A 230,686-nucleotide genomic window follows, 5' to 3' on the forward strand; every position below is an offset into this window, starting at 1 on the left:
TTCTTGCTGCTGTTGTTTCCAAATTTTCAAAGACCTTCCGTATACTTAAACCCCGCAGGGCTTTACGTCGTTTTTAACCGGGGTGCAAAAGTAGCTACTTCCCTCTTATCCTCCAAATCTATCTCAACTCTTTTTTTACTTTTTTCCTCCCCCAAACCTCCAAGAACCAGCCCGCTTTTTTTACAAACGGGTTGCAAAGATATACAGTTTCAACACAGTTCCAAATAAATTTGAAAAAATAAAACACACATTTTCTGAAACGATTATCAACAAAGGGTTTCAGCGCCATAGTTTTTTTAAGAGAAGTATCCATCAGGATATATCACCGCTTCCAGAAACAAGCCTTGCGGCGGCGTAGTAAAATCGGCCAGCGTGCAGTTACGCGCTTCTATGATCTGTTTGAAATCATCTATGCTGATTTGTTCTCTTCCTACTTTCAACATCGTTCCTACCAATCCGCGCACCATTCCCCTCAGAAAACGATTGGCTTTTACCCGGTAAACAAGCCCGTTATCCACAGTCTCCCATGCCGACCGCTCAATCGTGCACTGAAAAGTCTTCACCTGGGTATTCCGTTTGGAAAAAGAAGTAAAATCACGGTAATCCATCAATACCCCTGCCGCTTCATCCAACAGGGCCTTATTGAGCGGATAAGGATAGAGCCAGCCCCTGTCTTTCAGAAAAGGATCTTTATGGCGATAAATATGATAACGGTATGCGCGGGCGATGGCATCGAAGCGGCAATGGGCCTCATCGGGCATTCGACGTATACTTTTTACCGCCACATCGGGCAGCAGGATGGCATTGAGATTATACACATGCTTATCCGTCAATTCCAGCTCTGTATCTACATGAAAAAAATTCTGCAAAGCATGTACCCCTGCATCTGTCCGCGATGAGCCAGTGAGTGCAAAAGGCGCTCTGAATAAGACTTCCAGCGACCTTGTAAGTTCCGACTGTATCGTGCGATGATGATCCTGCACCTGGAAGCCGCTGTAATGCGTTCCCATATATGCCACTTCCAGGAAATACCTCGCCATGCCTGTTATTTTGAAATGTGCGGCACAAAAAGAATGACCGTATCGGCCTTATTGCCATTGGGCACTACATAAACCAGGTCTACCCCATCTGCTCCCGTTTTCTCATATATCTTCCGGATGAGCGAACCAGCCTGTGGTCTTTTTTCTGCTGCACTGGCCGTACTCACCGGCGCCCCCTGCTTTACTTCTGTAGTCACTATATTCTTAGATTCGGCAGCTTTCTGTTCCTTCCGCTTCACAACCGGTTTTTCCTCTGTCACTACCGGCTTTTCTTCTGTTGCTACCGGCTCATCAGCAGGCTTCTCTTCTGTTTTAGCCGTTGCTGCCGTGCCTTTGATGATGTTGAAGCTGACCATATCGAAAAGCATCCAACTATTGTCAACTCCTTGTTTCAACGAAAAACCACGGTCGTCTTGTCCCAGTTGAATCTTAAATGCATATTCATTCATACTCCTGGGAAAACCCAGTAAAATAGTGTAGTCGCCACTGTTCAATTGTGGCACCAGCAGATATCCGCTGGCATTGGAACTATAGTTGGCGCCGTTCAGCTTCACATAATAAGGCTGGTTGTTTTCCGACTGAATATAGATATACCGTGCATGTTGCGCTTCTGCACTACCGAAGATCAACGCCATCAGCAACGATAAGATCAAACAAAAAATAGTACGCTTACCTCCCATGAACATCTGTTGTTTTTACAAAAATACTTAAAAACCTTACTTGCCATCACTATACAGCAAAGGGTTCCGGCGCTCCGTTCGTAAAATTATACTCGTTTCAATAATCTTCCGGTTATCTTTAACATTGAAAAGCTAAAACTATTTCATGAAAAAACTCTTACTCGCCATTACCTTATTTTCAGCGGTGATGGCATCATCTCAACCATCCGGGAACACCGACGACGGATGGAAAAAGATCTACCGTGCATTTGCCACCAAGGTCAACGACCTCGTACACACCCGTCTCGACGCCCGCTTCGATTATGAGCATGCCTACCTCAACGGAAAAGTATGGCTCACTTTGAAGCCGCATTTTTATTCAACCGATTCTCTCCGGCTCGATGCCAAAGGAATGGATATCCACAAAGTAGCCCTTGTTAAAGCCAGCGGTGCACAGGTTCCGCTGAAATACGCTTACGACAGTTTCTTCCTGGATATCAAACTTGATAAGGTCTACAAAAAGAATGAGTCTTACACCGTATTCATCGATTACACCGCCAAGCCCAACGAATTCAAGACCGAAGGCAGTGCGGCCATCACCGATGCCAAGGGACTGTATTTTATCAATCCGAAAGGAGAAGAAAAAGACAAGCCTACGCAGATATGGACACAGGGTGAAACAGAAGGCACTTCTGTTTGGATACCCACGATCGACAGGCCCAACCAGAAGTCTACACAATTGTTCAACCTCACGGTTCCTGCAAAATATATTTCACTTTCCAATGGCTTAATGACCAAACAGGCTAAAAACGCCGATGGTACCCGCACCGATACCTGGGTTATGACCCAACCGCATGCGCCTTATCTTTTCTTCATTGGTGTGGGTGATTATGCTGTTGTGAAAGACAGTTACAAAGGCAAGGAAGTAAGTTATTATGTAGAGAAAGAATACGAGAAAGTAGCCCGTAAAATTTTTGGTTATACGCCCGAAATGATCCGTTTCTATTCTGAGAAACTGGGCATTGAATATCCCTGGCCTAAATACAGTCAGATCGTTGGCCGCGACTATGTAAGCGGTGCCATGGAAAATACTACCGCTACCCTGCACCAGGAAAGCGCCCAGCAGGATGCGCGGGAACTTGTTGATGGCAATGCCTGGGAAAGTGTGATCGCCCATGAACTTTTTCATCAATGGTTTGGCGACCTGGTAACTGCTGAAAGCTGGAGTAATCTTACGGTGAATGAAAGTTTTGCCGACTATAGCCAATACCTCTGGTTTGAACATAAATACGGGAAAGACGAAGCTGGTTTCGAACAATACAAAGAGATGCAGGAATACCTCAGGAGTACCGATACCGATCGTGACCTTGTTCGTTTTTATTACCGCGATAAAGAAGATATGTTCGACCGGGTGAGTTACAACAAAGGCGGCCGTATCCTGCATATGCTGCGTAATTATGTAGGTGATGATGCCTTTTTTGCATCGCTTAATAAATACCTCACCACTTACAAATATGGCAACGGCAATGCCTACAAACTGCGACTGGCATTTGAAGAAGTGACAGGTAAGGACCTGAACTGGTTTTTCAACCAATGGTATTTTGGCAATGGCCATCCTAAACTCGACATCAGTTATGCATACGATGCCGGAAAGCATATACAAAAAGTGATCATCAAACAAACGCAGTCGGGCGACAAGACATTCAAACTGCCCCTGGCCATTGACGTATATACAGGATCACAAAAGCAAAGACACCAGGTATGGGTGGAAAATAAAGTAGACAGCTTCCTGTTTACAGTAAGCGCAAAGCCTAACCTGGTGAATGTAGACGCCGACAAAATGGTACTGGCCGATAAAAAAGATAATAAAGGCCTCGAAGAGTTCATTTTCCAATACAAGCATGCCGGCAATTACCTCGACAGAAGAGAGGCTGTTGAATTTGCCAGCAAAAAAATCAAAGACCCGGCAGCTTATCAATTAGTGTATGACGCCCTCAGCGATCCTTTCTATCGCATTCGTTTGAAAGCGCTTGGCAGTTTTGGTTCCGCTACATTGGATGCGCCTACGATTGCCAGGATAGAAGCCATTGCAAAAAAAGATTCCAGCCGCATAACAAGAGCAGAAGCCATCGCAGAATTGGGTAAGCTTAAGCTCAGTCAATATAGAAGCTTCTTCCTTTCTGCCGTGAACGATTCATCGTATTCTGTATCTGGTGAAGCACTGAAAGCATTGGCCGGCATCGATTCTGCAACTGCGCTGAAAGAAGCTACCCGTCTTTCCGGCGAAAAGAACAAAGGCAAGTTGTTATTAGCGGTTACCGATGTACTGGTCTCTTATGGTGGTGAAAGCAATTTTGAAACAGTAGCAGAGAAGTTTGCTGCCATGCCTGTAGGCCAGGAGAAATTCACTTTTCTGATGCCTTTTGGGGAATTTGTCAGCAAGCTCACCAATCCCGCGCAATTCCGTCGCGGAGTAGACCTGATCGTTGCATTTAGAAATGCTATCCCTTCACAAGTACGTGAACGAACCGATCCTTATATCAATGGAATGATCCTGGGAGGTATCCTCAGCAAAAAAGAAGCTGCCGGTGCCAAGGAAATGGCTGATTATATCAAATCAAAAACAACATCCTTAAAATGAATAAAAGAAGGGGCTGCGTCAAGTTTTTGACGCAGCCCCTTCTTTTATTCATTTTTGCCCTGGGCTTAAGCCCAGGGCAAAATATTATTTAGATCTTTTCTCCAACAAGGCTCGGCTTTTTAACCTGCTCTTTCTGATCATTGTATTTTTTTGCCGCTTCTACAAAACTCACAAACAACGGAGCGGGTTTCTCTACGGTACTTTTTAATTCAGGGTGGTATTGCACACCAATAAAGAATGGGTGCTGGGGTATTTCAATGATCTCTACCAATCCTGTTTCGGGGTTATACCCACTTGCATACATACCATACGCTTCTAGCTGCTCCAGGTATTCATTGTTGAATTCATAACGATGACGGTGCCTTTCACTGATATGGGTTTCGCCATAAATACGGTATGCCAGTGATCCTTCTTTGATTACACAAGGATAAGCGCCCAATCGCATGGTGCCACCCATCATCTTGATCTTTTTCTGTTCTTCCATCATGCTGATCACTGCATTGCCGGTAGACGTATCCATTTCTGTTGAGTGTGCGTTGGTTAATCCGAGTACGTTCCTAGCAAATTCAATCACCGCCATCTGCATACCCAGACAGATACCAAAGAAAGGCAATCCTTTTTCACGGGCATATTGCACCGCCACGATCTTTCCTTCAATACCCCTCAGGCCAAAACCCGGTGCAACCAGTAATCCATCCAGTCCTTCCAGTTTTTCTGCCACATTATCTGTGGTGATGTATTCGCTGTGTACATTCACTACCTGCACTTTTACTTCGTTGATGGCGCCAGCGTGTACAAAACTTTCGAGGATAGATTTATAAGCGTCCTGCAGTTCAATGTATTTTCCGATCAGGCCAATGGTGACTTTGCTTTTAGGATATTTCAGTTTATCGAGAAAGTCCTTCCATTTTTCCAGTTCGGGTTCTTTGTAACCCTGTATATTCAGTTTTTTCAGGCAGATCAGGTCGAGTTTTTCACGCAACATGAGCAGTGGCACTTCGTAGATGGTGGGTGCGTCCATCGCTTCGATCACTGCTTCCTGTTTAACATTACAAAACAATGCGATCTTTCTTTTGATGTCGTTACCCAGGGGCTCTTCTGTACGACATACGATGATATCGGGATGCACACCTGTTTCGCTCAGCATTTTCACACTGTGCTGGGTGGGTTTAGTTTTCAATTCCTTCGCCGCTTTCAGGTATGGGATGAGGGTGAGGTGTACCACCATTACGTCTTCATCGGGTAGTTCCCATTGCAACTGGCGCACGGCCTCGATAAAGGGAAGGCTTTCGATGTCACCTACTGTACCGCCTATTTCTGTAAGGATGATGTCATATTTGCCATCCTCACCCAGTAAGAGCATCCTTCTTTTGATCTCATCGGTGATATGGGGTACCACCTGTACGGTCTTACCCAGGAAATCTCCCGCCCTTTCTTTATTGATCACTGTTTGGTAAATGCGTCCTGTAGTAACGTTGTTTGCCTGTGAAGTGTAAATACTCAGGAAACGCTCATAATGCCCCAGGTCGAGATCTGTTTCAGCACCATCTTCGGTTACATAACATTCTCCATGTTCATAAGGGTTGAGTGTACCGGGATCCACATTGATATAGGGATCAAATTTCTGGATGGTCACTTTCAACCCTCTTGCCTGCAATAACTTCGCCAGTGATGCAGCAATGATTCCTTTTCCTAAACTACTCGTTACCCCGCCGGTAACAAAAATGTGCTTGGCCATGATCTGCTTTATTTATCAATTTATCTATTACATGCAAAAAAATACCCAAATGACTCATCAACAGGGCTGCTGTTGCTGTGTCAGTGAATCCATTAAAAATTTGACCTGGGAAATGATTGTGATATAAAATATCTCAGAGGTCATACAAAGGTACGGCAAAAAATTTGATACTGAAAAATAGCGGAGGCAACTCTTTCTCGTTCCGTTGCGAATTGTTAATTTGAGGTGAACATCTTTATAAAATCCTCTATTATGAAAAAAATAGCATTCCTGGCAGTGGCCGCTTTTTGCACAGCAGCCTTTCTCGCTTACCGGTATAAAGCACCCGAGCCCAGGCTGTTGAGTGCCGATTGTTACGTTAGTTGCTTCAACGGCGATGTACGGGAACAGTTCCGCCAGGAAGCTGTTACGCCTGCTTTTGCCGCTATGCATGAGCAGCCTTTGTATTATAAATTAGAAAATGCAACCGGAGAACCGGTAAGTTTCAAGGCGGCCGATGGAACCCCGGCCATGGGATACCAGATCAAAAGCAAACACAAAACGAATAACTGGATATTGGTGATACAGGAATGGTGGGGACTGAACGACTATATCAAAAGGGAAAGCGAAACACTGGCCAGGGAGTTGGGCGATGTGAATGTGCTCGCCTTGGATTTGTATGATGGAAAAGTGGCCGCTACACCCGACAGCGCCATGAAGCTGGTGAGGGCGGTTAAAACAGAAAGGCTTGAAAGCATCATCAAAGGTGCCATCGCCTATTCAGGTGCGCAGGCAAAGATTTATGCGATTGGTTGGTGTTTCGGCGGCATGTGGAGTTTACAAACAGCTTTACTCGCCGGAAACCAGGCAGCCGGATGCGTTATGTATTATGGCCGTCCCGAAAATGACTTATCCAAATTGAAGACACTGCATTGCGATGTGATCGGGTTCTTTGGCAATAAAGACAAAAGTCCTTCTCCAGAAATGGTCACACAATTTGAACACGATATGCAAGGCCTGGGTAAAAAATTGACGGCTTACAAATACGATGCTGGTCATGGTTTTGCGAACCCCAGCAACCCATCCTTCAATAAAGAAGCAACGGAGGATGCACATAAGAAAGCTATTGCTTTTTTGAAAGCGCATTTGGATTCGTTGTGAGTTGTTCGTTGTGAGATGTTAGAATAAGAAACTCTATCAACTAACATCTCACAACGAACAACTCATCACATATCATCTACAATCTTCTTATAGCTCGTAACGATCCCTTTGATGAGGGAAGAACTGAATCCCTGGTGCTCCATTTCATTCAAACCGGCAATCGTGCATCCCTTGGGGGTGGTTACTTTATCGATCTCCTGTTCGGGGTGCGTATTTTTTTGCAGCAGCAGTTCCGCAGCACCTTTCACTGTTTGTGCTGCGATCAATGAGGCCGTTGCAGCGCTGAAACCGATCTCGATGCCGCCCTGGATATTGGCGCGGATATAACGCATAGCGTAAGCAGTGCCACAGGCACCCAGTACAGTGGCGGCATCCATTAACTTTTCTTCAATGAAGACCGATCTGCCCAACTGATCGAACAGGGCGGATACATATTGTATTTGTTCTTCGCTGGCCTGGTGCGCGCAGATACAGGTCATGCTCTGTTGTATGGCAATGGCCGTATTAGGCATGGCACGGAAAACAGCGAACCGGTCGCCCACGATTTCCTGGATGTCTTTGATCCATACGCCGGTAACCACGCTCACAAGCACATGCTTTTGAGGATCGAGCAGTGGTTGCAGGCTGGCGAGTACTTCTTTTATCTGGAATGGCTTTACGGCCAATATGATCCACTCGGCGTAACGTATCGCTTCCGCATTGTCATTGCTCACCATCACCCCTTTCGTTTCCAGCGATTTGAGGGTACTGATGTTTCTTTTGGTCACCACCAGGTGCTCGGGCTTGATGAAATGACTATTCACCAATCCTTCGGCCATGGCCATTCCCAGGTTGCCGCCACCAATGATGGCTATTTTTTTATTCATAACTGCTGCAATTGCCCGTTAAAAATATTGCATTGTGGCGAGATAATGGCGCACATAATCGTTTACGCCTTCTTCGAGTGAATAAAAATCATCGGTGTACCCTGCATGATGAAGCTTCTGCATATTGGCTTCTGTGAAGTACTGGTACTTATCGCGTATATCTTCCGGCATATCAATGAAAACAATATTTGGCGCCTTGTCCAGCCCTGCAAAAGTGGCTTTCACCAGGTCGTTGAAACTGCGGGCCTTGCCGGTACCCAGGTTATACAGGCCATTCTTCGCAGCTGACCAGGCGCCGTTGAGCATAACGTGCATCATCCATCCCATCACTTTTACCACATCCTTGACGTACACAAAATCGCGCAACTGCTCACCGTCTTTGAACCCTTCTTTATGGCTGCGGAATAATTTCACCACACCCTCTTTCCGGATCTGGTTGAATGCATGCCAGATCACGCTGGCCATACGGCCTTTGTGGTATTCATTCGGACCATACACATTGAAGAACTTGAGGCCTGCCCAACAAGGCGGCTGTTCTTCCTGTGCTAAAGCCCATTTGTCGAATTCATTTTTGCTGACACCATAAGGATTCAACGGATGCAGTTGTGCTACTACTGCATGGTCATCATTGTAACCCAATGCTCCATCGCCATAAGTGGCGGCAGAAGAAGCATAAATGAGTGGAATATTCAAAGCAGTGCAGTATTGCCATACCTCTTTAGAGTATTGCACATTGAGCGCTTCGTGAATGCTGTAATCAAATTCAGTGGTATCGGTACGCGCGCCGAGGTGTACCACGCAGGCAACAGCCGGCTGGTGGTCGTTGAGCCAGTCCATCAGGTTGTAGCGCTCAACAATATGTGCGTATTTTTTATGTTCCCAGTTCTTTCTCTTCGCTTCAATGCCAAAATCATCTACCAGTACCAGTTGATGGAACCCCAATTCATTCAGGTATTGCACCATGCAGGATCCGATGAAACCGGCCGCACCTGTTACAATGATATAGGGTTGTTCTGGCATCGAAATTTAATTCAGCAGTTTTTCAATGGCCGTATCGTATTGTAGTTTCCAGTCTTCAATGCTGCCCCAGTTCTCACCGTTCACTACTACCTGAGAGCCGCCTACGGTTCCCAGCATGGTTACCACAACACCTGCCTCTTCTGCCTGCTGCATCAATGTGGCCGCCTGTGCTTCGCTGCACGATACCACTACCCTGCTTTGTGCTTCTCCAAACCAATAAGCGTCTTTGCGCAAGTTGGTTTGTGCATTTACCTGGAAACCGAGGTTGCGGTTGAACCCACTCTCGAGCAAAGTAATTGCCAATCCGCCTTCGCTGATATCGTGTGCACTTTTCACCAGTTTTTGTTTGATAGAGGCCGACACAAACTGCTGTACTTTATATTCTTCATCCAGGTTGAAATGAGGCGCCGGTGAAAATTCCACGCCCCTGATCTTATGCAGGTATTCCGAAGAAGCAATATCGTTCCTGGCTTCGCCGATCAGCAAGATAAGATCGCCTGCTTCTTTGAAATCCATGGTCATGCGGCTATCAAAATCATCCAGGATACCCACCATACCAATTGTAGGGGTAGGATAAACAGGACCTTCCGGATTCTGGTTATAGAAACTCACGTTACCACCGGTAACAGGTGTGTTGAATTTGCGGCATGCATCGCCCATACCGGTTACTGCTTTCACAAACTGGTAATACACTTCCGGATCGTAAGGGTTACCGAAGTTCAGGCAGTTGGTAACACCGATGGGTTCACCACCACTGCACACAATGTTGCGGGCGGCTTCAGCCACGGCAATCATGCCGCCCTGGTAGGGATCGGCAAAAACATATTTACTGTTGCAATCTACCGTTACAGCCAATGCTTTACCGGTTCCTTTCGCGAGAATGATGGAAGCGTCGCTGGGGGCATTGGTAGAACTGTTGGCAGCGCCCACCATGCTGTCGTATTGCGTGTATATCCAACGCTTGGATGCGATGTTGGGAATTTGCACCAGTTGTGCGGCTGTTGCTTTCAGATCTTTTGTATCGCTGACGCTGTCGATGTTAAAGGCTTTGATCTTTTCGAAGTACTTAGGCTCTTTGTAATCCCTGGTATATTGCGGAGCGCCGCCACCCAATACCAGTTCATGCGCCGGTATTTCGGCTTCGAGTACGCCATGCATGTAGAACTTCAACAGTCCATCGTCGGTTACTTCCCCGATATTGCTGGCCGATAGATCCCATTTCTCAAATACTTTCAGTACAGCTTCTTCTTTTCCTTTTTCTACCACGATCAGCATGCGCTCCTGGCTTTCACTCAGCAGCAATTCCCATGCTTTCATATTTTGCTGGCGTGTAGGCACTTTATCGAGATCAATGCGCATTCCTACGCCGCCTTTGGCGCTCATTTCCGCTGTAGAGCAGATGATACCGGCTGCACCCATATCCTGCATACCCACCACCGCATTGGTAGTAATGAGTTCGAGGCAGGCTTCGAGTAATTTCTTTTCCTGGAAGGGGTCGCCCACCTGAACAGCGGGCAGTTCTTCTGCACTTTCTGCTGTGATATCGGCCGATGCAAAGGAAGCGCCGCCAATACCATCTTTACCAGTAGCGCTGCCTACAAAGAATACGGGGTTGCCGATTCCTTTGGCCGTGGCACTGATCATATCTCCCGCCTTCATGATACCCACACTCATGGCATTCACGAGGGGGTTGGTATGATAACAATCTTCAAAATAAACTTCACCACCTACGGTAGGAACACCGAAGCAGTTGCCATAATGACCAATACCGTTCACCACACCACCCAGCAAACGTTGCGTTTTCCTGTCCTGCAGGTTACCGAAACGGAGGCTATTGAGTGAAGCGATGGGCCTTGCGCCCATGGTAAAAATATCACGTTGTATGCCGCCCACACCGGTAGCCGCTCCCTGGAAGGGCTCGATGGCGCTGGGGTGGTTATGACTTTCTATTTTAAATACAACACCGAAACCGTTGCCCATATCCATCAGACCGGCATTCTCTTCACCGGCTGCCACCAGCATTCGTCCGCCGTCGCGGGGAAGGGTTTTGAGCCATTTGATGGAGTTTTTATAGCTGCAATGCTCACTCCACATACCACTGAAAGCACATAATTCGGTAAAATTGGGGGTGCGGCCCAGTTTCTGTTTGATCAACTCAAATTCTTCTTCTGTTAAACGAAGTTGTTGGGCGGTTTTAACGGTAATTTCCATGATGGCGCAAAGGTAAGGAATCAATGGCTCGATTACTCAATGCTCGATGGCTCAATAACGTTTTAGACTGTCCTGTTGGCATACAGCAAAAAATGGCCTGCTAACTTGTGGCTAACTTTAAGTAAACTAGAAAGTAACTACAGGCTAACTGCCGGCTTACTACCGGCAAACTTGTTCCTTGCTGTTTGCATACTAAAACCAAACTGACACCATACGCTTTCCACACTCCCGAATTCGTCTTCTAAAAAAGTCTTTTTGATAAGAAATTACAAAATAAAATGAATTATAAATAATTCTATGTTTTATTTTTACCTAAAATTTTCACTTTTTTCTTCAAAAAATATCCTACTTGTTGATTTTTTGGATTATTTGAACGTATTTTGTGCCGTTAATTAAGTCAAATAAAACAAACAACTGATTATGTCTTTGAGATTTAATGCCATCAGCAGCATCACCAACGACTCGGCAGGAGCGGCGGTACCCAATGCCAAGATCACCGGAATTTTCGGCTCCAATGTATTTACACTGAAAACAGCCCGCGAATATTTAGCCGATGAGGCTTATAAAAGTCTTGTTACCAGCATCCGTGGCGGTAAAAAGATCGATCGCAATGTAGCCAACCAGATTGCCAACGGCATCCGTGCCTGGGCAGAAAGCAAAGGCGTTACCCACTACACACACTGGTTTCAACCCCTTACCGGCACTACTGCTGAAAAGCATGACTCATTCTTTACCCTGAAAAGCGACGGCACTGCCATCGAAGAATTCGACGGCGCTGCATTGATCCAACAGGAGCCCGACGCTTCTTCTTTCCCCAGCGGCGGTCTGCGCGCTACTTTCGAAGCCCGCGGTTATACTGCATGGGATCCTTCTTCACCTGCTTTCATCATTGAAATCGGAGAAGGTAAAACACTCTGTATCCCTACTATCTTCGTTTCTTATACTGGCGAATCACTCGACTACAAAGCTCCGTTGCTGAAAGCACTGGAAGCCTTGAACAAATCTGCCGTAGAAGTTTGTAACTATTTCGATAAAAATGTAACCAAAGTAACACCTACCCTCGGTTGGGAACAGGAATACTTTGTGATCGATGAAGCACTGGTGAATGCGCGTCCCGACCTGGTACAGTGCGGTCGCACCGTATTCGGCGCTGCTCCTGCCAAAGGCCAGCAATTGGAAGACCATTATTTTGGCTCTATCCCTGAGCGTGTGTATGCATTCATGAGGGATTACGAGCAGGAAGCTTATAAACTGGGTATTCCTTTACGTACCCGTCACAATGAAGTAGCTCCCGCTCAATTTGAGTGCGCTCCTATCTTCGAAGAAGTGAACATCGCTGTTGACCATAATACTTTGCTGATGGACGTAATGAGCCGTGTGGCCAGGCGTCATAAGCTGGTAGTACTGCTGCACGAGAAGCCTTTTGCGGGCATCAATGGTAGTGGTAAGCATAACAACTGGAGCATGGCTACCGATACCGGCGTTAACCTGCTGGCTCCCGGTAAGACGCCCAAGACCAACCTCATGTTTCTTACTTTCTTCGTGAACACCATCAAAGCGGTGCATGATTATTCTGATGTATTGCGTGCTGCTATCGCTTCTGCTCCCAACGACCACCGTCTGGGCGCCAACGAAGCGCCTCCTGCCATCATCTCTGTATTCGTAGGTCAGTACCTGGCGAAAGTATTGGGTGATATCGAAAGCAGGGTGAACACCAAATTCGATGAGCAGGACGAAGCCATCCTCAAACTGGATCTGCACAGGAGCATTCCTGAACTGATGCTCGATAATACCGATCGTAACAGGACTTCTCCTTTCGCCTTCACCGGTAATAAATTCGAATTTCGTGCCGTAGGTTCTTCTGCCAACTGCGCCATCTCTATGACTGTGCTGAACACCATCGTTGCCAACACATTGAAAAAGTTCAAGGCCGATGTTGATGCACTGATCGAGAAAGGTGATAAGAAAGAGATCGCCATCATGCACGTGATCCAGAAATACATCGTTGAAAGCAAGAATGTTCTGTTCGAAGGCGATGGTTACAGTGAAGAGTGGCACCACGAAGCGGAGCGTCGCGGTCTGCCCAACCTGAAAACAACACCTATCGCACTGGATGCCTTCCTGACCGATAAAGCCAAGAAGTTGTTCGAATCTGCAGGCGTTTATTCTCACACAGAACTGGAAGCCCGTCACGAAATCGAACTCGAGAAGTACATCAAGAAAGTACAGATCGAGGCGCGAATCATGGGCGACCTGGCCATCAACCATATCCTGCCTTCAGCCATCAAATACCAGAATGAACTGCTGGCAAACGTAAATGGTTTGAAAGCCGCTGGTTTACCCGAGAGCGCTTACAAGAGCCAATTGGCTGTATTGAAAGAAGTGAGCGAACACATCCAGGTGATCCACGATAAAGTACATGCGATGGTAGAAGCCAGGAAAGTGGCCAATAATATCGACAATACACGCACCAAGGCCATCGCTTATGAGAGCCAGGTGAAAGCAACGTTCTTCGACGAGATCCGCTACCATGTTGACAAACTGGAGCACCTGGTTGACGACGATGCATGGACATTGCCTAAATACCGCGAGATGCTGTTTTTAAGATAAGTTTTTTTGACTTGAGCAATCGGGGGTTGTTCCTTAATTGGGGCAGCCCCTTTTTAATTGCTCCATCTCCCTCATGTTAAAACATGAGGTAAAGTATGAACCATCGTTTTGAACATGCCGATGAATTATGCGTTTTTGCCGACATTACCAATGGCCCATATTTTGAACACTGTACCTTACTTCTGCTAATTTTTAAACTAAACATCAGAAGTATGCAAAAGTTATGTGCATTGTTATCAGTTGTACTTTGTTGTACTACAACCGTTTTACTGGCACAACCTCCCGGAGGCGGACAAATGGATCCCGCTGCCATGGTTCAGCGTATGAAAGAGCGAATGAAACCCATGCTCATTGAAAAAACGAAACTTTCAGACGCACAGGCCGATAAAGTAATTGAAACCCAGGTATGGGCCATGGGCGAAATGCGCGGCATGCGTGACCTTACTGAAGACCAGCGCGCAGCCAAGATGAAATCCATCAATGAAGAAAAAGAGAAAAAATGGAAAGATATTCCGCTGACCGACGACCAGATCAAGTCAGTAAATACTTTCTTTGAAGAAATGAGGAAGAATCGTATGCAAGGTAGTGGTGGGCCCAGGCAGGGCGCGGGTAAATAAACTTCTACTTAAAAGAAACGTCATCCCGAGCGTAGCCGAGGGACCTCATAAGGTCTTTAGCAGGTCCTTCGACTCGCTTCGCTCGCTCAGGATGACGTTCTTCGCTCGCTCGGTATGACGCTTCTTTTTTTATTTCATCTTAAAAGACTCCAAAAACTTCGTCGTGAAATTTCCGCTTCGGAAATCTTCGTTCTGCATCAGTTGCAGGTGGAAAGGAATAGTAGTCTTCACCCCTTCTATCACATATTCGCTCAGTGCACGGTACATGGTACTGATGGCTTCTTCCCTGGTTTGCGCTACTGTGATCAGTTTCCCGATCATTGAATCGTAATAAGGCGGGATCACATAACCGGTGTACACATGGCTGTCTACACGCACACCATGTCCGCCCGGTGTATGTAATGTGGTGATCTTACCTGGTGAAGGCCTGAAATCGTTATAAGGATCTTCGGCATTGATACGGCATTCGATCGCGTGCATCTGGGGTTCATAATTGCGGCCGGATATTTTTTCACCCATGGCAATTTTGATCTGTTCCTTGATGAGATCGAAATTGATCACTTCCTCCGTTACACAGTGTTCTACCTGTATACGGGTATTCATTTCCATGAAGTAGAAATTGCGGTGCTTGTCAACCAGGAATTCAATCGTGCCCACACTCTCGTAATTGATGGCGCCCGCCGCTTTGATGGCAGCTTCTCCCATACGCTGGCGCAGTTCGGGTGTCATGAATGGTGAAGGCGATTCTTCTACCAGTTTCTGGTGCCGGCGCTGGATAGAACAGTCGCGCTCGCTGAGGTGACAAACAGTACCATACTGGTCACCCGCTACCTGTATTTCAATATGCCTGGGTTCTTCTACAAATTTTTCCATGTAAATGCCATCGTTCTTGAAAGAAGCGGCAGCTTCTACTTTGGCCGTGGTATATGCTTTTTCCAGTTCTTTTTCTTCCCATACTACGCGCATACCTTTACCACCGCCACCGGCAGTAGCTTTCAGGATCACAGGATACCCTACTTCTTTCGCAAGCGATTTGGCCTGCTCTGGACTCTCCAACAACCCTTCTCCTCCGGGCACCACCGGCACACCGGCTTTGATCATGGTGTCTTTAGCGGTGATCTTATCACCCATCTTATTGATCATCTCAGGTGCAGGCCCGATGAACTTGATGCCATGATCGGCACATATCTGTGAAAAGCGGGCATTCTCTGCGAGGAAGCCATAGCCTGGATGCACTGCATCGGCATTGGTGATCTCGGCAGCAGCCATGATATGAGGGATATTCAGGTATGAGTCTGCACTCTGGGGTTTACCGATACAAACCGCTTCATCTGCAAAGCGTACATGAAGACTATCCTTATCGGCTGTGGAATACACTGCCACTGTTTTGATTCCCATTTCCCGGCAGGTCCTGATCACACGCAACGCGATCTCTCCACGGTTAGCTATTAATACCTTCTTAAACATGCTTTTTAATTTCTTAATGACAAGAGAGATGTTAGTTGATAGTTGTCAGTTGTTAGAAATAGAAAAAATCATCTGACAACTATCAACTAACATCTAACAACTATTAAAACTAGGCCGGCTCAACCAGAAATAAAGGCTGATCGTATTCAACCGGGCTCGCATCATCTACCAACACTTTTACGATGGTACCGCTTATTTCACTTTCAATTTCATTGAACAATTTCATCGCTTCTATAATGCACACCACTTTACCGGGTGTGATCTCTGTTCCCACATCTGCCAGCACCGGTTTATCGGGGGATGATCTGCGATAGAAGGTTCCTATCATGGGACTTTTTATGGTAATAAGGTTATCTGTTTTAGCGGGGGCGGCTGGAGCAGCCGGAGCGGCTGGGGCGGGGTTTGCAGCGGGTTGAGGGGCGGGAGCTGTTGTGATCACCTGGTGATGGGCAGGGGCGGCTACCGTTACAACCTGCTCTTCTTTTTGTTTGATGGTTACCTTACCATCTTTGTCTTCTATACTGATCTCACCAATGTTACTCTTATTGATGATTTTGATCAATTCATGAATCTGCTTTAAGTCCATATTGGGGCAATTTTAGGGGTAAAATCAGTCAGATTTGGTCAAATAGGGGGACAAAATAGCCATTTTTTGATAAAAAAGGGCCTTTTTCGCCTTTTATCTGCTTTCCAACATTTTTCTAAAAAACAAATAAAACAATGGGGTTATTCTTTCACCCTTTCCACGTAGTCGCCGGTCTTGGTATTAACGCGGATCAGTTCACCATCTTCCACGAACAGCGGCACCATAACAGTAGCGCCTGTTTCAACAGTAGCGGCTTTCAGGGCACGGGTAGCGGTATCGCCACGCAGACCGGGTTCGCAATAAGTGATCTTTACAACGATCTTTTCGGGAAGTTCTGCACCAATGGGCAATTCGGTTTCTGTATTGATGAATACAAACACTTCAGATCCATCTTTCAGGAACTGGGGTGCATCGATCATTTCTTCTCCCAGCACAATCTGCTCAAAGGTTTCATTGTTCATCAGGTTATATCCTGAATCGTCTTTGTACAGGAACTGGAATGCTTTTTTCTCTACACGTACAGGGAAAATGTTTTCACCGCTGTTCCATGTTTTTTCAATAGAGCGGTTGTTATCAACACCTTTCAGTTTCGCCCACACTTTTGCGGCGGCACGCGCTGTTTTATTCTCTCCGAATTCCACCACGGAATACAGGCTGCCATCTAGTTTCAAAATCATACCACGACTGATGTCGGATGTAGTTGCCATAGTTTTAGTTTTAAATATGCCCTCAAGGCAGGCGCAAAAGTAGGAATTGAACAGGGAAATGAAAAGAAAACATACATAATCCTCCTATTTCACCTTATTTTTGCGCCACATTTCACAAAACTCCAGAAATAGTTCCCATGTCAGTATTAGTGAACAAACAATCAAAGATCATTGTTCAGGGTTTTACCGGAACAGAGGGTACCTTTCATGCTACCCAGATGATCGAATATGGTACCCGGGTAGTGGGTGGTGTTACGCCCGGTAAAGGCGGCAGCACGCACCTCGACAGGCCCGTTTTCAACACAGTGGCCGATGCGGTAAAAAATACCGGCGCCAATGTGAGCATCATATTTGTTCCGCCGGCTTTTGCAGCCGATGCCATCATGGAAGCAGCCGAAGCTGGTATTGCACTGGTTGTATGTATCACAGAAGGCATTCCTGTGCAAGACATGGTAAAAGTGAAAAACTATTTACTGGGAACGAAGACCCGTTTGATCGGACCTAACTGTCCTGGTGTGATCACCGCAGATGAAGCCAAAGTAGGTATCATGCCGGGCTTTATTTTCAAACCAGGTCGCATTGGTATTGTTTCCAAAAGTGGTACCCTTACTTATGAAGCGGCAGACCAGGTGGTGAAAGCCGGACTCGGCATCAGCACAGCCATTGGTATCGGTGGAGATCCCATCATCGGCACGCCTACCAAAGAAGCCGTTGAATTGCTGATGAACGATCCCGAAACCGATGGTATCATCATGATCGGTGAGATCGGTGGCAGCATGGAAGCCGATGCAGCACGCTGGATCAAAGACAACAAGAAGAAACCCGTAGTAGGATTCATCGCCGGTCAGACAGCGCCTCCCGGCCGCCGTATGGGACATGCCGGTGCCATCATCGGTGGTGCAGACGATACTGCCGCTGCCAAGATGAAGATCATGGCTGAATGTGGTATCACTGTAGTAGCCAGTCCCGCCGATATTGGCAAGACCATGGCCGAGGTATTGAAAAAATAAAAAAGTTAAATCCATAGATCATCCCGGTAGTATTCCCGCTACCGGGATTTTTTTTGTGTATCTGCTGCATCTTTGTGTAATCCCCCGCAGGTTTGCATCCTTAGATACAAAACGTATTTATTGTATAAAATCAACAGTATGGCTTTAAAGAAGATGGGTATGATAATGGCGATGATGTTGTGCATAGGCTTTGTTCATGCACAGCAAAAAGACACCGCTTATCAGAAAGAATGGAAAGAGATCGATTCACTAATAGTGATCAAAAGCCTTCCCAAATCGGCACTTGTTAAACTGGATGCCTTACAGAAGAAAGTTAGCCTGCATCAACAACAGGCACAGGTTATCAAATGCCTCATTTATCGATATTCGCTGCAAGACCAGGTGTTGGAGAATGACCCCAACCGGGCGGTGCAAACATTATTGGCTTCCATCGGCAATACCAGCGATGCTGTTCAAAAAAGCATCCTGAAAGCGTTGGTGGCGAAAAAGCTGTATGAATACTTCAATATGTACCGTTGGCGCTTTTACAACCGGAAAGCGACTGTTAATTATGCCAAAGCTGATATAAGCACCTGGGGCATTGCTGATTTTCACAAAGCCATCACGCAATATTTCCTCGAAGCTTTAGCCGATAAAGAAATATTGCTTCATACCAGTCTCAAAGATTTTGAAGCCATATTGATCAAAGGCGATAAGCACCGTTCTTCCTTATATCATTTGCTGGCCAATGAAGCATTGGTGTACTTCAAATCAGGCGACCCTTATTCAACTGATCCGCTTTATGTTTCCAGGATCAGCGATCCCGTTGCTTTATCAGGAAGAGAGGTATTTATCAAGCATCCATTTCTTGCAAAGGATAACAGCATGCTTGAACTGATTGCCCTTCAATTATACCAGCACCTCTTAACTGTTACCACGAATGCCGATGAGTTGGTGGGAACTGATATCGGGCGGATCGAATGGGTCTATAGTCATGCGCAGTTCAACAATAAGGAATCGGTTTACAGGTCTGCACTGGAAACGATCATATCAAACAACAAACAGGTATCGTCCACTGCAAAAGCATGGGTAGACCTGGCGCAACTGGAGCTGCAAAAGGCCGACAGTTACCAGGCATCAGTAGATACCAGCAATCGTTATGCTTATGTAAAGGCAAAAAAAATCATTGACAACGCAGTTTCCAGTATTGACAAAAACAATCCCTGGCGTAATAATTTCCATCCATTATTATCACAGATCACAGAAAAAGAGTTAAGCTCTCAAACCGAACAGGTAAATATTCCCGGTAAACCTTTCCGGGCATTGGTAAGCTTCCGAAACATCGATACTGTTTATGCAAAGATCATACGCATTGATACAAAAGAACTGCCAAACCAATATTGGGAAGCCGGCTATTGGAAGAAGATCACTTCATTGGAAACATACAGGGCCTTCTCCCAGGCGCTGCCTGTTACCAATGATTACCGGCAGCACGCTGTTGAGATCAAGCTAGATGGGCTTTCTGTTGGTCGTTATGCTTTGTTGTGTTCAAACAGTCCGCTATTCAATGACAGCCTCAACAAACTGAGTGTTCAGTTCTTTTCTGTTTCCAATATCAGTTATGTCCGTAATGATCATGATTTCTTTGTGCTGAACCGTGAGAACGGCCAGCCGTTGGCCAATGTAAATGTGGCCATCTTTAGCGAGCAACGCCTTATTGCCAATAAGCAAACAGACCGGAATGGTTATTTCATGTACCGTGAAACGAACAATCGAAGCCGCAATACGAGGTATGTTTTCAGCAAAGGGAAAGATGAACTCAGGCTGGATGCAACTGAGTTCATTCCTTACCAAAACGATCCCTCCATCAATGATGTACAGGATACCGAATCGGATGATTTCGAAAACGGCAACAGCAGGATATTCTTTTTTACCGACCGTTCTATTTACAGGCCGGGGCAGTACGTTTATTTCAAAGGCATTGCTGTTAAGAAAAATCGCCAGACCAGGATGAGCAGGTTGATTACCCGTAAAGATTCCGGCTGGGTGTACCTGTCCAATGTTAATGGCAAAAGAGTAGATTCTATTCGCTTCTCACTGAATGACTATGGTTCATTCAGCGGCCGGTTCCAGGTTCCGCAAAATACACTGACCGGTATTTTTTCCATTCAAACAAACTGGAAGATCTATTCAAGCGCTGCTGTTTCTGTTGAAGCTTACAAAAGGCCCGGGTTCTTTGCCGGCTTCGACAAAGTAAAAGGCAGTTATCGCCTGAATGATTCGGTAACTGTGCATGGCAATGCCACTGCCTATGCCGGTAATAGCATCAACGGCGCTAAAGTTACCTATACTGTTAAAAGAAATACCCGTTACCTGAACCCCTGGCTGCGCAATAATTACATACCTATACAATCGTCTTCGATAGAAATCGCACATGGTGAATTAATCACCGATGACAATGGTAAATTCAATATTCCTTTCAAAGCACTGGCAGATGACCATGCAAACAGGGATGCCAATCCTATATTCAATTTCGAAGTATTGGTCAGCATAACGGATATCAACGGCGAAACGCGTACGGCCAGCACCACCGTAAGAGCTGGTTATGCGTCTATCATACTACAGGCCAATATACCGGATGTATTACCTACTGATAGTTTTGCCCAACTTAAGTTGAGTGTAACCAATCTCGACGGGCAACCGGAACAGGTTAAAGTGCATGTCAGCATCTATCCGCTGGAAGCGCCGCAACAACCTGTAAGAAAACGTTACTGGCAGAATCCTGATCTGTTCGTGATGAGTCGCAATGAGTTTACCCGGTATTTTCCGAATGATGAATATGAGAATGAATCGAATTACCGGACATGGAAAGCAGGACCCCTTGTAACATCTTCTACCATCGATACCAAAGAAAGTGAAACCTGGCAATTGACTCCGGGCGTGTTACACAGTGGTTATTATAAGATCGAATCTGTTGCTACCGATGCATACGGACAAGAAGTGAAGGACATTAAATACATGCAGATGTTTAGCATCACCAAAGGAGCATACCCTACTTCGTCGTATCAATTCAGTTATACACTAAAGGGAATGGCTCTGCCGGGTGATACAGCCAGGTTCTATGCTGTTTCGATGGCAGACCAGGTTTATGTAATTCGCAGAACCGACCGCCCGGGGAAAGCAGGAGGAGTCTATACTTTTAATACCCGCAATAAAGGATTTGAAACCATTGAGTTTGCAGCAACTGAAGCGGACCGTGGGGGTGTTGGGATTGCTGAAGTCTTTGTTTACAATAACAGGGTTTATAACAGCCAGTATAATGTGCTTGTTCCCTGGTCTAACAAACAGTTGTCGGTAAGCTATGCCAGTTTCCGTAACCACACCGAGCCCGGAAGCAAAGAACAATGGACCGTACAGGTCAAGGGAGAGAAAGGCCAGCAGCAGGCAGCAGAACTGCTTACCGGCATGTATGATGCTTCTTTGGACCAGTTCAAACCGCATAACTGGAGCATACCTGCTATTTGGGAAACCAATTATTGGCGGAACGGTTTTATTGCATCTACTAATTTCGGCGCAGCAACTGCCAACCAGAATTATATCACAGAACCTACTGTTGAATTTATTGAACATGCTTATGATCGTTTGTCTGTTAATGCCAATGAATTTTGGAGCATCTATAGCATAAAATGGGAAGATCGTTCTACTGCATCGGCAAATGTGCATTTGATGCCCGATAAAAAAATGCTGAATGAGGTTGTAATAACAGGTGCAGGAGACATGAATAGGATCCGCTATGCCAAGCCTGTGGCAGAACCCATTGGAGAAGCCGAAAACATGCAGAACGAACCGCAGAAAATAAGAACTGATTTCAAAGAAACCGCTTTCTTCTTCCCGCAGCTTTATGCCGACTCACTGGGTAATTATACTTTCAGCCTTACCATGCCGGAGGCGCTTACTACCTGGAAATGGATGACTCTGGCACATACAAAAGATCTTGCTTTTGGTACTGCTACCCAGTCCATCGTTACCCAAAAAACGCTCATGGTGCAACCCAATCTGCCACGTTTCCTTCGCGAAGGAGATCAGATTGAATTGAGCAGTAAGATTGCCAACCTGGGGGCACAGGAATTAACAGGTCAGGCAACGCTTGAACTGATCGACGCGACTACCGGAACATCGGTGGATGGCTGGTTCCAGAACGTTTTCCCTGTTCAATATTTTACTGCTGAGCCAGGAAAAAGTACTGTTGTTAAATTCCCTATACAGGTGCCATTCAGTTTCAATAAGCCGCTCACCTGGCGAATCGTAGCAAAAGCGGGTAATTACAGTGATGGTGAAGAGAATACCCTGCCTGTTGTAACCAACCGCATGTTGGTTACCGAAAGCCTGCCATTGTTTCTTCAGAAAGATACTACGCAATCGTTCCGTTTTGAGAAACTGCTGCACACATCCAGCGAAACACTTACGCATGAAGGGTTAACGGTTGAATACACTACCAATCCCGCCTGGTATGCGGTAAAAGCATTGCCTTATCTCATCGAGTATCCTTACGAATGTGCAGAGCAAACATTCAACCGTGTGTATGCCAATGCGCTTGCTGCTTATATCCTGCAAAAGAACCCCAAAATTAAGCAGGTACTGGATCAATGGATGACAGATACCAGTGCTGCACAAAGCAACCTGCAAAAGAACCAGGCGCTGAAACAACTGCTGATAGAGGAAACACCCTGGGTTTTTGATGCGGAGAACGAAGCAAGCCAGTCAAAGAACCTGGCTTTGCTGCTGGACCTTGCGAAGCTTGATCAACAAACCGATCAGTTCATTGAAAAATTACAGCAGCTTCAGCTGCCCAGTGGCGGATTTGTATGGTTCAAAGGAGGGTATGAAGACCGGTATATGACCAATTATATTCTTACGGGTATTGGTAAACTGAAGCGTCTGGGTGCGTTTAGCACTGCTATTGCTTTACGTCTCAATCCTATTATCAGCAATGCAATTAAATGGCTTGATAGTAAAATGCGAGAAGATTATCAAAGCATCCATCAAAGCAAAACTACCGGTCAGAAGCAATGGCAATTGTCTTCTGTACAAATTCAATACCTGTATATGCGCAGTCTTTTCAGGGATATTGCACAAACTGCTCCCGAAGCTTACCGGTATTTTTATAACACCGGCAAACAACATTGGAATGATCAGAATCAATACAACCAGGCCATGTTGGGATTAGTCTTTTACTGGAACAATGACGTGCAATTTGTGAATACCACCCTCCTTCCTTCCATACTTGAAAATACGGTTGAAAATACTGCACAAGGCAGTCTTCATTGGAAATCGCAGCAAACCTGTTTCTGGTATACTTCTCCTATTGAACACCAAAGTATGATGATCTCATTCCTGCAGGAATTACAACAGGATAACAAAAGCAAGTCTTTATTATCTGCCATCAACAAAGCGAGAACCTGGTTGTTATTGAACAAACAAACCAATAACTGGGAAACGACTGTAGCTACCGCTGATGCCTGTTATGCCTTATTGCAAAGTGGCAGCGGGTGGCTTAACAACGAAAGCAAATTGTCCATCCGCCTGGGCAACTATACCACCAACAATAATACTGGAAAGCAGCAGGCTGGTACTGGTTATTTTAGTACACATATCGATGGCAAATCTGTAAAACCGGAAATGGGCACTGTTACTGTGCAGATCGCTTCAAAACGCAGTTACAACGAGCAACCTCCCAGTTGGGGTAGCGTGTACTGGCAATATTTTGAAAACCCTGACAAGATCACACCCGCAGCTACTCCTTTGTCGTTATCCAGAAAATTATTTGTGGAAAAAAACACGGAACATGGCAAAGCGCTCGATCTGGTTAAAGAAGGAGAAGAATTAAAAGTGGGTGATAAAGTGGTGGTGCGAATAGAATTGAAAAGCGACCGCGATATGGAATACCTGCATCTCAAAGACATGCGGGCAGCTGCTATGGAGCCGGTGAATGTATTGAGCGGTTATAAATGGCAGGATGAACTGGGCTATTACGAGAGTACAAGAGATGCCAGCACGAATTTCTTCATCAGTTACCTGCGGAAAGGCACTTATGTTTTCGAATACCCGACCTTTGTAACCCAGACAGGCGTTTTCTCTACGGGCATAGCTACTATCCAGTGTATGTATGCACCTGAGTTCAACAGCCATTCTGAAGGATTCAACATTAGGGTAAACAAATTATGATGTATGAAGAGCATTACTTAGTTTTACATACAACGAGCAGCTATGGCAGTTACAGCCGAAAAAAAAATACCACATTTCAATAAACGCATATTCTGGGATGTGCGCTTTGCGTCTTTGGATTTTGAAAGCCGGGCCAGTTTTGTAATTGAAAGGGTTTTTGAGCGGGGTGATGTCAATGATATACGCGAATGCAGGAAGTTTTACAGTCATGAAAAGATTGAAGCGGCCTTGCTGAATGCCAAGTTTCTTCCAACCCGTACCATGTACCTTGCCGCTGCGGTTATTCAGCGACATATTGAAGAATTCAGATGTTACAAACTCAGACAGTCGAACCCCGCACTTTTTCCTTACTAACGCAACTGATGAAGTTGCCGGCATTAGCTGATTTCTACCTCGTTGGCGGTACCGCACTTTCATTACAGTTCGGCCATCGCATTTCTGTTGATCTTGATTTATTTGGGCACACCCATTTTGACAGAGAGGTCATCATCAAGGTGCTAGAAGAGGAATACAGGAACGATTTCAGCTATGATGGTAAAATAAATTCGTGGGGAATCTTTGGGTTTATACGTGACGTAAAAGTAGATATTATCAATTATAAACATCCCGTAATCCAGCAGCCAGTCACGATTGATGGCATCAGGATGTATAGTACTGAAGATATTATCGCTATGAAGATTAACGCCATTTTGGGCCGTAGTATGAAGAAGGATTTCTGGGACGTTTATGAACTGCTTAAGCATTATACTATTGATCAGTTCATATCATTCCATTCGAAAAAATTTCCCTCACAACAATTAATGATTTCGATCCCCCAGGCATTGGTCTATTTTGAGGACGCCGAAGAAAGTGAAGAGCCCATCAGCCTCAAAGGACAGACCTGGGAGGGCGTGAAGAAATTCATTCAACAGAAAGTAAACGATTTTCTTAGCCCTGTGTGACCTCTTGACTCCTCCTTATGACCACAGATTATCTCATCATCGGGCAAGGCATTTGCGGAAGTTTTTTGAGCTGGAATTTATTGAAGGCCGGCCAACGTGTCGTAGTCATTGATGAAAATCGCCCGCATACCGCTTCCAAAGTTGCCAGCGGTGTGATCAATCCGGTTACCGGTCGCCGCATTGTACGTACCTGGGAAATAGAAAAACTCATGCCTTTTGCGGTGGATGCATACACAGAATGGGGAAAAGCATTCGATGTTGAACTGATCCGGCAATGCAATATCCTGGATTTTCATCCCACTCCTCAAATGATGCTGGCTTTTGCGGAACGCCTGCCTGTGGAAACGGATTATTTACGCAAGCCCGACGATGCAGATCACTGGAAAAATTATTTCAACTATCCTTTCGGTGTAGGAGAGATCAATCCTTGCTGGCTCATCGACCTGCATGTCTTACTCGATCGCTGGCGTTCACAATTGAAGCAGCAGGAAATATTGCTGGAATCAAGATTCAACTGGCAGGATTGCGAAGTTTTTCCTGACCATGTCCGTTATCAAAACATCACGGCATCGAAGATCATCTGTTGTGAGGGTGCCGCAGGATTCAACAACCCTTATTTCCGCTCGCTCCCCTATGCTCCCAATAAAGGCCAGGTGATCGTTGCCCGCATTCCCGGGTTACCCCGTACCCATATTTTCAAACAGGGTATCAACCTGGTGCCCTGGGGTAATGAAGACTTGTTCTGGATCGGCTCTACCTATGAATGGGATTTTACCGACCTGTCGCCTTCTCCCGATTTCCTCGAAAAAGTAAAAGCCCAACTGGGGTATTGGCTCAAATTGCCGTTTACCATTGAAGACCATATTGCTTCTGAACGGCCTGCCAACCTGGAAAGAAGGCCTTTTGTGGGACTGCATCCTGTTGCTCCTTCCGTAGGGGTATTCAATGGGATGGGTACCAAGGGTTGCTCACTGGCGCCATATTTTGCGCACGAATTCACCGGTTACCTGGTCAATGGCAACCCCATCATGCCGCAGGCAGACATCAGCCGTTTTACAAAAATCCTCAGTGCAGGAAAAGCACAATAAATTAACTTGCTGCTCAATACCTAACTCAACCGCAGATGAGCAATAAAAACCATGCAACCGCAGCTACTTACAGCATTCCCGTTGCTTATAGAAAAATGGAGAACCTGCACATTGTATTCTGGTTATTCAAAGACATTGCCTGGTGCATGATCTGGAAACCATTGGGTATTGCAATGATCTTTCCTACCCTCATCATTTCTATTGTCATCGCATGGAGAACCCGGCATTTGGTATCGGAACTGTGCCACAATCTTGCCATCACCGTCTGGATCACTGCCAACTCTTATTGGATGATCAGTGAGTTCCTCCACTTCGATGAACACATCATCGCCGGACATATCACGTACAAACACCTGGCGCTGATTCCGTTTCTTTCAGGCATCGGCATGCTGGCCTATTATTATTGCTGGTACAAACCCAGGCATAAAGGTGAAATGGAGACCCTTTAACAAAATCAATACCTGTTGAACACATAACGCGACACATAGTTACCATTATAGTAAGTAGCGATCAATGTATTGCCGGAAACAATCGCTTCATCGAAAAACAAGTCTACCGAGCCAGCGCTGTACCTGTCGCGCAGATGTATTTCAAATGCATAGTGTGATCCGGAATAATAATCGCCATAACGGTCGTAGTAGCCGCCGCTGGTGTATCGCATGGCCCAGCTTCCCTGCATATTGGTAGTTGCGTCGCTGTACGTAGCGCCACCACCGTTGTAAAAATCAAACACGCCGTTTTCCAGTCCCGTGTGCACCAATTGCCAGCCATAGCTGGTATGTTGTGAAGCTTCTGACAATACCCAGGAGCCTGCAACCGGCATACCGCCATTTGCTACTACCACCGTCTTGGTACAGGAGCTGAACGAAAATAACAGGAGTATTGTCGTTGAAATAAGTAGTAGTCTTTTCATGTCGAATCATTGAAAGGTGAATGAATGTTGTTCACTCATACCTATTCAATTCTTTTACCAGAAACAGGTTTAGCAAAGGAACCCGCTGCATTTAGTTTTTTTTTAACGATTGCGTACAGACGCGCTCAATTCCATCGCATAAACGACGCCAATAAAGCGGTACACAATCCGAAGCAGGCAATAACGCTGAAAGACACACGCAGGCTGGCTGCCTGTGCGATGAAGCCGATCAGGGGCGGACCGAATAAAAAGCCGAAGAAACCAATAGTAGACACTGCTGCGAGTGCAACACCCGGTAACATGGTTTTGGATTTACCGGCAGAACTGTACACCAGCGGCACTACAGATGATACGCCGATACCCACTAATAAAAAGCCTGCAGTTGCAGGTATTACTGTAGGAAACAAAACCGCAGTAAACAATCCAACAGCAATGACCAATCCACTGCATTGCAGCATGCGCTTTGCGCCCAGCCGTGCAGTGAGCCGGTCGCCGATAAAACGCCCGCCCGCCATCGTACTCATAAAAGCTACATAACCCAGGGTGATCTGTTGCTCCGGCACCATGACCACTTTTTGAAAATATACGCCGCTCCAGTCGAACATGGTTCCTTCACAAACCATGCTGCCGAAAGCGATGAGTCCGAGTTTGAGAATGGCCGCATCCGGTTTGGCAAAAATGGGCTGGCTGCTTTTACCCGCATCGGTGGGCAGCAGGTAAGTACGGGTAACCAGTAAGGCCAGGATCACCGCACTACAGATCAGTGCAAAATGATACAGCGGAGCCAGGCTGCCCGATACAGCCAGGGTGCCGATGGCGGCCCCGGAAAATCCTGCCAGGCTCCAGGTGCCGTGGAAAGAGGCCATGATGGGACGCTTATACAAAGCCTCTACACCTACCGCCTGTGTATTTACAGAAATATTGAAAAGATTTCCGAACAAGCCGAATACAAATAATACGGCCGCCAGTTGCCAGGAATGTTGTACCGCGCCCAGGAATACCAGGGTGAGCGGGTAACCGGTTGCAGCCAGGATCACTACTTTTTTACTGCCCCAGCGCGATACCAGCCAGCCTGCAATGGGTAAGCTGGTCATAAGTCCTACCGGCAACGCTACCAGTACGGCTCCCAACCCGGCATCGTTGAGTTCTAATTTTTGTTTGATATCGGGTATCCTGCTGGCCCAGCTGGCGAAGCAGAGGCCGGCCAGGAAGAAAAAAACGGCTACAGCCCATCTGTGGCTTCGCCTGGAAGAAGTTGCTGTTATCATTCCCGCAAAGATGCAACCAAATTCATGGAATACCATCATTTCATGCAAACGGCCATTTCGGCTATATTTGCGGACCGTATAAAAGACATTGATTATGTATCGCTCTCATACCTGTGGAGAATTAAGGATTGGTGATGTAAATAAACAAGTAACCCTGGCCGGATGGGTTCAGACCGTTCGCAAATTCGGCGCCATTACTTTTGTGGACCTGCGCGACCGCTATGGCATTACCCAGTTGTTGTTCGGAGAAGAACTCAATAAAGTGCTGGATGAAAATCCGCTGGGGCGTGAATTTGTTTTACAGGCTACCGGCCTGGTGGCGGAACGCAGCAGCAAGAATGCTCATATTCCCACTGGCGAAATTGAGATCAACATACAGTCATTCACCGTATTGAACAAATCTGTCGTTCCGCCTTTTACCATACAGGATGATACCGATGGAGGCGATGACCTGCGCATGAAATACCGTTTCCTGGACCTACGCCGCAATGCCGTGAAGAAGAACCTGGAACTGCGCTATGCCGTGAACCGTTCAGCGCGAAACTACCTGCATGAGAACCAGTTCATGGATATTGAAACGCCATTCCTGATCAAGTCCACACCCGAAGGCGCCCGCGATTTTGTGGTGCCTTCCCGTATGAATCCCGGCCAGTTCTATGCATTGCCGCAATCGCCACAAACATTCAAGCAATTGCTCATGGTAAGCGGGTATGACCGCTATTATCAAATTGTGAAATGTTTCCGTGATGAAGACCTGCGAGCGGACAGGCAGCCGGAGTTTACACAGATCGACTGTGAGATGGCATTCGTAGAGCAGGAAGACATCCTAAACATGTTCGAAGGATTGGTGAAACGCATTTTCAAGGATGTAAAAAATATTGACTATACCGAAAAGGTAGCGCGCATGAGTTGGGAAGATGCCATGTGGCAGTACGGTAACGACAAACCCGATATCCGCTTTGGCATGAAGATCGCCAACCTGAAATCGGCTTTCACCCGAAATGGCAAAATAGAAGCCATTGGCGAACTCATCAACGGCGCCGGTTTTGGCGTATTCGACAATGCAGAAACCGTACTGGCCATTGCAGCACCCGGTTGCAGCGAGTACACCCGTAAACAAACCGATGAACTGACCGACTGGGTGAAGCGCCCGCAGATAGGCATGCAGGGACTTGTATTCATCAAATGCAATGCAGACGGCAGTTACAAGAGCAGTGTAGATAAATTCTATCCCGAAGACAAACTGAAAGCCATTGCCCATGCCGCAGGAGCTGTGGCGGGCGACCTGGTATTGATACTGGCCGGTCGTGAAGAACGTACCCGCAAAGCCATCAGTGAATTGCGCCTGGAAATGGGCAAACGCCTTGGTTTCAGGAAAGAAGATGAATTCAAACTGTTATGGGTGATGGATTTCCCGCTGTTTGAATATGCCGAAGAAGAAAACCGTTGGGTAGCGCGTCACCATCCATTCACTTCACCCAAACCCGATCATATTGAAGTGATGATCAATAACAACCCGGTGATTGAAAATGCAGAAAAATACCTGGAGCATCCCTATAACCATATCAAGGCCAATGCTTATGATATGGTGCTGAATGGAAATGAAATCGGTGGCGGGTCGATCCGTATCTACCAGCGCGCTTTGCAGGAAAAAATGTTTACTGCTTTGGGCATGAGCCAGGAGGAAGCGTTGCACAAGTTTGGTTTCCTGTTGGGTGCTTTTGAATTCGGCGCACCGCCGCATGGAGGAATTGCTTTTGGTTTCGATCGTCTTTGCTCCATCCTCGGTGGCAGCGAAAGTATTCGCGACTTCATCGCTTTCCCCAAGAACAACAGCGGTCGTGATGTGATGCTGGATGCGCCCAGTTCTATTGATGATAAGCAATTGGATGAATTGCAGATTCAATTAAACCAGGGTCAGGATTAAGTTTCATTCACTACTCAACCAATTATACGCATCGTGAATCAACTGACTTTATTCCGCATTCTCAGCTATATTTTACTACCCATCGGCGCTTTCTTTGGCCTGATGTCAACCATCTTTTTGCTCACAGCCATAGCCAATCCTGCATTGTTGCTGATCGTGTTCCTGTTCTTTTGCATGGCCGTTTATGCTTTCACCAGTTTTAGTTTCCTCACCAAGGGTATTATGGGTGGAAGAACATGCAAGGCATCCCTGAAAGACTGGATCAAAGTAAATGCTTATGTATGCGTATGCATTGCTACTTTGTTCGTGCTCAATTCGGTGAGTCTGCTGATGATGAACCCGGTCACCCTCCGCCAGACCGTGAGCCAGTTATTAGAGGCACAACCCAATTTACCTTCCGGCTACAGCATCGATTTCTTCCTTAAAATGATCAAAGGGGTATCCGGTTTCATGTTGTTTACCGGCATCGTATTACTGTTGCATATCTTCATCAATTTCAAATTGCTAAAGCGTTATAACCACCTTTTCTCTTCCAGTGATAACGCTGAATAACTGCTCAATAATCGATCACATTGAGCCATTGAGTATTGAGCAATCGTGCCATTAATTTTAGTACTTTTCAGGTGTGAACAACCAAACGCCATTAGCAGAGCGAATGCGTCCGGCTACGCTGGATGATTTAGTGGGACAGGAACACCTTACCGGTCAGGGTAGTATCCTGCGGATGGCCATTTCTCAAGGAAGGATTCCTTCGATGATCCTCTGGGGACCTCCCGGCGTGGGCAAGACCACTATTGCCAATATCATTGCACATACCCTACAGCTTCCTTATTTTCAGTTAAGCGCCATCAGCAGCGGTGTAAAAGATGTACGTGAAGTGATTGACCAGGCCCGTATGCAAAGTGGGGCTATCTTATTTATCGATGAGATACACCGGTTTAACAAAGGGCAGCAGGATGCCCTGCTGGGAGCTGTAGAGAAAGGTATCATTACCCTCATTGGCGCCACTACGGAAAATCCTTCTTTCGAAGTGAACAGCGCCTTGCTCAGCCGTTGCCAGGTATATGTGTTGAAAGCCTTGCAGCGAAAAGACCTCATTGCCTTATTACACCAGGCGCTGGAAAAAGACGAATGGCTGAAACAGCAATCTGTTGAACTGAAAGAGACAGAAGCCATGATCAATATTTCCGGCGGCGACGCCCGTAAACTGTTGAACCTGCTGGACCTCGTGGTGCAAACACAAGTGAAAGAAAAGAAACAGGTGGTGATCACGGATGCGTTGGTGATGCAGGTGGCGCAAAAGAAAATCGCTTTGTACGATAAGCAGGGCGAACAGCACTACGATATCATTTCTGCTTTCATCAAAAGTATGCGCGGCAGTGATCCCAATGCTGCAGTGTACTGGCTGGCCCGGATGATTGAAGGCGGAGAAGATGTAAAGTTCATTGCAAGACGCATGCTCATCTTCGCCAGTGAAGACATTGGCAATGCCAATCCCAATGCCTTGTTACTGGCCAACGCCACTTTCGATGCCGTGAGCAAAATCGGTTATCCCGAAAGCCGCATCATCTTATCGCAATGCGCTACGTACCTGGCTTCTTCTGTAAAAAGCAATGCCGCCTATGCAGCTATCGGAGCGGCTTCAGCGGCCGTACAGCAATATGGAGACCTGCCCGTTCCCCTTCACATTCGCAATGCGCCTACCAGGCTCATGAAAGACATGGATTATGGAAAGGGTTACCAGTACTCACACCTGGGAGAAGGTAATTTTATTGAACAGGAATACCTGCCCGAGAAGATCAAAGGCAACAAGTTCTATGAACCCGGCAACAATGCCCGTGAGAACGAGTTGCGTAAGTTTTTAAAAGAGCGCTGGAAAGACAAGTACGGATATTAAAATACATTCCCCGTCATCCCGAGCGCAGCCGAGGGATCTGCTCGAACCCTGCGGCAGCTCCTTCGACTCGCTTCGCTCGCTCAGGATGACGATAACAGGATACTCATTAACTTTAGTCCTCAATCAACCTCTTTATGAGAAAAATCATTGGCTTTACCCTTTCCTCTTTTTTACTGGCGCATACTATCCATGCACAAACCACTATACACCATGATCCGGAGATTGAACAGATGGTGAAAGAAGTATCTGCTGATTCATTACAGTCGTATATCAAACAAATGGTGGCCTTTGGCACACGCAATACCCTCAGTGCAAAGAACGATCACAAACGGGGCATTGGCGCTGCAAGAAATTGGGTATTGAGCAAGTTCAACGCTTTTGCCCAACAATCTGGCGGCAGACTCACCGCTTATATTGATACGTTTACCCTTGCTGCTGATAAAAAAAGGGTTGATACAGCAACTTTATTAGGCAATGTTGTTGCCGTTTTGAAAGGTGCCGACCCGAATGACAAACGTATTTTCCTCATCAGCGGTCACCTCGACAGTCGCCGTACCAATGTGATGGACAGAACCGGCGATGCACCCGGCGCTAACGACGATGGCAGTGGATCAGCCGCAGTGATCGAATGCGCGCGCATCATGAGCAGGCATGCATTTCCTGCCACCATCATTTTTGTAACGGTGAGTGGTGAAGAGCAAGGCTTGCTGGGCGCCGATTTTATGGCCTCAAAAGCAAAAAAACAGGAATGGGATATAGAAGCCATGCTCAACAACGATATCATGGGCAGCAACAACAGCAGTGAAACCCAGATCATCGATAATACCCGTATCCGCGTTTTCAGTGAAGGATTGCCGGCTTATGAAACGGAGCAATCGGCCAAAAATATTCGCCAGTTTGGCCTGGAGAATGATGGCAAAGCACGACAATTGGCGCGCTATGTAAAAGAGACCGGCGAGCGTTACGTGGAAAACCTGGAGGTAGTTATGATCTACCGCAACGATCGCTTTCTTCGCGGTGGCGACCATTCTCCCTTTGTTGAAAAAGGGTTTGCGGCCGTACGCATCACGGAGATGAATGAAAACTACAATCACCAGCACCAGGACATTCGCAAAGAGAATGGCATCCAGTATGGAGACCTTACCGAGTTCATGGACTTTGAATACCTGCGCAAGAACACTGCCATGAACCTGAGCAACCTGGCCAATTTGGCCAAAGCGCCAGCCATGCCAGAAGAAGTAAAAGTAGAAGTAAAGAACCTTGGTAATTACACCGATCTTAATTGGAAAGCACCCAAGACTGGTAAAACGAAAGGATATTATGTGATGATGCGCGAAACCACCAGTGCTGTGTGGCAGAAGAAATTCTTTACCGCAGAAACGAATTACAGGCTGCCTTACTCCAAAGACAACTATTTCTTTGCCGTACAAGCTGTCAACGAAACAGGCAACGAAAGCCTGGGAGTTATACCGATACCTGCACGATAAAAATGCGTACAATTAATATATTTTAACAAAAACAAATAAATTATTCTGAATAACTTTAGAAATCAAGATTTTCCTCACTTACAAAATAGCATCTGTATGAAACAATTTCTATTTATTCAAGCAATACTTATTTGTGTTGCTATCCCCTCCTTTGCGCAAAAGAAAGTAGAAAAATATTGCGTTATAATACCTTCTTTTCGATCTGGCAACTATAATAAAGTACAATTCGAATTGTACCATGGAAAAGTTGATTCTTTGTTTTCGTTCAAAGACAGTTCTTTTCAAGTCAATTTGACAAACGCAATCCCCACTTTAAAAACGATACCAGATTTATTGAACTATATGGGGTCACAGGGGTGGTTATTTGTGCCTCATGAGATAAGAACATATATGCTTATCTTCAGAAAAGAGTTTGATCAATCAGAACTAAAGAGTTCACAATAAGAGCTATTAAGATAGCTTCTCAGGTACCATTCGTCCTATTATCTTATCGGTGTCTTCAACGCCCCTGTCGCCACCTTCGTGGTACTCGGCATCTTCATTCACATCCCAAAGATTGTAGACTTCTTTCCCTGCCAGGATATTCTTTGCTGCGAGCATTGCAGTCATCATGCTATGATCCTGATTATTGTACTTGTGCATACCATTACGGCCCACCAAATAAAGACCGGGATAATCTTTCAGCGCTTCCTTGATATTATCTACATGCTGCTTGTAATCCTGGTCGTACACCGGGTAAGCTTTGGGCTGACGTACCACATAACCATCCACTACAGCAGCCGGATTGGTTAACCCGATCTGGGCAATTTCTTTTTTTCCTAACTCGATCAGATCAGCATCTTTACTGTTCCATAAACCATCGCCCTCAAAACAAAAATATTCCAACCCGTAACAAGCCATGTTCGGATCGGGCACCATATAAGGACTCCATGATTTGAAATTCTGAATGCGTCCTACTTTCACACTCGGATCGTGAATGTATATCCAGTTGTCGGTAAATGCATCTTCATCCCTGCAAATCAACACTACTGTCAGAAAATCCCTGTAACCCAATTTCCTGGCCGATTCCAGGGCTTCTTGCGGAAAAGCCGGTGCAACTGAATTAACCAGTTCACGCATGGGAGCTGAAGAAAGAACATAGTCGTATCCACTATAATCATTTCCGTCTGTTCCGTGTACTATCCATTTACCTCCGGCCGTATCAATTCCTTTCACCCCGCAATTCATCTTCACTTCTACTCCCAGTTTTTTACTTTTTTCAACGCATACCTCCCACATCATACCGGGCCCCATTTTAGGATAACGGAATGAATCGATCAGGGTCTTGATCATTTTATCCTTACCTCCACCTGATTTCCTTTGAGGGCGCAATGCATTCCAGATAGCACTACTGAGCGACAATCCTTTGATACGCTGTGCGGCCCAATCGGCGCTGATCTCTTTACAAGGAATGCCCCACACTTTCTCGGTATAGGTTTTGAAGAAAATATTGAACAGGCGTTTCCCGAACTGGTTGCTTACCCAGTCTTCAAAGTTGGTGGGATTTTTTACCGGGAAAGCCTTTGCCTGTAGGTAACTTAATACACACAATGCGCTCTCAATGATACCCAGTTTGCGGAGCGCGTCAAAAGCCACAAGCGGATATGAAAAGAATTTCTTGTTGTAATAAATACGGGAACTCCGGGGTCTTTCCAACATTTCATCTCCCAATATTTCTGTCCAGAAATCTTCCACTTCTTTCGACTTGGAGAAAAAACGGTGTCCACCAATGTCAAAATGGTATCCTTTGTATGATTCGGTGCGGGAGATGCCTCCTACATATTGAGGGTCTTTCTCAAAAACGGTCACGTCTTGTCCGCCTTTTCCCAATAAATAGGCCGCTGTAAGTCCAGCCGGTCCGGCTCCAATAATTGCCACTCTTTTTTGCATACTGATCAAATCGTATCTAAAAAATGCTTATACTCGCGAATACGCAAAGGTGTAAAAAAAAGCCCAATGAGCAATTCATCCTATCAATGTAATTATAAACCCTTTGAAGCGCTTACTGTAGCTGAGTTGTACGCCATTTTGCAATTGAGGAACAGGGTTTTTATCGTAGAACAACAATGTGTTTACGCCGATACAGATGGAAAAGATGCTTTTTGTTTTCACCTGATGGTATGGGATGATAATCAACTGGCTGCCTATGCGCGTTTGTTGCCGGCGGGACTGGCTTTTGAACAAGCATCCATTGGCCGGGTGGTCAGCGATCCCGAATACCGTGGAAAAGGCGCCGGAAAATTGTTGATGACGCAGGCGATTGCGCTTTGTCATGAATTATTCGGTCCTGGCCCAGTCAAAATAGGCGCCCAGCTCTACCTTAAGCGCTTCTATGAATCGCTGGGTTTTGTAAAATGCAGTGAAATGTATTTGGAAGATGGGATTGAGCATATTGAAATGTTGAGATAGATGTTAGTTGTCAGATGATAGATTTTCTTTCTAACAACTAATTCAGTTCCGTTTTCAAAAATTTCGCTGTATGACTCTGTTTATTGCCGATCATGTCTTCCGGCGTTCCTTCAAACAATATTTTTCCGCCGCCGTCTCCTCCTTCGGGGCCCAGGTCAATGATATGATCGGCTACTTTGATCACGTCGAGATTGTGTTCGATTACCAGCACGGTATTGCCGCGGTCTACCAGTTTGTTCAACACATCCAGCAAATGTTGTATGTCCTGAAAATGTAAACCCGTTGTAGGTTCATCGAGTATATAGAACGTTTTACCTGTATCTTTTTTGCTGAGCTCCGTTGCCAGTTTCACACGCTGCGCCTCGCCACCACTAAGGGTTACAGCCGATTGGCCCAGGGTTATATAGCCCAGTCCTACTTCTTCCAGCACTTTTATTTTCCGGTACAGATAGTGAACCGGCTGGAAAAACTCGCAGGCTTCGTCTACCGTCATGTTCAGCACATCGCTGATCGATTTTCCTTTATAACGTATCTCCAGGGTTTCCCTGTTATAGCGTTTGCCATTGCATTTCTCGCAATGCACATACACATCGGGGAGGAAATTCATTTCAATCACCCGCATGCCGCCTCCTTCGCAAACATCGCAGCGGCCTCCTTTCACATTGAAAGAAAAACGCCCTGCATTGTATCCGCGCACTTTGGCTTCGGGTACAGCAGCAAACAATGTCCGGATCTCTGTAAAGAATCCGCAATAAGTAGCGGGATTGCTGCGCGGCGTACGGCCAATGGGCGACTGATCGATCTCAATCACTTTGTCGATATACTCCAAACCCTTGACAGTCTTGAATGTCATAGGTGTTACCCTGCTATTGTACGCATGCTTATATAAAATAGGGAACAATGTTTCATTGATGAGCGTTGATTTGCCACTACCGCTTACACCGCTTACCACGATTAGTTTGCCAAGCGGGAATTTCACATCGATGTTCTTCAGGTTATTACCGGATGCGCCCTTCAATTCCAGCGCTTTACCATTTCCTTTCCTTCTTTCCTTGGGAACGGCAATATTTTTCTTACCGCTCAGGTAGAGCGCCGTATCGGATTTGCTTTTTAATACTTCAGCCGGTGTACCCGCTGCAACAATTTGTCCGCCATGCATACCTGCCCTGGGGCCGATATCTACCAGGTGATCGGCTGCCATCATGATGTCTTTATCGTGCTCAACTACCAGCACGCTGTTGCCAATATTGCGCAGATTCTGCAGGGCTATGATGAGTTGGTGGTTATCGCGCTGGTGCAATCCAATAGAAGGTTCATCTAATATATATGTGATGCCTTGCAATTGAGAACCGATCTGCGTAGCAAGCCTGATGCGCTGCGATTCGCCGCCACTCAGCGTTCTGGAAGGCCTGTTGAGTGAAAGATAGGTAAGCCCTACATCGAGCAAGAAGCGCGTCCGTTCCCTGATCTCTTTCAAAATATCTTTGGCTATTACATTTTGTTTGCTGCTCAGTCGTTTTTCTATTCCTTCAAACCATTGATTAAATTTATCCAGGTTGAGGTTACTTAACTCGGCAATATTCTTTCCATCGATTTTGAACCACAAGCTTTCTTTTTTTAAGCGGTTGCCATCGCAAGTAGGACAAGTCTTCAATTCCATGAATTTTTCCACCCAGTCGCGCAGTACATCACTGGTATTGCCGGCAAACCATCTCCGCAGCATGGGAATGATGCCTTCGAATTCTCCTTCATAAGGTTTTCCATCAACGGATTCATCTATTGAGATCGTTTCTTCATCAGCTGTATCTCCTGCCGCATTGCCATATAAGAGTATATTCAGCGCTGATGGAGATAAATCTTTGATGGGTTTATCCAGGCTGATCCGGTTCTTCTTGGCCAATGCTTCTACCTGCCGGAACAGGTGTGCGTCGCGCTGTTCTCCCAATGGTGCAATACCGCCGGCTTTGATGCTGATGGAATGATCGGGCATCACCGCTTCCAGGTTCACCGAATAAACATTGCCGAGCCCTTTGCAAGTAGGACAAGCGCCATAGGGTGAGTTGAAAGAGAACGCATTGGGCGAAGGCTCTTCATAGCTGATGCCTGTATCTTCACACATGAGCTGGCGGGAGTACTGCACCAGTTTATCATTATCATTCAGCAACAGGAACATCAGTTCCTTGCCCATTTTCAAAGCTTGTTGCACACTCTGGCTCAGGCGCACTTTCATGTCTTCCGTTACCTGCAACCTGTCTATCACCACTTCAATATCGTGTATCTTGTAGCGGTCCACCTGCATTTTCGGTTTGAGTTCCAGCACTTCGCCATCTACTCGCACTTTGAGGAATCCTTTCTTACGTATCTCTTCAAACAGTTCTCGGTAATGTCCTTTCCTGCCCCGCACCATTGGCGCCAGCAGGCTTACTTTTTTATTTTTGAAACGGGTATAGATATTTTCAACGATCTCTTCCTCGCTGAACTTCACCATTTTTTTTCCCGTGTTATAACTGTAAGCCTCACCTATCCTTGCAAACAACAAACGCAGGAAATCATATACTTCTGTAACCGTACCTACTGTAGAACGCGGGTTCTTGTTGGTGGTTTTTTGTTCGATGGAAATAACCGGGGAAAGTCCGGTGATCTTGTCTACATCTGGCCTTTCCATATCGCCAACGAACTGGCGGGCATACGCGCTGAAGCTTTCCATATACCTTCGTTGCCCTTCGTTGTAAATGGTATCGAACGCCAATGACGATTTACCGCTGCCACTGACCCCGGTAAACACCACCAGCTTATTCTTGGGAATGGTAATATCGATGTTCTTGAGGTTGTGTTCCCTTGCACCCAACACATCAATGGATTCGTCTTCTTTTGTCGATTTTTTTTGAGTCTTTGCCATAGCCGGATTGTAAAGATAGCACCCCTCCCAGAATTTTTTTGCCGTTTATCCCTCCCACCCTACCTTTGCCCCAGTTCTTTAAGCAACAACTTATCCAGAAAGGCAGAGGGAAATGGCCCTATGATGCCTTGGCAACCCATACCACTTACTCAGCGGTACGAAGGTGCCAATTCCGTCCACAAAAGTGGAAAGATAAGTCAGAGTAAAAGTTTGATCCCAAAGCGGCTCCGTCGCCTCAAATATTTCAAGCTCATCTGACTTTACGGATGAGCTTTTTTATTTTTTCTCTTTGCCCCGGGCTTAAGCCCGGGGCAAAGAGAAAAAATAAAAAACATCTGTAGGTTATTGCAAGAAGAAGATTATTAACAATTAAAAAATCTTCGTCATGAGCAACGCAACACAACTCATCCACAACATCCCTGTGGATCCTTTAACCGGCGCCGTATCGGTTCCCATTTACCAGACTTCCACTTTTGTACAGGAAGCGCCTGGTGTTAACAAAGGGTATGATTATACCCGTAGTGGCAATCCTACCAGGGCTGCACTGGAGCAATTGGTAGCACAATTGGAAAATGGTGCAGTGGGCCTGGCATTTGCCAGCGGACTGGCCGCTATCGACGCCGTGATCAAACTCCTGCACAGCGGCGATGAGATCATCGCAGTAGATGACATCTATGGCGGTGCATTCAGGCTGTTCGACAAAGTCTACCAGCAGTATGGTGTCAAAGTGAATTATGTAGACTGCTCCAACCTGGAGCAGGTTTTCAATGCCATCACACCCCGGACCAAACTGATCTGGCTCGAAACACCTACCAATCCCACACTCAAAATAGCCGACATCAAAGCCGTTGCCAAGCTGGCCGAGGCTCACCGATGTTTACTTTGCGTGGATAATACTTTTGCTTCACCCGCCTTACAACAACCTCTTTCATTGGGAGCTGATATTGTAGTACACAGCGCTACCAAATACCTGGGCGGACATAGTGATGTGATTGCAGGCGTGGTAGTGGCCAGGGAACGTGAAATCGGCGAGCGGCTCAAATTCTTTCAGAATGCCTGTGGCGCTGTGCTCTCGCCCTTTGACAGCTGGCTTACCATCCGCGGCATCGAGACCCTGTTCCTGCGCGTGAAGCAACACTGCGCATCTGCACTGGCTGTTGCACAATTCCTCGAAACCCACCCGGAAGTAGACAAAGTATTTTACCCGGGATTGGCATCTCATCCGCATCATGATATTGCCCGGAAACAGTCCAAGGGCTTCGGCGGTATTGTTTCTTTTACGTTGAAAGACGATACTGAACAAGCGGCCGTTTCTTTTGTTACCCATACAAAATTATTCAAACTGGCCGAAAGCCTGGGTGGTATTAAAAGCCTGGTAGCACACCCGGCCAACATGACCCATAAATCCATTCCTGCGGAAAAAAGAAGAGCGGCCGGCGTGAGCGATAGCCTGATCCGTTTATCAGTAGGACTGGAAGAAACAGAAGACCTGATCAATGACCTGGAAGCAACATTCCGGCATATTGAAAAAAACAGAAAAGAAAAACAGCAAGTAATAAACGCATAATACTCATGGAAGCACACAAACAATTGACAATCGGTTTATTCGGATTTGGTACAGTAGGCGAAGGTTTGTATAAAATATTACAGCAGACCCCTTCACTGAAAGCATCTATCAGAAAAGTCTGCATCAAACACCCTGGTAAAAAGAGAGAAGCTCCCGCAGAACTATTCACGACTGACAGGGATGTATTATTGAATGATGAAAACATCAATGTGATCGTGGAAGTGATCGATGATGCAAATGCAGCATTCGAGATCGTTTCCAAAGCGCTCAAAAATGGTAAAGCCGTGGTGAGTGCCAGTAAAAAAATGATCGCCGAACATTTACCTGAAATTTTGAAACTGCAACAGGAAACCGACCAGCCTTTTCTTTGCGAGGCGGCGGCCTGTGCCTCCATACCTGTTATCCGTAACCTGGAAGAGTATTACGATAACGACCTCCTGCATTCCATCAGGGCTATTGTGAATGGTTCAACGAACTTCATCCTCACCAAAATGTTTGAAGACAAGCTCGATTTCCAATCGGCCCTCCTGCTGGCGCAGCAACTGGGTTTTGCTGAAAGTAATCCCAAGCTTGATGTGGAAGGATATGATGCCGTGAACAAATGGAGCATACTACTCAACCATGCTTATGGCATCGTGGAACATCCCGACCATATCCTGTTCAGTGGTATTCAGAACATTCAGTTGAGCGATGCCCTCGTAGCCAGGGAAAAACACCTCGACATTAAGTTGGTCGCACAAGCTAAAAAACTGAACAACGGCGAAGTAGCTGCTTATGTGCTACCCCAGTTTGTAAAACACGACGATCCGCTTTCTTTTGTAAAAAATGAATACAACGGCGTGGTAATTGAAAGTGGTTTTGCCGACAAACAATTCTTTTACGGTAAGGGCGCCGGCAGCTTTCCTACTGCTTCTGCTGTACTCAGTGATATTGCCGCATTACGTTACCATTACCGTTACGAATACAAAAAACTGTATCACCACCGGCCGCATGTATTGGCCAATGATTATTACCTGAAAGTGTACGTGAGCTTCGACGACTGGAAATTCATTCCCCGTGATAAATTTGAGTGGATCGAAGAATGGCATGCAGAAGCCGAAAGAAAATACCTGATCGGTGTGCTGCATTGCAGGCACTTAACGGGCAGTAGTTGGTGGAAAGAAAACAATTCTTCATTGATCCTCACGCCCGACCCGTTGATCGATAACCTCGACATCATCAAGCTCAAAAAACGGAGCCTGGAGTTGGCCGGAGTTGTATAGATTTGCTTTATGCAGACATACCAATACAGGGTGTTCAGAAAAGGAGCCTTGCTCACTGCTTCCACCGGTATCGTATTATTGTTAGGATCTGCCTGCCTGGGAAAGCAGGCAGCTTTTCTTTTGCTGAATGACAATATGGGGCCGGTAGCTGACCAGTTCTTCAAATACTGGACCTATGTGGGAGATGGTTGGATATGGGTGCCACTGTTCTTTTTCTTCCTGGTATACCATAAAAAATCATTGCCCCTGCTCATCAGCACCATTGTTTTGTCTACCCTCATTGCCCAGGGTGTCAAGAACTGGATTTTCCCCGGTGAGCCTCGCCCTACTAAAGCCATCGCCGATCTCTCATTGATCCATACAGTACCTGGCGTTGAATTGCATACTGTTAATAGTTTTCCCTCCGGGCATACTACTACTGCATTCTCTATTTTTCTGTTGGTCTGCCTGGTCATTCCACAACGCAGCATCGTGGTCATTTCATTCGTTGCAGCATTACTTGTAGCTTATTCGAGGGTTTACCTGGCACAGCATTTCCCTACAGACCTCGGTGGTGGTATGCTGGCGGCAGTACTTGCGGTATGGGCTTCATTGCAAGTAGAGAAAAGAGTTGTTAGATGATAGTTGTTAGACGACCTGTTTTTCTGACAACTAACAACCTCTAATCCGCCCATCGCCATTCTCCTGCTATCTGTAAAGGTTCTTTCAGGTTGTTTTTAATGAGAAATGCCCTGGTTTCGCTATCGGTAAAATGTTTGGCCTTGATTGTTTTGGCATCGGCGATACCATACAATAGCATACTGCTGAAGCGAACTGTGTTCTTCATTCCCTGTTCATCTACCAGTTTAAAATTGTCACAGTCGGCATGGTAGCAAGGCCCTGCATTATTCGGCAATTTACCTCCTGCACCACCGCCTGTTGGTATGCCTTCCAGCATAAAGGGCTGGTGATCGCTGTGCAGGCCCGCTCCTGCATAGAAGCTATTCTTAAAACTTGTGTCCAACTTATGTGCAATAGCTCCGATCGACTCAAACAGTTCTTTGCTCTCGGCTGCACTCGTAGCATACCCTTTGGGATCATTGGTCATATCGTAATTGAGCATATAACGCAATTGTTGGATGCTACTGTCTTTCACTGCAGCTGCCACATACGCTTTCGATCCCAACAAGCCTTCTTCTTCGCCCATGAATAATACAAATTCTACCGTTCTTGCAGGGCGTAATTTCAACACTTTAAATGTGCGCGCCATATCCATTACGGAGAAAGAACCGATGCCATTATCTATGGCGCCTGTAGCAAGATCCCAACTATCGAGGTGCCCGCCCACCACTATTTTCTCATGGGGTCTCTTCCTGCCTTTGATGGTAGCGATCACGTTCCGTGCTTTGATCATACCTGAAAAGTTGGTCATGTCAATATGCGCATATTGTTTACCTGTCATCAACAAAGTCTTCAATGCCATACCATCTTCCCTGCCAATGCATACAGCCGGTATGGGTATCAGTTTGCCTGTAACAGAAGCTGTTCCTGTCAGGAGTATTCCTCCCTCGGCGGTATTGATCACAATAATGCCTTTGGCACCATGCCTGATGGCGATTGCAGTTTTTTCTGAACGATGCAGGCTCTTGGTTCCTTCCCTGGAGCCAGGCAATACTCCCAGGTATACGAGCGCTATCTTACCTTTGGCCCTACCGGGTGCCGCAACATAATCCTCTTCCAGGCCATTTCCCATGTCCACGATCTCGTCGGTCAGGTTTACTTTTACCGGCGAATGCGCCAGGGCTACAGATTTGACAGGGCTCAATTGTTGTTTATGCGGCCCAACAGTCAGTGATAATGTTCCGCGGCTCCAGCTCTCTACTTCAAAAGGCTGGTACCTGACATTCTTAAATCCATAAGACTGCAACAGTTCATACGCATAGGTTTCTGCTTTAGCTCCATTCACCGATCCGGTAAGGCGGTGCCCTATGGTGGTAGTGGCTGTTTTCAATGTATTGTATGCCTGTGAATGGGACTGCACTTCATCATTGATGCGCTTAAAAATTGTATTCCATGAAGGCTTTGCCTGTGCTGATACTGTCAACGAATAAAACAAACCGATCATTAGCAATGCAAAAGATTGTTTCGCCATGTCAAATTAATTAGGCGGTCAATTTATCACTATTTGTGCAAGTGTTATAAAATTTTATGTGAGATGGTTTTTTGGCATTATTTTCATTGAGTGGAAAGCCCGGCCGGACCGGGCAACCATATTATTTGCCGCATATCACTTGAAACTTTCCTGTAACTCGCATGAATTGATAACTTCACCATAGCATGAAGAAGCATCTTGCCACATATTGGATATTGCAGTTTACGGGATGGGGCTTGTACTGTGCGGGATACATCTTTTTATACCTGACCATTTTACCCTGGCGGGAAGACTATTTTTATGCGCAACTGGCTACGCATGCCATATCGGGATTACTCCTTACCCACCTCATGCGCACAGTCATCCGGCGATCGGGCGCATTGGATTATCCTTTTAAAAAACAATTGCTCACAGTCATCCTGCTCTCACTTTGTTTTGCATTCCTGATCGGCCTAACGGCGATAGGTCTTGAAACGATCATGGGCATACAAGATAAGCGGTCTGTCAAATATTCTTTTCTCAACATCGTATCCCGTTTTGCCATTTCCTATTTCCAGTTTGTTTTTTTGTGGAACCTGATTTACTTCACTTATCATTACATGCAAAAAAACAAACAGCAGAAGATAGACCAGGCAAGGCTGGAGAGCCTGCTGAAAGAATTAGAGATCAGGACCATCAAAGCGCATATCAACCCGCATTTTATTTTCAATGCGCTTAACAGCATACGGGCGCTGGTAGTGGAAGATCCGGAGCGGGCACGTTCGGCCATTACCCAACTGAGTAATATTTTACGCAATAGCATGCACGGTGATAAAGCCGAGAAAATATTGTTTGAAAAAGAATTGTCGGTAGCGAGGGATTACCTGGCGCTGGAACTGATCCGTTTTGAAGACAGGTTGCAAGTGAGTTTTGATATCGATGAAGACACGCTTGATCACCCTGTTCCTACCATGATCTTACAAGCCATGATTGAAAATGCACTCAACTATGGCATCAACCGGAATAGCAGCACCGGCAGCCTGCATGTATGGTCTAATTATACCAACCACCACCATGTATTCGGCGTTACCAGTTCTGGTTCTTTCAGGGAATATATTCATGAAAGAAAAGAAGGCATCGTTAAATTACAAGGGCGGTTGGATCTTATGTATGGTCCGGATGCCGGCTTTGGTGTTATACAAACAAGGGAAGGGCTGATCGAAGCCAAGATCAGCATTCCTATTTAATCGCCTTTATACAATCCAAACTCGGAGAGTGTTGGATTTAGCCGGGATGACAGTATGCGCAGCCTCACCTGTTTGGCATTCACTGCATTAAAAAGCAGTAATCGCTTGTATCCTACGGTGCTGCCTTCTGTGATCTTTTTCCACTCGTTGGCTTCTTTATATTCCAAAACAAAACTTTCTATACGCTGCCCTACAGCAATGTTTTCCTGTAGTGACAAAATATTGAAGGTCTGAGCTGATGGAAATGTCAATTCAATAGTAGCAGTGGTATCTTGTCCTTTCGTAGTGAAATAGGTTTCATATTTCCCGTCTGTCATGGCATGGGTATTCATTCCATTCGCGCATTTGATCACTGCATTTTTAGCCAGGTTCTGCTGAAAAGTGCGATCCATCAACTGTTTGAATCTCTGCAAATTTTTCACATCATACTCCGAAAGCCGTCCTTCCCTATTAGGTGGTATGTTCAGCAATAACACACCGTTGCGCCCCACCGAGCTGAAATAAATATCGAATAGCTGTTGCGGGGTTTTCACTTTGCTGTCTTCTTTAGTATGATAAAACCAACCTGGTCTTATAGAGACATCTGTTTCGGCAGGATACCATACCAATCCATGGGCATTTCTTATTTTATCGCGACTGCCCAGGTCATTTTCCCTCTTATCTCCCGTTGGTGCAAATGCAACATCTTTCTGCGAGTCACCGGCAATTTTCGCCATCATATTCAGATCAGCGGGTATCACGCTCCATTCCATTTCACGTCCCCTTCCGGTTTCAGTGCCTACCCATCTTACATCGGGTCCCATGATGGCAATGGTAGCAGTGGGTTGCAGGCGGCGGATCAGTTCGTACCACCTGTTGAAATCATACACCTGTTTCTTTCCATTAGGGCCTTCTCCATTGGCGCCATCAAACCACACTTCATCTACGCGACCGTATTGGGTTAACAATTCTGTGAGTTGATTGACAAAATAATCATTGTACGCTTCGGTACCATAAAGTGCCGAGTTCCTGTCCCAGGGAGAAAGGTAAACACCGAAGCCGATGTTCAATTCGCGGCAGGCATCGGATACTTCTTTTACTACATCGCCTTTCCCATTTTTCCAGGGTGACTGCTTAACAGAATGCGCTGTGTATTTGCTGGTCCACAAACAAAAACCATCGTGGTGTTTGGCTGTGATGATCACTTGCTTGAATCCGGCTTCTTTAACTGTTTTCACCCATTGTTTGGCATCGAGGGCGGTTGGGTTGAACACTTTCTCGTCTTCTTTTCCATCACCCCATTCCTTGTCTGTAAAAGTGTTGACGCCAAAATGAAAGAACGCAGTCAGCTCGAGTTTTTGCCAGCGCAGTTGCCTGGGACTGGGTGTAACATGGGCTGCCTTATAAATGATTTCTTTTTCCGATTCGCCGGAAGAGATGGTCACATAATTAGTTGCCGGCTTATTGAGTTGAGCTTGTAAGCCGAACGGTAAAGAACATAACAAAAGCGCAGTGAATGATTTCATGTGATAATGTATTGTGTTTTCGATTACTTTTTATTTGATTTCATCCGGCATGGGCACCTGTTTGCCAGTGGCTTTGAATGAAGGCATGGGTGCTTGCCAGTTTCTCAAACGATTGGAAAGTAGTGAAGACAAATCCTTCACTACAGCCGGGTATTGTTTGGAAACATCTTTCATTTCGCCGATATCGGCTGCAAGATCATACAATTCTTTGGTGCCTGTTTTCATATTATACACCAGTTTCCAATTGGCTTTTCTGATAGCGGCCCTATAATTGATGCCAGGTCCGCCTGCGGCATGTCCTGCAATGTTTAGCATGAACACGATATTCAACGGATCGCTGGCCGGTGTTTCCATCGCTCCGAAATGCGCTTTGCCACAATGAATGGTATAATAGCCTGCTTCTTTCAACAGCAGCGGCAGCGGCGTTGTATATACGGTATGTTCGATACCAGGCATGGGTGACATTCCATTGATATTCCAATCGGGAGAAAGAAGCATACTGTCTTTGTAGTCAACCGATTGATCTTTTCTTAAAGTCCAGTTGGTCACTTTGTGATGGGCAGCATTCATGCCGGTCATCAGGCTCACGCGACTGGGTGAGCAAACCGGCGTGGCGTAGGCATTGGTGAATTTCATGCCTTCTGCCGCCAGCCTTTCCATATTGGGCGTATGATAGCGCTTGTTCCATTCTGTAGGCTTCGTCCAGAAAGGAACAGAACAATCCTGCCAACCCATATCATCTACCAGGAACAGGATGATATTGGGTCTTTTCATTTGTTGGGCATGGCAATGCAATGCAGTTAAAAAAATAAATAAACTACCTGCTAAAATGTATTTTTTCATACTCTTTGTACAGATGGTAAAGATCATAAAAAAGCCACACAAAAATTTGTGTGGCTTTGCATACCTGAATTTCGCTTGATCCTTATTCCGGTATTTTGTCTAGAGGTGGAACGTTCAATTCAAATCCCGTATAGCCCTGGTTCTGGTTGATGCGGCCATTGGTATTGGCATTGATGGCATCCTGTGGAACGGGCCACAATATGTGATAAGGGCTCATCTTATACATATCGCTGTGAACAGTCATGATGTTCTTGCGATAGAAATCGTTTTTCTCCAGCACGCGGTCATAAAAGAAATTGGCTGTAGAGAAACTGGCAGAAGTATAGGTCTTGCCATTATAGGGCGTACCTGTTTTGGCAAAAATATAAGCCATCCTGGTGATCTCTGTCTTGCGGGGCTCTTCCCAGTACAATTCACGTGCACGTTCATCGAGCACGGTACCCAGGTTCACTTGCGCCGATGTATAAGGGGCGCATTTGGCACGGGTTCTGATTGTATTGATATCGGCTGTAGCGCTGGCTGCATCGCCCTTCCACAAATAAGCTTCGGCGCGGAGCAAATATGTTTCAGCCAACCTGAATACATACCAATCGGAGTGGCCACCCCTCATAGGGTTATTCTCCTGGTCGGCCACAAACAACTTATAATGCGGCCAGGGGTACCAGTAGCGAATGGTATCGCCATTTTTCACCAACAGGCTGTTGCCATTATACAAACGTAAGCGCTGTCCGTAATAAGGATTGTTGGCTTTTTTCAGCGCAGGATCATTGTAACGCAAGTTTTCCATGTACATCCAGTTACCCGAAGTAGAGTCATGCCTGAGGTCATTCACATCATCCCATATGTACACCGTACTATAAGGAGTCAGGCGACAACGGCCGATACCCCTTCCGTAATAGGAGAAATTGTCTATTTCAACACCTTGTGTTGTTGCTACTCCATTCTTCTGATCCGGGGTGATGATTTGTCCGCCTCCATACCAGGGTACTGCCTGCCGCATGATTGACATACCACCGGAATAAGCACCTACATCACCAAAACGGTCTGTTACCAGGAACAAGCCTTCGGTATTTGTGGGCAATGATTTGTTTTCGGGTCTGTGCAGATCCCAGGTTACATTTTTGGCAGCAACTCCTGCATCAACGCCAAAGCGTGATGTCATCAATCTGAAATAACCGCTGTTGATCACCGCATTGGCACTGGCAATCGCATCATCGAACAAGCCTAATGCGAGATTCACTTTGGTAAGCAGGTGATAAACAGCTCCGCGGTTCACATCGCCTTTATCGGTGATCCAGGGAACATATTTAACAGCGAACTCCAGGTCCTGCTTCATTCTTGCAAGAATCACTTCTCTTTTTACAGTAGCGAAATCTACCTTGGGGCCTGTTAATTCTTTCATCGGACAGGGTACATCACCAAACTGATTTACCAGGCGGTAATAATCAAAAGACCGGAAGAAATAAGCTTTGCCCAGGATGATATTCTTGGCAGAATCGGGTATTGTTTTCACACCGCCAACCCTGGAAATCACTGTATTGGCAAGGCGTATACCTATATATTCCTGTGTCCAGTACCAACCGATCCGGTTATAGTCTACGTGGTTCAACTGCGCATCGGGTTTGATAAGGATGTCCATGTTCTGTGCCGGCCCGGTTTTGTCTGTAGTACCTTCTACCGCCACTTCCGAAAAAATATTTTCAGATATGATGGGCGCACCATCACCATAATATTCATCGCGCAGGTTCTTTGCACATGCCGCCAGCGCTGCATTGAAGCCGGGAATATCCACCATTGAATTCTCCGGTGAATAGAAAGACAGGGGCTTCGGTTCCAGGAAATCTTTTTTACAACCTGCGCTGATAACCAGTACCATTGTCAGGCAGTAAAGTATTCGTTTATTGATATTGTTCGTTTTCATGCTTCTAATGATTTAATGGGTCTACAGGGTAACATTTAGGCCGAAATTGAATGTGATGGGAGTAATACCCTTGTTTTCCGGATCAAAATAATTCCAGGAAGAGTATACATAGGGGTTCACTACATTAACATACATTTTCACGGCTTCCATCTTATACCTGTGGGCCAGTTCAGATGGCAGGCTATACGCAACGCTCACATTACTGATCCTTATGAAAGAAGACTTCCTGTACACATTCCATGAAACAGCACCAGCTGCATTGGAGTTGATCGCTGCATAATCGTTGATAGGATTGGCAGGAGTCCAGTAAGGACGCAGGTAGAAGTTAGACCTGTTGTAGAACTTATCAACGTTCTTAGCTTCATTTAACTGAGAAAGCTGTCCAATCCTTGAGTACAGGGTCAATGAAACATCGAAGTTGCGGAAGACCCTGAATTCGTTTCGAAGGTTCCATGAAAAGTCAGGTGTTGTGGAGCCAATGAATTGCTTATCGTCTATGGTGTACTTACCATCGCCATTGGTGTCCTGTAACCTGAAATCGCCGGGCTTGTAACCATAAGATGCAGCATTTGAAGCATCGGCTACCTGCCAAACACCCAGTATCCTGTAATCATATATGGTATTGATGTCTTTGCCGATATACCAGTTGTTTTTGAGATCGTCTTTCTCTACATAAGTAGTCTTACCACTTGCATCTACAACCGGAACAGGGCCATACAGGTGTACGATCTTATTCCTGTTGAGCCAGAAACTGAACGTACTTCTCCAGGTAAAATTCCTTCGATCGAGGTTGAGCGAACTCACACTCATTTCAAAACCGGTGTTCTGTACTTCACCCAGGTTAGAAATTACATTGCTAAATCCGGTTACACTGGGCAGCGAACGGCTTACCAGCAAATCCTTGGTGTTTCGCTGGTAATAATCAAAAGAACCGCTGATTCTTCCACGAAGAATGGAATAATCAATACCCAGATTGACAGAAGCGTTTCGTTCCCATTTCAAATTGGAGTTGGCCATATTGCCAGTAGATAATGTTGCCACATCATATACGGTTCCGGAAGGCGTTATGTATACATATTTACTGGCATTGAGTTGTGCTATCGAAGCATAGCGGCCTATTTCACGGTTACCATTCTCTCCGTAAGAAGCCCTCAGTTTTGCGTAATCCAGCCATTTATCAAACCGGCGCATGAATCGCTCCTGGCTCAATGCCCATGATGCACCAAACGAATAAAAAGTAGCCCTGGGATTCTGTTGTCCGAATGCAGAATATCCATCTCTTCTAACAGTACCCGTTAAGAAATAACGCTGGTCGTAATTATACGCGAGTCGTCCCATCAGGGCATCACCTGTAGCATACTCGTCTTTGGTAAAGGTATTTAAAATAGCAGCTCCACCCAGGTTATGATAGCTCAGGTTGGAGTTAGGCGAAAAGTTCTCTGCATTGGTGGAGTCGCCCCATGATTGAAATTTCTCAGCATTGATCAGGAAAGTAGCATCGAAGGTATGTTTACCAAATTGATGATACCATTTGATCACATTATCCAACTGCCATTGATAAATTGTTTGGCTTTGCCTGATAGCAACGCCATTCCTTGCTGCAATGGTAGGGTTAAGCGGCGAACGGAAATTAAAGTACCGGTAATTCTCGAGCCTTGGTGTGAAATTCACCTGGTAAGAGAATCCCCAGGGCAGTTTTCCTTTTGCATATACCGAACCAAAAAAGTTATCAAATTTTTTCATCCGGTCTGTATATGTCTGCTCCATGAATGGGTGCGTATTGTTTCCCGGATCATCATTAGGACTCAATCGAAGTGTAACACCATCATCTGCATAGTATGAACCCCATGGAGTAGTTTGTTGCACGTCTGACATGGAAACAGGCACTGAGCTCTCATCCCTGTTACTATATTGCAAGTTCAATCCAACTGTCAGGAATTTAGTGGCTTGTCCCTCCAGGTTCACCCTGGTCCTGAAAACCTTGTATTGATCTCCCACGGTCAATCCCTGGTTGCTGAGATAACCCATCGAGAGATAATAATTAAAATCTTCTTTCCTGCCCGACATACTCACGGTATGATCGTGCTGCAAAGCGTTTTTATTATAAATCAGGTTTTCCCAGTTAAGCATTTTACCGGCCATGATATTACTGATCTCTATAGGCTTAAACTCGTTCCTGTTCAGCCATTCCACCACCGGATCTCCGGCACTGCCCGGCCGCAGGCCCATCCATTGTGCTGTAGACAAACCACCCGGATTGGTGCGTGGATCCTTATAATAATATTGTATACCAGGAGTAGAAGCCGTATCGAATTTGACACCACCTACAGTAGGTGCCAAACCGGGCAGGAACCAATATTTAGCGGCTGCTTCATAATCTTGTCTGAAATTGATCATTTCATTACCGTCGAGCAGGTGGGGTTTTTGCTCCAGCACATTGATGCCAATATTATCGTTGAAAGTAATGGTGGGCTTATGGCTCTTGCTACTGCCTCTTTTGGTTGTGATAAGAATCACGCCATTGGCAGAGCGGGCTCCGTATACAGCAGCCGAGCTGGCATCTTTCAGGATGTCGATGGTAGCGATGTCATTAGGATTGATATCTTCCATACCTCCACCGAAAATCACTCCATCTAATACAATTACCGGAGGCGACTGTGCAGTTAGTGATCCCCTTCCTCTTACAGTAAGACTTGCATTGCTTCCTTTAGTACTGGCATCAAATCCTACATCCAGGCCGGGCGCATTTCCACGGAGCAAGTCCTGCACCGAACGTGGATTTTCATTTTCCAATTGTGTAGCTTTCACTTGTGCTACAGCACCTGTTAAGTCTTTTTTAGTTTGGGTACCATAACCAATCACCACTACATCATTTAATTGCAGTGACTGCTCCTCCATCATTACTACCAGGTTACCGGCATTCCCACGGAGTGGTATTTCCTTGTTAACGAACCCGGTATAACTGAATACCAGGATAGCGTGTTCGTCTACATTCTTCAACACAAACGCCCCCTGTGCATTGGTAGTGACCCCTTTTTTTGTGCCTCTGACGGTCACACTCACACCTTCCAGGGGTTGGTTTTTACTGTCGGTTACCTTACCATTCAGTGTTCCGATCTGGACCGGCAAGTAATGTAAATGGGAATCTGCAGCATTAGCGCTGAGTTGGGCGCTTGTCAGGGCAAAGCAAATAAGCAGTAGATTCAGTTTGCGGTAGCTGAAGTCAAGCCACCGGGTCAGGACTGACCTGAGTTGTTTCGGCATGTGCAATCGTTTTAGAATTGATTAATTGGCAGTTCGCCATACGTTTCGTTACGTATGTAGACCATCAAATTACACTAACCTATCTTTAACAATTGCATTTTGCACAGGAAAAGAATGCAAAAACGTCCGGAAACGTTTGCATAGATAAATTTTGAAATACAAGATTTAGACCTTAATATTTCCTACACAACCTACATAAGGAATCTTTCCGATACAATCTTTCCTTCTTTATTGACTTCATATACACAGAGTTCGCTCATATTCATGCGGTCATGCCCTTTCATGGTGACGTCCATACCCATGATCACTGCAAAAGAATTACCTGCTACCAGCGGTTCCGATACGGTAAAACTATGCATTTGTTCCACCATGGATTCGAATTTGTGCCCTTTTTTGATGATAGCATCCAGTCCATGCGTTTCCTTTTCAAATGCGGGCGTAGCATGAGGCTCTATGCTGATGGCATCATTCGCATACAATTCTTTTTGGGCTGTTTCAAATTGCCCCTGGCGGCAGAGTTCAGCGAGTCTTGCAGCGATCTTTGAAGTGTTCATGTCTTTTTCTTTAAATCTACGCTGAAAAAAACCGCTGCGCTATTAATCTTGATGAGTGGTGTCATCCGGTTTGCAGCTTATTCAATACGGGCTGTTCCACTCCTTTCAATACTTCCTGCCCGGGTTGCAGCATTTCAAATACTTCAATCTCATTCTTTCCTTTTTTCAACCATTCTGCCGGCAGGTAAATGGTCTGCTGCGGGCCTATGCTCCAGTACCTTCCCATATTCTCAACCAGTATATCCAATGTTCCCGTTGCATAAGATGCCGGTAACAATAAACTATCTTGTTTCAATCTTCTGTCCAGCACGCCTATCTGCTGACCATTGATCATTACAACTGCATAATCACGCAGGCCACTTATTTTTAAAACAGCAGCAGATCAAGTACCGTAACCGACTGTATAAAATGAATATTATTCAATGCGATACTTTTCTTTGTAACAGGTACGGGTGGCAATGTTTCACCAGCCGGCAAATGTTTAGTGGTCACTTCCCTGAATTGCATGAACTTCTCTGTAGTGTTTTCTGCCTCATCGAGCGGTGCATCATAATCATAACTGCTGATCTGGGGCTCATACGGATTTTTATCGTTGTAGTTGGCGCCATTCATGAAGGCACGTGTAGTACCGCCATGGTTCACCTGTAAAGGAGCCAGTTGTTTTCCCACCTCCATGATGTAGTTGCGATACGCTTTCACATAAGCAGCTTCCTTGCTTCTTACTATTAGTCTTTTTTCGTTTTGCAGCCGGTAAGGATAACCGCCAAATTCCCATTCAGCGCAAACATAAGGGCTCGGGCGAAGTATCACCCACAATCCTTCGGCCTTCGCTTCTTTAACAAATGCAGCGATATCATTATTGCCTGAAAAATCGTAATGTCCTTTCTGAGGTTCATGCACATTCCAGAATACATAGGTACCGATGGTATTCAATCCCATGGCTTTGGCCATCCTCATCCTTTGCCGCCATGCTTCCCTGGGAACACGCGGGTAATGTATTTCACCAGAGATCATTTGAAAGGGTTTGCCAACGAGCAAAAAACTGTTATCACCCAGGGTGAAAACATGTTGACACCTTTGTGCCGACGCCACTATGACCAGGAATAGGAAAACAAATACCAGGTTGTTCTTTTTCATTTGATGATTTACTTTTCCAGTGTGTATGGTTGTACATCCGGCTGCTTTGCAACCCATCTGGCTTTCTTGCAGACAGGTTACAAAGTTTACAACCGAATGTTAATACACACAAACACACAAGATAACAGAAGGATCAGTTCTTGATCAATTTGATATATTTTACTGTAAAATAACTACCAGGATTACCATTTCCTACAATATTGCCCAGGAAGCCGATGGAGACCACTTGCGGACTGGCAAGCGTAAACGAAAAACTTTTTGTTTCGTTTATATTGGGCCATGTAGCTCCTACATTAGCGCCATTGAAAAGAGCGGCATATCCCAAAGCCGTTGATAAATTAGGAAGCGAGGGTATGCCTCCCGATCCGGCTGCTGCTATGCAATACACGGAAGAATTAGATTGTATTTCAGAATAATACTGGAAGGAAACCGTGTAATTCCCTGCAGGCAATGGCTGGGAAGTAGGCTGATATACTTTCCCGTCTGTAACCGGTGTGTTATTCCATGTTTCCCAGTTGATCTGGCCACCTCCATCTGAAGTATAACCTCCGTTGATTCCATTGTCTTTATTCTTTGCTCCTGCGTTGGTAACCCAGGGCGCTGCAAGTGTGCCCCATCTGCCATCAAAGCTAGCTCTTTGAAATCCCGGGCCTGTATTGGACAAATAAATACTGGTTACGTCTGCTTTAACACCCTGGTCCTGGAACGCCGTAAAAAAAGTATCTATTGCTGTAGGCGTAGGCAGATAAGCAGTTTTATAACTAAAAGCACTTCCCAGTTTATACATCGGCAATACAGTACTCATACCGGTTGCAATCGAAGTAAGCAATGTGTCGTGTTGCAAGTTGTTGTTATCGGTATATTTTATTTCCATGTTCAATACACCTGCATCTGCATTTACATCTGCCCATTTGATCAATGCTGTGCCATTTGTTTGCATGGAAGCATCTGCAACACCGCGGTTAACGAGTGAGCTCTGGTATAAATCTCCATAAACACCGGCAGTTACATACACAGGAATAGAGCTATTGCCTGAAGCATCATAGGTTCTTATTTCAAAACTCATTTGTCCTTCGGGCAAACCTGATACGATCACGCGTGCAGTATCTACACCCGATGTACGTTTAACAGCCACTTCCGTTGAATCCTGCCTGCTGTTCCAGAATACCCTGTATTTTGCAATATTGGGATCGGAAGTAAACAGTCCTGTAACTTTTGCCCTGTTCCTGCCCGAGAAAATATAAACTGAATCCATTTTGCCGGTATAGGTAATAGATCCGCCTGCCATAAATTTCGATCTGTAATCATCGATCTTGGAACAAGCACCTATGATGAACAGCAGTAGCAACAGGCCATAGCAGGTCGTTTTTTTATATTGTTTCATTGATTGATAAATTAGTGATGATGAATCTGTATTAGTTCCCCCACAATGTGAATTCAGAAATACACATGAAATAAGAACCCTGCCAATTAGATAAGCTCCGTATTCTTATATAGCGGTAACCGCTCAACCCGACAGGGAAATCGAATTGCCAGCCGTTATAAGCAGCGGTCTTGTCCGATGCGGTTTCTGTTTGATAAGGAGATCCTGAAGGTTTGACCACATGACAGGTTGTTAATTTTGTCCAGGTAGGATCGGATAAAATATCGGGGCCTGACAGGTTCGGTGAATTAGATCCCCATATCTCGAAGTCTTTAGGATTGCCTCTTACATAATAGTAGCCTCCAACTTCCAGGTAAGGATTCACCTGCAGTCTGCTGAATGTATGTTTGCTTCCCAGATCAATGGTTACGGTTTGGGGTTTTGTGGCGCTTTCTACCGTAAAGTAAGTACGCGGCCAGGTTGGATGATAATCGCCATCCCACATATAATAAGGATAGCACCATCCACCATTATTCAATATGGTAGCATCATTAGGTAATGTCAACGTGCTCCATTTTGATTTATCCAACATTTGTTCAAACCAGGGTGTAAGCGTTAAGAATAAAGTATCGGAATAATGCAACCATTTATCACGAACTACAAAAGCATAGTTCCTGGCTATGGAAGGCTGGTTTCTGATGGTGCCAGAAATAAGAGAATCATTGCTGTAAATATTATCCATCCCTACGGTTTGCACCCAGGCTCCTTTACCTGCTGTATCTACCATGGGAATAATGGCCAGGTTATCTTTCGTTGGGTTATTGCAGGTAATGGTGAATCCGCCAAATGTAACCGCCACTTGTATTGACCTGCGTGCAAGTATATACCCTGGCGTCAACGGCTGAACAGCTACTTCAACAGGCGCCGACGATACCTCACTGGTATTAACGGCATACAACCTGATGGTATGTGGCAGTGTATCGCCAAAACCATCTACTGTAAGTGTATTGGTATAACGGGAAGCTACTACCTGGGCTTTTACGCCGGGTGAAGTTTCGTAAACAGCTTTCACATACAGCAGGTCACGATCGGTGGGGAGGCTATAGGTAATCGCAGCTTTCCCATTTTGATTAACCGCCTGCACGTTGGAAACAATGCCCGGCGGGTTGCTGTTTGTAACAATAGGTTTGTTCAACGCCTCCCGCGTACAACCCGCGAAAGTTGCGATGAACAAAAACGTATAAATGTAATATTGAAGCCTTGAAATTCGCATAACAATATATTTTAGATGCTATCAATTAATTGTATTACTACCAATTCGGGTTTTGCACCAGGTTGGAATTGTTCAGCAAATCGTTATCCTGAATAGGGAACAAATAATCACGAGGGGCCACAAAGCGTCTTGAAAAATAAGTGAGCTCGCGATAATACAGGTCTGCCGTTTTACCGGTCCTGTCCCACCCTGTTATATTACCGGATAATTCCCGCGCAGCGGTTTTCCATCTCATCAGGTCCCAATAGCGCTGCCCTTCAAAACACAATTCAATACTTCGTTCGCGCTGAATGATGGCACGCATTCCTGCCTGTGTTTTGTATTTATCCGGGTTGATGCTGTAATTATCCCAGGAACTCTGCACAGTTGGCAAACCGGCGCGATCCCTGATCATATTCACATAATTATATACATCGGCCGTAGGAGTAGCATTTGCTTCATTCAATGCCTCTGCATATAATAAATACAGATCTGCCAATCGCATTTCGGGGTATGGATAAGGAGGGAATGTTTTGGTATTCCAGTCCATACGCCAGTTCACGATCTTCTTCATGAAATAACCACAGATAGGCACAATAGAGTTTTGGCCAAATTCTCCGGCACGTGCAAAAAGATAGAAAGTGTTTTCATCTGTTTTAGACGGACTGTTGGCCATATACCAGATAGATCTGTCGAACCCGAGGTCTGCATAAAAACGAGGCTCTCTGTCGAAATTCAAACGGGCAGAAACTTCTCCTTCTTTAAGATTAAAGCGCTCTGCATGCGATACGAGTCTTAAAGCCGCTATGTTGGTAAAATCCAGCGTTTTATCTTCATCGATCGGCACACCGTTTTTGGTATAGAACATTTTTGCGCATTTGATGGTAGGTCCCATCGCCGCAGCGCCATAAGTAATTCCACCATTATTGATAAATGTTCTGTCGAACGGAGCTGCTCCCATTCGCTGAAAAAAGGTATTGAAGCCGCCCATATTATTGGTGGTCAGGCCCCATATCAATTCATTGTTCCAGGGTTCACTCATTGCATTTCGGATGCTCATCTGCGTCATGGTAGTATCGCTTAAATGATACACCTGTTGGGGAAACTTGTACAATGAAATACCCTGCGCAGTACACAGATCAATTGCCGTCTTGCATGCATCTGCGGCCCGCTGCCATTTGGCAACGCTGTAAACCGTATTAAAGAGTGCTACACCATCGTGATCTTTGAATGATGCAAAATCTGAATTACCATTGAACAAAGGACTGGCAGCAGTTACCAATAACCTTGCTTTCAGGCTCAATGCAATGGGTTGTGTAATTCTTCCAAGCTCTGAAGCTGTATTGTTAATGGTCGGCGGCAAATTAATAGCAGCTGAATCTAACAGGTTCGCTATATAGTTTACCACGCTGTCTACCGGTTGCCTTTTTACCTGAACCTGGCTCAGAGGTGTGCTGATGGGAAGGTTTTTATCTATCACCGGAATAGGCCCATACGCCCTGAACATGAGAAAATGATAAAATGCTTTCAGAAACTTAGCCTCTGCAATCCACCTGAGACGTGTATCAGCATCCAGGTCGGGCACTTTGCCCGGGTTACTTACATTTTCTATGAAAATGTTGCAATCCCTGATACCTTTGTAATTCGCATTGGCATCCCTTGCGCCATTCATACAATTGGCAATAGGATCCGAAGTATTCTGTGCGCCTCTTGGCAATTGCACCACATTGGTAATACGCATGTTGATGGCATTGTCTTCAATCCAGACCTCATCACCCGCAGTGATTCCCACGTTATAAGTAGGATCTACATCAATGGGCATATATGAATAACAGGTCATGAGGTATTTTTCTGCTTCTGTTCTGGATGTAAAAGCATTGCTGATGGTAGCCACATTATCGGGCACCACGTCGAGAAATGCTTTTTTGCAGGAAGTAAAAAGCAATACCAACAGAAACACGCATACGAAGCATGCTAACATCGTTGCATTACTGCTATGCTGTTTATTTATTTTGCGATTGGAACTTGTATGATTGATATGATGATTCATAATAAACATGTTTTATTCATTGTTAGAATCCTATTAATACGCCGGCGTTTAATACCCTTTGAATAGGATATCCAAGCCCTGAAGCCCCCATTTCAGGATCCCATAATTTAAAAGCGCTGAACGTTAAAAGGTTGGTGCCGTTCAAGTAGAGGCGGCCTGTGCTCAAGCCAAGTCGATTCAATGTTTTCGGCGAAAAATTATATCCGATCTCAGTCGACTTCAATCGCATAAATGCACCATCTCTTAACCACCAGGAAGATGGTTGGTTGTTATTATCTGATTGAATGGTATTGAGGCGTGGCCAGAAAGCGTAAGAGCTCCGGTTGTTCTCAGACCAATGATCGCTCGCGATTGCCTGGAGTAATCCGTTCTGGTTTACAAATGGGGTGATCTTAGCAGGATCTATTAAAAAAGAGGTCCTGGCTATACCCTGGAAAAACGCACTGATGTCAAAATTTTTATACCCAACAGAAAAACCAAATCCATATGATATTTCCGGCACTGTAGGTAATCCTATGGGTACATAGTCAGCAATACTAATCTTCCCATCTCCATTCACATCCCTGTATTTAATATCACCGGCCATGATGTTGCCAAACTGTGCAGGTGAGTTATTCACTTCTACCTGGTCTGTAAACAATCTTTCTGCAACAAGGCCATAAATCTGGTTCATCGACTGCCCTACTTTGGAGAGGTTTGCATTCTGTACCGAATATTGAGGCTCTTCATTGACCAGTACTTTACTTTTTGCATAAGTGAATGTACCGCGGGCCTGCATCCACAGGGAATTATTGAAGGTTTTATGGTAATCCAATGCAATGTCTACGCCTTCACTATAAGCTTGTCCTACATTCGACGATATGGCCGTCTGTAGTCCCATAGAAGTAGGAACGGTACTGCGTACCATTAAAATATTGGTTCTGTATTGATGATAAGCATCAACAGTTAATTTAAAGTCGCGCAGAAACGTTGCGTCTAAACCGATATTGGTTTGTTTGGATTGTTCCCAGGTAATATCCTGGTTGTCGTAACGGTTGATATACACGGTGGGGCGGCTATACGTAAAATTGGTACCAAAATTTCCTGCCGATCCGCCATCCAGGCCTACTTGCGACAAATAGAAGAACCGATCTTTCGCGTCACCTATCTGGTCGTTACCAACCAATCCATAAGTAAACCGAAGCTTGAGTTGACTGATGGTATTGAGTAGCGGTTGAAAAAATTTTTCATTCGATACCACCCAGCCACCTCCTACTGAAGGGAAAAAACCAAAGCGATGGTTTGATGCAAAACGTTCGGAACCATTGTATCCGAAATCGAACTCAACCAGGTAGCGGTTGTCATAACCATAAGTGAACCTGCCTGAAACCCCTTCATTCCTGGATGGTAATGACAATTGCAAAGACGGCGCATTGCCTGCGAGATAATTCCGTACGGTTCCTATCAACATACCGCCCACACTGTGCTTGCTGTTAAAGACACGTGCATAATTCAAGGCTACTTCAGCGTAGGTAGTACTGGTAACCGTATCTACTCCGGGTTTATAGGTCAGGTATTCGGTAGGCGCCGGGAATGGGTTCCCCACGCTTCCGTCATTGATCAGAAAAATACCGCCCAATTTTCCATCTACTATACTTGAAGTATAATAAAACGGATTTACCTGGCGGCTTACTGAGAACTTTGCAAAACGGGTCGTATAGGCCATCATTCTCGCCGACAAGCCCGGCGTAAGCGCATCCAGGTTTTGCTTCAGGCTCAATTGAGCAGTCATGGTGCTGGTATTCTTTGACTGGAAGCCCGACAAGGATTGCGCATAAGGGTTATTGTATAATGTGTTGATGGAACCAGGCAAAAGCGCGTTACCGAACAAAGGATGGTTCACATAAGGCAACAGAGCCGAAGGATACACGGCGGGAAAAGCCACAGGATTGCTCCACAAGGCGCTGTTATAAACGGCGGTTCCTCCATTGATAGGCCCGTTATAGCTATCGAACAAACCTTTCAGGCTTACCAGCACTTCGGTTGTTTTGGTAAGATTCAATGTAACATTCGATAAAACAGAATACGATTGAAGCTTCACGTTATTATTGAAACCATTCAATGAATTGTTTTTTAAATTTCCATTGTCGATGTTATACGTCATGGCCAGGTAATACCTTGCTTTCTCCGTGCCTCCGCTCACATTTAAATTGGCCCTTTGGTTATTGCTTGAATTTTTTATCAACTGCTGTATCCAGTTATTGTTGGGGTATAGCAATGGATCATCTCCTTTTACCGTATGATCTATTTTGTTTTGAGAATAAGGCAACGCGCCCAACGGGTTCCTGGTGAGTACCGATTCATTGGCCAGGTTCATGTATGAGATATTATCGGCCAGCCCGATGTTTTTTGTATTGGATGAATTGGAGTTCTCTACCCGCACATTGAACTTCATCTTACTTACCTGTCCGATTTTGGTATTGATGAGGATCACCCCATTGGCGCCTCGTGCGCCATAAACCGATGTAGCGGTAGCGTCTTTGAGAATGGAAAAGCCGGCAATATCATCGGGTTGTAAGCGGGCAAGGTCGGTAGGATTCGATTCGATACCATCGATCAGGATCAGCGGGTCTACTTTTCCGGCACCGAAAGTGCCTACACCACGCACAAAGAAGGATGCATTATCTTGCCCCGGTTCACCGCTTCTTTGAAAGGAGATCATACCGGCAATTCTTCCTGCCAGCATGGTAGTAAGATTGCTCGATGGCCCTTTCAATTCTTTGGGTTCAATAGAAGTTACGGAACTGACAAGTGTTGTTTTTTTCTGGGTTCCGTATCCCACAACTACCACTTCCCCCAACTTATTGTCCTGGGGTTTCAGCAATATATTCAGGATACTGTTTCCCTGTATTTCCACTTCCTGCGTTTCGTATCCAACAGAGGAAAATACCAGTATACCATTTGCAGGAACTTTGATACTGAATGTTCCTTTATCGTCGGCTTTGGTAGCCCTTTGAGGGTTGGTCTTTAAAAAAACAGTGGCTCCGGCCAGTACGGCAGAGTCTGAATGTACTTTTCCGCGAACAGTTATTTCATTCACCTGGGAATTGCCCGTGAGAGAGAAAAAGACCAATATGACCATTGGCAACCCGATGGGGCACCATTTAAATAAGCCTTTTTTCATAAGCAGCGTTTGGTTTAAACTTGATTTAATGTTAGTGTAGATGTTGAGGAATCTTTTGACGCCTGTGGAGGGTCAAAAAATGACGGATCAAGGGCTTCCTCCATGAGGTAGGAATTTCACATGCATGCAATCTTTCTTTTGGTTTATTCAACCAAATTTTTAATTATTTACATGCGCAATTGGGGGGGTAAGGGGTTTATTTTGGAGGGGTAATTCGTTTAAAAGCGAAAAAAAGACCCTTTATAGCCTGATTCAAGCGTTACAATACTTCCTGGCAATACTCGGATAACACTTTCACTGGGATATCTCTTTTTTTCAAGCTGCTGGGAAGCGCTGGTGGTATACGTTACCCAGTCCTGTTTCGTAAAAATTGACCGGCTGTTCTGATCTATGAAGCGTAATTTTTGTTCTTTGGCAGTAGCATTGATGATTATAAATACCAGTTTATGGTTTATCCCGTCTTTATAAGCAGAGACCAGTAGGCTATCTGCCCCGGAAACATTTACCGCAACCCGCTGCATCCCGGGCCTTACAAACCTGCTGTAATTACCAAGTGCCCACAACGTTTTACTGTCGTAATAACGGCCGGCTTCTTTGTTTTTATCGATATAAATGAGTCCGTCTTTGTAATCATAAGGTGAAATAGCTAACCACCATTGCCAGGCTGCGGCATTTCCGGCCACCAGATCTGCATGAATGACTTTTGCTACATACAAAGCAGTGGCTATGCCCGTGTCTCTTCCCCAGCCATTGATCTCTCCTGCATTATCTCCCAACACAGAATACTCTGTTTGCCAATAGCGTAGACCTTTAATCTCTGCAACTTTCCGTGAAATATTGTCCCTGATGCGTATGGCCGCTGGATACGGAGAACTGGTAAAATAGCTGTGGGAAGCCACCACAGGTTCCACTGATGGCAAATGACCAACAAAACCAGCGGACGAATCATTGAAGAAGGCTGCAACCTGGTTGTTTTTCAGCATGCGGTCGCGGCTGTTGAGCAAGTATTGAAGCTGTCCCGATTCCGGGATGATCAGTTTGGTTGATACCATGTTTTCCTGTAAAACTGTATTGAATGTTTTGGCCAGTTCACTGATCTCACGATTGGTATATGGGCTGCCTTCCTGTCCTCCATCGCTCCAGTCCCATTGTGGTTCATTGACCGGACTCAAGTAGTTGAACGTTATGCCTTCTTGTTGTTTGATATGTTTCAACGTTCTGGTTGCATACACTGCAAAAGCACGATACTGATCAGGTGCAATATTACAAACGCCTTTATGTGCAAAAGCTTTTTTATTCCGGGTGAATTCAACAGGCGGGCTATTGAAAAAGCCCAGGAACAATTTCACACCCCGTTGCTTCGCCGCATGCAGAAACCATAATTGCGCTTTTTGCTGCTGCCAGTTGTAGACACCTTTTTTTTCCAGGAAAGAAGAAGCTCTTCGCCATTCATCCCGTATGCCGCTACTATCTCCCTGTTCCCTGCTACCTGCACCAAAATTGAAACGCCATAAACTTAATCCAATTCCTTTAGGGTTGCCGTTATCAAGCGTATCCATGCTGAACAACCAATCGGCCATCTTGTTTTTAGCAGCGTCCTGCCAATTACCAACAAACTGACATGACCATGCATCTGAAGCGCCGAAATTCTCTATTGTCTGAAATGTCTTTTGAAGATTGACCTTTAGATCAATGGCCTCTGCCTGCTGGGCTTGCCCAGGCTCACAGCACAGGCATAATATGAATGTAGCAAGTAATGTGCGCATGAAGAAACTGGTTTTATGATGCAGTCAATATTACACTATTGCAAGCTCAATCTTCTTTTCTTGACCACACTCAAATCTTTATGAAATGTTTTCCTGTATTTTTTCACATACTCCGAAGGGTTCATCCCGAATAACTGTGCAAATCTTTCCCTGAAAAATTTTCTGTCGCTGATACCTACCAGGTACGCAGCTTGCCCAATTGCACAATTCTCGTTAATTAAATAAACAGCTGCACGGCGGAATTTGATGGTACTGATAAATGCGCTGATCGATTGCCCGGAGATCAGCTTTACTTTTTTATACAACGCAGAATGGCTCATACCCATTAACCGCGCCATTTTCTTAACGGTGAAATCGTCGTCACCTATATGTTCTTCTACAATCTCAATACATTCTTTCAAAAAATTCTGGTATTCTTCGGGAACTTTGCTGTGGCTTTCTTTTAAAGTTATCTGGTCAAAGAAATACTGCCGGAGGATATTCCTGTTTGCCAGGATGTTTTGGATTTTAGCAAACAACAGATCTTTGTCAAATGGTTTGGTAATGTACTCATCCGCTCCGTTTTTAATACCTTCCAGTTGCATTTCCGTTGCCAGTGATGCTGTAAGCAGGATCACCGGAGTATGAGAGCTATTTTCATCTTTTTTAATCAATTCACACAATTCCAATCCGCTCATGCCACCCATGCTGATATCGCTGATAACCAAATCGGGCTCTAGTTTATGCACCAGTTCTATTCCTTCTTCACCGCTCTTCGCTTCATAATACAAATAGGTGTTTTGCAACAGCTTCCGCATGTATTGCCTTATCTCATGGTCATCATCGATAAATAAAATGGATCTTTTGTCTGTAAGCATTTCGTCTGTGTCCAATCCATGAATTGCAGAGATATCTTCGCATGCATTTAATACAGTAGTATCCTGGTTATCTATTTGTTTACAATTTTCTAAACTACCGTTAACTGCTTTTTCTTCTATGATCAGCGCAGGGTCGAAACACGACTTGCCTTTGAGCAAGATGACGGTAAAATCGGTTCCCACATCTAATGCACTCTTATAAAAAACCTGTCCCTTATGGGCTTCAACAATGGTTTTAACCAGGTACAGGCCGATGCCAAACCCTTTCTTTGAACTGTTTGCCGCATTCTGGTGGAATTTTTTAAATACGGTCTCTCCCGCTTCTTCAGGAATGCCTTGCCCGGAATCTTTCACCAGTATATGAACAGAATCAAAATATTCTTCAATTCCGAAAGTAATGGAGCCGCTTTCCGGAGTGAATTTGAATGCATTTGACATAAGATTGAAAAAAGCCGTTCCCAGTTTTTCCCGGTCTCCATATACTTCGATCATATCGGCGGTGCATTCAAACAGGAAGCTAATGTGTTTCATCTTGGCTTGCAATACAAAATGCTCGTACACATCCTTACACAAGGCAACCAGGTCAATTTTTTCAATCGTCAGCGAGCCTTCTTCATTTTCCACTTTTTTGAAAAGCAGTATCTGGTTGATCATATTCAGCAATCGCCTGGCGTTCCGGTAAACCACTCCTAATTCATCTTTTACCATTTTTGTTTTACTGCTTTCCAGCATTTCAATCAGCGGGTTGATGATCAGCGTAAGCGGTGTACGGAATTCATGAGAAATATTGGTAAAGAAAGACATCTTCCTTTCCATCAACTCTTTTTCTTTTTCTGTTTTCTCCCTTTCCATCGATGCTTCGATCTGCGACAGTTTCAACTCATACTTCAGTTTCTCTTGTTTTTTGTAATACCAGAGATACGTGTATATCAACCCCAGGAACAACAATAAGTACAATGAATAAGCAATCCATGTTCTGTACCATGGCGGCAGTACTTTAATATTCAGCAGTGCAAAATCTTTACTCCATACCCCGTCGGCATTTATTGTTTTTACATAAAAAGTATATTCACCCTCCTGCAGGCGGGAGTAGTTTGCCGTACGGATATTACTAACCAGGTTCCAGCCTTTGTCCCACCCCTTCAGGTAATAAGCATATTGTACTTTATCTGCATCGGAATAAGCGAGGGCTGTAAAATCGAGCGATAAAATGGCTTTGTTAAAAGGGACTTTGATCAATGATGAAGCATCATCTCCCTCCCATGGTTTATTATCTATTTTAAGGCCCGTTAAGAATACTTTGGGAACAGTTTCTTTTGAAAAAATACTGTCCGGGTAAAAAACATCCATCCCTTTGATACCGCCGAAAATGAATTCACCCGATCTCAAAGCCAATGCAGCGTTGAAACTGAATTGATTGGATTGAAGACCATCTGAGCGGGTGAAATTCCGGAACGTCTTTGCTGAAGGATTGAATCTGCACAAGCCGTTATAAGTGCTCAACCACAGGTTGCCCCGGGAATCTTCGAGTATCCTGAGAATGGTATTATGGGGCAACCCGTCTTCAGTGGTGATTCGCTTATAAGTACCTTGTTGCCGGTTAAATAACAACAGCCCACCACCTTCGGTGCCTATCCAGAAATTGTTTTTTTTATCTTCATAGATAGAGCGAACCGGGTAGCCAAGGTTAAAGATTTTATGGCGTTTTTTGTTCACATCGATAAGCAGGAGCGATGTATAATCGCCGCCCCATAAATTACCTGCTTTGTCTTCGGCAAGGCATTGCACATTGCTAATTGCTGTATCAAATAATTCGAACTTATCTATTGTCCTGTTGTAAGTGTACAGAAAACCCGGATTACTGGTACTTGCCCAGAGCCTTTTCTTTTTATCCTCATACACCAGCCAAACCTTATCTTCAATGGTATTTCTGAATGGGTTGAAACATGTATAATGTTTAAACCCTTGACTGGAGCGATTATACCGGTTCACACCGCCCGACCAGGCCGATACCCATATTTCGTTCTTCGAGTCGCGTACGATGTTGGTGATATAATTGCTGCTTATGGAATTTTGACCGGAATGTATGAACTCTGTATAGGTATTCCGTGCCCTATTCCAATAGCGGAGACCTGAGCCATCTGTACCTATCCAAACATTGGATTGTTCATCTTCGCACAAAGACAATATATAATCTTTCGATACATTTATTTTACTGTTGAAGGTATTGGATATCGTATGAAAATAATTGGTCTTTGTTTCCATGATATTGATACCTCCCCGTAAAGTAGCAATCCATTTCCTTCCTTCAAAGTCTTCATAAACAGCATAAATGGCATTACTGTTGATCTCATTTCCCGGGTTCTGAAAACGGGTTGGGTATTTCAATGATGGCGACAACATCCACAAACCATCACCATCCGATGAAATCCATATCGTGCCCTGCTTGTCTTCCAGAATGCCCGATACATTCACTCTTGACTGGAAGAGGTTGTTCGTATATGCATGTATTTTAGTATCAAATTTGTACAGGCCTGATGAGTTTCCTACAAACAGGTTACCCTCTTTATCTATGCTCATACATCCGGCTTCGGTAATGGTCTGGCTCACCAATGACAAGGTATTTTTTGAAAAATCATATTTGCAAAGTCCGTATTCATTTACAAATACCCATAATTGATGGCGTACCGAGTCGTACCTGATGCCGTTTACATCATACCTATTCTGAGCTCCTTTGAGCAGAGGAAATGAAATTTGCCGGCCTGTTAATTCGCCCGGTTTAAATACTATCAATCCGTACAACTGTGCTCCTGCAAACAAAAGATCACCCACCTGGCAAAACTCATGCACGCCCGTGTTTAATTTTTGTATAGCGTTTGATTTGAATTTTATTTCCGGCGTATGAAATTTTGAAGTGGCAGGATCATATACACTTACTCCTTTGGAAGCCCCTATCCATATATGGTTCAGCTTATCTTCCTTGAGGCAATAAATATGATTATCTATCAGCGAAAGGCTGTCGCCTATTCTATTTCGGAACACCTTGAACGAGTAAGCATCATACCTGTTCATGCCATCGTAGGTCCCGAACCACATAAATCCGTTGTGGTCCTGCAAAATGCAGGTAACGAAATTATTCGACAACCCATTCTCAATGCCCAGACACCTGATGGACACATGGTCATTGGCAAACAGTGATCTGCCGGAAAACAAGCATAATATGACAAGCCAGCAATACCTCATTGGCGTTGATCGATTGTTTCATGTATAATCCAATGCATAAAACAGGTTTATAACAGTCAGCTTCCCCGTATATATTTTATTCGCATTACACTGAGCGAATAAGGAGGTGCCGCATATTGTAACCCCTTTTTTTGCAAGGATATTATTGATTCTTTGGGTAACAGGTTGAATGGTTGTTCAAATGAATTCGTTGTTTTTAAATCACCGCTTTGCAACACTGTCAATTTGCCGTCTTTGCATTTTCCAGTGCCTTGTATAATAAAATTGCAGTCCTGCCGCCGCGCAGATGCATTGACCATTTTGAGGATCAACTCTCCGGAAACAGTGTCCATCACAGCAGATGCATACAAGCTATCGGATCTTTGAGTTCCTCCTATAGAGGAATTAATAGAGAGCAGCTTGCTGCCTTTGTTGTTTGAAAACAGCTTTTGTACATAATAGCTGGGTGTGCCGTAGATACTCAAGTTGTTGGTCCAGATGAGATCCGGCGCCCATTGCCAACCCTCTGCATGAGCAAAGAGCGGTGCGTAAGAAGCCATCTGCACCACATCGGCATTGCGTTCCATGCCAGTCATGAATGCCGCTTCTGCCAATGCGGCCAGCCAGTTGCTTTTGTCTTGCGGTCCCGTTGCATTATTTACATGTGCCGCATATTCTCCGGCAAATACTTTGCTTCCGTTTCTCGGGTAATGATCATAACGACTGGTATTGGCGAAAAACCATTCGGGGCGGCGATAATAATGTTCATCGATCAGGTCGGCATTTCTTTTTCTTAACGCCGTATTCAGGAAATCAAATCTTTCTCCTTCCGGATCCGTGCCTGAACTGTTTATCAGTTTGATATATGGATATTTATTTTTGATGGCTTTTGTGAAGACATCCAACCGCTCCAGGTATTGAGGTCCCCAATTTTCATTACCAACACCCATCATTTTTAAATGAAAAGGGGCGGAATGGCCCATGGATGCTCTCACTTTACCCCAGGTAGTGGTAGTATCACCATTGGCAAACTCGATCAAATCCAGTGCATCCTGCACATAAGAATCTAACTGGTGCATATCGGCCACTTCTGCACTATTGAACTGGCAAGCCATTCCACAATTGAGAATGGGCAACGGGGAAGCGCCTATATCTTCCGCCAATTGAAAATATTCGTAAAAGCCCAACCCGAAAGTTTGAAAATAATCGGGGGCGGATCTGTGTGCGAACTCAACATTCCACCTGTTCATGATCAATTGGCGTTCTTCGACCGGACCAATTGTTTTTTTCCATTGATACCTGTTGTTGAGGTCCCGCCCTTCTACAATACATCCGCCGGGAAAACGGATAAAACCGGGTTTTAGATCTGCCAGCATTTGTACCATATCTGCGCGCATACCACCAGGCCTTCCCTTCCATGTATCGGAAGGAAAAAGAGAAACCATATCCAGTCTTATATAGCCGTCACCCATAAAATCAATTCTCAATTTCGCTTTAGGGCAGGTAGCATGCGATAAAAAGCTTGCCGATTGCTTATGCCAGTTGCCATCTTTGATGGTGGGGATGAAGATCGTATCGCCTAAAACATTTCCCGTTGAATCGATCAGCGAAATATGGAGCTGGATTTGTGCAGCAACAGGTTGGCTGTACAAAAGCGAAAAGAAATACCGTATATCTTTTTTCACACCCATACCCCTGAAACCATCGTTGATCAATGCGAGATCGCCTTTGGCCGCTTGTTGAACATGCACTGATATATACCGGGGGTTTGCAGTATGGGTATCCTGCCTGTTTTGTACTATTACAGTGCCTTCCCTAAATTTCTTTTGTTTAACCGTCCAACCCGTCAATGGGCTGGAAAATTCGAAAGAACGGTTTTTAACCAATTCTGCATAGATACCGCCATCCGCGCCAAAATTGATGTCTTCAAAGAAGATGCCCCACATGGTAGGCTGTATATCTGCAACAGGCTTGCTGGCATCTACCGTCCATGTTCTTACAGGCTGCGCCTTTGCGATTGCCCAGCTAAGCATACATGGTAATACAAAATATAATATTCTGCTAAGCTTTATCATGACTGTGTAAGGATTATGGCTGTTGGATGAGTGATGCGTGTGTAAATGTAGTATAGCAGCACTCCCGGGAGAAGGAGCCGTTCTGGTAAACGGTAGCGATCTATGTATATATAATAGGGCATCTCTGGCAAGCATCGGTGTTTGGGCATATTGTGATATGGCCACGTTATAACAAATATAAGTGATTGAAATTATAAATGTATTTTTTACACTTATTTTTTGACACTTTTAATCTCCCGTCTGGATAGTCGGAATGGCTGCCTCCTAATAAAAGGGAGATGCTGGGAAATAGTGCTGGCAGGCAAAATAAGAGGCAGGATAAAAATCCTGCCTGTAAACAATTAGTTATCAATAAATTCTGAAATCAAAAACATATCTATAGATATGAATCAAAGATATATTTTTCACATATAAACACGGCTGGCAAATGCGTTTACCAAGTCGAACCATTCACTTTTTTTAATGCATCGCCTGATAAGACAATAGCAGAGCTGTCTGATACTTTTACCCGCAGGTTTTTAACCTGTGCGTGACCTACATCCAATATGGAATGGTCTTTAATAGTTGCCTGAACAAAATGAATAGACATCCCTTCATCAAAATTACTCTCCTGCTGACCTTTAACAGTCACGAGAACCCCGTCCTCATTATGAAATGCAATCTTTCCCTTTTGTACATGATCGGAAGGTTTTTTCCGGTAATCTGGTGAGATTTCAAATTTTACTGCTGACGAATCACTTTGATTCACCACTACGGAGTCCATTTCCGGATCCAGGGTTTCCACCTCAAAGTGCGATTTACCCATAATGTTTGCAGTAATATTTTTCTGCTTGAGCCTGCGCATCTCAAAATTGATATTCATACCTGTTACAGATAAGAGCTCGGGTGAGAAAATTCTGACAGGCGCTGAGTTTTCCAGGATATATTTTTCATACGGATTGGCAGGAACGTAATCAAATGTGAGAAACAAAGTATCATGCTTTATGTTCGCTTTCACCTCTCCGTGGCGATCGTTGACCCATTCTTGTAACAGGCGGACAGATGGCTTTTCGCTTTGCTCATAAAAGATATGTGTGTCGTTCCCTCCCGATGCCAAGCTGTTTTACAAAGTGGTTTTCAGCCGCTGGTTTTTGTGGCTGGCTATTATGCTGTTTCTCACCAATCTTTATAAGTGGTGTATTCATTACAGTGATAACCAGAAGGAGATCAAGTTGGAGCAGATGGAAAACGACCGGATAAGGAAGTCTTGGAACTATATGTATAACAATAATGGTAAAGAAGTAAAAAAGCTGATGGAGACGGCTTATATCAGGTCGGGAGAAACTGAAAATAAATAATTGTAGAGCATTGCAAATACCGTGTATTCGCAATTATGACGGTTGTTAGCTTGTATTTCATAGTCGATCAGTCAGGTTTATCCTGACCTATTAACTATGATTGCAAAAAAATACCTCCATTTGTATATCAAGATAGATTATTTTTCATATCATTGTAGTCAGGTTTAACCTGACCATGCAACTATGAGAAATAAGTACATTTCTACACAGTCAAATCAACTCTTATCATACTTTAATGAGAGGGATAGATTTTGCTTTGGTTATGGAGAGGCTTTTAAGGCTTTACCGGAATCAAGTGAGAGCGCAGTAAAAGAATTACTAAGCGATATGACCAAACGAGGTCTTTTAATGCGCTTAAAAGAGGGTGTTTATTATATTATACCCTACGAACAAGATGCTGAAACATTTATGCCCGACTGGCACTTAATACCGGAGTTTATTGTAAAAGATGCCCAATATTATATTGGCTACTATTCTGCATTGCAAATTCATGATCTTATTACACAGCCATCACTGAAAGAGCAAATTGTAGTTTCCAAGCAACTCAGACCTTCAGTAATTAAGATTAAAAACGTTCCCTTTCAGTTTATATACCATAATCCGGATCACTTCTTTGGTATGAAAAAGATTTGGATTGACAACTTTCATAAAGTGCAATGTTCAGATCTTGAAAAAACGGTTATCGACTGCCTTTTTAAGCCTGATTATGCAGGAGGCATCGTTGAGATTGCAAGAGCAATCGGAATTTCTGCAAACCAAATTAAATTTGATAAGCTATTGGAATACGCAAAAAGGTTTAAGTCACAGGCGGTTATTAAGCGGCTTGGCTTTCTCCTGGAACTATTAGAAATTGATAATCCGATTATAGAAAAATTGCTAAAGGAGAAGACGGCCTCTTATGTTTTATTAGATACTGAACTACCCAAGTCAGGAAAAATGATAAGCAGGTGGGGCATCCAGCAAAATTTGGAAACAGAAACCATTAAATCAGCTATTTACACATGATTAAACCCGGAGAAATACAGCAAAAGGCAAGAGAAGTCGGCGTTCGTGACCAGCAGATAGAGAAAGACTATATTCTCTCCTGGATATTAAAAGGTGTGTCTCAACATGACCAGCTTTCAAAAATCATTGTATTCAAAGGTGGCACTGTATTAAAGAAAATCTACTTCCCAGACTACAGGTTTTCAGAAGACCTCGATTTTACATTGTTGACCAACGAGATCACCAATGAGCAAATATTTGCCTGGTTTAAAGAAGCATTTGAATTTATCCGGGACGAAGCAAATATTCCCCTTGACATAATCGACAATAATGAGCATGAAGATGGTGGAATAAACTTCTATATCAGTTATGTAGGGCCATTGGGTGGACAAGGAAACAATAAACGGGTAAAAGTAGATATTTCCAGAAGTGAAAAGCTGGAATTTAAGCCTGTCTTAAACCCTGCTTTTATTGATTATACTGATTTGGAAGAATACGATCTTCTATGTTACCCACTGGAAGAGGTATTGATTGAAAAGCTACGCTCTGTAATGCAGCGTATGGCAGCAAGGGATTTCTACGATATCTGGTATTTATTGGTAGAGCATGGGATGGAAGCTGATTTTTACTTAGATGAGTTCAGGAATAAATGCGCAAGCAAGGGATTAAACCCGACAGATTTTCATAAGAAGTTAACAGAACGCCTACCCCAATACAAAGGCCGTTGGAAAAGTTCCATGAGCGAACAGATAAAAGACTTACCTGAATTTGATAAAGTAGAAAGAGAGGCTCTGAGACAACTAAAACAAATTAAGCTGTGACAATATCATGAACAAAAAGACTTTATCGGAAAGAGATTCGCTATCAATCAGATAAAATGGTTCGAATCCTCGAATGATTACAAGCATCATCACAACCAATTGATAATGGAATATTTACACTAAGGCATCTAATAAACTCATGGAATAACTCAAGAAATTAATTTGACACGATTTGATATCAATTAAGAAAATCACTCTTGTTGAAAATGCGATAATCACTTGAAGGCAAGTGGGTTAAAACTCAGTAAAGTACTCAGTTCATCACTCAGTAAAAAGAGGGAAAATGATTTATATTAGGATGATATATAAAACAAAAAGCTTGCAAGTCAATGACTTGCAAGCTTAGTCGGGAAGACAGGATTCGAACCTGCGACCCCCTGGTCCCAAACCAGGTGCGCTACCGGCCTGCGCTACTTCCCGCATTGTCCACCGAAGCCTTGGCGAAGGTGGATTGTCATTTAGGTAACACCCACCTTCGTTAAAACTTCGGTGGGCAGGTGCGGTGAGGGCGGGATTCGAACCCGCGGTACAGTTTGACCCGTACGGCAGTTTAGCAAACTACTGATTTCAGCCACTCATCCACCTCACCGGGCTGATAAAGCCTTTTCCCTTTTGGAAAGGGCTGCAAAAATAGGGATAGGGAACTTAAATACCTAAAATAAATTCAGGGAATTTACATGGCTGCCAGCTGCACCTTCTGGGTCAATTCCATTACGTTTTCACGGAAAATAGAATCGGTATCCATCAGGTCTTTCACCGTCTGGCAGGAATGGATAACCGTGGTATGATCACGGCCTCCGAAATGTTCTCCGATCGTTTTAAGGGAGTTCTTGGTAAAAGCTTTAGCCAGGTACATAGTGATCTGGCGGGCCTGCACGATCTCACGCTTACGCGTTTTCTGCAATAATTTATCGTAAGGAACATCAAAATATTCACACACCATTTTCTGAATGGCATCGATGGTAATTTCTTTGCTGCTGGTCTTGACAAAATTGCGCAATACTTTTTTGGCCAGCTCCACGTCGATGTCTTTTTTATTCAAAGACGACTGTGCCAGCAGGGAGATCAACGCCCCTTCCAGTTCGCGTACATTGGTATTGATATTGTATGCCACATATTTGACCACTTCTTTGGGCATATCCAACCCATCGTTCTTCATCTTGCGCTCCAGGATCTCGATTCTTGTCTCATAATCAGGTACCTGCAAGTCTGCACTCAATCCCCAACGGAAACGGCTCAGCAACCGCTCCTGCATACCGTCCAGGTCTTTTGGCGCTTTATCTGAAGTGAGTACCAGCTGTTTGCCACTCTGGTGCAGGTGGTTGAAGATGGCGAAAAAAGCATCCTGGCTTTTTTCTGCGCGGCTGAAGAACTGCACATCATCAATGATCAGCACATCGATCAACTGGTAAAAATGTATAAAATCGTTGATGGCATTATTACGGCTATGGTCCTGGAACTGGTTGATGAATTTCTCACTGCTCACATACAATACCACTTTACCGGGATGCATCCTTTTAACGTCGTTTCCAATGGCCTGGGCAAGGTGCGTTTTACCCAATCCAACACCACCGTAAATCACCAGGGGGTTGAATGAGTTGGCGCCAGGTTTCTCAGCTACCGTTTTGCCCGCCCGCCTGGCCACACGGTTACAATCTCCCTCTATAAAAGAGTCGAAAGTATACATCTGGTTGAGCTGGGGATCGATCTGCATTTTCTTCAGACCGGGAATAACAAAGGGATTCTTCACCGGGTTGTCGATCACCAGCGGAAAATTCATTTCATTGTTATTATAGGTCTTCATGCCGCTGGCAGGCACGTCCATAGAACCATTGCGGCCATTGGTGTTGCCGCTGTCCACCATAATACGGTATTCCAGCCGGGCTTCTTTGCCCAGCTCCCGCTTAAGGGTCTTGGCCAGCAGGTTTACATAATGCTCTTCGAGGTATTCATAAAAGAACTGACTGGGCACCTGGATCATGAGTACGTTCTCTTTCAGTTCTACCGGGTTGATAGGCTCAAACCATGTTTTGAAATGTTGCCATTCTACAATGTCTTTGATGATCTTCAAACAATTGCTCCATACTAATTCAGCGCTCTTAACCATAGATGAAAACGAACGAGTTTATATAATGAGTTATAGTAGTATGCCCCCTTTCTTACACTCCCCATTAAGGTACCCAAAAAATACATACGAGTCTGCGAATATGTAGACTTTATGTTGAAAAAAAAATTTTTTATTCCCTTGTTTTTTTCATTAGGAAAACAGTTCACAGCCCGCAGCGTTAAGATACACTTTAAATGACAGTAAACGAAGATTTTTTAAGCCAACAGTGAATTTTAATATTAGTTTTGTCTCTTTCAAAAAAACATAGTATGTCGTATGAGATTACAGGCAAACTGGTAGCCCGGTTTGAGATTGTGCAGCGCACCGAAACATTCAAGACAAGGGAGTTCGTGATTGAAAAATCAGAAGATATTGGTGGAAGAGTTATTACCAATTATGTTAAGTTCCAATGCGTGCAGGATAAAACCGCCATGCCGGACCGCTTCAACATTGGTGATGATGTAAAAGTGCAGTTCAACATTAAAGGAACCAAGTGGGTGAAAGACGGGCGTGAAAATTATATTACCAACCTGGACGCCTGGAGAATGGAAACGGTTAAACTGTCGCAGGAATCGGGACAATCCGATTACAATGACATGCCACCTCCTGCCGAGATGGTAGACGACCTGCCCTTTTAGGTATGCAATCACAGATTACGCTCAAACTCAGTCCCGCTGAAGCGGCCGATGCTGCAATCGTGCGCAATTATATTGCACGCTCGGCCGGCAAAACCGATGCGGCCATTACAGGTTATCATATCCTCAAACAATCCATCGATGCCCGTGGCAGACAGGTATGGATCAACCTCACGGTACTGGCTTTTATTGACGAACCCTTTCACCTGCGGGAAAATATTCGCGTATCATTCAGGGATGTGAGCCGGTCACCCTACAGTGTAATCATTGTGGGTGCAGGTCCAGCCGGTTTATTTGCAGCATTGCGCCTGCTGGAAGCCGGCATCAAACCGGTGATCCTGGAAAGAGGTAAAAATGTGCGGGACCGCCGCCGCGACCTCGCTGCACTGAACAAGGCGGGTATCGTGAACCCGGAAAGCAATTATTGTTTTGGCGAAGGTGGAGCAGGCACTTATAGCGACGGTAAATTGTATACCCGCAGTAGTAAGCGTGGCAACATCAATCGCGTCTTGCAGCTTTTTCACCAGTTCGGCGCCGAAGAAAATATTTTATATGAAGCGCATCCGCATATCGGTACCAATAAATTACCGCATATCATCACGGCGATGCGGCAACAGGTTATCGATGCCGGCGGTGTTTTTCTTTTTGAAAAAAAACTGACCGACCTGGTCATCAGCCAGCAGGAAATCAAAGGCGTTATAACAGCCGATGGAGAGATATTGAAAGCCGATGCTGTTGTATTGGCAACCGGCCATTCTGCCCGCGATGTATTCGAACTGCTGCACAGGAAAAATATCCTCATAGAGGCCAAACCTTTTGCACTTGGTGTTCGGATTGAGCATCCTCAGTCGTTGATCGATTCCATACAATACCACAACCCCATTCGCGACCCATTCCTGCCACCTGCATCTTACGGCGTAGTAGAACAAGTTAACGACAGAGGGGTTTTCAGCTTTTGCATGTGCCCCGGTGGCATCATTGCTCCTGCTGCCACCCATCCCGGCGAACTGGTAGTGAACGGCTGGAGCCCCAGTAAGCGCAACAATGTGCATGCTAACAGCGGCATGGTAGTACAAATAACATTGGAAGATGCTCAAAAACATTTTGCGCGCACGAGGCCCCAATTATTATCCTCACCGCTACTGTTGATGTATTTTCAACAAGCCGTTGAACAAGCCGCATACCAGGCCGGGGGTGGTGCATTGGTAGCACCCGCTCAACGGGTGGTTGATTTTTGTATGGGCAACGCGTCTACCGACCTGCCTGACTGTAGTTACCTGCCCGGTATCACGCCTGCAAATCTTGGCGCCGTGCTGCCTGGCTTCGTATATCAAAGTCTTCAGGCCGCATTGAAAGCATTTGGCAATAGAATGCGTGGATATTACACGAACGATGCGGTGGTGGTAGCAACAGAAAGCAGGACCTCTTCTCCCGTACGCATCCCCCGGCACAACCAAAGCCTGGAACATCCCCAGATCAAAAAACTGTATCCCTGTGGTGAAGGCGCCGGCTATGCCGGAGGAATTGTTAGTGCAGCGATGGATGGAGAGCGGGTGGCCGAACAGCTGATTTTAAAACTACAAGCTTAAAAATAAAGGAGAGGTGGAAACCTCTCCTGCCCCAATATAAATCAACGTCTGAGAAAAATTACAGTGATTGTTATTCTGACCAACAAGATGGAAAAGTCAGAGAGTCAGAGATAGCAAGCCATCTTCCCCCCGGATATGACCGCTATCTCTTATGATCAGGTACTTTTTAAGTTACCCTCAACTCCCTTTCATGAAGCAAACTTAGGTGAGCGGAATGGCCCAGCATACGTGAAAAACACCCATTTTTTAGGGGAAAATCACCCTCTTTTACAGCACTACAATGCCGTTCCTGATGGCGTAGATAGCCAGACCTACCCGGGTAGTTACATTGAGTTTCTGGAAAAGAGCATCCCGGTAGCCGTCTACCGTACGTACGCTCACGCCCATTTCATCGGCAATTTCTTTATAGGTCTTATCGGTGCAGGTCCAGCGGAGAAAAGCCAGTTCTTTTTCATTCATCATAGAACGCAAGCCTTCTTCGCTGATATATTTGTCATTGGCTTTCATACGGGGTGTAAGCAGCTCGTTATAATAATACCCCTTTTCATATACATGGTGCAGTGCATCGCGAAGCTCTTCCGGTTCACAGTCTTTGAGAATGTAACCCCTTGCGCCGTTTTTCAGCATACGGATGACCACCAGGTCATTCTTGATCATGCTCAACGCCACTACTTTAACCTGGGGGTGATGCTGTTTGATCCAGCGGGCCGTTTCAACGCCATCCATTACCGGCATGGTAATATCCAGCAGTGCAATATCCGGTAGTCCTTTTTCTTTAAGCTGTTCAATGAACTCCTCGCCATTGCCTGCCTCTATGGTTACCTTGAAATCCTGTAACATATTGATCAGTACGGCCAGGCTTTTGCGTAGTACCACATGATCATCTACCAATGCAATCTTAATCATAATTATGTGCTTTAAATAAAAGGTTAACGATGGTACCTCTGTCCTCTTCGCTATGAACGGTAGCCTGGGCGCCTATTATTTTTGCCCGTTGTTCAATACTGAGCAATCCGATACCGGGTTTGAACCCTTCTTTTTTACGATCAAAACCTTTGCCATTGTCTTTGATCATGATCTGGATATCCTCTTCCTGTTTAAAAATATTGATACTTACATGGGTGGCGCCCGAATGTTTCACCATATTGTTCAACGCCTCCTGTATCATACGGAACAGGAAAATGGTTTTGTTTTTATCTACCGCCAATGGCTCTACCTGCGTACTGAAAGTGGTAGTGAACAATCCTGTTTTTTCCAACTGCTCCAATTCATGCCTGATGGCTATGATCAGACCTTCTTCCAATAACCTGTCGGCATAATACCCGGCACTCAACGCCCTCAGTTCACGGATGGCTTTACCCACCAGTTCAGAGATATCATTCAGTTTTTCATTGCCGCCCACTTCCATGGCCAGGATGCTCAGGTTTACTTTGGCAAGGCTCAGTATCTGCCCTACATTATCGTGTATTTCCTGGCTCACTGTTTTGAACGTCTGTTCCTGCATTTCCAGCTGTGCCTGCAACAACTCTTGTTGTACCTGTGCCTCCCTGACTTTTTTCTCCAGCAACATTTTCTTTTTACTCCTCAAAAAATTAAGCACCACCAACAGCATCATGAAACCAAACAGCAATACAAAAAAGCTGCCGGTGAGTACCGCTATGATCAGATTGTTTTTTTCTTCCTGCATAATATGAAAGCTGTTATGAAACAGCCGTGTAAAATTATACTCAAAACCTGGGGGATGATATTATAAAGATACAGACCCATGAACTTAATGTTCGCATGCTGTAGGGTTTTATGCAATACGAATGACGAGCCGGTCCCGGAAAAGTAGGCAAATATGCCCACAGCCATCCAGAAATCAGGTAAAGAAAGCACATTCTCTTCTCCCGCATTGATGAATAACTCGTAAAAATAAATACAGGAAAGAATTATAAAACAAAGGCCGTGCAATGCCATCAAATAAAAATAGGGTTCTATATACACGTATAAAAAAAAGAACAAGAACAGGTAGTTAGCGATAATAACGACCGCCACACTTTCGGTTATTTTTTTTAGCGCCGAGTTTTTAAAGACTTTCCAAAAAAAACGGCCGTAGAAAATGGTTTCCATAATGCTTACCCATAGATAGATATGGACATTACCATTGGGACAGTCAGTCCGGTTAAATGTAGTCCAATAATACGTAGCTCCAATTTCTGCATATAACACAAAAAATAAAAAAGGAATAGCGTACACATACCAGGTGCCCTTTAGCTTTTTATAACTAAAAAAAGCTGCTACCAGGCTAATGAATTCAGATATGACGCTTAAAGATATATGCATATAATTGGATTTCTCAGCTAGTGGCACTGGACAACCCCGCTTGCTTCTTTCTGCATAGTATGAAAGCTGTTATAATGCATACTCATTTAATGGCTGTTTTGTGCATCTCCGAACTCAATAATTTTGTCTGCTTTTTCCTGATTAATACAAATGCGACCACAGGGCTCCCATACAAAAGTACACTCAACACCTGGCTGATAAAACTATAAAGAGGTAAACCCATTATCCGCATAGACGGATTTTTTAATATACTATGCATCACAAAGGAAAGACTTGTTCCAGTGAAGAAAATGAATATTCCCGATGCGATCCAAAAAGGGGGTAGTGTCAATATCGAATCTCCTTCTTCAGAATACAAGAATAACTCATAAAAATAGACACAACATAAAAGAGTAAGGTATAGGCCCGCTACTGTATATCCATAAAAAAAAGGTTCAATATAATGCTTGAAAAAGAAAAATAGGGACAAAAAATAGAAGGCCAGGAGAGAGGTGAAGACAACGATCAATTTCCTGAAAAAAGCGTTTTTAATTTCAGTATAAAGAAAATAGCTCAAGAACCCTAGCATCACAATAACTACCCATACATAAATATGTGTATTGTCCCGTTCTTCCGGCTTCAAAGTAGGTGATATAACATACTTAAAATAACCGGCTCCTAATTCTGCGTAAAGGATAAATGCCAGATAGTAAATAAAATAAAAATAGATAGTCCCTTTCAGAAACTTGTAATTCCACAGTGCCGCTAAGAGGCAAATCAATTCCACAATATGATTCAATTCTATTCGCATACTATTACCATGTCCGGATATTAAGCAACCCTATTCGCTGTAGCTTACTCGTAAAATATTATAAGCTATCCATTTTATTATGGCTGGGTTTGTCCAACATTATAAGGGGGCGTTGGCGTTGTCACACCACCGTACGGATTTGTAGGATCCGGAACAGGTGTTGCATCAGTTTTAGCTCCTTCCCTGCCATAGCTTTCCTCAATGTGTTTGTTGAATTGATGTTTGTGCTTTCCATTACCTGATGTAGCATCCGCTATGTACACGCTGGGGGTCATCAATACACTCAGCTTGTTATCCTTCTGACTAATATAGGGCAGGAAACTGATACACCGGTCATCAGGATCGGTGATATTCATGCCTATCAATTCCTTTTCCGCAATATCCAGAAAAGCCCTGAGTTCTGCAATGGTATAACTAATCGATTCCCGGTAATATGGTGTTCCCGCAAACTGTTTGCGGTATGCATCAATACCTTGCCTCGCTTCGGAGGCCGGTACATGTTTGCCTTTAGCTTTATTCATGGTATAGAGTTTTTGGTTGATCGGTAAAAATAAACAACGGCGGAGACCCCGCAACCGTTTTTTCACCCATTTTTCAGGAATGTTTCCGCTGGTGTAAATATTTCACCAATCAGTACGCTGAATGATTAAATTTGAATTCAATCATCTTTCTACCATGCAGAATATACTGGAACTAACCAACCTCAGGAAATATTACGCCACCCAGAAAGCGGTGGACGATATCAGTTTCTCCATCGAAAAAGGCAGCATATTCGGGCTACTCGGTCCCAATGGCGCCGGCAAAACCACGCTGCTGCGCATGATCACGGGTATTTTCTATCCCGACAGCGGTCATATACAATTCGACGGCAGAACTTTCAACCCCATCGAAGACGTACTCAAGATCGGGTATATGCCGGAAGAAAGAGGACTGTATAAAAAAATGAAAATTGGCGACCAGGTCATGTACCTGGCGCAGTTGAAGGGACTTAGCCGGCAAGATGCATTAAAGCAAATCAAATTCTGGTTCAAAAGGCTGGAAATGGAAAGCTGGTGGACCAAGAAAGTAGAAGACCTGAGTAAGGGCATGAGCCAGAAACTGCAATTTGTTACTACCGTACTCCACGAACCGCAACTGATTATACTGGATGAGCCTTTCAGCGGCCTCGACCCGCTCAACGCCAACCTCATCAAAGACGAGATCTATGGCCTTGCCCAGCGTGGCAGCACGGTTATTTTCAGCACCCATCGCATGGAGCAGGTGGAAGAGATCTGCGACCATATTGTATTAATGAACCTGGGCAAAAAAATACTGGATGGAACAGTTGGCGATGTGAAACAACAATTCAAAGAAAATAAATTCAGCATCAAATTACAAGAGTTGCCTGCACATACCAGTAGCCCGGCTTTCAATGTAATTGATCAGCAGGCGAATGCCTTCACTGTAAAGATCAACGAAGGCCATAAAAGCAACGACGTGCTGCAATTCTTTCTGCAGCAGCAATGTACCATCGAAGCTTTCCAAGAGATACTGCCTTCGCTCAATGATATTTTCATTCACCTCGTAGAAGGTAGTAAAGCAAAGACAAGACAATTTAATGACTCAATGGCTCAATAGCGCAATTACTCAATGATATTCTGACAACTATCAACCACCATCTCCATGAATAAGACTTTACTTGTTGCCCAACGTGAATTTCTTACACGGGTGCAGAAAAAAACTTTCCTGCTTTCGACCATCGGTCTCCCCCTGCTCATTTTCAGCCTCTATGCAGGCATTATCTATTTTTCGGTCAAATCAACCGATCATTTCAAAGTAGCGGTGATCGATAAAGCCCATCTTTTCAATGGCAGTATCGATGACAAAAAAACAACCGAGCTCATCTTCAATTTTGTAAACGATGATACCGCGTCTGTTCAAAAGCAACTCGACAATCATACTTATGATGCCTACCTGTATGTGCCTGCAGGCTTTTCAATCAGCTCGCCTTCCGATTCGCTCCAATTGCGCTCCGGCAAAGCCATCGGCCTGCTAACCCGTGAAACCATCCAGAAACGCATCAGTGGTGCACTGGAAGAGAAGCGGCTTTTGTCGATGAATATTTCCAAGCAGCAGCTCGACAGCGCCAGGGCCGAAAAAGATTATATCCGTTTTTCCAATGCTGCCGGTAAAACAAACAACGATTCCAAAGTAGGTATAAGCTATGCTGTAGGGATGATTTCAGGTTTCCTCATTTACATCATCCTGTTCCTTTATGGCACCATGGTGATGCGTGGAGTGATGGAAGAAAAAGTCAACCGCATTGCCGAAGTGATCGTGAGCAGCGTAAGGCCTTTTCAACTGATGATGGGTAAAATACTGGGCATTGGTTCTGTTGGATTGGTTCAATTTGTTATCTGGATAGTGCTGGTGTTTGGCCTTCAACTGATCCTCCCTATGATCTTCCCCGATCTTGCAACGCAAATGCAAGCACAGCCGATACAACCCGGTACGGTGGGTGCTGCACAAGCGATGAAAGCCAGCGGGGCGATGGGCGGCCTCATGAGCGGACTCAGCGACATCAATTTCCCGCTGATCATTGGCTGTTTTATTTTTTATTTCATGGGAGGATATTTCCTCTATTCATCGCTCTTTGCTGCGGTGGGCAGTGCGGTAAACGAAGACCCGCAGGATGCACAAAGCCTGTTGCTGCCCATTATGATGCCGGTAATATTTGCGTTGGTGATCATGACCAAGGCCGTCAACGACCCCAACAGCAGCCTGGCCGTATTTGGAAGCCTGTTTCCCTTCACATCACCCATCGTAATGATGGCCCGTATCGCTCATGGCATTCCCGATGGCGTTACATTGATCCAGTTGCTGGTGAGTATGGCATTGCTGGTAGCAGGTTTTCTTTGCACCACCTGGCTGGCCGGCAAAATCTATCGCACAGGTATTCTCATGTACGGCAAGAAAGTTACCTGGAAAGAAATGTGGAAATGGGCGTTTCGTAAGAATTAATTTATTGTAAAGCGATCCGCACACTAACACCTGCACGCGTTTGGGTACTGGGCGCCGATGTCGAAATATAAGGGATCGTTTTTCTTTGGTCGTAGAAGAATTTGATGTTGATCCTGCTGTTCAACACATAATCAACGGCAGGAGAGATCGTAATTTCTTTTTGTCCGCCTGTACCATAAGCATTACTCTGGTCGAGCCTGCTGTTGCTGTTAGATACGTCACGCATCGACAGATCAAGCTTCAGGTTCAAATCATTCACCAGTTTCTTGCTGTTGGCGCCTGGTATCTTGAAAGGCAGGTTCACCCCACGTTTGCGCCAGCTGAACCCAAAGATCCATTCCGTAGCACGGCTTTCGGTCAGTTGATAGTCAATCAGGCTAAGACTTAATTGCCTGCTCTTCCGGTATTCAAATTTAAGGTTGAGTTGTTTGATCGTAGTTACATCCACTCCAATCAAGGGCTCAAATTTTTCCTGCATAGTCATATTGGGTACCAGGAAGAAAGGAATATAGTTGCCGCTTACCGTATCAATAAATCCGGGCGCATTGAAACGGAAAGGATCACGGTACAACAATGCACTATTGAAACTATTCATGCTCAACTGGCCACTATACGCATGTGTAAGCGTAATGCCACTGAACACCGAAGCCAGGGCAGGTATCTTACTCAAACCTGTATACGTGACACGCCAGTTCGGCTTAGGCATAATGCCTTTGAACGGATTAGAAGAGATTTTTCCATTCGACTGGTTGATCAAAGCAATACTGTTAGGGTCTTTGCCGGTATATGCGGCCAGGAATGCAGGCACCAGCACATCCTGCGAATAACGCCCATAACCCGTTGCAAACCCATCAGCCCCGAATTTCTGTGTTCCGGGCAACGCCTGCCAATAAGGGTTCGCGGCAGCCACACGGCGCGACACGATGATACGATTGTTCTCGAATGTTTTGAACAGATCGGATATTTCATTCGGATTTCCCTTCTGGAACAAAGTATTGAGTGCAATGTAGGATACACTGAACCCGCCGGTAGCCAGGGGATTGAGATGCCTCATCGTACCATTACCCAAAGTATCCTTGAACAATTCTGAATAGTCTTTCGAAAAACTTTTTTCAAGATTGAGGTCGATCACCAGGTCGCGTATCGGTTCTATCTGCGCTGTTATGTTGAGCCGCTGTTCAAAATTCTGCCGGTACAGGAAATTGAACGTACTATCCCTGCTCAACAATCCTTTCGCTGCTTTTTCGTTCAGCCAAGTAGTATCAGGCTGCCGCCCGAAAACATAATCCAGTCCTGGCGCCATCGTATTCCAATCCTGCCCCAGCAGTTTGGTCTTATCCATATAACCGGGCACCCGGCTGTGATAATTCTCCGCATAATTCACCGTCACCCCCTTAATCATAGTGAGTAACCGGCCCGCAGTTCTTTCCAATCCATTCAATTCCGGTAGCTGACTGGCTTTCAATAAACGTTGTGCAATCCGTTCATCACGCTTTCGCTCTCTCCATTTACGCAATGCATCTGCCCGCGGCTTTCCCGTAAGACCACGCAAAGCTTCTTCTTTGGTGGGAAGCGTAGACCCCAACAGGTTGTTGTTCGGTTTGGCCGGCCCTCCAGTTTTGGGCTTAGGCGGTGGTATGTTGTCCAATGCCCGCAACCACCTCGATTTTGCATACAGGCTGGCAAAATTAAACTGCGCATTCATATTGTTTTCCTGCGAGTTCTCAATGGTATTTCCCAAACCGGGCGCCAGCAAGCTTCCCCCAATCCAGTTATACGAAGTACCATAACTGTAACGAGCAGTAATCCAGTCTGTCAGCGGAATCTTGTTTAGCGGAATGTTATACCCGAGTATAGCTTTTTGCTGGTAAAGCGTATTCCTTCCCCCTTTGAAAAAATTATTCCGCACCGAATCTTTCTTCGCTTTGGTATCGATCCGGCCATAAGGCTCATCCACACGCCCATTATTAGTAGCAGAAAAATCAAAGTTGAGCGAATGGGTCAGATCCCAACGCATATTATAATAACGGTCGAACGTAAAATATTTATCGTAGGTAGTGTCCACACGATCTACCTTACTGTCGATCGTATTCACAATCCGCGGGATGAACTCTCCGAACTGCCGGTTCACATCGGCCCTGAAACTAAGATAGGAAGGCATGGGGCTGAAGTTGAAATCCCGCAGGAGCGACAGCCAGGGCGAACGGCTGCGCACCAGTTTTTTAAATGGCTCCACAAAACGGCTCGATCTGTTATAAGTATAACCCAACCCTCCACGGTGCCTCACAACCGTGTTCTGTTGCACAATGGGGCTGCTTTGTTGCATCTCTGTATAAGAATAACTGAAATCAAAATTGCTCAGCTTCAACAGGCCCGGTTTTTTGCCCGGCAATATCCGCACGTTGGTAAAGTTCAATGTTTTGATGGTGGTCTGGTCAATCGCCGCATTACGTATGGAATCCCGTTGCGCTTGTGTCTTAGCCGCATTGAGTTTATCCTTGTAACGGATATCCATATCATAAGGATCATACTCAGGTGTGTACACCGTACGGTTGATGCTCGCATATACCGGTACCGACAACCGTGCTCCTTTGGGAACCAGTTTACCTGCATCAATATTGGTGGCCACATCAAATTGCATCAGGTTATCCCGCGCTCTTTCGTTCACCCGCTGTTCAATAGAACCAAAACCTTGTGTATGCGTATTGGCTGATACCGACAAAGTACCCAGGTCTGCCATCTGCACATCTACCCTGCCCAGTGCGGCCCATCCGCCATGTTCGTCCAACTCCGATAAACGAAGCTCATTCACCCACATTTCGGTGCTCAGCATGGGGCCATCTACTTTATATGGATTCTCAACCCCTACCAGCATACCCCTCAATTCTCCCAGGTTGGGATTACCCAAAATGGAAAAGGTTTTATTGCCTACTCTTTCGCGATAAATAGTAGCGGGCGAAGCGCCTTTGCTATTCCTGCGCGTTTTCATATCAATCAGTTCCCGCAGGCTGAAATCGAGGTTGTTATCGGTGGGCCATACTTTTTCTTCCTGTCCAACCGGGTAATTACCCGGTGGTGTGATCCTCAATGGTATCTTGATCTCGTAGTAGTTGTTCAGGAAATCCTGGCCAATACGTATGATGGCATTCAGTTCGCCGTCTTTCACCACGCGTTGTCCTGTTACAGATTCTGCGTGTATATACATAGACAACTTGCCGTATTGCCTGATATCCATGTTCAGCGTTTTGAACACGCCCCTGGAATCTCCACTCGCCAGGTTGCTGATGCGCAAGCTCATCGCCTGTTCGTTCTGCTGCAGGTTCACGCCGTTATTGCTGAGTATCTGCATCCGTTGTACATCGGGTGGCATAATATAATTCACCGGCTGGCGGCTGCTGTTTTCTTCCAGGTTAACAGCCAGTGTATTAAAACTGGTGCCCGAATTGTTATTCACTGGTACATAAGAACCGGTAGTATCTATCTGGAAAGCGAACTGCCTCCACACATTACGTACCAGGTCGAGCTTTGCAAAACGCAACACCACAGAATCATCAAAGCCCGTCAGGTACATGCGCATGAAACGGATCGATTTGAAATCGGGTATATTCCCTATTTTCCTCGTGTATGATCTGATGGGTATGCGGAATAAGAACCAGTTTTCCACGTGCGTGGAACCATCGGCAGCGTTCACGGTTACCCGTCTTTTATCGGTGATATAAGGAGAAGTGCCTACATCCATACCTGGAGCTATCGGTATCTCGTATTCGTAATACGATTCATTTTCGTTCAGCGTATTATCGCGGTTGAGGTCTTCATTATCGGGGTACAAAGTGGCGGCAGAAGTGAATTGCCCGTTTGTTGTAGCCACCGGTGAATTACCCTGCGGGTTGTTATAATTCTTGTACCTGCCCAAAATACCTGTACCGGCCTGGTCGAACGTAGCATCGCGATACCATTTGTAATTATCGCTTGCAGGGTCATCATAAGTTTTCTTATACACTTCAGAACCCGTACCAAAATTATTGGCAAGCCTGTCCAGCACATACGATTTCTTTCTTCGCTCTCCTGCATCGTCCAACCCGTCGAAACCCACATCCTGGTAAGGCCTGTCATCCGGATTATTGCTGAAAGCCTGCGTAACCTGTATGGGATTCACTGGTGTTTTTCCCCAGGTATTGCTGCTGTCTACCGCCGCAGGAATATTAGGTGTGTTCATCCCGTTCTCATAAAAACGTTTGCCGTCTTTCAGGATATCTTCGCTCACATCACCAAAGTTCAAAAACAGTTTACCTCCTTTACTGCCGGGATTTTTGATGAAAGGGTCCTGCACCCAGGCTTCTACAAATTCAATATTACCCGTTTCAAAATCGGTCTGGTCGAGCGCACGCATCAGGCCTCCCCAGCGGCTCGAGGGTCTGGTAAGTTTACCCGCAGCCGTTAGTTCTGTTGAGCGTGTTTCGAAATTATACGGCCCTTTTTCAGTAGGATAAAAAGCCAGGTCAAACGTAGGCGTTTGTACATCGGTAATATTGGTTGTTCGCTGTGGGAAAAGTTCTTTGGTGAATACCTGCCGCACCCGGGGGTCGCTCAGTTCATCGAGGTTTCTGCGCAAAGGGTTATTGGGACTATTTTTGTCCTGCAGGTTGGGTTCAATATTATACCAGGCGAGTTTGGCCCTGTTAAAATTGTAATCAATTGAATCGGTTAAAGTAGCTTCAGGAAATTTGGGATTGCCTGCCGGCGTTGAAGCCAATGCCCAGGATACAAAGGGAAAACGCAGATCAATGTTGGTACGCGTTCCTTCAAAGTCATCAATATAGATCAACCCCTGACTTCCCTTGCCTATCTGTTGCGGGTGCCCGGGCTTAAGTACCGCCGCCTCACCGTAAGCACTGATGGCTGACTTTGCTTTCGTAGAATAAAAAGGCAGTTTGTTCAGCATACGGGTGAGTCCCGGCCATTCCGACTGGTAGCTGAAATCTACCCCATACATGGTATTACTGATGGGGTCATTTCCATAATCCATCTTGGTAAAGAAAGGCCTTTCACCCAGGTGCTCCACCATAGCGCCTACCGCTAATTTTTTATTGGCGATATAATCCAGTCGCAATGCAGAAAATCCCCGCTGTTGCATGCCGAACGTAGCATTGTTCTCGAACGATACATTCACCGGCACATTGGAATTGATGATGGCCTGGTTGAGGATCTTCACCGAGCCCAGGTTATAGTCCACCGTAAAATCCGCTCCTTCCCGCAGTTTTTGTCCCCCTGCCGTTACCGACACCGACCCCGGCGGAATATTGAACGCATTGAGCAGGATATCGGAGCCGCCGCCGCCACTGCCTCTTACCTGCCCCTGCATCACAAAGCGATTCAGGTTAGCGTAGGTTTGTGCAATGGCTTTGATCGAATCGTACAATTGATAATACAGATATTTTTTCTTGATGGCAGGAGACATGCCTGCAAATGCAAGTGTGTCCAGGTCGCGGCCAAATGGCTCCAGTACAGGAAACACAATGCGGCCCGACTGCGGCAATACCGTGAATCCTTCCACATAATCGAACACACCATCCGGCTGCGGGTCGTTACGGCTGTTGAGCCGGTCGAGGTTCAGTATGCGCAATAAAGGCTGACCGTCTACCGCCTGTGAAGTTTCGGGCAGGTATCTTTTGAGGCCTCCGCTGGGCTCCTGGTAAAGTACATTCAACTTAAAATCTTCACGCTGGATACCGCCGAACACATCCAGCGAGTACACGTTCTTCATCATCCATCCCCAGATAGGTAATTGTGTTCTTTGCGAAGTGGCTTTCAGCAATTTCAGGAACAATACTTTCTGCACACCTTTGGAAGAATCCAGCGCCACATCCTGCGAAAATTCTCCCACCTGGTATACCCTTCCGTTATAAGTATACTGGTAAGCCACTGCCAGCACTTCATCGGGCTGCAATTGAAGGTTCAGTGAGAGAAAACCTACTTGCGGGTTAAAATAATATTCCGTTGTATTCAGCTTACGTGCAAAAGTCTTTTCGTAATCGTCCACTGCATGCAACCCTCTTGCCTGCAACAAGCCATTGATGATGGCAGGGTTGCGTGCACTGGGATTGCTGGCCAGCGAGTTGTACAGGTTGTTGGCGCCATTAAAAGGAAGTGGACTGCCACTTTGCGAAATAATTGACGGGTTATACGGCGTCTGCTCACCCAGGTCCATCAACCCAACGATATCCCTTGCATCGGTAGTGGCACCCGTACGGTTGGTCACCCATACTTCCATCCGTTGTATCTGCACCTGTGAATTCACCACCGGCAGGTTCTTCATCACCGTATTGTATTGCTTGCGGAAATATTGTCCGAGTAAGAAATGCCTGTTCTCTTCATAATTATCCAGCGTTTTCTGGAAGCTCTGCGTAGCCGTACCACCCTGTAACATCACCGATTGACGCGATGAACGCTGGTTGGCAACCGCAGCTGTAACAAAAAGTTTACCAAACTGCAGTTTTGTTTTGAGACCGAACAGATTCTGTACGCTGGGAATCAGGGTTCCTTTGGACTGGAAAGAAATATTACCTGCTTCAATACTTTTGATGAGCTCATCATCCATGCCCCTGTAATCGAGCTTCAGCAGGTTATCGAAGCTGAGGTTTGAGAGGGTATTGTAATTGATGGGAAATTTCAGCTTGTCGCCAATATTGGCGTTCACGTTCAGGTTCGCATTCATATCGAAATCGAACCCGCCGTTCTTTCTCGCCCTTTCCGGCAGCGTGGGGTTTTCTATTTTTTGTCCCTGGTAGCCGGCCATGATGTTCACTTCTCCACTGGGACGAATATCCACTTTCAATTTATTGTCAGACCCGCCTATCAGGTTATTGATACCGAATATCCGGTCGAACAATTTATTGTATACGCGCATTTTCGGTCGCTGCGCTTTCTTATTCAGCAAGGTCAGCGCATCGGCCCTTTGTTTGAAATAATCTGCTTCTGCTTGCTGTCCGCTTAGACGCCAGTATTCATCAAAACTGAGATAAGTAGGGGTTCGATAATAACCCTTGCCTATTTTTTCAATGATATAATACTGTTTTGTTTTGGGATCGTATTCGATCCGTCGTTTGATGAGTGAGGTATCGCGCAGATCAAAAGGGTTCCGGCTCTGGGCAGAAAACGCGTCACCGCGACGGTCTGTGATAGGATAACGCAAAGAATCCGTTCGCTGGGCCTTTGTAATAAGGGGGCCGGCTAACAGGATAAGGATGACGCAGATATGAAAGCAGCTGATTTGCCTCAAAGCTGGTTGCTTGGTTAAGTAGAAATGTTTGCGATATCTATAGGTTTTTGAGTGCTTCTTTGATGATGGTTTCCAGGGATGCATCAGCCGCCAGAGAACCCATTGTTTTTTTAACTGCTTGTTCCGCCATCGGTCTTCCGATACCCAGGGCTACCAGTGCGTGCACCGCATCCGCATCAACGGAATGAGGCATACCTGCCATAGCAGGCCCTTGCAGGGCCTGTTTGCCCAATTTATCTTTCAACTCCACGATCAGCCTTTCTGCCGACTTCTTTCCTATCCCTTTGATACTTTCCAACTGCCGGGTGTTGCCTTGCACAATGGCCCGGGTGATCTCCTCGGGTTTCATGCCCGATAACATCATCCTGGCCGTAGTAGCTCCCACGCCCGACACACTGATGAGTTGCAGGAACAATTCCTTCTCTGCCAGTTCGGCGAAACCATACAAAGTATGGGCATTTTCGGTAATATGCAGGTAAGTAAACAGCAGGCCGCTCTCCTTATTGCTGATGGCCGCATAAGTATTGAGGCTCACCTGCAGGTCATATCCTACGCCATTCACATCCACCACTATCCTGGCAGGTGTTTTTACCACAAACTGTCCTCTTACAAAAGCTATCATATATTATTCCAACCAAAAATATAGGATTCGGACTTAATTAAAAAGGGGGTATAAAATGATTTATGGATATTTGCAGTCGTTCAGATTATTAATTCTTTGATTATTAGCGTACGATTAAGATGAAGACTACAGCAGCTATTACCGCAGTAGGCGGTTATGTTCCCAAAGACAAGCTCACCAATTTCGACCTGGAGAAAATGGTGGAAACCAATGATGAATGGATCCGTACCCGTACCGGTATTGAAGAAAGAAGGATTTTAAAAGAGCCCGGCAAAGGCAGCAGTGATATGGCCGTTCCCGCCATTGAAGAGATATTGCGTAAAAAGAACCTCGACCCCAAAGAGATCGATTGTGTGATCTGTGCCACCGTAACGCCCGATATGGTATTCCCGGCAACTGCCAATATCATTTGTGACAAGATAGGCGCTGTGAATGCCTGGGGCTACGATATGAGCGCCGCCTGCAGCGGGTTCATCTATGCCCTTACCACCGGTGCCATGTACATAGAAAGTGGTCGTTTTAAGAAAGTGATCGTGGTGGGGGTAGACAAAATGAGTGCCATCATCGATTATACCGACCGTGCCACCTGCATTATTTTTGGCGATGGAGCCGGCGCTGTATTGCTGGAGCCTGCCACAGATGAGAACAGCGTCAAAGACAGCATCCTCAGGAGTGATGGCAGCGGACGCCACCACCTGCACATGAAGGCAGGCGGATCGGTAAAACCAGCCACCGTAGAAACCGTGCTGGCCAAAGAACATTTCGCTTACCAGGAAGGACAGGCCGTTTTCAAATTCGCCGTTAAAGGCATGGCCGACGTGAGCGCCGAACTGATGGAACGTAACCAACTGACCGGCGACGATGTTGCCTGGCTGGTGCCTCACCAGGCCAACCTGCGCATCATCGATGCAACGGCCAACCGCATGGGATTACCAAAGGAAAAAGTAATGATCAATATCCAGCGCTATGGTAATACCACCGCTGCCACTATCCCGCTCTGTTTATGGGAATGGGAAAGCCGCCTCAAAAAAGGCGACAATGTTGTATTGGCAGCATTTGGTGGTGGATTTACCTGGGGAGCCACCCTCATAAAATGGGCTTATAATACACCCTCTTAAAGAATTGCGTCATGAGTGAAACATTTAACCTCACAGGCATCAGTTCCGTTGCCATGCACACTGCCGGGCACAACAATGCGGAGCATGCCCACCTTACTCCTATTTACGCCACTTCTACTTTTACTTTCGATACGGCGCAGGAAGGGATGGAACGTTTCCTGGGCAGTGATAAGACGAGGATATACAGCCGTTGGGGTAACCCCACGTTTACGGCAGCAGAAGAAACCATTGCAGCCCTGGAAGCATTCGGATTGAAGGATGAACAAGGGAATCCCTTGCAATTGAAAGCTTTGCTGCATGCGAGCGGACAAGCTGCTATGGCTACCCTGTTCCTAAGCAATCTCAAAGCAGGCGACACTGTTTTATCGCATTACTCTTTGTATGGTGGCACTTATGAGTTGATGCATAAGGTATTGGGACAAACCGGCGTTAACATCCGCATCGTAGATATGCGCGATCTCAACGAAGTGGTAGATGCGATCAAAAAAGATAGCACCATCAAGTTGGTGCATATTGAAACACCCGCCAACCCAACCATACAGTGTGTAGATATTGAAGCCGTAACACGCATCGCCAAAGAAAAGAACCTGCTGGTTTCGGTTGACAATACTTTTGCGTCTCCTTATCTTCAGCAACCTTTCAAATACGGAGTAGATTTTGTATTTCATTCCACCACCAAATTCCTCAATGGCCATGGCACTGCTATTGGCGGGGTTTTGTTGGGGAAGGACCTGGAAAAGATGAAAACAAACGTATGGAAATGGCATGTATTGTTGGGCGGCAACAGCAACCCATTCGATGCATTCCTGCTGAGCCAGGGACTCAAGACCCTGGAGTTACGCATGGAAAGGCATTGTGCCAATGCTATGGAAGTGGCGCGTTTTCTGGCTGCTCACCCTGGGGTGGCCCATGTGAATTACACAGGACTCACTTCACATCCCGACTATGCCGTTTCTCAAAAACAAATGAAACATCCCGGCGCCCTCATGAGTTATGAATTGAAGGGCGGCATCGAAGCAGGCAAGCAATTTATCGACCGTTTGCAAATGTGTGTGCGCGCTGTTTCATTGGGAACTGTTGATACATTGATATCGCATCCTGCCAGCATGAGCCATGTAGGTGTTGCAAGAGAAGAACGTCTTAAATATGGCATCACCGATGGATTGATACGCATGAGCGTGGGCATTGAAAACATAGCAGATATTCTCAACGACCTCGACCAGGCTTTAAAACTTCACTAACATGGCAGCTATTCATATCAGAAGAGCGGAAAGATCGGATTGTAAAAGATTATTGGAACTGGTGAGCGAGCTTGCCGTGTACGAGAAAGCGCCGCAGGAAGTAACTGTTACGCTGGAACATTTCGAAAAAAGCGGTTTTGGTAAAAAGCCCGTATGGTGGGCCTTTGTAGCCGAGATCAACGGCAAAGTGGAAGGATTCGCACTCTATTATATACGCTTCAGCACCTGGAAAGGGCAATGCCTTTACCTCGAAGATTTTTTAGTGACAGAAAAACTGCGCGGACTCGGCGCCGGCACCCTGCTGTTCGATCGTGTCATTGCCGAAGCCAAAGAAAAAGGTTTCAGCAGGATGGTATGGCAAGTGCTGGAATGGAATGAACCGGCAATCAATTTTTATAAGAAATATCCTGTTACTTTAGACGGAGAATGGTTGAACGGGATATTGGATTTCTGATTTTTATTCCGTACGTCATCCTGAGCGAGCGAAGCGAGTCGAAGGACCTGCTGAATCTTCGGTCAGATCCCTCGACTCGCTTCGCTCGCTCGGAATGACGATCAAAGTAATTAATTCACCCCGTCTACCTGCGCCTCTTTGTGTATTTTTTGCACCAATCCCTGTAACACTTTTCCCGGTCCAACTTCTGTAAAACGCACAGCTCCATCGGCTACCATGGACTGTACACTTTGTGTCCAGCGAACAGCGCCTGTTAATTGATCAATCAGGTTCTTTTTGATCTCAGCCGTATCAGTTACGGCCCTGGCTACCACATTCTGGTAAACCGGGCAGTTAGCTGTATGGAAAACCGTTGATTCTATGGCAGCAGCCAGTTCTTCTTTGGCGGGGAGCATCAACGGACTATGGAAAGCGCCGCCTACCGGCAATACCAGTGCACGCTTGGCACCTGCAGCCTTCATACGTTCACAGGCAATGTCGATACCTTTTATGGAACCGCTGATAACCAACTGGCCGGGGCAGTTGTAATTCGCAGCCACCACTACTTCACCGGTTTCTGCCTGTACAGCGGCGCAGATCTCTTCTACTTTGGCGTCATCGAGCGCCAGTACAGCCGCCATCGTAGAAGGTGTTAACGCGCAGGCTTTCTGCATGGCCTGTGCTCGGATGCTCACCAATTTCAATGCATCTTCAAACTGTAATACACCGTTGGCAACCAATGCAGAAAATTCTCCGAGTGAATGACCCGCTACCATATCGGGACGCGCATTTTCAATTGCACGGTAAGCGATCACCGAATGCAGGAATACCGCCGGTTGTGTAACATTGGTCTGCTTCAATGCTTCATCGGTGCCGGTGAACATGATATCGCTGATGCGAAAGCCCAGAATGGCATTCGCCTGTTCAAATAAATCTTTTGCAACAGCATTGCTCTCGTATAAATTTTTTCCCATTCCTGAAAATTGGGAACCCTGACCTGGAAAAACATAAGCATGCTTCATATCCTTACTTTTTGATTTTTATTGTTTAATCCAGCTTTGTGCTGATGAGTTTCAGGAACTCACTTCTTGTGGGATTCTTCATGAATTCTCCATCGAAAGCAGAAGTAGTGGTTACCGAATTCTGTTTCTGCACGCCACGCATCATCATACATAAATGTTTGGCTTCAATTACCACTGCTACGCCTAACGGGTTCAATGATTCTTTGATCGCCTCAAGTATCTGCGTGGTAAGCCGTTCCTGTACCTGCAAACGGCGGGAATACACATCTACTACCCGGGCCAGTTTGCTCAGGCCGGTAATCCATCCGTTGGGTATATAGGCAATATGCGCTTTACCGAAAAAGGGCAGCATGTGGTGCTCACACATGGAATAGAGTTCAATGTCTTTTACAATGATCATTTCATTCACTTCCTCCTTAAAGCGGGCAGAATGAATGATACTCCTGGCATCGAGGTGATATCCCTGGGTAAGGAACTGCATGGCCTTGGCCACCCGCTCGGGTGTTTTCAGCAACCCTTCCCGCTCAGGATCTTCTCCCAGGTGTTCCAGTACGCCATGATAATGTTTGATCAGTTTCTCGGTAGTATGTTCGTCGTAATGCTCTTTTTTTGAGTAGGCCATATGGTAAGATTAAGGCTTCATGCGGGATATTCCACGAAATTTCTTTTGGTTTCATACAACCTGACCGTTAGCTCGAGGTGTTCAGGTATTCGCTTACGCAAGAGTTGGTAGATCACCACTGCAATATTCTCTGCTGTGGGGTTCAGGTTGGCAAATTCTACCGCATCGAGATTGAGGTTTTTGTGATCAAACCGGGTATGCACTTCTTCACGTATGATCTCACTGAGATCTTTCAGGTTCATGACATAACCCGTTGCCGGATCAGGTACACCTACCAGTTTCACCACCAGTTCATAATTATGCCCGTGGTAATGCTCATTGTTGCAGAGGCCGAACTCCGCATTGTTCTTTTCCTCACTCCAGGCAGGATTATGTAACCGGTGCGCTGCGTTGAAATGCTCTTTTCTAAAAACGGCTACTTTATGGTTCATCACCTGTTGTTTAGGTTATTCGCCAAAATATTCCACGTAAATGCGTGAAGTTTCATACAATTTAATACAATGCAGCTTTACCTGCTCCGGTAAATGCGGTTCCAACTGTTTCCAGATGCCAATGGCCAGATTTTCGGTACTGCACAACTGTCCGGCCATAAAATCAACATCCATGTTCAGGTTCTTGTGATCCAGTTTGTCAATCACATGTTCCTTGATAATCACACTCAGTTTCTTTACATCGTACAAAAAACCGGTATCAGGGTCAGGATGGCCCTTGATGGTAACAAATAATTCATAATTATGCCCATGCCAGTTCTCGTTGGCACAAACACCGAATACCGCTTCGTTCTTTTCTCTGCTCCAGGCCGGATTAAAGAGTTTATGGGCCGCATTAAAATGTTCCAGCCTTGTTAAGTACACCATTCTTCGCTAAAAATTTGGGCAAAGTTAAGAAAACTCACGAAGTCGGAAAGTTGGCCGGTTTTCCTAACCTTTGCATACATGCGCATCACCATCACTTCCGCTACCGTTGGGGAATGGATGCCCTCCTTTCTCCAGGTCAATACCCTTTATACCGGGCAAAGCCACCGGCTGAAACTCAGCTTTCACCAGTGTGGTGTGGGTATGCTGGCAACAGCGGTATCCTTATCTCGACTAATCGCCGAAGAAAAACCCGATCTGATCATACAGGCAGGTATTGCCGGCACTTTCGATCCTAAAACCCCGTTGGGCAAACTGGTGGTTGTAAAAGACGAAACATTGGGTGATATGGGTGTGGAAGAAGATGGCCGATGGAAAGATATTTTCGATCTCAGGCTCGAAAAAAGCAGCTATCATCCTTTTGAAAAAAGAAGACTGCCCAATCCCTGGCTGGCACAGTTCAACCTGCTGAAATTACCGGAGGTCAGCGCCATTACAGTGAATGAGGTTACCACACGTGCCGACAGGATGGAACAGTTAGTAAAAAAATACAATCCGCATACCGAAAGTATGGAAGGCGCCGCACTGCATTATGTATGCAGGGAAGCGAATATCCCGTTCATACAGGTAAGGGCTATTTCCAATTATGTAGGCGAGCGTAACAAAGAGCACTGGAAGATTAAAGAAGCCATCGATAGCCTGAATGAACATTTGTTGAAGTATGTAGAGAAGCTTTATAAAATCAAATGACTCAATGCAAACCATAATCGTATGACACTCGGTTTTTCTCCCTGTCCCAATGACACTTTTATTTTCGATGCCCTGGTCAATCACAAGATCGACACCGAGGGACTCGATTTTGAAGTAGTGTTGGAAGACGTGCAAACCCTCAACGAATGGGCCTTGCAGGGAAAGCTCGATATTTCCAAGATCAGTTACGGCGTACTGCCCCTGGTGCTGGAACAATATGTGGTGCTGAACAGCGGTGGCGCATTGGGCGTAGGCGTAGGACCATTACTGATTGCCAAAAAAGCCATTGATATGGCCAATGTAGACCAACTGACTGTAGCTATACCAGGCATCAATACCACTGCACATATTTTATTCTCACAGGCATTCCCCAAAGCCCAAAACAAATCTTTCCGGGTATTCCATGAAATCGAGCAACTGGTACTCAATGGAACGGTTGACCTGGGCGTGATCATCCACGAGAACAGGTTTACTTACCAGCAAAAGGGATTGCATAAACTGATGGACCTGGGTGAATATTGGGAACGGCACACAAAAGTGCCCATACCATTGGGCGGCATCGTAGTGAAGCGCAATATGGAAACCGCACTTGCAGAAAAAATCGACAGGCTCATTCGCAAGAGCATTGATTATGCCTTTGCACATTATCCGCATTTATCTGATTATATCAAACAACAGGCACAGGAAATGAGCGAGAAAGTGATGCGCCAGCACATCGATCTCTATGTGAACAACTATTCACTCTACCTGGGAACCGATGGCAAGCAGGCGGTACAAACATTACTGGATGTATATGCCCGGATGAACAACACCCAGATTCCGGCGAACAGGGCCGTTTTTATTTCTTGAGTGTTTTACCGAAATTGCCTTTAAATCTGTTGTTTTGAAAAGACTCCGTTTGCCCTCGCTGGCGCTGTTATCGGGCATGCTGCTGATAGCTGCCTGGCCGGTATCTCCCCTAACACCTCTGATCTTTATTGCCTGGGCACCCTTGTTGGGTATTGCTGATCAGGACATCAAACGCAATCCTTTCTTCGGTTATACTTTTCTCACTGTTCTTTTATGGAATACCGGCACCACCTGGTGGATATGGAATTCCACAGATGTGGGTACCATCGCCGCTATCCTTACCAATACATTGCTCATGTGTTTGCCCTGGTGGGGTTATCACATTTTCAAAAAAAAATACGGTCGCCGTTTGGGCTATACAGCATTGGTTTGTTTTTGGATGTTGTTTGAATACATTCATTTCAACTGGCAATTGAGCTGGCCATGGTTAACGTTGGGAAATGCATTTGCGTTGCATCCGGGATGGATACAATGGTATGAATATACCGGCGTGGCGGGAGGAACTTTGTGGGTGTTGATCGCTAATATCTTATTCTTTGAATTATTCCTTTCACTACGCAATAACAGACAAAGAACCATCAGGCTTTCCGTACTCCTTATTACTTTATTCACTATTTCGCTGAATGCATCCTGGTTATCGCAGCCTGCAGAAAATAAAACAGTTGCGCCCGGCAATGTTGTCATTGTTCAACCCAATGTAGATCCTTATGGTAAATATGCGGCAGGCAATGAAGCGGCGCAGGTAGCACAACTGGTGCAGCTTTCCGAATCCGCCATCGATACAGCTACACGATTACTGCTCTGGCCCGAAACGGCCATGAGCGCACAGGAATGGCAACACCGTATCAGGGATAATTCTTTTTATCAACCTGTTTTTGCATTAGCAGCCCGTCATCCTCAACTCACTATTCTTTCGGGCATCGACAGTTATAAAAGTTATGGGACTACCCCATCAACCCTCACCGCGCGACAAGCACCCGATGGCACTTATTACGATGCAATGAATGCCGCAGTGGCGATCAAAGACAGAGAACCGCTTCAATTCTATGATAAAAGCAAATTGGTTCCCGGGGTAGAATCACTACCCGACTTTCTGCATTTCATGGCGCCGGTCTTTGAAAAATTCGGCGGCACCACCGGTGGTTACGGACGTTCCGATGAATCTGCGGCATTCCAGGTAAAAGGCAATCCCTATATTACTGCTCCCATTATATGCTACGAAAGTGTTTATGGTGAATATGTTGGCACCTATGTACAAAAAGGCGCCAACCTGTTAACCATCATGACCAACGACGGATGGTGGGGCAATACGCCAGGGCACCGGCAGCACCTGCAATATGCACGCTTACGTGCTATTGAAACACGCAGATGGGTGGCCCGTAGCGCTAATACCGGTATCTCGGCTGTGATCGATCCGTCGGGAAATATTCATGAAACTCAACCGTGGGACCGGGCAGCTGTTATTAAATACAATATCCCCACAACCGATACCCTGACTTTTTATGTGCGCTATGGCGATTATATCTACAAAACCATATCACTGCTTGCTTTGTTATTGCTTGCCTGGCATTTATTGATCTGGGTTAAAAGAAAGTGGAGTAAATAATCATGCAACGTTTTTTCTCATACCGGCACCAAAGCATCTCCTATCGCATCGAAGGCGAAGGCAAACCAGTAGTATTGCTGCATGGCTTCGGGGAAGACGGTCATATCTGGGACCAGCAAATTGCTTACCTGAAAGCACATTGCCAGCTCATTGTTCCCGACCTTCCCGGAAGCGGTTCTTCGCAAATACTCTCTTCAACATCATCTGCCATTTCCATTGAAGATTATGCCGATTGTATCCATGCATTGCTGGAATATGAAAAAATAACTTCCTGCATCATGCTGGGGCACAGCATGGGAGGATATATCATGCTGGCTTTTGCAGAAAAGTATCCTGCGCTGTTAACGGGCATCGGATTGGTGCACTCCACTGCATTTGCGGATAGTGCCGAGAAAAAACAAAACCGCACACGGGGTATTGAACTCATGGAAACATATGGCGGCCAGCAATTCCTGAAAACAACCATTCCCAATTTATTCGGACCGGCATTCAAACAAACACATCCCGCACAAATAGACAACCTCATCGCAGCTGCTGCAGGTTTTTCTACTCATGCATTGCAGCAGTATTATGCAGCCATGCGTGACCGGCCCGACAGGACCCATGTATTGAAAAGCAACCCATTACCTGTTTTATTCGTTATAGGAACAGAAGACGTAGCTGCTCCCATGAACGATGTTTTAAAACAAACGCATTTACCTTTAAAATCATACATTCATGTACTCGAGGGCATAGGCCACATGAGTATGTGGGAGGCGCCGATATTATTAAACCAACACCTGCTCGTTTTTATCAAAAGTTAGCTGTACCGCTTATGAAGAAACTGCTCTTCATAATAAGCATCTTACTATTTTCTTTGCCTGCTATTGCCAAGCATATTGCCGGAGGTGAATTGATGTATCAATACCTGGGTGATGCCGGTGGAGGCAACAGCAATTATCTCCTCACTTTACGGCTTTTCAGGGATTGCTTTTCTACAGGCCCGCTCCTCGAAAGGGAACAGGTAAACGTGGGCGTATATGATGAAAACAACAACCTCATTAGAACTGTTATACTGCCTATTTCAGGAGCCGTCAGCACGCTCATACTCAATACCGGCGCTTTCCCTTGCCTGGTGGGAAATGTAAATGTTTGTTACCAGGTGGCTTTGTACACCAATACCGTAACCTTGCCCGATAATACCGGCGGATATACACTGTCGCGCACCGGTTGTTGCCGGATCGATAATATCTCGGGCTTGTCACAACCCAGTTCTGTGGGCAGCAATTATGTAACGCATATACCCGGAAGAAATAAACTGCCGATCGGTCACAACAGCAGCCCTACTTTCAATGTCAAAGACACAGCACTCGTGTGTGCGAACCGAAAATTCACACTCGATTTCGGCGCCACCGATGCCGATAACGATTCACTCACTTATGCCTTCTGCAATGCTTATACTTCAAGTAACGGTTCCAACAACCAACCGCCGGCTGCTGTTCTCTCACTGATACCACTTCCTTATGCATATCCATATAATGGCAAACAACCTTTGGGATCAGGGGTTAGCATCGATGCAAAAACAGGCATGATTCAAGGAATTGCCCCGCCAGAAGGACAGTACGTGGTCAATGTATGCGTTTCGGAATGGCGCAACGGAAATGCTATTTCCGAACACAGAAAAGATTTTATTCTCAAAGTGCAGAACTGTGATATTGCGGAAGCTATTCTTCCTTCCAGGATCGTTCGTTGTGATACCAACCTCGTGAAGTTTGAAAATCTTTCAGCTTCATCGGCCATCACAAGCTATCGATGGGATTTTGGCGACCCGCGGAGTCCGGCTATAGACTCAACACCTACTCCCACCCATGTTTATACAGATACCGGCACTTATACCGTGCATCTATTCATCAAAGGACCTAAAGGTTGTACTGGAAGCGATAGCACCAAAGTAATGGTATACCCGGGATTCAAACCTGCATTTACCATAAAGGGCAGTTGTTATTTCAAACCTTACCAGTTCACCGATGCAAGCTTTGCCAGGTACGGCGTAATCAACAGTTGGTTCTGGTATTTCAATGATGCGGCTACCGATGGTAAGGACACTTCTCACCGGCAATACCCTTCTTATACATATAAACAACCCGATACCAGCAATATACGCCTCATTGTAGGTAGCAACAAAGGATGTGTTGACACTGCATTTCAAACATTGATCGTGAGAGACAAACCGTTCATTGCCGTCCCTTTTCATGATACGCTGATTTGCAGCATCGATACGCTTCCCATTAACGTAAAAGGCAAAGGCAATTTTTCCTGGCTTCCCAACAAAAACATCCTCAATGCCAATACAGCTAACCCGCTTGTATTCCCGCAAGACACTACCCGATATATTGTAAGTTTAAACGATGGCGGTTGCATCAATACCGATACCGTTACCGTGAACGTGTTATCTTATATCACGGTACAACTGAGACCTGATACCGTTGTATGCGCTACCGATACATTCCAGCTGCATCCCGTCAGTCATGCGTTGCGTTATCAGTGGACGCCGGTTGCATCGCTCAATAATCCGTTGGTCAAGTATCCGCTGGCAAATCCCGCAAGTAACACCACCTATTCCGTTATCGCCAACCTGGGCAAATGCGAAGCTTCGGCACATATTTTTGTAAAGATTTCTCCTTACCCCGTTGCGCGGATGGCCATACCCGATACGACCATCTGTTATGGTTCAAGGGTAGCACTCAAAGCTTCTTATACCGGTACGAATTACCAATGGTCGCCTACTGTTTCGCTCATCAACACGCGTACATTGACGCCCGTTGCAGGTCCGGGAAAAAGCACCCGTTATTTTTTCACAGTCATCGATACCACGGCAGGCGCTTGTCCTAAAGCAGTAAGCGATTCCGTAAATATTACCGTTATTCCTATGATTATGGTAGACGTAGGAAAAGATACTTCTGTGGTAGCAGATCAGCCTTTACAATTGAATGCTGTTGCGCCTATGGCCAACCGCTTTTTGTGGGCGCCTGCAACCGGACTCAATCAGGTCAATATCGCCAACCCGGTTGCACAATTGGGTATTGATATCGATTCTATCCGTTACCGGGTGTTCGCTTATGGGGCAGGCGGATGTTACGGAGAAGATGATATAGTGATACGCATTTTCAAAACGCAGCCTGAAATATTCGTACCCAGCGCATTTACGCCCAATGGAGATGGCAAGAACGATTTGCTGAAACCCATGATCGTAGGCATCAGTACGTTGCGGTATTTCAGGGTACTGAACCGTTGGGGACAAATCGTATTCAGTACCAGCGAGCCGGGGAAAGGCTGGGATGGAACTTTTAATGGACTGAAGCAACCTGCGGGTACTTATATTTATATGACCGAGGGTATGGATTATACGGGTAAGGTGGTATCCAGGAAAGGAACTGTTGTATTGATCCGTTGATAAAATGACTTGCTGATCTTTTTATCAGTTTTATCAAAATGCTAACTTGCAGAGCTGTATTTTCACATCTCAGCATGAAAAAAATACTTGTCTTTTTATTCCTGTTGTTTTCTGCAAATGTTTTTGCGGGACATATTGCCGGTGGGGAAATTTATTACAAATACTTAGGTCCTGGCAGTGCAACCGGGAGTTCGAGATATAGTATTACGCTGAGATTGTTCAGGGAATGTAACCCTCCGGCACCGCCCGGTGGTACAGGAATAGCGCAACTGCCTGGCAGTGTATTATTGAACGTTTACAATAACACATCTCCCTCTTCCCAGTACGGGTCGCAACTGACTGCCCAGTTAACCGGAGGCTTTCAACAACTGGCAATCACTACCCCTAATCCGTGCATTACTAATCCGCCAAGCGTTTGTTATCAAATAGGCAGCTATACCATTCCTTCCATTGAACTACCGAATACTGCTGCTGGGTACATTGTGGCATATCAAACCTGTTGCAGAACTTACGGGATTGATAACTTACAGGGAGTACAGATACCAAGTGTGAGCTACATTACCGATGGCGCCACCTACACCTGTCAGATACCTGGTACCAGTCAGCTTTCATTTGGTAACAATTCCAGCCCGGTCTTTGCATTAAAAGACACCACGCTTGTATGTAATGCCTCTCCGTTTAAACTAGACTTTAGTGCAACCGATCCCGATCCCGGAGATTCTTTGTCTTACGCTTTTTGTGCCGCATATGATAGAGGTAATACGACAAGTGCAGGCTCAACCAATTACAGTTCCCCACCTTTCAATAACATTAACTATGTTTCGGGATTTAGTGGTGCACAGCCATTGGGGCCTAATGTAACCATCGATCCGGTTACAGGCATTATATCTGGTCGTGCCCCGGCAACCGGACGGTATGTTGTAACTGTTTGCATCACTGAATGGAGAAATAAAGTACCTATCTCTACCCATAGGAAAGACTTTACACTCATTGTAAAAGACTGCCAGCTTACTACTGCACAGTTGAAACCCACTTACGTCAACTGCGATAGCACGTCTGTTTATTTTGAGAACCAGGCTTCCAGTCCCATCACTTCCTATCTCTGGGACTTTGGAGAAAAAAACAATGCCACTTCAACACAACCAACACCCACACACCAATACCAGGATACCGGCACTTATGTTTTAAAACTAAAAGTGACCAATGCGGCCGGCTGCCAGGATTCTACCACTGCCACCGTGAAAATATATCCGGGCTTTACACCTCAATTCAATATCAAGGGAAGCTGTTATTTCAACCCTTATCAATTCTCCGATGCTACCATTGCGAAATACGGCGCTGTCAACAGCTGGCGATGGAATTTTGGTGATACTACCACAGTGGCAGATACTGCCACCAGTAAAAACAGTGCCTGGAAATATCCGGTTCCCATGAACGCGAAAGTTACGCTGGTAGTTTCCAGCAGCAAAGGCTGTCTCGATTCTACAATCCAGGTATTGAAGGTAGCAGATAAACCAACCGTTAATCTTCCTTTCAGAGATACACTGATCTGCAGTATCGATACATTGGTGTTGAAAGTAAACGCCTCAAACGGCGCAACCGTCAATTGGGTACCCAACAATACGGCCAATCAGGCCCGCATATTGATGGCGAACACGGCGAATCCATTGGTCTTCCCCAAAGACACTACAAGCTATATTGTTACCATCAACGACAATGGTTGCATTAATTCAGATTCGGTGAAGGTGAATGTGTTGAATTATATTACGGTGCAGTTGGGTCCCGATACCACGATCTGCGCTACCGACTCCATCACATTGCGTCCTGTCAGCTATGCCCTGAGTTACCGGTGGAGTCCCGCTTATGCTTTGAACAATGCTGCTATTAAGAACCCGCTTGCGGCTCCGTTGGTCAATACCACTTACCAGGTGCTGGCCAACCTGGGTAAGTGCCAGGCCAATGCGCAGATACAGTTGAAAGTAGCTCCTTATCCGGTTATATCCGTTTTCTCGCGCGATACTGCCATTTGTTACGGCAACAGCGTACCGTTGCATGCAAGCTCCAATGCCAGCATCTTCACTTGGTCGCCCGCCGGAAGTATGATCCTGGCCAACACCCTGAATCCTGTTGCGGGCCCTGTGCGTACTACCCGTTATGTACTCACGGTGCGCGATACCAGTACTGCCGGATGCCCCAAGCCAGTGAACAATACTGTATTGGTAACTGTTATACCCCCCATGACTGTCAACGCCGGAAGCGATACCTCCGTACTGGCTAATCAGCCATTACAATTGAATGCAACCGGTTCGGGCACGCTTTTCAGTTGGTTTCCCGCTACCTGGCTCAATAACCCGCGCGTTGCCAATCCAATTGCCACTATACCTGCATCAGTTGATTCTATCCGGTATAAGGTGCGCGTTACCGACAGTATCGGTTGTTATGGAGAAGATGTGATGACCGTTCGTATTTACAAAACAGGGCCTGAAATATTTGTTCCCAGCGCATTCTCGCCCAATGGAGATGGCAGGAACGACATACTCAAACCCATCGTGGTAGGCATCAAACAATTGTTCTATTTCAGGATTTACAACCGATGGGGACAATTATTGTTCTCTACTTCAGAAACCGGTAAGGGATGGGATGGTACTTTCTCCGGCGTAAAACAGGCCAGCGGAACCTATGTGTATGAAACCCAGGGAGTGGATTATACCGGTAAAAACGTACTCAGAAAAGGAACAGTAGTATTAATTAGATAATTCGGCAATTCGACAATTTTACAATGAGAAGTGTTTGGTTCTACGGTTACCATTGTCGAATTACCGAATTGTCGAATTGCCGAATTAAATTTGTAGCATGAACAAGACCATCCTCATAACAGGCGCCACATCGGGTTTTGGAAAAGCCATTGCAGAAACATTCGCGGCAGCGAAATGGAATTGCATCATCACCGGTCGCAGGAAAGACAGACTGGAAGCGCTGGCAGATACACTGCGCATTCACCATGGAATAGAAGTGCTGCCCCTGGCTTTCGATGTTCAAAACCGGCAGGAGGTTTTTGATGCACTCAGTAATTTACCCGAAGCCTGGCAATCTGTTGATGTACTCGTGAACAATGCAGGCCTTGCATTGGGCCGCGACAGTTTTGAGAACGCCGACCTGAACGATTGGGAAACCATGATCGATACCAATGTAAAAGGATTGCTCTATGTAACCAAGGCCATGCTGCCTTATATGACAGACAGAAAGAAAGGTCATATCATCAACCTGGGCTCCACGGCTGCCAAAGAAGTGTACAAAGAAGGAAATGCTTATTGTGCCAGCAAACATGCAGTAGATGCGATCAGCCGGGCCATGCGTGTAGACCTGCTTCCGCATAAGATCAAGGTAACAGCCATCCATCCCGGCGCGGCAGAAACAGAATTTTCGATGGTGCGTTTCAAAGGAGATGAAACAAAAGCCAAACAGGTATATGAAGGCTTCGAACCCTTGCGTGCACAAGACATAGCAGACATCATATATTACGCCGCTACTCTACCGAACCATGTTTGTATCAACGACCTGGTGGTTACCTGTCTTGCACAGGCCAATAGTTTTTATTTTCAGAAATAAATTCGTTCCAAACGGCTTCCACTACGCGGGCAGCCGGTGTGATATCTTTGATCAGTGCGCTTACCTGGCCAATCTCCAGCTCCCCTTCATCGAGGTTGCCTTCGAACATGCCCTTCTTGGCGCGGGCCCTGCCCAGGAGTTGTTTCAGTTCTTCTTCACTGGCCCCACGTAACTCTGCTTCTTTTACCTGTTTATAAAATGCATTGTTGAGCAGTCTTACCGGAACAATTTTTTTCAACGCCAATTGCGTGTCGCCTTCAACTGAAGCTACGATCGCTTCTTTAAAAGCCAGGTGTGATGAAGCTTCAGGCGTACAAACAAAACGTGTCCCCATCTGAACACCATCTGCACCCAACACCATGGCTGCCAGCATCTGCTTTCCGGTAGCAATGCCGCCTGCGGCAATAACAGGTATGGTTACTGCATCGCGTACGGCAGGGATCAATACAAAACTGGTGGTCTCTTCCCGCCCGTTATGGCCGCCCGCTTCAAATCCTTCAGCAACCACCGCATCACAACCTGCTGCCGCGGCTTTTTGTGCAAACAAACTGCTGCTCACCACATGCACCACCGTAATGCCTTTTTCTTTTAAAAAGCCGGTCCATATTTTGGGATTGCCTGCACTGGTGAACACAATGGGCACCTGCTCTTCCACAATGATATCCATGAGCTCTTTGATATCGGGATATAACAAAGGCACATTGACGCCAAATGGACGATCAGTAGCAGCCTTGCATTTACGGATATGTTCGCGCAATACTTCCGGGTACATGCTGCCGGCTCCCAGCAGTCCCAATGCCCCGGCATTGCTCACCGCACTGGCAAGCCTCCACCCGCTGGCCCAGATCATGCCGGCCTGAACAATGGGGTATTCAATGTTAAACAGTCTTGTTATAGCGTTGCTCATAATATTTTTAATTGCGCAATGAATATAACACGTCATCCCGAGCGTAGTCGAGGGAGCTGCTTGAACACTCGGTCAGTTCCCTCGACTACGCTCGGGATGACGTTTCATTGAGTCATTGAGCCATTAACCAAAGTCAATCTCCGTATTATCGCCGATATTCAAACTCCGGCTCAACCCTTTTACAGAAGCATCACTGCCAATGAGAGAATTATCAAGCACCACTTCATACAGGCTGGTAAAAGAACCAATGATGCTGTCGCGCACAATGGAATGTTTGATAGTGGTATTGGCACCGACGGCTACATGCGGACCAATAATGGAATTAGAAATATCACAGCCCGGCGCAATGCTAACGGGTGGTATGATGATGGTATCTTTGAATGTGTGATCGGTTCCTACATTGCCACCGAATTTTTTCAGCAGGGTGGCGTTGCTTTCGAGCAGGGTTTCCTTCCTGCCACAATCAAACCAGTTCTTTACTTTGAAAGCCTGGAATTTAGCCCCCTTGCCAATCATGCAGTCCAGCGCATCAGTGAGGTTGTATTCACCGTAAGTTCTGATGTTCTGTGTAAACAGGTGGTGAAGACATTCAAAAAGAAAATGGGTCTCTTTTATTTTATACAAACCTACCAACGCCATATTGCTTTTAGGAATCGCAGGCTTTTCAATCACCTGTTCAATAAAACCATCTTCTCCAACAGTAGCCACGCCAAAATTACGCGGGTCGTCTACTTTCTTAATGCCGAGCATGCTGTACGGACTATTCACTACTTCTTTCACATCATACTCGCAAATGGTATCTCCTAAAGCCACGAATACTTCATCATCTCCTACAATATTACGGGTAAGCTCAATCGCGTGACCAGTACCCTGTCGTTCGTTCTGGTAAACAAAATGCGTGATCAGGTGCGGATAGGTCTGTTTCACATAATCCTGGATCTTTTCACCCAGGTAGCCCACAATAAAAATGAACTCATGGATACCCGTCTCATGTAATTGATCTACTATATAACTCAATATGGTCTTGCCGGCGATGGGTATCAAGGCCTTGGGTTGGGTATAAGTATGGGGCCGCAACTTGGTTCCGGCCCCCGCAACGGGGATGATGGCTTTCATGATCTCAATGAAGGCCGAAAATAGGGAAAACTATTGAGGTATAAATTAACTGGCCCGGGCAATCAATTAAGATTTATTTTTGCCGCAAATTCTTACCAATATGCAAAAAGACACCGTGGTATTCGATATCATCAGAAAGGAATTAGAAAGGCAGCGCAGGGGCATTGAGCTGATCGCCTCTGAAAATTTCACCAGTCTGCAGGTGATGCAGGCGATGGGAAATGTGATGACCAACAAATATGCCGAAGGATACCCCGGACGTCGTTATTATGGTGGATGTGAGATCGTAGACCAGACCGAACAACTGGCCATCGACCGCCTGAAAGCCATTTTTGGTATAGAGTATGCCAACGTACAACCCCATAGCGGCGCGCAGGCCAATGCAGCAGTGATGCTGGCCATCCTGCAGCCTGGAGATGATATACTGGGACTCGACCTGAGCATGGGCGGTCACCTTACCCATGGTTCGGCCGTTAACTTCAGCGGCAAACTCTACAAACCGCATTTTTACGGGGTAGGAAAAGAAGATGGCCTGGTTGACTACGACATGCTGGAAGCCAAAGCCCGCGAGATCAAGCCCAAACTCATCATCTGCGGTGCCAGCGCTTACAGTCGCGATTGGGACTATGTCCGCATCCGTAAAGTAGCCGATGAAGTAGGCGCTTTTGTGATGGCTGATATTGCCCACCCTGCCGGACTGATCGCCAAAGGATTGCTGAAATCACCCTTCGATCACTGTCATTTTGTGACTTCTACCACACACAAGACCCTGCGCGGACCCAGGGGTGGTGTGATTATGATGAAAAAAGATTTCGAGAACCCATTCGGACTCAAAGATGTTAAAGGCAACCTGCGCCTCATGAGTAACCTGATGGATATGGCCGTATTCCCCGGAACACAGGGCGGTCCGCTGGAACACGTGATCGCAGCTAAAGCAGTGGCTTTCGGAGAAATACTCACTCCCGAATTCCTGACCTATCAACAGCAAGTGCAAAAAAATGCACAGGCCATGGCCAAAGCTTTTACCGATAAGGGTTACCAGATCATCAGCGGTGGCACCGACAACCACCTGATGCTGATAGACCTCCGCAATAAGAACATCAGCGGTAAAAAAGCAGAACAGGTATTGGAGCACGCCGATATCACCGCCAATAAGAACATGGTGCCTTATGATGACAAGAGCGCTTTTGTTACATCGGGCGTTCGTTTTGGTGTGGCTGCCATCACTAGCCGTGGCATGAAAGAATCCGATATGCAGTTTGTGGTAAATGCCATTGATACCGTGCTGATGAATGCAGACGATGAAGCCCTGCATCGCAAAGTAAAGCAAGAAGTGAACGAATTCATGACCCAGTTCGTATTATATCCTGAAATGGGGTAAAAGTCAAAATCTTAATTGTTTATGGTGCAACGTATTCAAAGTCTTTGGCTGCTGTTCGCCGGTATATGCGGCTTCACTACCCTGAAGCTGCCCTTTTACATTGGCAGTAAAGGCAATACACCGGCCGAAGACTTTACTGCAGTAAGCAGTACTTACCTGATGATCCTGGCTGTGGCTGTAGCGGTAGTAGCATTGATCGATATCTTCCTGTATAAAAACCGCGGGCTGCAACTCAAGTTGGGACTGGCTGGTTTTGCCGGAAGCATCCTTTACCTGGGACTTGCTTTTTCCAAGACCAAGCAATACGATACCGGCGGCATTGCACTGACTTCCGTCTTCAGTTTTGCAATACCTGTCTTCTACCTCCTGGCCATCAGGGGTATTTATAAAGACGAAAAACTGGTTAAAAGCGCCGACAGGTTACGATAGATTCAAACCTTATGAATGCCGTTTTTGATGGCATAAAGGGCGATGCCTACCATGTTCTTTGCTCTTGTTTTTTCGAGGATTCTTTCGCGGCATCCTTCCACAGTACGATGGCTGATGCCCATTCTCTCACCAATCTCACGGGTAGAATATTGCCGGCAGATGAGTTTGATGATTTGGATCTCTTTGGGTCTAAGTGGTGTTTTCATAGTAATACAAATAAAACCAATATTTAGGACATTAGGAAGCGTCCCGTATGGCTTTCACCCACTTTTTTTAACCCCGCCGGTGGCCCGGTATACACCAATTGCCCCCCCGCATCCCCTGCTTCAGGCCCCAGGTCTATGACCCAGTCGGCCGAACGTATCACATCCGTATTGTGCTCTATTACAATCAGTGAATGCCCCTGTTCAATGAGGGCATGAAAGGAAGCCAGCAGTTTTTTAATGTCATGAAAATGAAGGCCGGTAGTGGGTTCATCAAAAATGAACAACACATGCCCGATACCTTTCCCCTTACCCAGGAAACTGGCCAGTTTCACACGCTGGGCTTCACCTCCGCTCAGGGTATCACTGCTTTGTCCGAGTTTCACATAGCCCAATCCCACATCCTGCAACGGTTGTATGGCCTGGCGGATGGCTTTCTCTTCACTGAAAAATATAATGGCATCATCCACGCTCATATCCAGCACATCGTACACCGATTTGCCTTTATATTGTACTTCCAATACTTCCTCCTTGAAACGTTTGCCACCACAGGATTCGCAGGTGAGGTGCACATCGGCCAGGAATTGCATTTCAACTACCTGCTCTCCCTCTCCTTTACAGGTATCGCAACGGCCGCCGTCTACGTTGAATGAAAAATGCTTGGCCTGGAACCCGCGCATCTTCGACAGCGGCTGCCGGGCATAGAGATCACGTATATGATCGTACGCTTTGATATAGGTTACCGGGTTGCTGCGAGACGATTTGCCGATCGGATTCTGGTCTACCAGCTCTATTTGCGCAATGGCGTCTACATCGCCGCTGATCATTTTGTGCATGCCCACTTTATCGGCGAATTCTCCTTTCAATTTTTGTAACGCAGGATACAATACCTGCTTCACCAGGGTTGTTTTACCGCTTCCACTAACACCACTCACCACACATAAAAGATTCAGGGGAAAATCAACCGTAATATGCTTCAGGTTATTTTGACTGGCTTCCTCTACCCTAATGTATCGCTGCCATTTACGCACCGATTTAGGCGGCTCGATCTTGTATTCGCCCGATAAATATTTACCTGTAAGGCTTCGGGGATTAGCCACGAGTTCTGCATAATTGCCGGCAGCTACCACTTCTCCTCCAAGATGCGATGCCAATGGTCCCATATCGATGATATGATCTGCCTCACGCATCATCATCTCATCGTGTTCCACTACCACTACCGTATTCCCCAGGTTACGTAACGATTTCAATACAGCGATCAATCTTTCCGTATCTCTCGAATGGAGGCCGATGGAAGGTTCATCCAATATATAGAGAGAATTGGTGAGGTTACTGCCAAGGCTCCTGGTTAGTTGAATACGCTGGCTTTCGCCTCCACTCAGTGAATTGGCCAATCGGCTGAGCGTAAGATAACCCAATCCCACATCGATGAGTGTTTGCAATCGCTGGTGTATTTCAAGCAGTATCCTTTTCGCCACCTGTTGATCGTGTGCTGATAATGTCAATGCATTGAACCATGTTTTCAGGTCGCGCACCTGCCAGGTGCACAATTCGCCAATATGATGATTGCCTACTTTTATATAGAGCGCCTCTTTGCGCAGGCGGTAGCCTTTGCAATCCGGACAAATGGTACGGCCCCTGTAACGGCTCAGCAACACACGGTATTGCACTTTATAGAGGTTCTGTTCTACTTCTTTGAAAAAATCATGGATGCCATATACTTTGCCATGTCCATTCCACAATTGCTCGTATTGTGCAGCACTGAGTTCGGCTATGGGTTTGTGAACAGGAAAATTGAATTGGGCCGCACCTTTGATGAACTGCTCTTTCCACCAACCCAGTTTCTCTCCTTTCCATGGAGCAACGGCTCCTTCGTATACACTGAGGCGACGGTCTGGTATCACCAGGTCGGCATCGATGCCCAATACCTGGCTGAAACCTTCGCAGGTTGGACAGGCACCGAAAGGATTGTTGAACGAGAAGAGGTTGGGTACAGGCTCTTCAAACTGCATCCCGTCGAGCTCGAACTGGTTACTGAAATGATGCAAATTTTCTCCATCTACTTCGAGATAGATATTGCCTTCTCCCTCGTAAAATGCAGTACCGATGGAATCGGAAAGCCGGTGCAAGTCATCCTGGTCAAAGGCCTTGGTAACAACACGATCGATCAGCACCATGGCTTGCGCCGACAACTGCGTTTTCAATTGCTTATCGTTTAGTTCCAACAATTCTTCAATGCGCAGGAGCTGGCTTTCTTTACCATCGGCCTGGCGCATGTAAATACGGGTGAAGCCTTTTTGCATGAGGATATTCAGTTCTTCGCGCAGGTCTCTTTTAGCATGCTGCTTGAAAGGTACCAGGATCACCACTTTTGACCCTGCTTTTAATCGTGTGATGGCAGCCAGCACATCGGCTACATCGTCTTTCTTCACTTCCTGCCCGCTGATGGGTGAAATGGTTTTGCCAACACGGGCGTACAGCAAACGCAGGTAATCGTAGATCTCCGTCATGCTGCCTACCGTACTGCGGGGTGTGCGGGTGATCACTTTTTGTTCTATCGCAATAGCAGGACAAAGTCCCTTGATATAATCCACATCAGGCTTCACCATGCGGGCCATGAACTGGCGCGCATAAGCGCTCAGGCTCTCGGCATACCTCCGCTGTCCTTCTGCAAAAAGCGTATCGATGGTCAGTGAAGATTTACCACTGCCCGATACACCGGTAACCACAATGAGTTTATTCCTGGGAAATGCAACGGTTACATCCTTCAGGTTATGCACCCTGGCACCTTTTACAATGATGCTGTCGTCCGTTCCATTCAATGATTTACTGCCTGCCGCCTTTGTTTTCGTTGCCATAATATTTAGCAAATTAAAACATTCCTGATGCTTTCCTAACCGTTCCACACATCTTTAAAAATGTGCATAACTACTACCCTTAAAAACAATCTTTTCCACAAACGAACCGCAGGCTGAAAAGATGCCTATTTTGAAGTTGGAAAAATTTTAACATCCAATATCCTATTGCTTTTTACGCCCATTCAAACGCCCATATCATGAAAACTTTGGACTGTATGTCTGATACCGAACTGATACTTTCCTTCCAGGAGGAGGGCAATATTGGCGCCTTTGAAATACTCGTGAACCGTTACAAAGAAAAGGTGTTCACTTCCATACTTTTCTTTGTGAAAGACAGTTACCTGGCAGAGGATCTTTTCCAGGATGTTTTCATAAAGATCATCGATACCCTTCGCAACAAAAGATATTCCGAAGAAGGCAAGTTCCTTCCCTGGGCTTTGCGCATTGCACATAATCTCTGCGTGGATTATTTCAGGAAGATCAAACGGACGCCTGCCATCAAGACCAGCGACGATAAAGATATTTTTGAAGTACTGCAACTCACGGAAGAAGGTCCCGATAGCAAACTGGTACGCGGACAAAGCCACGAACGTGTGCGCCGCATGCTGGACCTTTTACCTGAAGAACAGCGCGAGATCATCATCCTGCGCCACTATGCCAACATGAGCTTTAAAGAGATCGCACAGATCACCAATTGCAGCATCAACACTGCATTGGGCCGCATGCGTTATGGCCTCATTAACTTGCGCAAAATGATGCTGGAAAAACAGATCGCACTCTGATTACTTATCCCCGTTACCACATTTAAGCCAACTGAGGTATTCTTTCGCATCAGGCGTATAACCTACCGGATGATTAATTAGTTTCTCATCTGCATCTAGCACCACATAAAGCGGTTGGGTAGACTGGTTGAAGTTTTCTGTTTGAAAGGTTGCCCATTTATCGCCTACTGATACAATGTCTTTATAAGCGCCTTCTTTTGTTTGATACGTAAATCGCTTTTCAGCAGGCAGCTTTTCTTTATCATCCACATAAAGTGAAACCAGTATGTAATGTTCTTTGATGTAATTGTACACATCGGGCTGCGTCCATACATTCTCTTCCATTTTACGGCAATTCACGCAGGCCCATCCGGTGAAATCAATCAACAGTGGTTTGTGTTGTTCCCTGGCCATTTGCAGGGCTTTTGCATAATCGTTCATCACATTGGCTTCTAATCCTTTGCCGTGCACATTCTCTTTGCCATAAATGCTATAACTCAACGGGGGCGGAAAACCGCTGAGGAATTTCAGGTTCGCGTATTTCGATTGGGTAACACCGGGGATCAGGTAAAGGGTAAAGACCAATGCAATGACTCCCACTATCTTTCTGCCCTTGCCGATCTTCATTCCTTTATAATCATGTGGCAAGCGAAGGATACCGAAGAGGTACAGTGTAAGTCCCAGCCCGGTCAATATCCATATACCAATGAATACTTCGCGTTTCAGCAAGCCCCAGTGCATCACCAGGTCGGCATTGGAAAGAAATTTGAATGCCAGCGCCACTTCTGCAAAAGCCAATACTTTTTTAACCGTATCGAGCCAGCCACCCGATTTGGGTAGCGATTGCAACCAGTTGGGGAATATCGCAAACAATCCGAACGGCAATGCCAGCGCCAGGCCAAAGCCAGCAAGACCGGCCGTCAGTTGCCAGGCGCCTCCGCTCAGAGAACCTACCAGCAAAGAGCCCAGGATGGGGCCTGTACAGGAGAACGAAACAATGGCCAGTGTAAGCGCCATGAAGAATATACCACCGATACTCCCCAATCCACTTTTAGAATCGGCTTTGCTGGCGATGCTTCCGGGCAAACTGATCTCAAAAAAGCCAAAGAAGGAGAGCGCGAAAAAGATGAAAATGATAAAGAAGATGATGTTGAGCCAGGAGTTGGTAGAAATATTATTGAATATCTCTGGCTGCACATTTCCGAGCACGTGAAAAGGAATGCTGGCTAATACATAGATCAGAAAAATAAAGAATCCATATAATATACCATTCCGGATGGCTTGTCTTTTGTTATTCGCTTTCTTGGTGAAGAAAGAAACCGTTACCGGTATCATGGGAAACACGCAGGGTGTTAACAAAGCAATCAAACCGCCCATGAACCCCAGGAAAAAAATAGTCCACAAACCGTTATCCGCAATATGGTTTTGTCCGCCGCAAGCTTTTTGCGGATGCCTCAGGTCTACCTGTTCCAACCGTATCTTCGTATCGGCCGTATTAGCTGTTACCGCTGCTCCTCCTTCCAGTGCGGTTTCAAAAGCCTGCTCCGATGTGTTGAATTCATCTCCTTTGCGCAAATAAACGTTCATGGTACCCTTCAATACTGCGGGCACATACCCTTGTATTTTTACTTGTTGTCGTATTTCAACATGGTCTTTGAAAACACGCGCCTGTTTGTTGTCAAAAACAGGGTCTTTCACCAACTCAGGAGCCCGGTCAAAAATAACTGCACCCTGTCTTTGGGCGTTTTCATAGGAAAATGCAAAAGGGGCTGTCTCCAATCCTTCTATATCGCTGTTGTTTCCATAGAGGAGCCATCCGGCAGGAATGGATGTCTTTGCCGATAATTCATACAAGCCTTCGCCCATTTTTTTGGCGGTTACTTTCCAATGCAGCAGGCTGTCCGTTGCCTGTGCGGTAACCAACAGACATGCTAAAACAGCAATACAGGATGTATATAGTTTTTTGATCACGACAGATAAAATTTTTATTGCAGCTTAAGCTCGAAGGATTTTTTTGTGGGAGGAAGACACTGGCTGTCATCACACACCATGTACTCTACTGTTCCGCTCAGGTTCGTCTTGGCAGCACCTTTTACTTTAATGGTTTGCACGAACTGTACTTTGTTGGAATAGAACAACACATCGGTCTTGAAATTGTTGTCGTATACCTTTTCCAACTTACCTACTTCCTTGGGTTTGCCCGACAAACTAACCAATGGGTTTTTCTTAAAACTGAACTGCGTTGGGATAGGGCCGCCCTTTCCCGTATTTTGAGAATAGATATGCCAGGGGTGCGCCACCTGTGCAGTAGCAACGATTTCATACGTATCGGCTGATTTTTTCTTTGCTTCATAGGTCCAGCTAACCGGGTTGGACATTTGTGCAAAACAAATCACGGCAATAAAACTCAATACAAACGTAGCAATCGTCTTTTTCATAAGGAACTTTTTATATTAATCAGTTCAGTCCAAGTATTTCAAATACTTTTCTGCCATCGATATTACCCAATGCCGGCGAAGTAGCTCTTTCGGGGTGCGGCATCATACCAAATACATTCCTGCCTGGATTACAGATACCGGCAATATCCCTGATGGCTCCATTGGGATTGCCACCATTACCTATTGCCCCATTTTCATCGCAATAACGGAACAATACCTGGTTGTTCGCTTCCAATGCGGCAAGGGTTGCTTCATCGGCATGGTATCTTCCTTCTCCGTGCGCAACTGGTATTTTCAATGCCTGCTCATCCTGGTGTTTGATGAATACGTTCTTGCAAACAAATTGCTGGTTGGCATTTTGCAACAATACGCCCGGCAGCAGTCCGCTTTCACAGAGGATCTGAAATCCGTTACATACCCCCAGTACTTTCCCGCCCTTGTTGGCAAAATCGATCACGCTTTGCATCATAGGGCTAAACCGGGCAATAGCTCCGCAACGGAGGTAATCGCCATAGGAAAACCCTCCTGGCAACACAATACAATCTTCCGTAGTGAACATACTGAGGTCCTTGTCTTTATGCCAGAGCATGATCACTTCCTTTCCCAGGTCGTGCTGCAGGGCATCCTGCATATCTCTGTCGCAATTGGAACCGGGGAATACTACAACGCCGAATTTCATGGATGGGTACCTTTATTTGGTTGTGCAAAGGTACGACCTCTTCTGTTAAGGCTTCCGTTAAGGAGTATCTAATTTTATACCAGGTGCCAATTATGGTATATTATTACCCCAATGGCTAACCAAAACAGGAAATTGGGAAAAAGCAGGCGCTTGGGCCCCGAAAATGCATTGGAACTGAAGGTTGCCAACGGCACCAGGCTCATAATAGAAGCAGTTATCCCTGCATTTTTAAAGACAAACGGAACGGGTAATACGATCAGCAGCATCACTACCATTACTCCCCAGTTTTTCCTGATCTGGATGCCCATACGCCCCATACTCACCTGCCAGTAATAAAAACCCGTCAGGAATAACAGGGCCAGGTATGCAAGACTCACCACCAGGTCGGTATCCCAATGCGAAATTGGAAGTCCGACCCTGATCCTGGGCAGGAAATTACCGTAACCGGCCAGCCTGTCGCTTAAAAAAAGCCAGGAAAAAAGAAAATAAAAAGGAAGCAAAGTGCCCATCAGCAGTATCAGCCATTCCGCCAGCCTGAAAGGCCGCACTACCGTTAAAGCGAACAATACCGCCAGCACCAGCACAGCTGTAGGGTAATAGCAAAGAATGGTGGCCCCCACGATCAAACCGGTATTGAACAGTAAAGTTTTGGGTGAAGGATTATTATACAGTTTGCAAAGTTTGGTAAATATCCAGATCAGCAGCGAATTCGATACCAGCGCCGAAGAAATACTGCACCACTGCGGCAGGATGGCCGATAACAGCACATAACACATGGCCACCATATACGTGTACTGATGGAACATTCGTTGGTCGTTCAGTACCATGTTCAGCCGCAGGGCTTGCAATAGCACTACGATATGATACAATACAAACAATACAGTCTGTGACTGGCCGGCAATATAGCTTGTCAACACCATGGAGATCAGGCCATCGTGCTGGTCGGTAATCACTACGGGTACGCTGGAAAAAAAATGAAGGTGCACCACAATGCTCAGTACCGACAGAAAAAAAATATTGGCGATGGATTTATCTCTGAATAAAAAGACCACTGGAAGCTGTATTAAAATTCAATTTTGGCAAAACAAGTATATCCCCTGTACTGGCAGGGCACCACCAACTGGTGGGCACCTACCTGTTTGGCATGGCGCGGCATGAAATCGTATCCCTTATCCATGTTCTTGAAGGTAGGGTTGCGGTTGATCTGTCCATCCGGTGTGATTGACTGATCAAACAATATCATATCACGCTTCTCCTGCATGTTGAAGATAAAATGAATTTCGCTGCCGCTGTTCATCATACCATAACCAATGAAGTTGTCCGTGTTATCATCATACTGCGATTTGCGTATCACATTGCTCCATTCCATTTTCCCGGAGGGATCGAAAGAGATCACGGCAATATTATCGGCGAAATAACGGGTAAGCGCATTGTTGAAAGCGCCATAACGCCACCAGGGATAATAACCCCAGGGGCTGTTCCAGGAATAATAATCCATCGGCATCCAGTAAGGCGATCCATAGAGATAATCCCAACGGTTCAGCGGATTACCCCTCGAAGTAGTATACGCCGATTCTGCCATTACCAGGAATCCGCCATCTTTACGCAATACAACATTCTTCAGGAAGAAATCATTGAAAGCAGCTTTTAAATTACCGTCACTCTTGGCATCGGCCCTGAATTCATCGGAGAATACAGTAGTAGCAGTCAGTATCTCTTTCCCCTGTTGCTTATCCCACAAACAATAATAAAGCCCTTCCATATTACCACGCCTTAGTTTACTGAAGAAAGAACAAAGCAGGTAATGTTTATTGAGGTTGTCTACCTTGATCCTGATATCATCGAGATAGATGTTATTGAGCTTCAGGTCAGCGGCAGTGTACCCATCCTGCATGGCCGGCTTGGTAAGCAGGGTAATCTTGTTGAGGTTATCATTTTGTGAAGTGCCGGAAGCTTTCACACAAACCATATCGCCATCGTTGTCGAGCGTGAACTCTGAAAGAAAATCGTTCCGCTGCGGCATCGGAATGCTGGTATAGCTTTTTTTCAACAGCTTCAGGTCTTTATCAAAAAGGCTGGTGGTTACCAGGTAGGTGCGGTCGTTATGGCTGTTGATCTTGAACACCATGATCTTTTGCTTGTCTTCACTGTATATCAGGGAGTTGATCTTGGTGTTGGAGGTATAATTGATATTGGCTGTTGTATCCAGCGGGATCACATCGCCTATTTTCTTACCGTCGGCGCCGATCCGTGCAGCCATATAATACATGACGCTGCGTTTCTGGTACTGATAGAAAACATACATGAAATCGGGATACTGAATGAACTCGGTATTCAGCACGCGTTCGGGGAAAAAATCGAGTTTGTTCTTAGACACCAACTTCATCTCGTTGTCGAACACAGAAATGAAATACTGGTCGCGATAGCTTTTATATACCAGTATGCGGCCATTCATTTTACCCATCACTTCAAAATTGAGGGTGCGTGCATCGTCCCTGTCGGGTTCGGAATACGTGATCCGCTGGGCTTGTGCGCCGCATAAAGCCATACTGCATAACAACAACGCTACCAGTCTAGTCATCTTGGGTTGGATTTATTATCAAAAATATAGGAAAAGTACGAGGAATCCTTTACTCGGCGTTTTGCCATACATTTGTTCAAGGATCAATAGTTTTAAAGCAACAACCATCGTTCGTGAGCAAGAATTTCAACAAGGTCACCACGGCAGGACTGATCATTGCATTGGGAATCATTTATGGTGATATTGGTACTTCTCCTCTTTATGTTCTCAATGAAATCATTACGGGACGGGTAATCAGCGAATACCTCATTTTGGGCTCGCTTTCCTGTATCATCTGGACATTGACCTTACAAACAACGGTGAAGTATGTGATCCTTACCCTTAAAGCAGACAATAAAGGAGAAGGCGGCATTTTCAGCCTGTATGCGCTGGTGCGCAGGCGCCGCAAATGGCTCGTGATCCCCGCCATGCTGGGTGGCGCAGCCCTGCTCGCCGATGGTATCATCACACCTCCCATCACCGTTACTTCTGCCATTGAAGGACTCAGGCAATTACCTGTGTTTCACAACATCGAACAAAACACCATCATTGGCATTGTGCTGGGCATTCTTACCCTGTTGTTCTTTATGCAGCAGTTCGGTACGGCCTCTATTGGTAAAATGTTTGGTCCTATCATGAGTATCTGGTTCGTAATGCTGGCTGTATTGGGTTGTTCGCACCTGGTAGATGATCTCGGCATATTCAAAGCGTTGAGTCCGCATTACGCTATAGACTTGCTCACCACTTATCCCAAAGGTTTCTGGCTATTGGGCGCCGTTTTCCTTTGTACCACCGGTGCAGAAGCATTGTATAGCGACCTCGGGCATTGCGGCCGGGGTAATATCCGCGTGTCCTGGGTATTTGTAAAGACATGTTTGATCCTCAACTACCTCGGACAAGGCGCGTGGTTGCTGGCAAATTATAAAGGGCAGGTCATTCCATCGCAGGTTATTGCCGATGGATTCAATCCTTTTATCGGCATCATGCCGCACTGGTTTAAACTGGCGGGCGTTATCATTTCTACCGTAGCAGCGGTCATTGCCAGCCAGGCGCTGATATCAGGATCGTTTACGCTTATCAGCGAAGCCATGCGGCTGAATCTCTGGCCTAAAATGAAAATCCATTATCCCACCGAAGAAAAAGGACAGCTGTACATACCGGGTATCAGTTTCCTGCTCTATATAGGTTGCTCGGGCATTGTATTGTATTTCCAGAAATCATCCAATATGGGTGCGGCATACGGACTGGCCATTACCATGTGTATGATCAGTACATCGATTCTCTTTGCCAATTTCCTGGTGAGCCGGCGGGTATTGCCGGGTTGGATCTACCTGTACCTTGCAGTATACATTACCATTGAATCTTCTTTTCTCATTGCCAACCTGGAGAAATTCATGCACGGTGGTTTCGTAACGTTGATCGTTGGCGGCGGATTGTTCCTGGTAATGTATGTATGGTTCCGCAGCCGCAAGATCAAAAACCGTTATGTGGAATTTGTGCGGATGGAGCATTATATTCCCATGATCCAGGAATTGAGTAACGACAGGACCATCCCCAAATACGCCACTCACCTGGTTTACATGACCAGCGCCAATAACCCCAAGGAGATCGAGCATAAGATCATCTATTCCATCCTCAATAAAAAACCCAAACGCGCCGATATTTATTGGTTCGTTCACGTGGATGTGCTGGATGATCCGTATACCTGCGAATTCAGCGTGGAACACATCATTCCAAACGATATCATACGCGTTGAATTCAGACTGGGATTCCGGGTAGAACAAAGGATCAACCTTATGTTCAGGAAAGTGGTGGCCGAATTGGTCAATAACAAAGAGGTGAACATCACCAGTCGCTATGAAAGTTTAGAGAAGAATAACGTTGTAGGCGATTTTCAGTTCATCGTACTGGAGAAATACCTAAGCCAGGACAACGATCTTCCTTTCACCGAGCGGATAATCATGAAATTGTATTTCTGGTTGAAGGAGATCAGCCTGGGCGAAGAAAGAGGTTTTGGCCTCGACCCCAGTAATGTAACCATTGAGAAATTCCCGTTGATCGTGGCACCGGTATCCAAGCTAAACCTCAAGCGGGTTTATACGGATGGCGGGGAATTTGAATAATCATCAACGATCTCCTATCGGCACTACGTTTTGCTGTTTATTCTTCCTGATCTTCTCCGGGATGGCGGATATAATTTCTTTTTGAAGGATGTCGATCAATCGCTTCTTCACAAAATCCCGGTGCACTACCATACTTACTTCTCGCATGGGAGCAGGTTTTTTAAAATGACGGATGAGGTTTTGCTGCCGCGTTCCCATATCCATTGTGGCCAATTCGGGTAATATGGTAATACCATCATTCAGTTCCACCATCCTTCTCAACGTTTCGATGCTACCGGCCTCGTACTCGAAATTATTGGCGTTCTTGCTGGCTTTTTGCAGTTCGCAGAGATTCATGATCTGGTCGCGGAAGCAATGACCTTCTTCCAACAACCACAATTTATCGGGACGGATGTCCTGCGGAAGCACGTATGTTTTTTTATACGCCGCATGATGTTTGGAAACATAGGCCATCATTTCTTCGTAAAAAAGCGGGTATTCTTTGATACCATTTTCCTGCAAAGGCGTAACCAGTATACCCATATCTATCTTTCCTTCGCGCAAGCGTGAGATGATCTGGTCTGTCATCATTTCATTGATGATCAATTTTACCAACGGATATTTTTTAGTGAACTGCTGCACAAACAAAGGCAACAGGTAGGGCGCCAGTGTAGGAATAATGCCCATGCGCAGTTCACCTGAAAGGATTCCCTTTTTCGCATTTACCATCTCATCCATCCGCTTCTTTTCTGCCATGATCTTACGCGCCTGCTCAATCAGTTCCCGGCCCATCTCGGTAGGGATCACAGGTTGCTTGCTCCTGTCGAATATTTTAACACCCAGTTCTTTTTCTGCTTTTTGTATTTGCATACTGAGTGTGGGTTGCGATACAAAGCAATGTTCCGCTGCTGTTGCAAAATGCCGCCAGGTGTCTACGGCTATGATGTATTCCAATTGCACAAAAGTCATATTGCTAGATTTTGTTCCGTCAGTATTACTTTATCTGTACTAACGTGTAGCAGGTGTTCCACTCCTTCCTTCAGCGCATAATTTTCTTTTGCATGACTTACTGGGAAGCCGAAGCAAACCGGGTAATCAAATGATCGTACATGATCATGCAATATCGCGTCTATTTCCTGTCCGAAGGGGAATAAAGTATCTTTTAACTCCGTAAAGCCGCCGATGATCAATCCGGCAAGATTATCCAACATACCGCTTCGTTTCAGCTGTATCATCATGCGGTCGATATTGTAAATGTATTCTCCGATATCTTCCAGGAAAAGTATTTTGCCTTCAGTATGGAAAGCCGAACGGCTGCCAACCAAATGGGCAACCAGGGATAAGTTGCCCCCGATCAGTTGCCCCTTCGCAATGCCCGTTTTGTTAAAAGGGTGAGCCGCACAACTGTAATCGCCAGGCTTACCGCTTAGAGCTGCCCTGAGCGATTGTACAAATTCATTTTCATAGCCCCCTTCATTAAAAGCGCCTGCCATTGGTGCATGCAGTGTGGCTATTTTCAATTGTTCGTGTATATGGGCATGCAGAACGGTCACATCGCTGAAGCCAATCAGCCATTTTGGGTGCTGTGCAAATATTGTAAAATCGAGTGCATCGATAATCCTGCTCAAACCGTATCCGCCACGTGCGCAGAGGATCGCTTTCACGGATACATCATCCAGCATTTCCTGCAGGTCGGCGGCCCGCTCTGCATCGGTACCGGAAAAATAATGGAACTGGTGGCCTACGGTCTTGCCAACTTTTACACGATAGCCCCATGCTTGCAGCACCGTTAAGCAGGTAGCCGATTTATCGGCAGGCATGAAACCAGCGGGACAAACAACGCCAATCGTATCTCCGGGCGATAAATAAGGGGGAATTCTGATCATGAATGCTGGTGCTTATTTTTTAGGTTTAGGTTTGACAGGATGCACGACAATCTCTTTCTTCCGGCCGGCTTCCCGCAATGCTTTGTCGATCAGCATTTCGATTTGTCCGTTCACACTCCGGAAATCATCGGCCGCCCATTTCTCCAACTGGGAATAGGTTTGCGCGTCGATCCTCAATACAAATGACTTCTTGTTCAATGTGCCTGTTTGAGCCTGTTATTGGTAAAGCGTGCCTGTATTCAGCACAGGGGTAGCTGCTTTCTCGCCGCAAAGTACTACCATCAGGTTACTTACCATTGAAGCTTTTTTATCTTCATCCAGCTCCACGATCTGTTTTTTCGACAGCAATTCCAATGCCATCTCTACCATGCCCACTGCGCCTTCCACGATCTTGGTGCGGGCAGCCACAATGGCCGTAGCCTGTTGCCTTTGCAACATGGCGCCTGCAATTTCTGGAGAATAAGCCAGGTGACTGATGCGCGCCTCCGTGATAATGATCCCCGCTTTAGCCAGCCGCTCGTTCAGTTCATTTTCCATTAGCTGTGTTACTTTTTCTCCGCCATCACGCAGTGTTACGGGCGCATGTTCATCTTCAATATTGTCGTACGGACAGGTGGAAGCCAGGTGGCGAATGGCCGCCTCGCTCTGGTTGATCATGTATTGCGAAAAACTTACCACGTCGAACACCACTTTGTAAGTGTCCTGTATCTGCCACAGGATCACGGCAGCGATCTCAATGGGGTTGCCCATTTTATCGTTCACCTTGAGCTTGGCGCTTTCCAGGCTCTGCGAACGGAGGTTTACTTTTTGCTGTGTGAACAGCGGGTTCACAAACAACAATCCATTCTCTTTGACAGTTCCTACATACTTACCAAAGAAAGTGAGCACCACTGCATAATTGGGCTGTACGATGATAAGCCCTTTCAAAACGACAACAATCGCAATAAAACCAAGGGCAATGAAGAGTATTTCCACAGCGGGCGGATTGGCCGGGGCTGAAGCAGATTGGATAATCAGGCTGATATTCAATATCAGTATGGCAAGTGCCACCAATAAGGCCCCGAAACCGGGTATTCCTTTTCGAATCTTTTCCATAAGAATTATTTTGATATTAAAATGATATCAAACTTACAAAAACTTCCCGAATATCCAAATCCGCTACATATCTTATTTTTGCAATTCCCTATAAAGACAGGAAGAAACATTATGAAGGATCCGAAGCGATATTTGATCACGGCAGCGCTGCCCTATGCCAACGGCCTCAAGCACATTGGTCACCTGGCCGGGGCCTATTTGCCTGCCGATATTTATGTACGTTACCTCAAAGCGCAGCAGCGCGATGTGGTATTTGTGTGCGGAAGCGACGAGCACGGCACAGCCATTCCCATACAGGCCACCAAGGAAGGCACTACTGCCCAGGCCATTATTGATAAATACCATCCCATCATTGAAGAGAATTTCAGGGAACTGGGCATTGCATTCGATATTTATCATAGAACCAGCGCCCCTATCCATCACCAGACGGCGCAGGAATTCTTTACCGCATTGAATGAGAAGGGGGATTTGGAAACAAAAGAGACCGAGCAGTATTACGACGAAGAAGCTAAAACCTTCCTGGCCGACCGTTATATCAAAGGCACTTGTCCCAATTGCGGTTACGAGAATGCCTATGGCGACCAGTGCGAACGTTGCGGAAAGAGCCTGAGTCCGGACGAGCTCATCAACCCCGTAAGTACCCTCAGCGGTAAGCCTCCGGTGAAAAAATTAACCAGGCACTGGTACCTGCCACTCAACCGGCACGAAGATTTCCTGCGCGAATGGATATTGAAAGACCATGCCGAAGACTGGCGCGCCAATGTATTAGGCCAGTGCAAAAGCTGGATCGATGGCGGCTTGCAGCCAAGGGCTGTTACGCGCGACCTCGACTGGGGTATTAAAGTACCACTGCCCGATGCGGAAGGAAAAGTATTGTATGTATGGTTCGATGCACCCATCGGTTATATCAGCGCTACCAAGCAATGGGCACTGGACCATGGCAAAGACTGGACGCCTTACTGGCAGGATAAAGACACCAAGCTCGTTCACTTCATCGGAAAAGACAACATCGTTTTCCACTGCATCATTTTCCCGGTAATGCTGAAATTACATGGCAATATACTGCCCGACAATGTTCCGTCTAACGAGTTCATGAACCTGGAAGGCGACAAAATGAGTACCAGCCGCAACTGGAAACTCGAGATGCAGGATTATATCAACGATTTCATCCACAAAGAAAATGGCGGAAGCCAAATGGCCGATGTGTTGCGTTATTATTTAACGCAGATCGCCCCCGAAACCAAAGACAGCGAGTTCATGTGGAAGGGCTTCCAGGATGCCAATAACAGCGAACTGGTAAGCATCTTCGGCAATTTTGTGAACCGCACTTTTGTGCTGATGCACAAACTCTGTAAAGGCAAAGTTACTCCTTATCATACAGCTGTAGCCGATGAGTTGGATGCGCAAACCATTGTTGAGATCAAACAAACAAAAGAAAAAGTAGAACAATTGCTGGAAGCTTACCGTTTCCGCGAAGCTTTGTTCGAAGTGATCAACCTGGCCCGCATTGGCAACCAGTATATGCAGAAAAAAGAGCCCTGGATACTGGCAAAGAAACTGGAAGCGCAGCCCGAGGTACAACAGTTGATCGATAACTGCCTGCACATCTGCCTGCAACTCACCGCCAACCTGGCCATCCTCATCAACCCCTTCCTTCCGTTCACGGCTAAAAAAATGCTGCACATGATGAAGGTGGTAGAGAAAATGCTGAACTGGGAGAACGCCGGCAGTATGAAATTACTGAGCGTAGGTTATCCGCTCAGGCCGCCCGAGTTGTTGTTCAGAAAGATAGAAGACGATGAGATCAATGCACAAATAGAAAAACTCAAATCTGCAAGTGCAACCAAAGAAGCGCCGGCAGTCAACACAAAACAAATGACACCCGAACAATCAGCAACCGGCAATCAGAAATCAGCAATCGTTTTCGATGATTTTGCAAAGATAGACCTGCGTGTAGGCACCATTGTAAGCGCAGAGAAAGTGGAGAAAGCAGACAAGCTGTTGAAGTTGCAGGTAGACCTGGGATTTGAGACACGCACCATTGTTTCGGGTATTGCGCTTCACTTCAAACCGGAAGAGATCGTAGGTAAACAGGTAACCGTGGTTACCAACCTCGCTCCGCGTAAAATGCGTGGTATTGAAAGCAATGGGATGATATTAATGGCCGAAGACAACGGCAAGCTGCACTTTATCAATCCGGAAGACAAAATCAATTCCGGAAGCACGGTGAGTTAACATTAATGGCTCGATGGCTCAATACGCAATGGCTCAATGGAAGAAGATTTCCATTGAGCCATTGTTTTTTAATATATTACTCAGTGAGTATTGATACATTCATTGAGTATCGAACCATTGAGCAATTGAGCCATTAATAGCTTATGCATTCTTTCAGCTCTTTCTCGCTATAGGCAAGTCCATACTGTTTCAGCACATCATCGGGAACACCATTCCATTGATTGGGCGTGTTGCCTTTATACCCAAGGTCTTTGACGCCCATTTCGGAAGTAAAGAACCCGGTCACTGTAAGGTTGCGCATGAGATTGAAGAAAGATACACCTTGTTTCATCTCTGGTTTTGCCTTGGCCGGATAAGCGATCTGATCTACCATGGCAATTTGCTGCTGGTGATCACAATCCGTGAATGCCTTACCATACTGCTTCAGGCATTGTACATCGAGCCAGCGCAAGCCACCGCGCATAGGCGTCTGGTGTTTGGGCATGTCTTTTACGATGAACTCCAGGAAGTCGGGCACTTTGGCATCACTGGCGCTGCCACTCACTGCATCTTTGGGTACAATGATATCTGCCAGCACTGTAAGTGTGGCCATTTCCTGTGCCGTGAAGAATTTATCGTTGAGTTTCTTCAGGTAATCCTTTTCTTCCTGCATGCGATCGGCATCTGCGCCCGTATCGGCAACGGCAGTTGCTGCTTTCTTTTCGCCTGGCTTACAAGCCTCAATCATGAGGCTGGTGGATACGGTTCCTACTACCAGGGCTTTAATGGATTTTCTTCTGTCCATTGTTATAAGTTTTGTTTTTTCATTTCATCGATGATGTATTCAGATGCCCTCATGGAGAGCGCCAGGATGGTCCAGGTAATGTTCTTATCGGCCTGTGAAGTGAACTGGCTGCCATCTACACAGAACAATGTTTTACAATCGTGTGCCTGGCTCCATTTGTTGAGCGCCGACGATTTACGATCGGCTCCCATACGTACGGTTCCTGCTTCGTGAATGATATTACCCGGGTTACTCAATCCGTAATTGTTCTTCTCATTATCATCGCCACCCCAGGTAATCACAGCACCCATGTTGTGCATGATTTCCTTGAAGGTTTCTTTCATGTGCTTGGCCTGCTTGATCTCGTAGTCGGAATGTTTTACATTGAAACGCAAAACAGGGATACCATATTTGTCCACTACATTGGGATCTATCTCGCAAAGGTTATTGTAATTAGCTACAGCTTCTCCTCTTCCTGCCATACCTACATTGGCGCCATAAAAGAAACGCGCATCTTCTTTCAGGGAAGCACCGTAACCGCCCGCCTCTTTGGTTTTACCATTCACGGCATATTTACCATTGAGGTTTTCCAGGCCAAAACCAAAGCCATAAGCCGGTTGCGACATGCCGCCCCAATATTCAATATGATAGCCCCGGGGAAAATCGAGTTTTTTATTATCAAGCCACCAGGGGGTATATACGTGCATACCGCCCACCCCATCTTCATTGTAACGTTTACGACCGAAAAGCTGTGGCAATACGCCACCCAGTGCAGCGCCGGTTGAATCGTGCAGGTACCTGCCCACCACATTGCTTTCATTGGCCAGGCCATTCGGATGGCGGGTTGATTTGGAGTTGAGCAGCAAGCGGGCGGTTTCACAAGCGCTGGCAGCGAGTATCACAACGCGACCATTTACCTGATATTCCATCATGTCTCTTTTGCTCACATAAGAAATACCGGTTGCCAGTCCTTCTGCATTGGTTAATACTTCACGGGCCATTGCCTGTGTAATCACATCCAGGTTACCTGTTGTAGCACCGGGAATTACCAGGGCTGAAGAAGAAGAAAAATCGGCATAGAGTTTACAACTACGGTTACACTGTCCGCAATACACGCAGGCCCCACGCTCATCATTGATCTTCTTGGTAAGGATCGACAAACGGGATGGGATTACCGGGATGCCCATGCCGGTAGCTGCTTTCTTAATCATCAGTTCATGCAAGCGGGGCTTGGGAGGCGGCAGGAAAATACCATCCGGGTCATTGGGCAATCCTTCATTAGAGCCATATACACCCAATAACTTATCTACCTTATCATAATATGGTTTGATGTCATCATAGCTGATGGGCCAGTCATCACCCAATCCATCAATACTCCTGCGTTTGAAATCCTTCGGGCCGAAACGCAATGATATCCTTCCCCAGTGATTGGTACGACCGCCAATCATGCGTGCGCGCCACCATTCCCATTTGGTTCCTTCGGCCATTGTATAAGGCTCTCCATCAATATCCCATCCCCAGAAACAACCATCGAAATCGCCAAATGGGCGAAACTTGGTGCTGGCACCGCGACGGGGCGATTCCCAGGGGTTTTTAAATTGAGAAGAATGAATTTTAGGATCGTAATCGGCCCCTGCTTCGAGCAGGCAGACCTTGAGACCGGCCTTGGCCAGCATATAGGCAGCCATTCCACCACCGGCGCCCGATCCTACAATGACAGCATCATACTTTTTAGATTCTTTCTTGATCTGAAGATCACCCATAAAACAACAATTTGAAGTGTGTTTGTTAGAGCAATGAAAGTAAAACTTTTTGAGTTAATACTTGCGGGTTTTAAAAAGAAAAAAACGATTTAGCAAAAGATTGCATGCATGAAAAAGCCACTATTTGCATAGTGGCCTCTTCAGGGTTAGCGTATATACGTTTTCAAAGAGACGTCCGTTTAACTGCAACCCATGCTGTTACCGCAGTTCAGGCACTTGTAACAGGTACCGCTGCGAATGGTAATATGTCCGCATGTGTTACAAGCCGGTGCATCACTCTGCATATTTTTAGCGGCGGCGTTCACAGCATCCAATCCTGCTTCCGCTTTAACAGGTGCGGCCGCACGCTGTAATTTTTGCGGTTGTGTAGCCGGTGTAACATTGGCCGAAGGCGCTGTTACCCGTATGCTGCTCAGCTCGGGCTTGCCCAGCAAAGTGGCATCACCATCATCATCGCCCAGGTTACCTACCTGCGGTCTGTCCAGCACATGCACCAGGTCAGTACGGCCCAGGTACTCATAAGCCAATACACGGAATACAAAATCAACGAGTGAAGTAGTAGTCTTGATATTGGGATGGTCTACCATACCAGCCGGCTCGAACTTGGTGAACACAAATTTCTCTACGAACTCTTCCAACGGAACACCGTACTGCAAACCAACAGAAATGGCAATGGCAAAACAGTTCATGAAGCTGCGCAGCGTAGAGCCTTCCTTCGCCAGGTCTATGAATATTTCACCCAGTGTACCATCTGCATATTCTCCTGTGCGGAGGAACAATACCTGACCGCCGATCTTGGCTTTCTGTGTAAAGCCCCTGCGTTTTGCAGGTAAAGATTTTTTCTCTACGATCAGCGATAACTGGCGCTTCAGCTTGGTATCGGTAGAAGCCTGCATACGCTTGTGTACTTCATCCAGCAATTCATCTACTGTAAGCTGGCTCATATCCACGATATTGGAAGCCATATCTGCTGTAGCCACTTTTTCTTCTTCAACTTCCTCCGATTTTTTCTTTTTATCGGAAGATTTATTGCTCAACGGCTGACTCAGTTTGGAACCATCACGGTAAAGAGCGTTGGCTTTCAATCCGAGTTGCCAGCTCAGCAAATAACAATCGGCAATCTCTTCTACTGTTGCTTCATGCGGCAGGTTGATGGTCTTGGAAATAGCGCCGCTGAGGAAAGGCTGACAGGCCGCCATCATACGGATATGTCCATACGCATGGATATAACGCTCTCCTCTCTTGCCGCATTTATTTGCACAATCGAATACCGTCAGGTGTGCATCTTTGAGATAAGGAGCGCCTTCCACTGTCATAGTACCACATACATAATCATTGGCTGCTTCAATTTCTGCTTCGCTGAAACCGATCGCTTCCAACAGGTTGAAATTCCAATCGCTGTACTGCGCTTCTGTAAAGCCCAAACGCTGCATGCATTCTTCACCCAGTATAAAACGGTTGAAGATGAAGCCGATCTCAAAAGCCGATCTCGCCGCGCCGTTCAGTTTTTCGATCTCAGCAGCAGTAAATCCTTTCTCGCTCAGGCTTTGTGGGTTGATGAAAGGAGCGCCCTCAAAGCTGGCAGCGCCTACTGCATATTTTTCAATGGCTTCCGCTTCTTTCGCGTTATAACCAAGGTTCTTCAATGCCTGTGGAACCGACTGGTTGATGATCTTGAAATAACCACCGCCGGACAATTTTTTGAATTTCACCAATGCGAAATCAGGCTCTACACCGGTAGTATCACAATCCATTACCAGGCCGATGGTTCCGGTAGGTGCGATCACAGTTGTTTGCGCATTGCGGTAGCCATGTTGTTCGCCTAACTGAACCGCTTCATCCCATGCACGGGTAGCAGCTTTCAGCAGGTAATCGGGACAATGCGTAGCCTTGATACCCTGGGGTTTGATCTCCAGGCCTACATATGCATCTTCCGCATCATAAGCGGCAGCACGGTGGTTGCGCATTACACGCAGCATGTCTTCTTTATTCTCTTCATACTTATCAAACGCACCCAGGAAGCCGGCCATCTCTGCAGATGTTTTATAAGCCACACCCGTCATGATAGCAGATATGGCCCCTGCAATACCACGGGCTTCTTCACTATCGTAAGCAATACCACTTACCATGAGCATAGAACCCAGGTTAGCAAAGCCAAGTCCGAGTGTACGGTAATCGTAAGAAAGTTGCGCTACTTCTTTAGAAGGGAATTGTGCCATCAACACAGATACTTCCAATACAGTAGTCCACAAACGTGTAGTATACTCAAAACCTGCTACATCAAACACATTGGTTTCATCATCATGAAACTTGCGCAGGTTGATAGAAGCCAGGTTGCAGGCCGTATTATCCAGGAACATATATTCCGAGCAAGGGTTCGACGCGTTGATACGGCCGCCTTTCGGACAAGTATGCCATTCATTGATGGTTGTATCGTATTGTGTTCCGGGATCGGCACAACGCCATGCTGCGTAAGATATCTGGCTCCACACTTCTTTTGCCGGTACTTTCTTCATCACACGGCCATCTGTACGGGCTTTCAGTTCCCAGTCGCCCCCCTCTTCCAGCACTTTGAAGAAACTGTTAGGGATGCGCACAGAGTTGTTTGAGTTTTGTCCGGATACCGTAGCATACGCTTCTCCCTCGTAACTGTTATCATATCCTGCAGCTACCAATGCAGCCACTTTATCTTCTTCCTGCACTTTCCAGTTGATGAATTCCATTACTTCGGGGTGATCCAGATCGAGACAAACCATTTTGGCTGCCCTGCGTGTAGTGCCACCGCTCTTGATAGCGCCTGCAGCGCGGTCGCCTATTTTGAGAAAGCTCATCAGTCCGCTTGAAGTACCACCTCCGCTTAACTTCTCTCCACCACCACGAATCTGTGAGAAGTTGGTACCTACGCCTGAACCGTACTTGAAAATGCGGGCTTCACGGGTCCACAAATCCATGATACCACCTTCATTCACCAGGTCGTCGTTCACGCTGAGAATGAAACAGGCATGGGGTTGTGGGCGCTCATACGCGTTGGTGGATTTTTTCAGTTTACCATCTTTGGGGTCTACGAAATAGTGGCCCTGCGGTTTGCCGGTGATGCCATAGCTCTCGTGCAAACCGGTATTGAACCATTGAGGTGAATTGGGTACGCAAGCCTGGTTGAGAATGCTGTATACCAACTCATCATAAAACACCTGCGCATCTTTGGTTGATGCAAAATACCCGTAACGCTCTCCCCACACACGCCAGCAATTGGCCATACGGTGTGCCACCTGTTTTACGCTGGTTTCCCTGCCTACCGAACCATCTGGCTGGGGTACCCCGGCTTTGCGGAAATATTTTTGGGCGAGGATGTCTGTTGCGATCTGGCTCCATTGTTTCGGAACTTCTACGTTGTTCATTTCAAAAACCTTTTCGCCATTGGGGTTTTTGATAACACTGTCGCGGTAATCGTATTCGAACTGGTCAAAAGGGCTTACACCCTCTGTTGTAAAGCGGCGGCTGAACTGTAAACCTTTAGAAGTGCGTGGGTTAGCCATGTAAGTATAGTTTTTAGCTGGTTTGTTGGTTTAGTCTCCGGTTAACGAATTGTTAAGCGGTTGACGAAAATATCTTTCCATTTTCACAATTCAACGCCGGAAATATCCACTGCTTGTGGATAAGGCATGTGGATTTTTTCGTACCTCCAATCAGGGTTGCATTTGCTGGAAAATGCACACCGGGTAGAAAATATTTTTGATCTTTTTGTAGTTTAAATGAACTTTTTTTCGTAAATAAAAAAGCCAGATTCCGAGGGGTTTTGCCTTTTACAAACACAAAAAACGCTCCAGGCAGCTACTTGTACCGAAATATGTATCTTTCCATGGATTTTTTTGCATTTTTGCAACAGCATCTATCCAATATTGAATGAAGCAAGCATTGTACAACCAATTTGTAGAGAAGAAAAGAACAGGCAGGAAATCTTTTGCGGTATTGATCGACCCCGATAAGGTAGATGACCAAAAGATCGCGCAACTGGTGCGATTGGCCACTGATGCTAAAGTCGATTATTTTTTCGTGGGCGGCAGTTTGGTCATTTCCAGTCACCTCGACGATTGCATCCGCCAGCTCAAAGCTTCCTGCGCTATTCCTGTTGTTTTATTCCCCGGCTCGCCTTCCCAGGTAAGTAAATATGCCGATGCTTTATTATATCTTTCACTCATATCTGGCCGCAACCCGGAACTGTTGATTGGTCAGCATGTGATCAGCGCTCCTTTTGTAAAGAAAAGCGGGCTCGAGATCATGCCTACCGGTTATATGGTCGTTGATGGAGGAGCTCCTACTACGGTGTCTTATATTTCCAATGCAACACCTATTCCGGCAGACAAAAATGATATCGCCATGTGTACGGCCATGGCAGGAGAAATGCTGGGTATGAAACTTATCTACATGGATGCAGGCAGTGGAGCCAAGCGGCCCATACCCGAATCCATGATAGAAAAAGTAGCGCGTCACATTGAAGTGCCGTTGATCATCGGCGGAGGCATCATCGATCCAGTCAAAGCCTATCTCAACTGCAAGGCAGGAGCCGATGTGATTGTAGTGGGCAATGCGATTGAAAAAGATCCGACGCTGATCAAAGAATTGAGTGCAGCCGTGCACAGTATTCCTGTGCAGGTATAACTGCATAGTTAAGATATCCCCCCATCAGTCTGTCCATGTGCAGCATGTGTATGCTGTTTGTTTTCAAAACGAAATTTGAAAATATGAAGCGCGTATTATTAACAACCAATTTCTTTTTTTGTATGCTGATTACGAACGCACAAACCGAAGACCCTGCTTACAAAACCATTGCGGATCAATTTGAACAGCTGTACAACACACAGCAGGGCGATAGCATTTTTGCCATGTTTTCTGCCGAGATGCAAAAAGCACTTCCAATAGATAAAACCAACACGTTCCTGTCGGGCTTATACCGGCAGGCCGGTAAGATCAAACAGCGGGAATTCACAAAGTACCAGTCGACTTTCGCTTCTTATAAAACTTATTTTGAAAGGGCTTTGTTCGCCGTAAATATTTCTGTAGATGATCATCATAAAATCAATGGTTTTTTGGTAAAACCCTTTGTTGATGAACCCCTTCCCAAAATAGACCGGAACCAGACCAAGCTTCAATTACCCTTCACAGGTGTGTGGACTGTTATTTGGGGGGGCGATACCAAGGAGCAAAATTATCATGTAGTATCTAGCGCACAGAAAAATGCCTTTGATATAGAGATAACGGATGAGCAAGGGCATTCATACAAAACAGATGGACAAACCAATGAAGATTATTATGCATTTGGCATGCCATTGACTGCCCCTTGCGATGGTGCGGTCGTATTGGTGGTGGATGGCATCAAAGACAATAAACCAGGCGATATGAACCCGGCTTATAGCCCCGGAAATAGCGTGATTATTAAAACGGAAAAAAATGAATATTTGGTCTTTGCCCATTTCAAACAACATTCTATCCAGGTAACGCAGGATCAAAAAATAAAACAGGGACAACTGCTGGGACGCTGCGGGAACTCAGGCAATTCATCAAAACCTCATTTGCATTTTCATATCCAGAATACAGAAGACATAAACAAAGCCACAGGAGTAAAATGTTATTTCGATCAAATACAGGTGAATGGTCAGCCTAAAACCGATTATTCACCTGTAAAAAATGATAAAATATCATCTCCTGCCTTATAAAAACTTCTTACCTGTTCACTGTTTTCATGGAAGCTTCGGGGTAGCGGTCGCCTGCGGCTACATTGCGGGGCGCTATGGCATCGATCGCTTTCAGGTCTTCTTTGCTGAGGGCTACTTTTAATGAACCGACATTCTCTTCGAGGTATTTGATTTGCTTGGTGCCCGGGATAGGGAAAATATGATCCCCTTGTGCCATTACCCATGCCAACGCCAGTTGCGAAGGAGTGCAATCTTTTTCAGTGGCAAGGTCCTGTATCTTTCTCACCAACTCCAGGTTCTTTTGAAAATTTTCTCCCTGGAAACGGGGCGAAAACCTTCTCCAGTCATCTTCGGCCAAATCATCAAAGCTTTTCAATTGCCCGGTAAGGAATCCCCGGCCCAATGGAGAATACGCTACAAAAGCAATTCCTAATTCCTGGCAGGTTTGCAGTAATTCATCTTCCGGCTCGCGGCTCCAGAGTGAATATTCTGTCTCCAGTGCAGTGATGGGATGAACAGCATGCGCTTTCCGCAAGGTTTGCGGCGAAGCTTCAGACAAACCAATAGCCCTCACCTTACCTTCGGTCACCAACTGTGCCATGGCTCCTACGGTTTCTTCTATAGGCGTATCCGGATCTACCCGGTGTTGGTAATACAGGTCAATGGTATCTATCTGTAATCTTTTGAGACTGGCTTCGCAGGCCGATCGCACATATTCTGGTCTGCCGTTAACACCCCTTACTGAAGGATTGCTCGGGTCTCTCAGAATGCCAAACTTGGTAGCAAGAGTGATATCGTGGCGGATACTTTTCAATGCTTTTCCAACCAACTCTTCGTTGTGAAAAGGACCATAGATATCGGCCGTATCCCAGAAACGAACGCCCAACTCATGCGCCTTGTGCAAGGTTTTCAAAGAATGTTCATCGTCTCGCTTTCCATAAAACTCACTCATGCCCATACAACCCAAACCAATTGCAGAAGCGGTCAAACCCTGGCTACCTAACTTTTTTAATTTCATAATGATCTATTTAAGATGAATTGTTTCGTCATGTAAAATTAGTAGCCCCTGCCAAGACAGTTATTACCTGATTGAAACCATTCATTACAAAATTCAATCCTAATTCAGGGTCCTGAAAAACGACGGTGTTACCTGTGTTTGCTTCTTGAAAAAATTATTGAAGTGCGATGGTTCTTCAAAACCCAGGCAGTAACCAATCTCGGCAATATTCCAATCAGTATGCTTCAACAAAGACTTGGCTTCACTCACGAGCCTTTCTGCAATCACGCCTGTGGTAGTTTTACCTGTGGTTGCCTTCACGGCTTTGTTCAGGTGATTCACATGTACTGCCAACTGCTCGGCAAAGTTAACTGCAGAGCGCATATCAAATCGCTGCGATGTGTTTTCGATGGGGAACTGTCTTTCCAGCAGTTCAGTAAATACCGCAGTGATGCGGGCCTTGGCATCTGTGTGCCGGCAGAGGCTTTCAGAAGGCTCCATTTTAAGTGCATAATGGATCAACTCGGTAACATAACTCTTCTGCAGATCGAATTTGAACGCATAATCCGATTGCATTTCATTCAGCATCTTGTTGAATATCTGGCTCACTTCCCTATCCTGCTCCTTGTTGAGTATATAGGACGGATTGCCGCCAGGTTTGAACATCGGCAGGTCGCCGAATTCATTCCGTATCCTGTCGGCAAAAAAGGATTTGGAGAAAATGCAGAAAAAACCGGTCTTGTCATCCGACAAAGACTCAAGGGCATAAGGAACCAGCGGGTTAAAAAAGATCAGCGTAGTGCCGGATATTTCAATACTCTTATCGGCATAATGGTACAGGTTGTGCCCGCGAATAAGGCTGATCTTGTAAAAATCCCTGCGGCTGTACACGACTTTGGTCTTGCATTTCTCCATTTGAAAAACGTTGAAATGTCCCATGCCTTCGTGCAGGTTGGCCGGAAGGATATTGAACTTGTCTCTGTAAAAATCTTCGATTGTTTGCATAAGTTGCGCTCTCAGGATGTTTTCGATTGCCATACAAATTTAAACAACTTCAACTTCGCAAGTTTCGGGTTTTATGGCTACCCTATGCGTTTTAGTTTTGTTCTATAATTAACACCCATGAACGACCAGGAAAATATCAACTACGGGCGTGTGGCAGCGGCCATTGATTATATCAGGGAAAATTTCCGTTCGCAGCCCGACCTCGATGAAATTGCAGAAAAAGTACATCTGAGTCCCTTTCATTTTCAGCGGCTTTTTACGGAATGGGCAGGTACCAGTCCGAAAAAATTCCTGCAATACATCAGCATCGCCCATGCCAAAAAAATGCTCAAGGAGGAACAAGCTACCCTGTTCGAAACAGCTTATGAGACAGGGCTTTCCGGCACCAGCCGCCTGCATGATCTTTTTATTCATATAGAAGGCATGACGCCTGCCGAATACCGCGATGGCGGAAAAAGCCTCGCCATCAATTATAGTTTTGCAGAAAGTCCCTTTGGCAATATCCTCGTGGCTTCTACCCCCAAAGGCATTTGTTATATGGCTTTTGCCGATGATGCGGAACAATCATTTGAAGCGCTTCGCAAACAGTTCCCTCATGCACAGTTCAGGCAGGTAGTAGATATGATCCAGCAAAATGCGTTGTACATTTTTACGCAGGACTGGAAAAACCTCGGCCAGGTAAAGCTGCACCTCAAAGGCACCGATTTTCAATTAAAAGTCTGGGAAACATTGCTCAAGATACCGTTGGGGCGCTTGGCGACTTATGGTACTATTGCCCAACAAATAGCGCAGCCCCATGCAGCGAGGGCCGTTGGAACAGCCATCGGAAGCAATCCCGTGGCATACCTCATCCCCTGCCATCGTGTTATTCAATCGACCGGCATTTTTGGCGGTTATATGTGGGGACCTACCCGCAAAACAGCGATCATTGGCTGGGAAGCCGCTAAAACAGCAATGAAATGATCAGGCATATTAATATCAGTAATAATGAACTAAGAAAAAAGATCAGACACCGCGAAATTTTGATGGGTGGAAACAGCAGGCTGAAAATTTATGGTAGCTTACTATGCAACTCCGGGAAACGCATGAGTAAAAACAACCGTGTATTCTTTGCCAACGCTGAAGAAGCTATTCAATTAGGCTTTCGTCCGTGTGGACATTGTATGCGGGATGCTTATCAAACTTGGAAAAATGGATTTATTCAGTAATAGCATAGACGAAACCACCAACCTGCTCCCTAAAGACGGCATCGTCAATTATTTTGGGAAGTTGTTGTCAAGAAAAGCAAGCGATCATTATTTTGATCGCCTGTTGGAAGACATCCGGTGGAAAAACGATGAAGCCATCATTCTTGGTAAACACATCATTACCAAGCGCAAGGTAGCCTGGTATGGTGACAGCAACTATGCCTACACCTACTCGAATATAACCAGGCAGGCGCTCATCTGGACCAAAGAACTACTTGAATTAAAAGCGCTGATAGAAGAACGAACAGAAACTGTTTTCAACTCCTGTCTGCTTAACCTCTATCACAATGGTAATGAAGGAATGGCCTGGCACAGCGATGATGAAAAATCGCTGGGAGTCAATACTATCATTGCTTCCCTCAGCTTTGGCGCCGAACGGAAATTTGCTTTCAAGCACAAAAGAACCGGCGAAAAAGTTGGCCTCATTTTAGAATCAGGCAGTCTGCTTGTAATGAAGGGAACTACCCAAACGCATTGGCTGCATCGCTTGCCTCCTACCAAACTGGTTTCAAAACCCAGAATCAATCTTACTTTCAGAACCATTTACGATCTTTAGGTTTCTCAAACCCGGCAATATGTCTCTTTATAAAAAAATCAATCCTTTTTCAAAGCCAAACAACGATATTGGTTTCACCACCAATACCAGCCAGATCCTGGGCGGCCGGTTCATCAATAAAGACGGCAGTTATAACCTGGTCAAGGAAGGCATGCCTTTCTGGAAAAGAATAAGCATATTTCATGACATGCTTACCCTGCCCCAGTGGAAATTCATCAGCATCATTGTGCTGTTTTATTTTGTCATCAATCTTGTTTTCGCTGCTGTTTATTACCTGTTGGGGCCGTCTCAAATGTCGGGTTTGCCTGCTGGCGATCAGTGGAAAATATTCAAGGAACTGTTTTATTTCAGTACACAAACCTTCACAACAGTTGGCTACGGGCATATTTATCCTGTTGGCGATGGGGCCAGCCTCGTATCCGGACTCGAAGCGCTGACCGGCTTCTTATCACTGGCCATTGCTACCGGTTTAATCTATGGACGTTTCTCCAAACCCAGGAGTTACCTGGTGTTCAGCGATCATGCATTGGTGGGTCCGTATAAAGATGGCACTGGCATTATGTTCCGCTTTGCCGCTATTAAAGACAAACATACCCTTACCGATCTGGAAGTAAGGGTGAATGTGGGCATGCAGGTGTTGGAAAACGACTCGCTTATATACAAGTACTTTTCATTGAACCTGGAAAGGTCGCGCGTGGAAAGCATGCCCATGAGCTGGACCGTTGTGCATCCCATAGACGAGAACAGTCCCTTCTCCGGTTTTACCGAAGATGATATGAAAAATGCCGATGTGGAATTGTATGTTATGCTGAAAGGATTCGACGACGTGTTTTCCAACTTTGTTCAGCATCGCACTTCCTACACTTACAACGAAATACTCTTCAACCGCAAGTTTGTACCCATGTACCGGGAGAGTGAGGATGGCAGCGTCACCATCCTGGAATTGCACAAACTGAACGTACATGAGATAATGAACTGATCTATTTCAACCCGGCAGTATCTACCCGCGAAGGCGTTTCCTTTCCGTTCACAATACCTCTTGAACTCAATGCAATGGCTTTGATGATCATGGTCATGTTATCGAGGTCCAGCGTTCCTATTTCGTCGCTGGCTTTGTGATAATTTGGTTCGCTGTCCATCTTCGATGTAGAGATCGTATGCGCAGGAACGCCCAAACGCGCAAGGGTAGCATTATCTGAGCGGTAGAATAATTGTTGATCGGGATATGGATCCGGATAAAAATTAAAACCGGTTCCTTCCAGGTTGCCTTGCAGTATCTTGCCCATATCCGTTTTTTCGTACCCGGTGATATAGGCGGAATTCCTTCCCCATTTGCTTTCTGTTCCAATCATTTCAATATTGAACATGGCTTTCACCTCGTCGGGGTTGAATTGCTTGGAAAAATAAGTAGCTCCGAACCCTCCTGCTTCTTCTGCTGTAAAAGCAGCAAAGATCAGGGTGCGTTCGTTGTTATTCAGTGCTTTGAAATATTTAGCCAGCATCATCACTGCCGTAGTGCCTGCCGCATCATCATTGGCGCCGTTGTAGATAGAGTCGTTATTAATCATATTCCGCGTATTGATGCCCAGGTGATCGTAGTGCCCGGAAAAAATAACATACTCATTAGGCTTGCTCTTGCCAGTCAGCACACCTACCACATTGGCCAGTTTCATTTCGGTGATTTCATGTTTGGCTGTGATCGTGTAAGCAGTCGGTTTTTGGGTAGTGAGTACGAACACTACATTCTTATCTGTTTTGAACAGGGCCGATTTCATACGGGTGAGGTTACCGAACAAGTGGCCAAAACTGGTATCTACCAGCACCAGGTAATTCTTATTTCCATTGAGCACTTTGCCCACCACGCTGCGTATATTATCATTGGCTGCCACGGTCACTGTTTCGTAACCCGAATGTTCGTTGATCGTCAGTTCGGGCTGGCATGTGAACACAATCACATTCCTGCTGTCGATCGTTGCACCATCGAAAGAACAGTTAACACCCAAAAATTTCGGGCGAACCATGGAAAAAGATTGCAGGTAAGTGCCGCCGTTGTTGAGTGTTTGCAACCCGGTCTGTTTGAATTCAGAAGCGATGAAAGCCGCTGCTTTTTCAATCCCCGGCGTAAAAACACGCCGCCCTTCCATATCATCTGCTGATAACGTGCGCTCTATGCGCTCTACTTCTTTAACCTGGATGACCTTATCGGCCGATGTCTGTGCAAAAGAAAATGTTGCTGCCAGTGAAGACAACAACATCAAACTAAATTCTTTCATTACTAATTGTTTGTTTTAATTGAGCCATTGCGTATCGAGTCATTGTCACATTATCAAAGACTCATCATTTCTTTGAACTTCACCGTTTGCCTCCGGCTCACTTCTATTTTTTCCCCTCCTTTGAGGTCTACCAGCAACCCGCCATTGAAATAAGGTTCTATCTTTTCAATCCAGCGAAGGTTGATGATGTGTTTGCGATTAGCGCGGAAGAACATACGGTCATCGAGCCTTTCTTCGAGTGCGTTCAGTGATTTCAGGATAAGGGGTTTATGGGTGCCGAAGAATACTTTGGCATAGTTGCCCACACTTTCAAACAAACGTATCTCGCCCAGCTTCACAAACCAGCAGCGTTCGCCATCTTTCACAAACACCTGGTCGATCTCTGTCAGCGGGCCGCGGTTGAGTCCACTTACACCGGCCGTTTCCTTGAATATTTCTACCTGTAGTTTCTGGATGGCATCGGCCAGCCGCTTGGGTTCGATGGGCTTCAGCAGGTAGTCCAGCGCATTCACTTCAAATGCTTTGATGGCATATTCATCATAAGCAGTGGTGAAGATCACCCTGGGCGCTTTTTCCAGTTCCGCCAGCAGGTCGAACCCGGTTTTGCCGGGCATCTGTATGTCCAGGAAAATCAGGTCGGGATTCAGGTTCTCGATCTTTTCCACGCCATCGTCTACATTGGCCGCCTCTTCTATGATCTCAATATCGGAGTGGTCTTGCAGCAACTTTTTGAGTTCGTTGCGTGCAAGCCTTTCGTCATCAATGATAATTGCTTTGATCGCCATATTGCTAATTTATGAATAGAATTTATGAATTACAATTCCTTTACGGGCATGATCACTTTGGCTTCTACCATGCTGTCGTCCAGGTCGCGAATGGAGAAAGTGGCCTGTGCACCAAAAAGCAGTTTGAGCCGGTTATGGGTACTGTTGATACCGAATCCATCGTTGCTGGCATTGCCATTCATCTGGCCCGTATTCTGCACAATCAGTTCGTGATGGTTGTCTTTGAAATCGGAAATGATACGGATAAGTCCCCCGCATTTTTGTTTTCCGATACCATGCTTGATGGCATTTTCCACCAGGGTTTGCAGCATCATCGGCGGAACGGGTTGGTCGAGGGTATCTTCATCGATATCATAGGCCACCTGCAAACGGTCTTCAAAACGAATATGTTCAAGCGCCAGGTAGTCTTTAACGATGTTCAGCTCTTTTTCAAAAGGAACTGTTTCGAGTTTTTCGGCCAGCATGCTGCTGCGGAGTATATTGCTCAGTTCAGTGATGGCCGTCCGCGCCCGTTCCGGATTCTCATCCACCAGCGCCCTTATACTGTTGAGGGCATTGAAAATAAAATGCGGATTGATGTGCGACTTGATTGTTTTCAACTCCAGTTCTTTTACCAGGCTTTCCAGCCGCACTTTTTGTATTTCGCTTTTGGTACCCAATTCCACATAATGCCATACATAATAAATAGAAACCCATACCAATATCAGGGGCGATTCGAAGAGCAGGTTGATAAGGAATCGTTTCTCCACCGATACTTTTTTCTCGGGTAAATAAAGATGGAGCCATTCGGCCATGAGACTGTTGGCGAAATTGTAGACCACAATGATACCCAGCACCACCACCGTGAGCAGCCACCATTTCTGCGCAACAACAGGTGGCTTCAACTTGAAGCGTATGATCAGTGCACGCAGTAAATGCGTGAAGGCAATACCCATGAGGATGGTTACGCCGGTCTTGGGGTAAAAGATTTTATTGGTCGGGTTCTCAAAGATAAATGCGAAGAAGATCATGGTCAGTCCGTAGAACAACCACCCCCCCACCTGGCACCACCAATATAATGTCACTTTTCCGCTTCTCATGTTAAGAACAAATATAGAGGGATTATTTCCCCACGTATCCAGGAAATTTGATTAAAGGCAAAATCGGTATCTGTTTGGTGCAAAAGCGTATTTTTACATTTTAAATTCTGCCTGAATGGAGATCAGACCCGGTCATTTACTACAATCCATCAATCATCCCGACGATCTCAAAAAACTCGGCCGTGAGCAATTGCAACTGGTCTGCGATGAACTGCGCCAGTATATTATCGATATCGTGAGTGTCCATGGCGGGCATTTTGCTGCCAGCCTGGGCGTGGTGGAACTCAGTGTAGCCCTTCATTATGTGTATAATACACCTTACGATCAATTGGTGTGGGATGTGGGACACCAGGCTTATGGACACAAGATCCTTACCGGCAGGCGCGATAATTTCGTCACCAACCGCAAATACAAAGGTCTCAGCGGCTTCCCCAAACGCAGCGAGAGCATCTACGACACATTCGGCGTAGGCCATTCTTCCACTTCTATTTCTGCCGCCCTGGGTATGGCCATGGCCGCCAAATACAAAGGCGAGCACCGCAAATCGGTGGCCGTCATCGGCGATGGCTCCATGACCGCAGGTATGGCTTTTGAAGCGATGAACCATGCCGGCGTGGCCGACAGCGACCTGCTGATCATCCTGAACGACAACTGCATGAGCATCGACCCCAATGTAGGGGCCCTGAAAGAATACCTCACCGATATTACCACTTCACCCACTTATAACCGCTTGCGCGATGAAGTATGGAACCTGATGGGTAAACTGCCTGTGGGTAAGAATTTCAGTAGGGACATGGCCAGCAAACTGGAAGCTGGCATGAAAGGTATGGTGAGCAAGAGCAGTAATCTTTTTGAATCGCTCAAGCTGCGTTATTTCGGTCCTATCGATGGCCACAATATTACCAAGCTGGTAGATACATTGAAAGACCTCCGCGAAATGCCCGGTCCCAAACTCCTGCACATTGTTACGGTGAAAGGAAAGGGTTATGCATTGGCCGAAAAGGACCAAACCAAATGGCACGCGCCCGGTTTGTTCGATAAAGTGACCGGCGAGATCTACAAGAAAAAAATAGAAACACCCCAGCCTCCCAAATACCAGGACGTATTCGGGCAAAGCATCATTGAACTGGCCGAACAAAACAGCAGCATCATGGGCGTTACACCGGCCATGCCCAGCGGCTCTTCCCTGAAATTCATGATGGAGAAAATGCCGCACAGGGCTTTCGATGTAGGCATTTGTGAGCAGCACGCCGTAACGCTCAGCGCCGGCCTGGCTACCCAGGGCATGCGGGTATTCTGCAATATTTATTCTTCTTTCATGCAACGCGCCTACGACCAGGTAGTGCATGATGTAGCCATACAGAAATTGCCCGTGATCTTTTGTCTCGACCGCGCAGGCTTGGTAGGCGAAGACGGACCTACTCATCATGGCTGCTACGATATCGCTTACATGCGTTGCATTCCCAACCTGGTTGTCAGTGCGCCCATGAATGAGCAGGAACTGCGTAACCTCATGTACACGGCACAACTCGAAAGCAATCAATCGCCCTTTGTAATCCGTTATCCGCGCGGAGAAGGTGTGATGCCCGAATGGAGAACACCCTTCGAAGCCGTTACCATTGGCAAGGGACGCAGGTTGAAAACCGGTAAAGAAATAGCTATTCTCAGCTTCGGCCATCCGGGCAATTTTGCTACTGCCGCTATTCGTGAATTGCGCACACAGGGCATTGATCCTGCGCATTATGATATGCGCTTTGTAAAACCTATCGACGAAGCATTGCTGCATGAAGTATTCAGTCAGTATAGCAAGGTTGTAACAGTGGAAGACGGTACTGTGGTAGGCGGGTTCGGCAGTGCGGTATTGGAATTCATGAACGAGCACGGATACAAAGCATCACTGCGGATACTGGGCATACCTGACAGGCTGGTAGAACATGGCACACCCAAAGAACTTCACCGCGAATGTGCGTATGATGCGCAAGGTATTGCAGATGCTGTAAGGGATATGATGAAAGAGACGGTGAAAGTCAGCGTATCGGCGGGTATTTAATTTTGGGCTTCTTCTTCGCCTATTTCTTCTGCACGGTTATCATTCCATTCTACAATGAAATTGTTGCGTCCTTCTCCTACCATCAGCTTCATGTAACGTTGCTGTGATAATTCAAGGATGGAAAGGAAGAGGAAGATGGCATGGATACGGTCTTCGCAAACTTCGAATACCTTTTCAAACGCTACTGTCTTTTCTTTTTCAATGAAGCCGAGCATATAATCGCGGCTCCCTTCCATGGTATAATTGTAGCGAACAACAGTATGCACCGGTTTATTCTGCCTGTCGTGCACCCTTTGCATTACCTTTTCAAAAGCTTTCATCAGCTTGAACATGGTAATGTTCTGTATTTCGGTTCCTTCCGAAGATTCTTCGCCGATCTCCGACAATTCTTTCTGCAGGTTGCCGCGCTTCACCATGAGCATGCGAATGGCTTCCATCTCTGCCATCTGTACCGCCGCTTCTTTGAAGCGCTTGTATTCGAGTATTTTGTCAACCAGTTCCTGGCGCGGATCTATTTCATTGCCCTGGGCATCGATCTCTTTACGTGGCAGCAACAGCCTGGCTTTGATGCGCATGAGCGTAGACACAAAAAGAATGAACTCACTGCTCAGCTCAATGTTCAGTTTTTCTCCCTGGTGAATAAATTCCAGGAAATCATTGATGATCCGTGTAATGGGAATATTGTAAATATCCAGCTCATCCCGTTCTATAAAAAACAAGAGAAGATCGAACGGGCCTTCAAACTGGTCTAACTTGATCTGGTAAGTGGTAGTATTCATTTGCTGCGAAAATAAGAAAAAGAGTGGGGAGTGAGGTTTTAACCCCAAACTCCCCATTCCCTGATGGGCAACTTATTTTCTTAATGCATCCCTGATCTCTGTGAGCAGTTTCTCTGAAGTAGTGGGGGCAGGTGGCGCAGCGGGTGCGGCTTCCTCCTTGCGCTTAAGGCGATTCATGCCTTTAATCAGCATGAATATTACAAAAGCCAGGATAATAAAGTTCAATACCACCGTTACAAAATTACCCCAGGCAAACACAGGCCCCAGTTTTTTGGCTTCGGCCAGGGTAAGTCCGGGTGTTATTTTGTCTGATAATGCCACATAGAGATTGCTGAAGTCGGCTTTGAAAATAATGCCCACAATCGGCATGATGAGGTCGTTCACCACCGAATCGACGATCTTACCGAAGGCGGCGCCGATGATCACACCGACAGCCAGGTCCATGACGTTGCCCTTGGTGGCAAACTCTTTAAATTCTTTTACGAATCCCATAGTGTATAGATTTAAATATGACAATATAAACATATTTCCGAAAAACCTCCAAGCCTTTAACCAGGTTTTTATCCCAAGTGATCCTCGATCGTCATCCCGAGCGCAGCCGAGGGATCTGCCTGAATCCTCAGCAGCTCCTTCGACTCGCTTCGCTCGCTCAGGATGACGTACTTCGACTCGCTGCGCTCGCTCAGGATGACGTGCTTCGACTCGCTGCGCTCGCTCAGGATGACGAATCGCGGAATAAATTGACGAGTGGAATAGATAAATAAAAAATCCGGCGCATCTTTGAAGAAATCTAAACCCTTGCGAGACAAATTAATCAACTGGGGCATTTTTATTGCTCTTTCCGTTATATGGGGCAGCTCTTTTATATTGATGAAAGCCGGTATGGTGGCATTATCACCCTACCAGGTGGCTTCGATCCGCATTCTCAGCGCCGGACTGGTACTCCTGCCCTTTGCACGCAAAGCCCTATTGCAGGTTCCCAGGAATAAAATGCCGTTGGTCATCCTGTCCGGACTCATCGGTAATTTTTTTCCGGCCTACCTGTTTTGCATTTCAGAGATCAAACTGGACAGTTCACTCGTTGGCATCCTGAATGCATTGACACCTCTCTTTACGATCCTCGTTGGTGTAGGCTTCTTCCAATTAAAAGTAACCACCAGCAAAGTGGTCGGTGTGATCATTGGTTTCATCGGACTTTGTCTGCTCATGCGCGCTTCCGGCACCATCAGCCTGCAATCTCTTTCTTATGCAGCACTCGTATTACTGGCTACCTTGCTGTACGGCATCAACGTAAACATGGTGGGCAGGCATTTGCAGGGCGTAGGTTCTTTGAACATTGCCTCGCTGGCATTCACTTTCCTCATCATTCCCTGTCTTATTATTTTATATTTCAACCATTATTTTTCACTGCCATTGGGAAGTTGGACAGTTCAACGTTCTACCCTGGCCGCATTTATATTGGGCGCAATGGGAACGGCTTTCGCTTCGATTCTCTTTTATATGCTGGTAAAAAGAGCAGGAACTTTATTTGCTTCACTCGTAACTTACGGTATCCCCTTTATTGCAGTGTTATGGGGACTTTGGGATGGAGAATCGGTGAACATCTGGCAGATGCTCTGCCTGGGAATTATTTTATCGGGTGTATACCTGGTGAATAAAAAGAGTTGACAGTGGTCAACTCTCTATACCGCCATCATTTCTTTTTCTTTAGCAGCCAGGTGCTTATCAACCAGTGCAATGAATTTATCGGTCAGGTCCTGCACGGTTTTCTCGGCATCTTTCGCCGCATCTTCACTCATACCATCTTTTTGCAGTTTCTTCACCTGTTCAATAGCATCGCGACGAACATTGCGGATAGCCACTTTGCTCTGTTCTCCTTCTGCACTGGCTCTTTTAAACAACTCCTTGCGGCGTTCTTCCGTTAACGGAGGCATGAAAATGCGGATGATCACACCATCATTCTGTGGTGTAACACCTATATTGGCCGCCATGATGGCCCTTTCAATGGGCTGCACCATGTTTTTTTCCCAGGGTTGAATGCTAAGGGTTCTCGCATCCAATACACTCACATTGGCTACCTGCGCAATGGGGGTGGGAGCGCCATAATATTCTACGGTAATGCCGTCTAACATAGCAGGACTAGCCTTACCAGCCCTGATCTTACCCAGCTCCGACTCCAGGTGGTTGATCCCTTTGCGCATGGTATCCTCGGTATCGGCTAATATCAAATCCAAATCTTCTGACATATAATTGTTTTTTTGACCGGGCAAATCTAAATAATTGCCAGAACATTTGATGCTGTACCGGGTGCGGCCATGTCTTCCGGCCTTGTCAGCAATATTTTATTCAATGGTTTGGTCGTATCGAAATGTTGCACATCGTACACACGGTATCCGAAACCAGAAAGGAAATCATACATGGCGGTGCGTTCTTCCCTGGTAAGCGTGGGGAATACTTCTGCTGCAATCGCAGGTTTATACGCAGCTATCAGTGACTCAATGGTTTTTAAAACCGAGAGGTCATGCCCTTCTGTATCTACTTTAATGAAAGACAGCTTGGGCAACCATTCCGGGTAGTGCTGTTGCAGGTATTTTTCGAGGTTAACACCCCTGACTTTCTGTTTTAATTTGAATTTTCCGTGGGTAGCATCACCCTCACTGTCTACCAACCCTCCATTACTGAATGAAGCTTCCGATGAAGCAAAATAAAATTCCCCGTCTTCCGGTGTTGCAGCAAAAGGGAGGGGTACGATCTTCGATTTGTCTTTATTCAACCGGGCATTGGCTTCGAGGATGGCATACACCTGTGTATTGGGATCCAGGCCCAGTACCAGTCCATCTGCACCCGCAGCAATACCCATGGCAACGGTGAGATCACCTGTATTCGCGCCAATATCAATAGCCATTCCGCCTTCCTTGATCACAGTCCTGAAGAAATCCACTTCCTGCTGTGTAAGCTTCTTTGGGGGCACCAGCGGGTTCAACCAGTTGGCGTACTCCACCACTCCTTCACGCTCGAGGTCGAACCGGTCGACACGGTAACCGAAATCCTGGAAATAACGGCGCGCTTTTTTTCTTTCAAAAGAGGCTTTCAAATAACTGAATATCGACATGTTTGGTGTTTAGCGGGTAAAAATAATATTAAATCATCTCCATTTAGCTTTTATCTTCGCGGCCATAATCGATCATCTCTATGGCAAGCATACAGGAATTGAAAGACACCGCCAGCCAGATCAGGCGTGATATTGTAAGAATGGTTCATGCCGTACAAAGCGGCCACCCCGGCGGATCACTGGGCTGCACCGAATTTTTTACTGCGCTTTTCTTTCGTACGCTGAAACACAATACGCAGTTTGCCATGGATGGCAAAGGTGAAGATCTGTTTTTCCTGTCTAACGGCCATATTTCACCCGTATATTATTCAGCACTTGCCCGTAGCGGTTATTTCGATGTAAAGGAACTCGCTAGTTTCCGCAGAATCAATTCCCGTTTACAGGGCCACCCTACTACCCATGAGCATTTACCCGGTATTCGCATTGCGAGTGGTTCGCTGGGTCAGGGTATGAGTGTTGCCATTGGAGCTGCCCTCAGTAAAAAACTGAACAAAGATCCCCAACTGGTATTCTCATTGCATGGCGATGGCGAATTGCAGGAAGGCCAGATATGGGAAGCCGTTATGTTTGCTGCCCACAATAAAGTAGACAACCTGATCTCTACGGTTGACTGGAATGGCCAGCAGATCGATGGTCCTACTAAAAAAGTATTGTCGCTCGATGATCTCCATGCAAAGTTTGAAGCTTTCAACTGGATGGTGCTGGAGATGAACGGCAATGATATGGATGATGTGATCGCCACACTTGATAAAGCCAAATCGCTCACCGGTCAGGGTAAACCCATTTGCATTCTCATGAAAACAGTGATGGGTAAAGGCGTTGATTTTATGGAAGGTAGCCACGAATGGCACGGCATCGCTCCCAACGATGAACAACTGGCCAAAGCGCTGGCGCAATTGCCTGAAACTTTAGGAGATTATTAATCAGCTTTTCAAAGACAATTGGTCTCTTCCTGCTTTGCGTGATGGTATCCACGCTGCCAGCAATGCGATGATCAGTATGGTACAGGCTACCAATGCGAAATCGGTGGGCATCATTTGCACCGGGTAATAATCGATGATGAAAGTATCACCTCCCAGTTTGACCAGTTTGTACTTCATTTGCAGCCAGCATATAATGGTGGCCAGCACGATGCCTGCACCTCCTCCAACTGTTGCCAATAAAAATCCTTCCGACAGGAAAATGCGTTCAATGTTCTGGTCATTGGCGCCCAATGCTTTGAGGATCGCGATGTCTTTTTGTTTTTCGAGTACCAGCATGGTAAGTGCACCCACCATATTAAATGCCGCCACTATTAGTATGAGTGACAGGATGCCGTAGATCACCCATTTTTCCATTTGCATCACTGCATACAAACTGCGGTTTTGTTCGTAACGTGTTTCTACAATATAATCATTCCCCAATTGCTTTTGCAAGGCAGCTTTGATCTGATCGGGATCGCTGTTTATTTTCAGTTCAAGGGCGCTGTATTCATCAGGCCCCATATTCAGCATGTATTTTAAGAATGCCAGGTTGGTGAAAGCATATTTGTTGTCGAAGTCCTGCTGCACCATGAAAGTACCGGCTGCCAAAGCATTAAAAGCATTGAGTCCGTCTGCCGATCCAAACCTCGCCGCCTGCCTGTTGGGCATATAAAGCGTCAGCGGGTATCCTTTTTTAGTAACGTCTGCCGCTATTGCATTTTCAATACCCACACCCAATACCAGTGTGGGCGCTTCGGTGGTGCCGGTTTCAAAGCGGCCTCTTTTGATATGCGCTGCGATCTTGTTGAGTTGCGTGAACTGTTCATCCACGCCCTTGATATATACGATGGTTTGCAGCTCGCCGTTTACCAGCAAGGCTTTTTCTTCTGCAATAAAACCCAGCGTTGTTATTCCGGAAGTGGCCCTGATACCGGCTACCTGTTCTTTGTTCAGCAAAAGGGTCTTACCCTTCGCCGGAACAATGCGCATATCGGCATAAAAATCCACATAGAGACTTTTCACCAATCCTTCAAAACCATTGAATACACTCAGTATAATGATTAGTGCAGCACTGCCCACTGCAATGGCCGCGATGCTGATCCATGCAATGATGTTGATGGCATTGGTTGATTTCTTAGACCGGAAATAACGCCAGGCAAAGAGCAGGTTCATCAGGAGTCCCCTTTTTTCTCGTCATTGATCTTTTTGAAAATGTCTTCCATCTTGAAAACATAATCAAGCGTATCATCGAGGTAGAATTGCAATACCGGTATCCTTCGCAACTGGTGCTTGACCCTGTTCACCAGTTCCCTTTTGATTTCCCAGGCTTTCGACTCAATGGTCTTCATAGCGGCAGCTGCATCTTTCACCTGGAAAAGACTCAGGTAAATACGGGCTTCGAGCAGGTCGGGCGTCACTTTCACCGATGAGATGGAAACCATCCCTCCATCGATCATTGACAGGTTGAGGTGCCTGAATATTTCATTCAACTCCTGCTGCAAAGCGCCGGCCACCTGTCTTTGTCTTTTTCCTTCCTCCATATTCTAACAATTGATTGACTGTAAAAGTAGTTACTTTGCTGTGTTTTAAAGATTTTATCGCCTATGAAGCGTTTTTCGAGGATATTTTTTTACCTGCGGAACCAGAAGCAAAATATCGTTCTATATCTTGTATTCAACCTGTTATCGGTTATTTTTTCGCTCGTTTCACTGGCTATGCTGGCCCCCTTCCTGCAAATGCTCTTTGGCAAAGAGAAAATGTTGATTGCCAGACCGGCTTTTACTTTCAGCACCGAAGGAGTGACCAGCAGTCTCAAATATTTCCTGGGGCAGCTCATCAGGCTAAACGGACCGGAATACGCCCTGGGAGCCATTTGTGTGATCATCATCGTGTCTATTTTTTTCAAGAACCTGTTCACTTATTTTTCTTACCGGGTACTGGCGCCTATACGCAACCACGTCATGACGAGGCTGCGCGCCGACCTCTACGCCAAGATATTGCAATTGCCCATCGGTTTTTTTACTGAGCAGCGCAAGGGCGATATCATCAGCAGGATGAGCAACGATATGAACGAGATCGAATGGAGCATCATTGGAACACTGGAAGGACTCATCCGTGATCCGTTGAATATCCTGATCATCCTTGTTTTTCTTGTCATTATCAGTCCTGTTTTGTCGCTGTTCCTGATGGTATTGTTACCACTCACCGGCTTCATCATCGGACGGGTGAGCCGTTCCCTGAAAAAACAGTCGGGCGTTTCCCAGGAGCAACTGGGCATCCTGATGTCTATATTGGATGAAACACTTACCGGGCTACGGGTGATCAAGGCATTCAACGCAGAGAAGATCATCGGTAATAAATTCATTACCACCAACAAGACCCTCAACCATATCCGTAACAAGATGGCTTTCCGCCGCGACCTGGCTTCGCCCATGTCTGAATTCATGGGCGTGCTGGTGCTGTCTTGTATTCTCTGGTTCGGCGGCAAGCTGGTGTTGAATCACCAGGCAGGATTGGCGGTGGATGGCTTTCTTACTTATATTGTTTTCTTCACCCAGATTATCAACCCGGCCAAGTCTTTGTCCACTTCTTTCTATAATGCGCAGAGAGGGAGCGCTGCCATACAACGTATCGAAGACATATTGAAAACACCGGTTACGGTTACCGATAAACCCGATGCGCAAACCATTCACAGTTTCAACAGCCATATCGAGTTTCGCAATGTTAGTTTTGCTTATGATGATGTGACCATCCTGAAAAACATCAACCTGACAATTGAAAAGGGTAAAACCATTGCCCTGGTAGGATCGTCCGGCGCCGGTAAAAGTACACTGGCCGATCTCATCCCCCGTTTTCATGATGTGAGTGCGGGCGAACTGCTGATCGATGGGGTGAACATCAAGGAATATTCGTTGCATTCGGTGCGCAGTCTTATGAGCATTGTAACACAGGAGCCGATTCTTTTCAATGATACCATTGCCAGTAATATTGCATTGGGTATGGAGTATGCCGATGCTGCACAAATAGAACAGGCAGCGCAGGTAGCCAATGCATTACAGTTCATTAAGCAAAAAGAAGAAGGCTTCAATACCAATATCGGCGACCGCGGCAGTAAGCTCAGTGGTGGGGAGAGACAGCGCCTTACCATTGCACGTGCCGTGTTAAAAAACCCACCCATACTCATCCTGGATGAAGCCACTTCTTCTCTGGATACGGAAAGTGAGAAGCTTGTACAGGAAGCTATTAATAATATGATGCAAAACAGAACTTCTATCGTCATCGCCCACAGGCTGTCTACTATCCGTCATGCCGACGAGATCATTGTATTACAAAAAGGAGAGATCGCCGAAAGAGGTACGCATGAAGCTTTATTAGCGCAGCAAGGCATTTACCGCAAGTTGGTAGAAATGCAGGAAGTAAAATAATTACTCCGCAGTCGGTTTCACCAGTCCCAGTTTTGCTTCAAGACTCAAAGTAGCATGCGGCACTGCGCGCAAGCGGGCTTTGTCTATCAGCCTACCGGTAACGCGGCAGATACCATAGGTTTTATTTTCGATACGCATGAGCGCTTTTTCGAGGTGATCGATATAAGTGATCTGCCGGCTGGCCATCTGGCTCAGTTGCTCTCTTTCCATGCTCATACTGCCATCTTCCATGGTCATGTAACGGGCGTCATCGTTATCGCCGCCCATTTCATCTTTACGGGTGATCAATCCCTGTAAATAGGTCAACTCTTTTTTCGCTGCCTCTAATTTCCTGTTGATCAATTCTTTGAATTCATTGAGGTCTGCATCACTGTATCTCACGAGTGGGTCTGTATTTTTTGCGGTGTCTGCCCTTTTTTCCAAAGGGGTATAACCTGGGTGATAAGGAACACTTGTTTTTACACTGGTCTTGGGCACTTTGATATCCTTGATGGGTTCCAAAGGCTTGCGAACCGGTTTAACGGGCGGAGCCGGAGGCGCTTTAACTTCAGGCTTCTTCAGCACGGGTGGCTGAAAGGGCTTAGGCGCAGGTTTAACTACCGGGGCTGGTACCGGTTTGGCGGCCGGCTTCGCCACAGGCCTGGCTGCAACTTTGGCAGGGGCTGCCTTAACAACGGGGGCTTTTTTAGCCGGGGCCGCTTTCTTGGCAATAGGAGCAGGTTTAGCTGCTGGTTTTTTGGGTGCCGGCTTGGCCGCCACTTTTTTTGCAGGAGCCGCCTTTTTAGGAGCCGGCTTGGGTGTTGCTTTTTTAGGCGCAGGCTTGGCTGCCGCTTTTTTTGCAGGGGTCGCCTTTTTAGGGGCTGGCTTTGATGCTGCCTTCTTGGGGGCAGGCTTTGCCGGAGCTTTCTTGGCTGGGGCCGCTTTCTTAGAAGCAGGTTTCTTAGTAGCCATACGCTTTTATCCTTTTTTGTTTACTACCACTTTCAGCAGTGCGTCATTGACTTCAATTTCGATGCCATCCTCAATTTCGGGCTTCCATTCAATGACATCTGCCAAAATTTCGCGGCAAATATAATCGTTATATTTAATAATAGAGGGCTTCAGACTCGCTGTCTCAAGCACATCTACGAATATACGGTCTGTGAGTTCAAAACCGCTTTCTTTTCTAATATTTTGTATGCGGTTGACGAATTCCCGGGCATCCCCTTCCTGTTTCAGATCTTCCGTAATAGTAATATCCAGGGCCACTGTGAGGCTGCCTTTGCTGGCAACACTCCATCCGGGTATGTCTTCCGCAGCAATATCCACATCACTCAGTTCCAGTAGTACCTCCTCGCCGTCGATCGTAAGGGCGTACTTTCCCTCTTTTTCGATGGCGGCAATGTCCTGCTGGCTGAACGCCCCGATGGCTGCTCCTACCGCTTTCATTCTAGCGCCCATGCGGGTGCCCAGTGCTTTGAAATTGGGTTTGACCCTTTTCCTGATCACACCTTCTGTTTCAGTGATGTATTCCATTTCCTTCACATTCACCTCTGCCTTTATCAGGTCTTCGATCTTTAACAACTGCTCTTTCATCGCCGGATCCAATACAGGAATCAATACTTTATGTAAAGGCTGGCGTACTTTGATGTTGACTTTTTTCCGAAGCGATAATACCAGCGAACAAACATCCTGCGCCAGTTGCATGCGTTCTTCCAGTAAACTGTCTATCGCCTGCTCGTTGGCAACCGGGTAATCGGCGTGGTGAATGGATTCCACCTTAAATCTTTTGCTTACCGCATTGAGATGGCGGAACACCGCATCACTGAAGAATGGAGAAATGGGAGCCATTAATCGGATGATGGTTTCCAGGCATTCATACAAAGTCTGGTAAGCGCTGATTTTGTCCTGCTCGTATTCGCCCTTCCAGAAACGGCGACGGCACAAGCGTACATACCAGTTGCTCAAATACTCGTCTACAAATTCTTCTATCGCCCTTCCTGCCAGCGTGGGTTCATAATCATCCATGGCGGCAGTGGCTTTTTTAATCAAACTGTTCAGTGACGATAAGATCCAGCGATCGATCTCCGGCCTTTCTGCCAATGGTATATAAGCTTCCTTAAATGCAAAACCATCTACATTGGCATAGAGCGCAAAGAATTGATAAGTATTATATAAAGTGCCGAAGAACTTGCGCTGCACTTCCTGTATACCGGCAATATCGAATTTGAGGTTATCCCAGGGAGAAGCATTGGTGATGAGGTACCAGCGTGTGGCATCGGCCCCGTATTTTTTGATAGTATCGAAAGGATCCACCACATTACCCAGGCGCTTGCTCATCTTGTTGCCATTCTTATCCAACACCAATCCATTACTCACCACAGTCTTGTATGCCACACTATCGAACAACATTACGGCCAGAGCATGCAGGGTATAAAACCATCCGCGTGTCTGGTCCACCCCTTCTGCAATGAAATCGGCAGGGAAAGCTTCTCCTTTATCCACCGATGCTTTGTTCTCGAAAGGATAATGCCATTGTGCATAAGGCATGGCGCCACTGTCGAACCAAACATCTACCAGGTCGGGCACACGGTGCATAGGTTGGCCTTTGGTGCTCACCAGTACAATCTCATCCACAAAAGGTTTGTGCAGGTCGAGTATCCCTTCGTGCAGGTAATGTTTGTTCACATCGCCACCTAATACTTCATTGGCTTTTCGGATACCGTCATTTAATTCGGTGATGGATCCGATGCAAATCTCTTCACCCCCATCTTCGGTACGCCAGATGGGTAAAGGTGTGCCCCAGTAACGGCTGCGGCTGAGGTTCCAGTCCACCATGTTCTCCAACCAGTTACCAAAACGGCCTTCCCCGGTTGATTTGGGTTTCCAGTTGATGGTCTTATTCAGCGCCACCATCTGGTCTTTCACCGCTGTGGTTTTGATGAACCATGCATCGAGCGGATAGTAGAGCACCGGCTTATCTGTTCTCCAGCAATGCGGGTAACTGTGTTCGTATTTTTCTACTTTGAAGGCCCTGTTTTCTTTTTTAAGTTTTACGCTGATGTCTACATTCACATCTTCGTAGTTCGGATCGTCTTTGTAATTCTTTACATAACGATTGCTGAACTCACCCAATCCTTCTACAAATTTTCCTTCACGGTCTACCATGGTAAGGATACCGATATTGTATTTCTGTCCCACTTTGTAGTCATCCGCACCAAATGCCGGAGCCGTATGCACGATACCGGTACCATCTTCAGTGGTTACAAAATCACCCACGATAACCCTGAACGGATCTCCGCCTGCATGCACCGGGCTATTGGCTTCATAAGGCAGCAATTGTTCATACCTGCATTCTTCTATGTCTTTGCCCTTGAATATGGCAAGGATTTTCCAGGGTAATAATTTCACTTCTGCATGGTAACCGTCCAAATCATTATTCTCTCCTTCCGGCTTGAAATACTTGCCCAGCAAGGCTTTGGCAAGTACCACGTTAACGGGCAGATGGGTATAGGGATTGAAGGTCTTAACCAATACATATTCGATATTCGCTCCTACGGTCAGGCCCAGGTTAGAAGGCAATGTCCAGGGGGTAGTAGTCCAAGCTAAAAAGAACACTTCATCCGAACCAGCTGCATCGAACAAGAATTGTGAGCGTTCATTTTTCACCGCTTTGAACATGGCCACCGCGCTCGTGTCTTTCACATCTTTATAGGTACCGGGCTGGTTCAACTCATGTGAACTCAAACCGGTTCCCGCTGCAGGCGAATAAGGTTGTATGCTTACGCTTTCGTACAGGAAACCTTTCTTGTACAATTCGCTCAATATCCACCAAAGCGTTTCAATATAATCGTTCTCGAAAGTAACATAGGGATCGTTGAGGTCTACCCAGTAGCCCATTTTGGTGGTAAGCTCATCCCACTTGTCTTTATAACGCAATACCGCTTCGCGGCATCTCTGGTTGTACGCTTCTACCGATATTTTTTTGCCGATGTCTTCTTTGGTAATACCCAGCTCTTTCTCCACACCCAGCTCTACCGGCAGCCCGTGCGTATCCCAGCCTCCTTTTCTTTTTACCTGGTAACCCTGCATGGTTTTATAGCGGCATACCATGTCTTTCAGCGTACGGGAAATCACGTGGTGAATACCAGGCATACCGTTGGCGCTGGGCGGACCTTCGTAAAACACAAAGGGTGTCTTCCCTTCACGCAATGATACACTCTGTTCAAATGCCTGTCCGCTTTTCCATTTGGCCAGTATTTCCTGCTCTATAAAGGGCAGATCCAACCCTGAAAATTCCTGGTATTTCGCACTCATACGATTTCTCCGTTCGATCGGTTAGCTGTCAATGATTTAAAATGCTTGCGAAGGTACGGATAAGGGCGAAAATCACCTCTTCTTTTTCCGTCCCCGCCAAAGCAGGAAGCCCGTTACAGGCGGGGAAGCAGCTATCAGGGCCACCGTAAAATATAGCAGCTTGCTGCCCATTCCCAGGGTCCTGATCCGTCCCGTGTGGAGATCGAAATTGGACTGGGCAAATTTATCGTATGCAGTATAATTAGTATATAACTCTTCCTTCATCTTTTTCCCGGTAGAAGGGTCAATAAACAGGGTATGCTGCTTGCGCACAAATGTATAATCGTACCGCATGATCAACCGCATGGGTGCCCGGCCATCAGCAGGACAAACAATATATACTTCACTGGCCCCCGGGTATTGTTTTGACATATAGTTGTAGCCGCTGTCGGCCGCCCCCGTGGCAGGTCGCGGTGTACGCATCGCCATTGTTTTCGGCTTCATTGTTTTCGCCGCCAGGGATTGCCCGGTAAGCAGGCGCATCATGTCTTTCACGGTGTCGAAAGCAAAAAACATCCCCGTAAATGCAATGAGCGACAATACCAGCACCGCATAAAATCCCAGTACGCTGTGCAGGTCCCAGTTGAGCCGCTTCCAGTTTTTTGTTTTAAAATTGATCCTTAACGCTTTTGCCCAGAACCGCTTCTGCCGCGGCCACCAGAGGTAGAGTCCGCTAAGACACATCACAAAAAAGATGAGCACATTCCATTTGATGATCTCTTTGCCAATATTCCCCAACAACAGCGTGCGATGCAGGTCCAGCACCACGCTGAAAAAATCTGCTTTTGCCTCCCTTACGCCCGTTATTTCACCGGTGTAAGGATTCATGGAGATCAATTTGCGGTTCTTTGTAGATACGATATAGGCTGCATCTGCTTTTTCCTTGAAAGAAATGAGGGTGATCTTATCGCCTGGATAATATTTTTTTACCGTATCGGACAGTTGCTGCAATGAAAGCCGTTCCCCGCCTGTTTTAGCAACATGAAAATAATTATACTGCCATGCATCACGCCCCTCTTCTTCAAATACATACAGTGCTCCGCTGAGGGATACAATAACAACCACCAATCCGCTGATCAACCCCAAATAAAGGTGCAACTGCCTGACGATATGTTTAAATCCTTTCTTTTGCTTCACCGCGCGAAGGTGAGGCTGCTCACCATAACCAGGGAACGGAATAGGGAAATTTTGTTACGAAAAGAGGAGGAATGAAGGCTAGTTGTTTGTTTTCCGGATCAGTTTATATATCCTGATGGCGCTCATGAGCAATACAATGAACACCAACAATCCAATCAATCCCCACACAAGGCTCATGCCCTGTTTCACCACTACCAACATTACAATAGCGATTAAGAAAATGGTGGCTACTTCATTCCAGATGCGCAATTGCTGGGAGCTATACCTGAATATTCCCCGCATTTCCTGTTTGAAGATGCAATGCAGTGAATAATGATATACATAGAGCAACAGTACAAAAAGCAATTTCAGCAATAACCACCTGCCGGCAGGCTCAAACAGCAGCTTGTCCCACCCGCCATTGAACAGCACGCTCAACCCCAGTACCAGGGTAAGTATGGCGGAGGGCCAGGTAATGCCATACCACAACCGTTTCATCATAACAAAAAACTGTTTGCGCAGCATATCACGCACCAGTTCTGGTTGTTCATCTGCTTCCGTTGCATAAATGAATAGGCGTGGCATGTAGAAAAGGCCGGCAAACCAGGTTACGACGAAAATGATGTGAAGAGCTTTCAGGTATAAGTACATAGCATTTATTTTATCGTCATCCCGAGCGAACGAAGCGAGCCGAGGGACCTGCTTGAAGGTTCGGGCAGGTCCCTCGGCTGCGCTCGGGATGACGTAACAAAAATCAAACACCAGTGATTTCTCTTACTGCCTGTACCCATAATGGATGTGTATTTAAACAGGGAATCATCTTGTATGACTCACCCCCGGCGTTCATGAAACTTTCTCTTCCCCGCCCTTCAATCTCTTCCAGCGTTTCCAGGCAATCACTCACGAAAGCCGGACAAAGGATCAGCAGTTTTTTGATGCCTTCTTTCGGCATTTCGGTCAAACGTATGTCTGTAAACGGTTCCAGCCATCCTTTGCCCAGTCGCGACTGGAAAGAAATGCTGTATTTGTCTTGCGGTATACCCAGCTCACCCGTTACCAGTCTCGTGGTCTCAAATACCTGGTGACGATAACAGGTAGCGTGCGCAGGGGAGGGTGTTTCACAACAGTTGGCCGATTGCAGGCAATGGCAGCCCGTTGTATCACTTTTCCTGATATGCCTGCCCGGAACACCATGATAGCTGAACAGGATATGATCGTATTCCTGTGCCAGCCAGGGCCTGATATTTTCGGCTAATGCATGAATATAATGAGGCTCATTATAAAAAGGCTTTATAATGCTTAGTTTGAAAGGGTAAGATTTTTCTGCCAGCTGTTTCTTGGCATATTCTACAGCCGTTTCAAAACTGCTCATGGCATAATGGGGATACAGCGGCAGTAGTATCACTTCTTCCAGTTGCGGATGGGCCTTTAGCAAACGCTCGTAAGCCTGTGCCGGTGAAGGGTTGCCATAACGCATGGCTATTTCAATGGGTACACTGGTCTGTTGCTGCAATGCTTCCTGCAATTGCCGGGTGAGTACGATCAGGGGTGACCCTTCTTTGGTCCAGATGGTACGGTAAGCTTCCGCAGAATTGTGCGCCCTTTTCGGAACGATCAGCCACTTCACTAATATAGTACGCAGAATATAAGGGATATCTATGACCCTTGCATCCATCAGGAATTCATTCAGGTATCTTCTTACGTCGCTTACTTCTGTTGAATCCGGCGATCCCAGGTTCATCAACAATAAAGCTTTTTTAGTAGGTTCGGGCATAATATTATTGTGTGTGCAAATGTAATCAGGAAGCGGCAAAAGAAAAGCATTCATAGCGCTTCTTGTATTGTGACAGAGAAATGACAATGAATTGACGGAAATCATACCCTTTTAGAAACTGTTGACGATACCTTTGCGTAGTTATTATCAGTAAGAAGGGAAAGCATGGCTATTGATCAATTTTTTGTAGCAGGTATCAACTATAAAAAAACAGATGCGCATATCCGCGGTCAGTTTGCCGTAGGGCCCGATCAATACGCAATACTGCTGCAAAAAGCTTCTCTGTATGGATTACAGGAAGTATTTGTGCTCAGTACCTGTAACCGCACCGAGATTTATGGCCTGGCCGACAATGCTGCTGTATTGATTGAATTATTATGCAGTGTAACCACAGGTTCAGCCGCTGTTTTTACCGAAGGATGTTATATCAGGCAAGGCCATGAGGCCATCAACCACATTTTTGCGGTTGGCGCCGGTCTCGATTCCCAGATACTGGGCGATTATGAGATCGTTGGGCAAATGAAACAGGCCGTTAAGTTCGCCAAAGAAAGGAACTGCATCGGCGCTTTCATGGAAAGGCTATTCAACACCGTATTGCAGGCTTCCAAAACCATCAAGAATGAAACGGCGTTAAGCGGAGGCACTATTTCTGTTTCTTTTGCCGCCATTCAATTCCTTAAATCACGTCTTATTGATCATAGCAGCCAACAGATACTATTGTTGGGCACCGGCAAGATTGGTCGCAATACCTGCAAGAACCTGATCGACTACCTGGGTATCAAAGACATTGTGTTGATCAACCGCACGCCAGAAAAAGCGGTGGAGTTGGCAAATGAAATGGGACTGAAAGCCGCTCCTTACGAATCATTGGAACAACAGGTACAGGATGTGTCGGTCATCATTGTGGCTACCAATGCAAGTAGTCCGGTCATCACCCATCAACAATTGATCAACAGTACACCCAAGATATTGATCGACCTGTCTATCCCCCATAATATTGAACCGGCGGCCGGCACTTTAGCACATATTACGCTGGCCAACGTGGATGACTTGTCAAAAATCAACGATGAAACATTGCTGAAAAGAAAAGCGGAAGTGCCCAAAGCGCTGACCATTATTGAAACACATAAAGCCGAATTCGAAGAATGGCTCAGTCTGCGCAGCCACGTTCCGGTATTGAAAGCGGTCAAGCAGAAACTGCAAGACATGCACAGTTGTAAAATATTCCGCTCGGCGCACCAGCAATTATATTCAACACCCATCGACAAAGCTGCCATACAGAAAGTGGTGAACAATGTGGCCTTGAAAATGCGCTACCAGCACCAACCCGGCTGCCACTATATAGAGGCGATCAATGATTTCATGACCAGCAGCACTAATTAAGATGAACAAGCTATTAAGAATTGGCACGCGCGACAGTCAACTGGCTGTCTGGCAGGCTACATTGGTACAGGAACAACTGAAACAACATGGCATAGCCAGTGAGTTGGTGTTGGTGAAAAGCGATGGTGACCTCGACCTGGTAACACCGCTGTATGAAATAGGCGTACAGGGCATTTTTACCAAGACCCTCGATACTGCTCTTTTGAATAACCGGATCGACATTGCGGTGCATTCTATGAAAGATGTGCCAACACAGCCGGCAAAAGGCATTGTACAAGCTGCCGTGCTAAAGAGGGCTTCGTATAAAGATATTTTAGTTCCTTCGTCATCCCGAGCGCAGCCGAGGGACCTCACCGATCCTTCAGCAGATGCTTTACTCACCATTGCCACCGGTAGTACCCGCAGGAAAGCACAATGGCTCAACCGTTATCCGCATCATCGTATAGAAAGTTTGCGCGGTAATGTGAACACCCGGTTGCGTAAGCTCGCGGAAAGTGATTGGTATGGCGCCATTTTTGCCGCCGCGGGACTGGAGCGCATCGGCCTGCGGCCCGATAATGCCATAGAACTGGATTGGATGCTGCCCGCTCCGTCGCAAGGAGCCATCATGGTAGTATGCAGGGAACATGAACATACAGTGGCCGATGCCTGTGCTTTAATGAACGATGCAACTACTGCACTATGCACACAAATCGAAAAAGATTTTCTCCGCAGTTTGTTCGGCGGATGTACCACACCTATCAGCGCCCTGGCTGAATTATCCAATGATACTGTTTTGTTCCGTGGCAATATCCTTTCACCCGATGGTACACAAAAATTAGAAACAGCTGTCCAGGTTCCCGTACAGGAAAGCAAAGGTATCGGCATAACGGCCGCCAACCAACTGCTGGAGCAGGGAGCCGGCGAAATAGTAGCCGCCATTCGCAATGCAACCCATTCGTAAAACCATATTATCTACCCGGCCAGTGAGCGCTGCATTGGTTCGCGCAGCTCAATCAAAAAATATTGAGCTGGAAGCCATTTCGTTCATTGAAACGGAAGCCATTGAAGATGTGGAAGTGCAACAGGAAATAGAACAGGCTGCACTGCAAAAGGCTGCAATCGTCTTCACCAGTATGAATGCGGTGAAAGCGGTGACCGATATGCTGGATCAGCAGGTGCCCGAATGGCGCATCTACTGCATTGGTCATAAAACACAGGAACTGGTATCGGATTATTTCGGAGCACAGTCAATTGCCGCAACGGCCGACCATGCGATGGCATTGGCCGATGCGATTATAGAAGACAGTCCCGAAGAAGTGTTTTTCTTTTGCGGCAATAACCGCCGCGATGAACTTCCGCATCAATTGCAGGAACACAACATAGTGGTCAATGAAATAACGGTATACCAAACAAGGTTGCTGCCACACAAAGTGGACAAAGCCTATGATGCAGTGGTATTTTTCAGTCCGAGTGCTGTTGACAGTTTTTTCAAGCTGAACAAATTGCCCGAACATACAATAGTATATGCAATTGGCAATACAACAAAAGCGGCTGTGAAAAAATATTGCAGCAATCCCGTGAAGGTGGGAGACTCTCCCGATAAAGAAGCGTTGATAAGAAAAGTAATAACGTCATCCTGAGCGAGCGAAGCGAGTCGAAGGAGCTGCTAAAAACTCAGACAGATCCCTCGGCTGCGCTCGGGATGACGATGAAAAAAGATGTAAAATGAAGAACGATTTACTGTTAAAAACACTCCGCGGAGAGCCCACCGAAAGAACACCTGTATGGATGATGCGCCAGGCAGGAAGATACCTGCCCGAATACATGGTATTGCGTGAAAAGTATGGATTCTTTGAACGCTGTCAAACACCGGAACTGGCCTGCGAGATTACCTTACAACCAGTTGATATTATTGGTGTGGATGCCGCCATCCTGTTTTCAGACATACTGGTAGTACCACAGGCTATGGGGCTTGAAGTACAGTTGGTAGAAAGCAAAGGCCCCTGGCTGCCCGATCCAATTAAAACGAAGCACGACCTGAATCGCATCCGTGTACCTGAAATAACAGAAACCCTGGGTTATGTACTGGATGCCATCAAACTCATCAAACAGGAATTGAATGATCGTGTGCCACTGATTGGTTTTGCCGGCGCTCCCTGGACCATTCTATGTTACATGGTGCAAGGCAAGGGTTCCAAAACATTCGATGAAGCAAAAGCTTTTTGTTATACACAACCAGCGCTGGCTCATCAATTATTGCAGATGATCACCGATACCACCATCGCTTACCTGCAAGGACAAATAGGCGCCGGTGCCGATGCAGTACAGCTATTCGACAGCTGGGGTGGATTACTGGGTCCTGATGATTTTGAAAACCTCTCATTGCAATACATCAGGCAGATCGTTGCTGCCGTAAAGGATAAAGCGCCTGTGATCATTTTTGCCAAAGGCGCCTGGCATAGCCTGGATGAAATGGCAGCTACAGGAGCACATGGACTGGGCATCGATTGGTGTATCAAACCCGCTGTAGCCAGGCAACTGGCGGGTAAGCATGTTACACTGCAGGGAAATTTCGATCCGGCCAAACTCTTATCACCTATACCCGTTATCCGCAAGGAAGTAACAGCGATGCTCGCTGCATTCGGACCTGGGAATCATATTGCCAACCTGGGTCATGGTATCCTGCCCAATGTACCGGTAGACCATGCCAGGGCTTTTGTTGATACCGTGAAAGAATACCGTCATGCCTGAACAGAACAAGCATACTTTGTTTCGTGACCGCTGGATAGATTATATATACAGCTTGCAGGACCGTATATGCAAAGGCCTGGAAGAAGTTGATGGCAACGCTGTTTTCAAAGAAGACCAATGGAAGCGCGAAGAAGGCGGGGGCGGCAAGACGCGCGTCATCAGCGATGGCACTGTGTTTGAAAAAGGCGGCGTCAATACTTCTGTAGTGAGTGGCAAAGTAAGCGCTCCCATGCGCGCCCAGTTACAGCTCGATGGTGATCAATGGTTTGCCTGCGGCCTGTCGCTCGTGATCCATCCGCTGAATCCTTATGTGCCTACTGTTCATGCCAACTGGCGTTATTTTGAATTGTACGATGCATCGGGAAACATTATCGACCGTTGGTTTGGCGGCGGTACCGACCTCACGCCTTATTATTTGTTTGAAGAAGATGCCCGTCATTTTCACCAGACGCTGAAGAACAGTATCGATCCGTTTGGCCAGGATCTTTACACGAAATACAAGGCGCAGTGTGATAATTATTTTGTGAACCTGCATCGCAATAAAGAGACCAGGGGCATTGGTGGTATATTCTACGATCACCTGCGGCCAAAAGATGAAGCCGAACTGGAAACATTGTTCGCTTTTCAACAAGCTAATGGAAATGCATTCCTGGATGCTTACCTGCCCATCGTTGCAAAACGAAAAGATCATGCTTATGGAACCAGAGAAACAGCGTGGCAGGAGATCCGCAGGGGTCGTTATGTTGAATTCAATCTCATTCACGACCGTGGCACTATCTTCGGACTCAAAACCAATGGCAGAACAGAAAGCATACTGATGAGCCTGCCCCCAAGAGCAAGATGGATCTACGATCACAAACCAGAGACAGGAAGCGAAGAAGAAAAATTGTTGAACATTTGTCTACAACCCAAAGAATGGATTGAATGACACGAATATTACGTCATCCTGAGCGAGCGAAGCGAGTCGAAGGAGCTGTTGAAAGTTCGGGCAGGTCCCTCGGCTGCGCTCGGGATGACGGAGAAAAAATGACCAAATAAATCATATATATGTACTTACAGAGACGCAATCGCATATTACGGAAATCTGCTGCTGTTCGTTCTTTAGTATCTGAAACGATATTAACTCCCAATGATTTCATCGCGCCGTTATTTATTGACGAGGGTAAGAACATAGCAACAGAAATTGCATCCATGCCCGGCTATTATCGCCGTTCGCTGGATCTTACGGTGAAAGAAGTAAAAGAACTTTGGTCGCTAGGTATCAAATGCGTGTTGTTGTTCATCAAATGTAAAGACGAGTGGAAAGACAATACCGGTAAAGAAGCCTGGAATAAAAACGGACTGATGCAACGCAGCATCAGGACTATCAAAAATGCCGTTCCTGAAATGATTGTGATGACCGATGTAGCGCTGGATCCTTATTCTTCTTATGGCCACGATGGTATCGTAAAAGATGGCGAGATCGTGAACGATGAAACGGTGGAAGCGTTGGTGAGGATGAGCCTGAGCCATGCCGAAGCAGGCGCCGATTTTGTAGCGCCGAGCGATATGATGGACGGACGCATTGGCGCCATCAGAACAGCGCTTGAAGAAAATCATTTTACCGGAACAGGCATCATGAGCTACAGCGCCAAATATGCTTCTTGTTTTTATGGCCCCTTCCGCGATGCACTTGACAGTGCGCCTGGTTTCGGTGATAAGAAAACTTACCAGATGGATTATGCCAACCGTACCGAAGCCATCAAAGAAACATTGATGGACATTGAAGAAGGCGCTGATATTGTGATGGTAAAACCTGCAATGGCTTACCTCGATATCATCCGTGAAATAAAAAATGCTGTTGAAGTGCCCGTAAGCGCTTATCATGTAAGCGGCGAATATGCGATGATCAAAGCCGCAGCTAAAGCCGGATGGCTCGATGAAAACAAAGCCATCATCGAAAGCCTTACTTCGATCAAAAGAGCCGGCGCCGATCTGATCGCCACGTATTTTGCAAAAGATGCGGTAAAGATATTGACCCGGTAATTTTGCTCGTCATCCCGAGCAACGTCACCCTGAGCGAGCGAAGCGAGTCGAAGGGGCTGCCGAGGGACCTCACGAAGCCTTCAGCAGATCCTTCGACTCGCTTCGCTCGCTCAGGATGACGTTCAAATCCAACTTTTACTATTTGAACTCAACTCTATGTACGAAAAAAGCAAACTCCTCTTCGAACGCGCGCAACAAAGTATTCCCGGTGGCGTAAACTCACCTGTGCGGGCTTTTAAAAGTGTAGGTGGAACGCCCTTATTTATTGAAAAAGCAAAAGGCGCTTATTTGTATGATGCCGATGGCAACAAGTATATAGACTATATCGCTTCATGGGGACCAATGATTCTTGGCCACGCTTACGAGCCCATAGTCAAAGCCATCCAGGAGAAAGCATTATTGTCCACTTCGTACGGAGCGCCTACCCTGCTCGAAATTGAAATGGCCGAGTTGATCCGGTCCATGGCTCCCAATGTAGACCTGATACGTATGGTCAGCAGCGGCACCGAAGCCTGCATGAGCGCTCTTCGCCTGGCGAGGGGATATACCGGCAGGAATAAATTCATCAAGTTCGAAGGTTGTTATCATGGTCATGCAGATGCATTCCTGGTTAAAGCTGGCAGTGGCGTAGCTACTTTCAATATCCAGACCGTTCCGGGTGTAACAGGCGGCGTATCGAACGACACACTTACCTGCGCATACAACGACCTGGATGCAGTAAAACAATTGGTAACAACACATAAAAACGAAATAGCCGCGATCATCGTAGAACCTGTTGCCGGCAATATGGGTTGTATTTTACCACAGCCGGGATTCCTGGAGGGACTTCGCACAATATGCGATGAAGAAAACATGGTATTGATCTTTGATGAAGTGATGACGGGCTTCAGGCTGGCTCCCGGGGGCGCCCAGGAAAAATTAAGCATAACCGCCGATCTCATTACTTATGGCAAAGTGATAGGAGGAGGTATGCCTGTGGGTGCATTCGGAGGTAAAAAAGTCATCATGGAAAAAATAGCGCCGTTGGGTAATGTTTACCAGGCAGGCACTTTGAGCGGCAACCCCATTGCCATGATCGCCGGTTATACCCTGTTACAGGAATTAAAACAGAACCCCGCTATTTACCGGGAGCTGGATGAAAAGACCAGTTACCTGCACACGGGCCTCAATGAAGTACTCAAAGCTTCCGGTATTCCCTATGTGATCAACAGACTGGGCTCCATGATCAGCATCCATTTCAGCGATCATCCTGTGACTGATTTTGCCAGTGCTGCGGCTGCCCGTAATGAATTGTTCAGTCAGTTTTTCCATGCCATGCTTAAAAGAGGTATTTACTTACCGCCTTCTGCTTTTGAAAGCTGGTTCCTGAACAATGCACTCACCAAAGCCGATCTTGACCAGACCATCGAAGCCACTGCTGCGAGCTTAAAAGAAATAGCATGATTTTTGCTATATATAGCCGATTTTGCGGTTAAACTGACCGATTTCCATTAAATTATTGAGTAACAAGTATAAAAAACGACTAATTTAATGTAACGAGGCTGCGTAATTCGTTAAATTTCACTCTTGAAATCAGCATCAGATCCAAAAGTCCAAGAACCATGAAAAAAACTACCCTCTTTTTTTCTTTATTCCTCATTGCAATTTTCTTCAACGCCTGTTCCAAGGAGCTAAGTCTCGAAACCACGGGACTTGGCGGTAGCGCCAAGGGAACCCTCACCGATTCAGCCGGCAACTGTAAAAATATCATAGTCAAAGGAGGCTATGTGGTGGGGCAGTCTGTGGGCGACAGCAACTATGCATTGGTCAATGTAAAATTTACTGCTCAGGGCAAGTATAAGATCACCAGTGATACCGTTAACGGCCTATGGTTTGTCGACTCCGGCTTCGCTACACAAACAGGCGCCCTACTGGTTAAAGTAAGGGCAAAGGGTAAACCTATCCTGCCACAAAAAAGCGATTTTGTGTTAACCCTCAATGGCAGTGTTTGTACATTCTCGCTTTCATCTGCCAATCCGGGCGCCAATAACGATTATTTTCCCAATACTTTCGGGTCCAGCTGGACGTACCGGTTTGTACCACCACTTCAAACACCCCCCAACTGGTTCACCACTACTGTGCTTACCAATACCTATCGCATCGATACGCTTACCTATTTTGAGTTCCAGCAGGTGGATAGTATGAACAACAAATCAAGTTATTATTTCGCCAAAGACGGCAAGGGCAATTATTATGCGTACAGTACCATCGAGTTCGACTATACCACGGTATTGGATTCGATCGTTCCCGTGGCCAAGAGTTATGTCAGTTACCCGTTCATGAAAGAAAGTGCAAATGTTGGCGAAAACTGGACCGTATCGCAGCCCGGCACTTCCTGGTACAAAGGCCAATCAGGTACTTCACAAGCCGTGTTTACGGTTATTCAGAAAGGCACGCCTTATGTTGCCGGCGGAACCACTTATTCCGATGTGATTGCAATGAAGCGTGAAATACAATTCAAGGCTTCAGGCAGCACGACCGGCTTCGCCAAGATTGCAGAAGGAACAGCTTATTATGCAAGGGGAACAGGATTGGTTGACCAGGTGTTCCCGAGAAGTGGCGGAACAACGCAGGCTATTACTTTAAAAACAGCAACGATCAAATAACCACCGTCATCCTGAGCGAGCGAAGCGAGTCGAAGGACCTGCTTGAAGGTTCGGACAGATCCCTCGGCAGCCCCTTCGACTCGCTTCGCTCGCTCAGGGTGACGTTGCTCGGGATGAGATGACAATCAGTAAATAATCAAAGGCTGCCTTGCTCAAGGGTGGCCTTTTTCATAAGCTGTTCTTTCTTGAAAAAACGGTTTTGAAAGATCAGGATGAGGATCACGCCAAGAGAAATTGAAGCGTCGGCAATATTGAATACCGGACGGAAAAATTCAAATTCCTCCCCACCCCAGAAAGGCACCCATGACGGGAAATGCGCATTTCTGATAATAGGGAAATACAGCATGTCCACCACTTTACCATGGAACAAACCGGCATATCCGCCTCCCGGAGGAAACAGCCGGGCAATGTTCTGTGAGAACTGATTGCTGTTATCGAAGATCAATCCATAAAACAAACTGTCGATCAGGTTTCCCAGGGCACCCGCATAGATCAGCGCTGCGCAGACAATAAAACCACGATGGTATTTTCTACGGATAAAGTCTTTCAATAAGAAAGTACCCCAAACCACGGCCACCAGCCTGAACAAAGTCAGGGCAATTTTCCCAAAGCCGCCGCCGAACTTCCACCCCCAGGCCATCCCCTCGTTTTCTACAAAATGCAGGTTGAACCAACTGCCCAATACGGCATGTTCTTCGCCTGCATAATAATTCAGTTTAATGTAAAATTTCAATGCCTGGTCTAACAGTATCACCCCAAGGATGATAAAAAACACATGTTTTGCTTTCACTTATTTTATTTTAAAAACCAGTCAAAGATAGGATTCATTACTCTTCCACATACACCCTTTTCACCCGTTGGCTGATGCCCGTCATCACTTCGTAAGGAATGGTCCCCGCCCAGGCAGCCAACTCCTGTATACCAATGTGATGCCCGAAGATTTCCACCACATCGCCTTCCCGCACACCGCTTATATCGGTCACATCCACCATGGTCATATCCATGCAAATATTGCCGATGACCGGCGCCCTTTGTCCGCCTATGTATACCTGCGCCGCTCCGTTGCCCATTTTCCGGCTGTACCCGTCTGCATACCCGATCCGGATGGTAGCGATCAGGCTATCGCGCTGCACTACTCCCATCCTGTTGTAGCCCACACTTTCTCCTTTTTTAATCTTTCTCAGTTGTGCGATGGTCGTACGAAGGGTAGCTACCGGCTGCAGCGATAAGGTTTGGTCATTGACGCTGTCCACACCATATAAACCAATACCCAACCGCACCATATTGAACTGGTAACGGGGGTGGCGTAAAATAGCAGCCGTATTGGAAATATGTTTGATGAAATCATACCCCAGTTGCTGTTGCATCACCAGGCAAGCCTGCTCCAGCAGTGCCACTTGCTCATGGGTAAATGCATCCAGATGCGGGTCTTCGCTTCCGGCGAGGTGACTGAATACCGACTTCACCACCATCGTCCGGTGCTCATGTAACAGCACACAAATGGCTTTCGCTTCACCGGTCTCAAATCCCAGCCGGTTCATCCCCGTATTGAATTTGATGTGCACAGGAAACTGGCCAATGCCCTGGCTGTTGAGGTAATGATGAAAAGCATGATAGATATAAAAAGAATAGATCTCCGGTTCCAAGTCGTACGTGACCAACGAATCAAAACTGGCTTCATCGGCATTCATCACCATAATGGGTAAACTGATGCCGGCCTTTCTCAACTCAACACCTTCATCGGCATAAGCCACTGCCAGGTAATCTACTTTGTGAAACTGTAATACTTTAGCTACTTCTGCACTGCCGCTACCATAGCTGAACGCTTTTACCATGGCCATTACTTTTGTGGCCGGTTGTAAATGCTTTTGGTATTCTTTCAGGTTATGGATCATGGCCGTGAGGTTGATCTCCATCACAGTTTGGTGCACCTGTTGTTCCAGTAAATGACTGATGCGTTCGAAAGCAAATACACGCGCACCCTTGAGCAATATGTATTCATCCCTGAACTGGTTGGTATTCGCCTGTTGCAAAAAAGATTCTGTAGAATCGAAGAACTGTGCGGCGTTAAGCGTTGTGCCTTCTGCGTTTTGCATGACTCTTTCAAACAAATGCCTGTAACGGGATATGGCTTGTCCAACACCTATAATACGGTCAATATCGTGTAACACCAATTGTTCCGCCAACTCATGATATAATAGCTCTTCCGGTTGTCCCGATTGCAGGATGTCGGATATGATCAATGTGGTACGATGCCCGCCTGCCTGTTGTTTCAGGTATTCAAGGGCCAGGTAGAGCGATGAAGTGTCATTGCTATAGCTATCGTTCAGCAGGTAACAATTGTTCACTCCTTTCTTCAACTGCATGCGCATTTCTACCGGCTCCAGTTGCAGCATCTGTTGCTGTATGTCTGCTTCATCATATCCCAGCATCAACAACACACACCAACAGGTGATGGCATTGTCGATTGAAATGCGGTCGGTAAAAGGTATTGTTATATGGATATCCTTTTGCTGGTATTGCGCACGGATAAGGGTTTGGCCAGATTGTTTTTCTTCGGCTGTAATGCGCAGTGTAGCATTTTCGATACGGCTCCAGCTGAAAAAATTACAATCAGGTTGAAAAAAATCACGATCTTTTTCATCGGGGTATAAAGCGGGTGCCAAGGCTTCGCGGCAAAATATCAATTGTGTTACGTGTGAAAAAAGTTGTGCTTTCTCCCTTGCTTTCTGCCGGTCGTTTTCAAAACCTTCCCTGTGTGCTTCACCAATATTCGTGAAAATGCCAATGGTTGGTTTGATAACAGGTTCCAGCTTGTCCATTTCATGTGCAGCAGAAATACCTGCTTCAAAAATACCCAATGTATGTTCCGGTTGCATTTGCCATACACTGAGCGGAACGCCGATCTGGGAATTATAGCTGCGCGGACTCCGAACGATGTGCTGGTTGGTATGCATCAACTGGTACAACCATTCTTTGACGATCGTTTTACCATTGCTGCCGGTGATGCCGATCACCGGAATATTGAATTGCCTGCGATGATAAGCAGCCAGTTGTTGAAGGGCTAATAATACATCGGGCACTTTTAAAAAAGTTGCCTGTTCAAAAGAGTGGTTATCAAAATCTTTTTTCACCACAAAACAGCGGATGCCCCTTTCATAAGCTTCGGCAATGAACTGGTGTCCATCGCGCCGCGGCCCTGTAATAGCAAAGAACAGGGAAGTTCCGGGGAACACTACTTTCCTGCTGTCGATCAGCAGGTGTTCAATCACCGCATTGCCGGTAACAGGCCCTTCGGCGTGTATGATATCGGCTATATGTTGAACCTGGTAGGTGATCATTTTTTTCTGTAAATAGAATATACGATCGATCCGCTGATGCATGCTACTATCACGCCCAGTGAAATGAATACCTGTGCTGTTTTATCGATCCATTCACTGATGAAATGTTCTCCCAGCATTTTTGCGCCGATGAATACCAGCACAATGGCAATACCCTGTTGCAGGTATTCGAACTGTGATACGGCGCCCCGCAAAACGAAAAAGAGCGAGCGCAATCCCAATACGGCAAAGATGTTGGACGTATAGATAATCAGTTTATCTCTTGAAATACCCATAACCGCCGGAATGGAATCGAGCGCAAATACCAGGTCGATGCTGGCCAGCAGCACAATCACCACAAATAAAGTAGTATACGCCGGCTTGCCGTTCACCCGGATGATGTATTTGCCGTTTCCATCTGTAGGAGCCAACGGGAGGTATTTTTTCAGGAAGCGGTATATCTTGGTATTGTGTGGTTCAAACTGCTCTTCTTCATTACTGCCGAACATTTTATAACCGGTATATACCAAAAAAGCGCCGAAGATGTACAAGATCCAACTGAACCGTTCTACCAGCGCTACCCCAATCGTGATAAAGATAATACGGAACAGGATGGCCATGAGAATACCCGCCAATAATACCCGCGGATAATACTTCTCCTTTACTTTGAACGCGGTAAAGATGAGAATGAAAACAAAAATATTGTCGATACTCAGGCTCCATTCCATCAGGTAGGCGCTGAGGTATTCAAAAGACAATTTGGGCCCCTCTTCCACCCATAGGAATGCAAAGAAGGCCATGGCCAGCACTACCCAGAAAACGGTTTGAAGCAGTGCCTGCCTAATGGTGATCACTGCGTTTTTCTTACTTAACAGCCCCAAGTCCAACGCAATAGCCAGTACGAGTACAGTGCCGAAGATGAGGTAAACAAGCTGGTCGGTGGTCATGCAAATATGCTTAGGATGTAAAGATAGTACCGTATTTCTTTTTTCGTCTCCATTGATATACAAGCCCCACCAGTACTACCAGTGCAATGGGCAACACAATGTTCAGGAACTGCCAGGTGTTTCGTTGTTCTTCTACCTTGCGTTTGTCGAGCAACCGCAACACCAGGTCTTTGTTCCTGCTCTCAAAAAGCCGGTTGCGGCTCACCAGGTAATCGATACAGTTGAGGAAGAACTCCCGGTTGGCAAAGCGGTAATTTTCCAGGGGCAATTCGCCCATTGGCAAGGGCCCCATGGTATTGCTCACCATATTGGTAACAATATCTGCATCGGATACCACGATCTGCTTGCTTTCTTTCGCGGCGCTGGAAAGAAAAGCCCTGCCGCTGGCGCGCTGCACCGAGTCTGACAAACCGATGCCACCTTTATTTGCGAAAAAGGAATGGAATTTTCCTTCCAGCAATACTGCTACGGGTACATAACTCTGGTTGAAACTCAGGAAGTCCTCGTTATTCTTCACGCTATTGATACTTACAATGGCGGGTGAGGCCAACCGCCGGCTGTTGGTATCCGATGCCAGTAAAATGGTTTTACTGATACCAACCGCTTTCACTGTATCAATGCTCGACGGAAACAAAGGCAGTACCCTGTCGATGTTCTTGGAAATCGGATTATCGCTGTGTGCCGATAAAAAAGGATAGTAAGGCCAGGGGATGCGTTGCATACGGGGAGAGCCATCGGCATTCGTTCCTGTTACAAGGGGTATCTTGGAACAGTTCAGGTCCTGCAATAAATCTCCATTGATGCGAACGCCATATTTGAACAGGAGATCATCGAGGTCCAGTCCCCGGTCATAAGCCGTGTATTCGGCCCTGCTGCGCATGAGGCTATCGAGCTCTGCATGCAGTTTATCTATAAACCAAATGATCTTTCCGCCATTCATTACATACTGATCGAGTTTCAGTTTGTCTTCATCGGAAAATGTTTCGGTGGGTTTTACGATCAGCAGTGCATCTATCTGTGAAGCATCGGGGAAACCTTTTTTGAGGTCGAAGATGGCCAGCTTGTAATCGTTGCGCAAACTCTCACCGAGATCATTCACTTTCATGTCGATGGGTTCTCCGTTGCCTACTGCATAAGCTACTGTAGGCACGTATTTGCGCGTGAGCTTGTCAATGGCATTGGCAAATTTGTATTCAAGCAAGGCTTCCGCCGCATTGCGGGTAGCTTCTACATCTTCCTGCGGCTGATCGGTGATCACATTGTATTGTTTGTATATCCTGCGGCTGCTGCGCAGGTCAATGGCGATGGGCTTGTGATGACCGTAAGTGACCAGGGCCGATGGGATGATAAGCCTGCTGGTAGATTGTTCGTTGCGTGCAGAAACGGATTGATTGTTCTCGAATACCACACCCAAGCGGGCCAGGCTATCGTACAGGGCCATCTTCACTGTATCATTTCGGATACCTTCGCCCGGCTTTTCAAAACTGAACCGGACCTGGTTGGCCGACAAGCTGTTGAATTCTTCCAGTAATTCTTTGGTGGCAAGGCTCAGCTTTTTATAGTCAGATGGCAGATCACCCGTGAGAAATACCTGCACTTGCACTACTTCATTCATATCTTTCAATAAACGGGTAGTTGCAGGAGAAAGGCTGTATCTTTTTTCAGCAGTAAGGTCTATCCGTTCATGAATGAAAGACGAGCCGTAAACGACCGCCACAAAAACGGCTGTCAGTGCTATCCACCAATATTTATTTGCTGCTGATTGCTTCATCGTTGATGGTTAACGCCTCACTAGGTTTCTTTGGGTGATGAAAAGGAAAAAAATAATGATGCTGATGAAATACACCAGGTCGCGCAGGTCGATCACGCCCCTGCTGATGCTCCGGTAGTGAAAATTGATGCCCAGCATTTCTATATAATAATCAGCGCCTGCATTGAATACAGGTAATTTGCTGATGGCATCGAAACCGTTGTACAACAGGAAGCAGACGAAAGCGCCTGCTATAAAAGCCACTACTGTATTTTGCGTGAAGCTGCTGGCGCATATTCCCACCGCTGTAAATACAGCGCCAAGAAAAATCAGTCCGATATAACTGCCGGCTGTTGCGCCAATATCTATCCCTCCGGTAATGCTCAATTGTTGCACAGATAATGCATAGATAATGGTGGGCAGTAAGGCGCAAACCACAATCAGCAATGCGCCGAAAAATTTGCCCCATACGATCTGTGAAGGTTTCAATGGAAGGGTGCTGAGGAGTTCAAACGTACCCTGCTTGTATTCATCGGCCAGGCTGCGCATGGTAATGGTAGGTACCAGGAACAGCAAGACCCAGGGAGCCAGGCTGAAAAAGCTACCCAGTGAAGCATAACCAAAGTCCAGGATATTACTATCGGGAAAAACAAAGAGTAGCAACCCGTTGATTAGCAGGAATACCGCCAAAGCAATATATCCTGTAAGACTGCTGAAAAACTGCTGCCATTCTTTTTTGCAGATCATCCACATGAGCCAAAACTAAGGCAAATGAGGGATTTCTGGCTAGCATATATATACAAAAAAAAGCAGGGCCCGAGGGCCCTGCGTAAACAGGCGATTATATTTAAAAAAATTGTACTCTTACAAAGAAAGGATAGTCATCGCAATAGCAGGTAAACTTATTCTATAAAAAATTGTTAGAGCGAAACGAGAATGAAGTGGCGAAGTTTTTATACAGCCTCTCAAAGGAAAAAATGTTCAAATACAAAGTGAGGATGGATATAAGGATGCGGAAAAAGAATGGCGAGTACACCAGGATATTATACCAGGCCATGGTGTTTGAGTTGAATGAAGATGGCAGCGTGCTGCGAAGTTTTGGCGCACATACCGATATCGGCCATCTGAAAATGGAACGGAAGCCAAGCCTGTCTTTTATCGGGTTCGATGGAGAGCCCTCTTACACCAACGTGCAGATCAATGAGGTATTGATTCCTATCAAAGAAACCCTCAGCAAAAGAGAAAAGCAAATCCTGATACTCATCATGAACGGCATGCTGAACAAAGAAATCGCAGAACACCTGCACATCAGCAAAGAAACGGTTGACAAGCACAGGAAGAATATGCTGGAAAAGAACAATTGTAAAAATTCGAATGAATTGATTGCCAAAGCCATCAAAAAAGGGTGGATATGATGTGAACTGGCTAAAAATCTATTTGCTTCTTTGAAAAGTCTTCCTTGCAGCGCGAAAGATATCACCTATTTTCTTTGCATAATAAGCCTCGACACGAGGAGATTTTCTTTCCTGTGTCCCAACAATACCTATTTCATCCAATCCGTAGTACCTGCTTTTAGCATTACGGGGAGTAACGGCGATATGTTTGGTTTGCGTTTTCATCCTACTTTTTAAAGAAGTCTTTATAATACGAATTTACTAATTTTTTTGCTTCCTCAGTAAAAACAGCCATCCGATCATCTAAACCCAGGTCTTGAGCACCAAGGGTTTCTGCATAGTGACCTTTTAGTTTTGTTTTGGCTTTAAATGCCACAAAACCATCAAAGCCTATTTCAAAACTCATTTTACAGGCAAAAGCTACCAGGTTTGCGGGCACACCAAGATATTTTTTCCGGCTTCCATAGTTATGCGGCGCACTTTCGATTAAATGCATTTCGATAAATAACTGGTTTGCCTGCGGTTCTAGACTGATCAATCCTTGAATATCCTCTTTACCCGCAAGTACCAATTTATATACACGGTGATTTTTTATTTTAAACTCGTTTTTCCAGTTAAAATACCACCCGTCTTTCTTGTGAATGTTCCTTATTTCATTTGACAATATGGGTACTATATCCGTGGCAAAACTTTTTCCCGAAGTCCTTTCTTCGATGCTGTTAGTGATCTTATCAATTATAAAGCCTCTGCGCATTTTTTAAAAATTGGTCAATACTTAATACTTTGGTGGTAGTGAAACTTAAGATGCTCCGATTGAAATAACAGCTTTATATAGCATGGCGTTGGTCGCTTAAAAGTATTAAAGTTATTGTCGTGTTATTTAGCGTGGAAATACGCTATTTCTTATCAGCGACCCTCTCTCTGTTATCAAACAGCAAATTGGCATTATCTGAAATATATGGAGGAAACAGACCACATTATATTATGATACCGTCTTTGCGAATTTCCCTATAGACCCCCAGCATGGAGGTTTGTTTTTTATGTAGTGAAACAGGTAATGACGATATCATTACACCATATTTTACAGACAATTGGGAAGCAAGAGGAGGTGTTTCCGTGATCTATTCACTGTAATCTCCCCATTGCAATGGCAGCAGCAGGCAAGTGGTGGGGAATCCGGTTGTATTCATTCATCAATACAGCGTCTTTCATTTTGTATTCAAGCGCGATTACTACAATTGCCACATCTTCTGCTGAAGCCCCACTGTCCAGAACAAATTTTTTGGCCGGATGCATTTTGTTCTCGTATGGCAATTGGTATTCGGTAACTGCTTCTTTTACCATTGACCGCGTTGTTCCAAATGCGGTGGCGAATAGCATGAACTTGATATTCACAGCCCCGGTAGCTGATGGGGCGCTGATGCCTTTCGCCGGATTGACGCTGCCTATTTCGATTTCCACTTTACCATTTCCCCTGTCTGTTACTTCAACGGGTACCCTGAACCTGTCCCTTAGATCAACGGCTTTATTGATCTGGCAGTGGCCACTTTCTACTACCGACAAAGGCCAGTATTGTGCCCCATGATTACGCGCATAACAGTTCCTCATCTACACTATAAAAGACAATGTCGCCAATCATCCCTGCCAGACCATTATTGGTTACCCTTGCCATCTGATTGATTTTGAGTTGATCCGGTATTGATTATGCTTAAATATACATTAAAATATAAATAAGACGCGATAAACCACATTAAAAGTGGGCTGGTGTGGGAATACTGTGGGCTTGATGTGGGTTTGACCTGAAGCAGGTGCGCTCCAATTGCCTGTCATTCACCGTATAATGAAATGGGGATTTGAGGATTTTAAAGTACAAAAAGCTATGCCTAAACCTGTTTATTAATTTTAGTGACTGTAATCCCCAAAAATGCCTTATTTCGGCGATTACAACCTCCAATTATGATAAAAAGGTTATTGGAACCGGTCATTAAAAGTTATTGTAAGACAAGAAAAAGAGACCCCCTGCTTTATCCATGTTTTATTTTGTTTTGCTATTTGTACGCTTTCTCCACCTGAAATACAATACCAGCCCCATTACCACCATCAGCACTTGCATCGCTGCCCAGAACATGGTACTCCTGTCTTTCCATTCTTTACCTACCCAGCCTAAGAATTCATGCTTGTGCAGGAACGCAAAACTATAGTCTTCTCTTAATTCATTGTCATTGATCCGTTTGGCCAGGCTGCAGGTAGACGTTTCAACAAAAAACCGCTCGTTGCTATTGGAGACATAACTTATTTTCCATACTGGCAATCTTTTATCTGCAAAATTATATTCACTGCCAAATTTGGTAATACCCTCAACTGAAACAATAGCATGATCGGGCCGTCCGCTGAAGCGGGCAGCTAAATACCTTGCATACAGTTCTTCTCCATTTGTCAGGATAGATTGATCCCTAGTAGAAATATATGTTACCGCAGGCATGGGCACGCCGGTTGCTTTCATCAGGTCTTTGGACTGCTGAATAACAGGTCGCATTTTGTGGTATTGAACCTGTGTACGCCAATATGTTTTTCCATCAATACTTGCCAGGCTCAGGTTAACAATGCTGTCTTTGACCAGTTGTTGCAGGGTTCCCAGGTTAAAATGAACCGAATCTGTCTTGTAAAAAATATTTGCACGGATATCGGCATGCCTGTTGTCATTCAACTTTGAAAAAGCATGGTACGCTCCGCTGAAACTGAACATCAGGGTAAACAGCGCGGCAACAATAGCAGTATAACGATGGTTCCGCCTTGCTTTAACCAAGCCATTACCCGATACTTTTTTAGACTTAGTAGTGAAGAAAATCCAAATGCCCATCAGTGTGGTAATAAAAGCTAGTCCCGCCAACAAAAATTCCACTACCAGTTTTCCTTTTCCTAAAAAATCAAGCCATGCCCAGGTATGCAGCATCGTAAAAATGCGATCCATTGCCTGGCGCTTGTTGTCCATGGCAAAAGCGAACCGGTCTGTTGTAGTTTCTACATATATGCGGATGCCATCGGGCCGGTTGAAAGAGATTTTATATACAGGCAATAGTCTGTTGATTTCCTTGTATTCATCGTCATAAGTTTTAACAAAAGCAGTGCCGCTGACTTTAGCGCCTTTGGGAGCATTGATCACACAATCGGTAGCAGCATCGCAGCAGTCGTGCATACTGCTTTCAGTCTCTCTATTCTTTTGCCGCGTATCCGCTTGCACACCCGTTGCTCCTTCCAGGAACTGCTTAGCCAGGTATTGGGCATAAAGCCAGTTACCGGCCGTGAGCATTTTTCCGTTGAGCGTGGCCAGGTACACCGGCTCGCTGTTCGGTTTTAACTGCACCTGGTAAAACCAGTTGTCTTCAATATGTACCAGGCGGAACATTGTGAAAGAGTCTATATGGTTCTGACGAAGCGCATGCTCCAGCGGCATCCTGACCTTGCTGCTATCCACGGCTACTGCTGACAGGAACTGTGTAGCCACCTTAGGGCGGATGTTGGTCATGAGCGGGTGCATAAACCCACTTAGAGCCCATAACAATACCGGTAGGGCAATGATTAATGAGAGTGTGCGATGTAAGTGGTATATATTTTTTCTGAGCATCAGGGAAATTTTATTTCTGATTGCTGATTTGATGATTGCTGATTTATTTGGATGATTTACTGATTTGTTCCCAGATCAGAAATGAACAAATCAGCAATCAGAAATCTCTTCTTATTTTCCAAAACGATATCCTATACCAATGGTGATCTCTCTCGGATCGCCCAGTTGGTAAGCATAAGAAGCATTGCCTTTCATGGTGGCATTTTTAGTAGCCAGTGTGGAATAATATGTATTGAAAGCATTGAGCAGATTCACCCACAGATCAATATGCTTTGAAGCATAGCCTGTGCGGAAATTGACTATGTCAAACCCGCCATAAGTAAAATTGTCCAGGTCATCCATATAATACCTGCCCTGATGCTGCCATTCAGCACTTACACGAAACCCTTTCATAAAAGCAGGCTTCCAGCTTACTTCTCCGTTGCTTATAAAATGCGGCGCGCTGCTCATCTCTTTGCCATTATAGTTCACACCCCGCACCACATTCTCCACGTAGGTATGCTTTGCATTGGTGGCGCTGAAACGTATCGTCCATTCAGCAGATGGCCTGTATTGAATGCCATACTCTATACCCAGGTGCCGGGTTTTCCCTGCGTTCTGGTTGAGATAAGTATTATCAGGCTGTCTTACAGAAATGATTTCATTGCTTCCTTGCATCAGGTACAGGCTCCAGTCGGCATACAGTTTATTCTGCAACACCGATAACCATCCGCCCACTTCATAATTGCCGAAGGTTTGCGGTAACAGATAAGGCGCCACTTTGGAGCCACTGGAATACAACTCCGTGAGCTGTGGCGGAACATAGCCCTGGCTGTAGTTGGCGTAAAAACCAATGCCGTGATAATTATAGGTAACCCCAATTTTAGGCGTTATACGCTGATAAGTATTCACACCCGATACGGCCACTGTTGTTTTGGAAGTATCCAGACGATTGCGGAAGTCATACCTGAATGCATCGTAGCGCAACGCCGCTACCAATTTGAAGTTCCGGAAGGGACTCAGCTCATAATCGAAATATGCAGCCAGGTTGGTAATATGTGTGCGATAGTTCTGCAATAAAGAATCGGTAGAAGGAAAATAATAGTTGGTATACTTACCCGAGGCGGCATCTTTATTGATCCAGATAAACCTGGCCACATAAGTCTGCGGACTGTTGTCGATACTGGCGCCTGCCACCAGTTTGCTGTTAAGCCAATTGAATCGCTGTACGTGCTGGGCAAACAAAGCATAAGTCTTGAAAGCATTCTCATTGATCTGTCCTCTGAACAATAAAGGATTGGAAGTATTACCTACTGCATAGGAGGGGTTCTGCCCTACCGAATTATCGCGGAACATCAGGCTAAGGTTGCTTTCGCTGTGGTTGTTCCACACCTGGCTGAGCATGGATTTCAATCGCAGGGCCTTCACTTTTCTATACGTGAAAGTGTACGGTGTGCTGTAATTCTTTTGAGCAAATTTGGTACTGTCCAAAGCGCCTGTCATATCGCTGTAGTAATCCACATAAGAAAAAGTATTACTCCAGGTAGTGCGGGTACTAGGTTTATAATCGGTACGAAGCGAAAAAGCCGATTTATGAAAATCGCTGTAATCGATCAAACCATTGGTCCGGTTGGCATAATACCCACTGGCGATAATACCCCATTTACCGATGGCGGTACCCAGTTGCGCATCCACTCTTTTATATCCGTTGTTGTTGATCTGCATACTGATCGCTCCTCCGGTAACAGCCGGTGGCGCTTGTGTGATGATGTTCACAACACCAGCAATTGCTTCTGCACCATACAATGCTGAAGAAGGCCCTTTGATCACTTCTATGCTCTTCGCCGCTGGCAGGTTCATCTCCAGCAATGCATTATGGTTATACACGCCGGTAGCACGGATGGGAATGCCATCTTCCATATACAGGAAAAGGCTCTTGGTGGTCATGGGCTGGCGAATGCTCATCTCGTGTTGCTCATTGCCCAGGCTCACCATAAAGACACCGCTCACTTTATTAAGTAACTGGTCAATGCGTTGTGCCTTCGTATCTTCCATTGTTTGCTTATTGATAACGGCAATAGCAATAGGCGCTTCACTTCTTTTCACTGCCGTGTGGCTGGCGCTGGTTACAATTACTTCTTGCAGCATTTTATCAGCAAGTAATGAAATTGTGTCGTGTTGCAGCGATTGCGCTGCTGTTAATACAGATAATACAATACAGCCAATGAATACAGATAATTGTTTCATGATAATTAGTTAAAGTCGGGCATACATCTGCGATTACCGCAAACGTATAAGGATGATGAGCCATGCATATGAAAGCTCAACATCAGGTACAATGTTGTATAAGTTGAAAATCTGGAAACCCGACTAAACTCCCGGGGGATGGAAGATATACTTTGGCTGGGGACCTGGAACATTGAAGCGATAACCTGATACGTGTTCCAGAGAAGGAATGCCGTATACTTCTATTGTAGTTGCAAAGAATGATTTGGAGGAGAGTACTTCATCATAGCTATTTCTGCGTTCCGGGTTTTGCTTGTCTTTGTTCTCTTCCTGCCGCAATTTTTTCATCAGCTGGCACCGGCCATTACAATGCATTTTGGGCCTGGCTTTGTTTTCACAATTCCTGGCATAGGCACTGGTGTTGGCATAATAGCTGGTTACAATCACCGAACGGTTCAGCGTCTGGCCTATTACAGCCAGTAGCAATACCGCTACAATGCATTGTTTCAACAGCATATTCTACCAAATTTGCCGCAAAGATAGGGTGCAGAACCATCAAATCGCAAGGCATCCATCACTCAGTAACATGATTCAGGTCATATTAAGTCTGACAGAGGCATCCCGTCTACTGGCAGGAGCCGCCGGACGTCAAACAGAAATGATCTGTAGACTGGACAAAAAAGCCGGAATGCGATGCATTCCGGCTTTACTAATTTCATAACCGATTCGACTATACAGCAAAGCTTTCGCCACAAGCGCAGCTTCTGCTGGCATTGGGATTGTTGAAGAAGAAGCCTTTCCCGTTCAGTCCGTCGGAAAAGTCCAGCTCTGTATTCACGAGGTATAAAAAGCTTTTGAGATCGGTAACGATCTTCACGCCATTGTCTTCAAAAACCTGGTCGCCGGGCTTGACCTCGTTGTCGAAATCCAGCTTGTAACTCAACCCGGAGCAACCACCTCCTACCACACCTACGCGCAGGAAATAATCGGCATTTCCTTCCACACCTGCTTCCTGCATCAGCTGCAGCACTTTCTGCTTCGCTTTCTCTGTTACGTATATGCCATTATCTGTAGCTACCATAAAATCAAAATTTAAAATCGAGCCATTGCGTATTGAGCAATTGCGCAATTATTATCAATGGATCTTTTCTTCAAACACCAGTTCTTCCAATCCATTTTTCTTGCGGTAATCGTTCACTGCCGCTTTGATGGCATCTTCTGCCAGTACAGAACAGTGGATTTTCACCGGCGGCAGGTTCAGTTCTTCTACGAGGTCCATGTTATCTATCTGCACAGCCTGGTCAACTGATTTGCCTTTCAGCCATTCGGTGGCCAGTGAAGAAGAAGCGATAGCAGAGCCACAACCAAATGTTTTGAATTTAGCGTCGGTGATCATACCGGCTTCATCTACTTCAATCTGTAAACGCATCACGTCTCCGCACTCGGGAGCGCCTACCAGTCCGGTTCCTACATTCTTTTTTCCTTTATCCAACGTACCCACATTTTTAGGGTTGTTGTAGTGATCGATCACTTTCTCTGAATATGCCATTTGTTATAATTTGAAAATTCGACAATTTGAAAATTTGACAATACACAATGGGATCACTTATTTTCATTGAGCCATTATGCAATGAATCAATGATGTGTCCATTCTATTTTATCTATATCCACTCCTTCTTTGAACATTTCCCAGAGCGGACTCATCTCGCGCAACTTCAACACTGTATCGCTCACTGCCTTGATGGTATAATCGATTTGTTCTTCCGTGGTGAAACGCCCCAATCCAAAACGAAGAGAACTGTGTGCGAGGTCATCGCCTAATCCCAGTGCTTTCAACACATAGCTGGGTTCCAGTGAAGCCGATGTACAGGCCGAACCGGATGAAAGCGCAATGCTTTTATTGAAGCCCATCATCAACCCTTCTCCTTCCACATATTTGAAAGAGATATTTGACACATGTGGTAAGCGGTGTTCGCGGCTTCCGTTCACATAAGCCTCTTCGAGTTCCATCAATGCTTTTTCCAATTTATCGCGAAGTGCTGCCAGGCGTACCGACTCTTCAGCCATTTCAAGGCGGGCCAGTTCGCAGGCTTTGCCAAAACCAACGATGCCAGGAACGTTGAGTGTACCACTGCGCATGCCACGCTCGTGTCCGCCGCCGTCCATCTGTGCAGTTACTTTCACACGCGGGTTTTTACGGCGTACATACAAAGCGCCTACACCTTTGGGACCATACATTTTATGTGCAGAGAAAGCCATGATGTCGATGCCGTCTTTATTCACATCCACCGGTATTTTTCCAACAGCTTGTGTTCCGTCGGTGAAAAACAACACCCCGTGCCTGCGGGCAATAGCGCTGATTTCTTTTACTGATTGTATCACACCAATCTCATTGTTGGCATACATGATCGCAATGAGGATGGTGGTAGGTTTGATGGCAGCTTCGAGTTCTTTCAGATCAATTAAACCTTCTGCATTCACATTCAGGTAAGTGACTTCGCCCCCTGAACGTTCAATATGTTTACAGGTATCCAGTACCGCTTTGTGTTCGGTAGTACAAGTGATCACATGGTTACCCTTGCTTGCATACATTTCAAACACCCCTTTAATGCCCAGGTTATCTCCTTCCGTAGCGCCTGATGTAAAAATGATTTCTTTGGGGTCGGCGCCGATCAGTTTGGCTACCTGTTCGCGGGCATAATCAACAGCCTCTTCCGCTTCCCATCCGAAAGGGTGGTTGCGGCTGGCGGCATTGCCGAAATGATCGGTAAAAAAAGGCATCATGGCTTCCAGCACGCGGGGGTCCATGGGAGTGGTGGCATTGTTATCCAGGTAAATCGGTAGCTTTAACATAGGGGCAAAAATAGTGCAATAGGTTTTATAAATTTGGCGGGGATCAGCGTGGCATACGGTTTTTCCCCATATCGTAAAGGTACTACATTTAAAGGAACCCTATGCTTAAAATAGAACATATTGGCCTGGCAGTGAAGCAGTTCGACACGGCAATCCCTCTTTTCGAGCAGCTGCTCAACACCCCTTGTTATAAGGTGGAAAATGTTGCATCTGAACAGGTGAACACCGCTTTTTTTCAAAAAGGTGAAACCAAGATCGAATTACTGGAAAGTACCAGTCCGGATGGCATCATTGCCCGTTTCATCGAAAAAAAAGGAGAAGGCATGCACCACATCGCTTTTGAAGTGGCTGATATTGAGACTGAAATGAAACGCTTGTCTGATGCAGGCTTTACACTGCTGAATCCCGTTCCAAAAAAAGGTGCAGACAATAAATTAGTTTGTTTTGTGCATCCAAAAGATACCAATGGGGTGTTGATAGAACTCTGCCAGGAAGCGTCATCCTGAGTACCACTTTGATCGTCATCCCGAGCGTAGCCGAGGGATCTCATGAAGTCTTCAGCAGGTCCCTCGACTCGCTTCGCTCGCTCGGGATGACGTGCGCATTAGGAAAGCCCCAACTTTTCCAATGCCACCTGCGCGGCGGCTTGACTTGCATCTTTTTTATTATATCCTTTCCCTTGCGCCAGTATTTCACCATCGAGCACTACGTTCATGGTGAACAGGCGCCGGTTGCCTTCCATTTTTTCATCGGCGAGATCGAAAGAAAGGGTTCGGCTGTTTTTGCTGGCCCAGCCGATGAGTTTGTTTTTGAGATTGATGTCTACCTGTTCCAGGTCATCTACAAACATGTGGGCGATGACAATGTGCTTGAGTACCCAGTGGTGGGTCCGGTCATACCCTTTGTCGAGGTAAACCGCTCCTACCAATGCTTCCAGCGTATTACCAAATATCTGGCTGCCTTTGAGCGAGCTGTCGAACTTATTGTAAAAAGTGAGTTTACGCAATCCCATTTTGAGGGCGATATCGTTCAACTGCTGGCGGTTCACCATTTTGCTGCGCATCTCGGTGAGAAAGCCTTCGCCTTTGTAGGGATAACGCTTGAAGAGGTAATCGGCCACTATTGCACTCAATATGGCATCACCGAGGTATTCAAGCCTTTCGTTGTTTTCATCGGGCGTTTCTTTTACCGAACGGTGGCTCAGTGCTGTTTTATACAGCAACACGTTGCCCGGCTTCATCCCCAAAACATTTCTCAGTTGTTTTTCAAAAGAAGCATCGCCCGACTTGCCAAATAATGCTTTGAAAAATTGCACAACTTTAAGCTACGAATTTTTTCACAATCACGCAGGCATTATGTCCGCCAAATCCGAAAGTATTGCTCAATGCCACATTCACCACACGCTTTTGGGCTTTGTTGAATGTAAAATTCAGTCTCGGATCCAGGTCCGGATCATCGGTAAAGTGGTTGATGGTAGGAGGTATCATATCGTGTACCACGCTTTGTATGCAGGCAATGGCTTCGATAACGCCCGCAGCGCCCAGGCAGTGCCCGGTCATGGATTTAGTAGAACTGATATTGAGTTCGTAAGCATGGTCTCCGAAAACTTCCCGGATGGCTTTCACTTCTGCGCCATCACCCAGTGGTGTAGAGGTCCCATGTGTATTGATGTAGTCGATCTCATGGGCTTGCATGCCTGCATCTTTCAAGGCAGCAATCATCACATTCCTTGCGCCCAATCCTTCCGGATGCGGGGCTGTGAGGTGGTAAGCATCGGCAGTAGCGCCGCCACCTGCTATTTCGCAATAGATATGCGCGCCGCGTTTTACTGCATGCTCATATTCTTCCAGTACCAGTACGCCGGCTGCTTCCCCCATTACAAAACCGTCACGGTCTTTGTCGTACGGACGGCTGGCTGTGGCCGGATCGTCGTTGCGTTCGCTCATGGCTTTCATGGCGTTGAAACCGCCTACACCGGCTTCGCTGATCACGGCTTCCGATCCACCGGCGAGCACGATATCGGCCTTGCCCAGGCGTATGTTATCCACCGCCGAAATAATGCCATTGGTGCTTGATGCACAGGCACTTACCACAGCGAAATTGGGACCGCGGAATCCATGGCGCATAGAAATCTGGCCTGCGGCAATATCCAATATCATTTTAGGAATGAAGAAAGGGTTGAAACGGGGTGTTCCATCGCCTTTGGCAAAGCCTATCACTTCCTCCTGGAAAGTAGTGAGTCCACCGATACCACTGGCGAAGATCACGCCTACCCTGTCGGGATTTACATTCTCTTTACTGATACCGGCATCTGCAACAGCCATATCACTGGCCACCAATGCCAATTGGGCAAAGCGGTCCAGCTTGCGCGCTTCTTTCCTGTCCATGAACTGGGTAGGATCAAAGCCCTTGATCTCACAGGCAAAACGGGTTTTGAACTTAGATGCATCAAACAAAGTAATGTTAGCTGCGCCGGATACACCATTGATGAGTCCGTTCCAATAATCGTTGAGATTATTGCCTACCGGCGTTAATGTACCGATTCCCGTAACAACTACTCGTTTTAATTGCATGAACAAACCTATTTATTAAGTGAGAATCCGCCTTTCCTGGCCTTAGAGCGCCGCAGAAAGGCGGATTTTAATTATTCCAAAATAGTGTAGATCTTACTTAGCGTGTTCTTCGAGGTAAGCAACAGCCTGACCAACAGTGGTAATGGTTTCAGCCTGCTCATCGGGGATGGAGATGTTAAATTCCTTCTCGAATTCCATAATCAACTCAACGGTATCCAAAGAATCTGCACCGAGGTCGTTAGTGAAAGACGCCTCATTGGTAACCTCTGCCTCGTCTACTCCTAATTTATCAACGATGATTTTCTTAACTCTTGTTGCGATGTCTGACATTGTAAAAAGTTTTTGTTACAGCCGCAAAAATATACTTTTTGTCAAATAAGCAATGTTTTAACGCATTTTTGTTTTCACAGACCGGAAAACCGGCCTTCCCCTAAATCGGTTGGGGGGTGTGTTTTTCGCAAAATGATCAGTATCTTGTAAAGCTAACTATTGCTATGCCGTTAAAACTCATAGACCATAACAGCACGGAATACCACCAGATGGTCGACCTGCGCTACCACTTGTTGCGCAAGCCGTTGGGACTGGATTTTACCAAAGAAGAGCTGGAAAGGGAGAAAAACGACATCCTCATCGGCTGTTTCGAGGAAGATAAGCTGGAAGCCTGCTGTATTTTAACGCAAACGGCCCCCAAAACTGTCCGTTTACGCCAAATGGCCGTTAGCCCCGTTCTGCAAGGCAAGGGTATTGGCCGGGTTTTGATGAGTTTCGCCGAAAACATCGCCCGCGACAGGGGGTACCACCGCCTCACCATGCACGCCCGTAAAACAGCCGTTGGCTTCTACGAAAAACTGGGCTATAAGATCCATGGGGAAGAATTCCAGGAAGTTACCATTCCGCATTTTGAGATGCACAAAGCGCTATAGAATTTCTACCCCAACTTACTCTTCAATAACCCCCTCAACTCATGCCTCATCTCATCTCCCATATTGTCTTTGGGAATCAGGAAAAAAGAGCGGGCATCGAAATAAAGGTGAAAGAAATGGGGACTTTCGAAAAATTTGCTGAATTGGGTCCACTTCCAGAGCACATAGCCGTGCTCGCTTTCCAGCTTGATATCTGTGTCCCGGAAATCGATGATGAACGATTCTTTGAAAGTGGCAGACCGCTTATAAATGGTATTGGGTAAAAAATACCAGAATGAAGCCATCAGCACCAGCCAGATCAACGAGCCCAGTAAAAAAGGCTCGGGCCTGATCTTTTTAGTATAGAAAAGAATGCCGGATACAATCGCAAATACATTGACCAGTACAATCAATATCCTCAAATCCTGTTTCTGAACAAAATGGTAGCGTAAAGCCTGTATGACCTTTCTTTTATCGTAAGAGAAACTGTACTGCATAATGGTGGCAAATGTAGAAAAATAAAAAAGCCTAAATACGAGCGAGTTTAGGATTATCTATCAACTCCTGCCTTTGCGGGTGTACCAACAGGTTCATGTCTTCCATTGGAATGGCACCGAATAAAGGCTCTGCACTTCCGGGCAGTACCATCGCCCTGCAGGTAGTTTTATGTCCCTTGAAATGAACCTCCACACCCTGTACCATATCGAATTCTTCAATCCTGCCGTCTGCAGTTTCGCTTCTTAGCCTTTCCATCACCGGCAACTGCAATATCTCTTGTATCGATTCATTGATACATAAGTACACTGACCCGGTATCCACCAAAGCATTCACCTGGATACGTTTTACTTCTTCTTCACCAATTACATGCCTTCTCGCCATCTCAAGATCATAACCATTGATCAACTCAATATCTGCATATACCAGGCCCATAGCTTTTGATTTGAGGCAATTTGCATCAAAAAAACGAGATTATATTACGACATTACAAAATCAGGTATTTGCCGCAATTTTTTTGCTTATTTGATAAAAGAGCGGCGTAACTGCTCAATGGCTGGTTGCGCAAGCCTTGTTTTTTCAGCAGCAATCACTATGCGATAACGGAAAGTGGTGGTCTGCCCCTTTCTTAAACGGAAGTTGAGGTTTTCTTTCCCTTCTGAAAATACTTTTTGTCCCAACGGATTAGCAGCAAACAACCCGTAATTGCGCGCATGCCAGTAGGTAGGATAGCCGGGGTTTCCCGGATGATCCATGATCACAATACTGATGGTATCATTTCCTTTCTTGCCGTACAACATACACCACTCGCCCCTTGTAGCCCAGGCGGCATCGCCTTCTTTTCCGGCCGATGTGAGATAGTTACCTGTTACTGTTGCATCTTTTGTAGCAGACACTTTGGTAACATTCCCCTGAGCATCTTTGTATTCTTTGGTTTGTGTGATGGGCAGTTCCAGTTCATGCGCCACCCGCAAACCCAGCAACCCGTCCTTGCTGTCGGGGAAAGCCACGTCCTGCACGGCTGTCAGCTCCGTGATGCGGTCAATGATGCGCTCATTATTCTCCTGGCTGAACAGATACGTGGTTTTCTCATTCAGCAATACATCCTGTTGCTGGTTTACCCACCGGGCTGTATATACCAGCTTTCCTTGCTTACCACTTTCTGTGCTCACCACTTCATTCGTTTTGATCCATCCATAATGCACTTTCTTTTCGGCTGCAATAGCGAATGAATTATTCCAGAAGTCAAGTCCGTTCACCCGCTCATAGTTGAACCACAACCCCAGGTGATGCGGGTGATCGGTGGGATCATTCGGTTCCGGCTTCCAGGGAAATCCACGCGTGATCGTTTGTCCGTTCCCCGCATAAATAGGATACAATACCGGTTTCTCAATGGTATCTGTATACACGAAGCTGGTAAAAGGTTTTCCATCGGCCGTGATCACCACTTTGCGTTGCGCTGCATCGGGTTGTACTGTTATCACGGCCTGGCGGGACTGTGCAGTGGATTGCAGCAGGCTCCATGAAAGAACACCTGCCAGCAAACATTTGTATGAAATGGTCTTGAACATATCGTAGTATTGAATACCAGGTTAGGCCTGGATGGGTTTGTTTTGTTTACCAATCAGAAAATGCATCACCACCCATGCCAGCACATAAGCCGATCCGCACACAGCGAACATGATATAGTAGGCCACTTCAATTTTGCCAATGGCGCGGTAATGCACGAACATATTTTTTTGTACCAGCCACGATAAGGCAATGCCTCCCAATGCGCCGAACATGCCGCCGATACCGGTAACGGAACCCGTTGTCTTTTTAGGGAACATATCGCTTACCATTGTGAAGATATTGGCGCTCCATGCCTGGTGTGCAGCAGCCGCCAAACCGATCACCAGTACGGCATACCACATGTTGATGCCCCCCAGCAACTGGGCCGATATGATGGGAATCACACACAAAGCAAAAAAGAACATGGATGTTTTGCGGGCGCGGTACACCGGCCAGTTTTTCCTGATGAGCCAGAGAGGTATCCAGCCGCCACCTACACTGCCGATGGTGGATATGGTATATACGACGGCTACCGGCAATGCGATGGCCGTGTTGCTCAAATGATACTGGCTTTGCAGGAAATCGGGCAGCCAGAATAAATAGAACCACCAGATGGGATCGGTGAGCAGTTTACCCAAAGCGAATGCCCAGGTTTGCCGGTAACCCAGCAGCTTTCCCCAGGAAAGCTTGGGGCTTGTTTCTTCTTCTGTTACAGGTTGTTCATCTGCGTCGCTGTGGATATAGTCGTACTCTGCCTGTAATAATTTTTTATGTTTCTTAGGCACTTCATATAAAATGAACCAGAAGATCAGCCATATAAATCCGAGTACGCCTGTAAGAATGAAGGCCCATTTCCAACCCCATTGCGCGGCAATAAAAGGCACGGTCAACGGCGCCACAATGGCTCCGAAATTGGTGCCCGAATTAAAGATGCCGGTGGCCAATGCCCTTTCTTTTTTGGGGAACCATTCCGCTACGCCCTTGATAGCAGCCGGGAAATTACCCGCTTCCGTAAGGCCCAGGGCCGAACGAACCACTGCAAAGCTGAACACGTTGCTGGCAAAAGCATGGCATACGGCAGCAACACTCCATAAGCCGGTAGCCAGCGCATAACCGATCTTGGTACCCAGTTTGTCTACCAGCCGGCCCGCTCCCAGCAAGCCAAATGCATAAAACAGTTTGAAAGCTATTTCAATGTTGGCATAGTCTGCATCGTCCCAATGCAGTTCGGTAGAGAGCGTCGACTTCAACAAACTGATCACCTGCCTGTCGAGGTAGTTGATGGTGGTTGCAGCGAAGATGAGTGTACAGATCGTCCATCTGTATTTTCCTATGGCGTTGGTTGATGACATGATCAGGCTTTGATGGATTGAATAGTGTGTAATACCTGTTTGGTAGCTGCAACGATCTGTGCATAATCTTTCGTTTCCAGCAATGCTTTGGTAATGAGTTTGCTGCCCATGCCCACTGCGCATACGCCTGCTTTGAACCATCCGGCAATATTTTCTTTGTCGAGCTCCACGCCTCCTGTTGGCATGAATAAAAGATCGGGAAATAATTCTTTGATAGCAGATAAGAACCCGGGGCCTAAAATATTCCCGGGGAATAATTTGATCATACGCGCACCCAGTGTTTCCGCGCTGATGATCTCGGAAGGTGTCATACAACCGGGCACCCAAAGCATTTCATGCTGATTGGCTACTTCGGCTACTGAAGGAACAAGGCCCGGACAAATCAGGTAGTCGGCACCCGCATCAATGAATTTGCGTGCCATCTCTCCGTTCTTAATAGTGCCTATGCCTAAATACATGTCTGGTAATTCCGCATCACAGAGCTGGCGCATAGCGATGAAATTTTTCAGCGCTGCTTCACCGCGATTGGTATATTCTACTGTCCGGATACCGGCTTCGTATAAAGCTTTTAAAACCTGGAGACTGACTTCAACATCTTTGTTGAAAAACAATGGTAACACACCCTGTTCAGGTATCAATTGCAAAAGGCGATCCTTTTTCTTCATATGGCTTTTATTGGGACGACAAGTTTATTGGAAATACAGGGATTTGCAGCCATTTTTCTCCGCAAACGTTTGCGAAATTTTTGCCTCAAAACCCCTTCCCTTTCTTTCTCCTTCCCAAAATAAATAAAGAAATTTGAACACTGTTTCGTAAACTCACAACAGATTGCTAAACCTTTCTTCAATTATTATCAATTTACCAACATGCCGAAAAAAGTTGTTACCCTCGGAGAAATCATGCTCCGCTTGTCCACCCCTGGCTTTGAGCGTTTTGTACAGGCCGATAGTTTGGATGTAACTTATGGAGGTGGTGAAGCCAATGTGGCTGTTGCCATCTGTAATTATGGTCTCAATGGCACATTTGTAACCAAAGTACCTGATAACCCATTGGGACAGGCTGCCATCAATCATATCCGTCGTTATGGTGTAGATACACAATTCATTGCCCGCGGCGGTAAGCGCCTGGGTATTTACTTCCTTGAAACCGGCGCTTCCATGCGTGCTTCTCAGGTAGTATACGATCGCGCCGGCGCTTCTATTTCAGATGTGGAGATCAGCGAATTTGATTTTGATAAGATCTTCGAAGGGGCCGACTGGTTCCATACCACCGGTATTACACCAGCGTTGAGCGATAAAGCCGCTGCCCTGACCGAAGCGGCTTTGAAAGCAGCCAAAGCCAAAGGCATTACCACCAGTATTGATCTCAACTATCGCAAGAAACTGTGGAGTAAAGAAAAAGCCCGTGAAGTGATGACCAGGCTTTGCCAGTATGTAGATGTATGTATCGGTAATGAAGAAGATGCCGAAACTACGCTGGGCTTTGTAAGCAAAGGCACCGATGTTACCAAGGGAGAATTGAACCTCGATGGTTACAAAGATGTGTTCCAGCAGATGAAAGCAAAATTCGGTTTCAAATACATCGCTTCTACCCTGCGGGAAAGCTACAGCGCTTCCGATAACGGATGGAGCGCGCTCGTTTACGATGGATCAAACTTCTATCATACCAAGCAATACGAAGTACGCATCGTTGACCGCGTAGGCAGCGGCGATTCTTTTGCGAGCGGGTTCATCTACGGACTGGTCAGCGGTATGCCCATGAATGAAGCGGCCGAATTCGGTGTTGCGGCATCTGCGCTGAAGCACACCATCCCGGGCGATCTCAACCATGCCACTCTGAACGAAGTGAAAGACCTTATGAAGGGTGATGGCTCCGGAAGGGTTCAACGATAATCTCTCCCTGCAAAACGAAGTGATATGATCATAGACAGTTTAACCAGTGCAGGAAAGTACGCATCCCTGCACCCGCTTTTTGCCAAGGCTTTTGAGTACATTTCAAAACAAAACCTCACGTCGCTTGAAACCGGCAAATTCGAAATTGATGGCCAACACCTGAAAGCCATCGTTTCCGATAAACCAGGTGTAACAGCAGCAGAGTCTATTGCTAAATTCGAGTGTCACAATAAACACATTGACATACAAGTATGCATCAGCGGCCGTGAAACGATCGGCTGGAAACCCAGGGCTTCCTGTGTGGACCAGCGCGGTGAGTACAACGAAGAAAAAGACGTTGTATTCTATAATGATGCGCCGGATACTTATTTCGAGTTAACGAGCGGCCAGTTCGCCATCTTTTATCCGGAAGACGTACATGCACCCATGATCGGGGAAAGCATGATCAAGAAGCTGGTGATTAAAGTGAAGATTTAATTTGTTAGTTACGTCATCCTGAGCGAGGTCGTCATCCTGAGCGAGCGAAGCGAGTCGAAGGACCTGCTGAACATTCGGGCAGATCCCTCGGCTTCGCTCGGGATGACGTGTTGTTTTAGAAAATATATTTCGTACTGAGGAAGTTCGATTCGTGTGTTTCTACAATCTCATTCACCAGGTGTTTGTTGCTTTCTGTCAGCTTCGCAGCTACCAATGAACGGATGGAGAATGCTCGCAGCGCATCAAATACAGACAAAGTTCCTTCGGCGCTGTCTTTTCTTCCGGTAAAGGGGAAGCTATCCGGACCGCGCTGGCACTGGCAGTTGATGTTCACACGGCTTACCTGGTTCACCAGGGGATCAATCAGGGAAGCGAGTTCTTTGCTGTCGTTACTGAAAAGACTTACCTGCTGACCATGCGTAGACTCGATCAGGTATTCGATGGGTTCTTCCAGGCTGTCGAAAGGCACCACAGGAATAAGCGGACCAAACTGCTCTTCGCGATACAGTTTCATCTCTTTGTTCACCGGGTATAATACTGCCGGGTATACAAAAGATTCGATCGTTGCACCTCCGTTTTCATTCATTACTTTGGCACCGTGTTGCTCGGCATCGCGTATACATTCTTGCAGGTAAGCAGGCTTCTGCGGTTCAGGCAGGGGCGTCAGCGCTACGCCCGCTTCCCAGGGCATACCGAATTTCAATTTGCTCACTGCGGCAGACAATTCTTTTACAAAAGCATCGGCAATACGCTTATGTACGAATACAATTTTCAACGCAGTACAACGCTGTCCGTTGAAAGATAAGCTACCCAATACCGTTTCCTGTACTGCCAGTTTCAGGTCTGCATCTTTGGTGATGATAGCAGCGTTCTTGGCATCGAGCCCCAGTATGGCGCGCAGACGGTTTACTTTGGGGTGCAGTTTCTTCAACTCGTTTGCTACCCTGCTGGAACCGATCAGGGTCAGTACATTGATCTTGCCCGATTTCATCAATCCCGGCACAATCGTATTGCCCCTGCCGTAAATGGTGTTCACCACACCTTTAGGGAAACATTCTTTGAAAGCATTCAATAAAGGGTAGTGCAATAAAGTACCATGCTTCGGAGGTTTGAACAAAAGGGTATTACCCATGATGATGGCCGGGATGAGGGTGGTAAAGGTTTCGTTCAACGGATAGTTGAACGGCCCCATACAAAGCACCACACCCAGCGGTGAACGGCGTATCTGCGCCACAATACCCTGCTCAATGGTAAAGCGCGATGAATCGCGGTCTACATCTTTCAATGCATCAATGGTGGCATAAATGTATTCAACCGTACGGTCGAACTCTTTTACCGAATCGGCATAAGACTTACCGATCTCCCACATGATCAGTTTCACTACAATGGATTTCTGTTCCATCATTTTACTGATGAACTTCTCCACACACTGTATGCGGTCGGCCACGCTCATGGTAGGCCATTGTCCGCGGCCGTTGTCATAAGCAGCTACTGCTGCATCCAGCGCTTCATATGCTTCCTTCTCTGTACAAACCGGATAAGTGCCGATCAGTTTTCTTTGCAGTCCATTGGGGGTTTTCACGCAAACAGGAGAATATACTTCGTGCACGTCTCCGTTCCATTGCTTCATCTCACCATTACTCAGGTAGAGTCGTTGGTTAATTTCTTCCGCCAGCCTGTATTCGGCAGGGATTTCTTCTTCGGTTACAAAAATGTTTTTCAGTTGCTCTTTAAATTCCATTCGTTTTAGGTTTTAGTGAATCGTCATCCCGAGCGTTCTTTGAACGTCATCCCGAGCAACGTCACCCTGAGCGAGCGAAGCGAGTCGAAGGGGCAGCCGAGGGAGCTGCCCGCATCTTCAGCAGGTCCTTCGACTCGCTTCGCTCGCTCAGGATGACGACCTCGCTCAGGATGACGACCTCGCCCAGGATAACGTTCTTACTGTGCAGGTGTGATCGATTGCCATCCGAAATAGCTTCTCGCATTGCGGTAACAGATGTCTTGTATTACGCTTCCCACCCATTCAATATCGGCGGGAAGTTCGCCATTTTCAATTTCTTCTCCAAACAGGTTGCAGAGCAGCCTTCTGAAATACTCATGGCGTGGGTACGACAAGAAGCTTCTTGAATCGGTGAGCATGCCCACGAACTTGCTGATCAGTCCCATGTTGGAGAGCGCATTCATTTGTTTGATCATGCCGTCTTTCTGGTCGAGAAACCACCATCCCGATCCAAACTGTATTTTGCCTGCCACCGATCCGTCGTTGAAATTACCCAGCATGGTAGCCATGAGTTCGTTGTCTGCCGGATTGAGGTTGTATATGATCGTTTTGGCCAGTTTGTTGTCGCTGTCGAGTTTATTCAGGAATGACGACAAAGCCCTACCCTGTGAAAAATCGCCGATCGAATCCCATCCGGTATCGGGTCCGAGTTGTTGTAGCATGCGCGAATTGTTGTTGCGCATAGCACCGAGGTGAAACTGCTGCACCCATCCTTTCTCCCAATCCCATTCGGCAAAATGCACCAGCATGGCCGATTTGAACTTACGCTGCTCTGTTTCACTCAGTTGTTTGCCTCCATGTACTTTGTTAAAAATGCTGTCGATCTCCGATCCGGTAAAGTCTTCTGCATAGAGTTCTTCCAATCCATGATCAGAAACACTGCATCCTGCCGAAGCAAAGAAATCATGCCGGCTCTGCAATGCATAAAGGAAATCATCGAAAGAAGAAATAGAGATATTGCTCACCGCCTCCAGCTTTTTCAGGTATTGATTAAACAGTTCCGGCTTAGCTACATTCATGGCATGATCGGGCCGGAATGCAGGCAGGATGGGTATTTCAAAGCCTTCTTTTTTTAATTGTATGTGATACTCCAATGAATCTACAGGATCATCGGTGGTGCAAACCATTTTCACATTCATCCTGCGCAACAGGTTACGCACTGAGTATTCTTTCGTTTGCAGCAATGCCGTGCAGGTATCATAAATTTTACCGGCCGTCTGCGGATTCAGGATATCATGCACACCAAAATAGCGCTGTAATTCAAGGTGCGTCCAGTGATACAGCGGGTTACGCAAAGTATAGGGAACCGTGGCTGCCCACTGCTCGAATTTTTCTTTATCGCTTTTATTGCCCGTGCAATAACTTTCGTCCACTCCATTCGTACGCATGGCCCTCCACTTGTAGTGATCGCCGTAAAGCCACACTTGTGTAAGGTTTTTAAACTGAAGGTCTTCTGCAATCTGCTGTTGAGGCAGGTGGCAATGATAATCGATCACGGGCATGGGTTTGGCATACTCGTGATACAGTTGCTGCGCTGTCTTGTTCAACAGCAAAAAATTCTCATCCAAAAATGTTCTCATGCTGGGATTTTATAAAAATTTATACACTCTCTGATCTTTTATCCATAACCGACCGGAGTATATTGCCTGCATCACTGCCGGTTAACATTGCAAGATACATATGTATAGTTTCTGCAAAACCCGGATAGATTGTCAAATTATTACCCCATATTGACTTATCAGACAACAGGGCTTCGAGCCAACCCGGCTCATCCTGCCGGTTCCAGTAGGCAACAATCAATCCCGCTTTATCGTCTTCCACTTTGTAAGGTGCACCTGGTTTCAGGAACAGCAGGTAAGCCGCAAAGCCAAGCGACATAAGGGTTGGCGCCGATCCGTTCGTTGCAAAATATTTCTCCAGCAAAGGTATATTGCGCATCACCATTTTAGAAGTGTATTGTACGGTGATGTTGATCCACAAGTGCTCAATGTATGTATTCCTGAAACGATCGATCACCTGTGTGGCAAAGGTCCGGGCTTCTTCCGTACTGATATCCCCTCCTGCTACCAGGGGTACAATCTCGTCCATCATCAGGCCGGCAACAAAAGCTGCAAATGTTTCATCCAGCATCGCTTCTTTCACCGTGGTGAATCCTGCCAGGCAGGCAAGTCCGCAAGAAAAAGTATGGGTACCATTCAACAACCGCAGTTTCAGTTCCCTGAACTTATTAATATCGGGCGCCAGTATTACACCTGCATCAGCGGTACTGAATGATAATATTTTCCGGGTACGTTCCGAGTTGGTTTCAATAGCCCACAAGCGATAACATTCAGACATGATCATCAGATCATCCCGATACCCCAATTGTTTTTCCAGTGCAGCTGTTTCGGTTGCGCCCAGTTTGCCCGGCACAATACGGTCTACCAGTGAATTGCAAAAATCGTTGGCTTCCTGCAACCAGTTGCAAAAGTCACTGCTGCATCCTTTCATCTCAGCCAGTTGCAATAAAATAGTTTTCAGTTTATGGGCATTGCCAACGATCAGTTCGGTGGGTATGATCGCCATGCCGGCCTCTTTACTGCCATTGAATGCTTCAAATCTTTTCAGCAGAAAATGCAACAGTCTGCCCGGAAAAGAAACCGGCCGTTCTGCATGTGCATCTTCGGGCACCAACGTAATACCTACTTCCGTTGTGTTGGAAATGATCACCTGCATGGCTTCGTTCGAAGCGCAGGCCAATATTTCTTCCCATTCTTCCCGTGCAGAGAGTACGCGGCTGATGGCAGTATTCACTACTGTTCTTTCTACCGCCTGTCCATTTTCATAGCCTCGTTCTATCTGCGTGAAAACACCTTCTTGTTGTTTGAATGCATCTGTTCCGCCATTGCTGGTTGATTTCACTACTACGATGCTGCCGTTGAACAGCTGTTGTCCATTGGCTTTGTTGATAAAATAATCCGGCAATCCACGCAGTAAAACACCTGTTCCAAATTGTAATACTTTCTCGGGGAGCACTTTTCCCTTTTCCTCTAAAAAGGATCTTGATAATTGCATTTAATCTTTATTTTATGTCTGCTTTGCTTTTCGACCGTCATCCCTAGTTCGTCATCCTGAGCGAGCGAAGCGAGTCGAAGGAGCTGCTCGAAGGTTCAGGCAGATCCCTCGGCTGCGCTCGGGATGACGTTCTTGTTTGGATTTTTATTTTTCCCCTTTCAAAGCCCATTCAGCGATGTCCTGCGCCACTTCAAAATTTTGATAATCTGCAGGTAATCTTCTTCCATCCGTATATTCATTGTACACCCAGGGATCGCCTACGGCAAGTACCTTCCCTTTGCCCAATTTCGAAACCGCCACAATATTCTTTCCTTTATGGGTGAGGATCACTTGTGCAGGCGCTTTCACATTGAGAGTAGCTAATTCTTTGATGTATACCTGCCTGGCTCTTTTAAATACGGGGTTACCCGCATTCACCCTGATCATACCCATTTCGAATTGCTTACCTATCACTTTATTCTCACAGTCTTCATTGAATTGTATTCCAAAATGCGCAGCCAGTTGATTGAGGTGTTTGAATTCTGCGTTGATGCTGTCGTTACCCATCAGGATCAATGTACCACCGGCTTTTACCCAATTGGTGATAGCTGTAATGTCTGCCTGTTCTATGTAATTGGGATGAGGATTTTCTGTAGGAATGTCTGGATCAACAATAATATATACAGATGCTTTTTTCAGGTTATCCGCCGTAGGCGCTGTTTCCAGCGATGCAGTAGCAGCGCCTGTATTCCTGAATACATGACCCCATAAGGAGAAGCCGCTATTCGCCCAATCTTCCCATATATAATGGTACCGAACTGTATTACCCTCTTTGTTCTTCTTTCTTTCGTTATTGAAATAATAATCGAGCAGCACGGTCTTGCCCTTGCCCACACCGGATTGCTGGTCGGCCAGGTTTTCCATTTCCGCGGCTGCAAGAATAAATGCACCAACGCCTTTGGGGTCGTTGGTTACTACCGGCTCGCCGATATAATAAGCATAACTGCCATCGCGGTATGGTGTATCGCCGAGACCGGCTACCTGGCATACTTTGTTCAGGTTAACCTGTCCATTCTCAACAGTGATAAAATTTTTGATAATGCCATCGAATCCTTTCTTAGCAGCGGTCATGGTAGTTGCATCTGTTGTATAACCCATCCGCGAGGCTTTGGCAAGGGTATATACGAACATGCAGGAAGCGGAAGCTTCGGGGTAATTGCCTTTTTCATTGGGCTTGTTCAGTACCTGCCACCATGTGCCGCTGGTTTTATCCTGCACCTGTTTAACGGCTGTGATGTATCGTTGCAGGATGCTGAGTAATTCTTTTCTTCTCGGATGATCTGCCGGGAAATAATCCAGTACATCTACCAGCGCCATACCATACCAGCCCATGGCCCTTCCCCAGAATTGTGATGATTGTCCGTTCACAGGGTTGGACCATTTTTCTGTTTTGCTTTCATCCCATCCATGGTACAGCAAACCTGTTCTGACATCCCTGGCGTGCTTTTCCATCCATACGAACTGGTTGGCAATATCATCGAAAGCGGAAGGTTCATTGAAACGCTGTGCATATTGCGCGTAAAATGGTTCTCCCATATACAGGCCATCCAGCCACATCTGGTTGGGATATCTCTTCTTGTGCCAAAAGCCGCCTTCTTTGGTACGCGGTTGCCCTTCCAGTTGTTCACGCAGTAGCTGCGCTCCTTTTTTATATTTCTCCTCTTCCAGCACTTCATACAATAACAACAGGCTGCATCCCGGCTTAATGTTGTCTATATTGTAATCGGCCTGTTTGTAAGTAAGTATGTTGCCATCTTTCTGTACAAACAGGTCCATACTCTTTTGTATGTAATTGAAATATTTTCCTTTGCCCGTACGCAACCACACCTGTTCCATTCCATTCAATACAACACCCTGGTCGTAAGACCATCCTACCAGGTGGCCGGGTTTCATGGCCATGCTGTCGGGCCAGAGATGCATAACGGTTTCAGCCATGCGTTCAGACCAGGGCTGTGCGCCTGCCGAAAGGCTGCTGATCATGAGCAGCAGCGTAAAAAGGTGGAGACGATGTTTCATAATTAGCGACAAGTCTACTCAGTTATCAGCACAGAAACTCATCTGTTTACTACTATTTTTACGCAAACGTTCCCGGTATCGATTCCAGCCCGCATACCCTGTAAATAGTTTAATTTTAAGCTGCTGTATGAAATTTGAAGCAGTTACCATAAAAGATATTGCAAAAGCGCTCGGCCTGTCCACTTCCACCGTTTCGAGGGCGCTCCGCGACAGTTATGAGATCAGCCCCGAAACCAAAAAACAGGTATTGGAATATGCGCAAAAGATCAATTACAGACCCAATCCCATCGCGCTTAGCCTGAAAGAAAAACGCAGCCATTCCATCGGCATCGTAGTATCTGAAATAGCCAACAACTTTTTTTCGCAGGTGATCAATGGGATAGAATCCATTGCGTATGATCGTGGTTATAATGTGGTCATCACCCAAAGTCATGAATCTTACCACCGCGAACTGAGCAATGTGCAGTACCTGGCCTCCCGTTCCATAGATGGGTTACTGATATCCGTTTCGGCTGAAACGCAGGATCTGCAACACTTGCAAGGGTTGCATGACAAGGGCTTGCCGATCGTTTTTTTCGACAGGGTCGTAGAAAATATTGAAACACACAAAGTAACCATCGACAATGCACGCGGCGCTTTCGATGCCACGCATTATCTTTTACAGCAAGGGTATCAACAGGTAGCAGCACTGATGAATGCTGAATACCTGTCGATTACCAGGGAAAGGTTAGCTGGTTATAAAAACGCAATGAACAAAAACGGGCTATCCTTCGATCCGGATCTCGTGCAATATTGTCGGCACGGTGGACTGGATTACGAAGAAGTGGAACAAGCGCTGGATCAGCTTTTCAGTCAGCAAAAAAGGCCCGATGCCATTTTTGGCGGCTCCGATACACTAACCACCAATTGCCTTCGTTATTTAAAAGCACATAATATCCGCATGCCCGAAGACATTGGGTTCATCGGTTTCTCCAATATAGACCTGAGCGAATTGCTTTCGCCTTCTTTATCGGTGGTACGCCAACCTGCCTTTGAAATAGGCAAGCTGGCTACCGGCCTTTTACTGGAGTTGATCGAAAGCAAGCGTCCTGTAAAAACTTTCAACACACAAGTGCTATCTCCCAGTTTGCTTATCGGCGAATCATCTCAGCGCATAAAAAAGGCCAAAAAATTGTAACAGCTCTTTTTAAAAGCGGATGTTCATGCCTATGCTAACACTATAATCTGCAAACGCTGCATCGCCTTGTGCGTATGTGCCTGTTATATCTGTTTTGATCATGTCCGGTACACTCTGTGTGCGGTCGCGCTTAACAGCTACCGGCACATACGCATACAGGCTCATCTTTTTGAACGCATACGTAACGCCCGGCTCTACCGAAACTACATAACCCGGCCTCCTGAATCCATTGCTGCCACCAACCAGGTCTTTTGCAGGAACGCATTCTTTGCGAATACCTCCTGATAGTGTGAACCTATTAACCTGGAAATTTGCTCCTAACCTGTACATGTATTGATCCGGTACACTCATCACATCGCTTCCGTAAGCAACTGCAGTTGGACTGGGTGTTCCACCCCTTGCTGTAGATACGCCATTCTGTTCTCTCGGGTTGATGAGATAATAAAAATTACCATAGAGGTTCACACGATGTGATAAGTTGTAATAAGCATTCAGCTCTGTAGTGAAGCCTGTGCCGCCATCGCCCAATTGTATGGACTGGTCAACAGGACCATACACCGTAACACCAGGCGTTGCAGTGTAAAATTTATCCTGGTATTTGTAATCGCCGGTAGGTAGTTTGATGCCCAACCCGGCCTGCGCGTTGAAGCGGTGGTGACTGGCAGGATCCAGTATCCAGGCGTATGCAGTGAATCGCACGTCGCCCATACCGAAAGATTTGGTAGTATGTCTTTCTTTACCGCCATGTTCATACAAAGAAGAGCGTTCATTGTACAATATGGGCATATTGAATGCCAGCGACCATCTTTTATTGAGTATGCGGGTAAGTGTAAGGTCCAGTGCATAGGAATGATTGATCACTTCCGTGCCATTTGCTATGCGCTGCGGCTGTTCCTGTGTACCCACAAAATGGCGGAATGATTTGAAATACCGGTTGTTGGCATTGAACATCCATTTGCTTTCTGTAGTATCTGCGCCGGTATGTTCCATCATGCACATGCCGCCGATGCTGCGAATGGCTACGCAGCCTTGCGATGAAGCCTGTGTTGAAATAAGCAATAAGCTAAGAGTGGATATAATTAGATATTTCACGATCAGTAGTTTAGTTTGTGAATAATAATAGGGCTGATCTATTTTCTCATTTTCAGCCGGTTAACGATGAGTTCGCCTACCATCCTGCCATATTTCGTACTCGCAATGCAGGAGTTGTGGTAATGAAGGCCCCCGTAAAAACGGGCCCAGTTGTTTTCTTCTGCTGCATCACGGAAAGATTTAAATGAACGGTTGGCGATGCCGAATTCCAATTCAGTAGAATCGGTATAAGCCAAATGATCGCCGAACACGCTGGTCAGCGCTTCAGCCGCAGCCGAAGAAATAGTAGAGTGTCCGCAAGTGTATTCCGGGAAAGCAGGTGTCTGCAAATAAGGACGCCAATTGGGGTCGAAGTATTTATTGATCACCGTTTCGGGCCTTACCGTATTGTACAGGTATTTAGCATCCCAACAGTGGATGAATGCATCGAACAAAGCAATACTGGTTTTGGCAAAAGCGCAAACAGTAGTGGCAAAATCTGCTTTAACGGTTTGAGCAGCAATACCTGTAATACTCATCCAGTGTCCCGGCGGTGAGAACTTTTTGGTGCTGAACATCACGTGACCGGAGACATTCATTTTAAACGGATTGTCATCCCAGAAAGCAGCAATATGTTTTTGTTCATCATTCAGACTGTCCACTGCCTGTTTGATCATCATCACATTACGGTAGTACTCGCTGTTTTTGTCCTTGATATCAAACTTAGGAGGAGGTACCGGACGGAACTGGTTCGCACTGTCGAGCACCATGGTGCGTATTTCCATCCAGTGAGGCTCTGCCGCCTGGGCATACATGGGTGGTGTAGGCACCCAACGTCCCGGGCTATCGATGACGGTGTATTTTTCTCCACTTCTTGTCTGGGCATAATTATCTCCCTTGCTCCATGCTAAAATAGCATTGCCTACTGCTTGTGCATACGCTTCGGAGTTTGCACGCATTGCCTTTGGCATACCATGATCCTTCGCCATTTTTTTCAGACTGTCTACATACAATTGCATACTGCCCTCCGGGAAAGTAACGGCTTCTCCAACTTTACAATAAGCCAGCAAAGCTGCATAAGGGAAATCAATCTCTTTACCAGCCTCCGGCCCGGGAACGGATTTCAATCCTTTTAGTTGTCCGGCCAGTGACTGATATTGATTGGGGGCGCCCGCAGCTATGACTTCATAACCGGCGATAGCCGCATATGCATAATTACGTGAAGCTACAACAGGGTTAAAATTATTCCCCATTACCACTGTATTCAATTCATATACAGTTCTGGAATACAAGCCGGGGTTATGTATGATGGTTTGATAATCCTTTTGCCGATTACAAGACACAAAAAAAAATGCGGCAACCGCAATACCGATGATTTGTTTCATAATAACATAGAATAAAAATAGGTAACATCTCCCTGCCAGAGGAGATGTTACATTGCTTAATAACATCGTCTATAAAATCAAGCAATGTCCGGCGGCTGTTCTGCTACCGGTAAAAAACACTGTATCGTACCAACAGCACGATCTGTAAATGTACATTCAGATGCAGGATTGAATGGGCAAAGATGCCATTCATTGTCCTGGTTGAAATATTCTGTTGTAAGAAACTTAAATGCGAGAGAATTGGCACCCTGTTTTTTTGCTCCCTGTGGCGCATGCGTGAGGTCATAAGCCAACTTGAAAAATTCATCCCTGGCATTCTGGATACCTGTTTTAATGGTATTGGGAATACAAGCCAGTTCAAGTGAATCTTTGTAAAAACGCCGTTTAACATAACTGTAATTCACACCATTGATGACGATGTTTCCATCTACCCTTTCAAAGGTTTCTGAATTGGTGCCATAAGGTAATGGAGCGGCTATTTTAAGGTATATCAGGTCTTGTTCACTGTAATCGCTCTTGTCCAGCTGAGATTGCAATTGTGCATCCGCCCTTGTTTCCAGGTAATCGGTAAGCAATCGGTGGCCTCCCCAATTGAACACCAGCATAGCCAGTAGCAGTATGGCAGCAATCTTTTTCACTATGTGTAAATATAACACAAATTCTATTTCACCGTAAAGATTTTCTTTTCCGGCCCTACCCCTTTGATCGTAAGACTTTTCCAGCTTTTCGGCAAGCTGGAAGATACTTGCCGGATACCGGATGGAGTGATATCCAGTCCGCCGAAACCCATCAATATGCTTTGAATGATACCACCTGCCCCTGTTGCGAAATAGGGGTTGGTACCGCCCCTGGTTTCAGCCAGTACGCGAAAAGGCGGGTTCAGGTTGGGGAGATAAGCATCTTTGAAAAAATGATAGGCTTTTTCCCCGTCTCCCAACCGTGCATACAATAAAGTAAATATGGCTTGCGTCATGGCGGGCGTACCCTGCTCCGGTACCCTTGTTTCATAATACGCCAGGTCTTTCCGGATTTGCCGCACATCTGTTACCTCCTTCAGCGGATAAGCCAACAGGTTCGCATCGGCCTGCTTGATTCCTTCGCCGTGATAAGCGGCATGTTCCTTTGTTACCCCATTGTCCATTTTAAGAATGGGGATATTATCGGCTACCTGTTTCCAATCACTGTTGGCTTGAACACCCAATATTTTCGCGGCTTCTGTGGCATATTGCAGGTTAGCTTTCGCAGCCGCATTGGTCCATGCATTGTTGTCTACATTCTCTGCCCACTCATCTGCCGCCACCACATTTTTGATTTCGTATTTGCCGGGGCCATTTCTTTCTACACGGCTCGCCCAGAAATCTGCCGTTTCTTTCAGTACGGGCCATCCTTTTTCTTTCAGCCACTCCTTGTCTTGTGTAACACAATAATAATTCCATGCCGCAATGCCTACACAGGCAGTGATATGGTGTTCAAAAGGTCCGCTCAATGCCCATACCGGTGTTTCTTCCACGCCACTTGCCGCACTTTCCCAGGGGAACATCGCCCCTTTGTATCCATGATTGAAAGCGTTGCGCCGCGCGGCTTCCAGTCTCCTGTAACGATATTCTACCAGGCTCCTGGCCATTTCAGGATGCAATACCAGTATGGAAGGATACATCCACAATTCCGTGTCCCAGAAAACATGCCCGTTGTAGCCCAATCCCGACAATCCCATAGGCGATGGACTCAGGTCGGTTCCTTCTCTCACAAAAGAGTAGAGGTGATAGAGCATGCTGTGAATGTCCTGCTGCGCCTGCGCATCTCCTTCCACCTCTATATCGCTTTGCCATAAAGCATCCCATGCCTTGTTGTGAAAACCAATCAACCTTTCTCGTCCTTCCAGTTTGGCAAAGATCGTCATACGTTCGGCCTCGTTCAGCGGATCGTCGTGATGAGCCGATGTGATGGAAGTGCCCGCGATAGAAAAGTGATACGTCTCCCCCGCTTTGATCTGCTTGCTGAATTTGATCAGGTGCATATTGTTATCCCACATTTCATGTATCACCCTGGGTTCCTGCCCGTGTGTTTCACTAAAAAGAAAAGTATTGGATGCACACATGCGTAATTTGCCGGTAGGACTCTTAGCGGAAGATGTCAATAATCCAATGACCACATGCGGTCTGTCGATCTCATTATAATAATTTTGTATTTCTTTCAATGCATCGGGCGCTTCCATGACACTGGCACTGGTAATGTTGATGTCTTTTTTTGCCGTAATCGATACATCCATTAATACCGTAAATGGTAAATGGCGAAGGGAATAATAAGTATAAGAGATATCGGCTTTGTCCTGATAGCTGAACACAGTAGTAAAACCCGCATGCCGCATATCGAGTTCCTGCCGCATATGCTGTGCATCTGCTGCACCGATGCGATGGCCATCGATATCCATCTGCATATTCAACAGGTTAAAGCTTCTCAGGAAATTGCTCACCCTTCCCCGTCCATACAGATCATACGCACCGGCCAGCACTACATCTTTTACTTTAAAAGGTTCGGCTGAAGAAACAATACCGATCATACCATTGGCCACCGTTACACCATAGTAGGAAGCCGGATCTATTTTATCGGCTGTAATTTTCCATGCATCTGCCGTTTGGCCTGCTATCCGCCCTGTTAAACAGCCAAGCGATAAGAGTGTCAATAATATTATACAACGTTTCATATTCATCCTGTTAGTGTACGCAAAAATTTCCTCAAAAGATAGCAATTTTATAGAATTTATACCTATCTTCTGCAAGTAAACCAGCTTAACTGCAACGTGTTTGCGCCCTGCACCGTCTAATGAAACGCATGATGAAACATATACTCCCCTATGTTGCTTTATCTTTTTTTGTCCTCTCGTGTAAACAAAAGCAATCCCTGTTCCGGGAAATAGGCCCCGAAAAAAGCGGTATCCATTTCAACAACCTCATCGTGGAAAACGACACGTTGAATGTAATGAACTATGAATATATCTATAACGGAGGAGGTGTAGGCGTAGGTGATTTCAACAACGATGGTTTGCCGGATATTTATTTTACAGGCAACAGGGTTTCCAATAAACTATACCTCAATAAAGGAGGGATGAAATTTGAAGACGTAACGGAAGCTGCGGGAGTAGGCGGCAATCAAAAATGGTGTAAAGGTGTAAGTGTGATAGACATCAATAACGATGGATTAATGGACCTCTATGTATGTGCATCTGTTTTGCTTCCGGCATCCGAAAGGAAAAACCTGTTGTATATCAACCAGGGCGTTGATAAAAAAACCGGTATCCCTGTTTTCAAAGAAGAGGCGGCGGAATACGGGCTGGCCGACTCGGCCGGTACGCAAATGGCGGCTTTTTTCGATTATGACAACGATGGCGACCTGGACGTGTATTTACTGGTGAATGAACTGGACGGAACCTATCCCAATGAATTCCGTCCGATCAGGAAAGATGGCAGCTGGCCCAATACCGATAAATTATTACGCAACGAATGGAACGACAGCTTGAAACATCCTGTATTCACCGATGTTTCAAAACAGGCGGGTATTCTGATCGAAGGTTATGGACTGGGAGTTAATATTACCGATATCAATAACGATGGATGGAAAGACATTTATGTAAGCAACGATTATCTTTCCAACAACCATTTATACATCAACAATAAAAACGGCACCTTCACCGACAGGAGCAGCGAATATTTCAAACACACCAGTAAAAACGCCATGGGCGATGATGTTGCCGATATCAATAACGACGGCCTGCCGGATATTATTGAAATGGATATGGCGCCCGCAGGCAATTACAGGCAGAAAACGATGATGAACGACATCTCGTACCAGACCTTTCAAAACTTCGCACAGTATGGTTATATGCATCAATATCCGCGCAATACATTGCAATTGAACCTGGGGCCAAGGCCGTTGGAAGACGGCTCGGCCGGCCCCCCGGTATTCAGCGAGATTGCGTATTACGCCGGCGTTGCCCATACCGACTGGAGCTGGGCGCCCCTGGCTATTGATGTAGATAATGATGGCTTCAGAGATTTGCTCATCTCCAACGGGTTGCCCAAAGATATGTCGGACCTTGATTTTATTGCATACCGGAAATCGCCCGTGGCCAATACACCCCGTTCTGAAATGTTGAAACAACTGCCATCGGTCAAGATCAACAACTATATCTTCCATAACAATGGCAACCTCAGTTTTGCCGATAAAACCAAAGAGTGGGGATGGGATATTCCTACTTTTTCCGCAGGAATGGCTTATGCAGATTTCGATGGTGATGGCGATATAGACGTGGTCATTAACAATACCAATATGGAGGCTACATTGCTCGAGAATACTTTGAATGATCACAAAGACAATAAGCATAATTTTTTACGCATACAATTACGCGGCGACACGTTGAACAGGAATGGCCTGGGAGCCACTATCCGGCTGTACTACCAGGATAAACAACAATTTTATGAGTACACTCCCTACCGTGGTTATATGTCGAGCGTTGAAAACATTGCGCACTTCGGTGTTGGCAGCGCTTCCATCATAGATTCAGTGGTAGTAACCTGGCCGAATGGAAAAAAACAGGTACAACAACGTGTTCCTGTTAATCAAACACTGACCATCAATAGTAAAAATGCCGACCGGCAAGCCGCTCCTTTTGTCTATAGCTCACCACCAGGCTGGTTTACCGATATTACTGCAAAGACGGGTATACATTTCCTTTCTTCCGAAGCAGATTTTATCGATTTCAATATCCAGCGTTTGATCCCCCATAAACTATCGCAATACGGCCCTCCGCTGGCAGCCGGCGATGTGAATGGAGATGGTTTGCAAGACCTGTTGATCGGCGGGGGCTCGCCCAATTATGCCACCCTGTTCATACAAAAGCCGGATGGTTCTTTCTATCAACGAAAATTTACGGACACAACCGAGCTGAAATACCAGGATGATGCAGGCATCTGTTTGTTCGATGCAGATGGAGATGGCGATCTGGATGTGTACATTGCCAGTGGTGGCAGTGAAAACCCGCCTGGGTCTAAAGTATATGCAGACCATTTTTACATTAATGACGGGAAAGGAAATTTCAAAGAATATCCATCCGCATTTCCCATCAACCTCACAGCAAAAAGTTGTGTGAAAGCAATAGATTTCGACAACGACGGCGACCTGGATCTTTTTGTTGGAGGAAGGGTATTGCCCGGCAGTTATCCCAGTCCTGTTAGCAGTTATATCTACCGGAACGACAGCAAGGATGGAAAGATCATATTCACCGACGTTACAAAGGAAGTGGCCCCCGCATTACAAAACATAGGCATGGTAAGCGATGCCCTCTGGACCGATATAGACAATGACGGGATGCCCGACCTGGTTGTTGTTGGTGAATGGATGCCGGTAACCATCCTGAAAAACAATAAAGGCAAATTCTCTGTTGTTTCTTCTCCGCTTCAAAATACTACGGGATGGTGGAACAGTATTACTGCAGCGGATATTGATAATGATGGGGACATGGATTATGTGCTGGGAAATTTTGGCACGAACGGTTTCCTGAAACCTTCGGAACAGTTCCCCATCCGGGCTTATGCCAAAGATTTCGATAACAATGGAAGCTTTGATGCGCTGTTCAGCACATACCTTCCTTCTGGTATTGATGAAACGATAAAAGAATATCCCATAGCCAGTCGTGATGAGCTCATCAAAGAAATGAGCATGATGAAAGAACGGTTCCCCAATTATGCATCTTATGCCCGCGCCGAGATGAAAAATATTTTCTCCGAACAGGAGCTTACAGGTGCATTGCAGCTATCGGTCAATAGTTTCCAGTCTTGCTGGATAGAGAACAGGGGAAATTTCCAGTTCGTACTGCATACGTTACCTCCACAAGCGCAATGGGCGCCCTTGTATGGTATGGTTACCAATGATTTCGATGGTGATGGAAACATGGATATTTTGCTGAATGGCAATGAATTCTCCATGGCGCCTCCGCTTGGGCGGTATGATGCATTAAACGGGCTTTTACTAAAGGGCGACGGGAAAGGAAATTTTTCTCCTCTTTCGTTGTTAGAAAGTGGTATTTACATACCAGGCAATGGGAAAGCATTGATACAATTGATATCCAATAACAAACTAACCATTGCAGCAGCACAAAATGCTTCCTGGCTCAAATGCTTTCAATCGCGCCATCAAAACAATAAGATCGTTCCATTACTACCCGATGACGCATTTGCTATGATAGCGCTAAAAAATGGCCGGAGAAGGAAAGAAGAGTTTGGGTTCGGATCATCTTTTTTGTCGCAGTCGGGAAGGTTTATTATGCTCAATCCATCCATTCAATCGGTTGAAATTGTCAATAACAAAAAACAAAAAAGAGTCATTACCAATTAAGTTGCTTCCACATGAAAAAAAATATCACCGTTTTTTCTGCCTGCTTATGTATTGTTGTGTTTGTTACCTGTAAGCAGAAAAAAGAAGGTCTTTCAATAGATACAACCGCTATACAACATCAATGTGTACACCGGCTTACAGAAGTAATCGTTCGTGATATACTTACTCCACCTGTTGCAAGCAGGGTCTATGCTTACAGCAACCTGGCCTATTATGAAGCGATCCGCTTCAAAGAGCAGGGAAGCTATTCCATAGCGGCTTCCATGAAAGGGTTTGGACGCATGCCCCTGCCTGTAGCAGGTGAAGCATACAATTATACACTGGCTGCTGTGCGATCGTTCTTCCGTGTGGCAAAATCCCTATCTTTCTCCAAAGACAGTTTGGCTATAACAGAGAAAAAATTATTAACCGCATTCCAACAAACAGGTATACCAGAACGCATCTACCAAAATTCCCTTTCTCTTGGTGATACAATAGCTGGAGTGATTATAGCAAGGGCGGTTCATGATAATTATAAGAAAACCCGCGGTATGCCCAGGTACAGTGTTTTCAAAGAGCAGGGCAAGTGGCAGCAAACGCCTCCCGATTACGCAGATGCCACAGAACCCAACTGGAAATTGATACAACCACTATTGCTTGATTCAGCCGCACAATTCAAACCTGTTCCACCACCGCCTTACGATTTGCAAAAGAACAGTCAGTTCTACCAGGAAGTAATGGAAGTATATACAGTCAAAAAAAATATGACCTCCTCGCGGGATACCATCGCTCATTATTGGGATGACAACCCCTTTGTAACCGGGCACGAGGGGCATTTTACTTTCGCTACCAAAAAAACAACACCCGGTGGTCACTGGATGGGTATTACGGCTATTCTTACCAACCAAACAAAAACCAATGATGTTAAAACGGCCAGGATTTACGCGTTGGCAGCAGCGGCCATCTTCGATGGATTTATTTCCTGCTGGGATGAAAAATTCCGCAGCCGTAAGGTGAGGCCTATAACGGCGATCAGGGAGCATATAGACCCCAACTGGAATGCGTTGCTTCAAACACCGCCGTTCCCCGAATATACCAGTGCACATAGTGTGATTACCACCGCTGCTGCAACCGTGCTGACATCCCAACTGGGAAGTAATATTGCCTTTCACGATATAACCGAGTTGGAATACCTGGGATTGGACCGTTCTTTCCCTTCTATCCTGGCCGCGGCCGATGAAGCAGCCATCAGCCGTTTATATGGAGGTATCCATTTCCGGAGCGCCATCATGGAAGGGAAAAAACAAGGGCAACAGATAGGGCAGTTATACAACAGCACTTTCAAATAAAAGCGATGGTTACATGATTATAACTTATTTTACAGACATAATCGATTTCAGCTTCCATAAATGTTTGTCATGAAAAAATGGGTTTTGGTCATTGTTGCTGTTTTTTTTATCCTGATTGCTTCCGTTTATTTTTTCATCCCCGGCTCACAGGTATTCAACTATAAGATCACCGTCAATAGTGCTGAAAACGGGGTATCCAGAATGATCCTCGACAAAGAAAAATGGGCAACCTGGTGGCCTGGCAAAAAGGAAGACGAGCACCATTACAACTTTGGCAATTATCATTACCGGATTTCCAATATATTCCTCAACAGTTTTACGGCCACTGTTGCACATCAACCGGATTCCGTGCAAGGGCTGCTGCAAATCCTTCCATCTGAAACAGATTCTACTCAATTGTTGTGGACTTCCACATTCAGTTTTTCTGCGAACCCCTTTACCAGGATCGCACAATATCGCAGGTTTTCAGGTATAAAATCTAACATACAAGCGCTCCTGGACACTACTAAACTGATACTCGAAAAGCAGGAAACGATATACGGAATGAAGATCGTTCAGCAGAAGGTCACCGACTCTTCATTGATCTCTCTGAAAAAAACTTTTCCGCATTATCCTACCACCAATGAGATATATGAAATGGTTCGTGCTTTGAAAAATTATATTGCAACGAAGGGTGGCACAGAGCGCAATTATCCCATGCTGAATGTTTACCAGGATGGTCCGGACCGTTTTGAAACCATGGTGGCGATCCCTACCCAGAAAGACCTGCCCTCTGAAGGCTTGTTCCGTTTGAAAAAAATGGTATTGGGCAATATTTTAATGGCAGAAGTTACGGGTGGTGTTTCCAGGGTTATGAAGGGGGAACAGGAACTAACTAATTATGTACACGATTACAGGAAAACCTCGCCTGCCATACCCTATCAATCACTTGTAACAGACCGGTCGATGCAACCAGACTCTGCCCGGTGGATCACCAGGTTATATTACCCTATTTTCTTCTGATCCGGGTCATTTAAATTGTATAACCATTGCACTATCGTTGTTCCTTGCCGCTATAAAAGCAGGCTTGCCATTGATATTGATTGATCTGATATGTCTTGTTTGTCCTTTTAAGATAACCCCATTCATTGGCTGGCACTCGAACCTGCCGCCGCCTTTGTTGATGGCAACAGTTCCATAATCTGCATCATACCTGCCTAATTGAATACTGTTCTCATAATAGTTGCCCGTTAACAAAATATCGGGCAGGTTGTCTCCATTAGCATCTACTACTACTGCATCGCGATAAGGACTCAGCTGCGCCTGCCAGGGCAATGCTTGCGCTGTAAAATGCAGGTTGCCCTTGTTTAAGAAAACCGTGTTGGAAAAATCATCAGCCGTAAACACTTGCGCAGCCTGTAATTTCTCATTCGAGAAAATATCTTTTAAGGATGCGTTGGCAAAATCGGCTGCATACAGGAATTTCTTTTTGATAATCGGTATTTGTTTTTGCAATTCATCTTTATTCGCTAACGGTATCTCTTCCTTCCCTATGTAATAAGTCAGTATCTGTTCTTTGGTTCCGTTATTATCGAAATCATTATAATACATGCGAACAGGCTGTTCTTTGCTGGCCTGAAGCTTGGCATTCAATCCAAGGTTTCCGGCCACCAGGTCCAGCTTACCATCCCCATCAATATCCACAGGCAAAATAAAATTCCACCACCCTTTTTTATCCGTCAGTTGTTTGATGGTAAAAGACATTTTATGATTGATGAAAGCATAAATACCCATCCATTCTCCGCAAACAATAAGATCTTTATTACCATCTCCATCCATATCTGCCCATACGGCATTGGTAACCATGCCAATATTGGAAAGTCCTTTGGCATACTGTTCCGTTACATCGTTGAAATGCCCTTTACCATCGTTCAACAATAAATAAGAACGGGGTATTTGTCCGTATTGCCAGGGCACTGCTCTTCCACCAATGAAAAGGTCTGGATGCCCGTCTCCATTGAAGTCGCAGGGAACAATACAGGATTGGGTTGCATAGATGTCACCAAAAGCATTCTCCGATCTTGTAAAATTGCCTTTACCATCGTTGAGGTATACCCTTGGTTTCAGGTGTATATCCTGCCCGTAATATTCATTGCCGCCGCTGGCTACCACCAGGTCGATGTTACCGTCATTGTTCACGTCAACAAAACTGGCATCTACATCTTCATACATGCTATCCAGTTCCATAGCAGGTTGCTTAACCTTCGTGAATTTTCCATTTTTTGTTTGCAGGAAAATCGCACTGTGAAATGTTTTAGAAGCCCCTATGAATACATCTTCCAATCCATCGTGGTTGATATCGGCAACTGCCAGTGCGGGTCCTTCTGTAGATACCATGTGGGGCATCAAGGACTCCCTGTTGAATTCATTGAAAGGATTTTCCCGGTGTAGGTAATTCAACCCGGTTTGGGCAGTGATATCTGCAACAGGTCTTGTTGCATCTTTCCAATAACCTGTTATCTTGGCATAATCAAACTTGGGTAACCCTTTCTGATAGGTGAATGATTGAAGCGGGCGGTCTATATTGATTTTTTGAAAACTATGGTCGGGCCATATCAAAAAGGCGGAATCAACTTTGGTGTCTGCCAACCCAACGTGCAACGGCTCCTCCATGCTGGACTGAAACCCCCTGACGGGGAATTTCTCATAAGTACGGATGCCATTATTGGCAAACAATACCAGCCTGGATCCGACTGCGTTGATGTTGTTGGCCGGTCCCCTTAATTTTATCGTTGCATACGGTCTTGATTGGTGGTCGTTGCATGTATTCTTGTACACGAGTACCGGATCATCAATATTGTTCACTACTATGTCCAGGTCTCCATCGTTATCCAGGTCTGCATAAATAGCTCCGTTTGAAAACGTAGGTATGTCATGCGCAATAGCAGCCTGCATATCTTCAAACCGCAGGTTCCCCTTATTGAGATAAAACTTATTCGGGATCTTCACTTCCGGGAATTTATCCACCAGCGACATGTCTGTCTTGCTCAGGTTGTTCGATTTGAGCTTTTGTTGTATCTCTTCCCCGGAAACAAAATTGATGTAATCAATATCATTCATCCTTTTGGGAATGCCATTGGAAACAAACAGGTCTTTCAACCCATCGTTATTGAAATCCATCCAAAGTGGCGCCCAACTCCAATCGGTTGCATACACACCCGAATAAAATCCCGTTTCACTGAAATGGTTGTTCCGCCTGTTGTATTGAAGATTGTTCCGGGCATATTGGTAATTATACCCGAAACTGATCTTGTTTTGAAAAATATCGTATCCATCTTCTCCCAGCGATCTTTTTAAGATAGCCGGATCAGATGGCAGCATATCCATTGAAATGATTTCGGAGAAGCCATCGTTATCTACATCGGCCGCATCTACTCCCATAGAAAACTGACTGGTATGCATCAATTGCTGGCTGTTCATTTCAGCAAAAGTGCCATTGTGCTGGTTGATGTACAGGTAATCGTTCTCGTGAAAATCATTCCCCACATATATATCCGGCCAGCCATCGTTATTGATATCTGCTACTACCACTCCCAGTCCGTAGCTAATAGCCGAACTATTGATCTTTGATTGCACGGTTACATCTGTGAAATGCCCGCCATCGTTTCGATACATACGATCTCCCGAAAGTGCATCATAGGTTCCCAGGAAATTGGCCCGGGGTGCATATCTTGCTTCATGATTAACCGCATGGTTCAGCAAGAACATATCCAGGTCGCCATCGCCGTCGTAATCGAAGAAAACAGCCTGTGTGCTGAATCCAGAAAAATCCAACCCATACTGTGCTGCTTCGTCCTGATAATAAGGAACACCATTCCTGATGCCTTTACAAACCAATAACTGGTTCTTTCCGGCCAGCATACCGAAATGCCCCACGCGGCATATATAAATATCCAACAGGCCATCATTGTTGATGTCTACCACCGATACACCCGTGTTCCATGCTCCGTCCTGTGGTATATTGGCGGCTTTACTTACTTCTTTAAAATGCATGCCGCCTTCATTCAGGAACAAGGCATTATTGCCCTGGTTGGCTGCAAAGAACAGGTCTATCTTTCCATCGTTGTTAAAATCACCTGCTCCTATTCCCGCACCATTGTAATAATACATGTACTTGAACAGGTTAAATTCCGGCGTGGGGTGCATTTGGTTCCTGAACGTCAATCCCGTTGCCTGCTGGTCAAGCACAGTAAACAAAGGCGCTCCTTTTTTCGCAGAATGGCAGGCAACCAATAATAAAAAGATTCCCGTCCATCGAATGATGCTGCACATGACTGGTTTACTCACTTGCGGGATGATTTTATTTCATAAAGAACAGGGTATTCACTGTTTCGCAGGAACAACAGGTTCCTGTTGTTTTTTGTTCTGATCTCCTTGATATCCCTAACCTGTCCGGTCAGTTCAAGGCCGGACCGGGCATAGTCGAGCACTTTGAATTTCTTTTGCCCTTCATTCAACAATACCACACCATAACTGGCATCCAGTCTTCCGAACTGCGGCGGAAATCCGAATTCATTTCCACCTATTACGATGTCTGTTTTGCCATCATTATCGATATCCGTGCAAAGAATGGCATTTGCCGAAGAGAACTGTACCGGTGCAGGCAACTTTTCTACCGTGAAATGCATGTTGCCATCGTTCCAGGCAATGATGGAACCCTGGTAATTGAATACATTCACTATCGATGATTGGATAAGGTTCGCAGGAAACAGGTCTTGTATGGATTTGGTAGCGAAAGACTCGTGTTTTAAATTTTGTTTTTTCAGGGATGGTAATTGTTCCTCCACATCATGCTTCAGGAAAACAGTCACGTCTTTTTGATCAACAGTCCGGGTAAGTATCTTTTCAAAACTCCCATTCATATCGTAATCGTTCATCCATAGTTTCACAGGTTCTGCAGGGGTTGGATGCAGGTAGCCATTCTCTCCCATATTCCCGATGATCAGGTCTTTTTTACCATCGCCATTTAAATCGGCAACAGCAATAGAGCGCCACCAGCCGGACAATCCCGACAAATTGGTTTTTTTCTCCTGGAAGCGATGGTTCGTGTAAGAGAAAATTTTCGGCGCCATCCAATCGCCCACAATGATAAGTTCTCCCTTTCCATCCCCGTCGATATCGGCCCATACGGCATCCGTTACCATTCCTATGTTGGCTATTTGTGGCGCTATTTCTTTGGTTGCATCTCTGAAATTTCCCTTACCATCGTTTACGAGTATCTCACTCGCCGGACTCATACCATAACGGTAAGGTATGTTCCGCCCCCCCACAAATAGGTCCAGGTCGCCATCGCCGTCAAAATCAAAAGCCACTACCACACCCGTATTGGCGTTGGTATGCTGAAAAGCGTCAGGCACCACAGTAAAATTGCCCTTCCCGTCGTTCTTGTACAGATGGTTGAGCATGAGAATACTGTTGGGTAGTTGTTTGTCGCCACCTGCACCTACAAACAGGTCCAGGTCGCCATCGCCATCACAGTCGAACAGCAGGCAGGCAGTGCCTTCTATACCGGCATCATCTTTAAAAGCCTTTACGGGCTTCTTCACAAATTTCCCATCGGGTGTTTGCAGGTATAGTTGTCCCCCTTTGTTATTCGATCCACATATATACACATCCTGCAAGCCATCGCCATTCACGTCGCCAACTGTTGCCTTAGGCCCTTCTTTGGAGAGCATGAGCGGGATATTTCTTTCCGTATACAATTCAATGAAATCGTCGTCTTCGTGTTTATCAAATGTTGCTGGCACTGCTACAAGTGCCGGGTTGGTTATTGTTTTTTCTGGATGATAGAGATGGGAATTATCCGAAGGTTGTTTGATAGCATGCGTTGTATTGATAGCAAGTTGGCGGTAAGTACTGATGGTTCTGTTAGGCCAAATAATTTCAACAGAGTCAATAACGGAAGTTTTTCCCAGTCCTATAACGGCCTTATAATCTACCGATGATTGAAAGCCGCGGCTGGGAATAATTTCCCGGCTCAATACCTGGCTTCCTATAAACACTTTGATCTTGGAGGCAATAGCGAAAGTATTACCAGGCAACCCTTTCAGAGAGAAAGCAATATAATTGTTCTTATTTTTCTCTCTACTCATGTTCCGGTAAATAAATGCAGGCTGGTTCACATTATTGATCACCAGGTCCAGGTCGCCATCATTATCCAGGTCGCCATATGCTGCCCCATTCGAAAAAGACGGCTGCGTAAAGCCCCATTCATCTCCCACATCATCGAATTTCAATTTGCCGGAGTTTCTGAATGCTTTATTCTTCAGCGGAACAGACGACATTTTATTAATGATGGCTTCCACTTCATCTTTTTTGCCCGACATCACCATCTTCCTGACAATATCATTGGCAAAAAAATCAATGAAATCCTGGTTGGTGAGATCATGGTATATGCCATTGGAAATATACAGGTCGGTATACCCGTCGTTGTCGGCATCGAACATCAGCGCGCCCCAGCTCCAGTCCGAAGCAGGAACACCGCAATAATTAGCTACTTCCATGAACTTGCCATTCTTGTTGTTCAGTTGAAGTGCATTTTGCATGAACTGGTGATAAAAGCCTGATTTTTCTTTGATTCGGTACACATCAATATTATCGAATGAAGTGGTGGTCTTTAACCGATAATGATCTGCCGGTAGCATATCCGTAGTGAATATATCGGGATATCCATCGTTGTTAATGTCTGCCATGTCTGCACCCATCGAGGCCAGGCTGGTATGTTGTACCCTGTCTTCCAGTTCGTCTTTGAATGTTCCGTTTTGTTGATTGATGTACAGGTAATCGCGTTCAAAAAAATCATTCGAAACATAGATATCAGGCCATCCGTCTCCATTCACATCTCCCACCGTTACGCCCAATCCAAAACTGATAAGGCTTCCATGTATGCCCGCCTGCTGGGTCACTTCTGTGAAATGACCATTGTCGTTTCTGTAAAGATGATCGCCGCCGCCTTTTAACATATCGGGCACATTCCATTTTTGTGCCGGTAATTCTCTTTGATTGGCGTAATTCAGGGTGTTCACAGGGATGGGACTGTTATTAATGATGAAACAGTCCAGATCGCCGTCACCATCATAATCAAAGAAAGAAGCCTGCGTGGTATAACCGTCGTTATCCAGCCCATACTCTTTTGCTTTTTCTGTGAAAGTAAGGTCGTGGTTATTGATGAAAAGCTGGTTCTTTCTCAATTCGGGATCAAGCATGTTGCCGGCATTGCAAACATAAATATCCAGCCATCCGTCGTTATTGATATCTACCAGTACTACACCGGTGCTCCATTGTTTTTTTGCGGTAAAACCGGCTTTCTCTGAAACATCTTCAAACTGGAAATTGCCTTTGTTTAAGTAGAGCTTATTGCTCCCCTGGTTAGCGGTAAAGAAAATATCGGGCAGCCCATCGTTGTTGAGGTCACCAATGGCAACGCCGCCGCCATTATAAAAGTTCCTGTAATTGAATACATTGAAATTACTGCTCTCTGTTAGTTTGTTTTCAAAATGAACAGCGCTGTTTTCAACCAGGCTGAACAATCCGTCTTTTTGCTTTTGGCGACAAGAGAGGTATGGTAGAACAAGGAAAATTAAAACAACTGTGAGGTGGTGCCGCTTCATACGTAAATATAAAGAAAGGCCATTAATACAATGGCCTTTCAATTTTATGATCAACGGGATTTACGATCAATATCCGAAATTCTGTTTGAGGTTCGGGTTAGATGAAAGTGCTATGTTGGGGATGGGGAATACTACCCTTGAAGGATCAGAAGCAGCGGGTCTTTCTCCAACCGGGTTATTGAATACGCCATACCTGATCATGTCGTTCCTTCTCCAGGTTTCGAGATACAGCTCCCTTCCTCTTTCTGCCAGCAACGCTGTAAGATCAACATTGGCCAGCAGCGGTGCATTCCTGCTGGTACGGATACTGTTTACAATAGCTAAAGGAGTTTCTGCATCGGTACCGCCTCTTAAAATAGCTTCTGCTTTCATCAGGCGTGCGTCGGCCAAACGGAAGAACACATATTCGTTCTGGCTGCTCCATCCGCCATTGTTGATGGTAGAAGGATCCAGGGGATATTTCACGGTACGGATACCTTTTGTTTCAGAAGAGAAGAACAGGCTCACATCGGAGGTGAACACCAGCGGGTTTCCGCTCCTGTCTTTCAGGTTCACGATCGGGTTTCCGATCTTACCACCCTGGGGACCCTGTATCTGGCCTACCAGGAAACCTACATTACTTCCCACCTGATCGGTATAACCTGGCAGCGCCATTCCTTTACGCATGTCGCCATCGCTGAAGCTGTTGTAAAAATCAGCCAGTGTGGTAAATCCGTTCCAGCCACTGGGGGCCTGCGCATAGTGGAAGCCCATGCAGGTAGCCCAAACAACGTTGATACCGCCACTGTTCTGGCGAACAAAAATATCCTCTGTTGATTTTGTGCCATTATCCCATCTGAAGTTATCCCAGTAGTTGGCAGAGATAGACAGGCTAGGATTAGCAGCAATGGCATTACACAGGCTGATCACTTTATTCATATCAGCCACGTTGAATGTATACGGTCCTGCAGGTTTGGTAGGATCCTGCTTATACACTGCTTTGTTCAGATAAGCTTTGGCCAGCAGGAACTGAGCTGCTTCTTTCGTAGCCATATTCCGGTTGGTATGGTTAAAAGACGGCAGGTTTGGAATAACGGATTCCAGTTCACTGATGATGAAATCGATGGCCTGTGAACGGGTATACACATCAGGAATAACCGCAGCCGCAGCCGTTGCAGGCCTGTGTTGTACCTGTCCGAATAAGTCGCACACCACATAAGTGAAATAAGCGCGCAAAAACTTGGCTTCGGCCTGTGTTTGTCCGGTTGCAGTTTCCGCTAAAAGGGTGGTCTGGAACAATGCACCATTCAAGCCATTCCAGGTATCGTTGATCTGGTTGTGTGAACCATCCCAGGTATGCAGGTGCAATTTGCGCCAGGTTCCGAAGTCATCCCAGTCTGTACCGCGTGTGGGTCCCAGGATCTCATCGGTGGTATGTTCCTGCATGGCATAAGAGTTGCCCTGCCCTAATAATTGGTTCAGTTGCTCATACACTTTCGACAAAGAAGAAGGTGCGGGAGCGCCTCCGGCAGTGGTCGGCGCTATGGAATTGGGGTCTTTTATCTTGGTATCCAGCTTGGTACAGGACGTGATACCCACCAGTGCCATCAGCGTTACACCCGGAGCTAAGTAATATTTGAATATATTTTTCATGATAATTGTAGTTTTTCGGTTAATTAAAATCCAACATTGATACCCAATGTAACGGTTCTTGGTTTAGGATAACCGGTATAATCAAATCCACGGGATGGAACACCGCTGATCTGGTGGTCAATGTTGACTTCAGGATCCAGGCCTGAGTATTGGGTAATCAATGCCAGGTTTTGTCCTGATGCTGTAACCGTCAGCGTTTTAATCACCTTGCTCTTCTTCATGTTGAATGAATAACCGATGCTGGCGTTGGACAATCTTACGAAATCTCCTTTCTCCAAAAATCTTGTAGATACACTACCCGGGTTGATCGGGTTCTCGGGGCTATTCGCTACAGTATAATTCACATTGTGTGCTGTTTTGATACTTCCTTTCAGGAACAGTGCATTGGCTGTATTGTTGTACTCGTAGAAGCCACGCACTGCATTAAAGAAAATGCTGGCATTCCACCTGCCCCAGGTAAAGCTGTTAGTCAAACCTGCCAGGAAGGTAGGTAATGCGCTTCCTTGTAATTGATCTTTTCCGCCTGCTGCATACCTGGCATTTCCGTTACCGTCAAATCCCTGGAAAGTAGGCATCTTCCAGGTAAATAACGGATACCCATTGGCAAATGTTTGTGCATAAGCGCCGGACAATCCCTGCCCGTTCACCGCACCTGTATTTACTGTTACATTGAAGTCCTGAACCCTGTTCTTAATAAGTGACATATTATAACCGATATTCCATGTGAATTTACGGCCCTGTATAGCACTATAATTCAAACCCAGTTCCACACCTTCGTTGGTAACATATCCGGGAAGATTCACCCACCAGAAAGCCTGGGCAGAGAAGCCGCCCGGTGTGGGTGTATAAAAGAGCAGGTCTTTCCTTTTAGTATAATAGTAATCAATAGTACCGGTGAGCCTGTTGTCCAGGGTAGCAAAATCCAATCCAACACCGGTAGTGGTAGATTGCTCCCATTTCAGATCGGGGTTACCCTGGTGCAGGAATTGCGTTTCAGGCTGGCCTGAGTTACCAACATAAGTCTGCTGCAGGTTCACCGCGTCATAGGCGCCGATACCATCCTGGCTACCCAGCTTACCGTAGTTGGCACGGATGCTGAACTCACTGAATATCTTGCCGAGACTATTGGCTGCAAAACCTTCTTTCAGCAGTTTCCATTTGGCCGCAAAAGCGGGAAAATAGCCATATTTATTATTGGTACCAAACTTTGAAGAACCATCAGCGCGCATAGTAGCTGTCAACAGGTACTTATCGGCGATAGTATAGTTGATACGACCGAAGTATGATTGCAGTTCATATTTTGTATAATCGGGAACAAAATTGTAAAAGTTCTTGAATTGACTATAATTCAATGCAAACACGTCTGTAGCTTTCACCACTGGTGTGGCCAGTCCCCAGCCAACCTGTCCTGCATAAGTCGCTTCAGTGCTCTGGTAAGAATAACCTACTACGGCATTGAGCACTTGGTTGCCGAATGATTTATCATAAGTAAGGGTATGTTCAACCAGTACCGATTTCAGATCCAGGTTCTGTTTGGTTCCCCGCCCGTTACCTTCAATCTGGTTTCCGAGATCTTTACCAAAAACATTGTTAGTACCACCAAAAGCATTACTGCTTAAACGAGGGTCAGCAAAAGAAAATCTTTCACTGGTTGATTTGTCGTATCCGAAAGTTGCTTTATAAACCAATCCTTTGATGAGCTCATAAGAACCACTCACATTCGTCAGGAAACGGTTGTTTTTATCATTATCATTAAAATAACTGAGCATTTCCGCTGGGTTCCTGTTACCATCCTTGGGATCGAAGAACGTTCCATCGGGATTGTAGATTGGATAAGTGGGGTTGAATGTGATGGCCGCTCCCAGCAGACTTCCCTGGTATCCGGCGTTATTGCTCAAAGGTGGGTATTGGTTTTTAACCCTGGAGTAAGTTGCATTAATATCGAACCTTAATCTGTCGTTCAGGAATTTCTGCGTTAAGTTGGCTCTGACAGTTGATCTCTTCATACCACTACTTTTGATGATGCCCTGAATATCGTCGTAAGAGCCACTCAATCGTAAAGCGGTTGATTTATGTGAAAAACCCCAGCTAAGGTTATAATTCTGGTTAATGCCTGTACGGTAAATCTGGTCCTGCCAGTTGGTGCTGTATCCTTTATCCACCAGTTGCACGGCTGCTGCTGCATCGGCAGGGTTGGTACCAGCATCGATATTCGCTTTTTTAACCGCCAATAAAAAATCCTGTGCATTCAGCAAATTGTACCTGGAAGCCGGTGTAGCAACACCGGTAGATACACTGGCCTGAAAGCCGCCTGTGCCTTTACCGCTTTTGGTGGTAATGATGATTACACCATTCGCACCACGTGAACCATAGATGGCTGCCGAAGAGGCATCTTTTAATACGCTGATGCTTTCGATATCACTCGGGTTGATAAATGCAAGCGGGTTCCTGGGTGAAGAACTACCCAGCGAAGTGTTATTACCTGTAGTACCTCCCGGGCTAATAGGTACACCATCTACTACATACAAGGGTTCCTGGTTGCCTCTGATAGAAGCAGATCCCCGGATATTAATAGTAGCAGCTGCTCCCGGTTCACCACTGGCAGGTGTTACAATCACACCCGGTGTGCGTCCCTGCAATAGTTCATCCGGAGTAGCAATCGCTCCTTTGTTAAAATCCTTTGCGGTCAGGGCTGCAACCGAACCGGTTGCATCTTTTACTTTCCGGGTACCATAACCGATTACCACCACATCACTCAGTTGTTCGCTCACGGAACCCAGGCTTACCTGGATCGAGGTCTTGTTTTCAATACTGACCTCTTGATTAGCATAACCTACTGAGGAGATGACGAGTGTTCTGGCAGATGCGGGTACATTGATCCTGAATGCACCTGTTGCATCGGTCTGGGTACCTGTCTTGGCCCCCTTAACAGTAACCGATACAGCAGACAAAGGGCTTCCATCTTTTCGATCTGTGACCTTACCAGTAATTGTTTTGGTTTGAGCCTGTACTAGGAAAGAGCATAGGCAGGCTAGTAACCCCATAAGCATGGGTTTGGCAAGCTTCGTAAAATTCATAATGGCAGTTTTTGTTATTAAGCGTGTACAAATTACACATAATTCTCTGAAAATTAACTTTTAACAAAGAATTTTCAAAGAAAAAAAGCACAATATTAATATTGTGCTTTTTTATACTGCCTTATGAATAATAAAGTGACAGAAATATTGTGATAAAATCAGTATTTAAATACTTTACCGCCTGCCATTACCTCCTGTGTTTTTTCATCGAACGTTACTTTCATACCAGTATGTGCAGCCGCAGTGGTCATGATATTGGCAATAGAATGAGCATAACCTGCTTCCACCGATGCATGAGGCTGCTGTCTGCTGCGCACACATTCCATCCAGTTCCTTACGTGTGCCGAAGTGAGGCTATCTCCACCTGTATTGGCTGAAGTTGCTACCTTTTCTACTTTCTCCACGAGGTTCATCTCGGGCAGCAGGTTGGGTTGCATATGCATGGCGCTCGCGGGACCGGCTTTCAGTCCCCCTTTGGGTGATACTTTATTGGTGATCAGGTTGAGCTCGCCACCGTTGGAATAATACATTTCAGATGGATTCTCATCACCATTGTGCATTCTTGAAGCGAATACCACCTGGAAGCCTGTGGTGGGATCGTTCTCTGGACCATAATCGAATACAGCAGTGATGGTATCCCAGTTGCGGCGTCCGTCTTTCCACTGGTATATGCCTCCGTTCGCAGCTACGCTGCGTGGATGTTTCAGTCCGGAGAACCAATGCACGGTATCGATCTGGTGCGACATCCACTGTCCGGGTAAACCCGATGAGAACGGCCAGAACAAACGATACTCCAGGTATTTGCGGGGATCCCATGCTTCATGAGGCCTGTTCAGCAGGAAGCGGTTCCAGTCGGTGTCTTCCTGTTTTAGTTGCGCCACCAGGTCGGGCCTGCGCCAGCGTCCCGGCTGGTTCACGTTCCAGGTAAGTTCTACCATGGTAATGGGACCGAACTTGCCAGCCTGAATAAAATCGGCCGCTGCCTGGTAATTTTTACCACTCCTGCGCTGCGAACCGATCTGTACAATCTTACCCGATTCTTTCACCGCTTTCAATGCCGCACGGTTGTCTTCCATTGTTTCGGCAAATGGCTTCTCCACATACGCATCGCATCCTGCTTTTACCGCTTCGATCGCATGTCTTGCATGCGCGAAATCGGGTGTGCTGATGAATACGGCGTCAATATTCTTCATTCCGTATAATTCTTCGTTGTTACGGCATCCCACAATATCATGCCCCATGCGTTCTTTCAACACCGCCATACCTTCCTCTCTCCTTTTCTTCCAGAGATCGGATACTGCCACCATGTCGAAATTCAGTTCCTTGTAATGGTTTTGAAAACAAGGCAGGTGCGATTGGCGGAAACGGTCGGAAAAACCTACTACGCCCACTCGCACGCGGTCGTTGGCGCCGATGATATTGGCGTAACTTTTTGCACTGAAGCCCAGGCTGGCGGCATAAACGCCTGCTGTAGCCTTAGCTGTTTGTTTGATGAATGTTCTGCGGTTTGACATATAAGTGTTTTTATTTTAGTTCCTGAATTTTGATACTTCTGAAAGAAACGTCATTGCCATGATCCTGCAACAGGATATGTCCCTCCGGCGCCATGCCGAAGTTGGGCCAATGCGCATATTTACTGCGGGCTACCAACGCATAGAAATATTGTGTACCACGCTTGTAGTCGAGCATTTTCCAGCCGTTCAGGTAATGCTCTACCCTTCCATCAGGATAAACAATTACCATACCGCGGTTCCATTCACCAACCTTTCTTCTGGCCCTGGGTTCTTTTATGGAAGGAATCAAATCGTATAAAGAGGCAAGTGTTCTGTTGCCATCCGTACCCATCTTGGCATCGGGGTGTTTGGCATCATCCAGTATCTGGTATTCGAGGCCGATAGCAGAGCCCGTGTTGTTTTCTTTTTCGGTTACAAAATATTTCACACCACTGTTGGCGCCTTCGGTGATTTTGAATTCGAACTGCAACACAAAAGCGCTATACTCTTTAGTGGTAATAATATCACCGCCATTGGTTGATTCTTTACCATTAGAACCCAGCACATTCAATGTACCGTCTTTTACTTCCCATCCTTTTTCGGGGAACTTGTCTTTATAGGCGCCTCTCCATCCATTGGTGGTCTTTCCATCGAACAACAATACTACATGGTTCTTTTTCTCCTGTTCCGACAAAGTATTGGGCAGCAGGTTCACTACGAAAGTATTATCATAAGGAGTAGGCTTCAGGTTCCTGGTTTGTATGCGAATGTTACGCCAGCGGATCTGTTTGCCGGCTTTTTCCTGCTTACCGATAGCGTGCACCTGTAAAGCGATGAAACCTTTGGGTGTCATATCATCTACCAGGCTGGCAGCCGCCATGCCATTGATGAAAGTGCGCATGGAATTACCAATGCATTCAATGCGGCATTTGTTCCACTTGCCTAACTTGAATGCGGCTTTGGCTGCCGGGTTGTAATCGAGCGGGTAGAGCCAGTCGCGACGGGCCTCATCATAAATACCGGCCGTCCAGGCACGGGGCGAAGGATCGATCTCGAACTGGTAACCATGTACCCTGCCATTGTTATATTCCGGTTTGCTTTCACTGCGGAACTGCACACCCGAATTCATAACACTATCGAGCTTGAACTCGAATTCCAGGATAAAATCGCCATAATCTTTTTCTGTAGCCAGGAAGGAATTGGGTTCTCCCGATACGGTGGTTCCTACAATTTCTCCATTCACCGCCTCAAACTTGGCATGCCCGTTGAGCGGGCGCCAGCCTTTCAGGTCTTTTCCATTAAACAGGCTTTGCCATTGGGGAGATTGCGCAAAAGCCGAAGCGCTAAGGGCTATAGCGCAAGCAAGCAGAAGTCTTTTTTTCATAATAGCATCAAAAATTTGCCCGCTCAAGTTAGCAGTAATCGTGTGAAAAAGCATTCTTCCCGATTCACTATTCATTTACCTCTATATGCATGCCATTCCGCATAATTCATTAATTTTAATACAGCCACCTTATTGAATACCATCGATTGCTATGAGAACAGAATTTGAAACCGTACGTGCCGACGAAGGGAGCTCCTTCCGCCTGTTGCATCAGGTCTTACAAGCAGAAGATTATAGCTGGAGTTACCACTATCATCCCGAATATGAACTGGTTTATGTGGTGGGAGGGCACGGCCGCAGGCATGTGGGTAACCATTTGAGTTATTATGAAAACGGCGACCTGGTATTCATGGGTAAGAACTTACCGCATTCCGGTTTTGGATACGGAGCCGTGGGAAGCCACGAAGAAGTGGTGATACAGTTTACAGAAGATTTCCTGGGCGAGCGTCTCCTGCAAACGCCTGAATTTATTGCCATTCAAGCCCTGTTCTTCCGCTCCATGCAGGGCATTCATTTCAGCCAGTCTGTTCAACAATCCATCGGGAAAAAACTACGCCGTCTCCGGCAACTCGATCCGTTTAACCGGTTAATGGAATTGCTGCAGGTCTTACAAACCCTGGCATCAACCCAGGAATACCAGTTACTGAATGCTGCCGGGCAATCGTACGACTTCAATCAGAAAGACGAAGTGAGGTTGAAGAAGATATACGATTATGTTACAGAGTACTACCAAAAACCAGTCAATATCCGCGAAGTAGCCGATCTGGTTTCGCTTACGGTTCCGTCTTTCTGTAATTATTTCAAAAAAAATATGCGGCTCACTTTCACCGATTTCGTCAATGAATACCGTATCAACCAGGCCAGTAAACTGTTACTGGAAGGCAGCAGCATTGCCGATGCCTGCTACGCGTGCGGCTTTAATAATATTTCCTATTTCACCCGCCGTTTTCGCGACATCAAAGGAAAAAGCCCGGGGCAATACCGCAGGCTTTCCCACAGGGCATAACCCATTCACTTTGCTTGTTGCATATAATGATAGAACAGGCCTGATACCACTGACATCGCCTTCGTGGCAGCGGCATCGTCTGCCAGTTGTTTCGACAATAATACCAGTACATATTGCTTCCCATCGGGCATGTATACAATACCCGAATCAT

180 protein-coding genes, 2 tRNA genes and 1 riboswitch (1 of these 183 cut by a window edge) are annotated in these 230,686 nt (G+C 45.9%); of the genes, 71 read left to right on the top strand and 111 right to left on the bottom strand.

Features of this window, described 5'->3' with window-relative positions; translation table 11 throughout:
* Positions 1 to 228 (top strand): hypothetical protein (locus tag BLU98_RS17675; protein WP_257574675.1); only part of this gene is annotated, 228 nt, incomplete at its 5' end.
* Between the two features lie 68 nt (positions 229 to 296).
* Here the strand turns inward: BLU98_RS17675 and truA are convergent.
* Positions 297 to 1,040 (bottom strand): tRNA pseudouridine(38-40) synthase TruA, encoded by a 744-nt coding sequence (gene truA / locus BLU98_RS03260; protein WP_092721992.1) that lies wholly within the window; start codon positions 1,038 to 1,040, stop codon positions 297 to 299.
* 5 nt (positions 1,041 to 1,045) lie between these two features.
* Positions 1,046 to 1,720 carry a hypothetical protein gene (locus BLU98_RS03265; protein ID WP_139173819.1) on the bottom strand — a complete coding sequence of 225 codons (675 nt, stop codon included), beginning with the start codon at positions 1,718 to 1,720 and terminating at the stop codon, positions 1,046 to 1,048.
* Between the two features lie 145 nt (positions 1,721 to 1,865).
* On the opposite strand from BLU98_RS03265, the gene BLU98_RS03270 reads away from it, so the two are divergent.
* Positions 1,866 to 4,340: a M1 family metallopeptidase gene (locus tag BLU98_RS03270; RefSeq protein WP_092721996.1), complete on the top strand. Its 2,475-nt coding sequence runs from the start codon at positions 1,866 to 1,868 to the stop codon at positions 4,338 to 4,340.
* 88 nt (positions 4,341 to 4,428) lie between these two features.
* On the opposite strand, the gene pyrG is transcribed toward BLU98_RS03270, so the two are convergent.
* Positions 4,429 to 6,078: a CTP synthase gene (pyrG, locus tag BLU98_RS03275; protein ID WP_092721998.1), complete on the bottom strand. Its 1,650-nt coding sequence runs from the start codon at positions 6,076 to 6,078 to the stop codon at positions 4,429 to 4,431.
* 252 nt (positions 6,079 to 6,330) lie between these two features.
* On the opposite strand from pyrG, the gene BLU98_RS03280 reads away from it, so the two are divergent.
* Positions 6,331 to 7,218 (top strand): dienelactone hydrolase family protein, encoded by an 888-nt coding sequence (locus tag BLU98_RS03280; RefSeq protein ID WP_092722000.1) that lies wholly within the window; start codon positions 6,331 to 6,333, stop codon positions 7,216 to 7,218.
* 65 nt (positions 7,219 to 7,283) lie between these two features.
* Here the strand turns inward: BLU98_RS03280 and proC are convergent, their stop codons facing one another.
* From proC to purL, 3 genes are read right to left on the bottom strand one after another with little or no spacing between them, the layout of a single operon-like run.
* Positions 7,284 to 8,084, bottom strand: coding sequence for a pyrroline-5-carboxylate reductase (proC, locus tag BLU98_RS03285; RefSeq protein ID WP_092722002.1), 801 nt, complete (start codon positions 8,082 to 8,084; stop codon positions 7,284 to 7,286).
* A gap of 18 nt (positions 8,085 to 8,102) precedes the next feature.
* Positions 8,103 to 9,104 (bottom strand): ADP-glyceromanno-heptose 6-epimerase, encoded by a 1,002-nt coding sequence (rfaD, locus tag BLU98_RS03290; protein ID WP_092722004.1) that lies wholly within the window; start codon positions 9,102 to 9,104, stop codon positions 8,103 to 8,105.
* A gap of 6 nt (positions 9,105 to 9,110) precedes the next feature.
* The gene (gene purL, locus BLU98_RS03295; protein ID WP_092722433.1) at positions 9,111 to 11,315 is read right to left on the bottom strand and encodes a phosphoribosylformylglycinamidine synthase subunit PurL; all 2,205 of its coding nucleotides are present in this window, start codon (positions 11,313 to 11,315) and stop codon (positions 9,111 to 9,113) included.
* A gap of 420 nt (positions 11,316 to 11,735) precedes the next feature.
* Between purL and BLU98_RS03300 the strand changes: the two genes are divergently transcribed.
* Positions 11,736 to 13,925, top strand: coding sequence for a glutamine synthetase III family protein (locus BLU98_RS03300; RefSeq protein WP_092722006.1), 2,190 nt, complete (start codon positions 11,736 to 11,738; stop codon positions 13,923 to 13,925).
* Between the two features lie 212 nt (positions 13,926 to 14,137).
* Positions 14,138 to 14,542, top strand: coding sequence for a hypothetical protein (locus BLU98_RS03305; protein WP_139173820.1), 405 nt, complete (start codon positions 14,138 to 14,140; stop codon positions 14,540 to 14,542).
* Positions 14,543 to 14,671: 129 nt separating this feature from the next.
* Here BLU98_RS03305 and accC read toward each other — a convergent pair whose 3' ends face one another.
* The 3 genes from accC to efp form a co-directional block, all read right to left on the bottom strand.
* Entirely contained in the window at positions 14,672 to 16,009 is a 1,338-nt protein-coding gene (accC, locus tag BLU98_RS03310) for an acetyl-CoA carboxylase biotin carboxylase subunit (protein WP_092722010.1), read from the bottom strand.
* A 109-nt stretch (positions 16,010 to 16,118) separates the two neighbouring features.
* A complete protein-coding gene (accB, locus tag BLU98_RS03315; protein WP_092722012.1) occupies positions 16,119 to 16,595 on the bottom strand; it encodes an acetyl-CoA carboxylase biotin carboxyl carrier protein in 477 nt (158 codons plus the stop codon).
* A 140-nt stretch (positions 16,596 to 16,735) separates the two neighbouring features.
* A complete protein-coding gene (gene efp / locus BLU98_RS03320; RefSeq protein WP_026769315.1) occupies positions 16,736 to 17,302 on the bottom strand; it encodes an elongation factor P in 567 nt (188 codons plus the stop codon).
* 137 nt (positions 17,303 to 17,439) lie between these two features.
* Here efp and sucD point away from each other — a divergent pair, with 137 nt between their 5' ends.
* From sucD to BLU98_RS03350, 6 genes are all read left to right on the top strand, one after another.
* Positions 17,440 to 18,312: a succinate--CoA ligase subunit alpha gene (gene sucD, locus BLU98_RS03325; RefSeq protein WP_092722014.1), complete on the top strand. Its 873-nt coding sequence runs from the start codon at positions 17,440 to 17,442 to the stop codon at positions 18,310 to 18,312.
* A 138-nt stretch (positions 18,313 to 18,450) separates the two neighbouring features.
* On the top strand, positions 18,451 to 24,516 hold the full coding sequence (locus BLU98_RS03330; RefSeq protein ID WP_139173821.1) for an alpha-2-macroglobulin family protein: 6,066 nt from the start codon (positions 18,451 to 18,453) through the stop codon (positions 24,514 to 24,516).
* A gap of 42 nt (positions 24,517 to 24,558) precedes the next feature.
* Positions 24,559 to 24,870: a DUF6922 domain-containing protein gene (locus BLU98_RS17510; RefSeq protein WP_139173822.1), complete on the top strand. Its 312-nt coding sequence runs from the start codon at positions 24,559 to 24,561 to the stop codon at positions 24,868 to 24,870.
* 8 nt (positions 24,871 to 24,878) lie between these two features.
* The gene (locus tag BLU98_RS03340; protein ID WP_257574676.1) at positions 24,879 to 25,457 is read left to right on the top strand and encodes a nucleotidyl transferase AbiEii/AbiGii toxin family protein; all 579 of its coding nucleotides are present in this window, start codon (positions 24,879 to 24,881) and stop codon (positions 25,455 to 25,457) included.
* Positions 25,458 to 25,474: 17 nt separating this feature from the next.
* Positions 25,475 to 26,545 carry an NAD(P)/FAD-dependent oxidoreductase gene (locus BLU98_RS03345; protein ID WP_092722022.1) on the top strand — a complete coding sequence of 357 codons (1,071 nt, stop codon included), beginning with the start codon at positions 25,475 to 25,477 and terminating at the stop codon, positions 26,543 to 26,545.
* Positions 26,546 to 26,580: 35 nt separating this feature from the next.
* Positions 26,581 to 26,994, top strand: a complete 414-nt coding sequence (locus BLU98_RS03350; RefSeq protein WP_257574677.1) for a hypothetical protein — start codon at positions 26,581 to 26,583, stop codon at positions 26,992 to 26,994.
* A 5-nt stretch (positions 26,995 to 26,999) separates the two neighbouring features.
* Here the strand turns inward: BLU98_RS03350 and BLU98_RS03355 are convergent, their stop codons facing one another.
* Positions 27,000 to 27,458 (bottom strand): hypothetical protein, encoded by a 459-nt coding sequence (locus BLU98_RS03355; RefSeq protein ID WP_139173823.1) that lies wholly within the window; start codon positions 27,456 to 27,458, stop codon positions 27,000 to 27,002.
* Positions 27,459 to 27,583: 125 nt separating this feature from the next.
* Positions 27,584 to 28,726 carry an MFS transporter gene (locus tag BLU98_RS03360; protein ID WP_092722437.1) on the bottom strand — a complete coding sequence of 381 codons (1,143 nt, stop codon included), beginning with the start codon at positions 28,724 to 28,726 and terminating at the stop codon, positions 27,584 to 27,586.
* Between the two features lie 94 nt (positions 28,727 to 28,820).
* On the opposite strand from BLU98_RS03360, the gene aspS reads away from it, so the two are divergent.
* The 5 genes from aspS (at position 28,821) to BLU98_RS03385 (ending at position 34,481) form a co-directional block, all read left to right on the top strand.
* Positions 28,821 to 30,653, top strand: coding sequence for an aspartate--tRNA ligase (aspS, locus tag BLU98_RS03365; RefSeq protein ID WP_092722026.1), 1,833 nt, complete (start codon positions 28,821 to 28,823; stop codon positions 30,651 to 30,653).
* Positions 30,654 to 30,686: 33 nt separating this feature from the next.
* On the top strand, positions 30,687 to 31,205 hold the full coding sequence (locus BLU98_RS03370; RefSeq protein ID WP_092722028.1) for a hypothetical protein: 519 nt from the start codon (positions 30,687 to 30,689) through the stop codon (positions 31,203 to 31,205).
* Between the two features lie 73 nt (positions 31,206 to 31,278).
* Positions 31,279 to 32,550 (top strand): replication-associated recombination protein A, encoded by a 1,272-nt coding sequence (locus BLU98_RS03375; protein WP_092722030.1) that lies wholly within the window; start codon positions 31,279 to 31,281, stop codon positions 32,548 to 32,550.
* Positions 32,551 to 32,684: 134 nt separating this feature from the next.
* Positions 32,685 to 34,037 carry a M20/M25/M40 family metallo-hydrolase gene (locus BLU98_RS03380; protein ID WP_092722032.1) on the top strand — a complete coding sequence of 451 codons (1,353 nt, stop codon included), beginning with the start codon at positions 32,685 to 32,687 and terminating at the stop codon, positions 34,035 to 34,037.
* A gap of 96 nt (positions 34,038 to 34,133) precedes the next feature.
* Positions 34,134 to 34,481: a hypothetical protein gene (locus BLU98_RS03385; RefSeq protein WP_092722034.1), complete on the top strand. Its 348-nt coding sequence runs from the start codon at positions 34,134 to 34,136 to the stop codon at positions 34,479 to 34,481.
* Between the two features lie 6 nt (positions 34,482 to 34,487).
* On the opposite strand, the gene BLU98_RS03390 is transcribed toward BLU98_RS03385, so the two are convergent.
* Positions 34,488 to 35,966 carry an NAD(P)/FAD-dependent oxidoreductase gene (locus tag BLU98_RS03390; protein ID WP_092722036.1) on the bottom strand — a complete coding sequence of 493 codons (1,479 nt, stop codon included), beginning with the start codon at positions 35,964 to 35,966 and terminating at the stop codon, positions 34,488 to 34,490.
* A 66-nt stretch (positions 35,967 to 36,032) separates the two neighbouring features.
* On the opposite strand from BLU98_RS03390, the gene BLU98_RS03395 reads away from it, so the two are divergent.
* On the top strand, positions 36,033 to 36,485 hold the full coding sequence (locus BLU98_RS03395) for a GNAT family N-acetyltransferase (RefSeq protein ID WP_092722038.1): 453 nt from the start codon (positions 36,033 to 36,035) through the stop codon (positions 36,483 to 36,485).
* A gap of 37 nt (positions 36,486 to 36,522) precedes the next feature.
* On the opposite strand, the gene uvrA (BLU98_RS03400) is transcribed toward BLU98_RS03395, so the two are convergent.
* Positions 36,523 to 39,384, bottom strand: a complete 2,862-nt coding sequence (uvrA, locus tag BLU98_RS03400) for an excinuclease ABC subunit UvrA (protein ID WP_092722040.1) — start codon at positions 39,382 to 39,384, stop codon at positions 36,523 to 36,525.
* An 87-nt stretch (positions 39,385 to 39,471) separates the two neighbouring features.
* Positions 39,472 to 39,583, top strand: a riboswitch (SAM riboswitch).
* 186 nt (positions 39,584 to 39,769) lie between these two features.
* On the opposite strand from uvrA (BLU98_RS03400), the gene BLU98_RS03405 reads away from it, so the two are divergent.
* From BLU98_RS03405 to BLU98_RS03415, 3 genes are read left to right on the top strand one after another with little or no spacing between them, the layout of a single operon-like run.
* Positions 39,770 to 40,951, top strand: coding sequence for a trans-sulfuration enzyme family protein (locus BLU98_RS03405; RefSeq protein ID WP_092722042.1), 1,182 nt, complete (start codon positions 39,770 to 39,772; stop codon positions 40,949 to 40,951).
* 5 nt (positions 40,952 to 40,956) lie between these two features.
* Complete coding sequence (locus BLU98_RS03410) at positions 40,957 to 42,213, top strand: homoserine dehydrogenase (RefSeq protein ID WP_092722044.1); 1,257 nt, start codon at positions 40,957 to 40,959, stop codon at positions 42,211 to 42,213.
* Positions 42,214 to 42,222: 9 nt separating this feature from the next.
* Entirely contained in the window at positions 42,223 to 42,834 is a 612-nt protein-coding gene (locus BLU98_RS03415) for a phosphatase PAP2 family protein (protein WP_092722046.1), read from the top strand.
* Between the two features lie 40 nt (positions 42,835 to 42,874).
* On the opposite strand, the gene BLU98_RS03420 is transcribed toward BLU98_RS03415, so the two are convergent.
* Positions 42,875 to 44,344, bottom strand: coding sequence for a M28 family peptidase (locus tag BLU98_RS03420; RefSeq protein WP_092722048.1), 1,470 nt, complete (start codon positions 44,342 to 44,344; stop codon positions 42,875 to 42,877).
* A 185-nt stretch (positions 44,345 to 44,529) separates the two neighbouring features.
* Between BLU98_RS03420 and BLU98_RS03425 the strand changes: the two genes are divergently transcribed.
* Complete coding sequence (locus BLU98_RS03425; protein ID WP_092722050.1) at positions 44,530 to 45,570, top strand: sensor histidine kinase; 1,041 nt, start codon at positions 44,530 to 44,532, stop codon at positions 45,568 to 45,570.
* On the opposite strand, the gene BLU98_RS03430 is transcribed toward BLU98_RS03425, so the two are convergent.
* The 15 genes from BLU98_RS03430 to BLU98_RS03495 all read right to left on the bottom strand — a co-directional run bounded on the left by BLU98_RS03430 (position 45,567) and on the right by BLU98_RS03495 (position 71,638).
* Positions 45,567 to 47,075: an alpha-L-fucosidase gene (locus BLU98_RS03430; protein ID WP_092722052.1), complete on the bottom strand. Its 1,509-nt coding sequence runs from the start codon at positions 47,073 to 47,075 to the stop codon at positions 45,567 to 45,569. The two genes, BLU98_RS03425 and BLU98_RS03430, sit on opposite strands and share 4 nt — an antisense overlap.
* A gap of 30 nt (positions 47,076 to 47,105) precedes the next feature.
* Positions 47,106 to 47,849, bottom strand: a complete 744-nt coding sequence (locus tag BLU98_RS03435) for a sulfatase-like hydrolase/transferase (protein WP_257574678.1) — start codon at positions 47,847 to 47,849, stop codon at positions 47,106 to 47,108.
* Positions 47,850 to 48,000: 151 nt separating this feature from the next.
* Positions 48,001 to 49,839 (bottom strand): RagB/SusD family nutrient uptake outer membrane protein, encoded by a 1,839-nt coding sequence (locus tag BLU98_RS03440; RefSeq protein ID WP_092722056.1) that lies wholly within the window; start codon positions 49,837 to 49,839, stop codon positions 48,001 to 48,003.
* Between the two features lie 21 nt (positions 49,840 to 49,860).
* A complete protein-coding gene (locus BLU98_RS03445) occupies positions 49,861 to 53,103 on the bottom strand; it encodes a SusC/RagA family TonB-linked outer membrane protein (protein WP_092722058.1) in 3,243 nt (1,080 codons plus the stop codon).
* A gap of 191 nt (positions 53,104 to 53,294) precedes the next feature.
* Positions 53,295 to 53,657 (bottom strand): SnoaL-like domain-containing protein, encoded by a 363-nt coding sequence (locus BLU98_RS03450; protein ID WP_092722060.1) that lies wholly within the window; start codon positions 53,655 to 53,657, stop codon positions 53,295 to 53,297.
* 61 nt (positions 53,658 to 53,718) lie between these two features.
* The gene (locus tag BLU98_RS17680; RefSeq protein WP_257574679.1) at positions 53,719 to 53,991 is read right to left on the bottom strand and encodes a hypothetical protein; all 273 of its coding nucleotides are present in this window, start codon (positions 53,989 to 53,991) and stop codon (positions 53,719 to 53,721) included.
* Positions 53,992 to 54,023: 32 nt separating this feature from the next.
* On the bottom strand, positions 54,024 to 54,794 hold the full coding sequence (locus tag BLU98_RS03455) for a beta-galactosidase (protein ID WP_257574680.1): 771 nt from the start codon (positions 54,792 to 54,794) through the stop codon (positions 54,024 to 54,026).
* A gap of 133 nt (positions 54,795 to 54,927) precedes the next feature.
* Positions 54,928 to 56,178 carry a DUF4998 domain-containing protein gene (locus tag BLU98_RS03460; protein ID WP_092722062.1) on the bottom strand — a complete coding sequence of 417 codons (1,251 nt, stop codon included), beginning with the start codon at positions 56,176 to 56,178 and terminating at the stop codon, positions 54,928 to 54,930.
* Between the two features lie 31 nt (positions 56,179 to 56,209).
* On the bottom strand, positions 56,210 to 57,430 hold the full coding sequence (locus tag BLU98_RS03465) for a DUF5000 domain-containing lipoprotein (RefSeq protein WP_092722064.1): 1,221 nt from the start codon (positions 57,428 to 57,430) through the stop codon (positions 56,210 to 56,212).
* 37 nt (positions 57,431 to 57,467) lie between these two features.
* Complete coding sequence (locus BLU98_RS03470) at positions 57,468 to 59,459, bottom strand: RagB/SusD family nutrient uptake outer membrane protein (RefSeq protein WP_257574681.1); 1,992 nt, start codon at positions 59,457 to 59,459, stop codon at positions 57,468 to 57,470.
* 22 nt (positions 59,460 to 59,481) lie between these two features.
* Entirely contained in the window at positions 59,482 to 62,622 is a 3,141-nt protein-coding gene (locus BLU98_RS03475; protein WP_092722066.1) for a SusC/RagA family TonB-linked outer membrane protein, read from the bottom strand.
* Positions 62,623 to 62,840: 218 nt separating this feature from the next.
* A complete protein-coding gene (locus BLU98_RS03480; protein ID WP_092722068.1) occupies positions 62,841 to 64,388 on the bottom strand; it encodes a glycoside hydrolase in 1,548 nt (515 codons plus the stop codon).
* A gap of 35 nt (positions 64,389 to 64,423) precedes the next feature.
* Entirely contained in the window at positions 64,424 to 68,488 is a 4,065-nt protein-coding gene (locus tag BLU98_RS03485) for a two-component regulator propeller domain-containing protein (protein ID WP_092722070.1), read from the bottom strand.
* A 56-nt stretch (positions 68,489 to 68,544) separates the two neighbouring features.
* A complete protein-coding gene (locus tag BLU98_RS03490; RefSeq protein WP_092722072.1) occupies positions 68,545 to 70,500 on the bottom strand; it encodes an alpha-L-arabinofuranosidase family protein in 1,956 nt (651 codons plus the stop codon).
* A 475-nt stretch (positions 70,501 to 70,975) separates the two neighbouring features.
* On the bottom strand, positions 70,976 to 71,638 hold the full coding sequence (locus tag BLU98_RS03495) for a hypothetical protein (protein ID WP_139173824.1): 663 nt from the start codon (positions 71,636 to 71,638) through the stop codon (positions 70,976 to 70,978).
* Here BLU98_RS03495 and BLU98_RS03500 point away from each other — a divergent pair.
* The 3 genes from BLU98_RS03500 to BLU98_RS03510 all read left to right on the top strand — a co-directional run bounded on the left by BLU98_RS03500 (position 71,616) and on the right by BLU98_RS03510 (position 73,684).
* A complete protein-coding gene (locus BLU98_RS03500) occupies positions 71,616 to 71,879 on the top strand; it encodes a hypothetical protein (RefSeq protein ID WP_092722076.1) in 264 nt (87 codons plus the stop codon). The genes BLU98_RS03495 and BLU98_RS03500 overlap by 23 nt on opposite strands.
* 183 nt (positions 71,880 to 72,062) lie before the next feature.
* Entirely contained in the window at positions 72,063 to 72,884 is an 822-nt protein-coding gene (locus tag BLU98_RS03505; RefSeq protein WP_092722078.1) for a type IV toxin-antitoxin system AbiEi family antitoxin domain-containing protein, read from the top strand.
* On the top strand, positions 72,881 to 73,684 hold the full coding sequence (locus BLU98_RS03510) for a nucleotidyl transferase AbiEii/AbiGii toxin family protein (protein WP_092722080.1): 804 nt from the start codon (positions 72,881 to 72,883) through the stop codon (positions 73,682 to 73,684). Before BLU98_RS03505 ends, BLU98_RS03510 begins: the two co-directional genes overlap by 4 nt.
* Positions 73,685 to 74,030: 346 nt before the next feature.
* Here BLU98_RS03510 and BLU98_RS03515 read toward each other — a convergent pair.
* The 3 genes from BLU98_RS03515 to dnaA all read right to left on the bottom strand — a co-directional run bounded on the left by BLU98_RS03515 (position 74,031) and on the right by dnaA (position 75,791).
* Positions 74,031 to 74,104 (bottom strand) — tRNA-Pro (locus BLU98_RS03515).
* Positions 74,105 to 74,184: 80 nt separating this feature from the next.
* Positions 74,185 to 74,273, bottom strand: a tRNA-Ser gene (locus BLU98_RS03520).
* An 84-nt stretch (positions 74,274 to 74,357) separates the two neighbouring features.
* On the bottom strand, positions 74,358 to 75,791 hold the full coding sequence (dnaA, locus tag BLU98_RS03525) for a chromosomal replication initiator protein DnaA (protein WP_026769289.1): 1,434 nt from the start codon (positions 75,789 to 75,791) through the stop codon (positions 74,358 to 74,360).
* Between the two features lie 269 nt (positions 75,792 to 76,060).
* Here dnaA and BLU98_RS03530 point away from each other — a divergent pair, with 269 nt between their 5' ends.
* Together BLU98_RS03530 and BLU98_RS03535 are read left to right on the top strand one after the other, a co-directional pair.
* Complete coding sequence (locus tag BLU98_RS03530; protein WP_092722082.1) at positions 76,061 to 76,429, top strand: DUF3127 domain-containing protein; 369 nt, start codon at positions 76,061 to 76,063, stop codon at positions 76,427 to 76,429.
* Between the two features lie 2 nt (positions 76,430 to 76,431).
* Positions 76,432 to 78,015 carry an NAD(P)/FAD-dependent oxidoreductase gene (locus tag BLU98_RS03535; RefSeq protein ID WP_092722084.1) on the top strand — a complete coding sequence of 528 codons (1,584 nt, stop codon included), beginning with the start codon at positions 76,432 to 76,434 and terminating at the stop codon, positions 78,013 to 78,015.
* Between the two features lie 267 nt (positions 78,016 to 78,282).
* Here the strand turns inward: BLU98_RS03535 and BLU98_RS03540 are convergent, their stop codons facing one another.
* The 3 genes from BLU98_RS03540 to BLU98_RS03560 form a co-directional block, all read right to left on the bottom strand.
* On the bottom strand, positions 78,283 to 78,921 hold the full coding sequence (locus BLU98_RS03540; RefSeq protein WP_092722086.1) for a response regulator transcription factor: 639 nt from the start codon (positions 78,919 to 78,921) through the stop codon (positions 78,283 to 78,285).
* Positions 78,914 to 79,702 carry a sensor histidine kinase gene (locus BLU98_RS03545; RefSeq protein WP_092722088.1) on the bottom strand — a complete coding sequence of 263 codons (789 nt, stop codon included), beginning with the start codon at positions 79,700 to 79,702 and terminating at the stop codon, positions 78,914 to 78,916. Before BLU98_RS03545 ends, BLU98_RS03540 begins: the two co-directional genes overlap by 8 nt.
* Positions 79,703 to 81,207: 1,505 nt before the next feature.
* On the bottom strand, positions 81,208 to 81,651 hold the full coding sequence (locus tag BLU98_RS03560; RefSeq protein WP_092722094.1) for a hypothetical protein: 444 nt from the start codon (positions 81,649 to 81,651) through the stop codon (positions 81,208 to 81,210).
* A 121-nt stretch (positions 81,652 to 81,772) separates the two neighbouring features.
* On the opposite strand from BLU98_RS03560, the gene BLU98_RS03565 reads away from it, so the two are divergent.
* The gene (locus tag BLU98_RS03565) at positions 81,773 to 82,747 is read left to right on the top strand and encodes an ABC transporter ATP-binding protein (protein WP_257574682.1); all 975 of its coding nucleotides are present in this window, start codon (positions 81,773 to 81,775) and stop codon (positions 82,745 to 82,747) included.
* A gap of 45 nt (positions 82,748 to 82,792) precedes the next feature.
* Complete coding sequence (locus tag BLU98_RS03570; RefSeq protein ID WP_092722096.1) at positions 82,793 to 84,130, top strand: ABC transporter permease; 1,338 nt, start codon at positions 82,793 to 82,795, stop codon at positions 84,128 to 84,130.
* 1 nt (position 84,131) lies between these two features.
* Here the strand turns inward: BLU98_RS03570 and sov are convergent, their stop codons facing one another.
* Complete coding sequence (gene sov / locus BLU98_RS03575; RefSeq protein WP_257574683.1) at positions 84,132 to 91,409, bottom strand: T9SS outer membrane translocon Sov/SprA; 7,278 nt, start codon at positions 91,407 to 91,409, stop codon at positions 84,132 to 84,134.
* Positions 91,410 to 91,446: 37 nt separating this feature from the next.
* Positions 91,447 to 92,031: a Holliday junction branch migration protein RuvA gene (gene ruvA, locus BLU98_RS03580; protein ID WP_092722100.1), complete on the bottom strand. Its 585-nt coding sequence runs from the start codon at positions 92,029 to 92,031 to the stop codon at positions 91,447 to 91,449.
* Positions 92,032 to 92,150: 119 nt separating this feature from the next.
* On the opposite strand from ruvA, the gene BLU98_RS03585 reads away from it, so the two are divergent.
* Genes BLU98_RS03585 through BLU98_RS03595 form a run of 3 tightly spaced genes read left to right on the top strand, consistent with a single transcriptional unit; the run spans position 92,151 to position 94,844 of the window.
* Positions 92,151 to 93,149 carry a beta-ketoacyl-ACP synthase III gene (locus BLU98_RS03585; RefSeq protein ID WP_092722102.1) on the top strand — a complete coding sequence of 333 codons (999 nt, stop codon included), beginning with the start codon at positions 92,151 to 92,153 and terminating at the stop codon, positions 93,147 to 93,149.
* Between the two features lie 11 nt (positions 93,150 to 93,160).
* Positions 93,161 to 94,390: a trans-sulfuration enzyme family protein gene (locus BLU98_RS03590; protein ID WP_092722104.1), complete on the top strand. Its 1,230-nt coding sequence runs from the start codon at positions 93,161 to 93,163 to the stop codon at positions 94,388 to 94,390.
* A gap of 1 nt (position 94,391) precedes the next feature.
* Positions 94,392 to 94,844 (top strand): GNAT family N-acetyltransferase, encoded by a 453-nt coding sequence (locus BLU98_RS03595; protein ID WP_092722106.1) that lies wholly within the window; start codon positions 94,392 to 94,394, stop codon positions 94,842 to 94,844.
* Positions 94,845 to 94,954: 110 nt separating this feature from the next.
* Here BLU98_RS03595 and fabD read toward each other — a convergent pair whose 3' ends face one another.
* Genes fabD through BLU98_RS03615 form a run of 4 tightly spaced genes read right to left on the bottom strand, consistent with a single transcriptional unit; the run spans position 94,955 to position 97,324 of the window.
* Entirely contained in the window at positions 94,955 to 95,845 is an 891-nt protein-coding gene (gene fabD, locus BLU98_RS03600; protein ID WP_092722108.1) for an ACP S-malonyltransferase, read from the bottom strand.
* Between the two features lie 25 nt (positions 95,846 to 95,870).
* Positions 95,871 to 96,467, bottom strand: coding sequence for a GTP cyclohydrolase I FolE (gene folE / locus BLU98_RS03605; protein WP_092722110.1), 597 nt, complete (start codon positions 96,465 to 96,467; stop codon positions 95,871 to 95,873).
* Positions 96,468 to 96,484: 17 nt separating this feature from the next.
* Positions 96,485 to 96,898, bottom strand: coding sequence for a 6-pyruvoyl trahydropterin synthase family protein (locus tag BLU98_RS03610; RefSeq protein ID WP_092722112.1), 414 nt, complete (start codon positions 96,896 to 96,898; stop codon positions 96,485 to 96,487).
* A gap of 15 nt (positions 96,899 to 96,913) precedes the next feature.
* Positions 96,914 to 97,324 (bottom strand): 6-pyruvoyl trahydropterin synthase family protein, encoded by a 411-nt coding sequence (locus BLU98_RS03615; protein ID WP_092722114.1) that lies wholly within the window; start codon positions 97,322 to 97,324, stop codon positions 96,914 to 96,916.
* A 78-nt stretch (positions 97,325 to 97,402) separates the two neighbouring features.
* Between BLU98_RS03615 and mqnB the strand changes: the two genes are divergently transcribed.
* From mqnB to BLU98_RS03650, 7 genes are all read left to right on the top strand, one after another.
* Positions 97,403 to 98,071, top strand: a complete 669-nt coding sequence (gene mqnB, locus BLU98_RS03620; protein ID WP_092722116.1) for a futalosine hydrolase — start codon at positions 97,403 to 97,405, stop codon at positions 98,069 to 98,071.
* Positions 98,072 to 98,092: 21 nt separating this feature from the next.
* Positions 98,093 to 98,920: a 1,4-dihydroxy-6-naphtoate synthase gene (locus BLU98_RS03625; RefSeq protein ID WP_092722118.1), complete on the top strand. Its 828-nt coding sequence runs from the start codon at positions 98,093 to 98,095 to the stop codon at positions 98,918 to 98,920.
* Between the two features lie 34 nt (positions 98,921 to 98,954).
* On the top strand, positions 98,955 to 100,526 hold the full coding sequence (gene lnt / locus BLU98_RS03630) for an apolipoprotein N-acyltransferase (protein WP_139173825.1): 1,572 nt from the start codon (positions 98,955 to 98,957) through the stop codon (positions 100,524 to 100,526).
* Between the two features lie 2 nt (positions 100,527 to 100,528).
* Positions 100,529 to 101,329 carry an alpha/beta fold hydrolase gene (locus BLU98_RS03635; protein ID WP_092722122.1) on the top strand — a complete coding sequence of 267 codons (801 nt, stop codon included), beginning with the start codon at positions 100,529 to 100,531 and terminating at the stop codon, positions 101,327 to 101,329.
* An 11-nt stretch (positions 101,330 to 101,340) separates the two neighbouring features.
* A complete protein-coding gene (locus BLU98_RS03640; RefSeq protein WP_092722124.1) occupies positions 101,341 to 103,959 on the top strand; it encodes a PKD domain-containing protein in 2,619 nt (872 codons plus the stop codon).
* Positions 103,960 to 104,033: 74 nt separating this feature from the next.
* Complete coding sequence (locus BLU98_RS03645; protein WP_257574684.1) at positions 104,034 to 106,715, top strand: PKD domain-containing protein; 2,682 nt, start codon at positions 104,034 to 104,036, stop codon at positions 106,713 to 106,715.
* Positions 106,716 to 106,812: 97 nt separating this feature from the next.
* On the top strand, positions 106,813 to 107,568 hold the full coding sequence (locus tag BLU98_RS03650; protein WP_092722128.1) for an SDR family NAD(P)-dependent oxidoreductase: 756 nt from the start codon (positions 106,813 to 106,815) through the stop codon (positions 107,566 to 107,568).
* Here the strand turns inward: BLU98_RS03650 and BLU98_RS03655 are convergent.
* Positions 107,525 to 108,475: an NAD(P)H-dependent flavin oxidoreductase gene (locus BLU98_RS03655; RefSeq protein ID WP_092722130.1), complete on the bottom strand. Its 951-nt coding sequence runs from the start codon at positions 108,473 to 108,475 to the stop codon at positions 107,525 to 107,527. The genes BLU98_RS03650 and BLU98_RS03655 overlap by 44 nt on opposite strands.
* 123 nt (positions 108,476 to 108,598) lie before the next feature.
* Positions 108,599 to 109,591, bottom strand: a complete 993-nt coding sequence (locus tag BLU98_RS03660; protein WP_092722132.1) for a sugar phosphate nucleotidyltransferase — start codon at positions 109,589 to 109,591, stop codon at positions 108,599 to 108,601.
* Positions 109,592 to 109,691: 100 nt separating this feature from the next.
* On the opposite strand from BLU98_RS03660, the gene glyA reads away from it, so the two are divergent.
* Both glyA and BLU98_RS03670 read left to right on the top strand, forming a co-directional pair.
* Entirely contained in the window at positions 109,692 to 110,972 is a 1,281-nt protein-coding gene (gene glyA, locus BLU98_RS03665; protein ID WP_026769261.1) for a serine hydroxymethyltransferase, read from the top strand.
* Between the two features lie 21 nt (positions 110,973 to 110,993).
* Entirely contained in the window at positions 110,994 to 111,401 is a 408-nt protein-coding gene (locus BLU98_RS03670) for a DUF4293 domain-containing protein (protein ID WP_092722134.1), read from the top strand.
* A 2-nt stretch (positions 111,402 to 111,403) separates the two neighbouring features.
* Here the strand turns inward: BLU98_RS03670 and BLU98_RS03675 are convergent, their stop codons facing one another.
* Both BLU98_RS03675 and uvrA (BLU98_RS03680) read right to left on the bottom strand, forming a co-directional pair.
* The gene (locus BLU98_RS03675) at positions 111,404 to 111,607 is read right to left on the bottom strand and encodes a response regulator transcription factor (RefSeq protein ID WP_026774283.1); all 204 of its coding nucleotides are present in this window, start codon (positions 111,605 to 111,607) and stop codon (positions 111,404 to 111,406) included.
* Positions 111,608 to 111,630: 23 nt separating this feature from the next.
* The gene (gene uvrA, locus BLU98_RS03680) at positions 111,631 to 114,462 is read right to left on the bottom strand and encodes an excinuclease ABC subunit UvrA (RefSeq protein WP_092722136.1); all 2,832 of its coding nucleotides are present in this window, start codon (positions 114,460 to 114,462) and stop codon (positions 111,631 to 111,633) included.
* A gap of 215 nt (positions 114,463 to 114,677) precedes the next feature.
* On the opposite strand from uvrA (BLU98_RS03680), the gene BLU98_RS03685 reads away from it, so the two are divergent.
* Positions 114,678 to 115,244: an RNA polymerase sigma factor gene (locus tag BLU98_RS03685; RefSeq protein ID WP_307777209.1), complete on the top strand. Its 567-nt coding sequence runs from the start codon at positions 114,678 to 114,680 to the stop codon at positions 115,242 to 115,244.
* Here the strand turns inward: BLU98_RS03685 and BLU98_RS03690 are convergent, their stop codons facing one another.
* The 5 genes from BLU98_RS03690 to BLU98_RS03710 form a co-directional block, all read right to left on the bottom strand.
* Positions 115,245 to 117,194 carry a protein-disulfide reductase DsbD family protein gene (locus tag BLU98_RS03690; protein WP_257574685.1) on the bottom strand — a complete coding sequence of 650 codons (1,950 nt, stop codon included), beginning with the start codon at positions 117,192 to 117,194 and terminating at the stop codon, positions 115,245 to 115,247.
* A gap of 14 nt (positions 117,195 to 117,208) precedes the next feature.
* Positions 117,209 to 117,661 (bottom strand): protein-disulfide reductase DsbD domain-containing protein, encoded by a 453-nt coding sequence (locus tag BLU98_RS03695; protein WP_026769255.1) that lies wholly within the window; start codon positions 117,659 to 117,661, stop codon positions 117,209 to 117,211.
* 19 nt (positions 117,662 to 117,680) lie between these two features.
* Positions 117,681 to 118,340, bottom strand: coding sequence for a phosphoribosylformylglycinamidine synthase subunit PurQ (gene purQ / locus BLU98_RS03700; protein WP_092722140.1), 660 nt, complete (start codon positions 118,338 to 118,340; stop codon positions 117,681 to 117,683).
* A 74-nt stretch (positions 118,341 to 118,414) separates the two neighbouring features.
* Entirely contained in the window at positions 118,415 to 119,392 is a 978-nt protein-coding gene (locus tag BLU98_RS03705) for a hypothetical protein (protein ID WP_092722142.1), read from the bottom strand.
* Between the two features lie 11 nt (positions 119,393 to 119,403).
* A complete protein-coding gene (locus BLU98_RS03710) occupies positions 119,404 to 120,921 on the bottom strand; it encodes a hypothetical protein (RefSeq protein ID WP_092722144.1) in 1,518 nt (505 codons plus the stop codon).
* A gap of 113 nt (positions 120,922 to 121,034) precedes the next feature.
* On the opposite strand from BLU98_RS03710, the gene BLU98_RS03715 reads away from it, so the two are divergent.
* Complete coding sequence (locus tag BLU98_RS03715; protein WP_092722146.1) at positions 121,035 to 123,023, top strand: KUP/HAK/KT family potassium transporter; 1,989 nt, start codon at positions 121,035 to 121,037, stop codon at positions 123,021 to 123,023.
* A gap of 3 nt (positions 123,024 to 123,026) precedes the next feature.
* On the opposite strand, the gene BLU98_RS03720 is transcribed toward BLU98_RS03715, so the two are convergent.
* From BLU98_RS03720 to BLU98_RS03735, 4 genes are read right to left on the bottom strand one after another with little or no spacing between them, the layout of a single operon-like run.
* Positions 123,027 to 123,971 carry a hydrogen peroxide-inducible genes activator gene (locus BLU98_RS03720; RefSeq protein WP_092722148.1) on the bottom strand — a complete coding sequence of 315 codons (945 nt, stop codon included), beginning with the start codon at positions 123,969 to 123,971 and terminating at the stop codon, positions 123,027 to 123,029.
* Entirely contained in the window at positions 123,968 to 124,888 is a 921-nt protein-coding gene (locus BLU98_RS03725; RefSeq protein WP_092722150.1) for a S66 peptidase family protein, read from the bottom strand. The genes BLU98_RS03720 and BLU98_RS03725 overlap by 4 nt, the downstream gene beginning before the upstream one ends.
* Before the next feature lie 12 nt (positions 124,889 to 124,900).
* The gene (locus BLU98_RS03730) at positions 124,901 to 125,086 is read right to left on the bottom strand and encodes a type II toxin-antitoxin system antitoxin (RefSeq protein WP_092722152.1); all 186 of its coding nucleotides are present in this window, start codon (positions 125,084 to 125,086) and stop codon (positions 124,901 to 124,903) included.
* Between the two features lie 18 nt (positions 125,087 to 125,104).
* Positions 125,105 to 125,983, bottom strand: a complete 879-nt coding sequence (locus BLU98_RS03735) for an SPFH domain-containing protein (RefSeq protein ID WP_092722154.1) — start codon at positions 125,981 to 125,983, stop codon at positions 125,105 to 125,107.
* Positions 125,984 to 126,094: 111 nt separating this feature from the next.
* On the opposite strand from BLU98_RS03735, the gene metG reads away from it, so the two are divergent.
* Positions 126,095 to 128,218, top strand: a complete 2,124-nt coding sequence (gene metG / locus BLU98_RS03740; protein WP_092722156.1) for a methionine--tRNA ligase — start codon at positions 126,095 to 126,097, stop codon at positions 128,216 to 128,218.
* 133 nt (positions 128,219 to 128,351) lie between these two features.
* Here the strand turns inward: metG and BLU98_RS03745 are convergent, their stop codons facing one another.
* The 3 genes from BLU98_RS03745 to BLU98_RS03755 all read right to left on the bottom strand — a co-directional run bounded on the left by BLU98_RS03745 (position 128,352) and on the right by BLU98_RS03755 (position 134,280).
* Positions 128,352 to 129,002, bottom strand: a complete 651-nt coding sequence (locus BLU98_RS03745; RefSeq protein ID WP_092722158.1) for a gluconate 2-dehydrogenase subunit 3 family protein — start codon at positions 129,000 to 129,002, stop codon at positions 128,352 to 128,354.
* A gap of 2 nt (positions 129,003 to 129,004) precedes the next feature.
* Positions 129,005 to 130,744, bottom strand: a complete 1,740-nt coding sequence (locus BLU98_RS03750; RefSeq protein WP_092722160.1) for a GMC oxidoreductase — start codon at positions 130,742 to 130,744, stop codon at positions 129,005 to 129,007.
* A 179-nt stretch (positions 130,745 to 130,923) separates the two neighbouring features.
* Positions 130,924 to 134,280, bottom strand: a complete 3,357-nt coding sequence (locus tag BLU98_RS03755; RefSeq protein WP_092722162.1) for a vitamin B12-dependent ribonucleotide reductase — start codon at positions 134,278 to 134,280, stop codon at positions 130,924 to 130,926.
* Between the two features lie 367 nt (positions 134,281 to 134,647).
* Between BLU98_RS03755 and BLU98_RS03760 the strand changes: the two genes are divergently transcribed.
* Both BLU98_RS03760 and BLU98_RS03765 read left to right on the top strand, forming a co-directional pair.
* Positions 134,648 to 135,403, top strand: a complete 756-nt coding sequence (locus BLU98_RS03760) for a phosphoglycerol geranylgeranyltransferase (RefSeq protein ID WP_092722164.1) — start codon at positions 134,648 to 134,650, stop codon at positions 135,401 to 135,403.
* A gap of 83 nt (positions 135,404 to 135,486) precedes the next feature.
* A complete protein-coding gene (locus BLU98_RS03765; protein WP_092722445.1) occupies positions 135,487 to 136,458 on the top strand; it encodes a M23 family metallopeptidase in 972 nt (323 codons plus the stop codon).
* Between the two features lie 7 nt (positions 136,459 to 136,465).
* On the opposite strand, the gene BLU98_RS03770 is transcribed toward BLU98_RS03765, so the two are convergent.
* Both BLU98_RS03770 and BLU98_RS03775 read right to left on the bottom strand, forming a co-directional pair.
* The gene (locus tag BLU98_RS03770; RefSeq protein WP_092722166.1) at positions 136,466 to 137,455 is read right to left on the bottom strand and encodes an aldo/keto reductase; all 990 of its coding nucleotides are present in this window, start codon (positions 137,453 to 137,455) and stop codon (positions 136,466 to 136,468) included.
* A gap of 99 nt (positions 137,456 to 137,554) precedes the next feature.
* The gene (locus BLU98_RS03775) at positions 137,555 to 138,472 is read right to left on the bottom strand and encodes a helix-turn-helix domain-containing protein (RefSeq protein ID WP_257574686.1); all 918 of its coding nucleotides are present in this window, start codon (positions 138,470 to 138,472) and stop codon (positions 137,555 to 137,557) included.
* A gap of 84 nt (positions 138,473 to 138,556) precedes the next feature.
* On the opposite strand from BLU98_RS03775, the gene BLU98_RS03780 reads away from it, so the two are divergent.
* Genes BLU98_RS03780 through BLU98_RS03795 form a run of 4 tightly spaced genes read left to right on the top strand, consistent with a single transcriptional unit; the run spans position 138,557 to position 141,221 of the window.
* The gene (locus tag BLU98_RS03780; protein ID WP_092722168.1) at positions 138,557 to 139,402 is read left to right on the top strand and encodes a methylated-DNA--[protein]-cysteine S-methyltransferase; all 846 of its coding nucleotides are present in this window, start codon (positions 138,557 to 138,559) and stop codon (positions 139,400 to 139,402) included.
* Positions 139,399 to 139,647 (top strand): Ada metal-binding domain-containing protein, encoded by a 249-nt coding sequence (locus BLU98_RS03785; protein ID WP_092722170.1) that lies wholly within the window; start codon positions 139,399 to 139,401, stop codon positions 139,645 to 139,647. Before BLU98_RS03780 ends, BLU98_RS03785 begins: the two co-directional genes overlap by 4 nt.
* Positions 139,631 to 140,242, top strand: coding sequence for an alpha-ketoglutarate-dependent dioxygenase AlkB family protein (locus BLU98_RS03790; protein ID WP_092722172.1), 612 nt, complete (start codon positions 139,631 to 139,633; stop codon positions 140,240 to 140,242). The genes BLU98_RS03785 and BLU98_RS03790 overlap by 17 nt, the downstream gene beginning before the upstream one ends.
* A 19-nt stretch (positions 140,243 to 140,261) precedes the next feature.
* Positions 140,262 to 141,221, top strand: a complete 960-nt coding sequence (locus BLU98_RS03795; RefSeq protein ID WP_092722174.1) for an ion channel — start codon at positions 140,262 to 140,264, stop codon at positions 141,219 to 141,221.
* Position 141,222: 1 nt separating this feature from the next.
* Here the strand turns inward: BLU98_RS03795 and BLU98_RS03800 are convergent, their stop codons facing one another.
* From BLU98_RS03800 to BLU98_RS03810, 3 genes are read right to left on the bottom strand one after another with little or no spacing between them, the layout of a single operon-like run.
* Positions 141,223 to 142,515 carry a M28 family metallopeptidase gene (locus tag BLU98_RS03800; protein ID WP_092722176.1) on the bottom strand — a complete coding sequence of 431 codons (1,293 nt, stop codon included), beginning with the start codon at positions 142,513 to 142,515 and terminating at the stop codon, positions 141,223 to 141,225.
* A gap of 53 nt (positions 142,516 to 142,568) precedes the next feature.
* Positions 142,569 to 143,300, bottom strand: a complete 732-nt coding sequence (locus BLU98_RS03805; protein ID WP_257574687.1) for a LytR/AlgR family response regulator transcription factor — start codon at positions 143,298 to 143,300, stop codon at positions 142,569 to 142,571.
* Positions 143,301 to 143,329: 29 nt separating this feature from the next.
* Complete coding sequence (locus BLU98_RS03810; RefSeq protein ID WP_092722178.1) at positions 143,330 to 144,379, bottom strand: sensor histidine kinase; 1,050 nt, start codon at positions 144,377 to 144,379, stop codon at positions 143,330 to 143,332.
* A 115-nt stretch (positions 144,380 to 144,494) separates the two neighbouring features.
* Here BLU98_RS03810 and dxs point away from each other — a divergent pair, with 115 nt between their 5' ends.
* The gene (gene dxs / locus BLU98_RS03815; protein WP_092722181.1) at positions 144,495 to 146,429 is read left to right on the top strand and encodes a 1-deoxy-D-xylulose-5-phosphate synthase; all 1,935 of its coding nucleotides are present in this window, start codon (positions 144,495 to 144,497) and stop codon (positions 146,427 to 146,429) included.
* Here dxs and BLU98_RS03820 read toward each other — a convergent pair.
* The 3 genes from BLU98_RS03820 to BLU98_RS03830 all read right to left on the bottom strand — a co-directional run bounded on the left by BLU98_RS03820 (position 146,426) and on the right by BLU98_RS03830 (position 148,026).
* Complete coding sequence (locus tag BLU98_RS03820; RefSeq protein WP_037327423.1) at positions 146,426 to 147,208, bottom strand: segregation and condensation protein A; 783 nt, start codon at positions 147,206 to 147,208, stop codon at positions 146,426 to 146,428. The two genes, dxs and BLU98_RS03820, sit on opposite strands and share 4 nt — an antisense overlap.
* Before the next feature lie 72 nt (positions 147,209 to 147,280).
* Complete coding sequence (mscL, locus tag BLU98_RS03825; RefSeq protein WP_092722184.1) at positions 147,281 to 147,700, bottom strand: large conductance mechanosensitive channel protein MscL; 420 nt, start codon at positions 147,698 to 147,700, stop codon at positions 147,281 to 147,283.
* A 68-nt stretch (positions 147,701 to 147,768) separates the two neighbouring features.
* Positions 147,769 to 148,026 (bottom strand): hypothetical protein, encoded by a 258-nt coding sequence (locus tag BLU98_RS03830; protein WP_139173826.1) that lies wholly within the window; start codon positions 148,024 to 148,026, stop codon positions 147,769 to 147,771.
* On the opposite strand from BLU98_RS03830, the gene BLU98_RS03835 reads away from it, so the two are divergent.
* Positions 148,007 to 148,876 carry a DMT family transporter gene (locus BLU98_RS03835; RefSeq protein ID WP_092722188.1) on the top strand — a complete coding sequence of 290 codons (870 nt, stop codon included), beginning with the start codon at positions 148,007 to 148,009 and terminating at the stop codon, positions 148,874 to 148,876. The two genes, BLU98_RS03830 and BLU98_RS03835, sit on opposite strands and share 20 nt — an antisense overlap.
* A gap of 14 nt (positions 148,877 to 148,890) precedes the next feature.
* On the opposite strand, the gene frr is transcribed toward BLU98_RS03835, so the two are convergent.
* Both frr and BLU98_RS03845 read right to left on the bottom strand, forming a co-directional pair.
* The gene (gene frr / locus BLU98_RS03840; RefSeq protein ID WP_092722189.1) at positions 148,891 to 149,454 is read right to left on the bottom strand and encodes a ribosome recycling factor; all 564 of its coding nucleotides are present in this window, start codon (positions 149,452 to 149,454) and stop codon (positions 148,891 to 148,893) included.
* 26 nt (positions 149,455 to 149,480) lie between these two features.
* The gene (locus BLU98_RS03845) at positions 149,481 to 150,320 is read right to left on the bottom strand and encodes an FkbM family methyltransferase (protein ID WP_092722191.1); all 840 of its coding nucleotides are present in this window, start codon (positions 150,318 to 150,320) and stop codon (positions 149,481 to 149,483) included.
* An 80-nt stretch (positions 150,321 to 150,400) separates the two neighbouring features.
* On the opposite strand from BLU98_RS03845, the gene BLU98_RS03850 reads away from it, so the two are divergent.
* Complete coding sequence (locus tag BLU98_RS03850; RefSeq protein WP_092722193.1) at positions 150,401 to 151,243, top strand: transketolase; 843 nt, start codon at positions 150,401 to 150,403, stop codon at positions 151,241 to 151,243.
* Here BLU98_RS03850 and BLU98_RS03855 read toward each other — a convergent pair whose 3' ends face one another.
* Together BLU98_RS03855 and rbfA are read right to left on the bottom strand one after the other, a co-directional pair.
* The gene (locus tag BLU98_RS03855) at positions 151,244 to 152,455 is read right to left on the bottom strand and encodes an FtsX-like permease family protein (RefSeq protein WP_092722195.1); all 1,212 of its coding nucleotides are present in this window, start codon (positions 152,453 to 152,455) and stop codon (positions 151,244 to 151,246) included.
* Entirely contained in the window at positions 152,455 to 152,823 is a 369-nt protein-coding gene (gene rbfA / locus BLU98_RS03860) for a 30S ribosome-binding factor RbfA (protein WP_092722197.1), read from the bottom strand. The genes BLU98_RS03855 and rbfA overlap by 1 nt, the downstream gene beginning before the upstream one ends.
* 63 nt (positions 152,824 to 152,886) lie before the next feature.
* Here rbfA and BLU98_RS03865 point away from each other — a divergent pair, with 63 nt between their 5' ends.
* Complete coding sequence (locus tag BLU98_RS03865; protein WP_092722199.1) at positions 152,887 to 154,707, top strand: ABC transporter ATP-binding protein; 1,821 nt, start codon at positions 152,887 to 152,889, stop codon at positions 154,705 to 154,707.
* On the opposite strand, the gene BLU98_RS17515 is transcribed toward BLU98_RS03865, so the two are convergent.
* From BLU98_RS17515 to hemH, 5 genes are all read right to left on the bottom strand, one after another.
* Positions 154,708 to 155,658, bottom strand: a complete 951-nt coding sequence (locus BLU98_RS17515; protein WP_105470011.1) for a TraR/DksA family transcriptional regulator — start codon at positions 155,656 to 155,658, stop codon at positions 154,708 to 154,710. It abuts the gene before it with no gap.
* A 6-nt stretch (positions 155,659 to 155,664) separates the two neighbouring features.
* Positions 155,665 to 159,003: an isoleucine--tRNA ligase gene (ileS, locus tag BLU98_RS03880; RefSeq protein ID WP_092722202.1), complete on the bottom strand. Its 3,339-nt coding sequence runs from the start codon at positions 159,001 to 159,003 to the stop codon at positions 155,665 to 155,667.
* Positions 159,004 to 159,075: 72 nt separating this feature from the next.
* Positions 159,076 to 160,179 (bottom strand): PepSY-associated TM helix domain-containing protein, encoded by a 1,104-nt coding sequence (locus BLU98_RS03885; RefSeq protein ID WP_257574688.1) that lies wholly within the window; start codon positions 160,177 to 160,179, stop codon positions 159,076 to 159,078.
* A 78-nt stretch (positions 160,180 to 160,257) separates the two neighbouring features.
* A complete protein-coding gene (locus tag BLU98_RS03890) occupies positions 160,258 to 160,809 on the bottom strand; it encodes a CopD family protein (RefSeq protein ID WP_092722206.1) in 552 nt (183 codons plus the stop codon).
* A gap of 103 nt (positions 160,810 to 160,912) precedes the next feature.
* Positions 160,913 to 161,932 carry a ferrochelatase gene (hemH, locus tag BLU98_RS03895; RefSeq protein ID WP_092722453.1) on the bottom strand — a complete coding sequence of 340 codons (1,020 nt, stop codon included), beginning with the start codon at positions 161,930 to 161,932 and terminating at the stop codon, positions 160,913 to 160,915.
* 165 nt (positions 161,933 to 162,097) lie between these two features.
* Here hemH and hemA point away from each other — a divergent pair, with 165 nt between their 5' ends.
* The 8 genes from hemA to BLU98_RS03935 all read left to right on the top strand — a co-directional run bounded on the left by hemA (position 162,098) and on the right by BLU98_RS03935 (position 170,718).
* Positions 162,098 to 163,315 carry a glutamyl-tRNA reductase gene (hemA, locus tag BLU98_RS03900; protein WP_092722208.1) on the top strand — a complete coding sequence of 406 codons (1,218 nt, stop codon included), beginning with the start codon at positions 162,098 to 162,100 and terminating at the stop codon, positions 163,313 to 163,315.
* Between the two features lies 1 nt (position 163,316).
* Entirely contained in the window at positions 163,317 to 164,258 is a 942-nt protein-coding gene (hemC, locus tag BLU98_RS03905) for a hydroxymethylbilane synthase (protein ID WP_092722210.1), read from the top strand.
* Positions 164,242 to 164,937 (top strand): uroporphyrinogen-III synthase, encoded by a 696-nt coding sequence (locus BLU98_RS03910; protein WP_092722212.1) that lies wholly within the window; start codon positions 164,242 to 164,244, stop codon positions 164,935 to 164,937. The genes hemC and BLU98_RS03910 overlap by 17 nt, the downstream gene beginning before the upstream one ends.
* An 85-nt stretch (positions 164,938 to 165,022) precedes the next feature.
* Entirely contained in the window at positions 165,023 to 166,048 is a 1,026-nt protein-coding gene (gene hemE, locus BLU98_RS03915) for a uroporphyrinogen decarboxylase (protein WP_092722214.1), read from the top strand.
* Entirely contained in the window at positions 166,041 to 166,976 is a 936-nt protein-coding gene (gene hemF / locus BLU98_RS03920) for an oxygen-dependent coproporphyrinogen oxidase (RefSeq protein WP_092722216.1), read from the top strand. Before hemE ends, hemF begins: the two co-directional genes overlap by 8 nt.
* Positions 166,977 to 167,095: 119 nt before the next feature.
* Positions 167,096 to 168,073, top strand: coding sequence for a porphobilinogen synthase (hemB, locus tag BLU98_RS03925; RefSeq protein ID WP_092722218.1), 978 nt, complete (start codon positions 167,096 to 167,098; stop codon positions 168,071 to 168,073).
* Between the two features lie 156 nt (positions 168,074 to 168,229).
* Positions 168,230 to 169,516 carry a glutamate-1-semialdehyde 2,1-aminomutase gene (hemL, locus tag BLU98_RS03930; RefSeq protein ID WP_092722220.1) on the top strand — a complete coding sequence of 429 codons (1,287 nt, stop codon included), beginning with the start codon at positions 168,230 to 168,232 and terminating at the stop codon, positions 169,514 to 169,516.
* Between the two features lie 158 nt (positions 169,517 to 169,674).
* Positions 169,675 to 170,718, top strand: a complete 1,044-nt coding sequence (locus tag BLU98_RS03935; protein WP_092722223.1) for a hypothetical protein — start codon at positions 169,675 to 169,677, stop codon at positions 170,716 to 170,718.
* Positions 170,719 to 170,854: 136 nt separating this feature from the next.
* Here BLU98_RS03935 and BLU98_RS03940 read toward each other — a convergent pair whose 3' ends face one another.
* Genes BLU98_RS03940 through gldF form a run of 5 tightly spaced genes read right to left on the bottom strand, consistent with a single transcriptional unit; the run spans position 170,855 to position 177,488 of the window.
* The gene (locus BLU98_RS03940) at positions 170,855 to 171,508 is read right to left on the bottom strand and encodes a lipoprotein signal peptidase (RefSeq protein ID WP_037327416.1); all 654 of its coding nucleotides are present in this window, start codon (positions 171,506 to 171,508) and stop codon (positions 170,855 to 170,857) included.
* A gap of 37 nt (positions 171,509 to 171,545) precedes the next feature.
* Positions 171,546 to 174,059, bottom strand: coding sequence for a bifunctional UDP-N-acetylmuramoyl-tripeptide:D-alanyl-D-alanine ligase/alanine racemase (locus tag BLU98_RS03945; RefSeq protein ID WP_092722225.1), 2,514 nt, complete (start codon positions 174,057 to 174,059; stop codon positions 171,546 to 171,548).
* Positions 174,056 to 174,985: a TerC/Alx family metal homeostasis membrane protein gene (locus tag BLU98_RS03950; RefSeq protein ID WP_092722227.1), complete on the bottom strand. Its 930-nt coding sequence runs from the start codon at positions 174,983 to 174,985 to the stop codon at positions 174,056 to 174,058. Before BLU98_RS03950 ends, BLU98_RS03945 begins: the two co-directional genes overlap by 4 nt.
* Before the next feature lie 10 nt (positions 174,986 to 174,995).
* Complete coding sequence (gldG, locus tag BLU98_RS03955; protein ID WP_092722229.1) at positions 174,996 to 176,756, bottom strand: gliding motility-associated ABC transporter substrate-binding protein GldG; 1,761 nt, start codon at positions 176,754 to 176,756, stop codon at positions 174,996 to 174,998.
* Between the two features lie 9 nt (positions 176,757 to 176,765).
* Positions 176,766 to 177,488 (bottom strand): gliding motility-associated ABC transporter permease subunit GldF, encoded by a 723-nt coding sequence (gene gldF, locus BLU98_RS03960; RefSeq protein ID WP_092722231.1) that lies wholly within the window; start codon positions 177,486 to 177,488, stop codon positions 176,766 to 176,768.
* Positions 177,489 to 177,652: 164 nt separating this feature from the next.
* Between gldF and BLU98_RS03965 the strand changes: the two genes are divergently transcribed.
* Positions 177,653 to 178,150, top strand: coding sequence for a LuxR C-terminal-related transcriptional regulator (locus BLU98_RS03965; RefSeq protein ID WP_257574689.1), 498 nt, complete (start codon positions 177,653 to 177,655; stop codon positions 178,148 to 178,150).
* A gap of 18 nt (positions 178,151 to 178,168) precedes the next feature.
* Here BLU98_RS03965 and BLU98_RS03970 read toward each other — a convergent pair whose 3' ends face one another.
* From BLU98_RS03970 to BLU98_RS04010, 9 genes are all read right to left on the bottom strand, one after another.
* Complete coding sequence (locus BLU98_RS03970) at positions 178,169 to 178,354, bottom strand: hypothetical protein (RefSeq protein ID WP_092722236.1); 186 nt, start codon at positions 178,352 to 178,354, stop codon at positions 178,169 to 178,171.
* 1 nt (position 178,355) lies between these two features.
* The gene (locus tag BLU98_RS03975; protein WP_092722238.1) at positions 178,356 to 178,883 is read right to left on the bottom strand and encodes a hypothetical protein; all 528 of its coding nucleotides are present in this window, start codon (positions 178,881 to 178,883) and stop codon (positions 178,356 to 178,358) included.
* Between the two features lie 371 nt (positions 178,884 to 179,254).
* The gene (locus tag BLU98_RS03980) at positions 179,255 to 179,737 is read right to left on the bottom strand and encodes a hypothetical protein (RefSeq protein ID WP_139173828.1); all 483 of its coding nucleotides are present in this window, start codon (positions 179,735 to 179,737) and stop codon (positions 179,255 to 179,257) included.
* Between the two features lie 427 nt (positions 179,738 to 180,164).
* On the bottom strand, positions 180,165 to 181,754 hold the full coding sequence (locus tag BLU98_RS03985) for a PepSY domain-containing protein (RefSeq protein ID WP_092722243.1): 1,590 nt from the start codon (positions 181,752 to 181,754) through the stop codon (positions 180,165 to 180,167).
* A 111-nt stretch (positions 181,755 to 181,865) separates the two neighbouring features.
* Positions 181,866 to 183,980, bottom strand: a complete 2,115-nt coding sequence (locus BLU98_RS03990) for a TonB-dependent receptor (protein ID WP_092722245.1) — start codon at positions 183,978 to 183,980, stop codon at positions 181,866 to 181,868.
* A 123-nt stretch (positions 183,981 to 184,103) separates the two neighbouring features.
* Positions 184,104 to 184,475, bottom strand: a complete 372-nt coding sequence (locus BLU98_RS03995) for a hypothetical protein (RefSeq protein WP_092722247.1) — start codon at positions 184,473 to 184,475, stop codon at positions 184,104 to 184,106.
* 214 nt (positions 184,476 to 184,689) lie between these two features.
* The gene (locus BLU98_RS04000; RefSeq protein WP_026769199.1) at positions 184,690 to 185,040 is read right to left on the bottom strand and encodes a HesB/IscA family protein; all 351 of its coding nucleotides are present in this window, start codon (positions 185,038 to 185,040) and stop codon (positions 184,690 to 184,692) included.
* Positions 185,041 to 185,094: 54 nt separating this feature from the next.
* Positions 185,095 to 185,508, bottom strand: a complete 414-nt coding sequence (iscU, locus tag BLU98_RS04005) for a Fe-S cluster assembly scaffold IscU (RefSeq protein ID WP_092722249.1) — start codon at positions 185,506 to 185,508, stop codon at positions 185,095 to 185,097.
* A gap of 86 nt (positions 185,509 to 185,594) precedes the next feature.
* Positions 185,595 to 186,812, bottom strand: a complete 1,218-nt coding sequence (locus BLU98_RS04010; protein ID WP_092722251.1) for an IscS subfamily cysteine desulfurase — start codon at positions 186,810 to 186,812, stop codon at positions 185,595 to 185,597.
* Between the two features lie 101 nt (positions 186,813 to 186,913).
* Here BLU98_RS04010 and mce point away from each other — a divergent pair, with 101 nt between their 5' ends.
* Positions 186,914 to 187,318 carry a methylmalonyl-CoA epimerase gene (gene mce, locus BLU98_RS04015; protein ID WP_092722253.1) on the top strand — a complete coding sequence of 135 codons (405 nt, stop codon included), beginning with the start codon at positions 186,914 to 186,916 and terminating at the stop codon, positions 187,316 to 187,318.
* Positions 187,319 to 187,416: 98 nt separating this feature from the next.
* Here mce and rnc read toward each other — a convergent pair whose 3' ends face one another.
* The 3 genes from rnc to BLU98_RS04030 form a co-directional block, all read right to left on the bottom strand.
* A complete protein-coding gene (gene rnc / locus BLU98_RS04020; protein ID WP_257574690.1) occupies positions 187,417 to 188,127 on the bottom strand; it encodes a ribonuclease III in 711 nt (236 codons plus the stop codon).
* A gap of 4 nt (positions 188,128 to 188,131) precedes the next feature.
* Positions 188,132 to 189,385, bottom strand: coding sequence for a beta-ketoacyl-ACP synthase II (fabF, locus tag BLU98_RS04025; protein ID WP_092722255.1), 1,254 nt, complete (start codon positions 189,383 to 189,385; stop codon positions 188,132 to 188,134).
* A gap of 93 nt (positions 189,386 to 189,478) precedes the next feature.
* Positions 189,479 to 189,715, bottom strand: a complete 237-nt coding sequence (locus tag BLU98_RS04030; protein ID WP_026751146.1) for an acyl carrier protein — start codon at positions 189,713 to 189,715, stop codon at positions 189,479 to 189,481.
* 164 nt (positions 189,716 to 189,879) lie between these two features.
* Here BLU98_RS04030 and BLU98_RS04035 point away from each other — a divergent pair, with 164 nt between their 5' ends.
* Positions 189,880 to 190,308, top strand: coding sequence for a GNAT family N-acetyltransferase (locus BLU98_RS04035; RefSeq protein WP_092722257.1), 429 nt, complete (start codon positions 189,880 to 189,882; stop codon positions 190,306 to 190,308).
* A gap of 5 nt (positions 190,309 to 190,313) precedes the next feature.
* Here the strand turns inward: BLU98_RS04035 and BLU98_RS04040 are convergent, their stop codons facing one another.
* The 5 genes from BLU98_RS04040 to BLU98_RS04060 form a co-directional block, all read right to left on the bottom strand.
* Positions 190,314 to 190,784: a YcxB family protein gene (locus BLU98_RS04040; RefSeq protein WP_092722259.1), complete on the bottom strand. Its 471-nt coding sequence runs from the start codon at positions 190,782 to 190,784 to the stop codon at positions 190,314 to 190,316.
* A 31-nt stretch (positions 190,785 to 190,815) separates the two neighbouring features.
* Positions 190,816 to 191,217: an aspartyl protease family protein gene (locus BLU98_RS04045; protein WP_092722261.1), complete on the bottom strand. Its 402-nt coding sequence runs from the start codon at positions 191,215 to 191,217 to the stop codon at positions 190,816 to 190,818.
* Positions 191,218 to 191,303: 86 nt separating this feature from the next.
* The gene (locus BLU98_RS04050; RefSeq protein WP_092722263.1) at positions 191,304 to 192,353 is read right to left on the bottom strand and encodes a DUF6807 domain-containing protein; all 1,050 of its coding nucleotides are present in this window, start codon (positions 192,351 to 192,353) and stop codon (positions 191,304 to 191,306) included.
* Between the two features lie 21 nt (positions 192,354 to 192,374).
* Positions 192,375 to 193,685: an MFS transporter gene (locus BLU98_RS04055; protein WP_092722265.1), complete on the bottom strand. Its 1,311-nt coding sequence runs from the start codon at positions 193,683 to 193,685 to the stop codon at positions 192,375 to 192,377.
* Between the two features lie 2 nt (positions 193,686 to 193,687).
* A complete protein-coding gene (locus tag BLU98_RS04060; RefSeq protein WP_092722267.1) occupies positions 193,688 to 194,350 on the bottom strand; it encodes a bifunctional 4-hydroxy-2-oxoglutarate aldolase/2-dehydro-3-deoxy-phosphogluconate aldolase in 663 nt (220 codons plus the stop codon).
* A gap of 201 nt (positions 194,351 to 194,551) precedes the next feature.
* Here BLU98_RS04060 and BLU98_RS04065 point away from each other — a divergent pair, with 201 nt between their 5' ends.
* Together BLU98_RS04065 and BLU98_RS04070 are read left to right on the top strand one after the other, a co-directional pair.
* Positions 194,552 to 195,577: a sugar kinase gene (locus tag BLU98_RS04065; RefSeq protein ID WP_092722269.1), complete on the top strand. Its 1,026-nt coding sequence runs from the start codon at positions 194,552 to 194,554 to the stop codon at positions 195,575 to 195,577.
* A gap of 24 nt (positions 195,578 to 195,601) precedes the next feature.
* Positions 195,602 to 196,054 (top strand): NanQ anomerase/TabA/YiaL family protein, encoded by a 453-nt coding sequence (locus tag BLU98_RS04070; protein ID WP_092722271.1) that lies wholly within the window; start codon positions 195,602 to 195,604, stop codon positions 196,052 to 196,054.
* A gap of 115 nt (positions 196,055 to 196,169) precedes the next feature.
* On the opposite strand, the gene BLU98_RS04075 is transcribed toward BLU98_RS04070, so the two are convergent.
* The 4 genes from BLU98_RS04075 to BLU98_RS04090 form a co-directional block, all read right to left on the bottom strand.
* Positions 196,170 to 197,795, bottom strand: a complete 1,626-nt coding sequence (locus tag BLU98_RS04075) for an NADP-dependent glyceraldehyde-3-phosphate dehydrogenase (protein ID WP_092722273.1) — start codon at positions 197,793 to 197,795, stop codon at positions 196,170 to 196,172.
* A gap of 197 nt (positions 197,796 to 197,992) precedes the next feature.
* A complete protein-coding gene (gene uxaC, locus BLU98_RS04080; protein WP_092722275.1) occupies positions 197,993 to 199,414 on the bottom strand; it encodes a glucuronate isomerase in 1,422 nt (473 codons plus the stop codon).
* Between the two features lie 19 nt (positions 199,415 to 199,433).
* On the bottom strand, positions 199,434 to 200,888 hold the full coding sequence (locus BLU98_RS04085; protein WP_092722277.1) for a tagaturonate reductase: 1,455 nt from the start codon (positions 200,886 to 200,888) through the stop codon (positions 199,434 to 199,436).
* Positions 200,889 to 201,032: 144 nt separating this feature from the next.
* The gene (locus BLU98_RS04090) at positions 201,033 to 202,943 is read right to left on the bottom strand and encodes a glycoside hydrolase family 88/105 protein (RefSeq protein ID WP_092722279.1); all 1,911 of its coding nucleotides are present in this window, start codon (positions 202,941 to 202,943) and stop codon (positions 201,033 to 201,035) included.
* A gap of 127 nt (positions 202,944 to 203,070) precedes the next feature.
* Here BLU98_RS04090 and BLU98_RS04095 point away from each other — a divergent pair, with 127 nt between their 5' ends.
* Positions 203,071 to 204,120 (top strand): LacI family DNA-binding transcriptional regulator, encoded by a 1,050-nt coding sequence (locus tag BLU98_RS04095; RefSeq protein ID WP_092722281.1) that lies wholly within the window; start codon positions 203,071 to 203,073, stop codon positions 204,118 to 204,120.
* A gap of 9 nt (positions 204,121 to 204,129) precedes the next feature.
* Here the strand turns inward: BLU98_RS04095 and BLU98_RS04100 are convergent, their stop codons facing one another.
* From BLU98_RS04100 to BLU98_RS04115, 4 genes are all read right to left on the bottom strand, one after another.
* Positions 204,130 to 205,212, bottom strand: a complete 1,083-nt coding sequence (locus BLU98_RS04100) for a transporter (RefSeq protein ID WP_092722283.1) — start codon at positions 205,210 to 205,212, stop codon at positions 204,130 to 204,132.
* A gap of 38 nt (positions 205,213 to 205,250) precedes the next feature.
* Positions 205,251 to 206,576 (bottom strand): vanadium-dependent haloperoxidase, encoded by a 1,326-nt coding sequence (locus BLU98_RS04105; RefSeq protein ID WP_092722285.1) that lies wholly within the window; start codon positions 206,574 to 206,576, stop codon positions 205,251 to 205,253.
* Between the two features lie 77 nt (positions 206,577 to 206,653).
* Positions 206,654 to 207,214 carry a hypothetical protein gene (locus BLU98_RS04110; protein WP_092722287.1) on the bottom strand — a complete coding sequence of 187 codons (561 nt, stop codon included), beginning with the start codon at positions 207,212 to 207,214 and terminating at the stop codon, positions 206,654 to 206,656.
* Positions 207,215 to 207,237: 23 nt separating this feature from the next.
* A complete protein-coding gene (locus BLU98_RS04115; RefSeq protein WP_092722289.1) occupies positions 207,238 to 209,280 on the bottom strand; it encodes a kojibiose hydrolase in 2,043 nt (680 codons plus the stop codon).
* A 128-nt stretch (positions 209,281 to 209,408) separates the two neighbouring features.
* Between BLU98_RS04115 and BLU98_RS04120 the strand changes: the two genes are divergently transcribed.
* From BLU98_RS04120 to BLU98_RS04130, 3 genes are all read left to right on the top strand, one after another.
* Complete coding sequence (locus BLU98_RS04120) at positions 209,409 to 212,966, top strand: VCBS repeat-containing protein (protein ID WP_257574691.1); 3,558 nt, start codon at positions 209,409 to 209,411, stop codon at positions 212,964 to 212,966.
* Positions 212,967 to 212,977: 11 nt separating this feature from the next.
* Positions 212,978 to 214,294: a vanadium-dependent haloperoxidase gene (locus BLU98_RS04125; protein ID WP_092722291.1), complete on the top strand. Its 1,317-nt coding sequence runs from the start codon at positions 212,978 to 212,980 to the stop codon at positions 214,292 to 214,294.
* A 69-nt stretch (positions 214,295 to 214,363) separates the two neighbouring features.
* The gene (locus tag BLU98_RS04130) at positions 214,364 to 215,296 is read left to right on the top strand and encodes a hypothetical protein (protein WP_092722293.1); all 933 of its coding nucleotides are present in this window, start codon (positions 214,364 to 214,366) and stop codon (positions 215,294 to 215,296) included.
* Between the two features lie 6 nt (positions 215,297 to 215,302).
* Here BLU98_RS04130 and BLU98_RS04135 read toward each other — a convergent pair whose 3' ends face one another.
* The 6 genes from BLU98_RS04135 to BLU98_RS04160 form a co-directional block, all read right to left on the bottom strand.
* Positions 215,303 to 218,620 (bottom strand): VCBS repeat-containing protein, encoded by a 3,318-nt coding sequence (locus tag BLU98_RS04135; protein WP_257574692.1) that lies wholly within the window; start codon positions 218,618 to 218,620, stop codon positions 215,303 to 215,305.
* Positions 218,617 to 221,943: a VCBS repeat-containing protein gene (locus tag BLU98_RS04140; protein WP_092722459.1), complete on the bottom strand. Its 3,327-nt coding sequence runs from the start codon at positions 221,941 to 221,943 to the stop codon at positions 218,617 to 218,619. Before BLU98_RS04140 ends, BLU98_RS04135 begins: the two co-directional genes overlap by 4 nt.
* A gap of 66 nt (positions 221,944 to 222,009) precedes the next feature.
* Positions 222,010 to 223,575 (bottom strand): RagB/SusD family nutrient uptake outer membrane protein, encoded by a 1,566-nt coding sequence (locus tag BLU98_RS04145; protein ID WP_092722297.1) that lies wholly within the window; start codon positions 223,573 to 223,575, stop codon positions 222,010 to 222,012.
* A 23-nt stretch (positions 223,576 to 223,598) separates the two neighbouring features.
* On the bottom strand, positions 223,599 to 226,652 hold the full coding sequence (locus tag BLU98_RS04150; protein ID WP_092722299.1) for a SusC/RagA family TonB-linked outer membrane protein: 3,054 nt from the start codon (positions 226,650 to 226,652) through the stop codon (positions 223,599 to 223,601).
* Positions 226,653 to 226,810: 158 nt separating this feature from the next.
* The gene (locus BLU98_RS04155) at positions 226,811 to 228,166 is read right to left on the bottom strand and encodes a Gfo/Idh/MocA family protein (protein ID WP_092722301.1); all 1,356 of its coding nucleotides are present in this window, start codon (positions 228,164 to 228,166) and stop codon (positions 226,811 to 226,813) included.
* A gap of 10 nt (positions 228,167 to 228,176) precedes the next feature.
* Positions 228,177 to 229,529 (bottom strand): 3-keto-disaccharide hydrolase, encoded by a 1,353-nt coding sequence (locus BLU98_RS04160; protein WP_092722303.1) that lies wholly within the window; start codon positions 229,527 to 229,529, stop codon positions 228,177 to 228,179.
* A 151-nt stretch (positions 229,530 to 229,680) separates the two neighbouring features.
* Here BLU98_RS04160 and BLU98_RS04165 point away from each other — a divergent pair, with 151 nt between their 5' ends.
* Positions 229,681 to 230,535 (top strand): AraC family transcriptional regulator, encoded by an 855-nt coding sequence (locus tag BLU98_RS04165; protein WP_092722305.1) that lies wholly within the window; start codon positions 229,681 to 229,683, stop codon positions 230,533 to 230,535.
* A 5-nt stretch (positions 230,536 to 230,540) separates the two neighbouring features.
* Here BLU98_RS04165 and BLU98_RS04170 read toward each other — a convergent pair whose 3' ends face one another.
* On the bottom strand, positions 230,541 to 230,686 hold the final stretch of the coding sequence (locus BLU98_RS04170) for a serine hydrolase (protein WP_257574693.1). 751 nt of this gene lie beyond the right edge of the window; the window shows 146 of its 897 coding nt (coding positions 752-897); its start codon lies beyond the right edge, outside the window; its stop codon occupies positions 230,541 to 230,543.

The sequence above is a fragment of the Hydrobacter penzbergensis genome (assembly GCF_900106985.1).
GTDB classification, from domain to species: domain Bacteria; phylum Bacteroidota; class Bacteroidia; order Chitinophagales; family Chitinophagaceae; genus Sediminibacterium; species Sediminibacterium magnilacihabitans.

Bases quoted from the DNA above. Each gene is read 5' to 3' on its own strand.
- truA (WP_092721992.1), bottom strand. From the start codon at position 1,040: ATGGCGAGGTATTTCCTGGAAGTGGCATATATGGGAACGCATTACAGC.
- BLU98_RS03265 (WP_139173819.1), bottom strand. From the start codon at position 1,720: ATGGGAGGTAAGCGTACTATTTTTTGTTTGATCTTATCGTTGCTGATG.
- BLU98_RS03270 (WP_092721996.1), top strand. From the start codon at position 1,866: ATGAAAAAACTCTTACTCGCCATTACCTTATTTTCAGCGGTGATGGCA.
- pyrG (WP_092721998.1), bottom strand. From the start codon at position 6,078: ATGGCCAAGCACATTTTTGTTACCGGCGGGGTAACGAGTAGTTTAGGA.
- BLU98_RS03280 (WP_092722000.1), top strand. From the start codon at position 6,331: ATGAAAAAAATAGCATTCCTGGCAGTGGCCGCTTTTTGCACAGCAGCC.
- proC (WP_092722002.1), bottom strand. From the start codon at position 8,084: ATGAATAAAAAAATAGCCATCATTGGTGGCGGCAACCTGGGAATGGCC.
- rfaD (WP_092722004.1), bottom strand. From the start codon at position 9,104: ATGCCAGAACAACCCTATATCATTGTAACAGGTGCGGCCGGTTTCATC.
- purL (WP_092722433.1), bottom strand. From the start codon at position 11,315: ATGGAAATTACCGTTAAAACCGCCCAACAACTTCGTTTAACAGAAGAA.
- BLU98_RS03300 (WP_092722006.1), top strand. From the start codon at position 11,736: ATGTCTTTGAGATTTAATGCCATCAGCAGCATCACCAACGACTCGGCA.
- BLU98_RS03305 (WP_139173820.1), top strand. From the start codon at position 14,138: ATGCAAAAGTTATGTGCATTGTTATCAGTTGTACTTTGTTGTACTACA.
- accC (WP_092722010.1), bottom strand. From the start codon at position 16,009: ATGTTTAAGAAGGTATTAATAGCTAACCGTGGAGAGATCGCGTTGCGT.
- accB (WP_092722012.1), bottom strand. From the start codon at position 16,595: ATGGACTTAAAGCAGATTCATGAATTGATCAAAATCATCAATAAGAGT.
- efp (WP_026769315.1), bottom strand. From the start codon at position 17,302: ATGGCAACTACATCCGACATCAGTCGTGGTATGATTTTGAAACTAGAT.
- sucD (WP_092722014.1), top strand. From the start codon at position 17,440: ATGTCAGTATTAGTGAACAAACAATCAAAGATCATTGTTCAGGGTTTT.
- BLU98_RS03330 (WP_139173821.1), top strand. From the start codon at position 18,451: ATGGCTTTAAAGAAGATGGGTATGATAATGGCGATGATGTTGTGCATA.
- BLU98_RS17510 (WP_139173822.1), top strand. From the start codon at position 24,559: ATGGCAGTTACAGCCGAAAAAAAAATACCACATTTCAATAAACGCATA.
- BLU98_RS03340 (WP_257574676.1), top strand. From the start codon at position 24,879: ATGAAGTTGCCGGCATTAGCTGATTTCTACCTCGTTGGCGGTACCGCA.
- BLU98_RS03345 (WP_092722022.1), top strand. From the start codon at position 25,475: ATGACCACAGATTATCTCATCATCGGGCAAGGCATTTGCGGAAGTTTT.
- BLU98_RS03350 (WP_257574677.1), top strand. From the start codon at position 26,581: ATGAGCAATAAAAACCATGCAACCGCAGCTACTTACAGCATTCCCGTT.
- BLU98_RS03355 (WP_139173823.1), bottom strand. From the start codon at position 27,458: ATGAAAAGACTACTACTTATTTCAACGACAATACTCCTGTTATTTTCG.
- BLU98_RS03360 (WP_092722437.1), bottom strand. From the start codon at position 28,726: ATGATAACAGCAACTTCTTCCAGGCGAAGCCACAGATGGGCTGTAGCC.
- aspS (WP_092722026.1), top strand. From the start codon at position 28,821: ATGTATCGCTCTCATACCTGTGGAGAATTAAGGATTGGTGATGTAAAT.
- BLU98_RS03380 (WP_092722032.1), top strand. From the start codon at position 32,685: ATGAGAAAAATCATTGGCTTTACCCTTTCCTCTTTTTTACTGGCGCAT.
- BLU98_RS03385 (WP_092722034.1), top strand. From the start codon at position 34,134: ATGAAACAATTTCTATTTATTCAAGCAATACTTATTTGTGTTGCTATC.
- BLU98_RS03390 (WP_092722036.1), bottom strand. From the start codon at position 35,966: ATGCAAAAAAGAGTGGCAATTATTGGAGCCGGACCGGCTGGACTTACA.
- BLU98_RS03395 (WP_092722038.1), top strand. From the start codon at position 36,033: ATGAGCAATTCATCCTATCAATGTAATTATAAACCCTTTGAAGCGCTT.
- uvrA (WP_092722040.1), bottom strand. From the start codon at position 39,384: ATGGCAAAGACTCAAAAAAAATCGACAAAAGAAGACGAATCCATTGAT.
- BLU98_RS03405 (WP_092722042.1), top strand. From the start codon at position 39,770: ATGAGCAACGCAACACAACTCATCCACAACATCCCTGTGGATCCTTTA.
- BLU98_RS03410 (WP_092722044.1), top strand. From the start codon at position 40,957: ATGGAAGCACACAAACAATTGACAATCGGTTTATTCGGATTTGGTACA.
- BLU98_RS03415 (WP_092722046.1), top strand. From the start codon at position 42,223: ATGCAGACATACCAATACAGGGTGTTCAGAAAAGGAGCCTTGCTCACT.
- BLU98_RS03420 (WP_092722048.1), bottom strand. From the start codon at position 44,344: ATGGCGAAACAATCTTTTGCATTGCTAATGATCGGTTTGTTTTATTCG.
- BLU98_RS03425 (WP_092722050.1), top strand. From the start codon at position 44,530: ATGAAGAAGCATCTTGCCACATATTGGATATTGCAGTTTACGGGATGG.
- BLU98_RS03430 (WP_092722052.1), bottom strand. From the start codon at position 47,075: ATGAAATCATTCACTGCGCTTTTGTTATGTTCTTTACCGTTCGGCTTA.
- BLU98_RS03435 (WP_257574678.1), bottom strand. From the start codon at position 47,849: ATGAAAAGACCCAATATCATCCTGTTCCTGGTAGATGATATGGGTTGG.
- BLU98_RS03440 (WP_092722056.1), bottom strand. From the start codon at position 49,839: ATGAAAACGAACAATATCAATAAACGAATACTTTACTGCCTGACAATG.
- BLU98_RS03445 (WP_092722058.1), bottom strand. From the start codon at position 53,103: ATGCCGAAACAACTCAGGTCAGTCCTGACCCGGTGGCTTGACTTCAGC.
- BLU98_RS03450 (WP_092722060.1), bottom strand. From the start codon at position 53,657: ATGAACACTTCAAAGATCGCTGCAAGACTCGCTGAACTCTGCCGCCAG.
- BLU98_RS17680 (WP_257574679.1), bottom strand. From the start codon at position 53,991: ATGATCAATGGTCAGCAGATAGGCGTGCTGGACAGAAGATTGAAACAA.
- BLU98_RS03455 (WP_257574680.1), bottom strand. From the start codon at position 54,794: ATGAAAAAGAACAACCTGGTATTTGTTTTCCTATTCCTGGTCATAGTG.
- BLU98_RS03460 (WP_092722062.1), bottom strand. From the start codon at position 56,178: ATGAAACAATATAAAAAAACGACCTGCTATGGCCTGTTGCTACTGCTG.
- BLU98_RS03465 (WP_092722064.1), bottom strand. From the start codon at position 57,430: ATGCGAATTTCAAGGCTTCAATATTACATTTATACGTTTTTGTTCATC.
- BLU98_RS03470 (WP_257574681.1), bottom strand. From the start codon at position 59,459: ATGAATCATCATATCAATCATACAAGTTCCAATCGCAAAATAAATAAA.
- BLU98_RS03475 (WP_092722066.1), bottom strand. From the start codon at position 62,622: ATGAAAAAAGGCTTATTTAAATGGTGCCCCATCGGGTTGCCAATGGTC.
- BLU98_RS03480 (WP_092722068.1), bottom strand. From the start codon at position 64,388: ATGCGCACATTACTTGCTACATTCATATTATGCCTGTGCTGTGAGCCT.
- BLU98_RS03485 (WP_092722070.1), bottom strand. From the start codon at position 68,488: ATGAGGTATTGCTGGCTTGTCATATTATGCTTGTTTTCCGGCAGATCA.
- BLU98_RS03490 (WP_092722072.1), bottom strand. From the start codon at position 70,500: ATGCTTAGCTGGGCAATCGCAAAGGCGCAGCCTGTAAGAACATGGACG.
- BLU98_RS03505 (WP_092722078.1), top strand. From the start codon at position 72,063: ATGAGAAATAAGTACATTTCTACACAGTCAAATCAACTCTTATCATAC.
- BLU98_RS03510 (WP_092722080.1), top strand. From the start codon at position 72,881: ATGATTAAACCCGGAGAAATACAGCAAAAGGCAAGAGAAGTCGGCGTT.
- dnaA (WP_026769289.1), bottom strand. From the start codon at position 75,791: ATGGTTAAGAGCGCTGAATTAGTATGGAGCAATTGTTTGAAGATCATC.
- BLU98_RS03530 (WP_092722082.1), top strand. From the start codon at position 76,061: ATGTCGTATGAGATTACAGGCAAACTGGTAGCCCGGTTTGAGATTGTG.
- BLU98_RS03535 (WP_092722084.1), top strand. From the start codon at position 76,432: ATGCAATCACAGATTACGCTCAAACTCAGTCCCGCTGAAGCGGCCGAT.
- BLU98_RS03540 (WP_092722086.1), bottom strand. From the start codon at position 78,921: ATGATTAAGATTGCATTGGTAGATGATCATGTGGTACTACGCAAAAGC.
- BLU98_RS03545 (WP_092722088.1), bottom strand. From the start codon at position 79,702: ATGCAGGAAGAAAAAAACAATCTGATCATAGCGGTACTCACCGGCAGC.
- BLU98_RS03560 (WP_092722094.1), bottom strand. From the start codon at position 81,651: ATGAATAAAGCTAAAGGCAAACATGTACCGGCCTCCGAAGCGAGGCAA.
- BLU98_RS03565 (WP_257574682.1), top strand. From the start codon at position 81,773: ATGATTAAATTTGAATTCAATCATCTTTCTACCATGCAGAATATACTG.
- BLU98_RS03570 (WP_092722096.1), top strand. From the start codon at position 82,793: ATGAATAAGACTTTACTTGTTGCCCAACGTGAATTTCTTACACGGGTG.
- ruvA (WP_092722100.1), bottom strand. From the start codon at position 92,031: ATGATAGCTTTTGTAAGAGGACAGTTTGTGGTAAAAACACCTGCCAGG.
- BLU98_RS03585 (WP_092722102.1), top strand. From the start codon at position 92,151: ATGAAGACTACAGCAGCTATTACCGCAGTAGGCGGTTATGTTCCCAAA.
- BLU98_RS03590 (WP_092722104.1), top strand. From the start codon at position 93,161: ATGAGTGAAACATTTAACCTCACAGGCATCAGTTCCGTTGCCATGCAC.
- BLU98_RS03595 (WP_092722106.1), top strand. From the start codon at position 94,392: ATGGCAGCTATTCATATCAGAAGAGCGGAAAGATCGGATTGTAAAAGA.
- fabD (WP_092722108.1), bottom strand. From the start codon at position 95,845: ATGAAGCATGCTTATGTTTTTCCAGGTCAGGGTTCCCAATTTTCAGGA.
- folE (WP_092722110.1), bottom strand. From the start codon at position 96,467: ATGGCCTACTCAAAAAAAGAGCATTACGACGAACATACTACCGAGAAA.
- BLU98_RS03610 (WP_092722112.1), bottom strand. From the start codon at position 96,898: ATGAACCATAAAGTAGCCGTTTTTAGAAAAGAGCATTTCAACGCAGCG.
- BLU98_RS03615 (WP_092722114.1), bottom strand. From the start codon at position 97,324: ATGGTGTACTTAACAAGGCTGGAACATTTTAATGCGGCCCATAAACTC.
- mqnB (WP_092722116.1), top strand. From the start codon at position 97,403: ATGCGCATCACCATCACTTCCGCTACCGTTGGGGAATGGATGCCCTCC.
- BLU98_RS03625 (WP_092722118.1), top strand. From the start codon at position 98,093: ATGACACTCGGTTTTTCTCCCTGTCCCAATGACACTTTTATTTTCGAT.
- BLU98_RS03635 (WP_092722122.1), top strand. From the start codon at position 100,529: ATGCAACGTTTTTTCTCATACCGGCACCAAAGCATCTCCTATCGCATC.
- BLU98_RS03640 (WP_092722124.1), top strand. From the start codon at position 101,341: ATGAAGAAACTGCTCTTCATAATAAGCATCTTACTATTTTCTTTGCCT.
- BLU98_RS03645 (WP_257574684.1), top strand. From the start codon at position 104,034: ATGAAAAAAATACTTGTCTTTTTATTCCTGTTGTTTTCTGCAAATGTT.
- BLU98_RS03650 (WP_092722128.1), top strand. From the start codon at position 106,813: ATGAACAAGACCATCCTCATAACAGGCGCCACATCGGGTTTTGGAAAA.
- BLU98_RS03655 (WP_092722130.1), bottom strand. From the start codon at position 108,475: ATGAGCAACGCTATAACAAGACTGTTTAACATTGAATACCCCATTGTT.
- BLU98_RS03660 (WP_092722132.1), bottom strand. From the start codon at position 109,591: ATGAAAGCCATCATCCCCGTTGCGGGGGCCGGAACCAAGTTGCGGCCC.
- glyA (WP_026769261.1), top strand. From the start codon at position 109,692: ATGCAAAAAGACACCGTGGTATTCGATATCATCAGAAAGGAATTAGAA.
- BLU98_RS03670 (WP_092722134.1), top strand. From the start codon at position 110,994: ATGGTGCAACGTATTCAAAGTCTTTGGCTGCTGTTCGCCGGTATATGC.
- BLU98_RS03675 (WP_026774283.1), bottom strand. From the start codon at position 111,607: ATGAAAACACCACTTAGACCCAAAGAGATCCAAATCATCAAACTCATC.
- uvrA (WP_092722136.1), bottom strand. From the start codon at position 114,462: ATGGCAACGAAAACAAAGGCGGCAGGCAGTAAATCATTGAATGGAACG.
- BLU98_RS03685 (WP_307777209.1), top strand. From the start codon at position 114,678: ATGTCTGATACCGAACTGATACTTTCCTTCCAGGAGGAGGGCAATATT.
- BLU98_RS03695 (WP_026769255.1), bottom strand. From the start codon at position 117,661: ATGAAAAAGACGATTGCTACGTTTGTATTGAGTTTTATTGCCGTGATT.
- purQ (WP_092722140.1), bottom strand. From the start codon at position 118,340: ATGAAATTCGGCGTTGTAGTATTCCCCGGTTCCAATTGCGACAGAGAT.
- BLU98_RS03710 (WP_092722144.1), bottom strand. From the start codon at position 120,921: ATGACTAGACTGGTAGCGTTGTTGTTATGCAGTATGGCTTTATGCGGC.
- BLU98_RS03720 (WP_092722148.1), bottom strand. From the start codon at position 123,971: ATGACTTTTGTGCAATTGGAATACATCATAGCCGTAGACACCTGGCGG.
- BLU98_RS03725 (WP_092722150.1), bottom strand. From the start codon at position 124,888: ATGATCAGAATTCCCCCTTATTTATCGCCCGGAGATACGATTGGCGTT.
- BLU98_RS03735 (WP_092722154.1), bottom strand. From the start codon at position 125,983: ATGGAAAAGATTCGAAAAGGAATACCCGGTTTCGGGGCCTTATTGGTG.
- metG (WP_092722156.1), top strand. From the start codon at position 126,095: ATGAAGGATCCGAAGCGATATTTGATCACGGCAGCGCTGCCCTATGCC.
- BLU98_RS03745 (WP_092722158.1), bottom strand. From the start codon at position 129,002: ATGGACAGAAGAAAATCCATTAAAGCCCTGGTAGTAGGAACCGTATCC.
- BLU98_RS03750 (WP_092722160.1), bottom strand. From the start codon at position 130,744: ATGGGTGATCTTCAGATCAAGAAAGAATCTAAAAAGTATGATGCTGTC.
- BLU98_RS03755 (WP_092722162.1), bottom strand. From the start codon at position 134,280: ATGGCTAACCCACGCACTTCTAAAGGTTTACAGTTCAGCCGCCGCTTT.
- BLU98_RS03760 (WP_092722164.1), top strand. From the start codon at position 134,648: ATGAAGCAAGCATTGTACAACCAATTTGTAGAGAAGAAAAGAACAGGC.
- BLU98_RS03765 (WP_092722445.1), top strand. From the start codon at position 135,487: ATGAAGCGCGTATTATTAACAACCAATTTCTTTTTTTGTATGCTGATT.
- BLU98_RS03770 (WP_092722166.1), bottom strand. From the start codon at position 137,455: ATGAAATTAAAAAAGTTAGGTAGCCAGGGTTTGACCGCTTCTGCAATT.
- BLU98_RS03775 (WP_257574686.1), bottom strand. From the start codon at position 138,472: ATGGCAATCGAAAACATCCTGAGAGCGCAACTTATGCAAACAATCGAA.
- BLU98_RS03780 (WP_092722168.1), top strand. From the start codon at position 138,557: ATGAACGACCAGGAAAATATCAACTACGGGCGTGTGGCAGCGGCCATT.
- BLU98_RS03785 (WP_092722170.1), top strand. From the start codon at position 139,399: ATGATCAGGCATATTAATATCAGTAATAATGAACTAAGAAAAAAGATC.
- BLU98_RS03790 (WP_092722172.1), top strand. From the start codon at position 139,631: ATGGATTTATTCAGTAATAGCATAGACGAAACCACCAACCTGCTCCCT.
- BLU98_RS03795 (WP_092722174.1), top strand. From the start codon at position 140,262: ATGTCTCTTTATAAAAAAATCAATCCTTTTTCAAAGCCAAACAACGAT.
- BLU98_RS03800 (WP_092722176.1), bottom strand. From the start codon at position 142,515: ATGAAAGAATTTAGTTTGATGTTGTTGTCTTCACTGGCAGCAACATTT.
- BLU98_RS03805 (WP_257574687.1), bottom strand. From the start codon at position 143,300: ATGGCGATCAAAGCAATTATCATTGATGACGAAAGGCTTGCACGCAAC.
- BLU98_RS03810 (WP_092722178.1), bottom strand. From the start codon at position 144,379: ATGAGAAGCGGAAAAGTGACATTATATTGGTGGTGCCAGGTGGGGGGG.
- dxs (WP_092722181.1), top strand. From the start codon at position 144,495: ATGGAGATCAGACCCGGTCATTTACTACAATCCATCAATCATCCCGAC.
- BLU98_RS03820 (WP_037327423.1), bottom strand. From the start codon at position 147,208: ATGAATACTACCACTTACCAGATCAAGTTAGACCAGTTTGAAGGCCCG.
- mscL (WP_092722184.1), bottom strand. From the start codon at position 147,700: ATGGGATTCGTAAAAGAATTTAAAGAGTTTGCCACCAAGGGCAACGTC.
- frr (WP_092722189.1), bottom strand. From the start codon at position 149,454: ATGTCAGAAGATTTGGATTTGATATTAGCCGATACCGAGGATACCATG.
- BLU98_RS03845 (WP_092722191.1), bottom strand. From the start codon at position 150,320: ATGTCGATATTCAGTTATTTGAAAGCCTCTTTTGAAAGAAAAAAAGCG.
- BLU98_RS03850 (WP_092722193.1), top strand. From the start codon at position 150,401: ATGGCAAGCATACAGGAATTGAAAGACACCGCCAGCCAGATCAGGCGT.
- BLU98_RS03855 (WP_092722195.1), bottom strand. From the start codon at position 152,455: ATGAACCTGCTCTTTGCCTGGCGTTATTTCCGGTCTAAGAAATCAACC.
- rbfA (WP_092722197.1), bottom strand. From the start codon at position 152,823: ATGGAGGAAGGAAAAAGACAAAGACAGGTGGCCGGCGCTTTGCAGCAG.
- BLU98_RS03865 (WP_092722199.1), top strand. From the start codon at position 152,887: ATGAAGCGTTTTTCGAGGATATTTTTTTACCTGCGGAACCAGAAGCAA.
- BLU98_RS17515 (WP_105470011.1), bottom strand. From the start codon at position 155,658: ATGGCTACTAAGAAACCTGCTTCTAAGAAAGCGGCCCCAGCCAAGAAA.
- ileS (WP_092722202.1), bottom strand. From the start codon at position 159,003: ATGAGTGCGAAATACCAGGAATTTTCAGGGTTGGATCTGCCCTTTATA.
- BLU98_RS03890 (WP_092722206.1), bottom strand. From the start codon at position 160,809: ATGTACTTATACCTGAAAGCTCTTCACATCATTTTCGTCGTAACCTGG.
- hemH (WP_092722453.1), bottom strand. From the start codon at position 161,932: ATGCCCGAACCTACTAAAAAAGCTTTATTGTTGATGAACCTGGGATCG.
- hemA (WP_092722208.1), top strand. From the start codon at position 162,098: ATGGCTATTGATCAATTTTTTGTAGCAGGTATCAACTATAAAAAAACA.
- hemC (WP_092722210.1), top strand. From the start codon at position 163,317: ATGAACAAGCTATTAAGAATTGGCACGCGCGACAGTCAACTGGCTGTC.
- BLU98_RS03910 (WP_092722212.1), top strand. From the start codon at position 164,242: ATGCAACCCATTCGTAAAACCATATTATCTACCCGGCCAGTGAGCGCT.
- hemE (WP_092722214.1), top strand. From the start codon at position 165,023: ATGAAGAACGATTTACTGTTAAAAACACTCCGCGGAGAGCCCACCGAA.
- hemF (WP_092722216.1), top strand. From the start codon at position 166,041: ATGCCTGAACAGAACAAGCATACTTTGTTTCGTGACCGCTGGATAGAT.
- hemB (WP_092722218.1), top strand. From the start codon at position 167,096: ATGTACTTACAGAGACGCAATCGCATATTACGGAAATCTGCTGCTGTT.
- hemL (WP_092722220.1), top strand. From the start codon at position 168,230: ATGTACGAAAAAAGCAAACTCCTCTTCGAACGCGCGCAACAAAGTATT.
- BLU98_RS03935 (WP_092722223.1), top strand. From the start codon at position 169,675: ATGAAAAAAACTACCCTCTTTTTTTCTTTATTCCTCATTGCAATTTTC.
- BLU98_RS03945 (WP_092722225.1), bottom strand. From the start codon at position 174,059: ATGATCACCTACCAGGTTCAACATATAGCCGATATCATACACGCCGAA.
- BLU98_RS03950 (WP_092722227.1), bottom strand. From the start codon at position 174,985: ATGACCACCGACCAGCTTGTTTACCTCATCTTCGGCACTGTACTCGTA.
- gldG (WP_092722229.1), bottom strand. From the start codon at position 176,756: ATGAAGCAATCAGCAGCAAATAAATATTGGTGGATAGCACTGACAGCC.
- gldF (WP_092722231.1), bottom strand. From the start codon at position 177,488: ATGTGGATGATCTGCAAAAAAGAATGGCAGCAGTTTTTCAGCAGTCTT.
- BLU98_RS03970 (WP_092722236.1), bottom strand. From the start codon at position 178,354: ATGAAAACGCAAACCAAACATATCGCCGTTACTCCCCGTAATGCTAAA.
- BLU98_RS03975 (WP_092722238.1), bottom strand. From the start codon at position 178,883: ATGCGCAGAGGCTTTATAATTGATAAGATCACTAACAGCATCGAAGAA.
- BLU98_RS03980 (WP_139173828.1), bottom strand. From the start codon at position 179,737: ATGAGGAACTGTTATGCGCGTAATCATGGGGCACAATACTGGCCTTTG.
- BLU98_RS03985 (WP_092722243.1), bottom strand. From the start codon at position 181,754: ATGCTCAGAAAAAATATATACCACTTACATCGCACACTCTCATTAATC.
- BLU98_RS03990 (WP_092722245.1), bottom strand. From the start codon at position 183,980: ATGAAACAATTATCTGTATTCATTGGCTGTATTGTATTATCTGTATTA.
- BLU98_RS03995 (WP_092722247.1), bottom strand. From the start codon at position 184,475: ATGCTGTTGAAACAATGCATTGTAGCGGTATTGCTACTGGCTGTAATA.
- BLU98_RS04000 (WP_026769199.1), bottom strand. From the start codon at position 185,040: ATGGTAGCTACAGATAATGGCATATACGTAACAGAGAAAGCGAAGCAG.
- iscU (WP_092722249.1), bottom strand. From the start codon at position 185,508: ATGGCATATTCAGAGAAAGTGATCGATCACTACAACAACCCTAAAAAT.
- BLU98_RS04010 (WP_092722251.1), bottom strand. From the start codon at position 186,812: ATGTTAAAGCTACCGATTTACCTGGATAACAATGCCACCACTCCCATG.
- mce (WP_092722253.1), top strand. From the start codon at position 186,914: ATGCTTAAAATAGAACATATTGGCCTGGCAGTGAAGCAGTTCGACACG.
- fabF (WP_092722255.1), bottom strand. From the start codon at position 189,385: ATGCAATTAAAACGAGTAGTTGTTACGGGAATCGGTACATTAACGCCG.
- BLU98_RS04030 (WP_026751146.1), bottom strand. From the start codon at position 189,715: ATGTCAGACATCGCAACAAGAGTTAAGAAAATCATCGTTGATAAATTA.
- BLU98_RS04035 (WP_092722257.1), top strand. From the start codon at position 189,880: ATGCCGTTAAAACTCATAGACCATAACAGCACGGAATACCACCAGATG.
- BLU98_RS04040 (WP_092722259.1), bottom strand. From the start codon at position 190,784: ATGCAGTACAGTTTCTCTTACGATAAAAGAAAGGTCATACAGGCTTTA.
- BLU98_RS04045 (WP_092722261.1), bottom strand. From the start codon at position 191,217: ATGGGCCTGGTATATGCAGATATTGAGTTGATCAATGGTTATGATCTT.
- BLU98_RS04050 (WP_092722263.1), bottom strand. From the start codon at position 192,353: ATGTTCAAGACCATTTCATACAAATGTTTGCTGGCAGGTGTTCTTTCA.
- BLU98_RS04055 (WP_092722265.1), bottom strand. From the start codon at position 193,685: ATGTCATCAACCAACGCCATAGGAAAATACAGATGGACGATCTGTACA.
- BLU98_RS04060 (WP_092722267.1), bottom strand. From the start codon at position 194,350: ATGAAGAAAAAGGATCGCCTTTTGCAATTGATACCTGAACAGGGTGTG.
- BLU98_RS04065 (WP_092722269.1), top strand. From the start codon at position 194,552: ATGCCGAAAAAAGTTGTTACCCTCGGAGAAATCATGCTCCGCTTGTCC.
- BLU98_RS04070 (WP_092722271.1), top strand. From the start codon at position 195,602: ATGATCATAGACAGTTTAACCAGTGCAGGAAAGTACGCATCCCTGCAC.
- BLU98_RS04075 (WP_092722273.1), bottom strand. From the start codon at position 197,795: ATGGAATTTAAAGAGCAACTGAAAAACATTTTTGTAACCGAAGAAGAA.
- uxaC (WP_092722275.1), bottom strand. From the start codon at position 199,414: ATGAGAACATTTTTGGATGAGAATTTTTTGCTGTTGAACAAGACAGCG.
- BLU98_RS04085 (WP_092722277.1), bottom strand. From the start codon at position 200,888: ATGCAATTATCAAGATCCTTTTTAGAGGAAAAGGGAAAAGTGCTCCCC.
- BLU98_RS04090 (WP_092722279.1), bottom strand. From the start codon at position 202,943: ATGAAACATCGTCTCCACCTTTTTACGCTGCTGCTCATGATCAGCAGC.
- BLU98_RS04095 (WP_092722281.1), top strand. From the start codon at position 203,071: ATGAAATTTGAAGCAGTTACCATAAAAGATATTGCAAAAGCGCTCGGC.
- BLU98_RS04105 (WP_092722285.1), bottom strand. From the start codon at position 206,576: ATGAAACAAATCATCGGTATTGCGGTTGCCGCATTTTTTTTTGTGTCT.
- BLU98_RS04115 (WP_092722289.1), bottom strand. From the start codon at position 209,280: ATGAAACGTTGTATAATATTATTGACACTCTTATCGCTTGGCTGTTTA.
- BLU98_RS04120 (WP_257574691.1), top strand. From the start codon at position 209,409: ATGATGAAACATATACTCCCCTATGTTGCTTTATCTTTTTTTGTCCTC.
- BLU98_RS04125 (WP_092722291.1), top strand. From the start codon at position 212,978: ATGAAAAAAAATATCACCGTTTTTTCTGCCTGCTTATGTATTGTTGTG.
- BLU98_RS04130 (WP_092722293.1), top strand. From the start codon at position 214,364: ATGAAAAAATGGGTTTTGGTCATTGTTGCTGTTTTTTTTATCCTGATT.
- BLU98_RS04140 (WP_092722459.1), bottom strand. From the start codon at position 221,943: ATGAAGCGGCACCACCTCACAGTTGTTTTAATTTTCCTTGTTCTACCA.
- BLU98_RS04145 (WP_092722297.1), bottom strand. From the start codon at position 223,575: ATGAAAAATATATTCAAATATTACTTAGCTCCGGGTGTAACGCTGATG.
- BLU98_RS04150 (WP_092722299.1), bottom strand. From the start codon at position 226,652: ATGAATTTTACGAAGCTTGCCAAACCCATGCTTATGGGGTTACTAGCC.
- BLU98_RS04155 (WP_092722301.1), bottom strand. From the start codon at position 228,166: ATGTCAAACCGCAGAACATTCATCAAACAAACAGCTAAGGCTACAGCA.
- BLU98_RS04160 (WP_092722303.1), bottom strand. From the start codon at position 229,529: ATGAAAAAAAGACTTCTGCTTGCTTGCGCTATAGCCCTTAGCGCTTCG.
- BLU98_RS04165 (WP_092722305.1), top strand. From the start codon at position 229,681: ATGAGAACAGAATTTGAAACCGTACGTGCCGACGAAGGGAGCTCCTTC.